The sequence below is a fragment of the Paenibacillus sp. J22P51 genome (genome assembly GCF_059692215.1).
The window spans coordinates 1-177,881 of the sequence record NZ_JCAUAZ010000013.1 but is presented as its reverse complement, the minus strand read 5'-3'; the positions used below and the strand labels follow the sequence as shown (position 1 = coordinate 177,881).

The 177,881-nt window shown below is 46.0% G+C and carries 154 protein-coding genes, 4 tRNA genes, 2 pseudogenes and 2 other annotated features; of the genes and pseudogenes, 120 read left to right on the top strand and 40 right to left on the bottom strand.

Annotation, left to right across the window (positions count from 1 at the left end; translation table 11 throughout):
• Positions 1-239: 239 nt before the first annotated feature.
• Positions 240-1,106 (bottom strand): C39 family peptidase, encoded by an 867-nt coding sequence (locus tag AC58QC_RS23730; RefSeq protein WP_497417512.1) that lies wholly within the window; start codon positions 1,104-1,106, stop codon positions 240-242.
• Positions 1,107-1,296: 190 nt separating this feature from the next.
• Here AC58QC_RS23730 and AC58QC_RS23725 point away from each other — a divergent pair, with 190 nt between their 5' ends.
• A complete protein-coding gene (locus tag AC58QC_RS23725; protein WP_497417511.1) occupies positions 1,297-2,544 on the top strand; it encodes a M48 family metallopeptidase in 1,248 nt (415 codons plus the stop codon).
• An 84-nt stretch (positions 2,545-2,628) separates the two neighbouring features.
• On the opposite strand, the gene AC58QC_RS23720 is transcribed toward AC58QC_RS23725, so the two are convergent.
• From AC58QC_RS23720 to AC58QC_RS23705, 4 genes are all read right to left on the bottom strand, one after another.
• The gene (locus tag AC58QC_RS23720) at positions 2,629-3,768 is read right to left on the bottom strand and encodes a virulence factor (protein WP_497417510.1); all 1,140 of its coding nucleotides are present in this window, start codon (positions 3,766-3,768) and stop codon (positions 2,629-2,631) included.
• A gap of 109 nt (positions 3,769-3,877) precedes the next feature.
• A complete protein-coding gene (locus AC58QC_RS23715; RefSeq protein WP_497417509.1) occupies positions 3,878-4,465 on the bottom strand; it encodes a guanylate kinase in 588 nt (195 codons plus the stop codon).
• Positions 4,466-4,620: 155 nt separating this feature from the next.
• Positions 4,621-6,732, bottom strand: a complete 2,112-nt coding sequence (locus AC58QC_RS23710; RefSeq protein ID WP_497417508.1) for a DEAD/DEAH box helicase — start codon at positions 6,730-6,732, stop codon at positions 4,621-4,623.
• Between the two features lie 212 nt (positions 6,733-6,944).
• Complete coding sequence (locus AC58QC_RS23705) at positions 6,945-7,640, bottom strand: YhcN/YlaJ family sporulation lipoprotein (protein WP_497417507.1); 696 nt, start codon at positions 7,638-7,640, stop codon at positions 6,945-6,947.
• Positions 7,641-7,919: 279 nt separating this feature from the next.
• On the opposite strand from AC58QC_RS23705, the gene coxB reads away from it, so the two are divergent.
• From coxB to AC58QC_RS23665, 8 genes are all read left to right on the top strand, one after another.
• Positions 7,920-8,936 carry a cytochrome c oxidase subunit II gene (gene coxB, locus AC58QC_RS23700; RefSeq protein ID WP_497417506.1) on the top strand — a complete coding sequence of 339 codons (1,017 nt, stop codon included), beginning with the start codon at positions 7,920-7,922 and terminating at the stop codon, positions 8,934-8,936.
• A gap of 66 nt (positions 8,937-9,002) precedes the next feature.
• Complete coding sequence (gene ctaD / locus AC58QC_RS23695; protein WP_497417520.1) at positions 9,003-10,835, top strand: cytochrome c oxidase subunit I; 1,833 nt, start codon at positions 9,003-9,005, stop codon at positions 10,833-10,835.
• A 2-nt stretch (positions 10,836-10,837) separates the two neighbouring features.
• Complete coding sequence (locus AC58QC_RS23690) at positions 10,838-11,452, top strand: cytochrome (ubi)quinol oxidase subunit III (RefSeq protein WP_497267699.1); 615 nt, start codon at positions 10,838-10,840, stop codon at positions 11,450-11,452.
• On the top strand, positions 11,453-11,770 hold the full coding sequence (locus tag AC58QC_RS23685; protein ID WP_497267697.1) for a cytochrome C oxidase subunit IV family protein: 318 nt from the start codon (positions 11,453-11,455) through the stop codon (positions 11,768-11,770).
• A gap of 99 nt (positions 11,771-11,869) precedes the next feature.
• Positions 11,870-12,727, top strand: coding sequence for a cytochrome c oxidase assembly protein (locus AC58QC_RS23680; protein WP_497417505.1), 858 nt, complete (start codon positions 11,870-11,872; stop codon positions 12,725-12,727).
• Between the two features lie 17 nt (positions 12,728-12,744).
• The gene (locus AC58QC_RS23675; protein ID WP_171632365.1) at positions 12,745-13,200 is read left to right on the top strand and encodes a DUF420 domain-containing protein; all 456 of its coding nucleotides are present in this window, start codon (positions 12,745-12,747) and stop codon (positions 13,198-13,200) included.
• 130 nt (positions 13,201-13,330) lie between these two features.
• Positions 13,331-14,236: an ABC transporter ATP-binding protein gene (locus tag AC58QC_RS23670; RefSeq protein ID WP_497417504.1), complete on the top strand. Its 906-nt coding sequence runs from the start codon at positions 13,331-13,333 to the stop codon at positions 14,234-14,236.
• Positions 14,229-15,509 carry an ABC transporter permease gene (locus AC58QC_RS23665; protein ID WP_497417503.1) on the top strand — a complete coding sequence of 427 codons (1,281 nt, stop codon included), beginning with the start codon at positions 14,229-14,231 and terminating at the stop codon, positions 15,507-15,509. The genes AC58QC_RS23670 and AC58QC_RS23665 overlap by 8 nt, the downstream gene beginning before the upstream one ends.
• Positions 15,510-16,017: 508 nt before the next feature.
• Here the strand turns inward: AC58QC_RS23665 and AC58QC_RS23660 are convergent.
• From AC58QC_RS23660 to AC58QC_RS23650, 3 genes are all read right to left on the bottom strand, one after another.
• Positions 16,018-16,698, bottom strand: coding sequence for a hypothetical protein (locus AC58QC_RS23660; protein ID WP_497417502.1), 681 nt, complete (start codon positions 16,696-16,698; stop codon positions 16,018-16,020).
• Between the two features lie 225 nt (positions 16,699-16,923).
• On the bottom strand, positions 16,924-18,213 hold the full coding sequence (locus AC58QC_RS23655) for a glycoside hydrolase family 27 protein (RefSeq protein WP_497417501.1): 1,290 nt from the start codon (positions 18,211-18,213) through the stop codon (positions 16,924-16,926).
• Between the two features lie 111 nt (positions 18,214-18,324).
• A complete protein-coding gene (locus tag AC58QC_RS23650; RefSeq protein ID WP_497417500.1) occupies positions 18,325-19,209 on the bottom strand; it encodes a helix-turn-helix domain-containing protein in 885 nt (294 codons plus the stop codon).
• A gap of 218 nt (positions 19,210-19,427) precedes the next feature.
• Here AC58QC_RS23650 and AC58QC_RS23645 point away from each other — a divergent pair, with 218 nt between their 5' ends.
• Positions 19,428-20,408, top strand: a complete 981-nt coding sequence (locus AC58QC_RS23645; RefSeq protein ID WP_497417499.1) for an aldo/keto reductase — start codon at positions 19,428-19,430, stop codon at positions 20,406-20,408.
• A complete protein-coding gene (locus AC58QC_RS23640; protein WP_497417498.1) occupies positions 20,409-20,810 on the top strand; it encodes a MerR family transcriptional regulator in 402 nt (133 codons plus the stop codon). It begins immediately after the preceding gene.
• Positions 20,811-21,089: 279 nt separating this feature from the next.
• Here the strand turns inward: AC58QC_RS23640 and AC58QC_RS23635 are convergent, their stop codons facing one another.
• From AC58QC_RS23635 to AC58QC_RS23625, 3 genes are read right to left on the bottom strand one after another with little or no spacing between them, the layout of a single operon-like run.
• The gene (locus AC58QC_RS23635; protein ID WP_497417497.1) at positions 21,090-21,767 is read right to left on the bottom strand and encodes a TIGR00266 family protein; all 678 of its coding nucleotides are present in this window, start codon (positions 21,765-21,767) and stop codon (positions 21,090-21,092) included.
• A gap of 46 nt (positions 21,768-21,813) precedes the next feature.
• Positions 21,814-23,013: an MFS transporter gene (locus tag AC58QC_RS23630; protein ID WP_497417496.1), complete on the bottom strand. Its 1,200-nt coding sequence runs from the start codon at positions 23,011-23,013 to the stop codon at positions 21,814-21,816.
• A 60-nt stretch (positions 23,014-23,073) separates the two neighbouring features.
• Positions 23,074-23,961, bottom strand: coding sequence for a helix-turn-helix transcriptional regulator (locus AC58QC_RS23625; protein ID WP_497417495.1), 888 nt, complete (start codon positions 23,959-23,961; stop codon positions 23,074-23,076).
• 159 nt (positions 23,962-24,120) lie between these two features.
• Here AC58QC_RS23625 and AC58QC_RS23620 point away from each other — a divergent pair, with 159 nt between their 5' ends.
• Positions 24,121-25,530, top strand: a complete 1,410-nt coding sequence (locus AC58QC_RS23620) for an MATE family efflux transporter (protein ID WP_497417494.1) — start codon at positions 24,121-24,123, stop codon at positions 25,528-25,530.
• Positions 25,531-25,913: 383 nt separating this feature from the next.
• On the opposite strand, the gene AC58QC_RS23615 is transcribed toward AC58QC_RS23620, so the two are convergent.
• The gene (locus AC58QC_RS23615; RefSeq protein ID WP_497417493.1) at positions 25,914-26,819 is read right to left on the bottom strand and encodes an ArsR/SmtB family transcription factor; all 906 of its coding nucleotides are present in this window, start codon (positions 26,817-26,819) and stop codon (positions 25,914-25,916) included.
• 168 nt (positions 26,820-26,987) lie between these two features.
• On the opposite strand from AC58QC_RS23615, the gene arfA reads away from it, so the two are divergent.
• The 16 genes from arfA to AC58QC_RS23535 all read left to right on the top strand — a co-directional run bounded on the left by arfA (position 26,988) and on the right by AC58QC_RS23535 (position 46,848).
• Complete coding sequence (arfA, locus tag AC58QC_RS23610) at positions 26,988-28,499, top strand: arabinosylfuranosidase ArfA (RefSeq protein WP_497417492.1); 1,512 nt, start codon at positions 26,988-26,990, stop codon at positions 28,497-28,499.
• Positions 28,500-28,687: 188 nt separating this feature from the next.
• Complete coding sequence (locus tag AC58QC_RS23605) at positions 28,688-29,020, top strand: c-type cytochrome (protein WP_497417491.1); 333 nt, start codon at positions 28,688-28,690, stop codon at positions 29,018-29,020.
• Between the two features lie 98 nt (positions 29,021-29,118).
• Positions 29,119-31,128, top strand: a complete 2,010-nt coding sequence (locus tag AC58QC_RS23600; RefSeq protein WP_497417490.1) for an LTA synthase family protein — start codon at positions 29,119-29,121, stop codon at positions 31,126-31,128.
• Between the two features lie 678 nt (positions 31,129-31,806).
• A complete protein-coding gene (locus tag AC58QC_RS23595) occupies positions 31,807-32,583 on the top strand; it encodes an ABC transporter permease (protein ID WP_497417489.1) in 777 nt (258 codons plus the stop codon).
• On the top strand, positions 32,580-33,371 hold the full coding sequence (locus AC58QC_RS23590; protein WP_497417488.1) for an ABC transporter permease: 792 nt from the start codon (positions 32,580-32,582) through the stop codon (positions 33,369-33,371). The genes AC58QC_RS23595 and AC58QC_RS23590 overlap by 4 nt, the downstream gene beginning before the upstream one ends.
• A 32-nt stretch (positions 33,372-33,403) precedes the next feature.
• Positions 33,404-34,375 carry an ABC transporter ATP-binding protein gene (locus tag AC58QC_RS23585; protein ID WP_497417487.1) on the top strand — a complete coding sequence of 324 codons (972 nt, stop codon included), beginning with the start codon at positions 33,404-33,406 and terminating at the stop codon, positions 34,373-34,375.
• A 33-nt stretch (positions 34,376-34,408) separates the two neighbouring features.
• The gene (helD, locus tag AC58QC_RS23580) at positions 34,409-36,733 is read left to right on the top strand and encodes an RNA polymerase recycling motor HelD (protein WP_497417486.1); all 2,325 of its coding nucleotides are present in this window, start codon (positions 34,409-34,411) and stop codon (positions 36,731-36,733) included.
• A gap of 309 nt (positions 36,734-37,042) precedes the next feature.
• Positions 37,043-38,134 carry a GerAB/ArcD/ProY family transporter gene (locus AC58QC_RS23575; protein ID WP_497417485.1) on the top strand — a complete coding sequence of 364 codons (1,092 nt, stop codon included), beginning with the start codon at positions 37,043-37,045 and terminating at the stop codon, positions 38,132-38,134.
• A complete protein-coding gene (locus tag AC58QC_RS23570; RefSeq protein ID WP_497417484.1) occupies positions 38,134-39,585 on the top strand; it encodes a spore germination protein in 1,452 nt (483 codons plus the stop codon). The genes AC58QC_RS23575 and AC58QC_RS23570 overlap by 1 nt, the downstream gene beginning before the upstream one ends.
• Positions 39,582-40,742, top strand: a complete 1,161-nt coding sequence (locus AC58QC_RS23565) for a Ger(x)C family spore germination protein (protein WP_497417483.1) — start codon at positions 39,582-39,584, stop codon at positions 40,740-40,742. Before AC58QC_RS23570 ends, AC58QC_RS23565 begins: the two co-directional genes overlap by 4 nt.
• A 595-nt stretch (positions 40,743-41,337) precedes the next feature.
• A complete protein-coding gene (locus tag AC58QC_RS23560) occupies positions 41,338-42,273 on the top strand; it encodes a hypothetical protein (RefSeq protein WP_497417482.1) in 936 nt (311 codons plus the stop codon).
• A gap of 94 nt (positions 42,274-42,367) precedes the next feature.
• Complete coding sequence (locus AC58QC_RS23555) at positions 42,368-43,105, top strand: ABC transporter ATP-binding protein (protein WP_497417481.1); 738 nt, start codon at positions 42,368-42,370, stop codon at positions 43,103-43,105.
• Positions 43,098-43,850, top strand: coding sequence for a DUF2705 family protein (locus AC58QC_RS23550; protein WP_497417480.1), 753 nt, complete (start codon positions 43,098-43,100; stop codon positions 43,848-43,850). The genes AC58QC_RS23555 and AC58QC_RS23550 overlap by 8 nt, the downstream gene beginning before the upstream one ends.
• 5 nt (positions 43,851-43,855) lie before the next feature.
• The gene (locus tag AC58QC_RS23545) at positions 43,856-45,331 is read left to right on the top strand and encodes a sensor histidine kinase (RefSeq protein WP_497417479.1); all 1,476 of its coding nucleotides are present in this window, start codon (positions 43,856-43,858) and stop codon (positions 45,329-45,331) included.
• Positions 45,328-46,017 (top strand): response regulator transcription factor, encoded by a 690-nt coding sequence (locus AC58QC_RS23540; protein WP_497417478.1) that lies wholly within the window; start codon positions 45,328-45,330, stop codon positions 46,015-46,017. The genes AC58QC_RS23545 and AC58QC_RS23540 overlap by 4 nt, the downstream gene beginning before the upstream one ends.
• A 144-nt stretch (positions 46,018-46,161) precedes the next feature.
• Complete coding sequence (locus AC58QC_RS23535) at positions 46,162-46,848, top strand: MgtC/SapB family protein (RefSeq protein WP_497417477.1); 687 nt, start codon at positions 46,162-46,164, stop codon at positions 46,846-46,848.
• A 48-nt stretch (positions 46,849-46,896) separates the two neighbouring features.
• On the opposite strand, the gene AC58QC_RS23530 is transcribed toward AC58QC_RS23535, so the two are convergent.
• On the bottom strand, positions 46,897-47,349 hold the full coding sequence (locus tag AC58QC_RS23530) for a flavodoxin (protein ID WP_497417476.1): 453 nt from the start codon (positions 47,347-47,349) through the stop codon (positions 46,897-46,899).
• 196 nt (positions 47,350-47,545) lie between these two features.
• Here AC58QC_RS23530 and AC58QC_RS23525 point away from each other — a divergent pair, with 196 nt between their 5' ends.
• The 6 genes from AC58QC_RS23525 (at position 47,546) to AC58QC_RS23500 (ending at position 53,858) form a co-directional block, all read left to right on the top strand.
• Positions 47,546-48,580, top strand: coding sequence for a TrmB family transcriptional regulator (locus AC58QC_RS23525; protein WP_497417475.1), 1,035 nt, complete (start codon positions 47,546-47,548; stop codon positions 48,578-48,580).
• Positions 48,580-49,281 carry an HD domain-containing protein gene (locus AC58QC_RS23520; RefSeq protein ID WP_497417519.1) on the top strand — a complete coding sequence of 234 codons (702 nt, stop codon included), beginning with the start codon at positions 48,580-48,582 and terminating at the stop codon, positions 49,279-49,281. Before AC58QC_RS23525 ends, AC58QC_RS23520 begins: the two co-directional genes overlap by 1 nt.
• Positions 49,282-49,988: 707 nt before the next feature.
• Positions 49,989-51,248, top strand: coding sequence for a DUF445 domain-containing protein (locus AC58QC_RS23515; protein ID WP_497417474.1), 1,260 nt, complete (start codon positions 49,989-49,991; stop codon positions 51,246-51,248).
• A 35-nt stretch (positions 51,249-51,283) separates the two neighbouring features.
• The gene (locus AC58QC_RS23510) at positions 51,284-52,123 is read left to right on the top strand and encodes an ABC transporter ATP-binding protein (protein WP_497417473.1); all 840 of its coding nucleotides are present in this window, start codon (positions 51,284-51,286) and stop codon (positions 52,121-52,123) included.
• Complete coding sequence (locus AC58QC_RS23505; protein WP_497417472.1) at positions 52,056-52,820, top strand: ABC transporter permease; 765 nt, start codon at positions 52,056-52,058, stop codon at positions 52,818-52,820. The genes AC58QC_RS23510 and AC58QC_RS23505 overlap by 68 nt, the downstream gene beginning before the upstream one ends.
• Positions 52,821-52,832: 12 nt before the next feature.
• Positions 52,833-53,858: an ABC transporter substrate-binding protein gene (locus tag AC58QC_RS23500; protein WP_497417471.1), complete on the top strand. Its 1,026-nt coding sequence runs from the start codon at positions 52,833-52,835 to the stop codon at positions 53,856-53,858.
• 64 nt (positions 53,859-53,922) lie between these two features.
• Here the strand turns inward: AC58QC_RS23500 and AC58QC_RS23495 are convergent, their stop codons facing one another.
• Both AC58QC_RS23495 and AC58QC_RS23490 read right to left on the bottom strand, forming a co-directional pair.
• Positions 53,923-54,378 (bottom strand): bactofilin family protein, encoded by a 456-nt coding sequence (locus AC58QC_RS23495; RefSeq protein ID WP_497417470.1) that lies wholly within the window; start codon positions 54,376-54,378, stop codon positions 53,923-53,925.
• Positions 54,375-55,382, bottom strand: coding sequence for a peptidoglycan DD-metalloendopeptidase family protein (locus AC58QC_RS23490; RefSeq protein WP_497417469.1), 1,008 nt, complete (start codon positions 55,380-55,382; stop codon positions 54,375-54,377). Before AC58QC_RS23490 ends, AC58QC_RS23495 begins: the two co-directional genes overlap by 4 nt.
• Positions 55,383-55,572: 190 nt before the next feature.
• On the opposite strand from AC58QC_RS23490, the gene AC58QC_RS23485 reads away from it, so the two are divergent.
• Complete coding sequence (locus AC58QC_RS23485; protein WP_497417468.1) at positions 55,573-56,763, top strand: YCF48-related protein; 1,191 nt, start codon at positions 55,573-55,575, stop codon at positions 56,761-56,763.
• Between the two features lie 600 nt (positions 56,764-57,363).
• Here the strand turns inward: AC58QC_RS23485 and AC58QC_RS23480 are convergent.
• From AC58QC_RS23480 to AC58QC_RS23465, 4 genes are all read right to left on the bottom strand, one after another.
• On the bottom strand, positions 57,364-57,864 hold the full coding sequence (locus AC58QC_RS23480; RefSeq protein ID WP_497417467.1) for a hypothetical protein: 501 nt from the start codon (positions 57,862-57,864) through the stop codon (positions 57,364-57,366).
• A gap of 27 nt (positions 57,865-57,891) precedes the next feature.
• Entirely contained in the window at positions 57,892-59,070 is a 1,179-nt protein-coding gene (locus AC58QC_RS23475) for an MGDG synthase family glycosyltransferase (RefSeq protein ID WP_497417466.1), read from the bottom strand.
• Between the two features lie 84 nt (positions 59,071-59,154).
• On the bottom strand, positions 59,155-59,730 hold the full coding sequence (locus AC58QC_RS23470) for a thymidine kinase (RefSeq protein WP_497417465.1): 576 nt from the start codon (positions 59,728-59,730) through the stop codon (positions 59,155-59,157).
• Positions 59,731-59,784: 54 nt separating this feature from the next.
• On the bottom strand, positions 59,785-60,765 hold the full coding sequence (locus tag AC58QC_RS23465; RefSeq protein WP_497417464.1) for an HD domain-containing protein: 981 nt from the start codon (positions 60,763-60,765) through the stop codon (positions 59,785-59,787).
• A gap of 377 nt (positions 60,766-61,142) precedes the next feature.
• Here AC58QC_RS23465 and gltB point away from each other — a divergent pair, with 377 nt between their 5' ends.
• The 3 genes from gltB to AC58QC_RS23450 all read left to right on the top strand — a co-directional run bounded on the left by gltB (position 61,143) and on the right by AC58QC_RS23450 (position 68,034).
• Entirely contained in the window at positions 61,143-65,735 is a 4,593-nt protein-coding gene (gene gltB / locus AC58QC_RS23460) for a glutamate synthase large subunit (RefSeq protein ID WP_497417463.1), read from the top strand.
• A 104-nt stretch (positions 65,736-65,839) separates the two neighbouring features.
• Positions 65,840-67,324, top strand: coding sequence for a glutamate synthase subunit beta (locus AC58QC_RS23455; protein WP_497417462.1), 1,485 nt, complete (start codon positions 65,840-65,842; stop codon positions 67,322-67,324).
• Between the two features lie 233 nt (positions 67,325-67,557).
• Positions 67,558-68,034, top strand: coding sequence for a hypothetical protein (locus AC58QC_RS23450; RefSeq protein ID WP_497417461.1), 477 nt, complete (start codon positions 67,558-67,560; stop codon positions 68,032-68,034).
• A 71-nt stretch (positions 68,035-68,105) separates the two neighbouring features.
• On the opposite strand, the gene AC58QC_RS23445 is transcribed toward AC58QC_RS23450, so the two are convergent.
• Both AC58QC_RS23445 and AC58QC_RS23440 read right to left on the bottom strand, forming a co-directional pair.
• Positions 68,106-68,798 carry a response regulator gene (locus AC58QC_RS23445; RefSeq protein WP_497417460.1) on the bottom strand — a complete coding sequence of 231 codons (693 nt, stop codon included), beginning with the start codon at positions 68,796-68,798 and terminating at the stop codon, positions 68,106-68,108.
• A 21-nt stretch (positions 68,799-68,819) separates the two neighbouring features.
• Positions 68,820-70,022, bottom strand: a complete 1,203-nt coding sequence (locus AC58QC_RS23440) for a sensor histidine kinase (RefSeq protein WP_497417459.1) — start codon at positions 70,020-70,022, stop codon at positions 68,820-68,822.
• Between the two features lie 166 nt (positions 70,023-70,188).
• On the opposite strand from AC58QC_RS23440, the gene AC58QC_RS23435 reads away from it, so the two are divergent.
• Together AC58QC_RS23435 and AC58QC_RS23430 are read left to right on the top strand one after the other, a co-directional pair.
• Positions 70,189-71,124 (top strand): ABC transporter ATP-binding protein, encoded by a 936-nt coding sequence (locus AC58QC_RS23435; protein ID WP_497417458.1) that lies wholly within the window; start codon positions 70,189-70,191, stop codon positions 71,122-71,124.
• The gene (locus AC58QC_RS23430; protein ID WP_497417457.1) at positions 71,117-72,052 is read left to right on the top strand and encodes an ABC transporter permease; all 936 of its coding nucleotides are present in this window, start codon (positions 71,117-71,119) and stop codon (positions 72,050-72,052) included. The genes AC58QC_RS23435 and AC58QC_RS23430 overlap by 8 nt, the downstream gene beginning before the upstream one ends.
• Before the next feature lie 51 nt (positions 72,053-72,103).
• Here the strand turns inward: AC58QC_RS23430 and AC58QC_RS23425 are convergent, their stop codons facing one another.
• The 3 genes from AC58QC_RS23425 to AC58QC_RS23415 form a co-directional block, all read right to left on the bottom strand.
• Positions 72,104-72,838 carry an HAD family hydrolase gene (locus AC58QC_RS23425; protein WP_497417456.1) on the bottom strand — a complete coding sequence of 245 codons (735 nt, stop codon included), beginning with the start codon at positions 72,836-72,838 and terminating at the stop codon, positions 72,104-72,106.
• A gap of 83 nt (positions 72,839-72,921) precedes the next feature.
• On the bottom strand, positions 72,922-73,374 hold the full coding sequence (locus AC58QC_RS23420; RefSeq protein ID WP_497417455.1) for a bactofilin family protein: 453 nt from the start codon (positions 73,372-73,374) through the stop codon (positions 72,922-72,924).
• 1 nt (position 73,375) lies between these two features.
• Positions 73,376-74,416, bottom strand: coding sequence for a peptidoglycan DD-metalloendopeptidase family protein (locus AC58QC_RS23415; protein ID WP_497417454.1), 1,041 nt, complete (start codon positions 74,414-74,416; stop codon positions 73,376-73,378).
• A gap of 200 nt (positions 74,417-74,616) precedes the next feature.
• Here AC58QC_RS23415 and AC58QC_RS23410 point away from each other — a divergent pair, with 200 nt between their 5' ends.
• Positions 74,617-75,708: a ParM/StbA family protein gene (locus tag AC58QC_RS23410; RefSeq protein WP_497417453.1), complete on the top strand. Its 1,092-nt coding sequence runs from the start codon at positions 74,617-74,619 to the stop codon at positions 75,706-75,708.
• Between the two features lie 88 nt (positions 75,709-75,796).
• On the opposite strand, the gene AC58QC_RS23405 is transcribed toward AC58QC_RS23410, so the two are convergent.
• Genes AC58QC_RS23405 through AC58QC_RS23390 form a run of 4 tightly spaced genes read right to left on the bottom strand, consistent with a single transcriptional unit; the run spans position 75,797 to position 80,230 of the window.
• Positions 75,797-77,212: a GerAB/ArcD/ProY family transporter gene (locus AC58QC_RS23405; RefSeq protein ID WP_497417452.1), complete on the bottom strand. Its 1,416-nt coding sequence runs from the start codon at positions 77,210-77,212 to the stop codon at positions 75,797-75,799.
• Positions 77,185-77,415: a hypothetical protein gene (locus AC58QC_RS23400; RefSeq protein ID WP_497417451.1), complete on the bottom strand. Its 231-nt coding sequence runs from the start codon at positions 77,413-77,415 to the stop codon at positions 77,185-77,187. Before AC58QC_RS23400 ends, AC58QC_RS23405 begins: the two co-directional genes overlap by 28 nt.
• Before the next feature lie 3 nt (positions 77,416-77,418).
• Positions 77,419-78,591: a Ger(x)C family spore germination protein gene (locus AC58QC_RS23395; RefSeq protein WP_497417450.1), complete on the bottom strand. Its 1,173-nt coding sequence runs from the start codon at positions 78,589-78,591 to the stop codon at positions 77,419-77,421.
• Positions 78,578-80,230: a spore germination protein gene (locus AC58QC_RS23390; protein ID WP_497417518.1), complete on the bottom strand. Its 1,653-nt coding sequence runs from the start codon at positions 80,228-80,230 to the stop codon at positions 78,578-78,580. The genes AC58QC_RS23395 and AC58QC_RS23390 overlap by 14 nt, the downstream gene beginning before the upstream one ends.
• 220 nt (positions 80,231-80,450) lie before the next feature.
• Here AC58QC_RS23390 and cls point away from each other — a divergent pair, with 220 nt between their 5' ends.
• Entirely contained in the window at positions 80,451-81,881 is a 1,431-nt protein-coding gene (gene cls / locus AC58QC_RS23385; protein ID WP_497417449.1) for a cardiolipin synthase, read from the top strand.
• 26 nt (positions 81,882-81,907) lie between these two features.
• Here the strand turns inward: cls and ligD are convergent, their stop codons facing one another.
• On the bottom strand, positions 81,908-82,798 hold the full coding sequence (gene ligD, locus AC58QC_RS23380) for a non-homologous end-joining DNA ligase (RefSeq protein ID WP_497417448.1): 891 nt from the start codon (positions 82,796-82,798) through the stop codon (positions 81,908-81,910).
• Between the two features lie 153 nt (positions 82,799-82,951).
• On the opposite strand from ligD, the gene AC58QC_RS23375 reads away from it, so the two are divergent.
• The 3 genes from AC58QC_RS23375 to AC58QC_RS23365 all read left to right on the top strand — a co-directional run bounded on the left by AC58QC_RS23375 (position 82,952) and on the right by AC58QC_RS23365 (position 86,075).
• Positions 82,952-84,634 carry a hypothetical protein gene (locus AC58QC_RS23375; RefSeq protein ID WP_497417447.1) on the top strand — a complete coding sequence of 561 codons (1,683 nt, stop codon included), beginning with the start codon at positions 82,952-82,954 and terminating at the stop codon, positions 84,632-84,634.
• Between the two features lie 186 nt (positions 84,635-84,820).
• Entirely contained in the window at positions 84,821-85,348 is a 528-nt protein-coding gene (locus AC58QC_RS23370) for an RNA polymerase sigma factor (RefSeq protein WP_497417446.1), read from the top strand.
• 4 nt (positions 85,349-85,352) lie between these two features.
• Positions 85,353-86,075, top strand: a complete 723-nt coding sequence (locus AC58QC_RS23365; protein ID WP_497417445.1) for an anti-sigma factor — start codon at positions 85,353-85,355, stop codon at positions 86,073-86,075.
• A gap of 12 nt (positions 86,076-86,087) precedes the next feature.
• On the opposite strand, the gene AC58QC_RS23360 is transcribed toward AC58QC_RS23365, so the two are convergent.
• Positions 86,088-87,380, bottom strand: a complete 1,293-nt coding sequence (locus AC58QC_RS23360; RefSeq protein WP_497417444.1) for an arsenic transporter — start codon at positions 87,378-87,380, stop codon at positions 86,088-86,090.
• A gap of 166 nt (positions 87,381-87,546) precedes the next feature.
• Here AC58QC_RS23360 and AC58QC_RS23355 point away from each other — a divergent pair, with 166 nt between their 5' ends.
• From AC58QC_RS23355 to AC58QC_RS23340, 4 genes are all read left to right on the top strand, one after another.
• On the top strand, positions 87,547-88,494 hold the full coding sequence (locus AC58QC_RS23355) for an ATP-dependent DNA ligase (protein ID WP_497417517.1): 948 nt from the start codon (positions 87,547-87,549) through the stop codon (positions 88,492-88,494).
• A 161-nt stretch (positions 88,495-88,655) separates the two neighbouring features.
• Positions 88,656-90,182, top strand: a complete 1,527-nt coding sequence (locus tag AC58QC_RS23350; RefSeq protein WP_497417443.1) for a spore germination protein — start codon at positions 88,656-88,658, stop codon at positions 90,180-90,182.
• 18 nt (positions 90,183-90,200) lie between these two features.
• Positions 90,201-91,352, top strand: coding sequence for a Ger(x)C family spore germination protein (locus AC58QC_RS23345; protein ID WP_497417442.1), 1,152 nt, complete (start codon positions 90,201-90,203; stop codon positions 91,350-91,352).
• 21 nt (positions 91,353-91,373) lie between these two features.
• Positions 91,374-92,483 (top strand): GerAB/ArcD/ProY family transporter, encoded by a 1,110-nt coding sequence (locus AC58QC_RS23340; protein ID WP_497417441.1) that lies wholly within the window; start codon positions 91,374-91,376, stop codon positions 92,481-92,483.
• 71 nt (positions 92,484-92,554) lie between these two features.
• Here the strand turns inward: AC58QC_RS23340 and ku are convergent, their stop codons facing one another.
• The gene (gene ku / locus AC58QC_RS23335; protein ID WP_497417440.1) at positions 92,555-93,433 is read right to left on the bottom strand and encodes a non-homologous end joining protein Ku; all 879 of its coding nucleotides are present in this window, start codon (positions 93,431-93,433) and stop codon (positions 92,555-92,557) included.
• A 157-nt stretch (positions 93,434-93,590) separates the two neighbouring features.
• On the opposite strand from ku, the gene AC58QC_RS23330 reads away from it, so the two are divergent.
• The 8 genes from AC58QC_RS23330 to glpX all read left to right on the top strand — a co-directional run bounded on the left by AC58QC_RS23330 (position 93,591) and on the right by glpX (position 101,710).
• Positions 93,591-93,776, top strand: coding sequence for a hypothetical protein (locus AC58QC_RS23330; RefSeq protein WP_497417439.1), 186 nt, complete (start codon positions 93,591-93,593; stop codon positions 93,774-93,776).
• On the top strand, positions 93,773-93,955 hold the full coding sequence (locus tag AC58QC_RS23325) for a small, acid-soluble spore protein, H family (protein ID WP_497417438.1): 183 nt from the start codon (positions 93,773-93,775) through the stop codon (positions 93,953-93,955). The genes AC58QC_RS23330 and AC58QC_RS23325 overlap by 4 nt, the downstream gene beginning before the upstream one ends.
• Positions 93,956-94,112: 157 nt before the next feature.
• A complete protein-coding gene (gene tsaE / locus AC58QC_RS23320) occupies positions 94,113-94,619 on the top strand; it encodes a tRNA (adenosine(37)-N6)-threonylcarbamoyltransferase complex ATPase subunit type 1 TsaE (protein ID WP_497417437.1) in 507 nt (168 codons plus the stop codon).
• Positions 94,600-95,409, top strand: coding sequence for a tRNA (adenosine(37)-N6)-threonylcarbamoyltransferase complex dimerization subunit type 1 TsaB (gene tsaB, locus AC58QC_RS23315; RefSeq protein ID WP_497417436.1), 810 nt, complete (start codon positions 94,600-94,602; stop codon positions 95,407-95,409). The genes tsaE and tsaB overlap by 20 nt, the downstream gene beginning before the upstream one ends.
• A 2-nt stretch (positions 95,410-95,411) precedes the next feature.
• Positions 95,412-95,915 carry a ribosomal protein S18-alanine N-acetyltransferase gene (rimI, locus tag AC58QC_RS23310; RefSeq protein ID WP_497267547.1) on the top strand — a complete coding sequence of 168 codons (504 nt, stop codon included), beginning with the start codon at positions 95,412-95,414 and terminating at the stop codon, positions 95,913-95,915.
• 22 nt (positions 95,916-95,937) lie between these two features.
• Positions 95,938-97,008 (top strand): tRNA (adenosine(37)-N6)-threonylcarbamoyltransferase complex transferase subunit TsaD, encoded by a 1,071-nt coding sequence (gene tsaD / locus AC58QC_RS23305; RefSeq protein WP_497417435.1) that lies wholly within the window; start codon positions 95,938-95,940, stop codon positions 97,006-97,008.
• A gap of 410 nt (positions 97,009-97,418) precedes the next feature.
• Positions 97,419-97,670 (top strand) — a binding site (T-box leader).
• Positions 97,671-97,732: 62 nt separating this feature from the next.
• Positions 97,733-97,992, top strand: a binding site (T-box leader).
• A gap of 420 nt (positions 97,993-98,412) precedes the next feature.
• A complete protein-coding gene (locus AC58QC_RS23300; RefSeq protein ID WP_497417434.1) occupies positions 98,413-99,990 on the top strand; it encodes a 2-isopropylmalate synthase in 1,578 nt (525 codons plus the stop codon).
• Positions 99,991-100,741: 751 nt separating this feature from the next.
• The gene (gene glpX, locus AC58QC_RS23295; protein WP_497417516.1) at positions 100,742-101,710 is read left to right on the top strand and encodes a class II fructose-bisphosphatase; all 969 of its coding nucleotides are present in this window, start codon (positions 100,742-100,744) and stop codon (positions 101,708-101,710) included.
• A 90-nt stretch (positions 101,711-101,800) separates the two neighbouring features.
• Here the strand turns inward: glpX and AC58QC_RS23290 are convergent, their stop codons facing one another.
• Entirely contained in the window at positions 101,801-103,765 is a 1,965-nt protein-coding gene (locus AC58QC_RS23290; RefSeq protein ID WP_497417433.1) for an ABC-F family ATP-binding cassette domain-containing protein, read from the bottom strand.
• A gap of 283 nt (positions 103,766-104,048) precedes the next feature.
• On the opposite strand from AC58QC_RS23290, the gene AC58QC_RS23285 reads away from it, so the two are divergent.
• From AC58QC_RS23285 to AC58QC_RS23235, 11 genes are all read left to right on the top strand, one after another.
• On the top strand, positions 104,049-104,681 hold the full coding sequence (locus AC58QC_RS23285) for a 5-formyltetrahydrofolate cyclo-ligase (protein ID WP_497417432.1): 633 nt from the start codon (positions 104,049-104,051) through the stop codon (positions 104,679-104,681).
• A 16-nt stretch (positions 104,682-104,697) separates the two neighbouring features.
• Positions 104,698-105,192: a cyclic pyranopterin monophosphate synthase MoaC gene (moaC, locus tag AC58QC_RS23280; protein ID WP_497267538.1), complete on the top strand. Its 495-nt coding sequence runs from the start codon at positions 104,698-104,700 to the stop codon at positions 105,190-105,192.
• A gap of 61 nt (positions 105,193-105,253) precedes the next feature.
• A complete protein-coding gene (gene mog, locus AC58QC_RS23275; protein ID WP_028553851.1) occupies positions 105,254-105,745 on the top strand; it encodes a molybdopterin adenylyltransferase in 492 nt (163 codons plus the stop codon).
• A gap of 42 nt (positions 105,746-105,787) precedes the next feature.
• On the top strand, positions 105,788-106,813 hold the full coding sequence (locus AC58QC_RS23270; protein WP_497417515.1) for a molybdopterin-binding protein: 1,026 nt from the start codon (positions 105,788-105,790) through the stop codon (positions 106,811-106,813).
• A gap of 315 nt (positions 106,814-107,128) precedes the next feature.
• On the top strand, positions 107,129-107,674 hold the full coding sequence (locus AC58QC_RS23265) for a twin-arginine translocase TatA/TatE family subunit (RefSeq protein WP_497417431.1): 546 nt from the start codon (positions 107,129-107,131) through the stop codon (positions 107,672-107,674).
• A gap of 87 nt (positions 107,675-107,761) precedes the next feature.
• A complete protein-coding gene (gene tatC / locus AC58QC_RS23260) occupies positions 107,762-108,502 on the top strand; it encodes a twin-arginine translocase subunit TatC (protein ID WP_497417514.1) in 741 nt (246 codons plus the stop codon).
• 353 nt (positions 108,503-108,855) lie between these two features.
• The gene (groES, locus tag AC58QC_RS23255) at positions 108,856-109,137 is read left to right on the top strand and encodes a co-chaperone GroES (protein ID WP_497417430.1); all 282 of its coding nucleotides are present in this window, start codon (positions 108,856-108,858) and stop codon (positions 109,135-109,137) included.
• A gap of 76 nt (positions 109,138-109,213) precedes the next feature.
• The gene (gene groL / locus AC58QC_RS23250; protein ID WP_497417429.1) at positions 109,214-110,842 is read left to right on the top strand and encodes a chaperonin GroEL; all 1,629 of its coding nucleotides are present in this window, start codon (positions 109,214-109,216) and stop codon (positions 110,840-110,842) included.
• A 731-nt stretch (positions 110,843-111,573) separates the two neighbouring features.
• Positions 111,574-111,828, top strand: coding sequence for a hypothetical protein (locus AC58QC_RS23245; RefSeq protein WP_497271785.1), 255 nt, complete (start codon positions 111,574-111,576; stop codon positions 111,826-111,828).
• A 119-nt stretch (positions 111,829-111,947) separates the two neighbouring features.
• A complete protein-coding gene (locus tag AC58QC_RS23240; RefSeq protein WP_497417428.1) occupies positions 111,948-113,522 on the top strand; it encodes an SWIM zinc finger family protein in 1,575 nt (524 codons plus the stop codon).
• Entirely contained in the window at positions 113,519-116,533 is a 3,015-nt protein-coding gene (locus tag AC58QC_RS23235; protein ID WP_497417427.1) for a DEAD/DEAH box helicase, read from the top strand. Before AC58QC_RS23240 ends, AC58QC_RS23235 begins: the two co-directional genes overlap by 4 nt.
• A gap of 55 nt (positions 116,534-116,588) precedes the next feature.
• Here AC58QC_RS23235 and AC58QC_RS23230 read toward each other — a convergent pair whose 3' ends face one another.
• Positions 116,589-119,117, bottom strand: a complete 2,529-nt coding sequence (locus tag AC58QC_RS23230) for an O-antigen ligase family protein (protein WP_497417426.1) — start codon at positions 119,115-119,117, stop codon at positions 116,589-116,591.
• 568 nt (positions 119,118-119,685) lie between these two features.
• On the opposite strand from AC58QC_RS23230, the gene AC58QC_RS23225 reads away from it, so the two are divergent.
• The 21 genes and pseudogenes from AC58QC_RS23225 (at position 119,686) to rfbC (AC58QC_RS23125) (ending at position 139,787) form a co-directional block, all read left to right on the top strand.
• Positions 119,686-120,597: a glycosyltransferase family 2 protein gene (locus tag AC58QC_RS23225; protein WP_497417425.1), complete on the top strand. Its 912-nt coding sequence runs from the start codon at positions 119,686-119,688 to the stop codon at positions 120,595-120,597.
• Between the two features lie 105 nt (positions 120,598-120,702).
• Positions 120,703-120,939: a hypothetical protein gene (locus tag AC58QC_RS23220; RefSeq protein ID WP_497417424.1), complete on the top strand. Its 237-nt coding sequence runs from the start codon at positions 120,703-120,705 to the stop codon at positions 120,937-120,939.
• Positions 120,940-121,639: 700 nt separating this feature from the next.
• The gene (locus AC58QC_RS23215) at positions 121,640-121,858 is read left to right on the top strand and encodes a hypothetical protein (protein WP_497417423.1); all 219 of its coding nucleotides are present in this window, start codon (positions 121,640-121,642) and stop codon (positions 121,856-121,858) included.
• Complete coding sequence (locus AC58QC_RS23210) at positions 121,833-124,868, top strand: glycosyltransferase (protein ID WP_497417422.1); 3,036 nt, start codon at positions 121,833-121,835, stop codon at positions 124,866-124,868. Before AC58QC_RS23215 ends, AC58QC_RS23210 begins: the two co-directional genes overlap by 26 nt.
• Positions 124,865-125,809: an NAD-dependent epimerase/dehydratase family protein gene (locus tag AC58QC_RS23205; RefSeq protein WP_497417421.1), complete on the top strand. Its 945-nt coding sequence runs from the start codon at positions 124,865-124,867 to the stop codon at positions 125,807-125,809. Before AC58QC_RS23210 ends, AC58QC_RS23205 begins: the two co-directional genes overlap by 4 nt.
• A 6-nt stretch (positions 125,810-125,815) precedes the next feature.
• Positions 125,816-127,423, top strand: a complete 1,608-nt coding sequence (locus AC58QC_RS23200) for a glycosyltransferase 61 family protein (protein WP_497417420.1) — start codon at positions 125,816-125,818, stop codon at positions 127,421-127,423.
• Positions 127,404-127,763: a hypothetical protein gene (locus AC58QC_RS23195; protein ID WP_497417419.1), complete on the top strand. Its 360-nt coding sequence runs from the start codon at positions 127,404-127,406 to the stop codon at positions 127,761-127,763. The genes AC58QC_RS23200 and AC58QC_RS23195 overlap by 20 nt, the downstream gene beginning before the upstream one ends.
• 48 nt (positions 127,764-127,811) lie before the next feature.
• Positions 127,812-128,000, top strand: coding sequence for a hypothetical protein (locus AC58QC_RS23190; RefSeq protein ID WP_497417418.1), 189 nt, complete (start codon positions 127,812-127,814; stop codon positions 127,998-128,000).
• 31 nt (positions 128,001-128,031) lie between these two features.
• Positions 128,032-128,811: an ABC transporter permease gene (locus tag AC58QC_RS23185; protein ID WP_497417417.1), complete on the top strand. Its 780-nt coding sequence runs from the start codon at positions 128,032-128,034 to the stop codon at positions 128,809-128,811.
• A gap of 16 nt (positions 128,812-128,827) precedes the next feature.
• The gene (locus AC58QC_RS23180) at positions 128,828-130,135 is read left to right on the top strand and encodes an ABC transporter ATP-binding protein (protein ID WP_497417416.1); all 1,308 of its coding nucleotides are present in this window, start codon (positions 128,828-128,830) and stop codon (positions 130,133-130,135) included.
• A 13-nt stretch (positions 130,136-130,148) separates the two neighbouring features.
• Entirely contained in the window at positions 130,149-131,339 is a 1,191-nt protein-coding gene (locus AC58QC_RS23175) for a glycosyltransferase family 61 protein (protein ID WP_497417415.1), read from the top strand.
• Positions 131,340-131,621: 282 nt separating this feature from the next.
• Positions 131,622-132,365, top strand: a complete 744-nt coding sequence (locus tag AC58QC_RS23170) for a sugar phosphate nucleotidyltransferase (protein WP_497417414.1) — start codon at positions 131,622-131,624, stop codon at positions 132,363-132,365.
• An 11-nt stretch (positions 132,366-132,376) separates the two neighbouring features.
• Positions 132,377-132,937: a dTDP-4-dehydrorhamnose 3,5-epimerase gene (gene rfbC, locus AC58QC_RS23165; RefSeq protein ID WP_497417413.1), complete on the top strand. Its 561-nt coding sequence runs from the start codon at positions 132,377-132,379 to the stop codon at positions 132,935-132,937.
• Between the two features lie 232 nt (positions 132,938-133,169).
• A pseudogene (locus AC58QC_RS23160) lies at positions 133,170-133,455 on the top strand (adenylyl-sulfate kinase); the annotation flags it as partial.
• Between the two features lie 81 nt (positions 133,456-133,536).
• Positions 133,537-134,559 carry a dTDP-glucose 4,6-dehydratase gene (gene rfbB / locus AC58QC_RS23155; RefSeq protein WP_497417412.1) on the top strand — a complete coding sequence of 341 codons (1,023 nt, stop codon included), beginning with the start codon at positions 133,537-133,539 and terminating at the stop codon, positions 134,557-134,559.
• Positions 134,556-135,401, top strand: coding sequence for a dTDP-4-dehydrorhamnose reductase (gene rfbD, locus AC58QC_RS23150; protein WP_497417411.1), 846 nt, complete (start codon positions 134,556-134,558; stop codon positions 135,399-135,401). The genes rfbB and rfbD overlap by 4 nt, the downstream gene beginning before the upstream one ends.
• 127 nt (positions 135,402-135,528) lie before the next feature.
• Complete coding sequence (locus AC58QC_RS23145; RefSeq protein WP_497417410.1) at positions 135,529-136,491, top strand: glycosyltransferase family 2 protein; 963 nt, start codon at positions 135,529-135,531, stop codon at positions 136,489-136,491.
• Between the two features lie 98 nt (positions 136,492-136,589).
• Positions 136,590-137,456, top strand: a complete 867-nt coding sequence (locus AC58QC_RS23140; protein ID WP_497417409.1) for a glycosyltransferase family 2 protein — start codon at positions 136,590-136,592, stop codon at positions 137,454-137,456.
• A 6-nt stretch (positions 137,457-137,462) separates the two neighbouring features.
• Complete coding sequence (locus tag AC58QC_RS23135) at positions 137,463-138,869, top strand: undecaprenyl-phosphate glucose phosphotransferase (RefSeq protein WP_497417408.1); 1,407 nt, start codon at positions 137,463-137,465, stop codon at positions 138,867-138,869.
• 86 nt (positions 138,870-138,955) lie between these two features.
• Complete coding sequence (locus AC58QC_RS23130; protein WP_497417407.1) at positions 138,956-139,084, top strand: hypothetical protein; 129 nt, start codon at positions 138,956-138,958, stop codon at positions 139,082-139,084.
• Between the two features lie 157 nt (positions 139,085-139,241).
• The gene (rfbC, locus tag AC58QC_RS23125) at positions 139,242-139,787 is read left to right on the top strand and encodes a dTDP-4-dehydrorhamnose 3,5-epimerase (protein WP_497417406.1); all 546 of its coding nucleotides are present in this window, start codon (positions 139,242-139,244) and stop codon (positions 139,785-139,787) included.
• 6 nt (positions 139,788-139,793) lie between these two features.
• Here the strand turns inward: rfbC (AC58QC_RS23125) and AC58QC_RS23120 are convergent, their stop codons facing one another.
• Positions 139,794-140,873: an acyltransferase family protein gene (locus AC58QC_RS23120; RefSeq protein WP_497417405.1), complete on the bottom strand. Its 1,080-nt coding sequence runs from the start codon at positions 140,871-140,873 to the stop codon at positions 139,794-139,796.
• A gap of 217 nt (positions 140,874-141,090) precedes the next feature.
• On the opposite strand from AC58QC_RS23120, the gene AC58QC_RS23115 reads away from it, so the two are divergent.
• From AC58QC_RS23115 to AC58QC_RS23090, 6 genes are all read left to right on the top strand, one after another.
• Entirely contained in the window at positions 141,091-142,269 is a 1,179-nt protein-coding gene (locus AC58QC_RS23115; RefSeq protein WP_497417404.1) for a LolA family protein, read from the top strand.
• A gap of 172 nt (positions 142,270-142,441) precedes the next feature.
• Complete coding sequence (locus tag AC58QC_RS23110) at positions 142,442-143,767, top strand: YecA family protein (RefSeq protein ID WP_497417403.1); 1,326 nt, start codon at positions 142,442-142,444, stop codon at positions 143,765-143,767.
• A gap of 23 nt (positions 143,768-143,790) precedes the next feature.
• Positions 143,791-144,981: an alanine racemase gene (gene alr, locus AC58QC_RS23105; protein WP_497417402.1), complete on the top strand. Its 1,191-nt coding sequence runs from the start codon at positions 143,791-143,793 to the stop codon at positions 144,979-144,981.
• A 216-nt stretch (positions 144,982-145,197) separates the two neighbouring features.
• Positions 145,198-145,479 carry a CopG family ribbon-helix-helix protein gene (locus tag AC58QC_RS23100; RefSeq protein ID WP_028553892.1) on the top strand — a complete coding sequence of 94 codons (282 nt, stop codon included), beginning with the start codon at positions 145,198-145,200 and terminating at the stop codon, positions 145,477-145,479.
• A 3-nt stretch (positions 145,480-145,482) separates the two neighbouring features.
• Complete coding sequence (locus tag AC58QC_RS23095; protein ID WP_028553893.1) at positions 145,483-145,833, top strand: type II toxin-antitoxin system PemK/MazF family toxin; 351 nt, start codon at positions 145,483-145,485, stop codon at positions 145,831-145,833.
• A gap of 199 nt (positions 145,834-146,032) precedes the next feature.
• Positions 146,033-148,216: a Tex family protein gene (locus AC58QC_RS23090; RefSeq protein WP_497417513.1), complete on the top strand. Its 2,184-nt coding sequence runs from the start codon at positions 146,033-146,035 to the stop codon at positions 148,214-148,216.
• A gap of 265 nt (positions 148,217-148,481) precedes the next feature.
• Here the strand turns inward: AC58QC_RS23090 and AC58QC_RS23085 are convergent, their stop codons facing one another.
• The 3 genes from AC58QC_RS23085 to AC58QC_RS23075 form a co-directional block, all read right to left on the bottom strand.
• Entirely contained in the window at positions 148,482-149,147 is a 666-nt protein-coding gene (locus tag AC58QC_RS23085) for a hypothetical protein (protein ID WP_497417401.1), read from the bottom strand.
• A 294-nt stretch (positions 149,148-149,441) separates the two neighbouring features.
• Positions 149,442-149,606 carry a cortex morphogenetic protein CmpA gene (gene cmpA / locus AC58QC_RS23080; protein ID WP_141692697.1) on the bottom strand — a complete coding sequence of 55 codons (165 nt, stop codon included), beginning with the start codon at positions 149,604-149,606 and terminating at the stop codon, positions 149,442-149,444.
• Between the two features lie 73 nt (positions 149,607-149,679).
• On the bottom strand, positions 149,680-150,033 hold the full coding sequence (locus AC58QC_RS23075; protein ID WP_497417400.1) for a hydrolase/acyltransferase: 354 nt from the start codon (positions 150,031-150,033) through the stop codon (positions 149,680-149,682).
• Positions 150,034-150,217: 184 nt separating this feature from the next.
• Here AC58QC_RS23075 and AC58QC_RS23070 point away from each other — a divergent pair, with 184 nt between their 5' ends.
• From AC58QC_RS23070 to AC58QC_RS23045, 6 genes are all read left to right on the top strand, one after another.
• Entirely contained in the window at positions 150,218-150,691 is a 474-nt protein-coding gene (locus AC58QC_RS23070) for a SprT family protein (RefSeq protein WP_497417399.1), read from the top strand.
• Positions 150,692-150,710: 19 nt separating this feature from the next.
• A tRNA-Asn gene (locus tag AC58QC_RS23065) sits at positions 150,711-150,786 on the top strand.
• A 3-nt stretch (positions 150,787-150,789) separates the two neighbouring features.
• Positions 150,790-150,878: transfer RNA gene (locus AC58QC_RS23060), tRNA-Ser, on the top strand.
• Between the two features lie 372 nt (positions 150,879-151,250).
• A tRNA-Glu gene (locus tag AC58QC_RS23055) sits at positions 151,251-151,322 on the top strand.
• A 16-nt stretch (positions 151,323-151,338) separates the two neighbouring features.
• A tRNA-Leu gene (locus AC58QC_RS23050) sits at positions 151,339-151,420 on the top strand.
• Positions 151,421-151,569: 149 nt separating this feature from the next.
• The gene (locus AC58QC_RS23045) at positions 151,570-153,819 is read left to right on the top strand and encodes a rhamnogalacturonan lyase (protein WP_497417398.1); all 2,250 of its coding nucleotides are present in this window, start codon (positions 151,570-151,572) and stop codon (positions 153,817-153,819) included.
• Positions 153,820-153,888: 69 nt separating this feature from the next.
• Here the strand turns inward: AC58QC_RS23045 and AC58QC_RS23040 are convergent, their stop codons facing one another.
• Entirely contained in the window at positions 153,889-154,200 is a 312-nt protein-coding gene (locus tag AC58QC_RS23040; protein WP_497417397.1) for a hypothetical protein, read from the bottom strand.
• A gap of 181 nt (positions 154,201-154,381) precedes the next feature.
• Here AC58QC_RS23040 and AC58QC_RS23035 point away from each other — a divergent pair, with 181 nt between their 5' ends.
• The 13 genes from AC58QC_RS23035 (at position 154,382) to AC58QC_RS22975 (ending at position 171,218) form a co-directional block, all read left to right on the top strand.
• Positions 154,382-155,152, top strand: a complete 771-nt coding sequence (locus tag AC58QC_RS23035) for an NUDIX domain-containing protein (protein WP_497417396.1) — start codon at positions 154,382-154,384, stop codon at positions 155,150-155,152.
• 57 nt (positions 155,153-155,209) lie between these two features.
• Complete coding sequence (gene pnuC / locus AC58QC_RS23030; RefSeq protein WP_497417395.1) at positions 155,210-155,875, top strand: nicotinamide riboside transporter PnuC; 666 nt, start codon at positions 155,210-155,212, stop codon at positions 155,873-155,875.
• A complete protein-coding gene (locus AC58QC_RS23025; RefSeq protein WP_497417394.1) occupies positions 155,851-156,891 on the top strand; it encodes an AAA family ATPase in 1,041 nt (346 codons plus the stop codon). The genes pnuC and AC58QC_RS23025 overlap by 25 nt, the downstream gene beginning before the upstream one ends.
• 34 nt (positions 156,892-156,925) lie before the next feature.
• Positions 156,926-157,804, top strand: a complete 879-nt coding sequence (locus AC58QC_RS23020; RefSeq protein ID WP_497417393.1) for an ADP-ribosylglycohydrolase family protein — start codon at positions 156,926-156,928, stop codon at positions 157,802-157,804.
• Between the two features lie 206 nt (positions 157,805-158,010).
• Positions 158,011-158,958: an ABC transporter permease gene (locus AC58QC_RS23015; RefSeq protein ID WP_497417392.1), complete on the top strand. Its 948-nt coding sequence runs from the start codon at positions 158,011-158,013 to the stop codon at positions 158,956-158,958.
• A gap of 13 nt (positions 158,959-158,971) precedes the next feature.
• Positions 158,972-159,841, top strand: a complete 870-nt coding sequence (locus AC58QC_RS23010; RefSeq protein ID WP_497417391.1) for a carbohydrate ABC transporter permease — start codon at positions 158,972-158,974, stop codon at positions 159,839-159,841.
• A gap of 71 nt (positions 159,842-159,912) precedes the next feature.
• Positions 159,913-161,499, top strand: coding sequence for an extracellular solute-binding protein (locus tag AC58QC_RS23005; protein WP_497417390.1), 1,587 nt, complete (start codon positions 159,913-159,915; stop codon positions 161,497-161,499).
• Positions 161,500-161,588: 89 nt separating this feature from the next.
• Positions 161,589-163,328: a sensor histidine kinase gene (locus AC58QC_RS23000; RefSeq protein ID WP_497417389.1), complete on the top strand. Its 1,740-nt coding sequence runs from the start codon at positions 161,589-161,591 to the stop codon at positions 163,326-163,328.
• Positions 163,329-163,330: 2 nt separating this feature from the next.
• Positions 163,331-164,950 carry a response regulator transcription factor gene (locus tag AC58QC_RS22995; RefSeq protein ID WP_497417388.1) on the top strand — a complete coding sequence of 540 codons (1,620 nt, stop codon included), beginning with the start codon at positions 163,331-163,333 and terminating at the stop codon, positions 164,948-164,950.
• A 100-nt stretch (positions 164,951-165,050) separates the two neighbouring features.
• The gene (locus tag AC58QC_RS22990) at positions 165,051-167,267 is read left to right on the top strand and encodes an FAD-dependent oxidoreductase (protein ID WP_497417387.1); all 2,217 of its coding nucleotides are present in this window, start codon (positions 165,051-165,053) and stop codon (positions 167,265-167,267) included.
• Positions 167,268-167,284: 17 nt separating this feature from the next.
• Entirely contained in the window at positions 167,285-168,502 is a 1,218-nt protein-coding gene (locus tag AC58QC_RS22985) for an SGNH/GDSL hydrolase family protein (RefSeq protein WP_497417386.1), read from the top strand.
• Positions 168,503-168,824: 322 nt separating this feature from the next.
• Positions 168,825-170,564 carry an ABC-F family ATP-binding cassette domain-containing protein gene (locus AC58QC_RS22980; protein ID WP_497417385.1) on the top strand — a complete coding sequence of 580 codons (1,740 nt, stop codon included), beginning with the start codon at positions 168,825-168,827 and terminating at the stop codon, positions 170,562-170,564.
• 273 nt (positions 170,565-170,837) lie between these two features.
• Positions 170,838-171,218, top strand: coding sequence for a hypothetical protein (locus tag AC58QC_RS22975; protein WP_497417384.1), 381 nt, complete (start codon positions 170,838-170,840; stop codon positions 171,216-171,218).
• Positions 171,219-171,516: 298 nt separating this feature from the next.
• On the opposite strand, the gene AC58QC_RS22970 is transcribed toward AC58QC_RS22975, so the two are convergent.
• A complete protein-coding gene (locus tag AC58QC_RS22970; protein ID WP_497417383.1) occupies positions 171,517-172,296 on the bottom strand; it encodes a glycosyltransferase family 2 protein in 780 nt (259 codons plus the stop codon).
• Positions 172,297-172,673: 377 nt separating this feature from the next.
• Here AC58QC_RS22970 and AC58QC_RS22965 point away from each other — a divergent pair, with 377 nt between their 5' ends.
• The 6 genes and pseudogenes from AC58QC_RS22965 (at position 172,674) to AC58QC_RS22940 (ending at position 176,946) form a co-directional block, all read left to right on the top strand.
• On the top strand, positions 172,674-173,453 hold the full coding sequence (locus tag AC58QC_RS22965) for an SDR family oxidoreductase (RefSeq protein ID WP_497417382.1): 780 nt from the start codon (positions 172,674-172,676) through the stop codon (positions 173,451-173,453).
• Between the two features lie 404 nt (positions 173,454-173,857).
• Positions 173,858-174,289, top strand: a pseudogene (locus AC58QC_RS22960) (stalk domain-containing protein); the annotation flags it as partial.
• An 85-nt stretch (positions 174,290-174,374) separates the two neighbouring features.
• Entirely contained in the window at positions 174,375-174,677 is a 303-nt protein-coding gene (locus AC58QC_RS22955) for a hypothetical protein (RefSeq protein ID WP_497417381.1), read from the top strand.
• Positions 174,678-174,991: 314 nt separating this feature from the next.
• Positions 174,992-175,459, top strand: coding sequence for a ribonuclease FAU-1 family protein (locus AC58QC_RS22950; protein WP_497417380.1), 468 nt, complete (start codon positions 174,992-174,994; stop codon positions 175,457-175,459).
• 52 nt (positions 175,460-175,511) lie between these two features.
• Positions 175,512-175,967: a DinB family protein gene (locus tag AC58QC_RS22945; protein WP_497417379.1), complete on the top strand. Its 456-nt coding sequence runs from the start codon at positions 175,512-175,514 to the stop codon at positions 175,965-175,967.
• A 232-nt stretch (positions 175,968-176,199) separates the two neighbouring features.
• Complete coding sequence (locus AC58QC_RS22940) at positions 176,200-176,946, top strand: alpha/beta fold hydrolase (RefSeq protein WP_497417378.1); 747 nt, start codon at positions 176,200-176,202, stop codon at positions 176,944-176,946.
• 287 nt (positions 176,947-177,233) lie between these two features.
• On the opposite strand, the gene AC58QC_RS22935 is transcribed toward AC58QC_RS22940, so the two are convergent.
• A partial coding sequence (locus AC58QC_RS22935) for a transposase (RefSeq protein ID WP_497417377.1) occupies positions 177,234-177,881 on the bottom strand: 648 nt, incomplete at its 5' end.

Sequence of the window (177,881 nt, the reverse complement as noted above, 5' to 3'; positions counted from 1 at the left end):
TTCATTATATCGTTGTCTTGATTCGCTCATGGACAGACACCTCTTAGATAATAGTTAAGATTATTATTACTTCTACACTAAGAGACGTCCACTTTTAATTCTAAGTGCAATTTTCCATTTATTTGTTAATTTCAGTCTTAATAAGTGAAAATAGATGTACTTTTTCCAGTTAATTGAGGAGGTAAGGGGTGACTTTGTATTATTTTAAATATAGGAACGGTGGACGGGCGTATAATTGCCTAGGTGATAATCGTAATGGCTTGGGAACCCATGAGCTCCCAGACCTCTCTGAAAGCAGCTAATGGGTAGGCTTCTTGTTCACCTGTCATCGGGTCGTTCATATAGGCATAATCATCGTCCCATCCGGTTAGCAACAGGGCATGCTCGGGCTGATACCAAGGAACTAGCTCACCTGTCTCGTCTTCCCATTCCAAATCCAAATAAGGGGTATCCATATGCTCGGTTGCCCAAATCATTGCAGGGCTACCCGCTGCGAGGACGCCAAGTAAATCGTCAAAGGAGGTTCCTGTCAGATCGCGGATATGACCAGGCAGCCACTGATTCATCAGCTTAGCGATAGGGGTATGATAAATCCCATACCCGACCGCAAACGGATCACCAACGAAAACATCTCTGGGATTCGCGCCAACGAAAGCCCCGAACTCATTCTCGTAGGGCATGTCCCCCGTGGGCAAGGCTTGAGCTACTTCTTCTTTAGTAATTGGCAGTCCAGCCCAATTCAGCAGCATCGTCGCAGCGACGGCTTCACACCCATTTGGCAGCTCAGGCAGCTGGGAGAGAGCGGGAATCGCTTTAATTTGAACATGGTGCTCGGTAGGAGTAGAGTCTACAGCTTCAGATGACGTCGAATTAGATATGGTTGACGTTTCCGTTGTTCCTGCTTCAGAAGTAGCGTTGTTTTCGGAGAGAGTATCCGAGATAGCTGCGTTTGTAGTTGTAGTAGTAGAAGTAGATAGTGGACTGATTAAATAGGAAGAATGCGCTGTCGTCGATACTGTTTGTCCACTAGGGGAGTTTGTTTTTATGAGAAGGAAACATGTAAAGCTGACCAATGCCAGCATAATCACCGTGATAGATTTCTTCATGTCGCACATCCGTTCCTGTCGTTGTTTTCATTACATCATGGGTTGCCAGAGAATGCAATACATGGAATCCGAAATATGCCCATAGATACATACCTAACTCATTTGCTCGCATAGACTAGGTAAACAAGCATGTCTAAGAACAACAAGGTTATAATTGAGAAAAATATCAGGATGACTGTGGAGGCATGGAATGAGACGTTTCTATGTGTGGTTTGCAACTGCTTTTGTTTGTTACACAGCTGTCGTGTTGGTCTATTTCATCAAAGGGGATTTATTTCAAATTCCTGCGACTTTAGTAGGAACTGTAGCTGATCCAAATACGTTTATGACTCATGCAGAGATTGCGAAGGCGGAGACGCTTTCTCGGATTCATTCCTTAACCTTCTTTTTAAGCGCTCCTTTGCAAATGGGGGTGACAGTCGCCTTATTCGGCATCGCCGTCAGCTTCCGTCAACTCGCTGAGAAAGTATTCCGAGCTTCTTTCCTGCAAATGCTTGTATTTGTGTTGTTGTTTACCCTCGTTATGGACGTGCTATTTCTCCCGATTGATGTATTTTTGTTCAAAATCGACCAAGCCTACGGCATCTCCAAGGAGACGCCTATCCTATTTCTGAAGGATTATGTAAAAACGTTTCTCATAGATATCGTGGGTACGATAGTGATGGTAGGGATTTTCAGATGGATCAGTAAGTGGAGTCCTAAGCGTTGGTGGGTGTGGCTGTGGTTGATTTCGATTCCATTGATCTTATTCGTAACGTTTATTCAACCAGTGGTGTTGGATCCGCTGTTCAATCAGTTCCAGCCACTTCAAAATCAGGAGCTTAAAGCGCAAATTCTGGATCTTGCGGCCAAATCACACATTCCGACTGATCAAGTCTACGAGGTTAACATGTCAGAGAGGACGCATGGAATTAACGCTTACGTGAATGGTATCGGTGGTAACGCGCGTATTGTGCTCTGGGATACCATTCTGAATAAGCTGCAGCCGGATGAGATCCTGACCGTGATGGCGCATGAGATGGGGCATTACGTAGAACGCCATATCTATTGGGGGATTGCTTATGGTGTCGCCCTCAGCTTTGTTGGCTTCTGGCTGGCATTTCACGCGTACCGCTTAATCTTAAAGCGTTGGGGTTCACTGTGGGGAATGCGAGGGGAGAGAGACTTAGCGGCCTTACCGATTCTGGTGCTGCTCATATCGCTCATGAGCTTCCTTTCTTCGCCAGCACAAAATGCTTTCTCGAGGGTGATCGAACACCGAGCAGATGTCTATGCGATGAAAATGACGGGAGATGGGAACGCGGCCATCCGCGCTTTTCAACATATTGCGCAGGAAAATCTAAGTCCAGTCACCCAGCCTAAGCTGGTACAATGGTTCCGTGGCTCTCATCCGACGATCGAGGAGAGAATCTTGTATTTCGACCAGTTTACGAAGTAGGTCGAGCATAGTATGCAAAATCAAAAAGCACGAATGCCCGCCTACTTGCGTAGGAGCCATTCGTGCTTCTTTTATTTCAAAGGGTTAGTCATTTCTGCGAGTCATTTGCTGCCACACAGAGCCTTCAGCGGCATGGCCGCCTTCGATACGCTCGAGGGCAATCTTGACCTGCATCCGTACCTCAAATTCGGGGTCGTCTGCAGCTTGCTTCAAGTCATCAAGTACGGTGTGGTCCCCGACTTCGTAAAGGAAACGCGCCGCACGCCAGCGGACGAGCTTGTTGCGGTCCTTGAGCGCCTTGGCCATGGCGGGCATGGCGGCAGGGTCCCCGAGATCGGACAGCGTATCGCCTGCCGTCCGACGCACTGAAGGCGTATCGTCCTCGAGGGAACGATACAGGTAGGGCAGTACCTCGGGTTCCTTGATATCACCGAGGTATACCGTAGCCAGTCGCCGAAGCGACGTGTTCTCGTCCTGCAGCGCATGGACGAGAAGCGGCAGCGTCGTAAGCGACGGCTGGATCTTCTGAAGCGCGGCGTAGCGCAGCTTCCAATCACTGTTTCGCAGCTGCTCCGCGGCTGCGATAAGGTCCCCTGTGGCGACTTCTTCCACAGGGGCGTCAGTGGTCTCCTGCATCGCGCGGGAGACCAGTTCTTCTACGCGGGCATCGTCGTAAGAAGCGTCCAGTTCCTGGACGACTTCGCCTGCGATGTCTGACAGCTCGCCGTAGCGGACGCCGAGCTCCTCGAGCTTCCGCTCTTTGATCAGGTTCGGCGAAGCCGTACCTGCGCGCACCGCGGCTTGCGTGAAGCGCTCCGGCATGGCGACACGCGCTTCTTCTGCGCCTGCGCGCACCCTCACCTGGAGCGGAATACCGCGAAACATCTGCACGAGCACCTGTGCTTCGCCGAAGGATGCCTCAGACGCAGACTGCTCGGTTGGCAGGCTGCTTCCTGCGGATGGCTGGGCTTCACCATAGATCTCGCGCGCCTGCGCAAGGATGAACTGCCAGTCACCCTTCGAGCTGCGGTCTACCGCGATGAAGTCCGCTGCATGGAAGATGCTGATAACGCCAGGTACAGCAAGCAATTTTTGCACTTCGGGAGGAGCATCTGTAAGATTTTTTTTCGTATACGTTTCACGCACGCCGGCTGGTAAAGACTCATCCATGTTGAGCTTCATCGAATTGGGGCTGGGTGTGGGTTCGATGGAAATGATTTTCATAGTGTACAACTCCTTAGTTGGATCAGCTCATCATAACTTGCTAATCTAATGAAAAGGCCCGGACGGGGGACCGTCCAGGCCTTTTATCGGCAGCTAGTGCCCTTCGTTCTTAGTCTAGGTCGACTAAATTACGATTTAAATATAGATCGAGTGTTTTGGTAAGATCAAATACCGTATGAGCCAGGTCCACATTTTCAAAAACATGATCGCAGTGGTCACGGTAGGCTAATTCATTTTCGTAATCAGACAAATATTTGGAGGCGATTTCTTCGGAATCTCCGCTTTCTTTCATCCGTTCTTCGAGTGTGTCCCTCTGGGCATAAATGAAGATCTGGATGACGCGGTCACCATATAGCGTTTTGAGCGTTTCGGCGCCAAAGCGATTCAAGATCAAGTAGATGCTGCCGCTTTGCTGGAACATTAGCTCAATATCTGCGCTTTTGATTCCATATAGATGGTCATTAACGGTACTAACTTCAATGAATTCGCCGCCAGCTTGTGCTTGAACAAATTGAGCGGGTGAGATGAAGTGATAATCTTGACCATCTTCCTCTGTTGCTTTCGGAGGTCGTGTGGTGTACGAAATCACTTGTTTCATCCCCAGCGTGGAGCCGGACATTTCCGCAACGGTTTTACGGCCTGCCCCGTGTGGGCCAGTGAATACAAAAATCATTTCCTTATCCTTTAATGCGTACATGGAACATACCTCCTTCGATTGGATGGGGGGGTAAATCCTACGTGCGAGCACGGGTTGAAACGATTTTTGATCAATAGGAACTTAATTAACCATAGCTATATTTTACAACGTAAGGCTTCATCGGTAAAGTCTTGTATGAAATCGCTTCATTTCTTCTATCGTTTTCCGCCACCGCCGCGAGTGCCTCTTGGTGCACTTCCGCGTGCGCCGCCTTGCCCGCCGCGCGGGCCGCTCGGTCTGTCGCCCCGAGGAGCGCCACCACGTGCTCCGCCATCGCCACGAGGTGCTGCGCTGCGCGCACCACGCTCATCACTCCGTCCGCGAGCCGCACCGCTAGTTCGAGCGCCAAAGCCCTCACCACGCGGAGCACCGCCTGTGCGAGCGCCAAAGCCCTCGCCGCGAGGAGCGCCGCCTGTGCGAGCGCCGAAGCCCTCACCGCGAGGAGCACCGCCTGTACGAGCGCCGAAGCCTTCGCCACGAGGAGCGCCGCCTGTACGAACGCCGAAGCCTTCACCGCGAGGAGCGCCGCCTGTGCGAGCGCCAAAGCCCTCGCCGCGAGGAGCAGCGCCACCGCGTGCTCCGCCTTCGCCACGGCCTTTGCCACCGCGAAGTGTACGAGACGCAGCAGCTGCGTCATCCCGACCTGCGCCAGCGTACTTGTTGTATGGCGAATAAGACTTATCGCCATGTGGAGCTGAACGCTTGCGCTCTGCTCCTTCACCACCGCCGTTGTAGGAACCAGTTACGCGTGCTTTCGCAGCGCCCATGTTCGTGCCACGTGCTGGAGCAGCATTGGTTGTTGCCGCTTCATGAATGACTGTTGCGCGCCCCCATGTATTCGGACTACGTTCTGAATTCACTTTAGCCGGTCTTTCGCCTGAACGCGCAGCGCCAGCTGCACCTCCGCGAGAACCGAATTTGTCACCTTTGGCGCCAAAGCCTGTTTTACGCTCGCTGCCGTATTGCATATTCGAACGATCACTGCGCAATTCGCGCGCTCCAGGTCTTCCCGCACGTCCACCGCTGCGTTGCTCTGGGGCACCAGTTCGATCATTGCGTCTGCCACCACGTGAAGAAACGCCAGCTCCACCTTTACGAGCGGAGCCTCTGCCTTCTTGCTGCGTGTATTCTTCTGTCGTAGAACGAACGCGTCTTTGCTGTCCATCAGGACTGCGCAATGACATTTTAATTCCTTTTTCGATGAGCTCAATCGTTGGCATATCTCTTTGCGTCGCGAAGGTCACAGCAACACCAGACTCTCCAGCACGGCCTGTTCTGCCAATTCGGTGGATGTAGCTTTCGGCATCCTGTGGTACGTCATAGTTGAAGATATGCGTTACCCCTTCAACATCTAGCCCACGAGCTGCGATATCGGTAGCGACTAGTAGCTCGATACGACCTTCTCTGAAACGCTTCATCACTTGCTCACGTTTGGCTTGAGACAAGTCACCGTGCAGCTCATCGGACATTAAACCGATTTCTTGCAAAGTTTCATTGAGCGCAATTGCCTTGGCTTTGGTGCGGCAAAAAATCATCGCAAGATAAGGTCTATATTGTTTGATTGCTGCAATTAGAGCATCCTGTTTATCGCGATCTGTCGTAGGAACAAGTACCTGCTGAATTTCAGTCAACGTGACTTGTTTACTTTGAATTTTAATTTCTTTTGCTTCCTTCATATAAGCCTTAGACAGATTGATGACCTGGTCGGGCATTGTAGCGGAGAAGAGCAGCGTTTGGCGGTAAGGTGACGTTTGCGCAATGATATCCTTGACTTCATGCAAGAAGCCCATGTGCAGCATTTGATCCGCTTCATCTAATACGAGTATTTTCAATTTATAGAAGTTGATAGAACCGCGGCGAAGGTGATCGAGCAATCTTCCCGGTGTTCCTACTACTATATGTATGTTACCTTGAAGCTTTCTAAGCTGTTTTTCTACATCTTGCCCGCCGTATGCAGCTAGGACCTTTGCTCCTGTAATCGGGACAAGGGTTTTCAACTCATTGCTGATTTGAATCGCTAACTCACGTGTAGGCGTTAGTATAAGTGCCTGAACGTCTGAGCTTTCTACATCAATAGTTTCTAATATAGGAAGTACAAAGGCAAGGGTTTTACCTGTACCTGTTTGAGCTTGTGCGATAACATCCGATCCTTTTAAAAGTACAGGAATCGCTTCCCGCTGAATGGGGGTCGGTTCTACGACACCTTGATTTTGCAAAACTTGAACTAAACTATCTCTGATACCTAATGAGGCAAATCCATTTGACATGGGTAATTGGCCAGCTCCCTTTTTCCTTCTTAGTAAAGACGATCCCCTCATTGTACAGGAATGAAAGACAAATGAAAACAGGAGCCGACCCACAAGCAGAAATAAACTACTTTATTAATAGAAGTTATACATGCAGGGTGTGCTCCAAAAAGGCATGGCAAGACCCCCTAGTAAGAAAATGAACTTCTCATAGGAGGCTAGCCCCAATCTTTCTAGTCGTGAGGTAAAGACTGGGCAGTCCCAAACACACGTGTGACCGTCTGATTGAAGTCTGTTAATAATGGCATGAGGGAATTGCCTTTCCAGCTTTCCTGTGCGTAGCTATTCATTTTGTTAAGGAAATCTCGATTCGCTGAAATGTAAACATCCATTAGATCTGGTTTAAGCACTCGAAGCTTTTCAGCAATGGCTTGTTTAAACGGATGAGAAAGCAAGTCATGATGAACAGCCGTTTCATAACTATTGTAACCTTTATTCAAATCATTAGCCGGTAACGAGTCATCATAAGGATTGTCGTCGTTGTAGAAGCCCTTATTCGTTCCTTGATTATTCGTTTCTTTGGTTAAGCCCTTTGTGCCAACGGCACTGCTATCCATCATCAATGCGACATAGGCATTTTGATTCGTAATCATAACGAAGGCTGTGTTCACTCCGTCCATGGTGTGCAATTGATCAGAAAGATATTGGCTGTATTCCAGCGTGGTATTGTTATGCGTCACTGGACCGGAGAGCTGCTGTACTTGATAGGCTCTCTCATTCTGATCCGCTTTTTCGACATGTGCGCCAAAATTCGAGCTAGTTGAGTTATTGCGATCGCCTCTATACTCTTTGCCGTTCGAGCCGCATGCAGATAATGTGAGCAAGAGGAATATCATTCCATAAATCGGAAAACCTAACTTCCTGAACATCGTGAACAGACCTCCCAATGCGTTTTAATGTCTATAGGATGAGATGTTTCTGTCGAATTATTCGTGTTCACAAATAAAGGCTTTTATGCATAAAGAGGTGGGTGTATGGAAATAACCATGGAGGGAAATATATCGCTACAGACCGCTGTTTAAGAACAATTTGTGAACTCTCCTACAGCGATTGACAAAAAGTTTTCACGAATTTATAGTTATTAAAGTGAATTGACATGGGCATGGCCTTCGTGGTAAAAATATTGTTTTAAAAGTGGGGTTGATACAATGAGTCAATTGAAAAAGTTCTGGCGTCTGCTACCCCTTTTAGCGGTGATGACGCTCATGCTAACTGGGTGCGGAGACCCAACCTTATCTGCTTTAGTGCCTAAGGGTCCTGTAGCGACGGAGCAGCTTTATTTAATGAAATTAAGTCTCTTTATCATGATTTTTGTCGTAATTGTCGTATTTGCGATTTATGTGTACGTTTTAGTTCGCTTTCGCAAACGTAAAGGCGACGAAAGCATACCGAAGCAAGTCGAAGGAAGTCATGTTTTGGAGATTATCTGGACGGTAATTCCAATTCTCTTGCTGTTAGTACTTGCGGTGCCAACAGTGTCCTACACGTTCAAACACTCCGAGAATTACAACAAGAACAAAGACGCTATCCATGTGAAAGTCACTGCACATCAGTTCTGGTGGCAGTTTGAATATCCAGACCTTGGAATCGCAACAGCACAACAGCTTGTGATCCCTAAGGATAAAATCATTGCATTTGATGTTGTTTCTGCTGACGTAGCGCATGCATTCTGGGTACCATCCCTAGGTGGTAAAGTCGATACGAACCCAGGTATCCGTAATACGCTTTACTTGCAAGCTGATGAAATTGCAACTTTCCAAGGTAGATGTACAGAGCTTTGCGGAGCATCGCATGCTTTGATGAACTTCACCGTTGCAGCGAAGTCTGAAGCAGACTTTAATGCTTGGGTTGCGAAAATGAAAGCACCTTCTACTGTGCCGGCAACTGCACAAAAAGGTGAAGTGCTATTTAAAGAAAATTGCATGTCTTGTCATGCTGTGAATGCAAGCGGACCAGGGGTTGCACCTAACCTTAAAGGCTTCGCGGACCGCGACACACTTGCGGGTATCTTAGAGCACACGCCTGAGAACTTGGCATCGTGGATACATAATCCGCAAGAACTTAAACCAGGCAACAAAATGCCGGCTTTTGGTAAAGAAGCTAACGGTAAATTAGATGACGCTCAAATTAAAGAAATTGTTACGTACTTACAAACATTGAAATAAACTCTTGATGTAAAGGAGGTTCATACGTTGGCTCACTCTCATCCAGTAAAAAAACATACCGGGCTTATGGATTGGCTTACTACCGTCGATCATAAGAAAATCGGTATCCTGTATTTACTAGCGGGCGGCTTCTTCTTCCTCATCGGAGGACTTGAAGCCATCTTGATTCGGATTCAACTCGCTTATCCCGATCAACAAATTTTCGTAGGCGATGCATTTAACCAATTAACAACGATGCACGGAACAACGATGATTTTCTTTGCGGCCATGCCGGTAATCTTCGCTTTCATGAATGCCATCGTTCCTCTACAAATTGGTGCAAGGGACGTAGCTTTCCCTTTCGTTAACTCACTTGGTTTCTGGTTATTCTTCGCCGGCGGTGTGCTCATGAACACAAGTTGGTTCTTGGGCGGCGCACCTGACGCGGGTTGGACGGGATACGCACCATTATCCTCGATTACCGATGCAAGTTGGGGACAAACGCTAGAGAACAACATTCAAGGTACTGACTTCTATGTACTTGGTTTGCAAATTGCTGGTATCGGTACGCTAATCGGGGGGATTAACTTCCTCGTTACGATTATCAACATGCGTGCTCCTGGTCTTACATACATGCGTTTGCCTATGTTTACATGGTCTGCATTTGTAACTTCAGGTCTGATTGTTCTAGCTTTCCCAGCAATTACGGTTGCTTTGGTTGAGCTAATGTTCGACCGTGTCTTCGGCGGTGCATTCTTCGATGCAGCCAGAGGCGGTAACAACGTGCTATGGGAGCATTTATTCTGGATTTTCGGGCATCCCGAAGTTTACATTTTGATTCTTCCAGCATTCGGTATTATTTCTGAGATCGTATCTACTTTTTCGAAAAAACGTCTGTTCGGATACAGCTCCATGGTATTTGCAACAGTACTTATTGGTTTCTTAGGCTTCATGGTTTGGGTTCACCATATGTTTACAGCGGGTCTAGGTCCAGTAGCGAACTCGATCTTCGCGATTGCTACTATGGCGATTGCTGTTCCAACAGGTGTGAAAATCTTTAACTGGTTGTTCACGCTTTGGGGTGGTCAAATCCGTTTCACAACGGCGAATGTTTTCGCAACAGCGTTCATTCCGACTTTCGTAATGGGTGGAACAACAGGGGTTATGCTTGCGATTCCAGCAGCTGACTTTCAATACCATGATACGTATTTCGTAGTCGCGCATTTCCACTACGTTATCGTTGGTGGTCTAGTTCTTGGATTGTTCGCAGGTCTTTACTACTGGTGGCCGAAAATGTTCGGTCGTATGCTTAGTGAAGGCTTAGGTAAATTGCATTTCTGGTTGTTCTTCATCGGCTTCCATCTGACATTCTTCCCGCAGCATTTCTTGGGTCTAATGGGGATGCCGCGACGCGTCTTTACGTATCAACCAGGGTATGATCTCGAAGTCGGTAACTTAGTATCAACAGTTGGTGCGTTCTTCATGGGTATCGGTACTTTGGTGTTCATCATCAACATTATCGCTACAGCAAGAAAACCAATGACAGCTCCTGCAGATCCGTGGGATGGTCGCTCCTTGGAGTGGACAATTCCGTCACCTGCACCTGAGTATAACTTCAAACAAACTCCGCTTGTTCGCGGTTTGGATGCTTTCTGGAAAGAAAAAATGGCTGGTAACAAGCAAATGACGCCAGCTGAGCCAATTGGTTCGATCCACATGCCTTCTGCATCGATCTTGCCGCTTGTGATGTCTGTTGGTTTGTTCATCGCTGGTTTTGGCTTTATGTACAAAAATTACTATGTAGCTGCTGCAGGTATCGTAGTTACATTCATTGCCATGTTCTTGCGTTCCGTATATGACGACCACGGTTGGCATATTGAACCAGAAGAGCTGGAAGACGATAAAGGGGGTAAGGCATAGGCATGAGTACTCATCATACGGGCGCACTGCCTGCTAATCCGGAAACGGCTACCCTCGAAGGGAAAAATAAAGTTCTTGGCTTTTGGCTTTTCCTAGGAGCAGAGGTTGTATTGTTCGGTTGTTTATTCGCAACTTACATTGCCCTTCGGAACTCTGTTCCGGATGGTCCAACAGCTGATGAGCTTTTCAAGCTCAAAACGGTTGGATGGTCAACCTTCATTCTCTTAACAAGTAGCTTAACGAGCGTATTCGCAATTATTGCGATGCACCGTCAAAAAGTAGGTCAATTGCTAGCTTGGTTAGCAGTTACGGTTTTGTTCGGTCTTTCCTTCTTAGGAATGGAGATCTACGAGTTTTACGAGTATGTTCATGAAGGCCACAAATTTACAACAAGTGCTTTCTCCACCTCGTTCTATACGTTGGTTGGCTTCCACGGTGCTCACGTAGCATTCGGTGTTTGCTGGATTACGCTGTTGATTTTCCAAGGACTCAAGAAAGGTCTTACAGTCGTTACGGCACCTAAGTTTTATGTCGCTTCCCTGTACTGGCACTTTATTGACTTAGTCTGGGTATTTATCTTCACAGTTGTTTATCTGATGGGGAAGGTGGGTCACTAAATGAGCAGCAATTCTCATGATACACACGCACCTAGCAAGCGAGTTAAGCACGAATCACCATTGAATCACTATTTAACTTACATTATTTCGATTCTACTCACGATGTTGGCATTCGCTGTCGTACTTTACGGAGACTTGGATCGTTCGTTTATCTTGATTTTCATCGTATCCCTCGGGATCGTGCAGGCTATCGTTCAGTTGCTTTTCTGGATGCATGCCAAAGAGAGAGGACACTTGTTCCCTCTAATCTTCATCTTCGCAGGAGCATTCGTTGCTCTTACCGGCGTGATCACAGCCGTATATTGGGTTTGGTGGTAAAAAAGTAAGAAGAGGCAACTTTGTCTAGACAAAGTGCCTCCTCTTTTTTTAAGCGGAGTTATTCGGAATTAGTTAGCTTGAAAGGAGATAGATGCAGGTATGAGTCAGATTGGTGGATTTTTCGATTTGTGGAATCCTGTTTTACTATTGATCGTCGTCGTAATCGGATATAGCTATGGTCGATTTGTTGTGAAAGGCATGGTGAAAGCAGCTGAATCAGAGCCAATTTCGATCTCTCAGCAGCTTCTATTCTACTCAGGGCTAGTCTTGTTCTATGTTGGGCAAGGAAGTCCAATTAGTTATATTGGGCATCACTACTTGTTCAGTATGCACATGCTTCAGCAAACGATTCTTTACTTAATCGTACCGATCTTCATTTGGTTAGGAACACCGGCATGGTTAGTCAGAGTATGTATGAAAAATATCGTATTTCGTGGCTTATTTTCCTTTTTCACTCGGCCTCTAATCGCATTATTCATGTTCAATATGCTCTTCTCCATCTACCATATGCCTTTTATTATGGATTACTTGATGAAGAATGATGTATGGCTTCTTGCTTATCATACGGTGCTGTTAGTGACGGCCTTTATCATGTGGTTCCCAGTATTTTGCCCGCTGCCTGAGCTGAATCGCTTGAACGACTTGAAGAAAATGGCGTATATTTTCGGGAATGGCGTCTTACTGACACCCGCTTGTGCGCTTATCATTTTTGCGGATTCGATTATCTACGATATGTATGACAATGTAACCGTTCCTTTTGCTCATTTATCACCGCTCGATGATCAACAACTCGGCGGTGTCATTATGAAAATATTGCAAGAGATTATCTATGGTGCCACATTAGCGTATATTTTCTTCCGCTGGTATCGCCGAGAGCGCAAGGATGATGACGAATTGGATCCACTTCCATCACAAGAAAGCATGAATAATCAAGGCGGGAACTGGAATCGCGCTTAGAGAAAGGATTTAGAAAGATGCACATATTACCCACGATTTCTACGATGTTTATCGTTATTAGCGCCATTTTTGTTGGGTTCGGCTGGTATCATATTGTAAAAGGGAACCGGGATACGCATGAGAAACTGATGGTTTTAGGCGCAATTTTCGCGTTAGCCTTTTTCATCATCTACATGTCCCGTACCTTATTTGAAGGGAATACGGCATTTGGCGGGCCAGAGAGCTTAAAGCTGCCTTATCATTTGTTCCTATTCTTCCATATCACTCTAGCAACAATAGGTGGCGTACTTGGTCTCGTCACATTGTGGTTTGCTTACAAAAAGAAATTCCTTAAACACAAGAAAATTGGTAAGGTTGCTGCGATTGTGTGGCTGCTAACAGCGCCTACAGGCGTTATGGTATACGTATTGTTGTACGTCTTGTACCCAGGTGGAACAACGAAGCCAGTAATTGATGCCATTTTCGGTTTGTAAACCATATGAATAGCACGGAATGATGTGAAAGATCATCGTTCCGTGCTATTTTTTTGTTCATTCATTATTTTTCCAATTTCATGTAAAATAGTGAGCGTAAGCTACTTCGTAATGAAAGGAAGGCTCATGGATGACATACCCTTTAGTTGTTGAACAGGTATCGAAGCAGTACGGAGATAAAACAGCCGTGAATCGGATCCAGCTGCGTGTGAAGCAGGGAGAAATATATGGGTTATTAGGCGCGAATGGGGCCGGTAAAACGACAACAATGCGGATGGTACTCGGCCTTATTTATCCGGATGAAGGCAACATCATGTGGAACGGGCAGGGATATCGGGAAGAGCTTCGCAGCTTGATGGGGTATTTGCCTGAGGAGCGTGGATTGTATCCCAAAGTAAAAATCAGTGAGCAGATCTTATACTTAGCTGAGCTTAGGGGGATGAAGCGACGCGATGCAGATCGCAGCTTGAAGATGTGGTTGGAACGGTTTGAGGTTCCTGATTACTACAACCGAAAGGTTGAGGAGCTGTCCAAAGGAAACCAGCAGAAGATTCAATTCATTGCGGCGGTCATACATAATCCGGAGATCCTCATTCTGGATGAAGCCTTTAGCGGGCTAGATCCGGTGAATGTCGAGCTGTTGAAGAAAACGGTGAAAAGCCTCCGTGATGAGGGAAGAACGATTTTATTTTCCAGCCATCGAATGGAGCATGTGGAGGAGCTTTGTGAGAATATCTGTATTCTACACCGCTCAAATACGATTCTTCAAGGCAGCTTAAAGGACATTAAAGCGAGCTTCCCGAAGGAGAGAGTAGTGCTGGAGACTGCGACGAGCGTAGATGGGTTAGAGAAGCTTCAAGGCGTAACATCGGTGAACCAAGGGCTAAATGGGTACGAGCTTCGCATTGCGCAGCCGGAAGCCGCGCAGCGTATTCTGCAATACGCGATGGAACGATCCACTGTGCAGCGATTTCAGATTATGGAGCCGACCTTGAATGAAATTTTTATCCAGAAGGTGGGAAGCCAACATGAATAGTATATCGACAGTCATTAAATTTACATACCTGTCTCGCTTTCGCACGAAATCGTTTCAAGTGATGAGTCTAATCTTACTAATCTTGATGTCGCTTTTGATTCATCTTCCAGCCATTATAAATCAATTCTCTTCGGATGAGGCGATGAAAATAGGGGTATTTGGCACGCAACAAGCGGTTGTGGCGTCCAAATTAACTGCTTTTTATAACAATCAACCGAATGCAGAGATACAAATTGTACCCCTTTCAGATCAAGGCAGTGAAGAAGCAAATGAGGCGTATGGGAAGCAGCAAATTGCGGATAAGAAAATCAAGGGATACTTAGAGTTCACTGATGGGAAACAGGGCGGATTTCCGAAGATGCGCTACAAATCCACAGGAACGCTGGAGTTCTCACCGAAAAATAAGCTGCAAACGACGCTTCAGCTAATCAAAACGGATATGGTGCTGCAAGGAGCCGGTCTGCCAGATGCGCTAAAAACCGATCTCCAAACGCCTGTGTCCTTGGAAACAGTGCAAATATCCACAACGGATCAAGCTGCTACGGGCAAAACAGAGTCCCAAATGAGGTTGTCCTATGTACTTGTTTATGTCCTGCTTTTCATGCTATACATGGGCGCAATTGGATTCGGGAATCTAGTTGCAACGGAAATTACTGCGGAGAAAAGCACGCGCGTTATGGAATTGCTCATTACTAGCGTGTCACCGCTGAAGCAGATGTTTGGTAAAATCATTGGCATTTGCTTGCTGGCGCTATCACAAATTGCCGCATTAATAGTCGTTTCCGTGCTTAATATTCGATTAAGCAATGCGTCGGCCATCAAGGATCTGAATCTCAGTTGGAGCGATTTAGAAATATCACTTATTGTCTATTTCTTAATTTTCTACTTACTCGGTTTCTTCATCTATGCGACGATTTTCGCGGCGGTAGGTTCGATTGTCAGTCGCACCGAGGATGTGGGGCCAGCCATTATGCCAGTTACCTATGTTATCGTTGCGGCTTTTATGATTGCGATCTTCGGACTTAATCATCCGAATGCACCGTTTGTGGTTACGATGTCTTTCGTGCCGTTTTTCTCACCTATGATTATGTTCTTACGTATCGGAATGAGCTCCCCGCCGTTCTGGCAGGTTGCGCTTTCGATCATCATACAACTGCTTTCCATCGGCGCAATGGCTTGGCTTTCGGCGAAGATCTACCGCACAGGCGTGTTGATGTACGGTAAGCGGCCTAGCTTGAAGGAGCTGCGCAAGGCGATGCGGGCGTATCGGTAGAGCTCTAGAGATAAATATGCTTACTTATACATCATAATCGGCACGGATTCCGGTTACGAAGGGTTGCAGACGCTCTATTTCACTAACATCGACTTAACACTCGGTTCTAAGAGCTAACAATCTCCCTCCAAATAGAAAAGAAGAAGATCGTTCTACCACCGTCCCGGCCGGTTAGAACGATCTTCTTGCGTTTAAGCGGTCACAGGGGACACCTTACGAACGGAAAAAATCGCAGCCTCTTAGCGCGAGAAGGAGGTCAGAGAAGTAAATCTTCCCTGCCCCCAGTCATTACAACAAAAATCTTACCATTTATTGGTACCAAGCATTTGCTAAATTATTTGTAAAATTCGAGTCGTTTAAAGGAACTTCCGAAACGGGTTTTTTAAGCTAACGGGCGGGATGATTCAATCAATTCTAAGATGAGGGGTGATTAATTTGAGTATTTGGGGGGTTATTGTTCTTTGTTTCAGAGTAATTGTATCGGTGATCGGTTATTTTTTTGACAAACTTATGACTGTTCGGGGATGCCAAAGTACTTCCTCATTTTATTTAATTCATGGTTAACACGCTGTGGAATCTCCTTCAAAAGCTCAGGCCATGGCACGAAAAACGAATCATCCCAAGCGAATTCGATAAATTCCATCGTTGGTCGAAACCGAAATGTCTGCAAATAGCGTTCCACCAATTGGTTCGTTTCCTTATCCGCAGTCATCTTATCCGATAGCATGTCTGGGACTAACAAACCTGCTCTGCCCGCTGTTTCATAGGTACACGTATCTAAATTCGGGACGAGCTCAAGCATAGCGAGAAGTGGGGAAAAAGCGTGTTTTCCAGGCTGTGAGATCAGCTTTACCTGGGTTGGATTGTCTTCAGATATATTGCTTCGATCCTTAAGCAGCCCTTTAAAATATTTGCCATGGAAGCTGCATTCACAATTGATAACACTGCCGTCACGCCCTACATAAATCCATATATGTTCCAGCTCGTACAAATGCTCGATGTCATAATCCCAGTAGATGGCATATTCAATGACTTTTTCGATTCTGGCATCCGACTCGAAGCTGATCATGCGACGAAAGGAAGGTGATTGACCGTCTTGATTGAATATCGTTACCCCAACGCGAACTGGAAAAAATGGCTCCAAGCGATCAAAAAACAGCTGTGGCGCATACGTTTTGACAAGCGCCAAATCGAGATCTAGATACTAACCCTGCAAATCTGCTTCCTCCTCTTTGCGTAACGAATCACTATAACTTTTATTATAGGAAAAGTAGGATTACATACCTTAAATTATTCTAGAAAATTCTATAAAATTATTGGAATTAATTTACATGTGGGAACAATCCCTAAGTGTAGCTATTTGGGGTCAAAAAAGCGACCTTTAGCCAGTAGGACTAAAGGTCGCTTTATCATTTTACAGAGAAAGCTTCAACAGCATTGGCGCATGCGGGGCAAGTGTAAATGAAAGCTCAGTAGGCGTACCGAGTTCTTCACGATTCCATAGGTCACGCACACTGCCGATTGTATCGATACCAAGTTGGGCAGATGTTACTTTAACAGTTTGAACTTCCTCACTCGTATTGAACAGAGCGACATAACGAATGCCGTCATGGCCATTCGAAGTCCAGACAATACGCTCTTCCTCGCGATACAATTGGCGGGCATCTCGCCCGTTACGAAGTACATCCAGCACTTCTTCATTCGTGAGTAGCGACAAGGTCCACTCATCATTGTCCCTTAGCTCTCCTCCAAACATCAGCGGCGAGCGGAAGATCGCCCAAAGCGTCATCATCGTTTTCTGCTCGTCCTTTGTGAAGCGCGTCCAGCGGTCGCTAGCCCCACCGTCGACGGAACGAATGCCGATGTGACCGAGCGGCAGCATATCGCAATCTGGCCAATTTCCTGCTCCAACATGCGGCGCCCATTTCTCACACCGTTCGAACATGCCGTAGAGTAGTCGCCAAATGTCCCAGAAGTCATCTGTCATGCGCCAGAGGTTGGCGTGCGCCTTCAGCTCTTCCGCGAACTCAAGCGGCGCCGGACCTGGGGAGAGGCTCAGCACCATCGGACGGCCACACTTATCAATAGCCCTCCGGATCATTTGAATCTCGTCTAATTGAATTCCGTAGAGTAGAGATGCTGCGATATCGTCGACTTTGACATAGTCTACGCCCCACGAGGCGTAAAGCTCGAATAAGGAATCATAATACTCCTGTGCGCCTTCCTTTGCCGGATCGACGCCGTACATATCCGTGTTCCATTTGCAAATAGCGCCATTCCACGTCTTTGCAATGGACCGTGCGCTCGCATTTGTCCCGAGTATTGGTGTATTAGCATGAACCGCTTGACGTGGAATACCTCTCATAATATGAATGCCAAACTTCAAACCCAGGCTGTGAACGTAATCAGCCAATGGCTTGAACCCTTGTCCATCTGTGGCGGATGGAAAACGGTTTGCTGCCGGTATGAGACGGGAAAACGCATCCATCTCGAGCGGAACATAAGGACGGTAAGCAGAAGAAACAGCTCCTGGCTCGTACCACTGTATATCGACAACAACGTACTCCCAGCCGTAAGGTTTTAGATATTCGGCCATATATGCCGCGTTCCCACGCACTTCTTCTTCATTGACGGCTGCTCCATAACAGTCCCAGCTATTCCAGCCGAGCGGCGGTGTGGCAGCCCATTGGTGATGATTGGTCATTGGGTGAACTCGTCCCTTCTCGTTTGAAGTAATAGCCATATAATAAGACGAAGTTGCTATGGAAGCTAGCCCAATGTTTTGCTATCGTATGTAAAATATTGCGGTATGTGTTTAATCGAACACGATCTGATCGATCGAAAGGAGTTCCTTTCCTTCACGGAACCTGCTTGGAGAGTAGCCTGTCCAACTGCGGAATACTTTGCTAAAATAGCTGCCATTTCTGTAACCAACCTCTTTAGCAATCTCTTCAACTGTCAATGAGCTGCTCCGAAGCAGTTTCACGGCAAGCTCGATTCGGAGTTTAGTGGTATAGGCCATAGGTGAGAAGCTAGTCGCTTGGTGGAAGGTACGTGCTAGATGGTACTTAGAGCTCCCAGCTGCTTCCGCAATATTGTCGAGTCCTTCAAGTATCCGGTAGTTGACCTCAATATAATCAGCTGCCCGTCGTACGATCTCTGGCCAATTACTGCGTTCCTGGCGCAGCACACTGCTACTTCGAAGAAGCTCCATCATGAAGCTGTACACAAGGGAGGACGCGTAATAACCGTCTTTAATTGCTCCGATTCGGGCTTCTGAGTATATAGTTTCAAGCCGACGAATTGCCAAGCTGCGGGGTTCAAACTGTGGCATCGGTCCAAGTTCCTGGAGTATTCCCTTCCACAATTGCTGCAGATGGCTCTGCCTAAATAGAGCGAAATAGAACGTCCAATGAGAGCTGTCTTCAGGTAAGTAGTAGCGATGCCTGCCGGGGATTTCAACCAAAAAGGAAGTTCCCTCTGGCACATCGTGATGTTGGCCGTCTAGCTCGATCTTCCCTCGTCCGGAAATCGTATATTGGAACAAATACAGTGGCCCGTCAATTCGCTTCATGCCGTCCCAATCATATTCTTGCTGCCTTATATCCTGAAATCCAACGGCAAATAACTGGTAAAGCGGAAGTACGGGGTTTTCTTGGAAACGGTACCCGTAAACGCCGTAGTTTTCCTTTACTACCATAATCAATGGTTACCCCTTGTTTGAATATTTGAATTAATACACCTTATTAAATATTACCATGATCCTACTGCTTATTAATATCCTGCACTTAAGACTGGTCGAGTGAGGAGATGGGGATAGAGATGGCTTTTCGAATGCGTACTTGACTTGGAGTTAACTCCAGAGAGTAAACTATACATGTTGGAATTATGAGCTACTGGAAAGCGAGGAATAATCAGATGGATTATGTGAAGCTTGGAAATACAGGCTTGGACGTATCGCGGATAAGTCTTGGTTGTATGAGCTTTGGTGTAGCAGAGCGGTGGACTCATCCATGGGTGCTGAATGAAGAGAGCAGTCGTCCTATTATTAAAAAAGCCCTCGAACTTGGTATCAATTTCTTTGATACGGCGAATATCTATTCAGACGGAACAAGCGAGGAGATTGTTGGACGAGCGCTGAAGGATTATGCGAATCGTGATGAGATTGTCATTGCCACTAAGGTTCATTTCCGTATGCATCATGGACCAAATGGGGCTGGTCTTTCCCGAAAGGCTATCATGAGTGAAATCGATAAGAGTCTTAAAAGGTTGGGAACAGATTACGTAGACCTTTATCAAATCCATCGCTGGGATTATAATACGCCGATTGAAGAAACAATGGAAGCCTTGCATGATGTTGTGAAAGCTGGGAAGGCAAGATACATTGGTGCTTCTGCGATGTACGCATGGCAGTTCCTAAAGGCCTTACATGTAGCTGAGAAAAATGGGTGGTCACGATTTGTATCGATGCAGAATCATCTAAACCTCATTTACCGTGAAGAGGAGAGAGAGATGATGCCGCTTTGTAAGGATCAAAAAATCGGCGTCATCCCATACAGTCCGCTGGCATCCGGAAGATTAACACGTGATTGGTCGGAAACAACGCACCGCTCTGAAACCGACCAAGCTCAGAAAATGAAATATGACGCATATGCAAATATGGATCGATTAATTGTAGAGCGCCTTGCAGCAATAGCAGAAAAACGCGGCGTTCCTCGAGCGCAAGTTGCACTTGCTTGGTTGTTGCAGAAAGAACCTGTAGCAGCTCCAATTATCGGTGTTACGAAAATGTCGCATCTTGATGATGCGGTAGCTGCGCTATCGCTTACGTTAACACCTGAAGAAATTACGTCGTTGGAAGAACAGTATGTTCCACATCGAGTAGTTGGTGCAATCTAAATGTTGATCGCTGAAGTAAGTGGGAAATTTGAATTGTCACAGGATACACTGCGCTATTATGAACGAATCGGACTTATTCCACGGGTGAACCGCAATAATAGCGGAATTAGGGACTATACGGAAGAAGACTGCAGATGGGTTGAATTTATCAAATGTATGCGAAGCGTAGGTCTTCCAGTTGAAACTTTGATTGAATATGTTCGACTGTATCAACAGGGTGATGAAACGTTGGAGGCAAGGAAAGAACTCCTAGTCGAGCAGCAGAAACAGCTCCTAACAAGAATGGCGGATATGAAGAAAGTCCTCGAACGACTAGAAAGTAAAATTGATAGATATGACCAGACCATCGACACCGCTCGCCAAATAACTGGATTTTCCCCTGCTAATTTCGCGGAAAAATAGGGGGGAATAAGGACTAACTGTATTTCATACAGTTAGTGTCAACGAATTCTCGCGAATGCGCTCATGTCGGTCGAAATAACTGGGGGTTTTCCAGTTATTGGCGATCGCGAGCCCGAATGCGCGCAAATAGCTGTATGTTATACAGCTATTCTCCCAAAACAAGGCCACCGCTCGTCGCGGCGCCCTCCACAACCCTGTTGCGCCCTCGCTAGCGGCGCACAACAACAAAGAAGCATGCAAGACGTAACCGTCTATGCATGCTTCTTTGTCAATGCTGCTCTATCTACCCGGCAGCAGCTGCTTGATCCAACCGCCGAAGCTCTTCGGATTCCGCGATTGAATGAGTACCACGCCTTCGCCGCGGAAGCGGCAGACGACGCCTTCGCCACTGGTAAGGCTAGAAATCCAGCCTTTAGCGGCTTTTTCAATCGTATACGGCGTATAATCTGGCCAGGCTACTAGATGCCCGTTATCAATCACCACTTCTTGGCCTGGCGCCAAGTTAATGGCATGGATCGCGCCGTAAGAGGAGAGGAACACGGTGCCGCGACCGCTAATTTCTACGATGAAGAAGCCCTCGCCCGACATGAAGCCGCTTGCCAGATTTTGCATCTTCGTGTTCACTTGGATGCCCGACGTGCCGGCAAGGAAGCCGTCTTTTTGGACATAAAGCTTGTATGAGCCATCTAATTCAACGGCTTCAATATCGCCGATAACAGCAGGTGCTAGGAGCACCTCGCCTGATCCACGGTTGGGGCTCAATTCTTGGAAGAAGAAGCTCTCGCCGCTGAGCATCCGCCCAAGGCCTCGCATAATCCCGCCGTCTGCCGTTCCCTTGAGCTCGATATTCGGAGACATAGAGACCATAGCACCAGATTCGGCCTTAATGTTCTCCCCAGCTTCAAGCTGTACGCGCAGCATAGGAAATGCGCCTTTATATAAGATTTCGTGTTTCATCGTAATCCTCCAGTATTTTCATTTTGAAAGGTATGTCCCTACTATTCTACGCCTCTTTGGGCCGAATGGTTGCATCCAAACTGCGATTCATATACACGAATCCAGCACAGATTAGCAAAATACTCATCGTCACAAAGAACACAGAAGTGAAGCCGTACGCAGCTGCCAGATGACTGCCGAGCAAGGGACCAATGAGATTCCCAAGGAACAGTGAAGATGTATTGAACCCATAAGCGGTGCCTTGAATCTCAGGAGCTGCAAGCTTCATGACAAGTGCGTTCAGCGAAGGAATCATCCCGCCGATGAACAGTCCGAGCAGGAACCTGCCGACTAAGAGCATCGTAATATTGGTGGCAAAAGCCTGCGGAATGAAAGCGACTGCCGCCATTGTTAGGGCGATTACCAGCGTCAAGCGCTGACCGATTCGGTCACCTAGTCTACCCAATGTCGGTGCGCCGAACAAATTGGCGATTCCCGTGATCGCGACGATGAGTCCGGCAAAAAAGGCCAAGTGCGCCCCCGTGTATAAGGTTTTGGCATACACGGTTACAATCGGCTCGATACTCATCATTCCGATCTGTGTGATCAGCGATGCGGCAAAGACAGGCAATAAGGGGCGAAACAAGCGCCACTGTGTTCGCTGTCGCGCCTTTTTCGCGGTGGCAGGCTTCCGCTCCTCCTTGATGAACACCATCACGATAATACTGGCACATAGCATGAGCCCTCCAGTGAAGAAGAACACATGGTGGTAACCGAGGAAGCTTGCCAGTAGACCGCCAATTAAGGGGCCGATGAGTGTACCCGCGATAGCTCCGGTTTGCAGCGTGCCGAGCGACTTACCTGAATGTTCTCGCGGTGTCAGCGAGGCTTGCAAAGAAACCGCCATCGAGATGAAGCCGGAGAAGAATCCGTTCAGCAATCTCAGCGATAGCAACTGCCAAGGCGATGTGACAATGCCCATAAGTGCTGTGACGATGGCCATCCCGAACCCGGCGCGCAGCAGCATGATTTTGCGTCCGCGTCGATCGGCAATGGCTCCCCATAATGGCTGGGTCAAAAAGGAAGTGATGAATTGGGCAGCTACGATCCAGCCTGTCCAACGGACAACATCGTCTAGATCGTGAACCCCTAACTCTCCGATGTAGAGAGGTAAGAACGGAAGAACCAGATTCATGCCACACGTAATGGAGAAGTTCGCGCCCCAAAGTATCCATAATGACTTTTTCCAATGCAAGGGGGTTGCCATGATGAGGACTCCTTATCCTTTTTTTCTCAGTATATCATAAATGAAGCTCACCCCAAGCATCTAGGTCCCTTGCGAAAACTGCTGCCGATAGCTGCGAGGCGACATCCCTTCGAGCTTAGTGAAGCTAGCTGCAAAATAAGCAGCCTGCTCAAAGCCAACCTCCTGGGCAATGTGTGCAATGGGCCGCTCCGTTTGCAAGAGCAAGAGCTTGGCCTGTGCCACTCTTAATTTCAAGAGATACGTTATAGGCGAGCAACCGTATTCTTTTTGCATACATCGAGCTATGTATACGGGATGGAAATTGAGCTCATCGCCGAGCTGCTTGGCAGACACAGGTTCACGAAAATGCTGTCTTAAGTAGGAAGCCGCTTTCTCTGCGCAGGCTCTGGAGGCGGATGCGTGATCGGTCTCAGCCGACGCAGACAGCTGGTGCAGGATTTCTTGAAATAACTGTTGCTGGGAAAAACGAACACTGCTCACATGCGCACGAGCCTGAAGCTGCAGAAGCTGATCGAATACCTCGTACATTTTCTCGGGGTGCTGCAGCGTCGTAAATTGTGGAATGCGCATCGTAAATGGTTCAACAGCGAAAGTCTCAACCACGGTTGAAATCGGAGGCGGGTCCTCCAAGGAAATATTTCCCGCAATAGGTTTAATTAGCTCCCATGCGCCGCCAACATGGAAATGAAGCCAATAGGTGTGAGTTAGCTCTGGGCATACCCTTGTCGCGAAATGGTAGCGGTCAGGCCGTAAAATGACGGCTTGTCCTACCCCTACTTCGAATCGCGAATCCTCCTCACCGATATAGAAGCAGCCTGTCGTTGTGATGAGCAGATCAAATACTTGGATGTTGCTGCGACTGGGGTGTTGTCCTCCTTTGGGGATGGAGTTCAATCCGCTCGCGATATAGTGGGGCAGAGGAGGGATCGTGATCTCAAGAAATGCCACGGAAGCCACCTTCTTTCATTCAGAATGAAAAGTTGGAATTGTATAAGTTTCAGTTGCGATGTTGATACATGAAATCAACTATAACAGCTATAATTTGAACTGACTACTAAGTTTCATTTTCATAACAAATAGAGAAGCATACTGGATGGTGGCGTGAACATGACGGCTGAGAAAAATAAGTTTTCTTTATGGTTTCTAGCATGGCCCATATTTGTAGAATTACTGCTGCAGCTGCTCCTGGGGGCTGTTGATACGTTAATGGTAAGCCGTGTCTCGGATGATGCGGTGGCTGTTGTGGGCTTGGCGAATCAAATCTTTCAAGCGGTCATGATTTTATTTATGACAGTGGCAAGCGGTGCAGGTATTTTAATTGCTCAGAAAATCGGGGCGAAACAGCAGGATTCCGCACGAACGGTTGGGATCATGGCCGTCACAATAAGTGGGTTCATTGGCGCCCTATTGAGTGTGATCTTGTATATGGAGGCTGTTCCGCTAGCAAGAATGTTTCATTTAGAAGAACGATTGCTTCCACTTGCTCATACGTATATTTCAATTGTCGGCAGCGGGATGGTGTTGACCGCATTAACGGCCACACTCAGCACAGCGATTCGGAACACTGGAAACACGAAGGGACCGATGATTACTGCGATTGGGATGAATGTTGTCCACGTGGTTTTGAATTACGGATGGATTAATGGCGCGCTCGGATTCCCACAGTTAGGTTTAACGGGTGTTGCGATCTCAACGTTAGTTAGTCGGCTGCTTGCGACTTGTTTGCTTCTATATATGTTTGTATCCGCCTTTGAGCGAAGGATCAGATGGCGTGATCTTGTTGTTTTTAACCGGAAGCTGTTTAGTGAGATTATCAAAATCGGCTGGCCGCTCGGCGTCAATATGTCGTCCTGGGTGCTGTCGCAGCTCGCGATTTATACCTTTTTGGCCACGATGGGCGCTTCGGCTTTGGCAGCTAGAACCTATATGAACACGTTGGAATCCATCTGCTTCATGTTGGGGTACTCGATTGCCTTATCGGCTCAAATCCAGATTGCGCATCTATTTGGATCGGGGCAGACGCAGGCAGCATATAAAGCGGGCTACCGCGGCACATGGATTGGACTCGGCTTAGTCGGGTGCAATAGCATCATTCTTTTGATCATAGGCAAAAGCTTCCTCGGCTTCTTCAGCTCAGACAAAGCGATCATAGAGCTAGCCCTCTCCTGTTTAGTGCTGACGGCTGTGCTTCAACCAGGCAGAATGATCAATATGGGCTTCGGCAATGCATTGAATGCGATTGGCGATACCCGCTTTAATATGGTGATCTCACTGTTCTCGATGTGGGGCGTTGCTGCGGGTCTTTCCTATGTGTTGGGCTTGCATTATGGGTGGGGGCTAGCTGGTATTTATGTTGCAATGATGTGCGATGAATATTTGCGCGGTATTCTCGTGGCCATTCGCTGGCGTCGAAAGAAGTATTTACGTTTGGCGGAAGGACGGACGAAGGGCATGGAAGCAGGCATGGAGGCTGGGCGTAGAAGCGAGGGCGGCGAAGGGAGTGTTCATAGTGCTTAGCCTCAACTATTTTGTGATCAAAAGGTTAGAGGGAGTGGCACCAAAGCCCTCCCCCTGCTGGTGATCTCAAGCCCTCCCCTGTTAGTGATCTCAAGTGGCACCAAAGCCCTCCCCCTACTGGTGATCTCAAGTTGTAGGCTTATTGTGGTCACCAAAGCCACCAAACATTCTACCTCCCCATTGGATAAATCCAATGTATACGCTTATAAGTCGCCAAAAATAGGGATTTAATTGGACAAATCCAGTGAAATCGAGCAATTTAGGTCTTTTTAGTCTGATTTGAGGTCACTCTACTGTATTAATCCATTGTAGAAGTGATTTCTTGCTCAAATAGAAGAAATTCACTGTATTTATCCAATGAGCATGTGGTGTTTCTCACGCACTCACCTCCGGTAAGTCCGAAATCGAATATCCTGGTTGTAGTTGCCGAAGCCTTCCCCATACAGCGTCAATCCACCGACATGCTCAGCATGTTCGGGTACTTCTAACCGTAATGTCCACTCGTTACGGGAAATGGGGAGGTTCTGGATCGTGACCGTGGAGAGTTGCTGTCCATCGAGAAAGGTCCCCTCTTCGGTGATGCGGAGTATCTTCAACCAACCATACTGATTTGTGTAGTCCGACCACCATGACGGGGTAAGCTGGCCGCGGCCATCGCCTGAATCACCAGGACTTGTCCAATAGCCGAGCAGGGTGTCATTCACATAAAAGTGAATATCGGACGGCCAATTGGCTGCGATACCTGGTGCTTCCGAGCCGATTTCGAGCGAGATTTCAATCTCCTCCAAGGTTTGACCAGGCAGCATATAGTTGGGAACACGATATTCGACAAAGCCCTTGGCAAACCAAAGGATTTTGGCATGCATGCGCTCCGGCTCAAAGAAAAAGCGAGGATCGTCGAACTGGCCGATCAAACGCTCGTCTGAGGCCAAACCGCAGGTAGGATGGACTTCAAAGCGAGTATAGTGGCCTACTGGAATAGACACTTCGTTGAACAATCGCTGCTGCTCGCTTGACTGGGGAAGTTGGACATCGATGCGTGAGAGGGCTAATGTGCAAATTTTATGCGTGCCGCCTTGTTTGCGAACGAGCTTCGTATGAATGAGTCCGCCTGTCTCCAGCTTTTTGACATGCATGGTCACGATGGCACTGCTCAGCGAAAGCCGCCTAGCCAAATCCTTCACATTCATTTCTTCTTCAGCTAATAATTCCAATATGTTAAGCCGCACATCGCTAGCCAGCGCTTCATACAAAGGCAGCCATTTGCGGTCTGTTGTCGTGTGAATCATGCCTATCAACTCCAGTTTAGTAGTGGTCCGATTAATATAAATGTGAATGCATCAAAAACGGGTGAAAGGTCTTGATCTTCATCTTTTTTTATTGTTTAATATGAGCTATACATAATAATTATATTAACTAATTTATATTTTTATTAATTATATAATGAGGTGAGCTTAATGTCCATGAAGGCTAGCATGATTATTGACAAGGATTTCAAAATAGGAGAAGTGGATCCGCGTTTGTATGGTTCCTTTATTGAGCATTTGGGACGTGCAGTGTATGGCGGGATCTATGAGCCTGGACATCCGCAGGCCGATGAGCAAGGTTTTCGGGGAGATGTACTGGAGTTAGTCAAAAGCCTGAATGTGCCGATTGTACGTTATCCCGGAGGGAACTTTGTTTCCGGCTACAAGTGGGAGGACGGCATCGGACCTGTAAATCAGCGCAAAAAGCGCCTTGATCTCGCTTGGAGAACAATTGAACCGAATCTGATTGGGCTCAATGAATTTATGGACTGGTGTCGCAAAGCGAACACGGATGCGATGATGGCTGTGAATCTGGGAACTCGCGGACCCGATGAGGCAAGGGACATTATTGAATACGCCAACATCGCGGGAGGCTCCTACTGGAGCGATTTGCGAATCTCTCATGGGTACCGTGAGCCGCATAATATCAAAACCTGGTGCTTAGGCAACGAAATGGACGGCCCTTGGCAAATAGGCAGTAAAGTCGCCGTTGAATATGGCCGTATTGCCTGCGAGACAGCGAAAGTGATGAAATGGGTCGACCCTTCGATCGAGCTTGTCGCTTGCGGCAGCTCAACCTTGAAAATGCCTACGTTCCCAGATTGGGAAGCGACTGTTCTCGAACATACTTACGATCATGTTGATTATATTTCACTCCATCAATATTACGGCAATCGGGAGCAAGATTCTGCGAATTTCTTGGCACAATCGTTAGGCATGGATCGATTCATCCATACGGTGATCGCTACGGCCGACTTCGTGCAAGCGAAAAAGCGCGGTAAGAAGAAAATCAATCTTTCCTTCGATGAATGGAATGTGTGGTACCACTCGCACGATGCGGATCGAAAGATCGAGCCTTGGTCCATCGCTCCGCCTCAACTAGAGGACATCTACAACCATGAAGATGCTCTTCTGGTAGGCTGTATGTTGATTTCCATGCTCAAACGTGCGGATCGTGTCAAAATGGCATGCTTAGCGCAACTGGTTAACGTTATCGCTCCGATCATGACCGCTAATGGTGGCGCGGCTTGGAAGCAAACGATTTACTATCCTTATTTGCATGCAAGTGTGTTTGGCCGTGGAACAGTCCTCGTACCGCTTATTAAGTCACCGAAGTATGATGCAAAGGACTATACGGATGTACCTTATCTCGAAGCCGTTGCCGTACATAATGAAGAAACATCAGAACTGACCATTTTTGCAGTGAATCGCCATCTGTCGGAAGCACTCCCACTAGAGATGGATCTTCGCAGCTTCGTTGGCTTCCAAATCAAAGAGCACATCGTATTGGAGCATGAGGATCTCAAGGCATCCAATACCTTAGAAGTGCCAGACCGGGTTAAACCACATTCCGCAGGGAATGCGACCATCACAGCGAATGGGCAAGTGGAAGCCGTCTTAGGGAAGGCATCTTGGAATGTGATCCGCCTTCAATTAGCTTAAAAATACGAAATTATAATTCAAAGGTACACCTATAAAAAGCCGCGTTTTGCCCCATAATAATCATAGGAGAAGCCTCGAGTGTGATTGATAAACGAGGTTACCCATGTGATGGTGCCGCGGCTCTTCTTTATTTTCTAATCCATACTTTGGTATGATGAGAGAAATGAGATTGAAGGAGTTTCGTCGCTATGAAGATGAGAGTAAGTTGGATGCGTGGTTTGCTGCTGGTCGCAGTTATAGGCCTAACAGCATGTGGAGATAAGCCATCGGTGACACCGAGTGCGAGCGTTTCGACTAAAGTAGATGTTCCAAAGCTATATCAGAATTATTGTATCTCCTGTCATGGTAATCAATTACAGGGCGGGCAAGGCCCGAACATCCAAAAAGTGGGAGAGCGCCTCGATGAAGCTGAAATCGTAAAGCGGATACAAAAGGGTGGTGGCGGGATGCCGCCGTTTCAGGTCACCATGAAGGAAGAGGAATTGAAAGCACTTGCAGCTTGGTTGGCCGGATTGAAATGATTGGAATAAGCTGGGAGGCTTAAGGTTCCTTTAAGGTAAGCTACATAATTCCTTCACATTTGACATTTACAATAGGGGCATGAGGAGAGTGATGTAAGATGCACTTGAATTTGAAGCCCCGGAAGCGTCTTTCGAGTAAGAAGAGCTTAAGCCGTCTGGGAGCATCGATTTCACTAGTTTTATTTATGATCGGTTTACCGATCTTGTCTGTCGTTGGTATGGAGTTTCTTGAACGTGGTAATCTACCTGAAACCATACAGTGGATTACAGGTAATCAACCTTTATTTATGCTCAATGTGGGGCTAACCTTTTGTCTGCTGGCCTTCACTTATGCACTCGTAGGATCCTTGGCAATCTCTGGCTCCATCGCGACCTTAATTCTCGGTCTGATGGCAATTATCTCGTATATGAAAGTGAAAATGATCGGGGAGCCGTTCTTCCCTTGGGATATATTGCTTAATAAAGAGAGTATGGATATTGCCTCGTTAGTCACTGGTAAAGCCGCGTTAATCCGGATTATTGCTGTTGCCGCTGCAATTCTCATCGTGCTGGCACTTAGATGGGTGATCCCGCGTGTTACGATACCAGTAATGGCTCGAATCGGTTTAGGGCTTTTTTCGCTCTACGCCTTGTATGCATTTGGGATCAAAACACCGTTAGCAGGTAAAGTATTAGACCACGCGGGTGTGGATGAAATTGTTTGGGATCAAAAGATGAACTATGCGAACAATGGTCTCACACTGGCTTTCACTCTTAACGTGAAAAACTCGATCGTTCAGAAGCCTGACACCTACAGCGAGCAAGCACTGGCTTCGGCTGCAGCGACTATTCAGGAGGCTGCGGTGCAGAAAGATGCAGGCGTTAAAAAAGCGAAAGCCACCCTTGCAGAAGGGAAGAAGCCGAATGTCATTTTCGTCATGAGCGAAGCCTTCTGGGATCCTACCCTGCTCACAAATGTCACATTCAGTGAGGACCCGCTCCCAACGATTCACCGTTTGCAGAAGGAGTCTAGCACGGGTTATTTGCTTTCTCCGCAATATGGCGGTGGTACAAGTAACGTTGAATTTGAAGTGTTGACGGGGAATTCAATGAGTTTCTTGCCAGGCGGATCCATTCCGTACCAGCAATATATTTCGAAGCCAGTTCCAAGCTTGGCGAGTTATTTTGCCGATCAAGGGTACAAAAGCATGGGGATTCACTCTTACGAAGGTTGGTTCTGGGACCGTAACTCGGTGTATAAGGAACTAGGATTTGAATCCTTTAAGAGCAGTGAGCACTTCGAGAATCCGGAAATGAAAGGTTACTTTATCTCTGATGCTGAGGTCGCCAGAAACGTGATGAGCGAAGTGGATAAAACGGAAAATCCGATGTTTATCTACACGGTAACCATGCAAAATCACGGTCCGTATGATGATCCTCGTTATGGGGAAAATAAGATCAAAGCAACAGGTGATCTTTCCGCGCAAGCGAAAAGTATTCTAGAAACGTACACGCAAGGCGCGCATGACGCGGATCAAAGCTTGCAAATGATGATCGATCATTTCAAGGATTCCGATGAACCGACAATGATCGTATTCTATGGTGACCATTTGCCAATGCTAGGCATGGATTATCAGGTGTATAAGGAAGCAGGCTTCATCTCAACAAGCGATGCTAATAAGTGGTCATTGGAAGAAATCAAGAAGATGCACAGCATCCCGCTTGTGACATGGTCCAACTTCGATATGCCGAAGCAGGACGTACCGCTGTTGAGCGATTCATTCTTAGGGGCTCATGTCCTTGATATGCTAAATATGGAAAAACCAGCGAATTTCGCGTTGGATGCCGAGTTGGCGCAGCAAGTGCCAGGTCTGCTTAGTAATTTGATCGTCGATCAAGACGGGCAGCTGCATGCAACTACGCCAGAATCTGCGGCACCCCTCATCGATGATTATAGGAACGTGCAGTACGACATAATGTTCGGTAAGCAGTACTTAGCTGATTACTTGGATCATGATTATTTAACCAAGGGTACGCAAGCAGACTACAATGCCGAGTTTGGCGGCACGGACGCTGCAAAGTCCGAGGCTCAAGGCAGCGAGGACGCGAAGCCGGCAAGTACGCAGTAGAGTGATTTGATCAAAGGCCGTCTCTTCAAGTAGATGATACTTGAGAGGCGGCTTTTTTGATGTTTAGGTGAGGGGTGCCTCAAGCCCACCTGCGCCCCTGCACACTTTTGCCCCCACCCGTCCCCGGCCCCCCGTCCACACCGACGCCCGGCCCCCTGCCCGCACCAATGCCCGCACCGACGCATGGACACCCGCCCGCACTTACGCCCACACCGTCGCTTGGACACCCACCACCGACGCCCGCACCCATTGGATAAATCCATTGTCTTGGTATGAAATGGAACAAAATCATGAGTTTGATTGGATAAATCCAATCAACACTAAAGTATAATCGCTTTCATTGGCGATTTTCAGCTATCTTAGTGGATAAATCCAATGAAACCAGAGATTTCACACTATTTTATGGGTAAACACTGTATTTATCCAATAGAACTGAATCCAGGAATACCGTATTCGCCTACAGGAAGCAGCACCCTGCTCAAATCTTGATTTCACGGCTCACCGCAGCAAATTAACTGGACTTTTTCCAGTTAAACAAAGCCGCAATCTACCCCAGAAATAACTGTTGCCAGCAACAGGGTTATTTTGGTAATATGAGATTCCGTCTCTACGCGGCGACTGCACGACAACGAAACGAAAAGGCTAACCGATCTTGAACGACAAAACAGGAGGTGTTTTATGCTTTTCGCGGTTCTAGCGCGCAAGGCGTACGCAAGAAACTTGCAGTACCGTGGCTCGCATATGCTGCATAACGCAGTAAGCGCGGTGTTCGGCTTTATTTATGCCAGCATCTGGATGGGCTTAGGCAACGACACATCACTTGGCGAGTACGGTGCTCATGGAATCGTGAGCTATATTGCTTTTAACCAAGCGATTCTGTGGATTACACAGTTTACGACGAATGGACTCGGACTCGAGCAAGCGGTTCGGACGGGTCAAATAGCGGTCGATCTAATGCGGCCGGTGCATTTATTTTATCAAGCGATGAGCCGTGAATGGGGCCAAGTGTGGTATCAATTTTTATATAAAAGCATTCCGATTTATGTCCTCTACATTTTCATCTTCTCCTTACAGCTTCCACAGCACGCTTCAGTGTATGGATGGACAGCGCTCTCACTCGTCACGGCCTCCTATATTTCGATCTGTATGAACTACTTAATTGGTGTAGCCGCCCTATGGACGACTGAATCCCGTTGGTTTTACTGGGTCAACTATTCGTTCGCTATGCTGTTATCGGGCTTTTTTATCCCCGTGGAATGGCTGCCAAGCTGGCTCCGGACCATCAGCTCGTACACGCCCTATCCTTATTTACTCTATTACCCGACGCGTGTCTACCTCGAACTTGAACATGGAACTGTTGTGCTCGGCGCTCTTCTTTGGGGCATCGGGTTTACTTGTGTCTGCTTGGCCGTTACTGGGGTGGTTCGCAGGAAACTGGAGGTGCAGGGCGGATGATCTCGATTCGGCTGTTTATGCTGCTCATTAAAGCAAGTTTGCGAAGTCGTATGCAGTATAAGTTCAATTTTGTATTCTCAACGATCATGGCTTCGTTCATTCAAATCTCTGAATTCTTAATGGTGGCGCTGGTGATGATGAAATTTGGTCATATACATGGCTGGACGCTGTACGAGGTGAGCTACTTATATGGGGTGATGATGGTTTCCAAAGCCATTTATCGCACACTTGCCTCCGACGTGCATCATCTCGAAAAGTATCTCGTTTCCGGTGATTTGGATGCGATACTGATTCGACCAGTTCCTGTGCTGCTTGCCCTGATGACACAAAATTCAAGGATTCTCTTTGCTGAAATCGGCCAGGGGCTGATCCTCCTCTTCATTTCGATGAAAGCGCTGCTAGCTAGTGGACAAATTGGATGGAGCGCCATCCCATTGACCGGCTTCATCATCCTCACAGGCGCGGTCATTTTATTCGCGATTGGGCTGGCGACGGCGGCAGCTGGCTTTTGGCTCACACGTATTGAGTCCCTGCAAAATATGACAGAGGACGCCTCCCAAACAGCGGCTCGTTATCCGCTTAGCATTTATCCCAAATGGCTGCAAGGCGCACTGCTAGTACTCGTTCCGGTAGGCTTCGTGAATTATATTCCTGCTCTTTATGTGCTCAGGCATCAAGGTGGGGTAGAGCTGTTGCTAGGCACGTTGGCGGTCTCCATAGCCGTTTTGTGGCTAGCCATGCGATTCTGGAAGCTAGGACTTTCACGTTATCAAAGCACAGGCAGTTAATCACATTTTATAAAAAGGAGGGAAAGTACGCTATGATTACGGTTAGGCATTTACGCAAAACCTTTCAAGCCCCCGTCATCCAAGAAGGGAAGTTCTCGGGGATCCGAACCCTATTCTCCAGACAATATAAAGAGAAAGAAGCCGTGCGTGATGTGAGCTTCGAGATTGAAACCGGCGAGTTCGTCGGGTATATTGGACCTAATGGGGCGGGAAAGTCGACGACGATTAAAATGCTCACAGGCATCCTGCACCCCACCTCTGGTGAGGTTCTGATTCATGGTTGCAGCCCGCAGAAGCAACGGAAGCAGGTAGTTAGGCAGCTTGGTGTTGTTTTTGGGCACCGAAGCCAGCTGTGGTGGGATCTTCCGGTAAAGGATTCCTATGAAATCCTCATTGCGATGTATCGCGTTGAGGAGGCCCAGGCTCGCCGTCGGTTAGGTGAGTTGACGGAGCTGCTCGATTTAAAAGAAATCTTAGATACCCCCGTTCGCAAGCTTTCCCTCGGTCAGCGTATGCGTGCGGATTTGGCGGCTTCGATGCTGCATGATCCGGATATTTTGTTCCTGGATGAGCCTACGATCGGCTTGGATGTCGTTGCCAAACGGAATATTCGGGGGTTCCTGCAAACGTTGAATCGGGATTTCGGGAAGACGATATTGCTCACGACGCACGATATGGACGATATTGAGCAGCTCTGCCCTAGGGTGATCGTCATTAATCATGGGCAAATTGGCTATGATGGTTCCATAGACAAGCTGAGAGAACGCATTGGATTACCAACGATGATGAAGGTATCCTATCACGGTGAAATTCAAGTACCGGAGAGCTGGGACTTGCCTTTCCGTGTGGTAGAACAAGATGCCAATCTCCTGACGATTGCTTGCAATCGGCAAGAGCTGAAAGCGATGGATGTGCTGCGCATTGTGAGTGGCTGGGGCGATATGGACGATGTACATATGGAAGAACCGGAATTTGAAGAAGTCATTCAAAACGTTTACATTTAAAATAAAGAAATCACTTGGGAGTGGACTGAGACCATGGCGATAGGCAATGAAGAACGAGAGAAGGAAGCGCAGCGCGTCTCTGTGGTGCGAGCCAATATTCAGCGGCGCATTATTGAGTTGCGCCAAACGGTGGATGACCGCAGATCGGAAGCGACGGCCATTGGTCGAAGCTTCTGGGACGATATCTCCGTCAACGCAGACAATGACGATGATTTGATTGAAACCGCAGCGAGTATGGCTCAGCAGGAGCATGTGCTGCAAGGGCAAGAACGCAGCTATCGGCTGGCGCAGGATGCACTGCGTAAGCTGGAGCGTGTCGTCGATGCACCGTATTTCAGCCGTATTGATTTTCAAGAGAAGAGCGAACAGGATAGAGAGAAAATCTATATTGGTTTAACGTCTTTTATCGATAGTAAAACCGATGAAATCCTCATCTACGATTGGCGTGCGCCGATCGCCAGCTTGTTCTATGACTATCCGCCAGGCCCGGCGACATATCGGACGCCAGAGATGGATGTCAGCGGCGAGCTCTGGCTCAAGCGTCAATACATCATCAAGGCTGGCGAGCTGCAGGATGTGTTCGATACGGGTATCTCGATCGGTGATGAGATGCTGCAGAAGATGCTTAGCCGCAGTGCGGATGAGAAGATGAGCTCCATCGTTACGACGATACAGCGTGAGCAGAATCAGATCATCCGCGATGATCATCACAAGGTGCTGGTCGTCCAAGGCGCTGCGGGCAGCGGCAAGACGTCCGTTGCGCTGCAGCGCATCGCGTACCTCCTCTACAAGTATCGGACGACGCTTAGCGCCGATAACATGATTCTCTTTTCGCCGAATTCACTGTTCAGCGATTATGTATCACGCGTCCTGCCAGAGCTGGGGGAAGCGACCATGCAGCAAACGACCTTTCAGGATTATTTGACGCATAAGTTAACAGATACGGGGCTGAAGCTGGAGGATCCGTATGATCAGCTGGAGTTTATTTTGACAGGCACGGATCAGGATCCCGGATACGCAGCAAGGTTGCAGAGCATTACCTACAAAACCTCCGAGGCTTTCCTGAGTGTGATTGAAGCTTACGGGGATAAGCTGAAGCAGGGCGGGATCCGATTCGTTGATTTAGCTGTGGGCAAAAAGGTGCTGATCACGGGGGCTGAGCTGAGTGAGCGCTTCTACGGCAAGCCCTCCATTCTTGCTATCGGAGAGCGAATGGAGCAGTTGTCGGAGTGGATACTGGAGAGGCTCGACGTGTTTCAAGCTGATGTGCAGAAGCGGTTCTATCGCAAGCTTGTACGGGAACCGAAGTATATGGGCACAGAGCCTGAGATGAAGAAAATGAGCCGTGTCAAAGCGCACAAAGCCATCACCCCGCTCAGGGAAAAAGCGCAAAAATTAGCCTATGTGGATGTGCTCGGCATGTACGTGGACCTATTTACGGATACGAGCTTACAACAGGAGCTTGTGAAGCTTGCTGGTCAGCCTCTGCCAGAAGCCTGGGCGACGATAAGCGAAATTACAGTGGTAGCGCTCACGCAAGGTCATCTGCGCTACGAGGATGCAACTCCGCTCGTGTATCTCAAGGGGCTTGTCGAGGGCCAGCTGCGCGTGGGCACGATTCGCTATTGTCTTGTCGATGAAGCGCAGGATTATTCACCGTTCCACTATGCGTATTTGAAAAAGCTGTTTCCACGCGCCCGCTTCACACTTCTGGGCGATTGGAATCAAGGGATCTTTACGCACGCGAATGCGAACGTGAGCGAGCTCGTAAGTGCCGGCGCCAGCACAAGCGCCGCACAGCAAGAGCAAGGCTACAGCTCGATTAGCGAGCTGATGGGGGAGGACGAGACGGAGACGATCCGCCTCGTCAAGAGTTACCGCTCGACACGCGAAATCACGGAGTTCGCGTGTCAGGTATTGCCGGGCGGCGAACCGGTGGAACCGTTCAGCCGCAGCGGCGAAGAGCCTCGCTTGCTGCGCGCAGCTAGCGAGCAAGAGCTGATCCGCCTCGTGGCAGAGGCGGCGGCCATGAGGCGCGATGGCGGCGCAAGCTCCGTCGCGATCATTTGCAAGACCGAGCGCGAGACGGAGCGCGCGCACGGACGCTTGAAGCCGCTGCTGCCGGACCTCGCGCGGATCAGCAAAGATACGCTGCACTACGAAGCAGGCGTGATGATCCTGCCGGCGTACCTCGCCAAAGGGCTCGAGTTCGACGCGGTTATTCTCTATGATGCCGGGGCGGCTGTCTACGCGGAGGCGAAGGAACGCAAGCTGTTTTACACGGCATGCACCCGGGCTCTTCATTATCTAGATGTTTGTTATCTAGGTGAATTAACCCCTTTTCTTCCACATAAATAGACATACGTCCATACCCATCCGCCCTGCCTAACATAGAATACATGGAGCAATCAAGATCAGGTTTAGCAGGCGGAAGGGGGAACTAACCATGTCTAACGTTGGATACTCCAGCACAGCAGTTGTTCTGGTATTGTACATTTTGTTGGTTATTATATTGGCAACATTCTAATATAGCAATTGGCTGTATAAGCCGCCTCCCGGTCTTAGGGGGGCGGCTTTGTTGCGTATTTACGCATAATTTTCCAGTTACGGGAGAACTTAACGATAACTGTATTGTATGGCCACCTCATGCCAAAGAGGGAGAACCTTATGCTAGTAAAGAATCAGATTACTGCACTACAATTATATATAATTGTGATCATTTCGATCGCGATTACGAATCACGTCCTTCTCATCCCCGTACTGCTGCATTATGGGAAGCGGGATTCCTGGTTAGGAGCTTCTCTTGCACTTATTCCTTTGCTTGTCTGGACTTGTCTAGTCTATTTCCTGGTTAGACGATCCAAGCAGGGGAACTTAATCGACTGGATCAGAATGAGAGTCGGAAAATGGGTTGCGTATCTTGTTCAATTTGCCATTATTCTAATCTGTTTTACACACGCCATCGTCACCATCAGAGATGTAACGATGTGGACACACATCACTTATTTGCCTAGAACCCCCCCATTTTTGATTGTATTGATGTTTATGATATTCTGCTTTTTTGCGGCAAAAGAAGGAATTAAGGCGATTGCGATTACTGCAGGCATCTTATTACCAGCCGTTGTTGTTCTTGGTTACTTTGTTATGGGGGCTAATTTTCAATATAAGGATTACACGCTGCTCACACCGCTTTTTACACATGGCTATGGTCCCACAATCATGAGTATGTTATTGACCTGCAGTGCATCCTTCGAAATATTAAGTGTTCTCATCATGCAGCACCATGTCCGGACGCGTATTCGTTTGCGTGCCTTACTAATTCTAACGACATGTGTAATAGGGCTTACCATCGGTCCTCTAACCGGGGCAATTGCCATATTTGGTCCTTTCGAAGCAGCGGATTTAAGGTATCCAGCCTTTGAGCAATGGCGAATGGTCACGCTAGGGAAATATATTTCCCATTTGGATTTCCTATCTATCTTTCAATGGATTTCAGGGTCTTGCATGCGTACCTCGATATTGATGTTCATCAGTGTGGATATAATGAAAGTTCAGAAGAAATCGACTAGAACGAAGATCCTTGCTTGGATCAGCTTAGGTCTCCTTGGACTATGCATGTTTCCCATATCGGACAACCAAATGGTGCTATGGCTGCAAAACTATTACTATTTGTATATGTTTGTTGTCGGCTTATTGCTGCTGTTGTTCCTGCTTGTAGTTGCGATGCTGCCAATACGGCGAAAGGAGAAAGATGCCTAGTGAATGAGCAAGATTTCCGTGAATGGTTTGCTCTTTCGGACGACGTTATTTTGAAAACATACCCTGTCAAGCAGGGCGGGATGGTTCAGCGTGTTACGATGTTGTATTGCGAGGGAATGGTAAGAACTGATGTGATCGATGGGCTCGTGCTGCCTAAGCTGCAGGCTTTTATAGATAGTGACTATTATCAAAATGAAAACGCTCTTGATCTGAGTACGATGCTGCAATTGGTCAAGTTCACGGGTAATCACGTCATAGATGATATGAAATTAGCTGTGTATGCGGGACGGTTGATTTTATTTTTTGAAAATACCCAAGCTATTTATTCATTGGATATTGCCGCACCTCCGAACCGTTCACCAGAGGAATCTAGTACGGAAACCTCGATTAAAGGTCCACGTGATGGATTTACGGAAGATGTGATCACGAATATCGCCTTAATTCGCAAACGATTGGCCACACCGAGCCTATGCTGTGAAAAGATACAATTAGGAAGAAAAAGCAACACGGCAGTTGCCTTATTGTATCTCGGTGATGTCATGAATGAGTCCATCATTCAAGAGGCAAGAGACCGACTGCAATCGATTGATGTCGATGCGGTTCTAAGCAGCGCGCAGCTCGAGGATGCCTTATCTGGGCGAACCTATTCGATGTTTCCTCTTCTGAATTATACAGGGAGACCTGATTTTGTAGCCGATAGCTTACTTCGCGGTCGCTTTGCGATTATCGTGGATGGATCGCCGATGGTTCTCGTTGCACCAGTTACCTTAACCTATATTTTAAATTCCCCTGAAGATGTCCATAATCCCTTCTATTATGTTGCTTTCGAGAGAGTGCTAAGATTAGTCGGTTTGCTCATTTCTGTATTGCTACCCGGCTTATGGATTTCGGTTTCCAGCTTTAATTTGGACCAAATTCCGTATCAACTCGTAGCCACGATTTCCTCTTCACGATTAGGCTTACCTTTATCAGGTCCAATGGATTTTATTATCATGCTGATGTTGTTTGAATTGTTCCGAGAAGCGGGCGCTCGTTTGCCCAAAGTGGTTGGACAAACGGTAACCGTTGTAGGTGGATTAATTGTCGGGGACGCGGCAATACGCTCTGGGATTACAAGTCCCACTACCTTGGTGGTTACTGCGTTGTCCACGATTTCGATGTATACACTGGTCAATCAATCTCTTGCCGGCACCATTACGGTTTTACGAATTGTTATTCTGTTGATCTCCACCATGTTCGGTATATACGGATTTATGATTTCTCTCATGGGGCTAGTTCTTTTTATGTCGACGCTTGAGTCATTTGGAGTACCCTATCTCACACCGCTTTCACCGCCACTCTTTGGGGAAATGATCACATCCTTATTTACTAAGGCTTGGAAAAAGATTAAGCGAAGGCCGCTTGAGCTTAAGACGCAGGATGATACTAGGCAAGGTAGTGAACCGTCATGATGAAAACAGCTTTGGTGAAATTGGCAGTGAGCGTAGTATTGTTAATTAGCCTAACGGGCTGTTGGGATTTGAAAACGATTCAAGACACGAACTACATGACAGCGATTGGCTTTGATTTTAAAGATGGGAAATACATTGTATATGGCCAAATGTTGGATTTTGCTAGCGTGGCGAAACAAGAAGGTGGTCAGTCGTCGCAACCGCCTTTGATTTGGGTAGGTAAAGAAGAAGCAGCAACCGTTAGTGAAGCGTTCAGTAAGCTTTATCGTACATCTCAGCAGCGTGTTTTTTGGGGGCATGTCGGCGCCTATTTGTTTTCTAAAGATGCGTTAAATCAGGGCATTAGCAAATTTACAGACGGTGCGATTCGGTTTAGTGAAACGAGATTCACCCAATGGGTGTATAGTACGGACGAGTCTATTGAGGCCATTTTCTCCGTTATCCCGTTCTTCAATGTCTCGCCGATGAGCTCTATTTTAATGCAACCGGTAGATAACTATCGTCAACGCTCTTACATTAACCCATATCGCTTGTTTGGGCTGGTTTCCCGAATACGGGAGCCTGGGTATACCGTGATGCTTCCCTCGTTGGACATCGAAAAAGAGGTATGGAAGAAAAATGAAAAACCAGATGCAAAACTAAGAGTGAACGGTGCTTATTCGCTAAACAAACAACATGATTTAGAATGGTTTTCCGAAAATCAATTAAATGGTGCAAGATGGTTGAATAAACATACGAGTCGTACCCCAATGGTTGTGTATAGGGAAGGTAAAGCAGCTCAAAACGTTACTATTAGACCGAAAGCTAATATCAAGGTACGGGCGAATGGAGAACAAACCATTTTCGATATTGAGATTAAAGCACCAGCTGCCATTACTGAAATATTTGATGAAATTGATGAGATTGAGTTGGGAAAAATAATATCCAAACAAATAACGGAGGAAGTCGAGCAGACATTTAAGCTTGGAAAAAGTCGAGGAATTGATGTATTCGCTTTGGAGCATGTGTTGTATAGAGATGATTCCAAAGCATGGGCAAAACTAACCAATTATGGTGAGAAGCCGCTAACTGACTATGAACTCGGTAACATCTCTGTGAAGGTGAAGATTCTCCACTCTGGAATGCTCAAGATGAATGAGAAAACGAAACAATATTAACAATCTAGAGGCTAACCTCCGAAGGCATAATCGAGGAGGGGCCTTTTTGGTTTGTGGGGAGGATACGAAATAGTTATGCGTCACCGCAAAACCCACCTCATTCCCACATCTATCATAAGCATGCACTTCAAGTCTGAAATTACAAATAACTGGAAAAAATACATCTAAATTCGCCAGTTTTCCTTCGAAAAACGAAATAAATGGATTTTATGTAGTTAATTCCGGCCGATTTTAGCTTGTTAGGCGATTTTCTAGAAATTAACTGTATGTTTTCCATCTAAAGTTCATTTTAGAGGGAAAATCGGTAAAATAACTGGAGGTTTTCCAGTTAATCTGGTGGTGGTGTTAGCTTTGCCAACCCAACCCAAGCTACTTCTACCACACTAAACACCAACTATCCCCCGTCCAACCCGCCAACTAGCTAATCCCTGCACCCTCCCACACTCAGTTTAGAAAAATTTAAGAATTGTTTTAGGCGGTGTTAATAGGCGCTTTAGGGGCAATTAACTCTTGAGGGCTAAGATAGTCAATATGGAAGCGCAAGTAGCGCAGCCAAATTAGAGAAAGCGTATGAATTACGCGGAGGCAGGACGAGATGAATAAGAAGTTAGCGATGTTGGGATTAGGTGTAGCAGTAGGCAGCATGATGCTAGTGACCTCAGTATATGCAGGTGTGGGTGAAGCTCCCGGATACGAAGCTTTCAAATCAGCCGTGAAACAAACAGCGACAATCAAGAACGTAACGCGCCAAGTCAATGTTTCCTTACAGGACAACGGAGCTTCCTTGCTACAAGTGAAATCGACGATTAAAACCAGCGGAGCCGATCACGTTGGAAGTGCACAAGTGAATGTAGTTAGTGGCACTAATGAACAGCAAACGATCCAATTCTACAGCCAAGACGGCAAGCAAATTATTAAAACAGCCGATTCAGACGTATACAAAGTCATTGAAGGTGACGGAGGGCCAGAGAAATTCAAAGGACATAACAAAAGCAATCATACTCCAGACCCACAAACCATCAGCGAAGTGGAAAATGTCGTGGATACGCTAGTCGGTAACCTGAAAAATTATGTCACGATGGACGAAGCAGCTGGAAACGGCAAAGAGATTCATTTCAAGCTCTCCGGCAGCCAAATCTCTCCAGTTGTGAACACCGTGGGTTCACTCGTAATCAAACATGGTGTGATGGCCAAAGATGAGCCAATGCCAACCAAAGCCAATACGCTGGGGATCGACCTCGCGACACTAAGGAACAGCCTGCCGCAACTTTCTTCCGACATCTCGATGGATGAAGTGGAAGTGAATGCAAGCGTGGATAGCGATGATCACATTACGAGCCAGTCTGCACAAATTCATTTGTCGGGTAAAGATGCGCAAGGTGCCGAACATGATGTTGTGCTGCGCATTGACATGACACTTTCAAGCTTGAACTCAACAACACCGGATACCGTAGATTTAAGCGGCAAGCAAGTAGAGAACGTGAAATTCGATGAAATGTCCAACCACAAAAGCTGGGGCGACAAGCACTAAGAACAAAGAACAAGCACTAGGAATTAAGAAACACCAAAGAGGAGCCGTCAACCTCGGCCCTCCTCCTCATTTCCTTTTGAAGGGCGGAAACAGTGTGAAGCACGTCGTTGAACTGAACAATGTGACGAAAATATTCAATAACCTGCGCGGCATCCATCAAGTGACTATGACCGTGCAACGCGGTGATATTTATGGCTTTTTTGGACCAAATGGAGCGGGGAAAACAACCGTCATGAAGATCATGACAGGCCTATCTCAAGCGCAGCAGGGTGAGGTAAAGCTGTTCGGCTACGACGTGAAAACGCAGTATGAGCAAGCGATGGCGAAGGTAGGCGTTTTGATCGAAACCGCAGAAGCCTACACCTACATGAGCGGCAGAAGGAATCTGGAGCAAGCAGCGAGGCTGTACCCAGAGGTGAGCAAGCAGCGTATAGACGAAGTGCTGGAAATCGTAGACTTAACCCCTTTTCAGCATGAAAAGGTAGCGGGTTACTCGCTGGGTATGAAGCAAAGGCTCGGACTAGCGGCCGCGATGCTGGCTAAGCCGGAACTTCTCATTCTCGATGAGCCTACGAACGGTCTCGATATTGAGGGAATGGTTCACATTCGTGAAATCATCCTGCGGTTAGCGCGCGAGGAACGGATTACGTTCTTAATTTCCTCTCACCTTATCCACGAAATGGAGCTGATGTGCAATCGCATTGGCATTATCCATCAAGGAAAGCTCGTCCGTGAGGGACTCGTTTCCGATTTGATCAAAGGCAGTCCATCCTTGGAAGCGGCCTACCTACGTGAAATTCAAGCAGTCAGGGGGCTTGCCGCCAATGCCTAGCATTTTAACAGCTAACGTCTGGAATGAGACGCTGAAACTAGCCTACAAAAAGAAAACCATTTTCTTCCTAGCCGTAACCTTGCTGCTCCCGATCCTAGCAGGCATCTTGCTCTCGAGGTTTCAGCATGGGATTGGCATCGGCGCGATCGCCGCGAAGGATTTCCCTATCGTGATGCTCGGCTTGTTCACGAGTATTTTCCTGCCATTGTTCGTATTCATGGGTGCAGCGGATGTGTTCTCTGGTGAGATGGGGGACCGCACGATGAAAAACATTCTAACCCGGCCACTCTCCAGGTTCAAAGTATTCGCTTCCAAACAACTGGCACTTGCCATTTATATTGCACTGTATTTAGTCGTTGCCCTCGTCGCGTCGGTGCTCTCGGCTTTCCTATTTCAACACTTCGGAGGCATAGGGACGATCTCCACATGGCTTCTTGCTTATTGCGCCGCATTCGTACCCCTTCTCGTTCTGAGTATCGCAGCGGTATGCTTAGCGCAGTTTTTCTCAAGCAGCAGCTCTGCGTTAACAGTTAGCATTCTCCTGTATCTAGCGTTTAAAGTAGCAGCCTTTTTCTTGCCGCAGATTGCAACCTATTCGCCTACAGCTTACATGGATTGGCATATGCTATGGGTTGGCGGTTCGATCGTAACAAGTAAGATTATGTCGATCTTTATGTTTTTGATAGCGTGCAGTATACTATTTTTTACAGCAGGTTATTATTTGTTTGATAAAAAGGAGCTCTGAACCCGATGTCGATTCGCGTACGGCTAGTCCTGTCCTATATTGCCATGCTGCTTGTACCGCTTGTGCTTTTTGGGCTAGCCGTCATTCTCATCAGCATCGCCACCTTCGGCAGCTTGAAATCCGGTTTTCAAGTGGACTTCTCCCAGGGCAATCCGATTAAGCGTGTTGTCGACCAGGAGCTGGAGAATGTCGCCTATATGAAGGCGAAGACCGACACAGATCCGGATGCTTTCCTGGATGAAGTGTTTGTGAAGGATTTGGAGCAGCGCTTCCACAAAATCAATATGGGTCTAATTATCCGTAAGGATCAAGCCATCAGCTATATCTCTCCTTACATTAAGCAGGGGGAGGCGGGGGACACCGCGAAGCTGCCGGCTTTCGGCACATCTTCAGGGAAGTTCCAGCGCAATCAAGGTTCTCTGTGGATAACTAGGCAGCAGGATTTCTTATTTTCCGATAAAAGTAAAGGCACCGTATTTGTATTTCTGGACGGAGGTCCTTTTCAGAAATATTTACATCAGTTTTCCAAATCTGTGTTCTTAACGTTCTTGTTCATCCTCATCGCAACGAATGGCGTGCTGACTTATTTCGTTTCGCGCAGCATTATTCGGCCACTACGAGCACTCAAACGCGCAACAGAGGAGATTAAAGAGGGGAATCTGGACTTTGAGATTGTTCCACACGGAAACGATGAGCTTGGTGAGCTCAGTGTCGCTTTTGAAGAAATGCGACGTAAACTTAAGAAATCCGTAGAGCTTCAGCTCCAGTATGAGGAGAATCGCAAAGAACTCATTTCGAATATTTCCCATGATTTGAAAACGCCGGTCACCGCGATCAAAGGCTATGTCGAAGGCATCATGGATGGCGTTTCGAATTCGCCGGATAAGCTAGATAAGTATATTCGTACCATTTATAACAAAGCGGCGGATATGGATCGGCTGATTGATGAGCTGTTTCTATTTTCCAAGCTGGATCTGGGGAAGGTTCCGTTTCAATTCGAAACCGTCGATCTAGGAAACTACGTGCAGGATTGTGCGCAGGAATTACAATTTGATATGGAGAAAAAAGGGGTCCAGTTTACACTTTCAGATCTGCCACAATTGCCGATATTGGTTACAGCAGATCGTGATAAGCTTAGACGCGTACTTCTGAACATTATAGAGAATGCAGTCAAATACAGTGAAGAGGGCAACTGCCAGATCGCGTTAAGTGTGATGACGCAAGGCGATTTCGCGGTTATTCAAATCAAGGATAACGGTCAGGGTATCTCAGAGGAGGCGCTACCGCATATTTTTGACCGGTTCTATCGCGCAGATCCGTCACGCAATACGGCAACAGGAGGCAGCGGGCTAGGGCTTGCGATTGCGAAGCAAATCATTGAAGAGCATGGCGGGCGCATTAGCGCAACGAGCGTGCTCGGGCTAGGCACTACTGTGTTTATGGCCCTGCCACTCCATCAAAGGAAGGGGAGCGAAGCATGAGTCGGATTTTGATCGTAGAAGATGAACAAAGCATAGCCGAGCTAGAGCGGGATTATTTGGAAATTAACGGGTACGAAGTGGATATAGAGACGAGCGGCGAGCGTGGGCTGGAGCGGGCACTGACGATAGACTATGATCTCGTGATACTTGACCTTATGCTCCCGATTATGGATGGCTTTGAAATATGCCGGCGCATTCGTAATGTGAAAGACATTCCAATCGTCATGGTTTCGGCTAAAAAGGAAGACATCGACAAAATACGCGGTCTCGGTCTTGGAGCCGACGATTACATGATTAAACCGTTTAGTCCAAGTGAACTGGTGGCTAGGGTGAAAGCTCATCTGGCCCGGTATGAACGGTTAATGGGGCGTCGCGAGGCGAAGAACGATGAGGTTCGCATTCGCGGTTTGATGATTGATAAAACAGCGCGACGCGTGTTTGTGAATGACAAAGAGGTTATGTTCACGACCAAAGAATTCGATCTGCTGACTCATCTTGCGATGAATCCGAATCGGGTATACAGCAAGGAGCAGCTGTTTGACCTTTTGTGGGGCATGGAAGCTATGGGTGATATTGCAACTGTGACCGTACATATCCGCAAACTGCGCGAGAAAGTGGAGCAGGACCCATCGAATCCACAATATATAGAAACCATATGGGGAGCGGGCTATCGTTTCCGAATCTAAAAAGGGAAGCTTGGGGGAGTTGCCTAACTCATCTCAGGCTTTTTGGTTGTTTGCATAAACATATTCCAAATGATCAAATGGTTATTTACTTCGTTACTTTGTTAAGATAATGTAAAGGTTACTTAACAAGAGGAGTAGGCGACGATGGATTTTACTGTGGATCTACATATTTTGATGAAATTAGGGATTTCAGCTATTTTTGGATTGATTATTGGTTTGGAACGGGAGATTAGGAATAAACCGCTTGGACTTAAGACCTCGCTTGTCATTTGCCTAAGCAGCTGCTTATTGACCATCGTGTCCATCGAATCTGCTAATAAGTATGCTGTTGCTGGTTTACATGTGATGGATCCTATGAGGCTTGCTGCGCAAGTGGTAAGTGGGATCGGTTTTCTCGGAGCTGGTGTTATTCTGCGCAAGCACAATGATGTCATTATCGGGTTGACGACGGCTGCGATGATCTGGGGAGCTGCGGGTCTTGGGATTGCGGTTGGAGCGGGTTTCTATGTTGAAGCTTTTTTCGGACTTCTGCTAATTCTCATTAGCGTAATTGTATTGCCTTATTTTATTAAAAAAATGGGGCCAAGACCGCTAATCATGAAAGATTTGCGCGTACGTCTGCTTGTTTCACATGATGGGAACTTAACGACGATCATCAAAGCGATTATTGCCAAAGGGTACAAAATGAAAAGTGTTCATATCAAAGAATTGAACCAAGAACTGCAGGAGCTAAACTTCATCGTGTATGTGGATCGGAAATATGCTTCAGAAGTGTATGATGAGATGAAGAGTATGGAGTACATCGAGATCGCTGAAGTAGAAACGTTGTGAGAAGGGGACCGGATCGTGGCCGAAGGGCTGCTTTCCGGTCTTTATCATTTAGGCTGAAACGCCCAGAGCTGCTGCGAATTTGATACCTAGCTCGTGGCACTGTTGTTTCTCATCCTTGGACGGATTAAGCTCAACCTTGAAGCCATCAAATACTTTTTCCCCACCGATTTCGGCTAATTTCTCTTCGAGTGTATCCACTGCCTTGCCAAAATACGTGTAAGAGGAGTCAGCAGAACCGAATACGCCAAACTTGCGTCCTTGTAGATTCACATCATCCATTTCCTCGTAGAAATCTTCGTACTCATCAGGTAAATCGCCATCTCCCCACGTATAAGCCCCGAGTAGAATACCATCATAGTTCTCGAGCTCACTGGCGTTAGTATCCATGACGTTTTTGAGAACAGGCTCGAAACCTGCCTCTTGAATACCGGCTGCAATCGCCTCGGCGAGTTCTTCTGTATTCCCTGACATGCTTGCGTATACGATGATAATTTTGGACATGGTAGACCTCCTAAAAGATATGTTATTGGCGGAACATGGCGGTAGATGGTGCATCCTTCACCCCATCCATTAACTCCCATCATATTAGTTGATAATGATTATCATTGTCAATATAAAAATTAAAATGTTCGTTCTGTAACCCGATACGACTAGGCTAGAGAACGTGCTACAATAGGGATATGAAGGGGGCTGCGCCATGGAGAATGTTCTACAGCATTTGAAAAATCTCGGCTTCACAGATCTGGAAGCCAAGTGTCTGCACGTGCTTGCCGTGAGCGGCACGCAAACTGGCTACGAAATCGCCAAGGGGCTTGGCGTATCGCGCTCGAACGTGTACGCAGCTTTGCAAAAGCTTGCGGAGAAGGGCGCAGTGCTCACGAGTCACGGTGAGCCCACCGTGTATCAAAGCGTGCCGATCGAGGAGATCGGCGAGCGAATGGAAGCGGAGCTGCAAGCCTCGATCCGCTATGTGAAAGAGCATCTGCCGAAGCAAGAGGCGCATCGGACTGAGTACTTCAGCTTGGAAGGTGACGCCAAGGTTATTGAGCGTGTTCGCTCGGAGCTGAGGAAAGCGAAGGAAGAGGTGTTCTGTGATCTGTCCCCTGAAGAAGCCAAGCTGCTGAAGGAGGACATTCGCGCGGTGACAACGCAAGGCGTGCGTGTAATCGTCATGCCGACACGCGAATCGGGCGCTGGTTTTTATCCTTTTGCGCGTAAACGGAGCGAGGGTTTAAAGGGTCATGAGGGTCGGAAATTTGCGATGCTCATTGATCGTAAATTGGCTGTTGTTGGCACACGTGGCGGGGAAGATCCAACGCTTGCGATGTTAACCGAACATCCTGCGATGGTGGAGCTGCTGTATAACCATTTTTGCAGTAGTGTTGTGTTGCATGAGCTTCAACAGGATATGGGCGCGAAGCTCGAGGATAAATACGGTAGAAATTTCAAGAAAATCATACAGAAACATATAGATGGGAAAGTGCCTGAGTCGAAGCGTATGGACGAGGGCAAAATGATTGCGCTTAAGCTTCATGCAGAGAATGAAATCGCGGGAGAGCTGGGAAGTCACGATGAGGGTGTAGCTGGTGAACAGGCGCTCGGCGAAGAGAAGCTTGAGTCAGGAAAGTTACGCGAGAGGACTGGAGAAAGTAAGTTAAGTGAAGGGAAGTCTGTAGAGGGAACGTTTGAACAAGGAAAGTCAGGACAGGGAAAGAGGAAAAAGAAGAAATGATGCGGTATGAAGGAGAAATGGAAGATCAAGAAATGAAGCAGCATGAGCTAGTAGAAGATCAAGAGCGAATACTACTCGCGGCGGAAGCGCTCGTGAAGGAGAAGCTGGAGCGCGATAGCAGCGGCCACGACTGGTGGCATATTTATCGCGTGGTGCAGACGACGAAACGCATTGCTGCCCAGGAGGGCGCTGATCGCTTCGTCTGCGAGCTAGCGGCGCTGCTTCACGACGTTGTCGACGAGAAGCTGAACGCCGATCCAGCCGCGGCTCAGCGCGAGCTGGAGGCTTGGCTTGCCGCCAGCGGCACGCCGGCGGCGCAGGTGGAGCACGTGCTGGAGATTATCAGCACGATGTCGTTCAAGGGCGGCGCGCGGCCGCCAATGCGCACGCTTGAGGGCCAGGTCGTGCAGGATGCCGACCGGTTGGATGCGGTTGGCGCGGTGGGCATCTCGCGCGTGTTTGCCTATTCGGGCTGGAAAGGCCGCCCGATCCATGATCCTTCCGTCATCGCGCGCGAGCACATGACGGAGAAGGAGTATCGCGGAGGCAATGACACCGCGATTAATCACTTTTACGAGAAGCTCCTCAAGCTGAAGGAGCTTATGAATACGGCCTACGCGAGGCAGCTCGCGGAGGAGCGGCATCGCTTCATGGAGCTCTATCTGCAGCAGTTTTATGCCGAGTGGGAAGGCGAGCGATAAGTTTGTCGGGAGAGAGCCAGTGATGGCTCTCTTTTTTGTGGTTTCTCACGCTGCAGGGAGTACAAGATACTGCCAGTTATTCCTCAGGCCCTGAAGAATAACTGGATTTCTTCCAGTTATTATTTTCGCAGGCTCCTACTGTTTACGAAGAATAACTGGATTTCCTACAGTTAACTGAAGCCAATTTGGAGGCAAGTAAGGAAAACTGGTGAAATTAACTGCATATTTCCATCTAAATCCCAAATTGAGCGAAAAAGCACGAGATTAACTACATATTTTCCAGTTATTTCGTAATCGAGGGTAGTAATTAAGCTAGTTTGAAACCATTAGGAGGAACTGAGGCGTAATGATGCAACTGTTGCGTTAGGCGCGAGTGAGAAGTAGCTAGCATTTTGTGATGTTGTATTTTATACAACATCATTAGGGCTTTCAAGCACAAATGATCTCCTATGTTGTACTCCATGCAACCTTATGAGGGCGAGTAGCCCAAAACCCGACCAAAACAGCTCGTAATGTTGCACAAAGTGCAACATAGAGGCTAAAATTTGCGCATTCCCCCCAATAATGTTGTACATCGTACAACAGCTCTGCGAGCATGGTGGCAGTCTCCGCTCTATCCACCAACCCCGCTTCCACGTTTCTTTCCAATTTGTGATAAAATAGAAAGAATGATTCATCAACCTCACGCGGAAAGAGATGTTACGACAATGACAAAGAAAAAAGAAGCAAAGTATATAGCAACCGTTTCGCTTGGTGTTATGGGTGCGGGTTTTCTAGCTACACTGCCAACGGCGGTTTCCTCAACAGTGTGGGGCACGTTCCTACAAGGCGGATTCGAAGCGGGGGTCGTCGGAGGCTTGGCCGACTGGTTCGCAGTCAGCGCATTGTTCCGTCATCCGCTTGGCATTCCGATCCCGCACACGGCGCTGTTGCCGAACAACCGGGAGAAGATCACGAAGGCGCTCGTCTCCACTGTACAGAATGAGCTGCTCTCCAAAGAAACGATCCGACAACGTTTGCAACAAATCCGTTTCTTGGAGCGTGGCCTAGAGCTCGCTGACAAGCAGCTGGACAATACGTCCCTGCATAAGGGACTCACTGCGCTAGCCAAGCAAGCGCTGCAAGCGATTGACCTAGAGAAATTAACCCCTCTCTTAGCAGAGGAAATTCATAAAGCGATTCAAGATGTAGATACAAGTCGTCTCGTGCGCACCCTCGTGGACAGCATCGAAGACGGCGGCTACGACGGCAAAACATTCGATTTTGTCCTCGACAAAGTGGCAGCTTGGGCGATCAAAGCAGACACACGCGACCAGCTGGGGGCTATGGCAATCAAAGCATTCGAAGGCTTGCAGTCCAATGGCTTCATGGCTTTTGCAGTGAATGCGTTTATCGGTATGGTGAATGAGGAGAAGATCGGCGGTATCATCCAGAATTTCGTGCTGTCTTATATCGATCAAATGCGTATGAACAAGCATCCGAAAAGAGAAGCTGTTCTCAACTTTATCCGCAATGAGCTTCACAAGCTAGAACGCAATCCACAGCTTCTAGCGGAGCTAGAGTCACTGAAATCCAAGCTTCCTGAGCTGTTTGACATTGATGAGAAGCTAACACTTATGCTCACAAAATTAAAAGAGAAAGCCGATGCCTTCATCGATGAGCCGGATTTTGTCCCTCAGTATGTGGTGCCAATTATTCGTAAAATGCTGCTTTCCATTCGCGAAAATCCCGATATGCTTTACCGCGGCGAGGACTGGATTCAAGAGCAGATCGCGTCCTATGTGGAACAAAATCACAGTAAAATTGGCCAACTCGTGAAAGAAAACCTAGACAAACTTGACAATGAGAAGTTAACTGAGCTCATGGAAGAGAAGATCGGCAGCGATTTGCAATGGATTCGTGTAAATGGAGCGATCTGTGGATTTATCATCGGTCTAGGCTTGGCAGGCTTGAAAATGCTATTCTAGTAGATTTAAAGCGACATCGTGGGGGATGAGAAAGCATGATCGAGATTAAGGGAATCAGCAAGACGTTCGTGCAGCGCATCGGGGGCAGCTATCAAGCGTTGGATGACATCACATTAACGATAAATAAGGGGGAGTTCGTCTCCCTGCTTGGCCCTTCAGGCTGCGGGAAATCGACGGTTCTGAACCTTGTCGCGGGCTTTGATACGCAATCTGAAGGCACCATTCAGGTCAATGGGAAAAAGGTAACAGGCGCTGGGGCAGATCGCGTCGTTGTTTTTCAGGAGCATGGTCTGTTTCCATGGCTGACGGTTCTAGACAATGTGGCCTTCGGCCTTAAGCAGAAGGGGATCGCGAAGAAAGAGCGCCACGGAATGGCGATGGAACAGATCAAGGCCGTGCATTTAAGCCGCTTTGCGGATCGTTATCCGCACGAGCTTTCAGGTGGAATGAAGCAGCGCGCCGCGATTGCCAGAGCATTGGCAATGGATCCGGAAATTTTGCTGATGGACGAGCCCTTCGCGGCACTAGATGAGCAAACCCGCCTTATTTTACATAAAGAGCTGGAAGAAATATGGATGCGTACGCGCAAAACGATTCTCTTCATTACCCACAATATTCGCGAAGCGGTCATTCTGTCGGATCGGGTTTTGGTGATGTCCACACGTCCCGGCACGATCAAGAAGGAGTTCACAATCAAAGCAGCGAGACCACGCGATAGTGCAGATTCCGTGCTCCATCATATGGAGGCACTGATTATGGACGCGCTGGCGGATGAGCTGGAGAAGGTTGTGAGAGAGGAGACTGGCGATGAGTACAGCATTAAGAAGAACGATTTTTCTGGTACTGCTTCTGATAGCTTGGGAGGCGGGATATAGAATTTTTGGCTGGGGCTGGAAATTCCCGTCCGTTACACAGACGTTACAAGCGTTCTATGACGGCATCGTGCATGGTGAGCTGCTGGAAGCTGCTGGAGCGAGTATGCTGCGATTACTTCTTTCCTTTGCACTGTCACTCGCGATAGGGACAACGCTAGGCTTTCTATTTGCGAGATATCGCTTACTCGATGATACACTAGGCTTCTTGGTCGTTTCTTTGCAGACAATTCCGAGTATTGCTTGGTTGCCTTTTGCCATTATTTGGTTCGGACTTAACGAATCTTCTGTTATTTTCATTACGACGCTCGGTGCTACATGGACAATGGCGTTGGCAAGCCGTACGGGGATCAAGAATATCCCGCCGATTTATTTGCGTGCCGCCCAGACGATGGGAACGGGAAATGGCTTCAATCTGTTCATCCAAGTGATGATTCCGGCTGCTTTTCCTCATTTGATCAACGGGGTACGTACCGCATGGGCATTCGCTTGGCGCGCACTTGTTGCTGGGGAGCTGATCGCTAAGGGGGCAGGGCTAGGTCAGCTTTTGCAGGACGGACGGAATCTCGGCGACACCTCGCTGATGCTATGTATCGTCATTATCATCGCTGTGCTAGGTACGGTTTCGGATCATTTCTGTTTCAAAAAACTAGAAGATAAAGTGCTAGAGCGCTACGGCCTCGCTGGCTCCAAGTCGTAAGGGAGTGAGCGGATGAGAAATCGCATCAAAGTACTGCTGCTTCTTCTGCTCGCTGTTACACTCCTGAGCGCATGCGAGGAGAAATTGACAGCATCAGGTAAGCCGCAGGTTGTTCGGGTCGGTGTGTTCAAAAATGTGACCCATGCCGCCGCCTATATCGCGCTGGAGAAAGGCTATTTTGCCCGCGAATGGGGCGATGAAGTGAGAATCGAGGTGACTCCCTTCGACAATGGTTCCGATCTATCCATCGCGATGGCGACGGGGGATATCGATGTAGGCTTCGTAGGCCCAGGACCAGCGACCACCTTTTTCCTGAAAAGCGGTAATTTCCGCGTTGTGTCTGGCTCTAATAACGGCGGTGCCGTGTTGGTTGCAAGAATTGAAGCAGGTATCCAGTCTGTCACTGATCTAAAAGATAAAACCATCGCGATCCCCGCCAAGGGGAATACAAATGAAATTTCGCTGCGCTTGCTGCTTCAGCAATCAGGTATTTCACTAGGGCGAGGCGAAGATAACGCGCATCTCATCGTTCGTTCACCGGCGGATACGCTGATCTCTTTCCGTCAAAAAGAAATCGACGCAGCCCTTGTCCCAGAGCCATGGGGAACCCAGATCGAGAAGGCAGGCCTCGGTAGAGTCGTCGCCGATTGGCAGGCGATCCCGCCAAACCATGGCGACTATCCTACCGTGATCATGGTGGCAAGCGATACGTTTATCGCCAAGCATCGCGACATCGTGAAAGGTGCCATTAAAGCGAACATGGACGGCATCGCATTCATTCAGAACAGTCCTGACCAAGCTTATGATCTGATCAACAATCAGTTGAAGCAATACAGTGGTAAAGGGATGGACAAAAGCTTGATCAAAGCCTCCCTCAGCCGCCTGAAGCTGACCACTGATGTTGACGTCAAGGTGATGGAAGAGATGGCGAAGGTGTCCATCGGCGCTAGATATATCAAGGGAATTAAGCCAAATGAGCTAGACTTGAGCAAATTCGTGGATCTTTCCATGCTGACCGAACTGAAAGCTGGTAAATGAGGAAGAGCTCGTCGCATCCGCCGAAAGGGGATGAAGACGAGCTCTTTTTATTTACACACCGCAGCTAATTCCCGCCTGAAGCAGCCTGTTGCTCGCTTTTCTGCTGCTTATGCGCCTTGGCATCGATGACTTTGCCGCCACTACTTTTATCCCCTTGTACAGCCACAGCTGCATTCATCGCACTGCTTCCTTGGAAGATGCCACCCTCCTCGATAATGAAGGACCGAACATCAATATTCCCAATCAAAACGCCAGAGCTTGTCACGATCAGCTTGCCCTTGGTATAGATATTGCCTTTCACTTTGCCGGCTACGATCACATCGCGCGCATGGATATTCGATTGTACGACAGCGTTCTCGCCAATCGTGATGTCACCAGCGCATTCGATATCGCCGTTCATTTGGCCCTCAATCCGAAGACTGGCTTCGGACATAATTTTCCCCTCACAGATCGTACTGCCTCCAATAAGGGTATCCGTTGTTTTCGTATCGATCCGTTTCAATTTCGAGCTTCCAATCATTTGCGTTCATCCTTTCGATCTGAAATGAGATAAGGTTTAGGGTCAATCTGGATACCATTTTTATGAACTTCATAATGAAGATGGGAGCCCGTGCTGCGTCCAGTAGAACCAACGAGACCGATCTGTTGACCTTTTATTACAGATTCTCCGCGTTTTACGAGCATTTTATTCAAATGCATATACTCTGTTTCAATGCCTCGCGTGTGATCAACGATAATATAGTTGCCGTGCTCACTATCAAAGCCCACAGCGATTACTTTACCTGCTGCTGTCACATAGACAGGGTCATTGTACTCACCATCGATATCATATCCTGTATGCATGGAAGGCCTAGAAGTGAAGGGATCTATACGGATGCCGAACCCTGAGGTAATGCTGCGCGAGGCAACAGGCCAAATTGTTGGGGTAATACTGCGTAAATGCTCAGCTTCTTTAATTTTGGCCTCTGACTGGCTTAAATTCTCGAGAAGTGCATTAATATCCCCAACTAATGAAAAAAGCCCTTGCTTGGTATTGCTCACGAGGGAGGATACGTCTTCTGAAGTTACCGTAAGGTCGCTTCCGCCGACATCAAGATTTGATCCATTCACTGGTTTAGTGCTAGATAATTTTTTGCTTGTCCCGTTTATGCCTTCTGGCTGACTCATGAGCTCTATGACATGATCCAGTTTCTTGATTTCTTCAAGTTTTACCTTAAACTCTTCGGCTTGCTGAGCTAGATCAATCAAATCAATTTGCAGCTGTTCAAGCTCACTTGTTTTATGTGTAATTTGATCAACCAACTGACGTTCTTGTCCATCGAAAGCCTGCTGCATACTGTTTTGGGTCTGATGGGAATAGGTATTCATGTAGTATATCGTTACAAAAAAACCAATCAGCACAAGCAGGATCACACTTGGCACAATATAGAGACTACTGTGCGGAAGCTTGAATCTTACGGTATGACGGTTGGCACCCGGAATGATCATGAAAGTGAGTTCTTTTTTGCCCCAAATGAATTTCAACAGATCCTCCTCCCTTTCCCTTTCCGTAACAATGTCCCCCTTCTTGTTTACGATTGTATTCCACAGTGGGATGAGTCATGCCTAATTTCTCTATAAATGGGGAAGATGGTAGAATGTTAGTTCAACTTTTCCTTCCTGAAGAGCGTCAATGAAGTATCAACTAAACATGAGAGTGAAGGGAGTAATGGTGATGTTCAAAAGAACTCTGCTGCTGTTAGCAATAACAACCCTCGCCTTAACAGGGTGTAAATCTTCTGGTCAGACAAGCGGAAACGTGACGGTTTCTGAAACACCGATACCGAGTGCGGTGGCCTCGACGGCGCCAGTAACAACAACGACGCCTGGAGCGGAGCCATCAACGGCACCTACGAAAGGCAGCGAGGGATCAACGTCTACTCCAATGAAAGGAGTTACGGCAATTAGGCTTGCTGATGCTCAAAAAGGCTGGATTGGCGGTAAAGGGTGGATCGCTCGTACCGATGATGGTGGTGGGAAGTGGAAGGTGCAATATACGGGGGCTGGTGAAGTAGGGCAGCTTTTTGCCCTGAATGATCAAGATGCTTGGGCAACCGAAGAGGACACGGGGAAGCTCTTAAGCACCCATGATGGTGGTGCACATTGGTCCGCAGTGGGGACCGTTCCGAATCAAGCGTTTCTCCACTTCGTCTCGAAGCAGGAAGCCTTTAGTGGCAATGCGCAGACCGTGGACGGTGGTGTCAAATGGGCGAAGCTTCCAGTACCCGCTGGTATCAAAGGGGATGCCTATTTTCATGATCGTAAGAATGGCTGGGCCGTTCGACAAGTGCAGGATAAGATCGAAGTGCTGCGAACGCAGGATGGCGGGCAAAATTGGAAGCCTGTGATGTCACGTCCAACCGTTGCGACATTAACAGGAACCGTCATTCGCTCCGCTGGCGTGGATGACGCGTGGATCGAGTTGATTGGGGAATCGGGGATGACACAAACCTCGTACTCGCTGTTCCACACGAAAGACGGCGGGAAGACCTGGCAGACCGTGCTGGTGAACAGCACGGCTGGCGGAGGCCCGGCCCCTGGGTTCCCTAACGGGGAGAATAAGGGGCCGAAGAACACGGGCTCGAAGCCCGGCCCACTCTACGTCGTGAACACTGACGTAGCCTTCATGGGCGGCAGCTGCCCGGCGTGCGACAAGCCAAACTCCGTCGGCTGGACGAAGGACGGCGGCAAGACCTGGGTGAACGGCACGGAGTCGTTCACAGGCTACGGCGAGCTGCTGCTCGGCATGGCAGACGCGAATAGCGGCTGGCTCATCACGAATGATAATGCGCAGCCGAGCGTCATGTACACCACCCGCAGCGGTGGTGTGAACTGGAACAAGGTGCATACCTTCGATGCACCTTAAACGAAAGGCCACCGCGGCTGACTTCGCGCGGTGGCCTTTTTTGTTATGAGGCTTGAGTTAGTCGTATTAAATCGACTAACTCGTGGCGACCATGGCAATAGGAGTACTGTAAGTCGAAAAAATCGAGTTACACGTGGCGATCAACAAGACAGAGAAAACGACGTCTCCGACTATGCTGCTCAATAAGTGTTTGCCGCGCGATTTTTGAAACGCACCTTGAAGCTGGCGGGTCAATGTAAATCAAATGAACCGAAGAATAGGAGCTCGAAGCCCAGCGGCAAGACCTGGGTGAAGGCAAGGAGTCGTTCATGGGGGATGGCGAGCGTCATGTATACCGCCCGCACCGGTTTCCTTGTGTATGCTAGCCACACACGATGGCTGACCACTCGAGTTGCGGAACGAGGCTCCGCTATTCTCATCGAAAGGGTCAATTTGCGCTCATAACGGAACGTGAGGACGCTATTTATCCGTTTTCAGAGGTTTATTGGTCGGTTTCGGACGAATAGCGGAACCACGTTCCGTTTCTACCCGATTTCGACCAATTCAGGGCAAATAGGGGAACTACGTTCCGTTTCTCAGCCGAAAAGGGCTTAGCTCCACTCACTTCGTAGGCGTGTCACTCCCATTCCCGTTACCATTCCCGTTCGTCCCATTCGTATTCTTCCCGTTAAAGAATGTCGAAGTAAGATCGCGCAGCTTCTCCATGAACTTCCCGTACCCATAACCAGTCAGAAAGGCGAGAGAAATACGCGCTGGCATGGAATTGTCGACTTCCAAAATCATAATCCCGCTTTGAAATAAAATAATTGTAATAATCGCAGATCCGAAGCAGAGGACAGGTCGCATGAGATACCAGTAGATCCACTGTGTGGTGAGCTCTTGATAATGCTCATGAAACATCCGCAAGCCGTAGAGAGCGCCGCCTAGCGCACCTGCAAAGCCGAAGATCGCATACTCATGAAAGAGGAGAAAATCAACGCCCATCACTTTCTTCTCAAAGGTTTTGCTGCCGAGCACCGCCATCATCCACAGACTGCCGATAAACCAGATCAATAAATACCCAAAAATAGCCTGCTTGCCGAATCGGTGAATGGGATTCATAGCAAAACACCGCCCTCACAATGGTTACTACCATTGTATGAGCGGTGTTTTTGATGATGCCTGAATATAGGAACGCTTATCCGACTGTTCGAGATACTCGATGATGGCTGTCGCACAGCTGCTTCCTTCCTCATTGTTGCCTTCACGGATGTCCGTTCTCCGCTTAGCCAGTTCAGGATATTGCTCGAGCAGCAGCTTAAACCAGTGGTCAATCATCTCCACGGATGTAATGCGCTGTCCATAGCCATTTTCCTGGAAATAGGAGCAGTTTTTCTCTTCTTGCCCCGGAATCGGACTGTAGAACAGCATCGGAATGCCCTTGGCCATCGCCTCGGTACAGGTCATCCCGCCTGGCTTCGTTATCAGCAGATCTGAAATATCCATCAGCTTGCTAATCTCGGTTGTATAGCCAATGAGATGGACATTCGGCTGACGGAAGGCATCCTCTTCCAGTAACTGGAGACGTGCTTTTTCATTGGTGCCGAGACAGATGAGCAGCTGAATATCCTTGCTCCAGCTCGCTAAGTAGGTCAGTAACTCTTCTTTTTCTTCTTTCTTAAAAACGCCCCAGCCGCCGCCCATAACCATGACGGTTGGCATGGCTTTGAGTCCGAATTCCTGGCGTATATGTTCCTTGCTATGCGCCTTGCGGAAGTTAGGGTGAACGGGAATACCCGTCACCTCAATGTGCTTGTCCGGCACGCCGCAGTCGATAAGGCGCTCTCTCACGAGTGGCGTAGACACCAAATATTTGTCGACAGCCGAGTCCATCCAAGTTCCGTGAACGTCGTAATCTGTGATCACGGTAAAGAGAGGAACATCAAGTCCCGCGCGTTTCAGCCTGGAAACAATAATACTTGGAAATGGATGCGTGCAGACGATCATATCCGGCTTTAATTGCTTAATGACCGCTTTCGTCTTCGAGTAAAAGATGCGATGCAGCACGAGACTCGCTACGCGGCTCGGCCTTTTATCATAGTGGTTTCGATAAAGCATACCATAAAGTCTAGGTTGTGAAGTCACCGTGCGGCGGTATGCCGAGAAGACCCAAGGTGCTAAGGTAGGATGTAAAAAAGCGCCAAGCTCAATCACGCGTGTAATCATGTCTGATGAAGATTGCCGAAGCTCGCCAGACAACGCATGAGCAGCTTGTGTATGACCTTTCCCGAAGCCCTCGGATAATAGCAAAATCCGTTTTTTACGCAAGGAACTCACCTTTCTTTGTCAATCCCATATCAATTGTTTACCCTAATGATTTCAAACATATAAGAAGAATAATGGATGTAATCTCTATATTTGAGCGGTTTTCTTTTTGGACGCATAGCATTTACGGCATACAGGAACGTAGCTTTCGTTCCCTCCGATCTGGATCTGCTCGCCATGAAAAATAGGAACGCCGTCTTTGCAGCGCATATTCATGATGGCCTTTTTATCGCAATACCAACAAACGGTTTTGATTTCCTCGATCGTATCGGCCACAGCCAAAAGTGAGTTGCTGCCTTCGAACAACTGTCCCATGAAATCGGCCCGGAGCCCATAAGCGATGACTGGAATATCCAGCTCATCGACGACTTCAATCAACTGAGCAACCTGAGCTTTGTTCAAGAACTGAGCTTCGTCGACCAGAATGCAATTCGGACGCTCGGTCTGCGCGAGGGCGACCATATCCAAATGCTCGTCGACAACGATCGCCCCTTTTTGCATACCGATACGGGAAGCGACCTTACCAACACCGAAGCGATCGTCCATAACGGAAGTGAGGAGAAGCACCTTTTTGCCCTGCTCCTCATAATTATGAGCAACGCGTAAAACTTCAATCGATTTACCGCTGTTCATCGTGCCATAACGAAAGTACAATTTAGCCAAGCTGGGACAGTCCCTTCTGCGGATGTAAGATAAGTAAGCTCAAATAAATGTTAATTAAATCGTGAAAAAGTATGTCGCGGCCATGCTATCGAGCTCAGCCAGCTTAACAGCGACTTGAAAGCTAACCTCGGAGGCGAGTTTATCGCCAATTAATGGTTGTTTTCTGTAGACCTTGCCGATCTTGACTTCGATACTGCCTGGAACAGGTTCCTGTGTAATTTGAATCCGGTGGGGTTCATACATGAGCACATGAATGGTTTCTCTTGCCGTTTCATTGTTACTCTGCAGCAGCTCCTGGATTAATTCGTGATCCATAAGAGCCGGGATACGATCCCGCATGCCCGGGTTGGACTCGCAGTGATGAGCTGTTGCTTTCGCGAGCAGCGCATCCATGGCAAGAAACTGCGGGTGCAGGAAGATTCGGTGATCTTCCACGATCGCTTCGACAAGTGCCGTGGCGGAAGACTCATTTGCTTCTATGTAAGGGCCGCGCAAGCGAAGTCCTTTTACAAGCTCCGATGGTGGCATCGTCGTCATCAGTCCAGCATAATAGGTGTCGCGAAGAAAGCTATCTAGATGATCAAGTCCGAGAATAGGTGATTTGTTCGTTAGCGGTGTTTCTTGCTTCAAAAGGTCAATAATGGACGGTGGTGAAATACCGTGCTTGATCAAAATATCAGCGATGACGCCATGGCCGATCAACTGCTCGGTATGACGGTGATGATTATACCCAAGTGTTCGCTCAACCGCATGGGAGAAGGGCAGGTGCCCGATATCATGGAGCAGCGCCGCAATACGCAGAAGAGGTTCTTCTGGGCAAAAGTGAGCCATGAGTGACCAAACGCCAACCGTATGTTCGAATCGTGAATGTGTAAGTGGTGAAAACAGAGCAGATGCTCCGAAATGATGTAAAAACTTCAGGCGGCGTACCGGCTTTGAGCGAAAGAGCTCAATTTCAACCGGATGGGCTTCTAGCTGCCATTGGTAAAGAGGCTCCCTAATCATGCCGTCCCCAAAAGTATGCTGTATACTCAAACAGAGCTCCTCCTAAGATGTGGAATCTGGATGTATGTTCTTGCAGCGGTATTAGCTATCATAGCATGAAACATAGAAAGTTTGCTATCACATGCACAGCTTGTCGTACTTATATAGGAAATGAAATAAATACCCGTGCCTTTACATTATGATTCCGCTGACGATTCTATTAAAATGAAAACCTTTTCAATATAAATATTTTTAAATTGAACTATAGGAAACCAAGTGTTAATATAATATAAAAAATATTGAGAATATTTCCTCTACTTATTGCGGTTGGAGTCGAAATATGTAGCTTCGAATTTTTACTTTTTAGCACTTTAAAGCAGGCGTCTAACAAAGTCCAGTGAAAAACGAGGGAAGAAAGGTTGCACAACATGACTATTAATGGATTACCTCCCAAACAGGGATTGTACGATCCGAGGAATGAGCATGATGCTTGTGGTATAGGCTTTGTGGCCAATATCAAGGGTGTCAAATCTCATGCCATCGTCAAGCAAGCGCTCCGAGTACTTTGCAATTTGGATCATCGCGGCGGGCAAGGTTGTGAACAGAATACGGGGGATGGCGCAGGCATTCTGATGCAGATTCCAGACACGTATTTCCAATCCGCTTGTGAACAAGAGAACATTAAACTTCCAGCAGCAGGCAGCTATGGCGTAGGTATGGTGTATTTGCCTCAGGAATTAGAGGCGCGTCAAGCTTGTGAGAGTACAATTGAGCGAATTGTCAAACAAGAAGGGCAACAGTTCCTTGGATGGAGAACCGTTCCAACAAATAACAGCTCATTAGGAGATTCGGCGATATCTGCGGAGCCTTATGTTCGTCAGGTATTTATTGGCCAAAGCGCGGATACGGCGACCAATCTAGATTTTGAGCGCAAGTTATATATTATTCGTAAACTATCTGAAAACGCTATCAAGCTTTCTCATGCGCAATCGCAATTTTACTATTCTAGCTTTTCTAGCAGAACGATTGTTTACAAAGGGATGTTAACACCTGAACAAGTTGACGCGTATTACGTAGAATTACAAGATGAAAAGGTAGAATCTGCCTTAGCGCTCGTGCATTCCCGATTTAGTACGAATACTTTCCCAAGCTGGGAACGTGCGCATCCGTACCGCTATTTGATTCATAATGGTGAAATCAATACGCTTCGCGGAAACGTGAACTGGATGCACGCGCGTCAAGCAATGTGCGATTCCGAATTATTTGGCGAAGATTTCAAACGCATTCTTCCTGTTATTGATACCGATGGCTCCGATTCCCAAATGTTTGATAATACACTTGAGTTCCTGATGCTCTCAGGTCGCTCCTTGCCGCATGCTGCCATGATGATGGTGCCAGAGCCTTGGTCCAAGCATGAAGGTATGGATGATGACAAGAAAGCGTTCTACGAGTATCACAGCACCTTGATGGAGCCGTGGGATGGTCCTGCTGCGATTGCCTTCACAGATGGCAGTCAAATCGGAGCGATTCTGGATCGCAATGGCTTGCGTCCTTCGCGTTACTATGTGACAACGGACGATTTGATCGTGCTTGCTTCTGAGGTAGGCGTGCTAGATATCGAGCCTGAGCGCATTTTGTACAAAGACCGTTTGAGACCGGGACGTATGCTGCTTGTGGATACGGTTGAAGGACGCATCGTAACGGATGAAGAAATCAAAAGCGGCATCGCTAGCGAGCAGCCGTATCGGGATTGGTTGAATGAGCATCTGGTTTCCTTAGAGGATCTGGAAGATGCGCCAATTGTACTAGGCTCTGACCATGACACGATTCTTCAGCGTCAGCAGGCGTTTGGCTACACTTTCGAACAACTGCGTAAGACCCTTGAGCCAATGGGCAAAACAGGTGTGGATCCGATCGGTTCCATGGGTACGGATGCTCCGCTTGCGGTGCTTTCAGACCGTCCGCAGCTGCTTTATAACTATTTTAAACAATTATTCGCACAAGTAACGAACCCGCCAATTGATGCGAACTTTGAGGAAATTATTACGGCGCAGGGCACAACGATTGGGCCTGAGCGCAACCTGATCAAGCCTGAGCCGGAAAGCTGCCGACAAATTCGTTTGAAATCGCCGTTCCTCTCCAACGATGAGTTGGCGAAGCTGCGTCATATCCAGCGTGATGGTTTCAAAACGGTCACGTTGCCAACGCTTTTCGAAGCATCGGCAGGCACAGCGGGGCTGGAGAGTGCGATGCAAGCTTTGTACACGGCTGCGGATCAAGCGATCGTGGATGGGGCAACACTGCTCATTCTGTCTGACCGTGGTGTTGATAGTGTGAATGCGCCGATTCCAGCGCTTCTTGCAACTTCAGGCTTGCATCACCATTTGATCCGTCAGGGCACTCGAACGAAGGTTAGCTTGCTCGTGGAGTCCGGTGAACCGCGTGAAGTGCATCATTTTGCACTGCTGCTTGGGTACGGCGCAGGCGCGATCAACCCTTATCTGGCGTTAGAAACGCTGGATGACATGATTCAGCGTAAGCAGTTGGTTGGCGTTGATCATGAGAAGGCGATTTATAACTACATCAAAGCGGTTACGAAGGGTGTAGTCAAAGTGTTAGCGAAAATGGGGATTTCCACCATTCAGAGCTATCGCGGGGCGCAAATTTTTGAAGCTATCGGCTTGAGCCAAGAGCTAGTCGATTCGTACTTCACTTGGACGTATACGCCTGTTGGCGGTATCGGCATTGATGTGGTCGCGAAGGAAGCCCTCATGCGCCACAACCGTGCGTTCTCCGAGCAAGAAGGCCGCGACCGTGTGCTCGATACAGGCGGAGACTTGCAATGGCGCCGTGACGGGGAAGATCACATTTATACCCCTGAGACCGTGCATGCCCTGCAATCTGCCGTTCGCAGCAACAACTACGCGACGTACAAAAACTTCTCCAAGCTCGTCAAACGTGAAGACGAGAAATATATGGCTTTGCGTGGACTGCTCAGCTTCAAGGCAGGACGCACACCAATTCCGATCGAAGAGGTTGAACCGATCGAATCGATCTTCAAGCGCTTCAAGACGGGAGCCATGTCCTACGGCTCCATCTCCAAAGAAGCGCACGAAACAATCGCGATTGCGATGAACCGCATCGGCGGCAAGAGCAATACCGGCGAAGGCGGAGAGCATCCGGAACGCTTCACACCGGATGCGAACGGCGATCTTCGCCGCAGTGCCATCAAGCAGGTGGCTTCCGGCCGCTTCGGCGTCACGAGCCACTATCTCGTCAACGCTGACGAGATTCAGATCAAGATGGCGCAGGGCGCGAAGCCCGGCGAGGGCGGTCAGCTCCCGGGAACCAAGGTGTACCCTTGGGTAGCCGAGGTTCGCGGTGTTACGCCAGGCGTAGGCTTGATTTCGCCGCCGCCGCATCATGATATTTATTCGATCGAGGATCTCGCAGAGCTAATCCACGATCTCAAGAATGCCAACCCACGGGCACGGATCAGCGTCAAGCTGGTATCCGAAGTCGGTGTTGGCACGATCGCTGCCGGCGTAGCCAAAGGGAAGGCGGACGTTGTCCTCATCTCCGGTTACGACGGAGGCACAGGCGCGTCACCGCAGACGAGTATTCGTCACGCGGGACTGCCGTGGGAGCTCGGTCTGGCGGAGACGCATCAGACACTCGTGCTGAACAACCTGCGCAGCCGTATCGTCGTCGAGACGGATGGCAAGCTGATGACAGGGCGCGACGTTGTCGTAGCTGCCCTGCTCGGTGCTGAGGAGTTCGGCTTCGCAACGACACCATTGATTACCATCGGCTGCGTGATGATGCGCGTCTGCCACTTGGACACTTGTCCGGTTGGGGTCGCAACGCAAAATCCGGAGCTTCGCAAGAAATTCGCGGGAGATCCGCAGCATGTTGTTAATTTCATGACATTCATCGCTAACGATGTGCGTGAAATGATGGCAGAGCTTGGATTCCGCACGATCGAAGAAATGGTTGGACGCACCGATATCTTGGAGTCCAAGCAAGCGGTCGAGCACTGGAAAGCCAAAGGCGTCGATCTTTCGCCGCTGCTGCACCAACCAGATATGGGCGAAGAAGTTGGTCGCTTCTGCCAAATGGCGCAGGATCACGGGTTAGATCGCTCCCTGGACATGACGAAGCTGCTTGATATTTGTGAGCCGGCGATCGAGCGCAAAGAACACGTTCATGCGATTCTGCCAATCACGAACGTTAACCGTGTTGTCGGAACGATCGTGGGCAGTGAAGTGACACGCCGTCACGGCGTGGAAGGTTTGCCGCATGATACGATTCGTCTTCATTTTGAAGGCTCTGCGGGTCAAAGCTTTGGCGCATTCGTTCCGAAGGGGATCACACTCTCCCTCGAAGGAGATGCCAATGATTACGTAGGGAAAGGATTGTCCGGCGGTAAGTTGGCCATTTTCCCATCGACCAAATCCACTTTTGTACCGGAAGAGAACGTTATTATCGGTAATACGGCTTTCTACGGCGCAACAGACGGGGATGCGTATATCCGTGGTATCGCGGGCGAGCGCTTCTGTGTTAGAAACAGTGGTGTGCGCGCTGTTGTTGAGGGTGTTGGCGATCATGGATGTGAGTACATGACAGGTGGTCGTGTCGTTGTTCTGGGTCCTACAGGGCGTAACTTCGCAGCAGGGATGTCAGGCGGTATTGCCTATGTCTTGGATGTGAATGATGACTTCCAAAGCAAAGTGAATAAAGAGATGGTTTATCTCGAGCAGCTGGAAGAAACGTATGAGATGAATGAGTTGAAAACGATGATCCAGCATCATGCCACATTTACGGATAGCAGCGTTGCCCACCAAGTTATTCAACACTGGGATGAGTACGTTTGGAAGTTCGTGAAGGTTATACCGAAGGACTACAAACGGATGTTTGATGCTATCGAGAAGGTGAAACGCTCCGGTCTAAGCCAACAAGAAGCGGTCATGGTTGCTTTCGAGGCGAATATGAGAGATGTTTCCCGCGTCGGTGGAAACTAACGAAATCAGTGTAAGGCTAACGAAGTACGTTTTGCTTAGGCGAAACAGAGTGACGCTCGATGCCAGCTTTTCTGGCCAACATGCTCAGGAGGGATTAAACGTAAATGGGTAAACCAACCGGTTTTATAGAACACGCTCGTGAAGTGGCATCCGAAGCTTCTCCTCTGGTCCGAATCGGCCATTGGAAAGAGTTCGCGACACCACTAACGCAAGATAAATTACAGACACAAGGCTCCCGCTGTATGGATTGTGGGATTCCTTTCTGCCACACAGGGTCATTAATCAGCGGCATGGCCGCTGGTTGCCCGGTGAATAACCTCATTCCGGAATGGAATGATCTCGTGTACCGTGGTCAATGGCGCGAAGCCTTGGATCGTCTCCACAAGACGAATAATTTCCCGGAATTTACGGGCCGTGTTTGTCCAGCGCCTTGTGAAGGCTCTTGTACAGTAGGCTTGAAGGACACGCCGGTTACGATCAAAAGCATTGAGAAAGCGATCATCGACAAAGGCTTCGATGAAGGTTGGATCAAGCCTGAACCGCCGGAAACGCGCACAGGGAAGAAGGTTGCGGTTGTTGGTTCAGGTCCTTCCGGACTTGCGGCAGCAGCGCAGCTGAACAAAGCTGGACATTGGGTTACAGTTTTTGAACGTGCAGACCGTGTTGGCGGCTTGCTGATGTACGGTATCCCGAACATGAAGCTGGACAAAAAATATGTCCAACGTCGTGTGGATCTGCTTGAAGCTGAAGGCGTGGCGTTCGTTACTGGTGCGCATGTCGGTGTGAATTATCCGATTGAGAAGCTGCAAGAGGAATTCGATGCGATCGTTCTATGTGGCGGGGCTACGAAAGGCCGCGATCTTCCGATCGAGGGTCGTGAGCTCGGCGGCGTGCATCTGGCGATGGAATTCCTGAGCAAAAACACGAAGAGCTTGCTTGATTCCGAGCATGCAGATCGTGAATTCATTTCCGCCGAAGGCAAAGACGTTATCGTCATTGGTGGCGGTGACACCGGAACGGACTGTGTGGGTACTTCCATTCGTCATAAATGTAAGAGCGTGACACAGTTCGAGATCATGCCGAAGTCACCAGAAACACGTCCAGCGAACAACCCATGGCCAGAATGGCCGAAGGTGTTGAAAGTGGATTACGGTCAACAAGAAGCAGCTGCGCTTCAGGGCGAAGATCCGCGTACGTACTTAATCAACACGAAGAAATTCGTGGGTGATGAGAACGGCAACTTGAAGGAGCTGCATACGGTTCTGATCGAGTGGCAGAAGAACGAGAAAGGTGCGTTCGTACCAGTCGAAGTGCCAGGCAGCGAGAAGGTTTATCCAGCACAGCTGGTTCTGATCGCGATGGGCTTCACGGGACCAGAAAGCACAGTATTAGATCAGCTTGGCGTTGCTAAAGATGAGCGCTCCAATGCGAAAGCCGATTACGGGAAGTTTGCAACGAACGTAGACGGGGTTTTCGCTGCTGGCGACATGCGTCGCGGGCAAAGCCTCGTGGTATGGGCGATTAACGAAGGCCGTGCGGTAGCGCGTGAAGTGGATCGCTTCTTGATGGGATCGTCGAATTTACCATAAGTTAGCTAGTCAAACTGCTTGCAGGTAGACATTCTACTTGCAGGCAGTTTTTTTTGTCACAATGGGATAATAGTGCCCGATGAGCAAGTGATTGGTAAGTGAGCTGCTATTTCGGGTAGACGGGGGATGAATTCTTATCGAGATAAACGTGAACATTTCCCAAATCTCATGTACAATAAGAAAAAGCGCTGTCCAAGCATGGATGGCAAGATGTACGGGATGGAGGAAGGCTCATGAAGAACGAAGAATTCTTAACACCAGCGGAAATGCAGGCGCTGCTAGCGGGGAATGAGGAGATCTCGGAGGAGCTTAAACACGATGAGCGGCTTGGGGAGCAGGATCTGATTTCTTTGCAAAAGGCTGTGCTGCTTCTTTCTAAGCAGGTAGAAGAACTCAAAATGCAACTTCATGAACAGTTTGAACTCCAGAATAGACAACAGGAGCAATTTCTCCGACTCTGCAGGCACCAGCTTGAGAACAAGCTGCATGAGCAGTTAGTCAATACGATAGTTGTTCATCAGCATGCGGCGAATCCAGAGGATAAGATGGAGCTGCAGAATACTGTATTGGCTCCCGAGGAAGCCAGCCCCCATGTAGACAAGATGGATAAAACGACAGAGCTTGAGATCCAGCTGCCGTTCTCCAGAGTAAAGAGCTATGGCAAGATTCGCAAAAGAAAAAAGGGCTTTCTCGAGAAGCTCTTCGAATAGCGTAAACAAAGACCGCTTCTTCAGTGATGAAGAGCGGTCTTTGTTTTTGTGAAGCATTTTCGAACCACAACCTACAACATCCCTTCCTCATGCGCTTTCTTCGAAGCCTGGACCCGGTCTCGGACGTCCATCTTCGAATAGATGTTGGAAATATAGTTCTTCACAGTGCCTTCGGACAAAAAGAGCTTCTCGGCGATTTCACGGTTGTTAAGTCCATCGGCGATGCTGTGGAGCACCTGCAGCTCACGTTCACTGAGCCCGTAGGTATCTGCACGAACGCTCTCTTCCTTATTTTCTAAGGAAGAAGCTCCTCCGCTCTTATCAGCCCCGTCACGCGCCTGCTGGACGAGCATCTTGGCAATGTCATGGGGAATCAGGGTGCCGCCTTGATGGACCCATTTAATCCCTGTGGCAAGGTCTTTAGGATGAATAGCCTTTAGTAAATAGCCTTCGGCCCCTGCACTAAGCGCGTCTACAACGTAGCCAATTTCCTGGAAGGTTGTCAAGATAATGACGCGGATGTGCGGCCAAGCGATTTTGATTTGGCGAGTGGCCTCAACGCCATCCATGGTCGGCATATGAATGTCCATGAGAACGACATCAGGTTGCACCTCTTCGCATAGCTTGACAGCGACATGTCCGTTTTCGGCTAAACCAACGACGTCAATGTCGGGGTCCATCCCCAGCACAATGTGTAAGCTTTCACGAATTAAATCCTGATCATCCACCAGGAGCAGTTTGAGCGGAGCTTGGTTTACAGTCATAGGAAATCCTCCTCACAGGGATTAATAGGTTGGAAAACGTTTTACGGGAATGAAACAATGGACAACGGTTCCTTGCTCAGGTAAGGAGCGTACTTGCAAAGTACCTTGCAGCGCGGATATCCGTTCTTGCATCGCAGTAATACCGAAGCCTACTTTCAGCTGCTCCGTGCCAATACCATTATCTTCAATGCGAAGGGAGATTTGGTCCTCGGCATAGGTAAGCACAATCTCGATAGAAGTGGCTTTCCCATGGCGCTTGGCATTCGTCAATGATTCCTGCAGACAGCGAATTAAAGACAGCTTGGTTTGTTTAGGAATCTCGAATTCATCACTAACGGTTGTGAAGTGAATCTGGGTTCCGGTGTGCAAAGCAAATTCATTCGCAAGACGGGATAGCTGCTGGGACAGCAGAATATCTCCCTCCTGGGGAACCATCTGATGGATGCTGCGGCGTACTTCCTCTAGACCACCTCTAGTCACATTGCGTAACACGTCGAGTTTTTGTTTGGCCTTTTCTGGCGAAGCCTCGATGAGATACGATACGGCATCCATTCCCATAATGACAGAAGTAAATGTATGCCCAACCGTATCATGCAGTTCACGGGCCATCCGATTGCGCTCCTCAACTAAGGTAAGCTGCTCAATCTGATTGGCGTACTGCTCAAGGACGTTATTTTGCTCATGAATCAAATGGTATTGACGTTGGTTCTCTCCTAGCAGCTTCTCGGTCTTCTCATTGGAGGTGACAGCACGTTGTAAGCTTAGCCCAATTGCGAAGAAGAGGACGGCATTCAGGATAAAACTAAATAATTGCCCGACGCCCATGTCACTGTGCAGCAAGAAAAAGTAAGTTGTAGGCATCCCTAGCATGAAGATGGGGGCGGTCCACCAAGCATTTTTTCGGTCGCTGAGGAATCCAATGACCATAATTGGGCAATTAATGGTAAGTAGGGCATCTTGCTCCATCCAAGCCAAGTAAATTTGCAGGGGGATTCCGGTCAGAAGAACGGCAATTGGATACCCTGTCGGGTTAATATAGCGGGGGCGCCAGAATAAAAAAGGAACCCCATAGGAAAGTAAAATGGTCAATATGGTTAACAGGATGTGGGAGAAGGGCTGTTCATAGAGGTGAAGGCAGCTATACAGCAAACCAAGCAGTGCAGCACCAGTCAATACGATGAACAGTGACCACTCTACACCATGCCAAGGTCTTCTTTGGATCATAGATGAGGTGCTCCTTTTACGCACGGGTCTTTTCATTCCATTGTACATAAAATTAGGAAAAAGCCATAGTGAGCGCAGTCATATGACTCAATTATCACTAGGCATGACAGCGTCAGTAGGGTAGAATTGGATTATATTGGATGAGGAAAAAGGGAGAGGTTATCGAATGTCAGCATCGCAAGAGGCTCTTAAGCCCATCGTGCAGGTCGACCATATTACGAAACGCATTGGTTCCAAGACCATTATTGATAAGTTAAGCTTCGATGTGCCGCGCGGCGAAGTGTTCGGATTTCTCGGGCCGAATGGCGCGGGCAAAACAACAACCATCCGCATGATGGTTGGATTAATGTCGATCACGGAGGGGGATATACGTGTTGGCGGGTATTCCATTCGGACACATTTTGAACAGGCAATTCGTCATATTGGGGCGATTGTAGAAAATCCGGAAATGTATAAATTTCTAAGCGGTTATAAGAATTTGGTGCATTATGCCAGGATGATTCCAGGGATTGAAGAGGATCGGATTGGGGAGGTGATTGACCTTGTTGGGATGACAAATCGCATTCATGACAAGGTGAAAACCTACTCCCTGGGGATGCGGCAACGATTAGGCATCGCGCAAGCACTTCTACATAAGCCTTCGGTCCTTATTCTGGACGAGCCCACGAATGGGTTGGATCCTGCCGGGATACGGGAGCTTCGAGATCATTTGCGTAAGCTTACCCGAGATGAAGGGATTTCAGTTATCGTTTCTTCTCATTTGTTAGCGGAGATGGAGCTCATGTGTGACCGTGTTGCCATTATCCAGAATGGGAAATTAGTCGACGTCAGACTTATTAAAGAATATGTCCATGAGGATGGCAAGCAGCGGGTCGTCTTCGAGGTGGAAGCGGTTGAACAAGCACGCCAGTTAGCTTCCGCACAAGGCCAAGCCGTGGAAGTAATCGAGGAGCTTCTCGTTATGGATCTAGACAAACAAGAAACGGCTGAGTGGAATAGGCGAATCGTGGAGGCAGGGATTGCCGTATACGGAATCCGCAAAACGGCGAAGTCGCTGGAAGATCAATTTTTAGAAATGACGGGAAGTGATCCTATTGCTTAATCTCATCAAGAATGAACATATGAAAATTTATAATCGACTTCGAACATGGATATTAATGATCCTGTTAATTGTCATTGTCGTGCTCACTGGTGTGTTATCTCATTCCGATAATAACAAAGATGACAGCTGGAAAATAAGGGCTACAGAGACTATTGAACACAATAAGACAGAGCTTGCGAATCCCGATATTCCAGAAAATTTTAAGAAGCAGATGCGGGAAGATAGTGCTCTTCAGCAATACATGCTGGATCACAATTATCCCCCTATTGATCACACGCTGTGGGGTGGCATGCTCACCGCTTCTGGTTTGATCATTTTGGTTACGCTCTTCACGGTCATTATTGCCGGAGATATGGTAGCCGGGGAGTTTACCTGGGGAACCATCAAGCTGCTGCTCATTCGTCCTGCTAGTCGGTCAAAGATATTATTGTCGAAGTATCTGACAACGCTGCTTTTTGCTGCTACGTTGCTGGTCATCTTGTTCATCACTGCCCTGATTGTGAATGGCTTCTCGTATGGCTTTGAGCGATTGAGTCTTCCACATCTAACCGTGAATGCCGCAGGTCAGGTGCAGGAGAAGAACATGCTGTTCTATGTATTTGCGACCTATGGACTTAAATTAATCGAGCTTGTGATGATCGTTACACTAGCATTTATGATATCGACGGTGTTTCGCAGCGCCTCACTTGCGATCGGTCTCAGCATTTTCATCATGTTTGCGGGGCAAGTGATTACGTTATTGTTCATGCGGTATACGTGGGGCAAATATTTCTTATTCGCGAATACCGATCTCACGCCGTATCTGGAAAATAGGCCCTTAGCGGAGGGAATGACGATGGGCTTCTCCATCACTGTGCTCGTTTGCTATTTCTTATTGTTCAATGTACTTTCCTGGGAAATATTCCGTAGACGAGATGTCGCGGCTTAACAACAAAAGAACGATCCTTCCGGGTCAGCTTTCACCGGGGGATCGTTCTTTTTATTTCTGAATATAAGACTGGATGGTTTCCGGCACTTCCAGAAGCGACGGCAGCTGATAAAACGCGCCTTTCGGCGTGACATCGATCGTTCCATTGTTAAATACCCAGTCATCAACAACGGGAATGTGTATGGCATGGATACCTGCATGCAGCGCTGGCAGAACATCTGTTGTGATCGAGTTTCCGATCATCCAAGTGTGTTGGCGGTCAAAGCGTTGTTCCTGCATCAACGTATTCATGAACTCACGTGTCTTGTGCACCGTAACGAAGATACGATCCTGGAAGTATTCGTCGAGGCCTACATCCTTGATCTTTTTCATTTGGATGGAAACGTCTCCGCCCGTATACAGAAACAAGTTGTGGCCAGCTTGTTGAAGGTTGTGAAGGGTCTCGTTCATCAACGGATAAGGCTCTACTGTGTAACTATAGACCGTGTGTCCGAGCTGCAGGAGCCAGTCCGTTTCTTTGGCACTAACAGGACGGTTGTAGTGCTGTGCGAACCATTGATACGTCTCAACGAAAGACTGTGGAAATCGCTCCGGCATAAAGCCATGAATTTGAATCCCAGCAAGGTCTATATCCAACTGCTTTTTCTTAATATCCTGTGAAGTCAGCCCATGTCCGGAAAACCAAGTTAGCATCAGATCAACGAACTGATCAATCACAAAGTCAAAATATTTATTGCAATGCACCAACGTGTCATCTAGATCAAATAGGATGGATTGTTCTCTCATAGTTCCCATCTCTCCTATACTAGTTAGAAATGAATTTCCAACTAGTATACCATGCGGCTAGCTTCAATCCTAGCGGTACAGAGTTACATGGCAACTGTGTTGCCTTTGTACATGCTTTCAGGTGCAGCAACAGGTCTATTCCCTGTCTCAGGTTCGTTATTAGGTGCGGGCGCAGCAACGGTTAATTTTGTATCCATTTTGCTGCTGCCTTGGAAGACGCCGCCTTCCTCAATGATGAATGAGGCTGCGCTAATATTGCCATGCAAGGAGCCTGTAGAGGTAATGGTCAGTTTTCCCTTTGTTGTAATATTCCCATGTACGCTTCCAGCCAGAACGACATCTCGCGCTGCGATATTGGATTTCACGACACCGTGTTCGCCAATAATCACGTCGCCTGCACAATCGATATCTCCTGTAATTCCACCCTCTATGCGAATGCTAGCCTCGGATTTTATGCGGCCTTCGAAGTTGGTTCCCTCACCTATCAGCGTATCGGTTGTATTAGGATTCATGAGGCTTTTCGTCTTTTTGAACATGTTAGTTGTCATCCTTTCGAATCGATTTAAGATAAGGCTTGGGGTCGACGCTTTCGCCGTTTTTGAGAACTTCATAATGGAGATGCGCCCCGGTGCTGCGGCCAGTGGATCCGACTAAACCAATCGTGCCGCCTTTTTCTACGGAATCCCCTTGGTTAACTAGAATTTTATTCAAATGCATATACCAGGTGCGCAAGCCCTTGGAATGCTCGATCACAATGTTGTTGCCGTGGTAAATGTCTTTTCCGGTACTGACGACTTTACCTGCCGCGGTTGCAAATACGGGATCATTCTCATGAGCACCGAAATCAATGCCAGAATGATAGCTCGGTATTTTGGTAAATGGATCTGATCGGTATCCGAAAGGGGAAGTCACTACCTTCGTGCTAGTTGGCCATAGCGTTGGTGTTATGCGAAGCTGCTCCTGTTTATCGGCCACTTTCTGCTTCGTTGCAGTCAAATTCGTTTGCAGTGCTTGAACTTCACCATTAAGCGCGGTGAAGGAAGCGAGTGTATCTTGACCAAGCTTGAGAATGACGTCTTGCGATACGGGATTCGGACTTCCTCCCACGCCGGTTGAAGCTGACGATTCATCAGCTATTGGTTGCTTGGTATCCTTCTTAGCCTTACCTGCGGATGTTGCGCTTGCAATGGCGGTGCTGCTTGGTCCTGGGTCAATCCCAGCAATAGATTTGAGATCACTCTCGAGCTTCTTTACTTCTTCGACCTGAGTTTTCATCTGTTCGGCTTGCTGGGACAATTGAATCACTTCATTTTGCAATTGTTCGATGGCCTCATCCTTGGAAGTTAGGGCTGCGCTCCATTGTTGATTGGCACCGCTGAGCTTAGATTGTAAATCACTAGCCTGTTTCAAGGTATGTGCATGCAAAATATAAATCGATATAGAAATCAGCATTAGCAAGGAAAAACATGCTGCAGCGATGTAGGGTACTAAATGGGGAATACGAAACCTGACGACTGATTGATTAGCGTCTGGAATGATAACCAGTGTCAGTTTTTTGGGTTTCCACTTGAGCTTCATAAGGGCTAGATTATCTCCTGTCGTGGTTGAATTTGGTAATGGTTTAGGTCTGTACATCATTCGTCATATTGTGCTAAAAACCTGCCTTCCTCCCCGCTAGTCCTAGTAAAATGAGTCTAAAGTAGGAAGGAATCCTGTCGTATATGATCGAATTTACTAATACAATTACAGAAAGCTGTAGATTTGGAGTGGAGGCACACATGATTAAGCTTGCAGGTATTGACATAGGGAACGACAGTATTAAGCTGGTGCTAGATGGGTCTAGAGAACCACTAGTGATACCGAATATCATTGCGCCTGGCTATGAAAGGCACATTTTGCAGGAAGAAGATTCACCTTGGAAAGCGTTGGATGTTGTCATTTACAGTCCAAGCCTTTCACAAAGGAATCAGCGTTATTTCGTAGGGCAGCTTGCCCTAGAGCACGAAGATAACCTAGAGCTAGAAGATACAGATAATAAAGCGCTATCTGATCAATCCCTCATTGTTGCACTGACTGCACTTGCTTATCAGGGCCTCACGAACCAAGCAGCCAATCCTGGCTACGGCAACGTTGATGAAGTTGAATATACATTGGGCACGGGTTTACCCGTTCGTTCTTTCCCGAAATACAGTCAGACATTCGAACATCGACTTCTAGGTGAGCACGAAGTGACGTTCCTTTCCACACCGCAATTCCATAATCGTAAAATCAAAGTTTCGATCCGCAAAGTAGCTGTCTCCATTGAAGGTGCTGCGGCGATGTTCCACATGGCGACGCACGACAGCTTGCAGGTGAAAGACGAAGAAATATACAACGGCTGCATCGGCGTTTGTGAAATCGGCGCATTGACGACAGATTTCCCAGTCATCAAACGCATGGCGATTGATAATCATTTCAGCCATGGCGAGCAAATCGGTATCGCAACCTATTTGGATGCCATCATACGTGACGTGGAAGATGCGTATGGCCACTTGTTCCCAAGTCGTGCGAAGCTTGCGCAGCGCGTAAAGAATCGGCAATTTACGATTCAGCTTCCAGGGGAAGGCCAAGTGGATATTCGACCGATCGTAGATCAGCATTTCCGCCGTGCTGCTGTACGCATGGTTGAAATGATCAAGAAACGCTGGCGCAAATGCCCAGATATCCAATGCTTTTACGTGATTGGCGGCGGTGCAACAGCGTTGAAGCCTTACATTCAAGACGCTGCTGGAGCGATGAAATTACGCTTCACGAATGATAGCGAATACTTAAACGTACATGGCTACTTGAAAGTAGCAAAAAGCCGTTTAAACCAATCAGTTCCTGTTTAATCTTACAAGGCACCCGCTTAGGCGGGTGCTTTTTCTTTGTGAATAGGCATTCCTCCAAATTAAAATTCACGATAACAGTTCGTTTGAGTTAACTGCTTTCGGCTTGCTTCAACTTGGTGAGTTCCATGTAGGTGGTCAAGGTCGTTAGCAGGAGGCAACTGCCGAAACCAATTGCACAAATCATACCCATTAGCGGAGATTTCTCACCCAACATAAGGCCGATGAGAACAAACGCTACGCAAATGACCAAAACCAAATTTCCTCCCCACAGCCACTTGGTATAGGTCAGATGTTGGCTAAGTTTGCCTGCACTTTGTTCAGGATCTTTCTTTGCATGCGTGCCCCCTGGTGAAGGAGGGTAGGCATTGGGAGATCTCCTTTTCATTCTGATTCCCATGATCACGAGGAGTACCATGATGAGGGGCTGGTAAGCCATAACCATAACTGGCGTGCTGAAGTTGGAGAAGGAGAACAACTCCGTCGTGCTTTTGAAGGACAGGCAAGTGCTCAGCGCTAATAGCAGCGCGATAGGCTTGTTGATCATCGGATAATTTCGCTTATTGAAAATGGAGCTGATGCCGATGAGAAGTGCCAAATAAATAGCGATTATTTTACACGCAATCGTAGGAAACCAGATCATCAGCATAACGAGATCAAGGCGATCTAGAAAGTCAGTCACATGAATCGTCTGAACCAGATTATAAGTAGGATATGAGAAACTTGCAGGCATCTTAGGGCCGAGTACAGCAATGATGGCGAATAGAATAAGCGTGAGAATAAAAAAACCAAGCAAGGAGCCATGGCGTACTGCTGATCGAATATGATTGGCATTGGACAGTAAATGAAGAAACGCACCTAAGATGAAAATGTCACCAGCACTACCGAGTGTCAGAAAAGAGCTGGCCGTCCAATTCTGAAGCGGCATCGTCAGGAAAGGCGTCGTGAGTCGCAAATAAAATTCATTCGATAGGAGCAGAGGCATCATGGTTATGGTAACGACGAATAGGGGATAAAAAAGGTCATTTACACGTGCGATGACCTCTACACTCGTTTTGCCAAAATACATCAGCAACAAACAGTTTAGTAAGATTAAAATTTCCAATGGTGTTGTATGCAGCAACAGAGTAGAACTAAATCTAGACATAGAGGAAATATCACGAACGACAATCTGCCAGAAATGAAACAAAATGAGTAGATTCACAGCCGTGCCCAGCCATTGACCGAGTAGATCCTTGGAGATTTCGAAAATGTTCTTTTGCGGATAGAGCTTGCCCAAATAGCCGAAGAAACCAGCAATCAGGAATACATAGAAAATAGAAAGTAAATAGCTGAACCAAGCATCCATTTGATTGATCCGAATCAATTCATTCTGCAAGGTAAGGATGCCTCCGCTAGTCACGATGGAAGAAGCTAGCCATGAGAGCTGACGTAGGTTAATGACTTGTTTACTATCGATGAGGATAACCGCCTTTCTACTTAGATGCCAAGAACCCTTATGAGCCAAGGAGAAACCACTTGCACGAAATAATAGGTGGGCAACGGTATACTTACATGGAAATATTTCGTGATGAGCAAAACAAGGATGATACCAATGGCGATACCATAAGTTACTTTGTTCCCTGTTTCCGACTTCCTTAGCATTTTGCGATCGATGATGAAAGAACCAGCCAAAATGAGTAGAAAACTGATGATGAAGATCCCATCCATCGATTACATCCCTCCCTTGATCACGTTGCGGTTGATCACACCGGTATCGGGAATAGAGGCTTTCACGACAATATTGAACTCGGCTTCTTTAAAATAATGCTCCCAATCCTTACCGAATTGTTCGTTCCACTTCTTAGGATGTGTTCGCCAAACAATCAGACCAAGTTGAGCAGAATCCGTGCCTTCCTTTTGCATTTGTTTAATCGTCGCGAGCACAGATAATTTGATTTGCTCTGCGAACTTTGTTTCAACCTTATGAAGAATATCGGAATTGAACAAATCCTCATCAGATAGGTCCTCTCGAACAGCTCCATGAGCATCAATGATAATGTCGAACAGAACTTTGTCCTCCAGGAGCTTAGGCGTAATCGCTGTCTTGCCGTCAATAACTGCGACGGAGATATTTTTGCCTTCCTCCATGGGGAATGTGAGCTGTTGTTCTTTCACTTGATTTCGAAGCCACAAGAGCCCAGATGCTTCTTTCTTCTTATAAATGCCAATCATTTTATCCCCTTTGAACTGGCCATAACCAACGAATTGGATTTCATGGGAGGGCTCTTTGGAGACTTGTCCATTTCGAGGTTCCATATAACTCATGACTGGATCACTGTTAAAGCTTAAAGACATCCCAACATCCTTCATTGTTGTAGGCATGGCATTGCGAGACTTCGTTAACTCACGAATGACTTCAGCAGGAAAACGCTCGAACTTCGGCTCCGTATTCAGGAGGTCATAGCCCTTGCCTTTGGTTACGATAAGGTAGGTTGTCATCCGATTCTCAGGAGAACGCGGAAGAACATCGAATATGGAATTGATGCCAGCTTCCGCCAGCTTTTCACCAATGACGATCGTTCTGCGGTGTGAGAGAAAGATCCGCCTTGACATACGCGTTTGAAGCTTACTGACAGCATCGCGGAAAGTGATCCCGACGTCGGAATCGATGTAATAGCTTTTACCCCCAGCCGTACCGCCGCCGCCGCCGCTGGCTCCACCCATGGAACCGGGGAGAGGAAACATATAAGTAACACGATATCTGCCGTCATCCTCTAAATCAGCTGATGAAGTAAGTACAAATGCGACATCATTGGTCTCCATACGATCCCAACAACCAGTAAGAAGAGTCGAGGATAGCAGTAAGGTGACCACCAGCCTTATACGCTGTTTAGGATGTATCATTTGATTGCTCCCCCTTACTGGCTTTGTGTACGTGATCTATGTTGCTGCCGTCTAAGCCTCCCGCTTTTTTGATTTGCGCAGACAGGGCACCATCCTGACTGGTGTTATCTTGAATCGCCATGAAGTCAGGACGCTTCAGCAATTGCCACCATGGCGCACGGATAAGGACATCCTTCATATCCGTTGCGGATAAGGGACCAACGGGGGACAAATAGGGAACTCCGAAGGAACGAAGATTCGCCATGTGTCCGATCAGAATCATTAATGAGAAGAAAATACCATAGAAACCAAATACGGCTGCGGCAATGAGAATGGGAAAGCGCAGCATCCGAATCGCAATAGCGCCGTTGAATCTTGGAATGGTGAAGGAAGCAATCCCTGTAATCGAGACGACAATAACCATCGGAGCAGATACGATTCCCGCTTGTACGGCTGCTTGCCCAACGACGAGCGCGCCCAAGATGGAAACGGCGGAGCCAACTGCCTTGGGGAGTCGGATACCGGCTTCTCGCAAGGCTTCGAAGGTAATTTCCATGATGAAGGCTTCAACGACAGACGGAAACGGAATCGCCTCCCGAGAGGCAGCTACGCTAAGCATTAATGCTGTTGGTAGTAGTGCTTGATGGTAAGTCGTAATAGCAACATAGAGTGCAGGTGTTGTTAACGATAGAAACATGAAGACATAACGCAGCATACGTAAAAGTGTGCTAATCTGGAATCGTTCGTAGTAGTCCTCGCTCGTTTGCATAATTTGAATGAATACGAAAGGAACGAGAAGGGCGAAAGGGGTGCCATCTGTTAGGATCGCAACTCGCCCTTGAAGTAAGGCGTAAGCAACCACGTCTGGACGCTCTGTATATTGCATTTGTGGAAACGGTGAATAGGCGTCGTCCTGAATCAATTCTTCAATCATGCCTGATTCCAGAATGGCATCAATCTTGATTTGCTCTAGTCGTTTGACGACTTCTTCAATCAAAGAAGGCATAGCCAGATCTTCCATGTAACATACGACAAGATTGGTATTGCTTTCTTTGCCGACACTCATGGATTTCATCTTGAGTCGAGGCGTCTTTAGCTTGCGGCGAATCATGGAAGTGTTCGTACGAATACTCTCTACGAAGCCTTCCTTAGGGCCACGTACGACAGTTTCTGTCTCTGGTTCACCAACGGAACGTTTCTCTGTACCTCGGATGCCAAGCAGAATGGCTTTGTTATTCCCCTCTACCAGCAGGGCGGCATCACCACCTAAGACAGAAGTAAGCAAATCTCCGTAATTATCTGAAATCTGCGTCTGTGACACAGGCAGAATGACATTGGCGATGCGCTCAATGGAGGTTTCTCCGCCTCCGATCAGCATGAGGGATTTCATCGTATCGTTGAGCAGTTGTGTATTGGTTAGACCATCTACGAAAAGAAGCAGCGCTGGAATATGTGGATCAATCTCGAATTCCCTAACGACGACATCGGAGCAATCCCGGAACAGGTCTTTGATAAATGTATGATTCTCTTCTAGCAGCAGCGAGAGCTTAGTCTTCTTAAGATCTTCGATAAACTTGATATCGAGGGCCTGATCCAAATCAGAAGGAGGCTGCCCATCGCTAGATTGTGTCGCTGCACGGCTTTGCAGGATGCTTTTCATTAAATATTTAGGTGTTTTGGCCAAGCGAGAGGCACCTCCTGCCGCGATCAAGCTGAAGAAATAAGAATGCGTAGATTATATTCTGCGAAACAGAAGGATTTTATTACGAAAGATGGAAAATTTTATTTGTACAGGTTCTATTGGAAAGAAAAGGTATAGCACCGAGGGGCATGGCACAAGCTATCTCAGCATGAAGATGCAGGGATAGGAGTTGGTGTTTTTGTTATGGGTAGTTCTGTTGCTGGTGTTATTTATTTTTCAGGCAGCTACGATTCTTATTTGCGAATATAAAAGGCCAGCAAAGTCTGTAGCATGGCTAAGTATTCTGTTTATTTTCCCAATAATTGGATTCATTATGTATTATTTCATGGCGAGGGAATATGCAAGACGGAAGAAGTTTCATGGACAGAGCAGTGGTAGTGAGGAGAAGCACCGGAGCCCGAGTACTTCTTACATAGCCAGTTCGGGGGAGGCAATAAGAGCCCAAGACAGCTTCTTGTCGGGTGAACAGCGGCTTCGTGATTGGCTGCGTCATGTGCCAGATGCACCGATAACAGCACGGAATCGGGCCCAGGTACTGACGAATGCAGATGTGACTTATGAGGCTATGCTAATGGAAATTGGGAAAGCCAGAAACCATATACATTTCGAATTCTATACGATACGCGATGATGCGATCGGTATGAGGTTCCAAGAGGCTCTGCTTCAGAAAGCGAAGGAAGGTGTAACCGTTAGGGTCATTTACGATGGCGTGGGAAGTCACTCACTTTCTAAGGCGTACATTGACAGATTGAAGCGTGGTGGCATTGCTGTGCACCCCTTCTTAAAGCCGCTGATCGCATTCTTCGATAAACGGTTGAATTATAGGAACCATCGTAAAATTGTGGTCGTCGACGGCTTGGTTGGTTTTGTAGGCGGTATTAATATCGGCAATGAATATCTGGGCGGAGATCCGAAGCTGGGCTTTTGGCGAGACACCCACGTCATGTTATTTGGAGATGCGGTATACGATTTACAAAGGACCTTTCTGACGGACTGGTTTTTCGTTAGCGGGGAAAGCTTGAAGGGGCGCAGCTATTATCCCATCCATGAGGAACGGCATCTTTCGTATGTTCAAGTCATTTCAAGCGGTCCAGATGCCAGATGGGATGCAATTCAGGAAATGTATTTTGCGGGATTGATCGCGGCTAAGAACCGGATTTGGATGACTACGCCGTATTTCATTCCCGATCCCAGCATCATCATGGCGCTCAAATCTGCGGCGATCAGTGGTGTTGATGTGAGTGTCATTCTCCCCTACAAGGCAGATTCTCGTATCGTACAATATGCTTCAAGATCTTATCTGCAGGAGTTAATGCAGGCAGGTGTTCGATTCTACTTGTATCGAAAAGGATTCATACACGCTAAAGTCATCATCGTGGATGAAATCATGGTGACGGTTGGTACCGCTAACGTGGACATGCGTAGTTTTTTCAGCAATTTCGAGTTGAATGCTGTGATGTTTGATCAAGAGGTGATTGCCCGCTTAGAGCGTGATTTCGAGATGGATCTGAAGGAATGCACGGAAGTTCGGTTAAATGAATTTGAACTGAGGTCGCGGAGTGAAAAAGGGAAGGAGTTAATTGCACGGTTATTGTCACCGTTATTTTGAAACTAAAAGAGTAGTTCCGTTAAGAACTACTCTTTTAGTTTATTTAAAATAGCATCTAAATTTTGAGGTGTAACTCGGTCAATCAAATCCCCATAGGTTCGCAGTCGATTCATAATGGTCAGTTGATTAAATTCACGAGGACTCGGTTGAAGCTCGACTTCTTTCCAGAGCAATGGCGTTGAAACCGTTGCGTCCTTCTTGGCGCGTGGCGTATAGGGAGCCGAAAGTGTTTTTCCATACCAATGCTGGAGGTAGTCGATATATATTTTATCACCGCGGTTTTTCTTGAAGCGCTCGATCGTAAATAACTTAGGATGCATCTTCACCGCATACGCAGCGATAAAATGACCGATCCTTCTGAGCTCTTCAAATGTATAGCCCGGTTGGATGGGGATGTAGATTTGTACCCCGGTGGCACCAGAGGTTTTGGGTATTGACTGAATGCGAAGGGAATCCAGCACCTCACCGATGATTAGAGCAGCCTCCATGATGCGAGGTTCCTCCTCCAGGGTAGGGTCTATATCAATTAGCCATTCTGCGGGCAACGTCTCTCCGATGTAATGAAAGGAGGGATGAAACTCCAAGCAAGTCAGATTTCCCAGCCACATGAGGGTAGACAAGGAATCCAAATTTACATAGTTAATGCCATCGAGTGGGGCTAGCTTAACGAAGCTGGGTACCGGATCGGGAGCATTTTTCTGATAAAAGGATTTGTCATCATAGCCGTGCGGAAATCGAATCGTCGTTAAATGGCGATTACGGCAGTAACGTAGGAGGTACGGCGAGAGCTCACTTAATTTCGTGAGATAATCCGCTTTCGTGATGCCTAAATCAGGCCAAAGCGGCTTATTCGGGTTCGTGATCGTCACCTCGTTGCCTTCTACGAGAAGTGTAGCTTTCTCTGCTTTGAACGCCATAGGCATGGGAACTCCTTCTGAGCTTTTGTCGTATCTCCAATTATTGCCTAGGTGCACGCTTCTCAAACTAGGATAAAAAGCTTTCACTGAATTCAAACCGCTAGCAGCTCGCACACGTTTCCTTACATAGAAAGAAGAAGGAGGCATTGTGGCATGGGCAATTATAAAAAAATAGGTTTATCATCATTGGTATTGCTAGGCATTGTAGCAGGAGTGACGGCCTTATCTGCAAGTGCGGCGGAACCCCTGAAGGTCCAAAGCGAAACAGACATTGCGGGTGATTTAGGTATTCTGCAAGGGGAAGGCAACGGACTGACTGTGGAGTACTTGAACAAATCAACGACTAGGCTGCAGGCTGCCGTAATGTCCCTCCGATTGCATGGACTCGAAGCTGAAGCGCTGGCTTTTAAAGGGACGACTAGCTTCAAGGATGTAAGCGGTATATCCACAGCGAATCAGGCTATTCTCGGCTACTTGAATATGCATCCCGAGCTTGGCTGGCAAGGAACAGACGATCACAGCTTCAATCCGCTTGGAAGTGTGACTGCTCAGCAGTTTTATAAAGTGCTTTTGGAATCCTTAGGCTATAAGCAAGGAACGGATTTCGAATTTGCGAATGTGTTCGACTTCGCTGCTAAGCATGGCTTAACCAAGCTAGCGACCGTAAAAGACTTCAAAAACTTACATATGGCAACCGCAACGCTCGAGGCATTAAAGGAACCAATGAAAGGAACAACCAGTACGTTAGCTGTGGATTTGGTCGGCAAAGGGAAGCTGGACAAATCGAAGTTAGATGTGCTTGCTAAGCCAGCGTTAAAGCTAGTGAAAAGCGATACATTAGGCAGTTATCTCACAGACGATAAAGGAATGACCCTGTACTATTTCACGAAGGATGTCGCAGATGTGAATTCTTGTGTGGGCCCATGTTTAGCTAACTGGCCGATCTACAATGCGAATAACTTTACCGTGCCTGCCGAGTTTAACAGCGCTGATTTCAGCGTCTTCACACGTAAGGATGGTAAAGATCAGCTGACCTATAAAGGCTGGCCGCTTTATTATTTCATCAAGGATGTCAAACCAGGGGATACCACAGGAGATAATGTCAGCAAGGTATGGTTTGTCATCAAGCCTTCGAACGGCGGCGTGGCCGTTGGTACGAAAGCGGATCTGGGCAATTATTTGACAGATGGGCATGGTATGGCGCTGTATTACTTCGATAAGGATACGAAGGGCGTTAGCAACTGCACAGGTAAATGCTTGGAGAAGTGGCCTGTATTTTATGCTCCATCGATTTCGGCGCCAACTGGGCTTCGTTCAGAGGATTTTGGCACACTGATTCGTTCAGATGGAAGTATGCAATCCACGTATAAAGGCTTCCCGCTGTATTACTGGGTGGATGACAAGAAAATGGGCGACACCTTAGGTCAAGATGTGGGCCATGTCTGGTATGTGATTGATCCAGCGAAATTCGCTGGAACCAAAGCTCCGAATACGTCCGTGAAAACCAGTAAATCCGATGCGTTGGGCACATACCTGGTGGATGCCAATGGTATGGCACTCTATATGTTTACTAAGGATAAAGCGGATCCTAATTCCTGCGTGGGTACTTGCTTAGTGAACTGGCCGATCTTCTACGATGCGAATCTGACTGTTTCCTCCGATCTTGGAGCCAGCGACTTTGGCGTGCTGACGAGGAAGGATGGTACGCTGCAAAGCACCTATAAAGGTTGGCCCCTGTATTACTGGATTAAGGATCTTCACCCAGGTGAAACGACGGGCCAAAATGTAGGGAAGGTATGGTTTGTTATCGATCCTGCTCAATTCACTGCCAGATAACAAATGAATGAGGGTGCTCCAACATGCTGGGAACGTACAGACGTGTTGGAGCGCTTTTTTCTTGCAAACTATTGCCAAGACTTCCAGCTGAAGCTATGGTAGTAAGATAATAATAAAAGTCATTTCGACTCGGGGTGTACCTGAACTATGCGAAATCGAACAGATGGAGAACTCATGAGGCTGGTCATGAGTAAGCATCATCCAGCTTTAGAGGAGTTATACGATAGATATGCAAAGATTGTTTACTCCTTTGCATTGAAATCCACCAAGGAAGAACTAGCGTCAAGAGAAATTGTCCAGCTTGTATTTACACGGTTGTGGACAACAGAGAAGGGTTATGATGCAAGCAAGGGGGCATTCGTAAACTGGCTCATCACCGTAACTAGGAATATCACGATCGACTGTCTTCGCAAGAAGCGGCGAATCGATCAAGATATTCATTTTGAACCGAAGGAATGGGAGCGATCGTTCGTTTCCAAGGATCAGGATCCGGAAACGGTTATGTCTCGCAAATGGATTAGTGAGCAAATTCAGGAGGCATATGTCCATTTATCTGAAAGTCAGATTGAATTGATTAATTTGATGTATTGGCAGGGCTATTCGTTGAGTGAAATTGCTACACAGAACAATGAACCTATTGGTACGATCAAGAGCCGGCTGCACCAAGGATTGAAATTGCTTCGCAAACATTTGACATCACTGAGGGAGGGATGACGTTATGGAAGAACGGGAGACTGTAGATTGCAATTATCTGGTCAATTATTTGACAGGCGATTGCACAGAATGGGAACGCGCTGCTTTCGAACGGCATCTACGAGCTTGTGTCACCTGCCGTGAAGAGTTAAGCGAGTTGCAGGATGTCTGGGAGTCGTTACCTTTTGACATGGAGGAAGTCGAAGTACCCGCTGATTTGAAGGCACATGTTATGCAGTCTTTACAACCGAATGAGATTGTACCTATTGTGCGTGAGAAAAAGCGATCTTTCAAATGGTTATATGGCAGTGCCGCTGCGGTTGCTCTAGGTTTCGTAGTAGGCATCTGGTGGAATAATCAGCAGCAAGCAACAAGCCCCATAGGGAGTGTGGCCTTGCAACAACCTGCGGAAATCGTGAATACCTATCAGCTGAAGTCTTTTGATACGACCATGCCAGCTGCTTCTGGTACAGCGTATGTGCTGCAGAGTGGCGATAGCCACAACGTGGTCATTAATCTACAAGGGCTCAAGGAAACGCAGGGGGACTGGACCTATCAGGTTTGGTACAACAAAAGCGGGAAGCGATACAATTGTGGAACACTGCGCGTGGATGAGAAGGGCACGGGCGTACTGACATATGCCATCCCTGTGAAAGTAAAGGATGCGCATATTGATTCATTTGGAGTGACTTTAGAGCCAGATCCGAATGGAAGCACGCCGCGTGGGAAGAAAATATTAGGCACTTAAGTATGCTGCGTATCAAGCGACTACATGCAACCAAAGATACAAACCGATTAACGTGATGAGCAGCGTGGGAATCGTCAGGATAACGCCTGCTTTCATATAACTGCCCCAAGTGATCTTCACACCTTTTTTGGCAAGCACATGAAGCCAGATCAGGGTGGCTAGCGAGCCGATTGGCGTCATTTTTGGACCCAAATCGGTACCAATAACATTTGCATAAATAAGGGCCTCTCTCAGGGTGCCCTCTGTTTGTGTTCCCTGAATCGCTAATGCATCAATCAGCACAGTCGGCAAATTATTCATGATCGAGGACAGAATTGCCGCAAGGAATCCCATTCCAATCGTAGCTGCGAAAAGACCTTCGTTAGAAATCATATCGATGAGATCCCCGAGAGCATCCGTTAGACCGACATTTTTCAGCCCATAGACTACCACATACATACCAATTGAGAAAATAACAACCGCCCAAGGAGCTTCTTTGATAATCTTCTTCGTATCGATCACAGCGCTGGAGCGGGCGATAAGAACGAAGGCCAGTGCGGCAGTTCCAACTAGCATGGAAACAGGGATTTTGATAAATCCGCTGCACAAATACGTTACTAACAAAATGCCAAGAATCCACCAAGAAAGTCGGAATAGCCCTAGATCCTCAATCGCTTCCGATGGCCGTTTTAGCTCAGCGATATCGTAACGTTCAGGAATTTGTTTGCGGTAAAAAAGGTAGAGAACAAGCAAGCTCGCTCCTAATGAAAATAAACTCGTCACGAACATTCGGCTTGCATAGGTCACAAAATCAATACCGAAGAAATCAGCAGAAAGTATATTCACTAAATTGCTGATGACAAAAGGAAGTGAGGATGTATCCGCGATAAATCCACTCGCCATAATGAACGGCAGGATGGCATGATCCGGCAATTTCATGGCTCTCACCATGGCCAGTACGATTGGTGTTAAGATCAAGGCCGCACCATCATTGGCAAAAAAGGCTGAAACCGCCGCGCCGAGCAGGATCACGTAGATGAACATGAGCTTCCCGTTACCTTTGGCTAGACGTGCCATATGAAGAGCGGACCATTCGAAGAATCCAATGCTATCTAGAATAATCGAGATCACAATAATGCCGACAAAAGCAAGAGTCGCATTCCATACGATCCCTGTTACTGTGGCGACATCTTGTAGCGATACGACTTGGAAGCTGAGGGCGAGTAAGGCTCCCGCTGATGCAGACCAACCAATACTTAAGCCTTTCGGCTGCCAAATAACGAAGGTAATGGTAAGTAAAAAGATGATAATAGCAAAATAAATCATGTGATCCTCCTAGCAGAAAACAAATGAATGACGATGTTAATATCTCAAATTTATGGCTTTCTGTATAGCAAAATATTATAGGAGGTTGATTGACTAGTCGAAAGTTTGCAGCTATTTCAGAATGGCAAGACTAGACAGATCAACAATAGAGGGAGGATCAAAGATGATGGAGTTAAAGCCAGTATTTCCTTTTGAGCCGATCTCAACGGAAACCATTCCAGCCGCTGCTGGTTGGATTGCCCAAATTAAGTGGGATGGTGTGCGCATGCTTACCTATTACGATGGTCGGGAGGTTCGGCTGTGGAATCGGCGCTGCCATGAGCGAACTGAGCAATATCCTGAATTGCTGGATATTCAATCCTACTGCAAGGCATCATCTGTCATTTTGGATGGGGAAATTATTGCTTTCGATGAGAGTAAGCCCACATTTCATGAAATTATGAAGCGGGAATCGCTGCGTAAAAAGCAAAGCATTGACCGAGCGGTCACTCAGACGCCCGTTACCTATATGATTTTTGATATTTTAATGTGCAACGGGAAGTGGTTGCTGGATGAACCTTTGTTTGTAAGACAGAAAGTTCTGCAGGATGTCATTACTCCGCTGCCACATGTGCAACTCACCCCGAATATGCCTGATGGTCATCAGCTTTATGAGGTCATGAAATCACATAGGATGGAAGGGATTGTCTGTAAGGATCTGCAAAGTACCTATGCGTTAGGCGGGAAAGACAAACGTTGGGTGAAAAAGAAAATATTCCATGATATCCATGCGGTTATTGGGGGAGTGACGTTGCGTGCAGGCGTCGTTAATGCGATTCTATTAGGGTTATTCGATCGGGAGGGCAGATTTATCTACATTGGACATGCGGGGACAGGCAAGCTAACTCGCGAGGAGTGGCGTCAATTGACCCAACTCGTCGAGCCGATGGTGAGGAAAGAGAAGCCTTTTGCCAATGAGCCGGAACGGAGCAAAGATGCGATTTGGATCGAGCCGAAGCTAACGGTGAAAATCCAATACATGGAGTGGACCTCGAATGGCACGATGAGGCACCCAAGTATTCAAGCATTCACGCAGGTAGATTTGGCGGATTGTACGTTTGATCAGATGGGATGACAATCACCCAACTCGTCCAACTCATCTAACCCCAACCCAACATCAGTTATGCATCAGACTGAATGTTAAAATACACCTGCTATGGAAACAACTGAATAGCCCTATGATTTTGAGAGCATAACAATACGTAAATGAATGTGAGTATTAAAGGAGAGTTTTGAATGTACCAGCCTTTTCCGGAAGATCCAAGTATCAATCAAGAAGCATTTCATACTCAGGTGTCAACGGAGCTCTCCTCGAATATCCATCATTTGCAAACAGCGTTAACAGACTGTGATGATGTCATTTTTACTGCATTTCATTTGGCTAGCGGAATAAAAGCGTCGATCCTGTATTTACGGGGAATGGTGAATGTAGAACTGCTGGATGGAAATGTCCTAGAACCGCTTAAAAAAGCTAGCTCAGAACGAATGGAATCGATGGATAAGGTAAAGAGCAATATCACGGTATCGGATCTAAAAGAGCTGCGCCTCATTGGTGATATCCTGAATGAAGTGCTGGGAGGCAAGCCAGTTCTATTGGTGGACACAATCGAAGGCGCATTATCGATTGGGTTATCGCAATTCGAAGGTAGAAGCGTAGAAGAGCCTTTGGCCGAATCCGTCGTTCGGGGCCCTCGTGAGGGGTTTGTAGAATCCTTAGTCGTGAATACAACATTAATTCGCAAAAGATTAAAGACCCCGGCATTGAAGTTCGTTACTTTCACCGTAGGCAATTATTCGAGAACGGATATCACGATGGCTTATATCCAGGGTATCGCTAAACCAGAAATCATAAGTAAAGTTTCAGAGCGAATCACTCAGATCAACATAGATGGGGTGCTTGATAGCGGATACATCGAAGAAATGATCGAGAGCAATATCTATTCGCCTTTTCCTCAAGTGCAAACAACGGAACGTCCAGATGTGGCTGTATCAGGTTTGTTAGAAGGTCGTATCGTTATTATCACAGATAATACGCCTATTGCTCTTATTGCTCCTGCTACATTTTGGTCATTGATGCAGTCCCCCGAAGATTATTATCAACGTTTCCTTATTGGGAGCCTGATTCGCTGGCTACGTTACACGTTTTTCTTAATCGCCATGTTGGCTCCAGCGATCTATGTTGCCGTGTTAACTTTTCATCATGAGATGGTACCTACAACGCTGCTGCTACGTGTAGCAAAATCACGAGAGGAAATTCCCTTCCCAGCGTTGGTCGAAGCTTTGATTATGGAAATTACGTTCGAAGCGTTGCGGGAAGCGGGTGTCCGTCTACCTAGGCAGGTCGGTTCTGCCGTCAGTATTGTGGGGGCACTCGTAATTGGTCAAGCAGCCATTCAAGCGGGATTGGTTTCTGCTCCGATGGTCATGGTTGTAGCCATTACAGGCATTTCTTCGTTTATGATGCCGCAATACTCAGCGGGTATTTCCTTACGCATACTTCGTTTTCCGATTATGATTCTATCCGGCATATTAGGACTGTTTGGTCTAATTCTTGCATTGCTGTTAATCATCAGTCATCTGTGTATTCTCCGTTCTTTTGGTGTGCCTTATTTGGCGCCATTTGCCCCAATCTATCCGCAAGGTATTAAAGATGTCTTGTTTCGTGCTCCCATAAGCAAATTGACAGAGCGTCCCGCCTTTTATGCTGCCAAAAATAATTTGAAAAGACAGGGCAAAAAGCCAAATGACCGGAATGAGAATTAAGCGATGGAGGGTAGAACAATGAGATATTGTGCATCCATCCCCGCCCTGTTACTTTGCGTCCTGCTCTTAACTGGCTGTTGGGATCGAACTGAAGTGAATGATATGGCCTTTATTATAGCGGCAGGAGTCGACAAAAGCTCAAAGGATGACATTGAAGTGACCGTCCAAGTATTCATACCGAATCCTGCTGCTGCTTCTGGAGAAGGAGGTGGTGGGCAAGGTAATGTTTATACGGCTTCAATAATAGGACATTCCATGCCGGATGCTTTATCGGAATTGCAAAAGAAGTTTCCCCGCTATTTCTCTTGGGGGCATGCCAAAGGGTATTTTTTTGGAGAAGAGTTGGCCCGAAGCGGGATGTTTGATGATTTCGAATTCTTATTCAGGGATATTCAACCGCGGGAACAGGCCAATTTCTTTGTGTGTAGAGGAACGGCCAAAGAACTGTTAAACGCGCAAAATGATCCCAATTCTTATGAAACCTTAATTAAACTTTCGCAAAAGCCATTGATTCAAGCTGCTACCATGCATGATATTGAGGAAGCGTTAAGTGGAGAATCGGGGTCCTTTTTACTGCCGGTTGCGAATAGAAGCAAATTGATATCTAATGAATCCCAGAAATCGATTATTAGTGTGGAAGGCATGTCGGTCATTCAAAAGGGGAAGCTAGTAGGCTTTCTAACTCATGAATCGCAGATGGGGGTTCGTTTGTTTATTCCAGAAAATCTTGGCCGGAATATCACGCTCACTGAACAAGAAGATGGTGGGGAAATCGTCATCAAAATCATAACAACTGATGTTGAGCTCCATCCTTCGATTGAGAATGGTATTTGGAAAATGAAGGTTCAATTGAAATTAGAGGCGGATGTTGTACAAAATTCAACACATATAAGCCTTGCCAACGGTTCGGATAATATGAAAAAGCTAGAAGAACCTTTTAATAAGAAAATAAAGCAAATTTTGACCAATACCTTACAACAATTACAAAAAGAACAAAAGGCAGATGTACTCGGCTTTGCCCGGGCTTTTCATAAAAAATATCCGCGTGAGTGGAAGCAAGCCAAAGGTGAGTGGAGTACGATCTTTCCAACAATGGACGTTCAGCTGGATGTGAAAAGCAGGATCCTTCGACCGGGTGTATCCAATTACTCTATCATAACTGCTCAATAAAAGTAGAAAGGAGTGTAATCAATGAGTGATATGGCGTTATCGAATCGACAAATTTTCTGGATGATGGTTAGCATGCAAATTATTATGACCATGCTTCTCACGATTTCTCCAGCTGCTCAACTCGCGAAACAGGATGCTTGGATTTCCATCATGCTCGCAACATTGGGAGGGATACTCATTGCTTATATTTCTGGAAAGCTCAGTACGATTTTTCCTGGTCTGACATTAGTTGAATTTAATCGAATTTTACTAGGTAAATGGGTAGGCGGATTGATTTCAGCCCTCTACATCATATTCTGGGTTGTTACTCTCACTGTGATATTGAAACAATTCAGTTTGTTTATTACGGGGACAATTATGCCCAAGACTCCCCTCTGTGTCATTGAGCTGCCGATGCTTCTTGTTGTACTTTATCCTACATTACATGGGGTGGGCGTGATTGCACGTATTTGTGAAATTACAGGACCTATTATTTTACTTTGTGTGGTAGGTCCCATGTTTCTGAGTATCAATCAAATGAAGTGGGACCGACTAAATCCAATTCTCTCGGATAATAGCGTGAGTTCATTACTGCACGGGGCGCTTCCGACAGCGGCTTTCTTAGGGGATTGTATCATGATCATGATGCTGATCGCTTTTGTTAGCAAGGGGAAGCACACCGTTCGTCATGCCGTAGGCGGCGTTATGCTCTCAGGTATACTTACAATACTATCTATGATTGTCAGCATCTTGATGTTTGGTCCTAACGTTACTGCTGGTTACCCTTACCCGATGCTTATGATTGTCCGCTCGATTTCCATTGGCGGGATTATTGAGAATTTGGATGCCATCGTAGTTACAATCTGGATCATGAGTATTTTCACCAAATTGGGCCTCTATTTATTTATTGCAAGCTATGGAACGACACAGTTGTTGGGATTACGTAATTGGAAAGTAATAACATGGATTATCGCTATTTTCGTTATGCTCTTTTCCTTTATACCCGTTAACTATGAGGAGATATCGGTCATTTTTCTCCATAAGATGGCCGTACCTATCATATTTCCCGTTATTATGTTCGGTGGTCCCTTGGTGCTGCTTCTGTTAGCGTTGATGAAACGTAAGAAGCTGAAACCCGTGCCCCGGGGATAATTACTTAGACCCACAAAGAAGTGCCCCATCTTGGATGCCAAGACAGGGCACTTCTTTGTATATTAAATATGTTAAGTAACCGGCTCCTTAACCTTTCTAGCTCGTGGCTTCGCCGCGGGTTTCTTCTCCGCTTTCTCCTCAGTCACGGAAGCATCCGTGCCAAGCGTTACTTTGCCATCGGATGGTTTGGTTGCATTTAAGCTGGCTTGAAGCGCAGACATAAGGTCGATAACGCTTGTCTTTTGCAGTTGAGGTGCGGTCTGGATTTCTTCACCAGCGACTTTATGCTCAATCGCATCAAGTAAGCGAGCACGATACTCGTCCTTATATTTCTCGGGTTCAAAAGGGGTGGAGAGCTGATTAATCAGCATTTTGGCCATCTCCATCTCCCGCTCATTCACCGTAACCTTCTCGGGAAGGTTCGGTACTTGCGAGATCGGACGGATCTCATCCGGATAAAAGATGGTTTCCATCGCTAGGCAATTCTCAATGACACGAATAGCGGCCAGGGAGCTTTTGGAGCGGATCGACACCTTGGCGATACCGATTTTGCCTGTTTGGCGCATGGAATCGAGCAGCAGCATATAAGCACCAGCACCCGTATCTCCGGGACCGAGGTAGTAAGTCTTTTGAAAATAAACCGGGTCAATATCTGTTAAATTTACGAAGTCCAAAATCTTAATTTCCTTGTTTGCTTCTCCGGAGATTTCCTCAAGCTCATCCTTTTCAAAAAGAATAAACCGACCGGACTCATACTCGTACCCCTTCGAAATTTCCTCCCATTCAACCTCTTTCTCGCAGGTCTGACATTTCCGAACATAGGATAGCGGGGTAATACAAGTTTTGTGAATATAGCGCATAGAGATATCTTTATCCTCTGTGGCTGAAAACATTTTAACAGGAACATGAACAAGTCCGAAGCTAATCGCGCCCTTCCACACGGTATGCATAGATAGCGTTCCTCCCCCAACATACGTAATTGTACTAGTATTCTCTTGATGCATAACCTTTATACGGCAGCATTTAAGAGAATGGTTAGTGGGGAGATTGGAGAGTTTATAAATGCAACATGATAACCCAAATAGCGAACCTAAGGAGGGATTACGGATGGCATCAGAGGCAAATTTGTCGCAAGATACGAGCAATGAAGGTAAGGATGATTGTTTCATGGACATTGATCGTATGATTAATGAGGGGCTTGGGGGCGGCAACGTCACCATGCATAATGGTTTAATTGACGAATTCACCACGGATACGATGGCTGCTCCGGAATCCGTACTGGATGAACCATGAATGTTCACCGTGCTCAGGAAATTTTAGCTGCAGATGAGAAAATTGATGTGGATCTGAATGGGTTGGCTGTCTGGATTGACAGTGTAGACTCAAATAAAGGTCTCGTCAAAGTACATGCGGAAGGAAATCCCGCAGATGCTCGGGTCGTACCAGCTAGAGAGCTTGAAGAGGTACACTAAAGGTCCGCATGGGCAAAATTAGCCTTCCCCGATTGCTGAATCGGGGAGGGCTTTTTCAGTTTCGATTGACTTCGAAAGAGGTTTTCCAATTGACAGGTTGCTGTCACCTGCTGGCGAGGACTATAATAGAAGCAGCACGCGCACGCGGAAGAAAGGGATGAGATCATTGACTCAATCCACATATAAGTTCCATTCTCAGCATGAAGCAGATACAGATAAATTGGGAACCCTATTATCAACATATTTACAACCAGGCACGGTATTCACATTAGACGGTGATTTGGGTGCGGGAAAAACGAGATTCTCCCAAGGCTTCGCAAGGGCAATGGGGATTTCGGAGCATGTTAACTCGCCTACATTTACCATTATCAAAGAATATGAGGGAGCTGGTCTCCCTTTCTACCATATGGATATGTACCGCATTTCGCAAGAGGAAGCAGATGAGCTGGGATTAGAGGATTACTTCTATGGGGCAGGCGTTACGTTGATTGAATGGTCAAGTTTAATTGAGGATTTGCTGCCACCCGACAGATTGAGTATTAGGATCACCCAAGAGGCTGATCAGACCCGCGTATTTCACCTGACTCCGCACGGTTCGCCGTACGAGAGCTGGTGTTTACAGATGAAGGAGAACGGACATTTACATGATGGAACGGATGAATAATACAGGTCGATGCTTAGCGATTGATACCTCAACATCGGCAATGACAGTGGCAATTTTGGAAAATGGACACTTGCTCGGGGAGATTAGCTCCCACGCGGAAAGAAATCACTCTCTGGGATTGCTTCCCCACATACAAGACTTACTCTCTCGCCTAGGAATGAAGCCGAGGGATCTTCGTTCGGTTGCTGCCGGTCAAGGACCAGGCTCTTATACGGGCGTACGTATTGCTGTTTCTGTAGCCAAAACATTCGCATGGTCGCTAGGACTAGACCTGATAGGTGTATCCAGCTTAGAGGCGATGGCTATTGGTGGTTCTGTACAGAACGACTATGAGGGGGCGGGATTGACTTGGGTCGTTCCATTAATGGATGGAAGACGTAAACAAGCTTTCACGGCTGTATATGCTTTTGAAGGAGACACAGCTATTACAGCAGAACGAGAGCCGCATGTAAGTTGGCGGGAAGTACTGCCTGACGGCATTCGGGTTATCGGAGCGTGGACGGAGCAAATCCTAACGTTAGCTAGTACTAGGGCACCTGAACATATCCTGTTTGTCGGTGAGACGGCGGGTTTTTCAGATGAGCTTGAGCAGTTTGCGAAGGATTTTGAAGGTTCCGTAAGTGTGATTTCGTATGGGATGGAAGCGGAGTATATCGGACTGCTGGCCTATCCAAGATTAGCAAGTGGCGAGAAGGCAGACGTTCATACCTTTGTCCCGAATTATACAAGGCTTCCAGAAGCGGAAGCGAATCTGCTGGCTGGCCTGCAGACGAAGAGAGGAGAGCATTGATCATGGAACAGAGACAGCCGCATGCCATAGAGAATTCGTTGGTATTCCGCTCGATGACCATGGAAGACATTCCTTTTATTTGTGAGATTGAGCAGGAAGCGTTCACGACACCTTGGACCCGAGGTGCATTTGAGAATGAGCTGACGAACAACCAATTTGCGCATTATATGATTATGGATATTGAAGGCGAAGTAGCTGGTTATGGGGGCATGTGGTTAATCATGGAGGAAGCACATGTTACGAACATCGCCGTAAAACATACCTATCGAGGCCGCAAGTTAGGCGAAAGACTGCTGCGCGAGTTGATGAAAACATCAGCTTTCCTCGGTGCAATTCGCATCACGCTCGAAGTAAGAGCTTCGAATTATGTTGCTCAAAATTTGTACGAAAAGCTTGGCTTCCGCTCTGTTGGTGTGCGTAGAGGCTATTATACGGATAATCGCGAGGATGCCGTTGTCATGTGGGCAGACCTGCCCAAACGTAGAAAGGATGGTCTCAGTGACTGAGGCTTTCAGATAGGTGAATAATGTGAGTAATGAAGATCAGGTACAGCTAGATAGAGAAGAACAAAATACAACCTCAGCAACAAAATCGGTGTATATTCTCGCCATTGAAACGAGCTGCGATGAAACCTCCGTGGCCATTGTTGAAAATGGGAAAATCATTCGTTCTAATGTGATTTCCAGTCAGATTGAAACGCACCAACGCTATGGCGGCGTTGTGCCAGAGGTGGCTTCCCGGAAGCATGTGGAGTCCATCACATGGATGCTGGAGGAAGCTGTTACGGAAGCTGGCGTTTCTCTTCATGAGTTATCCGCCATTGCTGTAACGGAAGGCCCCGGGTTGATCGGGGCCCTGCTCGTTGGCGTCGTCGCGGGCAAAGCACTCGCTTGCGCCCTAGACCTCCCGCTGATTGGTGTTCACCATATTGCGGGACATATTTATGCGAACCAGCTCGTTCATGAGCTGGAATATCCTTCGATGTCACTCGTCGTGTCCGGCGGACACACCGAGCTCATTCTGCTCGAAGGCCCCGGCCAGTTCCGTATCATAGGGCGCACGCGCGATGATGCGGCCGGCGAGGCCTACGATAAAATTGCCCGGGCAATGGGATTGCCTTACCCGGGCGGGCCACACGTGGATCGGCTTGCACAGGAAGCCGATTCCGAAATCAAAATGCCTCGCTCCTGGCTCGAGGCAGATTCCTACGACTTCAGCTTTAGCGGATTGAAATCCGCGGTGCTGAACGTCGTCAACCAAAGCAAAATGCGCGGCGAAACCGTTCAGGTCGCGCAGATTGCGAAGGGCTTCCAAGCATCCGTCATCGACGTGCTTGTGGAGAAAGCGAGCCGCGCCGTGAAGGAATACGGCGCGAAGCAGCTCTTACTCGCGGGCGGTGTCGCCGCGAATAAAGGGCTGCGCAGCAGGCTAGCCGAGCGCTGCGAGCAGCTGGATGTGCCGCTGCTGGTGCCGCCGCACCGGCTCTGCACGGACAATGCGGCGATGATAGGCGCCGCCGCTTTTCTCAAGTGGGACAAGCAGGAGTTCGACTCCATGGAGCTGAAGGCCGAGCCGCAACTCAAGCTGGAAGAGTGGTAAATTTGTTTCCTCCCCACCCGTGTGATTACTTCAATGAGTTCAATTTGGTGGTGAAACTTTTTTTGGCAACAGGCTTAAGACCTCTTGAAGTGATTAGTTAGAAAAAATCGAACTAAATTGAATCGAGTCGCCCCCAAGTATGGATTAATTCGATTTCACCGAACTATTTAGTCGATTTTCGGGGTAACAGCTGATTTAGGGCATTTTAAGTGGGGGAAATCGAACTAATGACCGTAATCTCTTCTGACTGTCGTAAATAAGCAGGGGAAATCGAACTAAATCAGCTTCTGCTCAAATACCGCACTTACTTTCAGAGCGTTCCAATATTAACGGGTAGGCGAATAAAATAAATATTCAGACAACAGTATTGACTTTGAAAAAAGTGCATATTATAATCACAATCAATACTTTCAAACGCAACGAACGGGAATAGTAAGGCATGATCAGTTTCGCTCAGAGAGCTGTGCGCTTGGTGAAAGCACAGACGAAACGTCACCTGAACTCGCCCGGGAGCGGTAGGACTGATAAGGATGCCAAGGATCCAGCACCCAAGTAGGTCTTGACGGTTGACCCCCGTGATCAGGTACATGAGTGGTTTCGAGTGTAACAGCTCGGATCAATTAGAGTGGTACCGCGGAAGGTTCAAGCCTGTCGTCTCTTTTATAGAGATGGCAGGCTTTTTTGGTTGTTCTGAAACTGATCTGAACTTGGCAAAACACATATAAATAACGCGATGAACAAGAGTAGTAAGGACTCACTTCTCCGGTACAGAAAGCTGCGGGTTGATGCAACGCAGACCGAGAACGCCCTGAACTCGCTTGGAAGCGGTCATCCTGATCGGCAGTAGTAAGCTGTTAGGGATGAACGGATGACCTCCGTGATCGGGTGATGTAGCGAGCAGCTTGCTGGCTATATCTGAGGTGGGCTCCTTGACGGAGTCAACAAGAGTGGTACCGCGTTGGGTAAAGACCCGTCGTCTCTTATGTAGAGATGACGGGTCTTTTTGTCGTCTGTGGATAGTGAGCTGCAGCCACTGCACACATCTGATAAAACACGCCGCATCCCACGAATTCTCACGCTGTAACGATGAAAATCACGCTTACAGCGATGAAAACCCGTAGATCCGATTGAATCACACGCCGTAGTGATGAATTTCATCACTACAGAAGCAGAAAAGCCAGCAACATCACCTGTAGTGATTAAAATCACGCTTACAGTGCGGTAAACCTACCAAACACGGCTAAACCACGCATCGTAGTGATGAATATCATCACTACAGAAGCCCAATCAGCACAATCCCATTCTGTAACGATGAAAATCACGCTTACAGAAAATGACACTAGGCGATACGCCGCCATACAATTTCACAGCCCCATACGGGCTTACCTTGAGGAGGAATTAACCATGGAAAACAACACAAATACCAACAGACGCATTCGCATTTTTGATACGACGCTACGAGATGGCGAGCAGGCACCGGGCGCGTCCCTCTACCCAGAGGAGAAAATCCGCATCGCGAGACAGCTTGCTGTCATGGGAATCGATACCATTGAGCCGGGCTTCCCGATCTCAAGCCCTGGTGATTTTCAAGCGGTGCAGCAAATTTCACGCGAACTGCAAGGTGTAGAGATCTGCGGCTTCGCGCGCGCGGTCAAAGCGGATATCGATGCAGCGGTCAAAGCTACGCAGGACGCGGCATCCAGACGCATTCACATGTTCCTGTCCTCGTCGGACATCCACCTGGATTTCCAGCTGCGCAAATCGCGCCAGCAGGTTGTGGAGATGGCTCGCGCCATGGTCGGCTATGCGAAGCAATTCGTCGATCGGATTGAATTTTCGCCGATGGATGCGACGCGTACAGGCGATGAGTTCCTTTTTGAAGTGCTGGAAGCTGTCATCGCTGAAGGTGCGACTATTCTCAACATCCCCGACACGGTGGGTTATGCCCTTCCGGAGGAGTACGGTGCGATGTTCCGTAGAGTACGCCAAAGTGTTAGAGGAGGCGATACGGTAGAGTATAGTGCACATTGCCATAATGATCTGGGGCTTGCCGTTGCCAACAGCCTAGCGGCCATCGCCGCAGGGGTCACGCATGTGGAGGTAACTGTAAACGGGGTCGGTGAGCGTGCAGGCAACTGTGCACTTGAAGAGCTTGTCATGGCGATTGAGACACGGAAGCATTCGATGGGCGTGGAAACGGGTATCGTGACGAGTGAGATTTTTAACACGTCCAAAATGGTTAGCCGCATCATGGGCTTCCCGATTGCCTATAACAAGCCGATTGTCGGCCGAAATGCCTTCCAGCACGAAGCGGGCATCCATCAGGATGGACTGCTGAAAAACCGCAATACGTACGAGATCATGGATCCTGAAAAGCTGGGGATCCCGCGCTCCATGATTATTCTTGGTAAGCATTCAGGTCGTCACGCACTGAAGCATCGCGTTGGACAGTTTGGCATCGAGCTTACGGGCGAAGAACTGGATACACTTTATACACGTTTCAAAGAAAAAGCTGATGAGCAGAAAATGGTCACAGACGACCAACTGATGGAGCTTGTAGGCAGCACAGTCGATGGGCAAATGGAGCCATTCACACTGTCACATATGCAGGTTATTTCGAGCAGTGATCGCAATCGTGTTGCCTCTGTATCGGTTCGAAATAATCAGACGGGCACAGAGAGCGTCTACTCCGGCACAGGGGAAGGTCCGATTGAGGCTATCGTTCACTGTCTGCAACAAGCGATCCCGATGGAAGTGGAGTTCTCTGATCTTGAGCTGCATTCGCTGTCCACAGGAGAGAAAGCGACCGGTGAAGCCGAAGTCACGATTTCTGTTGGCGGTCAAACTTTCAAGAATACAGGGATCGATCAAGATGTCCTTGTTGCGGTAGCCAAAGCGTTCATATCAGCGTGCAATCAAGCCATTCGGATGCAAAATAGTGTAACGACCGAAGCCCCATCGACGGTGATAACAGCTTCGTAATCTATAGATTTCGTCCCATGCCCCTAAATTGTAAGAAAACTTAGATATATACACGGCTTGTGAGCAAAGTTATACACATACCCTGTGTACAATGTGTATAACTCACAGAAAACCCTATCTATCAACCTTTTTGAAAGGGAGTTGTAAGGGATAACTATTTCACAAAAAAATGTGGGTAATGTGGATAACCTTGTGGAAAAATAGGGGGAAGACTGATGGGGGGCGGAAAACGCCTCCCTTTTTCGTGGATAACGTTGTGTATAACTAAAAAGGGTAAAATTAAGATTAGATGAAATTATCGGAACAATTCGTCATTATTTTGCTGTGCATAAGAAGGCTCTGGCATGGAGAAAGGTAGGCGCTAAAAGGTGCGGTCAATGAAATGCGCTATGAAATCTGCCACTCCTGTGGGTAACTTTGAACATTTTGTGAACTTGTCCACAGGACTGTAGTGGATGAAGGCTCCTATTCGATGCGTAATGGTTATCTCTTACTGCGAACAGGAGCATTGCAAGCAAAAATCTAAATCCGACTGTAAATGTTGATTCTAAAACTTACGCTTGGTCTCCATTTCTTGGTATAATGGCTTCATAAATATATTCATGTTCATTAACAAAGAAGGGCAGGATGTAGTAGAAGATAGATGATGGATTACATACTATCAATGATTTATTCTTTTGCTTTGCCCGCGGCTATGACGTTTTGGCATTGTTTTGCTTCTTAGTTTAGTTATGTTAGGGAGGGATTCCATATCGAAAGAGAACTTGCATTAGAAATCGTTAGGGTTACGGAACTTGCTGCATTGGCAGCTTCCAGGTGGATGGGAAGAGGCGATAAGAATAACGCAGACGGGGCTGCTACTTCGGCAATGAGGGCTATGTTCGACTCGGTATCCATCAAGGGCACGGTCGTAATCGGAGAAGGGGAGATGGACGAAGCTCCGATGTTGTATATTGGGGAGCAAGTAGGCAATCAGGATGGCCCTGAGGTAGACATCGCAGTCGATCCCTTGGAAGGAACGGAACTAGTGGCGAAGGGAATCAACAACGCTTTGGCTGTTGTCGCTGTTGCAAGCAAGGGGAATTTGCTGCATGCTCCGGATATCTATATGGAGAAATTGGCTTGCGGACCTTTATTGAAAGGACGGCTTCGATTATCTGAGCCATTAGAGACAACATTGCTCAAGGCTTCTCAAATTTTAAATAAATCGATATCAGAGTTAACGGTCGCTATTTTGGATCGGGAAAGGCATGCCAATCATATGCAAACGCTGCGACGCTTAGGGGTGCGTATCAAGCATCTCAGTGACGGAGACGTTGCCGGAGCTATGGCACCGGCTTTTCCAGAGTCAGGCGTTGATCTATATGTAGGTTCTGGAGGGGCACCGGAGGGAGTGCTTGCAGCAGCAGCATTATCATGTCTTGGCGGTGAAATACAAGGCCGATTAATGCCATCTTCTCCGGAAGAAGAAGAGCGTTGCCGGAAAATGGGGCTGCAGGATCCATTTAAGATCTTGTCGATGGAAGACATGGTTGGCGATGGTGATGTCATTTTCGCGGCAACGGGTATAACACCTGGTGATTTTTTGGGCGGGGTGCTTTTTTTACCTGGACATCGTGCCGAAACACAATCTATCGTCATGCGGGCAAAAACAAAAACGATTCGCCATATCCGAACAAGTCACTTCTTGCCTAATAAACCATTTCTAAATCATGTCTAACTAAAGTTCTGCAGAAATAAAAAAGTTTGGTTGAAATTTCAACCAAACTTTTTTGCATATAAGCATTTATTGGTTCACAGGATAATTCGGCTATATGAGTACTTCCCATTCTTCATAACAAGCCGCAAGTGAACTCTTACGCTTATCAACCTCAGCCGTCTTTTCCTGAACAAGCATATAGTCGTTATACACAGCCGGATCAGCAAGCTCAGCTTCAAGCGCTGTAACTTCCTCCTCAAGACGAGCGATATCCAGCTCTAGCTGTTCCAGCTTCCGCTGACGACTGCGTTCTTCGCGCTTAGCCAACTTGTCCGCTTCGTAACTGCCACCACTGGCAGGTTCAGCTTTCACTGATGACGATGACGATGAACCGGAAGTGGAGCTGCCAGCCGCTTTCTTCTCAGCCTCTTTGACCAAACGTTTCGCGTCCATTTCAGCAAGCTCCGCTTTTTTCTCTACATAGTCGTCGTAGTTGCCGAGGTAGCTCGTTAAGCCATCCTTTTGTAGATCAAGCATGCTTTCCGCCATTTTATTGAGGAAATAACGGTCATGTGAGATGAATAGTAGAGTGCCCTCGTAATCCATCAAAGCTGATTCCAACACTTCTTTACTATATAAATCCAAATGATTGGTAGGCTCATCGAGAATCAATACATTTGCTTTTTGAAGCATGAGCTTGGCAAGGGAGACGCGGGCTTTTTCCCCGCCGCTCAAGGCAGCGACCTTCTTGAACACGTCCTCGCCGCTGAAAAGAAAGCTGCCTAGCACGGTGCGAATACGAGCCTCCTCGAGATGAGGATAGGTGTTCCACACTTCTTCCAACACGCTGTTGGACGGATTTAGACCTTTCTGCTCTTGATCGTAATAGCCGATCGTGACGCCAGCCCCCCATTTGAACGTACCTGCATCTTGCTTATGTTGACCAATTAGGGTCTTGAGCAGGGTGGATTTCCCGACGCCGTTTGGTCCGATTAGCGCAGCGGTTTCTGAACGACGAAGCTGGAAGGAGACGCCATCTAGGAGACGTTTTTTGCCATCGTACGAAAGTGATAGTCGGTCTACCTGCAGGACTTCTTTCCCCGAGGTTTGCTCGATCTCGAAAGAAAACGAGGCTCGTTTCAAATCGCCCATCGGCTTATCCAAACGGTCCATTTTCTCCAATTGCTTACGACGCGACTGGGCTCTCTTCGTTGTCGAAGCACGTACAATATTGCGCTGCACGAAATCCTCCAGCTTCGAGATTTCTTCCTGCTGTTTTTCAAACTGTTTCAATTCAATTTCATAATTCGCTTCTTTAATTTCGATAAAACGGGAATAATTGCCCGTATACCGTTTGGAGGCATGGCGTTCAATTTCATAGATCGACGTTACCAGCGCATCAAGGAAATAGCGGTCATGTGAAACAACGAGAATTGCACCTGGGTAGCCGCGTAAATAGCCTTCGAGCCACGTCAATGTGGCGATGTCCAAATGGTTGGTAGGCTCATCGAGCATGAGCAGATCGGGTTCCTCCAGCAGCATTTTAGCTAGAGCCAATCTCGTTTTCTGCCCTCCGCTGAGGGTGTTGACGGGCGTGTCTGGAGAGAACTGTCCGAAGCCCATCCCGTGCAAAATGCCGCGAATTTTGGCCTCAATTTCATAGCCGCCATGCTCACGAAACCATTCGGAGCGAAGCGCATACCGATTCATGGTGGACTCATACTTTTTCTCATCAGAAATGAGATCAGGGTCAGCCATCTGGGCCTCCAGCTCACGCAGCTCGCGTTCTGTTTCTAGTAAAGAACTGAACACGCTGAGAAGCTCGTTCCATATGGATTTGTCTGTGTTAAGTCCGCTGTTTTGCTTCAAATAGCCGATTTTGGTTTCCTTCGCTTTGAATAGATCGCCGCTATCATAGGACATTTCACCCGCGATGATTTGAAGAAGGGTAGACTTCCCAGCGCCATTGACACCGACTAGCCCGATGCGTTCCCGATTTTCGATCTGAAGCGTTATATTAGAGAGCACTGAGCGTACTCCGTAGCTTTTGGATATGTTAGAAACTTGTAATAGCATGTTGCTGCTACCTCCTGCGATTTAGATACATATTAATGTAAGAACCTTTTTAAGATCACCTTAGGACGGGAATTCGATCCCATCAATTCATTAGTATACACGAAGTGAGCACGCAACGTATGGTTAATTTAGGGATGGAGTGACTAGGTGTTGGTGGGAAAACAGCGTGTTAAATGACCTGAAATAAAGCCTATTCGACAGCGTCTCCCGCACGAGTATAGTTTTTTACTTTATTTATGTTAAAATGGGGGAAACCACTCCTCGCTAGGAAGGGCTGTAGCTTATGATGAACATCCGAGAGCGGAAAATAGAATTACGCAAGGAAATGGAAATACGACGTGCTTCGATTGTTGCAGAGACACGTGACGAGAAGCAACAGCTGATAAACCAGAGAATGGTGAAGCTATGTTCAGATAAGCTGTTTGATCAGGGGCAAGTACCGTCCAATCCTCAGCCGACGCTGATGAGTTATATGCCTTTCCGTTCAGAACCGGACGTTGCGCCATTAATGGAATGGTGTTGGCAGCAGGGAATTCGTGTGCTGATACCGAAGGTAGTGGCGGATACGAAAACGATGAACTTGCATATCATAAGCCGTTATGAAGATCTCGAAAGTGGTGCCTATGGGATCAGAGAGCCGCGCAGCGATGTTCCGATTGAACATGATTTGGGTACGATTTCGATGATTGTCGTGCCAGGGTTAGCTTTTGATCTGGATTTCGGACGATTGGGATATGGCGGCGGTTTCTATGATCGCTTCATGCAACTATTCGCTGCGCGTGGTCTGAAAAGACCTTTTGCCGTTGCGGCTGCTTTTGATAACCAACTGATTCCTACTGTGCCCTCTTCTTGGCATGATTTCCGAGTGGATGGCATCGTAACCGAAAGTAAGATGGTGTTCAAATCAGAAACCTAATATAGAGGTGATTGCAATGCCCGATTCTTCACCATTGACGCATTTTAATGAACAGGGAAGAGCGCGAATGGTCGACATATCGGATAAAGATGAGACGAAGCGCACAGCGACCGCACGCTCTACCTTATTAATGAAGACAGAGACGCTTGAATTAATCCTGCAGGGTAAAATGAAAAAAGGCGACGTTCTCGCCGTGGCTCAAGTGGCTGGTATCATGGCCGCCAAGAAAACGTCTGACTGGATACCGATGTGCCATCCCATTGCCTTAACTGGGGTAGATATTCAGTTCTCGAATAATGGCATCAATGAACTATACATAGAAGCAACTGTACGAACAACGGGTCCTACTGGGGTAGAAATGGAAGCATTAACGGCTGTTTCCGCCGCGGCATTGACCGTGTACGACATGTGCAAAGCTGTAGAAAAAGACATGATCATTAACTCGACGCTGCTTGTTATGAAAACAGGCGGTAAAAACGGGGATTTTCACAGGCAAGACAATAAAGCGTGATGCGTCACGCCGGTTAGTGGGTTGATCTCATTCAGTGAACACAAGGGAGAGGTGACGAAGGATGCACTGGAAAGTTGCGATTTTGACAGCCAGTGACCGCGGTTACCGAGGAGAACGAGAAGACACTAGCGCTCAGGTAATCCGCGAGCTGATTGAAGAGGAAATTCAAGGCGAGATCGTCGAGTATCGGGTGGTTCCCGACGAGATGGACGAAATTATGGCTTCATTAATAGAAATGACAGATTATTATCAAGCTGATTTAATTCTAACAACAGGCGGAACCGGCCTGGCTCCGCGGGATGTCACACCAGAAGCAACGCTCAATGTGATTGATCGGGTTGCACCAGGATTTGCTGAAGCGATGCGCATGATCTCGATGCAAAAAACGAAGAAAGCGATGCTTTCCAGAGCCGTCTCTGGTATTCGCGGACGTACGCTGATCATTAATTTGCCTGGCAGTCCGAAGGGTGTTCAAGAGAATTTGATGGCGATTATTGATCAGCTTCCTCATGCGCTGGGTATTCTGACAGGCAAAGAAGGCGATCACGGGTGAGCAGAGTGAGGAACGCAAGACAGGGCAAGAGGGTGACTCATGATGAGTAAAGACACTTCTATGCTGCGCGAGGTGAAAGTGGAAGATGCGATCGGGATGATTCTGCCGCATGATCTCACGCAGATTTTGCCAGGCGAGTTCAAGGGCCGTCTGTTTCGCAAAGGACATCAGGTAACGGAGGCTGATATTCCTGCCCTGCTGAGCATCGGCAAGGAGCATATCTATGTGATGGAGCTGCAGCCCGGCTATCTCCATGAGGATGAGGCTGCTTTGCGCATGGCGAAGGCGATAGCGGGGACGAATGCGAACACGGATCTCAAGCTGACCGATCCGCATGAGGGCAAAGTGAACGTGAAATCGGAGATTCACGGCTTGGTGAAAATCGATAAGGCGTTCGTGGACAGTGTGAACGCCATCGATGAGGTCGTGTTGTCGACGATTCGCAGCAACACGGTCGTTCAGGCAGCCGCTTCGCTGGTCGGTACGCGGGTGATCCCGCTGATCGTCGACGAAGCGAAGATTGTAGAGGTCGAGCGCCTTGCGGCCGCTCGCCGTGCAGAGGGCTTCACCTTGTTAGAGGTGAAGCCGTTTCGGAAGCTGCGCGTCGGCGTTATTACGACGGGCAGTGAGGTCTTCAAGGGCCGAATCCAAGATAAATTCGGCCCGGTTGTGAAAGAGAAGGTCGCGCAGCTCGGCTCCGAGGTTGTAGACCAACGCTTCGTGTCGGATGACAGCGAAGCGATTGTGGGTGAGATCCACGCGCTTGTGGCGCTGGGCGTGGATCTGGTGTTGGTCACGGGCGGCATGTCCGTGGACCCAGATGATCGCACGCCGGGTGCGATCAAGGCGGCCGGCGCCCGCGTGGTCAGCTATGGCACGCCGATGCTGCCGGGCTCGATGCTAATGATCGCCTATCTGGGCGATCTGCCGATCATGGGCTTGCCGGGGTGTGTGATGCACGACCCGTACACGTCCTTTGATGTGCTGCTGCCGCGCATCTGCGCAGGCGAGGAAATCGTGCGTAGTGACATCACGGAGATGGGCTACGGCGGGTTCTATCAGTGTTAGAAGAGAAAATGTGATGGGCAGATTCCTGCTCTAATAATTAAACAACTCTTGTCACTGGATTTATCCAGTCATTTTCCTTTTTTGTAGATGATATAGCCCCTTCTATTGGATTTATCCACTCAGTATGATTAAAATAAGCCATATTTCGGGCTTTACCGGGAACTATATTGGATTTATCCAATGAAAGTTCCTTTTCGAGCGTTAAATGTGAGATTTTAATGGATTTATCCAATGAGTATACTGAGGCTTCCTTAACTTGCATTTCTTTATTGACTTACTGTATTCATAACGCAACACATAATGGAGATGAAGTCCATGTTTCAAAATATAGGATTCACCGAGCTTTTATTGATTGCTGTCGTCGCTTTAGTCGTGTTCGGACCGCAGAAGCTTCCGGAAATTGGCCGGATGCTTGGTAAGACATTAAGGGACTTCAAGCAAGCCACGAACGAGCTGATGAATGATGAGGCGAAAACACCGCTCGCATCCAAAACGCCAATTGTACCAGACCCGATTACACCAGTTGAGGTAGCTAGCGTGGTTGCACCAGCTGACGATTCTATTGCTTCACTTACGCAGTCACAACAAGGCTCGATGAGCACGGAAGCCGTGGCTGAGCCTTTAGGCTTACCAGAAGTGAAACCTGCGGTGACATTCGTAACCAACAAGTCTTCGGAGGTTGTTCAAATTGCCGGTTCGCCGGTAGAAGCTGCAGAGGCACTGACCTCGCCAGCTGTGCCCTCGGTGACACAAGCAGCAAGCGATGTGTTGTCCGCCGCTCCTGCACAAGCCTCGGCCCCTACCCCGGCGCCAGCGCAGCAGCTAGGCAGCACTAGCAATCTCCGGAAGTTGCCGGATTAATATTTGATTTGTAGCATAGCAAGTGGTTCAGCCATAGGGGTTGTATCCACAAGATTAGGTAGGTGAAATCAGTTGAAAAATGAAGAAATGTCACTCGTAGAGCACCTTGGTGAGCTGCGCAAACGAATCATGTGGATATTAGTTGTATTGGTCATTGGCATGGTCAGCGGACTCATTGCTGCGAAACCCGTCATTCGTTATCTTAAAAGTATCCCGCCAGCGAGAGATATTGGTTGGAATGTGTTCTCTCCGTGGGATGCGTTGCGTTTGTATATGAATTTTGGTTTAGCTGTGGGTCTTCTCATTACACTGCCCGTTATTCTGTATCATATATGGGCTTTCGTTAAGCCAGGGCTGCGGGAAACGGAGCAGAAGGCTTCGATTATTTATATTCCTTATGCATTTGTACTTTTTTTACTTGGACTTTCCTTCGGGTACTGGGTTGTTTTTCCGATGGCGTTTTACTTTACTTCGTCCATCAGTAAGAGCCTTGAAATTACGGAGATGTATGGTGCGGCGCAGTATTTTACATTTATGTTTAACATCATTCTTCCGCTGGCCTGTGTTTTTGAGATGCCCATCGTGGTGATGTTTCTCACGAAGATTAAGCTGCTGAACCCAAAGCGCCTGCATAAGTTTAGAAGGTATGCTTACATGCTAATGGTGATACTGGCCACCGTTATTACCCCGCCCGATGCGATTTCCGCCATTTTAGTTTCGGTTCCGCTCATTATTTTGTATGAATTCAGTGTCTTTATGTCGGGGTTCATCTATCGAAAACAGCTTGCGAACGATGCCGCTTGGGAGCTGGAGTTTGGTCCTAAATGAGAAAACCTCTATCGAGGCAATTCTAAGATGAGCGGCCGCGTTTATAGGTAGGTTTTATCGCCAATAAGAAAGCTGATTTCGGGAACCGAAAACTTATATTTTCTTATGTGGAAAAGAAATGCGTAAAAATAGTCTGCCTTCCGGGTAGGCTATTTTTTTCATTTTCATAGGGAATATTTGGTTATCATTTGGGTAGAATGAGGGGGGTGTCCAAAAGAATGAAAATTGTGTAAAAGGACTTGCAAATTACTCCCAGAATGAGTATCATAAGAGGTGTTGTTAGCACTAAACACATTCGAGTGCTAATAAAGAAATATAACCAAGACCAATTTTCTAAAGGAGGCTATTTTTCCATGATCAGACCGTTAGGTGATCGAGTTATCATTGAAGCCGTTGCGAAAGAGGAGACTACAGCAAGTGGCATCGTGCTGCCAGATACAGCTAAAGAAAAACCACAAGAAGGTAAAGTTGTAGCCGTTGGCGCTGGTGTGTTGAAAGATGGCGTACGCGTTGCGCTTGAAGTAAGCGAAGGCGACCGCATCATTTTCTCCAAATACGCTGGAACTGAAGTGAAATACGAAGGCCGCGAACTGTTGATCTTGCGCGAAAGCGACATTCTCGCTGTATTAGCCTAAGTTAGAGCAGTATATAGATCGGCTAGACGTTTTAACAATTTATATCTAGGTTTTTAATTAGAGGAGGTTTCCTATCGTGGCAAAAGATATTAAGTTCAGTGAAGACGCACGCCGCGCGATGCTTCGCGGGGTAGATGCTTTGGCAAATGCCGTTAAAGTTACACTAGGTCCAAAAGGCCGTAACGTTGTTCTTGAGAAAAAATTTGGCAGCCCGTTGATCACAAATGACGGTGTTACTATCGCGAAAGAAATCGAGCTTGAAGATGCTTTCGAAAACATGGGAGCTCAACTTGTTAAAGAAGTTGCTACCAAAACAAATGATGTTGCTGGTGACGGTACAACAACTGCAACGGTACTTGCTCAAGCTATGATCCGTGAAGGTCTGAAAAACGTTACTGCAGGCGCTAACCCAATGGTTATCCGCAAAGGTATCGAGAAGGCTGTTAAAGCGGCTGTAGAAGAGCTTCAAAAAATTGCTAAGCCTATCGAAGGCAAACAATCCATCGCACAAGTAGCGGCAATCTCTGCTGCTGACGAAGAAGTAGGCGAATTGATCGCTGAAGCTATGGAAAAAGTAGGTAAAGACGGTGTTATCACAGTTGAAGAATCCAAAGGCTTCTTGACGGAGCTTGAGGTTGTAGAAGGTATGCAATTCGACCGTGGGTACACATCCCCATACATGATCACAGATACGGATAAAATGGAAGCAGTTCTGGACAACCCGTACATCTTGATCACTGACAAAAAAATCTCGAACATCCAAGAAATCTTGCCTGTTCTTGAAAAAGTGGTTCAATCCGGTAAACAACTTCTGATCATTGCTGAAGATGTTGAAGGCGAAGCACAAGCAACACTTGTTGTGAACAGACTTCGTGGCACATTCACTTGCGTAGCTGTTAAAGCTCCAGGTTTCGGTGACCGTCGTAAAGCGATGTTGGGTGATATCGCTGCTCTAACAGGTGGCCAAGTGATTACAGAAGAGCTAGGATTGGATCTGAAATCCACAACTCCTGATCAATTGGGTAGCGCTCGTCAAATCCGTGTTACTAAAGAAAATACAATCATCGTTGATGGTGCTGGTAACCCGAAAGATATCGCAGCTCGCGTTACACAAATTCGTTCCCAATTGGAAGAAACAACTTCCGAGTTCGATAAAGAAAAACTTCAAGAGCGTTTGGCTAAACTTTCTGGCGGCGTAGCTGTTATCAAAGTTGGCGCAGCGACTGAAACTGAATTGAAAGAGCGCAAACTTCGCATCGAAGATGCTTTGAACGCGACTCGTGCAGCAGTTGAAGAAGGTATCGTATCTGGTGGTGGTACTGCCCTAGTTAACGTATACAACGCAGTAGCGAAAGTAGTAGCAACAGGCGACGAGCAAACAGGTGTTAACATCATCCTTCGCTCCCTTGAAGAGCCAGTTCGCACAATCGCAGCTAACGCTGGTCAAGAAGGCTCCGTTATCGTTGAGCGCTTGAAAAACGAAAAAGTAGGCATCGGCTACAATGCAGCAACTGGACAATGGGTAAACATGTTCGAAGCTGGTATCGTTGACCCTGCAAAAGTAACACGTTCCGCACTTCAAAACGCAGCATCTGTTGCAGCTATGTTCTTGACAACAGAAGCGGTTATCGCTGATAAGCCTGAGAAAGAAAAAGGCGGCATGCCTGATATGGGCGGCATGGGCGGAATGGGCGGCATGATGTAAGAAGCTCGTCAGAGCTTCTGCGCATGCAGTGAGAAAAGACTCCTTCGGGAGTCTTTTTTTACATTTAAATCACGAAAAGATCACATTACTTGATTCGAAATAGAATGTATGTTCGGTTATTAATTAAAAAATAAAAGCCCATCGGGCCTAGTGCTTTTGTTTCAGTAGGTATAGGTCTTCTTCGGTTTTGGAGATCTTGTCCCTTTGAAAGTCTAGCCGGTCATTGGTTGTGTGAATCGCCTCGAGTAGTCGGTTATCGGATTCGATGTCTTCGATATGATGTGAATTCAATGTAAGATGAATTCGGTCAACTTTAGTGTCCACTGCCTCTAGTCTAGTGTCCATGGCTTCTAGTTTTGTGTCGACGGTTTCTAGTCTTGTGTCGATGCTTTTTAGTCTTGTGTCTATGGCTTCTAGCTGAAACATCATTTTTTTAAGTAATTCTTCCATGTGTTTCACCTCACTTTTTAATGCTTTTATGTCAGGGTGTGACAAGCACCTACTGCTAATTATACAGGGTAATTACCATACTGTGAACGATAACTTAAATTCACTTATGTTTACTCATAGGTACTCGCTGGGGAGCCTGGCTCTCGTCCATTTGCTTGGACTCCATGCCTGCTTGGCCCACGCTCATCAGCCTATTTATGGGAAAGATAGGCATTGGTACACTCTCTGGACTAGGGTTAGACGTATACTATCTCAAACTAACAGAGGAGTTGACCCATTTAATGGCTTACCAACAACAACCGAGTACAAGTACAGGAAAACAATTTCAGTGTCCACCTGCTGACCCGATAATGACAGATCCAGAAAGAGTTGTCAGAGACTTTTATCATCCTCAAAAGGTGCAAGTGATCCATCCGATTCAAATTGTGAATCGTCATCACTGTGTACCGGTATATGAGCATGTGTACACGTGCAGCGAAACTGATGAGTATTGCGGAACTCACCCGCATCCACATCAAGGTATGCTAAGAAAGTAACACAGATAAGCACTTTCCGCGAAGAATCATTCATTGATTCAGCGGGAGGTGTTTTTTTGTAGGGAGAATTGATTATATAATGGAGGAAGTTGATTGTGTGACGGGGGATAGGAAAAAACATGCAAGAGTTAGACATAGACTGGTCGTTGTGGATAGAACGGATTCGTCCTAAATTTGATAAAGTGATCATCGCGAGAGGTTGGGCCTATTTCAATGAAGGTGCGGTAAGGGATATTCAAGTGGAAGGCACCTCGATCATAAAAGCTAGTGTGGACGGAAGCCAAAGGTACAAGGTTACCTTGGATCTCAAGAGCTTCACAAGGAGTGGGTGCACATGTCCGTACGGCTACTATTGCAATCATATGGCTGCTGTGCTTTTTGAAGTGGCGAAGCAAGAAGGCTATGATCCAGAGGAGTTCCGGTTAGCTAAGATGAAGATGGCGCAGTTAGATCAGAATATTCCACAGAAATCTAAGCCTACGACTAGGATGCCAGAGCCGACAGATAGCTGTGAGATGTGGCGGGCTTATTTTAATAAACAATATGGTAATGCGAAGATTTATAATGCGTTTAGCCTTGAGGAAGTGTGCCTCCGCGCATGGAGAGAGCTCAATAAGCTGGCAGACACATGGGAACCGACCATTCGATGCGTATATGACATCCAGGTAGCGCTATATGTGATACATCTGTGCGATGCGATGGCGGGATCGAAGGCAATCACTTATGATTTTTATCAAAATACGAATTATTATGTCAAACGTGTCTTGAAGCATGCTCGCGAGCAGTTGGAGGCAACGCTTTACGTACTTGATGTCGACAGGGCGTACAAGCAGTATAGTGGACATTTAAAGGAGTTAGCAACTTTTCTGGCTGACATCTGTGAGAAGGGCTCGGACTTGTACCTCTACGATTGGCTCGATCTATATAAGCTTTTATGGACACAGTTATTTCGAGATAAGGACATGATGGAGTTCGAAACGACGAGGCTTAGGCAGCTGCTTGCAGATCCACAAGCGACTCAACAGGCACACCAAGTCGCAACGCTCGGTTCCATACATTTGGATATTAGCCGAAGTGAGGACGAAAATGCCTGGGAGCGGGCGGAGATGGGTGCGATCGAGATTGAGCCTGATTATTGGTTTGAATATCTGGACGGATTTGTTTTTGACAGTCAGTGGGATCGTTTATTGATATGGTTGCGGTGGTTAAAACCGAAGATGGCGTGGAAAGATCGCGTATTTGCGAGTGAATTTTTGAATTTCTGGCGTTTGGCAGCGGAACATCGAGATGTAGAGAAGGAGCAAAGGGAAGTAATGATTTCGCTATTACCGGCGAGTTACGATCACTATGCGAAGTTTCTAATCACGAAGGGGGAGTATCAAACCTGGGCTGATCTCTGTCTGCTCTTGGATCTTACGACGGTAGATATCAACTCATCGCATCTAAAACTCGTCGAGAAAGCCAATGTTCGATATCTTCTACCGATCTATCATCATGCAATAGAAGCATTTATTCAGGGGAAAAATCGTGCCGATTACATTCAAGCCATTAAGCTGTTGAAGAAATTAGCGGCTGCTTATAAAAAGCTGAAGCTAACACCTCGTTTTGAAGTGTACTTGGGGCAAATCGTTAAGCAGTACGCTCGATATCGCGCCTTTAATGAGGAATTACGGAAAGGAAACTTGATTCCATGATGACCTTGTCACCGATTTATATGAGAATGCAGAGGCTGCCCTCGGGGAGCTTTGCTCTATATGGAGAAACGGAGCAGGCGAACGAGGTTCCGGGTTATATGCTGCGTAAGCTGCTTTTTGCTTGGCATGAGCGCTCGTTCTATGGGACGCAATTGGAAGTGACTCGGATTTCGTATGGAGACGCGATTGTGCTTTCTCCTGCTATGGCTTTGGATTATATGCGCGCCCCAGGTGTGCTGCTTCATAGCCGATTATCTTGGGAAGAGGGAATTGTCGAGCTGCAAAAAGGAGCAGTCATTCTGGGGGAGGCACTCGAAGCTGGTTGGTATGTGCCTTCCTATGAACTTTGGCGCGAAGGGAGAGATGGTTGGAAGCTGCGACTGCCTGAGGGGCAGAGGCAGAGATTTACGGAGCTTAACTCCGTGGCGTTTCAGGAAAGCTTTTGGCAGAGCTGGTTCAGTCATATTGTTGAAGAGCTGCTGGTGACGGATCCAGATTTCGGATTAGCTCGTATGTGGAATGGTTTGCTTCAGGTGAATAGACTTCTGCGAGTTAACGAGCCGGGGTTCGAGGCGTTGCTGAAGGAGTCGTCTTGGATGCAGGAAGAGGACTGGCTCTGTGCGATTGGATGGGCGCAGGACGATGCACCGTATCGGATTTGTGTCCAGCTCGTTGAACCCTATGCGGAGACGTATGTCGACGGGACGACGACGGCCAAGGATAACGCAGCGGATTGGCGTCTGCGTTTCATTGCACAGGATCGCCTCGATGCGAACCGATTCGTTGAGTTTAGCTCCACGGGCAATTTACTGACAGGGCTGGTGCCTGCTGCTTGGCAGGACGACATTGCAGATAAGGTTCATGAGCAAACGAAGCGTGTTTTGCGGATGCTGCCAGAGCTGGAAAGTGCGTATCAACCAGGCAAAATCATCGAGCAATTGTCGGATGACGAGGCGTGGACATTTCTTACCGAATCGAGTCTGAAGCTTGTGGCGGCGGGTATTTCTGTCTTTTTGCCATCGTGGTGGGAAGAAATTCAGAAGATGAATCGTCCTCAGTTGAAGGCGAAGATCAAAAGCTCCGTTGGTTCTACGCGAAAAGCCATGTTTGGGATGGATCAGATTGTGCAGTTCGACTGGCGAGTGGCTCTGGGTGGCGTTGATTTGTCTGAGGAAGAATTTGGGCAAATGGCATTGGAAAAAAAGCGCTTGATCTATATCCGTGGCAAATGGGTACAATTGGATCCTGCGCATTTGGAACAAATTCGCGATACGATGCGGCGGGTCGAGAGGAAGAAAGGACTTTCCTTCCGGGATGTGCTGGAAATGCATCTGCTAGAAGGCGCAGAAGAGGAAGTACTAGCGGCGGACGGCAATGATCAGGGCAAGTCAGTGGAGGTTAAACTTGAGCTCAATAGTCATCTGCGTGGTTTGATGAAACAATTGAGTCAGACGAAGTCTATTCCACTTGTGGAGAAGATTGATGGCTTGCACGCTGAGCTCAGGCCATATCAGGTGCAGGGGGTGTCGTGGCTCCTTTTCCTGCGAAGCATGGGGCTGGGTGGATGTCTGGCGGATGACATGGGGCTTGGGAAGACGATTCAGTTTATTGCTTATTTGTTGAGGGTGAAGGAGTTATTAAAATCAAAGTCAAAATTAAAACCGTCATTGCTCATATGTCCGACCTCTGTGCTGGGTAACTGGCAGAAGGAGCTGGCGCGGTTCGCTCCGACGCTGCAGATTCAACTTCATTATGGTGCTCAGCGAGCAAAAGGGGAAGCTTTCGAAGCTTCGCTTGGCGATGCTGATTTGGTGATTACCTCCTACAATCTAGCACAGTTGGATGAGGAGGAGCTGTCTAGCGTTACGTGGGACACGCTATGCTTGGATGAGGCACAAAATATCAAGAATGCTTATACAAAGCAGTCGCAGGCAATACGCAAGCTAGAAGCAGGGCAGCGAATTGCCTTGACAGGAACGCCAATAGAGAATCGATTGACCGAGTTGTGGTCGATTTTTGATTTCGTGAACCCAGGGTATCTGGGGACGTTGACTCATTTTAACCGACAGTATGTAGGCCCGATTGAAAAAAATGGGGATGGTGCGAAGGAACTGACGACTCGTATTCAGCGTATAATTCGTCCGTTCCTGCTGAGACGATTGAAGAAGGATCCAGCGATTCAGCTGGACTTGCCGGAGAAGTACGAGGGGAAGGCGTATGTGCGTCTGACCCTTGAGCAGGGGGCGTTGTATGAGAATGTTGTGCAAAGCTTGATGGAGAAGATTGAGGGCTCGAGTGGGCTTGGAGGAAGTTTGAACGGTATAGAGAAGAAAGGCTTGATCCTTACAGCGTTGATGAAGCTGAAGCAGATTTGTGATCATCCGGGGTTGTTTTTGAAGGAGATCGGTGTAAAAGAAGGGCGCGGCATGTCCCCCGCCGCGGAGATGAGAGCACGCTCAGCGAAGCTGGAGCGGCTGGTTGAAATGATAGACGAACTCAGGAGCGAAGGAGGCAGCTGCCTCATCTTCACCCAGTTCGTCGAGATGGGCCACCTGCTGCAGGCTACGCTTGCGCGGGCGATGGGAGAACCCGTGCAGTTCTTGCACGGGGGGGTAAGTGCAGCGAAGCGCGATGCGATGATCGCGCGCTTCCAGGATGCAACGATCCCCGCGGAGGAACGTTGCCACATCTTCATCCTCTCGCTGAAAGCAGGAGGAACGGGGTTGAACCTCACAGCGGCGAATCATGTGTTCCACTATGACCGCTGGTGGAATCCAGCCGTGGAGAATCAGGCCACGGATCGCGCTTTCCGCATTGGGCAGACACGCGACGTGCAGGTGCACAAGTTTGTCACGCTCGGCACGCTCGAAGAGCGGATCGACGAGATGATCGAGCGTAAGCAGGGGCTTAGTGACCAAATCGTCGGCACCGGCGAGAACTGGGTCACTGAGATGTCGACAAGCGAGCTGCGCGAGCTTTTTGCCTTGCGGCGGGAATGGATTGAGAAATAGGGAGAGACACACAATCGATATGAAAAAAGGTGCCACATCGCTGTGGCACCCTTTTCTATTTTGCTGGGAAAACAAATGAAACAATGGCATCAATATTTTGCTTTTCAGTCGGATCCTTAGCAAGTAGTTTACTCATCAGTACCTGATCAGGAGTGCCTTGCTTCTGCAACATAGCCAGATACCAACGTATCAATTCACGGTTCACTTGATCATCCATATTTTCAGTGATATGCGGTTGAATCAGTGCCGCCGCACCTTTGTAATCACTACGCATATAGCTGATTTTCCCAATATTCAAAGCCATGTTCGGCGTGACTGCAAATTCACGACCTTGCATTTGTTCTTTTGGCAGGCTTTTCAAAGTATCAATGCGAGCAAGAACATCTTTATAGATGGCAAGAGCACTGTCTAATCGAGTGTTGAATTCTTGTGTGTTGCCATTGTCATTAGCTTTATTCGCAAGTTCAATATTCAGCGAGATACTCTTCTCATACATATCCATATACCAAGGGTAGTTAGGAATTTGAGAGTTGGACCACTCGAGCGCATCCTGTTGCTTCCCTTTGAGAAGGAGCATGTTGAGCTGCTGCATGGCAACGACACGGTTATGTGGCTCTTTTTTCAAAAGCTGACTCATGAGATCCTGTGCTTGGTTGAAAAATGGCTCACTCTTCTTAGGATCATTCGGGTTTTCCTTTTGCGTTTGATTATAAACACTAAGGAGAATTCCAATTCGACTGACCTGTCCCGACAACAAGTAATCTGGATGAGCAGGATGCAGAGAAATCGCCTTGTCGAGCGGTGCCACGATCTGATTGTAGTCTTTGCTCGTTTTTATAACTTCAATTGCTTGCTTATAGGAACTGTTGCCTGAAAGCAATTGAGCTGAAATAAAGAACATCACAAGAGATAGGACTGCGATACTTGCAGGGAAAAGTTTGTGGATCATAGCTGATTTCGACTTCAGCTGCAGCTCACCTGAGGAGCTGTTGCTCAGCATACCGCCAAGAGCGAGGAATAGGATCGCGCCTAAGTACACATAGCTCAAATCAAAGTCGATCATACTGTGGACCAAAAGGGAAATCATGATAATGAAAAATAGGAAGTGCAGGTCTCGCTTCTCTTGAGAGCTTCGGATATAGCTCCGAATATAGATCCAGCTAACGGCAATAACAAAACCTATAAAAGCTAGGAAGCCCAAAGCGCCAGCTTCAACCAAATATTGAAGCGCAAAGTTATGTGCCTGACGACTTGTGTAGGGGTTATTTTGATACTTCTCGTAAAGGGAAGCCCATGCTCCGCCACCGGCACCAATGATTGGATAGTCTGACCAGAGCTTAACAGCATCTTTATAAAACGTACCACGCTCCAAAACACTGTGCTGCTGGAAGTTAATATTTTCAACACGCGTTTTCACGTTCTCAGGAAGAATATTCTTAAATCCAGTGTCACTCAAGATGAGTGTGGCACCAACCACTCCAATGAGAACCGCAGCGATCGGGAGTATAAAGGTAGCATATTTCTTGGCATCAAAACGTGCAGTTATGCGTTCCAACCATGGCTCACCAAAGCGTTGAATAGCGACGGACAGTCCAGCGAAAACTAAAGAAGCTAGTAGTAGAATCCACCATCCATGCCAAGATTCTGAGGCGCTAGGTTGTTTCTGTAGTCCAATGCCAATATCCGTTACTTTTTGCAAAATAATAAGTGAAGTACCAAATGCTAGTCCTAGTTGAACAAGCGCTAAGATCTGTCGACTCATTTTGAAGAAGAACATCATGATGAGGAATACGACAGGGATTACGACAATAGCACCACGAGATAACGTCAACCAGAATGAAACAATTGTTGGAATAAGTAGGAATGCATTGGTGAGAACGACGTACCATTTCCGTGATTTAATAATGAAGAATAAGGAGCTTAACGTTATTGTAATTAAAAAGGCAGCATACGTATTCGCATATTGGAACACCGAGGTTAACCGCAGACCATTGGAGTCAGTCATGATGGCATCGCGGTATACATTTGTATCCGTTCCATCCATAAGAGCAAACCACCCGACAAGGTGACCGGCGAAAGTTTTGTTACCTAACCAGTACAAAAGACCGAATAACACAACGAAATATCCCGAAATCATGAATAAACGCGCAACAATCGACACGCCGAGCTTGTTTTTTGTCAAAAATACACCTAAAATGAAGAATGTCGCATACAGCATTTGGATGTAAACCATATTTGTTGCCAAATAGTGTGAGGCAGAATTCGACAAAGATATGACATAAGTAAGCGGCATAATGAAGACGAGAATTGTGATGAGATCTTTCTTTTCCTTAAGTTGAAACACAAAAAACGCTAAGATTGCAACAAGCAACAAAATGATGGAGGACCACACCGACGCAGAGTAAATACTTCTCTCAAACTCAGATGTACCGCCATTAAACAGCGCCCTTTGAAAAGGTGCCCAGAACATAAATAAGCCGGTAAACACGGCTAATACCCAAAAGATGACAGAGCTTTTATCCGTCGTTATCGTTCCATTCGATTTTGCACGCGAAGCCGCGTAGGCATTCTTACTTGCACTCATTCCAGATAGTCTCCTTCTTCGCTAAAGTTCGACTTTATTTTAGCATACTGGAAGAGAGTTTCCAAATGAATGTTTAAGGTTAGGAAAGGAATGTAGTTGACTAAATTTTGTATTCACAATACTTTTTGTTCTTCTGTTTTATTATATGATTAAGAGTTTTGATTTCAGTATCTCTAAAATTCTATACAAGAATGAGTATCTGATGACTTCTATTGTTGATTTTAAAAGGCTTTGAATTTGAAAATTATAGAAAGTTATATCCATGAGGAAAAACTTTGATTACTCCAAAGTCTAAAATAAAGATTACGAGAGCAGTCAATTTGCTATGGGTCTATAGATATTTGATTGAAGAAGCTCGGATATCAAATTGCCTAAAAGTGAAAGGTAGATTTGGGGTACATATATGCCAGGTTAAGAGGAATTAAATAAGGCTAATGTTTGGGGTGTGTTCTTTCATTGTATGGAATAACACTATTTCTAGAACATATTACAGAAGCCGCATAACTACTCTAAAGTCGTTGTGAACTTAATAAAGGTGAAGATGAAAAACTATATGGTGACAATATTAATGGCAGCCTATAATGGGGAAAAATATTTAGCAGCGCAAATAGAGTCAATTTTAAGCCAGACAGTAGCAAATTGGACATTGATAATTCAAGACGATTGCTCCACGGATTCCACTGCAAAGATTTCTCGAACTTATGTGGATAAATTTCCAAATAAAATTCAATTTTTTCAACGAAGAGAACCTTCAGGATCTGCAAAGAAAAATTTTGCAAGTATGTTATCATTAGTTAAAACGGAATATTGTATGACTTGCGATCATGATGATGTGTGGTTACCTAATAAAATTGAATTGACGGTAAATAAGTTTCGTCAATTGGAAAGTGTATATGGAAAACAAATTCCATTATTAGTTCATACGGATCTAAAAGTTGTAAATGAGAAATTAGAGTTAATTGCAGATTCTATGATAGCTCGCCAGCGATTGGATAGCAACCGTAATCAATTTAATCATTTGTTGATTCAAAATAATGTTACTGGTTGTACAATGATGGTAAATCAAACATTGCTAAAAATGCTTAACAAAATTCCTGATGAGGCAGTTATGCATGATTGGTGGATAGCGCTTGTAGCAGTTGCATTTGGCCAAATCGGTTTTGTAGGCGAGCCAACGATTCTGTACCGTCAACATGACAAAAATGAAGTAGGTTTCAAGGATGTTAAAAGCTTTAAATATAATGTAAAACGCTTTTTTAATAAGCGTGAATCATTAGATTCATTGGAAAATTTATATAAACAAGCAAGAGCCTTTTTGGACTTATACGGGGACTATTTGGATGAGGAAAATTTAAGAAGATTAAAAGTATTTATTAGTATCCCTCAGTATAGAAAACTGACCAAAATAAAAGTATTAAATCAATATGATTTTTGGAAGACGGGCTTCAATCGTAAATTAGGTCAAATATTATTTATTTAAACTCTTATTTAAACTCAAAATCGCATAAATGGCACTTCTTGAAATGGGGAATAGATAAATAACATTTGATTTTCTAAACTACGAATGGATTGTAACGAACCTTCTTTGGGAGGGGAAGACATCTTACGTGTCTATTATCACCGTTGCGGGATTGATTACTACGTCAAGGAAGCCAAGAACGGATTTGTACTGGATGCGATCACAAATGACTACGGTTACTCGAATCCGGCAGAAAGCCAATTGGGTATCCCGGATGAGACGTGTCTTCGAGATGATCCAGGCGGTACTGGTCACCCATGCGCGGTAGTGGACCCTTCGATTGTGGATGGCTACGCCAAATAGGGGGTGTGGATCAAACATGCTGCAAAAATCCCGGCAGATCAAATGAGCGAATCAAGTACTGGAAAGGCTAGCAAGCTCCTTTATTGAGAAGGGAGATTATATAATATTTAAGTAAATCCGGAAAACGAATCGAGTTAAAATAAATAAGTAGGGTTACCCAAAGTTCGAAATCTAGGTTTAATAAATCTAGTGGTTCCGGCTAGTTCGGGTTAGGACTGAGTTACTATGGTCAGTTGCACTAGATGTATAAGCTTAGTACAATGAAATCTGATTAACTATGCTAACTGACCGCTGAGGACATGATATGCGTTATACCTTGGATCCTGTTCCAAAATTTATAACGAATAAGTGTGATGCCATCTGCCAAATTCGATGATGGTATTAAGCAGACCAACCGGTGGTATTGGGATAGTAAGAGTTGATAGGAGAATATCATCAGCGATGAGTATAAAACTACTATATCAAGATGTATGGCAACCGTTGAAATAATAGTTGCAAATAAGGGGAACGCTGGAAAATTTTGCGGGCGATTCCCGATGTGTAGGAAGAAGATAAGTGGAAATTCTGGTTTCTAAGCTTTAGTAGTGACAAGCTTATCGTTAGTTTATTGTGTACGTCTCATGGGCTTTTGGCAAAAATAAAACAACTTCATCAAAACAGTGCTGCTCATCGGTCAGGAGCGCGAAGGGATCATTACGATATGCGACCGGATTGGTTACTGACCTATGCTACTGACTTGATCCTATTTTTCAGTGATATGATTGTAACGGATAAGCATGGGGTATATCAATTCACCAGCGGGGGCTATTGCTCCTTATTCAGTGGGCTTGGGCTTTCAGAAATTGTTACACTGGCAAAGTGCCTTACGAAGACTCTTGGCGGAGGTTCCATTCATGAACATGATCAACCGATTTTATAATTTCATTTTAAATGTATTTAAAGCTTTTTTCAACACAAACAAGAGCAATGCGGCTTTTCGTAAAGCTTACGCGATATTCAAGGAATTCGGATGGAAGGGTTTTGTACAGGCAATTAAAAATAAAGCAGCTAAACGCCAGCTTTTAGATGGAATTGTCGTATCAGACGGGGGGGGGATGGAAGAGTTTCCCTACACTGGAGCTGTGTTCATTGCAGGGGACAACACTGGACGCAAGCTCTTCAGGCGGCAGCAGGAGGAGTACTCAGAGGCGGTCACTGGACAAATAATTGAGTCACTAAAAATAAACGTGGGCTTCAGCATTATACTGCTTCTGGAGTATACGGATCTACACTTGCTGATGCGGACATTAAAATCCGTTCAGTCGCAATTCTATGGTCGCTGGGAGTTCTGGGTTGTCGATATGGGATCCAAGGACAGGCGAGCAGTGAACTTCTTTGTCAGAGAAGCAGAAAAAGACGGTCGAATTCATCTATTGGAGTCAGACGGGCAGAAAATGGGGAAAGCAGAGGCATATAACCAGGCACTGAGTAAAGCATCCGGTGAGTATGTAATTTTTATGCACTCGGGTGATCAACTGACACAAGACGCTCTGTATTGGGCAGCGAAAAATTTGGATTGCAGTGAGAATGTCGACTTACTCTTCTCGGATGAATGCTATGTCGGCGAGAGTGATAATAATTTCCGTTTCTTTTTCAAACCAGCTTGGTCTCCGCTGCTGATGATTAGTTCTTCCTTTCCGGGGAACTTTTCTGCGTTTAGGATGGCAACATTGCAGGAATGCGGTGGTTTCGACAAAGAATTTGACAATTGCACGATCTATGAATTGACATTGAGACTTACCGAGTGCGGAGGGGAAATGCGACATGTGGAACGGATTTTATATTCTACATACGCGTTTGAAAAGAAAGCAGTTGCGCGTCAACGGGAGATGACTAGCCGGGCAAAAGCATTGTCCCAACACATGAAGCGTATGAATTATCCAACTTCCGTCTACGAGCGTGACGGACATAATTTTATATCCAAATGGCGAAGTCAATCTCCGCTTGTCACTTTAATTATTGCATCAGACGATAAGACTGCAGTGTTAAGCCGTCTGCCACAGATACTACGGGATACTGCGTACCCTAACTTTGAAATCGTTATTGTGGCAAATTCGGAATTATTAGAAGAAATTGAAGAAGTAATGACTGGCCTAGGAGAGCGGCTGATTCTTTGCCCTTATAATGGCCCTCTTAATTATTCGAAAAAATACAACATTGGTGCAGCAGCGGCCAATGGAGAGTATTTTGTTTTTCTACGCGACAATATGTATATGGCACAGCGTGATTGGCTGAACCAGATTTTGAATATTTTAGATTTTCCAGCGATAGGAGCAGTTTCCCCGGCCGTGATCGACGCGGAAGGTAAAGCGGTTTACATGGGAGGAAGGATTGGTCAGCATGGCGGTGAGTTGTGTGAGAGTATCTTCTCGGGACAATCATTTTATATCAATGACGACCGTGCGCTGACACCTCACATGAGCAGAGAAGTCAGTGTGCTGAGCAAATACTGTTTTTCAGTGCGAAAAGATGTTTTTTTTCAAGTGGGTGGATTAAATGAAAAAGATACTCCAAATCTATACTTCGAATTAGATTTTAGTTTCCGAATTCAAAATAAGAACCTACACTGCGCTTTTGTATCGACAAGTGTACTTTATCGTGAAAAAAGAACTAACGTGGAAAATTATCGACCGCGAGATAGGGCGTATCTGTACATGATAAAGGAGTGGCATGCCGCTCTGAAAAGGGATAGCTTGTTTTCGGATAGCATGCTGCAATACAGTACAGACTGCGATAACTTGCCGAACCGCCTGCTCCTTCCTAAAGACCTGCAAAAGGGTGAAAAAGGAAACATCTTACTTGTCAGTCATGAGTTGTCCAGGACTGGCTCCCCGCAGGTTGTTTTTGAGGCGGCGAAAGTCTTGAAAGCTCAGGGTTATTTCCCGGTTGTAGCCTCTCCGGAGGATGGACCTCTGTCGAGAGATATCCTGGCGGAGGAGATTCCAGTTATTATTGATCAGGATCTGTCAAAGTACAGAGCTTATCGCCCGAATGTGGTACCGAAGTCCATATCACCGGGTATTGACAGCTTGTTGAGAAGTTTTGATCTGGTACTTGTGGCCTCAATTGTAAGCCATAACTTTATCAACTGTTATAATGGTTCGGATATTCCGTTCTTGTGGTGGATTCATGACGGTGGGACTGGATATGATTTTCTGAAAAACTATCTTCCCAAACATTTGAAGAGCAACATTTCTGTCTATTGCGGCGGCAGATATGCACAGGAAATGTTGGAGAAGTGTCGGTCACAATATTCTACAAAAGTGCTTTTGTATGGAGTAAAAGACTGGGCTAATTTAAATGAAATACCCGTTCGACGGGAAAAGATATTGTTTCTGTTTCCAGCAACTTTTGAGACAAGAAAGAATCAGATGTTACTTCTTGAAGCAATCAGCATGTTACCGCCTGCTCTTGCGGAATTGGCGGATTTCTTACTGATAGGCAAACCTGGTGATGAGTTGTACTATCGCAGTGTAGAGAACAAAGCTAAAAAGCTAGCCAATGTAAGGATTTCCGGTCCGGTTCCATATGACAAGTTGATGGATATTTACAGGGAGACTGCCTGTGTGGTTGTCCCATCTATCGACGATCCCATGCCGGTTGTCTTAACGGAGGCTATGATGATGTCAAAGATCGTCCTATGCTCTGATATGACAGGAACCGCACGCTATATTGAAGACAGTGTAAACGGATTTGTATTTAGTTCCAAAAGCGCTCCGCAGTTGGAAAAGAAGCTGGAATACATTATCAGTAACTTTGATACGATGAGTGATTTGCGCAAGGCGGGTAGGAAGACTTACGACCAGTATTTTTCTCAGGAAATATTCACCGAAAATCTGATTAGTGTTGTTGAAAAGAATATAATTCGTTTCACGGAGGATAATAAATGAAAAAATATGTAGTTTTAGGCGGTAGTGGTTTTATTGGGAGAAAGTTGGTCAGCAAGCTGAGCAGAGATAATCATGTGCTAGTAGCGGATCGCTCTTTTAGTCCGGAATTTGAGGGGAATAAGAACATTTCTTATGTGAAATTCAACTTTACAGAAGAAGAGAGCTTTGCCCCACTTTTGTATGAGACCGATACGATCATTCACTTGATTAGCACACTGTTTGCGAAGGATGGTACGGAAAACCTTGCGTCCGAGGTATCGGCCAATGTTCTTTCCACAATTCGCCTATTGGAAGATATGGTAGGTATGAATACAAGTCTTCTATTCATATCTTCGGGGGGAACAGTGTATGGTGAAGGAGGAGAATTTTCGGCTTTAGAAAATGACGCAAAACAAGCTTTTTGCGGCTACGCTCTTATCAAGACGATGATCGAAAATACCTTGGAGTTGTACAAATATCAGCATGGACTTCGTTATCAGACCGTGCGGTTAAGCAATCCGTATGGATTTATGAGCAATAGCGGTCGGATGCAGGGGTTGATTCCAATCATGGTAGATCGGATTTTGCACGGAGAACCAATTACAATATGGGGAGACGGTGGAAACATTCGGGATTATATATTCATTGATGATGTGGTAGATGCTATTGAGGCAGTTTTGAATTACGAAGGGGTGGAAAATGTATTCAATGTTGGCAATGGAATTGGTTATTCCATCCATGAGATCATTGACCTAGTGATGGAAAAGCTAAAGCCAGAAAGGCCGCCAGTGATTCAATACTCTTCATCTCGCAAGTGTGACCTGAGAAAAAATGTGCTTAATATTGAAAAGGTTTCAAAGTGCACGGGCTGGAACCCGAAAACTGGAATTGAAGAGGGGATTGAGCTGGTGATTCGTGATTTTAAAACTAGAATGCACTCTTCAATCTCAGTTTTAGAGTAGGTTATTATGGAACATAATTTACAGTTCTTGAACCGAGAAACAGTGGACAAATACAAGGAAATGATGGATCATGACTTCCTATGGCCAGGATGGGAGCCGTCTGTTGAAGTGATTGACAATGGCATAATCGTTCCAGTGGAAGCATTTTATGATGAGGTTGGCAACTATAAATATCGTGGTGGCGTGTTAGACGCCGAAGGAAGATTCGTAAAGTCTTCAGGGTTATATAAAGGATTGGACTATGGAAAAGAATATCTTTCCATGGCGGAATGTCCCGATGTCAGTCTGGATAATTGCGAGTATATTGACGAGGAAGTGGTCTATTATGGTTTCTTTATCTACCATTGGGGTCATTTTTTGTTAGAGTCGACAAATCGGCTGTGGTATTACTTGGGAGAGAACTGCAAAGCCCGTGGGACCCGACTTGTTGGTGTTTTTCTCAATAAAAAGCCGGATGGGAACTTTCTACTCTTTCATGATTTACTTGGAATTGGACAGGATGATCTTGTTTTTCTGAACCGCCCGACCAGGTTTAAGCGTGTAATTATCCCTAAAGCCTCCTCCTTGCTGGGGAACAGTACAAAGAGTTGTTACTATTCCAAAGAGTTTTTAATTCCATTTGATGCAATCCAGAATTCTGTTCAAGCGAGTCCATCCAGAAAGATCTATCTAACCCGAACTACTCTGCATGCAGGTAATACCATTGGTGAAGGAGATATAGAGGATAATTTTCGCAGAAACGGATTCGACATTGTAGCGCCTGAAAACGAAACGCTACCGACACTTGTGTCGTTGCTGAAGGAAGCCGAAGTTGTTGCTGGGCTAAGCGGCTCCAATTCTCATAATCTGTTGTTTGCAGGTTCTAGATCTAAAGCGGTCATCCTCAACCGAATGCAGGACACAAACTATACGCAGGAATTGGTGCATCAGGCCAGAAATATTCAGGCTGTTTATATTGATGTTTATTCAACCTTTATGCCGGTTACCCATGGTAATGGCCCTTTTATGGTAACAGTGAATGAACATTTATTCAATTATCAAGTCTTTGCGGGAATGCTCCCATACAACTATTCGTCGTACCTTTCGTCTGATAGGATAGTAAATTTTCTACAAGAGTGGGGAAAGGTATATCACAACAATCCATCCGCCGCAACTGTGTTAGAATTATACTATAATGAGATAAAGGACATTATTGAGCAAAATTATTCATTCTTTTTGAAAAATGAACAGGGGATTCAACAACAAATAACGGAAAAAAAATTCCGCCAATTGCTTTGGTTTCATAGATTTGGCTTGAAAAAAATATATGAAATGGTTAATACTGACAAAAGCAGACTGTCCGATTTGAATGTCATCAGATACTCTTTTTATTTCAATGAACGATGGTATCGGAAAAAATATATGACCAGTGTAAAAGGTGTCGAACCTGCTGAACACTATCTATATGTCGGCTTCAAAGATGGCAACGATCCATCACCGCGGTTTTCTACAAGCGGTTATTTTAGCTTGTATTCTGATATTCGCGAAGGTGGGATCAACCCTCTGTGGCATTATGAGAAGCATGGAAAATTTGAAGGCCGTCAGGTTGTCCAGGGTGTTAAAAGTATCTTATAAAGGGATGGATGTAAGTGGCAATCTTAATGCGAGTAACCTTATTTATCAGCGCGATGTCGGTTATACGCTTATTGATCAAGAATGGGAAGACCCCAGACAAATTCCGACAGATTATGCTATATTGAACTCTATAGGATATTTATACTCAACTTGCCCTACTGTGAGCAGCTTATACTCGTTAACGAATCTCCTGGAATATTTTGGGTTATTACAAGAAACAGCATCTGAATTGGAGAAAATCTCAGATATTTTTTTCAAAGGAGAGCATCCTATGCTGGACGAGGAAAAATGTATGATATTCGATCAACTCAGTCATTATGATATTGTTCACAACTCCTGAATTAGTTGGGAGACAAATTATGCTGCACTATCTGCACATGCAAAACAAGTGGAAGATGAATTACATCATCTAAACGTGCAAGCTGGATTTCTGAGCGAGCACTACAACCGGGTTGTTGCACAAATCAGCCAACTGGAGAAGCAGCTTGAAGAACGAAATCAACAAGTGACAGATTTGAGTGCAAATTACAATCGGGTTGTTAAGCTGTTTCATGATTTAGAGCAGAGCAATAACTGAGTATTTTTTTTCATAATAATGGAGGAAAAGTATGTTTAATAGATTGAAGGAAATTAATCAATATCGAGGAACCATTATTGGCCTTGTCAAAAGAGATTTAAGAGGTCGCTATAAGGGATCTGTTCTGGGTTTTTTCTGGAATCTGATTGTTCCGTTATGCCAAATACTGGTTTACATCTTGGTGTTTTCCCAGGTAATGCGGCATGATGTTCCAAATTATTATTTGTTCTTGGTCGTGGCGATGATGCCTTGGATTACTTTCACTGATTGTATGCAGCAAGGAACGGTTAGTATTGTTGGACAGTCGAGTCTCGTTAGTAAGATCTACTTTCCTAATGAGATTCTTCCTCTATCAACAGTAATCGCTCGATTTATTAATCTATTGCTGACATTTATCATTGTATTTGCTCTGATTTTTATCGGTGGACTTGGAGTCAATCCGGAGGCATTGTTGTATCTTCCTATCGTGATTTTGATCGAATTTATTATGGCGTTAGGAATAACAATTATTTTGTCGGCGATTACAGTTTACTTTCGTGATGTGCAGTATATTGTGCAGATGCTTCTTATGGCTGGCGTATGGGTAACACCGGTTTTGTATGAGCCAGATATGGTGAAAGGTTTTTTGGCATCTATAATGGCCATTAATCCACTTTCCCCAATTATTATGGCATTTCGGCAGATTCTTTACTATAAGGAGTGCCCAGATATGTCAAGCCTATCGATGGCCGCTGGTTTTGCAGTATTCCAGTTGATAATTGCGTTGATTGTTTTCCGGAAGCTTGAGTCTGGTTTTGCGGAAGAGATATAATCCCAGGAGGCTAACGATGTCTGAAGATGTAGTAATTGAAGTTAAAAATGTCAAAAAGTCTTTCAAGATATTTGCAGATAAGAGCCAAACGCTGAAAGGACTCCTATCCAATATAAATCGGGCTAAGTTTGAGCGAAGAGAGGTCATAAAAGGGATCAGTTTTCAAGTTAAAAAGGGTGAGGTTATTGGTCTTATAGGAAAGAACGGCTGTGGGAAGAGTACCACTTTAAAAATGCTCTCCAAGCTCTTGAAACCCAACGAAGGGGAAATAAGAATTAAAGGAAGAGTTTCCAGTCTGATCGAACTAGGTGCGGGATTTCATCCGGACATGACTGGCCGAGAGAATATTTATGTGAACGCCTCTATTTTTGGTTATTCCAAGAAGGAAATCGACGCGAAGATTGATGAAATTATACAATTTTCCGAGCTAGAGGATTTTATTGATTCACCTGTAAGAACGTACTCCTCAGGCATGTATATGCGTCTTGCTTTTTCCGTAGCAATAAATGTTGACCCCGAAGTTCTACTGATTGACGAAATTTTGGGCGTGGGAGATGCCGCCTTCCAAACAAAGTGCTTTAACCGTATCATAGCCTTGAAGGACAGTGGGATGACAATCGTGATTGTATCTCATACAACCAGCCAAGTAGAGCAGTTGTGCAACAGGGCGATCTGGTTTGAGAACGGTTTTATTAAAGAAGAGGGCCCGTCGCGAGTTGTCTGTTCACACTATTTGGAGGCGATGGAAAACCAACGGATTCAAAGGGCGGAAATGGAATATCAGATGCAAATCAAAAGTGAAATCGATGTAGAGCAAGCGAAGAAAGCTAATCGTGACCTGACCTGTCGTGATATTGCTCCGCAGTACGATCCTGACTCCCGTAGAAGCGGAAACGGCGAAGTGGAGATTACAAATGTCGTTTTAGTGGATGAGGGGGGAAATGCCAAGCAGGTTTTTGACAAAGGTGAGCCGTTTACTATCAATATGTCCTATACAAGTGTCAACAACGGAACGCCGATCAGTGTCACTGTCGGTTTGGTCAGGGATGATGGTGTACCGTGCTATGAGGTGTCCACGGAAAGTGACACAAGAATGAAATTTCAAGCATTGAATGAGGGGCATATTCAGTTTCGTTTTTTGAATAACAATCTGTTGAACGGAAAGTATTTTCTGAACGTGTATATCTATGGAAACAGCGGTGCTGAGTATGATATTATCAGAAGAATTATTGCCATATCTATCAAGGGAAAAGAGACGAATGAATCGGGTATTCTTAGCATGCAACACGTATGGGATGTCGACGGAATGATTATACAGAAGTAGTGGGGAACGAGACATGGGGAAGTATGTAGATTTGTATGTAAGTAAAGAAAACGTGCAAGCGTACAGGGCAAATGAAGAACGAGACTATCATCGAAAGACACCTCTGACCATCAAAGAAGTAGAAGGCGGTATTATCCTTCCAGCTAAGGGGGATTCATCCATTACTTGGGCACTCGGAGGAGTACTGGATGAAAACGGTCAGTTCGTCAAGGAATCACATACTAGGGATGGGCATCTTTTTGGCGGCTATTACGAGTATGAGAAGCAATCTGTACAGCAATGCGATGAGACGGTAGTGTTTATGGGGCCGTTTGTAAGTCATTGGGGGCACTTTATCTGTGACCAAATTTCAAGGCTGTGGTTTATTCTCCCAGACGTAAAGAAGTATCGGATTGCGTATTGTGGTTGGAACTGGGGTAGTGAGCAGACTAGTATGTATGGGAATTTTCTGGAATTCATGCATTTACTTGGCATTAGTGATGAACAGTTGATTGATGTCAAGACCCCGATGCAGTTTCGTTCAATCATTATTCCTGAATTTTCCTATATTGAAAGGGATTACTACACGGAAGAATTTAAAAATATCTATCGCACAGTTGTTACGAATATAAGAGTGTCTGGCCTATCGCCATATTCGCAGATTTACTTTACGCGGGGAAAATTTTCCGTTGCATTGGACAAGGAACGTGGAGAAGACGAGATAGAAGCTTTATTTGCGGCGAACGGATATACGGTGTTATCCCCTGAGTTGCTGACACTAAGTCAACAGATATATTATATGCGAAACTGCGAAAATATGGCAGCCGTATCAGGAAGTATTACACATAACCTTTTGTTTGCCAAAGAGGGACAGAAGATAATCGTACTCAATAAAATGGAGCTGATGAATGGTTACCAGATGGTGATTGATAATATTATGGATGTCAGTATCTCCTGTGTTGATGTTTACGTGAAGATATTTCCTGTCTGTTTTGGCCTCGGGCCGTTTTTAATGGGCATCAGCCGTAACTTAAAAAAGTTTGCAAAGGACAAAAATATGACGATTCCGCGAAATTTACAGTTTAATGTAAATGCTTCGCTTAAGAAATATATATGGTATTTCGCAAAATTTGCACGGATTTATGCTAATAAACATAACAGAAACATGCTACTTTCTCAGCAAAGATCAGTTAGACAATTAAAAAACAATTCAAGAAGAGAATGATGTGAAATGCCAGAAAAGTTGTGTTCTATTAATTATTACCTTATGAACCTAAGGCAATTGAGAACGTATTAAATATACGTATACGAGTAGGTCACTGCAAGTAGGACCTTTAATTGTAATGATAATTTTTAAAGTATACATGTACTTCCGTCAACTCACTGTCTTTGGAAAGCTTTAGTCGTTTTAGAATAATTTTGACTTATGGTATTATTTATTTAGCGCAAATATTTTTATTCAAACACAACGACAAAACAATAAAATTTTCCTTGAGGAGGAACGAAAATGAAAGGAATTATTTTGGCTGGCGGAACCGGATCCCGATTATTCCCTCTTACGAAAGTAACCAATAAGCACCTGCTTCCAGTAGGCAAATACCCTATGGTTTTTCATGCGGTCGCAAAGCTGAAAGAGGCGGATATTCATGATATTCTTATCGTGACAGGTAAAGATCATATGGGTGATGTTGTGAATCTACTGGGGAGCGGCCATGAATTAGGCGTGACGTTCACTTACAAAGTTCAAGACGAGGCTGGTGGAATCGCTCAAGCGCTAGGATTAGCGGAGCAATTCGTTAACAATGACCAGATGGTAGTTATTCTCGGAGACAATGTTTTTGAAGATAGCATAGCAACCTTTGTTAGCAATTTCCGCGCTCAACGCAAAGGTGCTAAAATATTGATTCAAGAAGTGCATGATCCGCAACGTTATGGAGTGCCTGAATTGAATGACAACCGAATTGTATCAATTGAAGAAAAACCCAAACTGCCAAAGAGCAACTATGCTGTTACAGGGATATATATGTATGATTCCGCGGTATTTGAAATAGTCAAAACATTAAAGCCTTCTGGCCGCGGTGAATTGGAAATTACTGATGTGAATAATGCCTATATTGTAAGAAATGAGCTTACTTACGATACCCTTTGCGGATGGTGGACAGATGCAGGGACGCATGCCTCTTTGGCCAAAGCCAATGAGTTGGCGAAAGATTTACAATTTGGCGAAGAATTCGGAAAGTTTAAATTATAAGAGGTGTTTGCATGCAGGTGGTTCAAACAAAGCTTGAAGGACTTTACATTGTTGAAACAGCCGTTCATGGAGATCACCGAGGATTTTTCTTGGAAAGCTATAGCAGCAAAAAGTTTGCTGAACTGGGAATAGATTTTCCCTTCGTTCAAGACAATCATTCTCTATCTGTTGAAACCGGTGTACTTCGCGGCTTACATTATCAGCTTAACCCAAAAGCACAGACGAAACTTGTACGTGTAGTATCAGGTGCTATTTTTGATGTCGTAGTTGATATCCGTAAGAATTCACCTACTTTCGGTAAATGGGTGGGGGTTATTCTTAGCGAAGCAAACAAGCGGCAACTGCTAGTACCACGAGGGTTTGCTCATGGTTTCTGTACTCTTGTGCCGAATACTCAAGTGCTTTATAAAGTCGATGAATACTACTCACCTGAACATGATAGAGGTATTCTCTGGAGTGATCCGGCTCTTGGTGTTGATTGGCCGACTTCTAAACCTATTCTTTCTGATAAAGATCAAAAACACCCACTGCTGAGAGATGCGGAGATCAATTTTGAGGAAGCTCGGAATTAACTAACGACCTGGGCTTGAATGGGGGGAAGTCGGTTCCAGTCTTGCTCTTTGCTGAAGAGATTTTCAAATATCTGCATACACAACAAACTGAAATCATCGTTTATTTTAAAAAAAGGATGGTTTTATATTTGTTTAGTCTTTGTTCGATGTGTTAAGTAACGGAAGACAACGTGTGTTCTTCTTAGCTACTTCATATTAAGCAAACATAGTTTTTCGATAAGAGTAATGAGATAAATTATTCGTTGACAGCAGTCTATTTACTATTACGGCATTTATATCTCAATATAGAGAAGATCGCGATATGGTTAGAGCATTGCATCCAAAAGGTGATTTTATTGAAGTATATGTCAAAAATGTTCAATAGACGTATGCGAACAATGAGATCCTAATGGTTTATATAGGAAGGCGAGAGCAGGAGAACTCAAAGATTTCACAGGAATTTCTGCTCCATATGAAGAACCTGCTGACCGGAGTTGATTATTGAAACGGACAAACAAGATATAGAGCTTACCGTATAGCAGGTGATCACGTATCTTATGAAAATAAGAAATATTAAATAATTCCCATAAAAGGATTCAATTAGCGGAGGGGTATAATAAATGAAACTATTAGTTACAGGCGGAGCCGGCTTTATCGGCAGCAATTTCGTGCAATATATGCTGGATCGCTATCCTAGCTATGAAATCATTAATCTGGATGCTTTAACGTATGCAGGAAATTTAGAGAATTTGACATCCATCCAAGCGAACAGTCAATACACATTCGTCAAAGGTGATATTACCAATACCGAACTTGTGACCAGTTTGTTCGACCAAGGTGTGGATATCGTAGTCCATTTCGCCGCGGAATCGCACGTGGATCGAAGTATTCTAGAACCAGACGTTTTCGTGAAAACGAATGTACTGGGTACTCAAGTATTGCTTGAAGCAGCCAGAAAGCATGCGGTTAAGAAATTTGTCCATGTATCTACGGATGAAGTATACGGAACCCTTGGAGAGACGGGACTTTTTACAGAGGAAACGCCACTAGCTCCGAACAGTCCATATTCAGCAAGTAAAGCGGGATCTGATCTTCTTGTGCGAGCTTACCATGAAACATTCGGACTTCCAGTAAACATCACGCGTTGTTCCAATAACTACGGTCCTTATCAATTCCCGGAAAAGTTAATTCCTTTAATGATTGCCAACGCTTTGAGTGATAAGGATCTACCCGTTTACGGTGATGGCCTTAATATTAGAGATTGGCTTTATGTAGAGGATCACTGTAGTGCAATTGATTTAGTTCTGCATCAGGGAATCAGCGGTGAGGTCTACAATATTGGTGGGAATAACGAGAGAACGAACATTCAAATCATTCAAGCCATACTTCGTGAGCTAAAAAAGCCCGAATCTTTGATGAAATTCGTGAAAGATCGTCCAGGCCATGACCGCCGTTACGGCATTGATGCAACGAAGATTACGAATGAGCTTGGATGGAAGCCAAAGCATAATTTTGAGACAGGCATTCAAGAGACGATTCGTTGGTACTTGGACAATCAAGACTGGTGGAAACGAATTCAAACGGGTGAGTATCAAAAGTATTTCAACGAGCAATACGGTTCGAGGTTAGGTGCTCGGTCGTGAGGATCGTTGTAACCGGAGCTAATGGACAGCTTGGACAAGATGTTGTTAAGTCTCTTGGGCAAAAACATGAGGTACTTGGTCTATCAAGAGATCAGTTAGATTTTACGAATGAAGCCCAGTGTCTACAAGTCATCACGGAAAGTAATCCGGATGTTATTATCCATTGTGCGGCTTACACGGCTGTTGATTTAGCAGAAACTGAAGAAGAAATGGCATTTCGGGTAAATGCCGAGGGAACTAGATATCTTGTCCTTGCAGCTGAAAGTGTTGGTGCGAAATTCGTCTATATCAGCACGGATTATGTCTTTGATGGTACGTCTTCGCAAGCTTATCGTGAAGATGATGTTACTAACCCTCAAAGTGTGTATGGGAAGTCGAAGCGAGCTGGAGAAATTCATGTTCAAGCGTTATCATCGAAGCATTTTATTGTAAGAACATCGTGGGTTTATGGCATCTACGGTAATAATTTTGTGAAAACGATGTTGCATTTAGCGAGAACACGAGACTCCTTAAAAGTTGTCAGTGACCAGTTTGGATCTCCTACATATACGGTTGATCTTGCAGTTTTCCTTGAACAACTGATTCAAACGGATCGTTACGGTATCTATCATGCTTCTAACTCTGGTATTTGTTCGTGGTATGACTTTGCGTGTGCCATTTTTGAAGAAAGTGGCGTGAAGATCAAGGTTGAGCCATGTACAACGGACGAGTTCCCGAGACCTGCTCCTAGACCCCGGAATTCAGCAATGAAGCATGAAGCGATTCGAGTGAATGGATTTGAGGATTTGCGACCTTGGCGGGACGGGCTACAGGCTTTTTTGAACGAGCAAAGGGAGAACTAAAAGATAGCTGTTAGTGTGCTTAATTGCATACTGATGGCTTTTTTTGATGAGAGAGACCTGATGAAAAATGTCGTTTTGTTTCAGTTTCCAATTCCGTATAATAGACAAGAAGAAGAGGCTAAATAGTGTGAAGGTTAATAAACGGACAGTCAGTGTCCATATCGTAACTTACAATAGCGCTGAGCATATTGACGATTGCTTGAAAGCGGTTCTAAATCAATCTCATCCAATCGACAATATCATCATCATAGATAATGCATCAAAGGATAATTCGGAACAAAAGCTTGCCCAATGGCAGGAAAAGTGCACTATTATTAGTAATGAGCTGAACAATGGATTCGCGGGGGGACATAATCAAGCTATTCGGATGACGGATACTAATTATTGTTTAATCCTGAATCCAGATGTCGTCATTGAACCTGATTATGTGCTTAACACGATTCGTACGCTTCAAAGTCATGCTTATGCAGGCAGTGCAACGGGCAAATTATTATTTAAAGCAGTCCCTCATGACATTGATAGTACAGGTCTCATTATAAACAAGGCGCGAAGAGCCTTTGACCGCGGCGCACATCAGCCTAATAATCACTTCACTCATACTGAAGAGGTATTTGGTGTTTCTGGAGCTGCAGCCATGTATTCTCGTGAAATGATTAATGATATAAGCTTAAATGGCGAATTTTTCGATGAGGATTTCTTCGCATATAAAGAAGACGTGGATGTGGCTTGGCGAGCGCAATTATTAGGTTGGAAGGCATTTTATGAGCCAACTGCGATTGCGTATCATGAACGGGGCTGGAAGGAAGGGGGCAGGAGCAGCAAACCGCTTTTTGTTAGGAGACTATCTTATATCAATCGTTATAAAATGATGGTGAAGAACGATCGCATCTCTACAGTGATGACGAATATCATTCCTTTGTTTGTATACGAATGTCTTAGTTTTGGTTACGCACTCCTTCGTGAGCCCAAATTATTAGGTGCATGGATAGATTTTTATCGTAAATATACTGAATTGAAGCAGAAGAGAATCATCATTCGTAACAAGCAAAAAGTGGCGTCGACTGAAGTGAACAAATGGTTTACAAAATAAATTACCTAAGATTAGCCTAAGCTGGTCTTATTTTTTAGGCTAATTTTAATATACCCATGTTATAATGACAGATATCAACCAACAAATGAGGTCATCCCTTGGATTCATCCATTATCATCGTCAATTACAAAACGAAAGATCTGACGCTAGCTTGCATTGGATCGGTTTTTTCGTCAACTACAGCATACACGTATGAAATCATCCTTATCGATAACGCATCTAACGACGGTGCAATCGAAGCGGTGAAGGATCGTTTCCCACTGGTTACCACGATCACCAATACCGACAATGTTGGCTTCTCCAGAGCCAACAACCAGGGCATTCGTATTGCCCAAGGTCGTTACGTACTGCTCCTGAACTCCGATACCATCGTTCAACCAGACACATTAGACATCATGCTGCGTTTCATGGACGAGAATCCTACTGTAGGCGCTAGTGGCTGTAAAATCGTCCTACCCGACGGTTCACTTGACAAAGCATGTAAGCGAGGCTTCCCGACGCCTTCAGCATCATTCTACTATGCGTTTGGATTTGCCAAGCTATTCCCCAACATTCCGCGGTTCAATCAATATCAACTGGGATATTTAGATCCGGACCAACCATATCCGATCGACTCCCTTGTCGGAGCGTTCATGTTCGTCCGCCGCGAAACGATCGAACAGGTGGGTATGCTCGATGAAGAATTTTTTATGTATGGTGAAGACATCGATTGGTGTTATAGAATTAAGGAGGCTGGATGGGTGAATTATTATTACCCTAGAACACAGATTGTTCATCATAAAGGGGCAAGCAGCCGAAGGAAGCCATATAAGATCATATATGAGTTCCATCGGGCTATGATTTTGTTTCATAATAAGCACTATCGTAGGAAGTATTCATGGCTGACTAATGCGATGGTTTATGCAGGTGTAGGTGTGAAATTCGGCCTTTCACTAGCGAAAAATAAATTACGTCCATTGAGGTGATTTCGATTGATTCGTCAAAGTCAAGGCTTCTTGACTCAACTATACGCACTTGCCGATTTTATATGTATTCAGCTCGTGTTTCTACTCTCATGGTGGCTGAAATTTAAAAGCGGTTGGATTCCTTACGGTGCTCCTCTGCCTTTTAAACACTATGTGATGTGGAGTATAACATACGCGATTATCGCGATATTTATAAGTTATTTGGTGAATTTCTATACGCCGAAGCGGAGAAAACGGTTCTCTTTCGAGGTTTTGAAAATCATTCAAGTACATGCGTTTAGCTTATTGATGCTGCTCAGTGTTTTGTTTATTCTCAAAGAAGTGGACGTCTCACGGTCATATCTATTACTCTTTCTGGTAAATAACATTCTTTTCATTAGCTTCTACCGCTATATGATCAAAATCTCACTGAAACGAGTACGTCAAAAGGGTTATAACAAGCAATTCATTCTTATTCTTGGTGCAGGCTCATTAGGCCGTCAGTTCTATACGAAGCTGAAACAACACCCGGAGTTAGGGTATGAAGTGGTTGGTTTTCTCGATGATTATCAAGAGATGCATGAGATGCCGTATCACAATTTTAAACCGGTGATAGGGAAAATTGATGAATTAGAACCTATTTTGGATAAGCTAATTGTAGATGAAGTCATTATTGCGCTTCCTTTGGACGCCCATCAGAAGTTCGGTAGTATCATTAATGTTTGTGAAAAAGCTGGGGTCAAAACTCTCATTATTCCAGATTTCTATGACTTCCTTCCTTCACGACCTTATTTCGATAACTTTGCAGATATGCCGCTCATCAATGTAAGAGACATTCCCTTGGATGAGTTTAGGAATCGCACATTCAAGCGAGCTTTCGACATTGTTTTCGCCACCATTGCGATTATCATCACATTACCTGTTATGCTAGCGGCTGCATTCGCCATAAAACTAACCTCCGAAGGCCCAATCATCTTCAAGCAAGAACGTGTGGGCCTGAATCGCAGAAACTTCATGATGTACAAGTTCCGCAGCATGAAGGTGCTCGGAGATACCGTTTCGAATACGGAGTGGACGGTGGAAAATGACCCGCGGCGCACGAAGGTCGGTACTTTCCTCCGCAAAACAAGTCTTGACGAGTTGCCGCAGTTCTTCAATGTGCTCTTTGGTCATATGAGTGTGGTCGGACCAAGGCCGGAGCGTCCTTATTTCGTGGAACAATTTAAGGAAGAAGTACCGAAGTATATGGTGAAGCATCACATTAGGCCGGGTATTACGGGTTGGGCGCAGAGTAATGGTTTGCGTGGCGACACGTCGATCGAGGAACGAATTAGGCATGATATTTTCTACATCGAAAACTGGACTTTTTTATTTGATATTAAAATTATTTGGAGAACCATTGTTAACGGCTTTATTAATAAAAACGCATATTGATTAAAAAATATTGAAACCACCCGCATGATTCGCCAACATTTTCCCCATACTATTGCATATACTGAGTAGGCGGGGAGGTTTTGGCTATGATCGATCATGAAGACGCTTACCAAGATGATAATCATTTGTCGATTGGCAAAGGATTGATAGTCGGTGTGGTGTTCGGTTCCCTGATTTGGGCAGGTATTATTTCGTGCATTGTGTATATGTGGTAGTTCCATCTCATACAAGGAAGAGGCTGCTGGGGCTGTGAAGCCCTTGGTGGCCTTTTTACGTTTCAGACTACTTGTGATCGGCCACCTGCCTATAAACCATTGTCTGAGGCTTTCTACGACACTCTTGCATATGTTAGAAATAGAGGTGAGAGAAAGTATGAAGATTACAACAACAACTTTAGCAGGACTTGTGATTGTTGAACCTGAGGTGCATGCGGACCATCGGGGCTTTTTTATGGAAAGTTATCATGCCGCAAAGCTGGCAGAGCAGGGGATTACGATCGATTTTGTGCAAGATAATCATTCGCTATCGGAAGAAATTGGCGTGCTGCGCGGGCTACATTATCAATTGAACCCACATGCGCAAACAAAGCTTGTCAGGGTAATTGCGGGAGCGATCTTCGATGTGGCTGTGGACATTCGCACAAGCTCCCCCACATTTGGCCAATGGATTGGTGTTACGCTCAGTGCATCCAATAAGCGCCAGCTGCTTGTCCCGCAGGGTTTTGCCCACGGTTTCTGTACGGTAGAGCCGCGGACGCAGGTGTTGTATAAGGTGGATGCCTACTATTCGCCCCTACACGATAGAGGGATTCTGTGGAACGATCCAGCAATCGGCATAACGTGGCCAACGAGCAACCCTATTTTATCAGCGAAAGATGAAAAGCACCCTTTGTTGAAGGATGCGGAGTTAGTAGTATAAGATTGCCTAGGAGATAGGATTTGATGATTGGGAAGGACGTAAACTTGTTGCGTCTTTGAGCCCTGTCACGAGCGGTTTCTCAGCAAGTCTATAGGTCATATAACAAAGGGGAACGGTCATCGCCACAATAATTAGATCTGTGAAAAGGAAGCCAAGATAGTCAACTATATGAGTCGCTACACTCAACTTCATTAAAATTGAAATAAACAATAGATGAGTTAGTAAAATTGTGTATGAAGCATTTCCTAGCTTACTCAAGCTCTTCACCCAATATGGCAACTGAAGTTGTTCAGGAACAGAAGAAGCGCCTAATAGGACAAATGTAGCAGGAATGATGTAAAGGAGATAATTGTGATAAGGGATAAAAAGGTACTTGTTATTTATCCATATCAGCACAAAGCAAAGGGCACCTATTATTATCAAATGTTTGTAGTGTTTATTTCTTTGATGCTCAGCCCATTTGGCCAATAAACAGCCTGCAATAAATTCTAGGTTAACCTCACTAAAGAGGAAGCTTAGGTAGAAATGTCGGTCAATATCAGCACTTATCATAGGTACATTTAGAACATGGCAAAGTGTTATTGTAATCCATATGGAAACTAAGAAGTAGGCTGGCTTTTTCCCAAGAGCCATAAGAAGACTGAACACCAAGTAAAATAATACAAAATAACTTAACGACCAAGCGACAGGCAATACCGGACCATGAGTTTGGGGGATCAGTAGGAATGATTTGATGATAGTATCTTTATGTGTCTCAAATCCATAACCAAAGCTTGGAACGAGAAAATAGACAGGCAGCACAATGAGTGTAATTAACCAGTAGAAGGGATAAATACGTATAAGTCGATTCCTTAAGTAGGGAATAACAGTTATTTTAGTTCCAATTTTATGACCATAAGTATGATACAGTAGAAAACCAGTAAGTAAGAAAAAGAAATCTACACCTCCTGAACGTCCTAAAGTACCGATCCCTAGAAAGTCGAATTGAAAGTACTTGAGTGACATGGCTGAAATATGAAACAGCATCACAAAGAAGGCTGCGGCTCCTCGCGATGCTTGAAGCACGATTCTGTGATTATTAATCAAAAGAACTCCTCCGGTTCATGAATATGGATACAACTAAATATCATGCCAGAAGACTGTGAATAAATTATGTATACAACCTGAAAGGCAGCTGAATTGTTTAATAATTCTTTTACGAATGCTTTTTCACGGCCAAGCCCCAACTCGTCTGCATAATCGAACAAGTCCCCTCATATGCATGTACTATGTTGATGTTAATCATGAGTGAGGGGATGATCGAATGCGCCGGGTCACATGGGTAGTAGCAGTGGTAATGTGCGTAGCATTGGTTCTCGCAGGATGCGGGATGGGTAAAAAGGATGCAGGATCTATCGTAAAGGATTTGGATCATGTGATGGGCAAGTCGAGCAGCTATCAAGCATCAGGTAGCATGATTCTGAACACAGGGCAGCAGCCACAGGAGTATCAGGTTGAGGTGGCGTTCTCGCCGGAGCATTTCTATCGGATTTCCCTGACGAATGCCACGAAGGATGTTACTCAGATCGTTCTGCGTAATGAAGAAGGCGTATTCGTATTGACGCCACATTTGAAGAAGAGCTTCCGCTTCCAAAGTGATTGGCCAGAAAATCAAGGTCAAGTGTATCTGTTCCAATCTTTAGCGAAGAGTATCATTGCAGATAAGGATCGCCAATTTACGACGGACAAGGATGCCTACGTGTTTGATGTTGCTGCGAACTACCAGAATGAACAACTTTCTCGCCAGAAGATCTGGCTGAATAAGAAAACACTCGCACCTGCGCAAGTTCAAGTGTCAGATGCGAATCAGAATGTATTGGTGCAAGTGAATTTCACGAATTTTGAATTCGATACGAAGTTCGATAAGGATTATTTCCAAATGGAGCGTAATATGACCAGTTGGAATTTGCAGCAAACAATGCCTACGTCAGCTGACGTTGCTGTCACAGATGCGGATCATCCGTCTGCGACTGGAGGCAAATCCGTAACGGACAAAAACCTGTCCGCAACAGGTGGACAATCCGATCAATCCAAAGCCACGGGTGCAACGAAACCGGATGCGACGAAGTCTGCGCCAGCAGCTGCCAAAGCGCAAAGTATTGGTATTGTTGAGCCGTACTACCTACCTAAGGATGTTGTGAAACAAGACATCAGTGATATGAAGCTAGGTGAGGACGCCGCGGTTCTTTTACGATATAAAGGGAAATATAGCTTCAATCTGATCGAGGTTAGACCTCAAGCCAAATCTGTTTCACTGCCGCCAGGGGACATTGTCGATCTCGGGTTCACGGTTGGAGTGATCACGGGGAATGGGGCAAAGGATGAGCCTAGAACACTGACTTGGACGAACGATGGCGTTGAGTTCCGTATGTTCACAGGCGATATGCCAGTGAATGAAATGATTCAAGTCGCGATGGCGACGGATGGACAGTCGGGGAAATAAGCTCTGACCCGTGTGGAAATAAGGCTCTGCGACCTTGGGTTGCAGGGCCATTTTCTCATTTTATACAAAAAATTTGTGATAAAATCGCAAGAAGATTTAACCAACTCCCACGAACGGGCGTTTTTTTGGTATAATGCAACTTTGGAGCGAATAGATAATTGGAGTGTTTAGGATGACAGACATGAATGAAATGACTTGGGAACAGCAACGAGAGTTTTGGGAAAATGAGACGAAAGCTTTCGCGACGTTTTTGAATGATGAGGGGAAGTTGAAGCAAGAAACGGCTAACAAACACGTGGATCGCATGGACTTTGTGATGACAGAATATTTCGTGCGTTATGGAATCAGCTATGAGGATGTAAAAGGTGAAACGATTGTCGATTTCGTCGGCCGTTTCTTAATCAGCCATGTGCTTAGCACAAAGGAATCCGATATTGGTGCTTATTTAACTTCTTTTAAAAAGTGGATTCAATTCCTTCAAGTGACATCTAGAATTTCAAAAGAACAATACACTTCAATAAATGAAGTATGTAAGTATAAATCTTATTTCGAAGAGCGATTCGAGCAGTACATGGGAGCAGATAATGACTACGCGCTGGAACGTTGGCTGAACTCGAATGATATAGAAGCATATATTGAAGAACATACACCGTCTTCCAAGCGAAAGCTGAAGCCACTTGTGGTTGACCAGAAGCTGTATCAGCTTTGGATGGATGGGCGGACACCAGTACCACAAATCGTAGCGGAATTCAGAGCTTTTCTCGAGGCCGTACAGACCGGAAAGAACGTCAAGTTGTCCGCTGCGCGCAAGCATTTGCCGCGCAAGTTCTGGAGCGAGTTCGATGAGCAGCAGAACCTGCAGCTTTTCCGTAAACCAACACTGAATCAGGATCAAGAGCCCGTATACCAATTCTTTTTCTATGTAGCGTTAGTGCTAGGAATGACGGAAGAAGGAACACAACTTACGGTGAATGCGAAGCAATTAGCCTTTTACTTGGCGCTTACAGAGCAGGAACAAGCTGCGGTTCTCTTGGATGCGCTCTGGAATCGAGTGAACTGGGGGATTCTCGAGGAAGTTAACGAAGGTGGTCGCCCAGAAGATATTCAAGCCTGGAGAAGAGCCATCGCAAGTGTGTTAGCAAGCTGGGCTGTTGGCCATGAGCATAATGTGAAAAAAGAATGGGATAAGCACCGGCAATCCGGTATTTTGCTGGATACAAGTGTTGATGTGTTTTTACATGCGGTAGCTACAATTTTGGTGCGTTTCGGATTGATCCGTGCAGTATACCTTCCAGACGCTGAAATGAAGTATGCGAATGAAAGGCAGCCGGTAGTCATGACAGTATTAGAGTCTGGAAACCGAGTATTCCGTTATTTCGTGAATGAGGCAGCCTATGTGCTTAATACTACACCTAGCATTGCTGCCGAACCTAAAATCGGACGTAACGAATCATGCCCATGCGGCAGCGGTAAGAAATATAAAAAATGTTGTTTGTAATTAGATTGAAGAGGTGAACGCTTGTGGATGCTTTTTATCGTCCCACGTGGGTGGAAATATCGTTAGATGCGCTGCGTAGCAACATTGAACATTTTCAGAAGGTACTGCCTGCGGGCATGAAGCAGATGGCAGTCGTAAAAGCGGATGCTTACGGACACGGGGCTGTAGAGGTATCCAAAGAGGTTCTCGCCGCGGGTGTGGATTACTTGGGTGTCGCATTCTTTGATGAAGCGTTGGAACTTCGAAATGCTAGGATCACTGCACCCATTCTTGTACTCGGCTACACGCCGCCTGAAGGGATTAATCGGGCACGGGAGCTGGATGTAACCATTGCGGTGTATAGTCGTGATGTGTTGGAAGCGCTGCGTGAGCAAGGACGTAAGCAGGAGAGTGCACCGCAGAAGAAGCTGAAAATCCATATCAAGCTGGATACCGGTATGGGGCGACTCGGCTTGCACACGGAAGCAGATGCGATTCCTTTCATAGAGGAAGCATTAACGCTGCCCGATGTGGAAGTGGAAGGCCTTTTCACGCATTATGCGAATGCAGATGAAGTCGATAAGAGCTATACGCTGGAGCAATACGCCCGGTTTGAGCGGATCGTAAGCTATTTTACAGCTAAAGGTGTGAGTTTCCCTTATATTCACGCGGGGAATAGCGCGGCGGCTATTGATTTGCCAGACTTAACCTATTCGATGGTACGTCTCGGGATCTCGATGTATGGTCTGTATCCTTCCGAGGATGTTGATCAAACGAAGATTGAGCTAAAGCCGGTGCTGAGCCTGAAAACAGGCATTGTTCATCTCAAAACGCTGCCAGCGGGTTCAGGTGTTAGTTATGGAACGATTTATCACACCAAGGGTGATGAGCAAATTGGGACATTGCCGATTGGCTATGCGGACGGGTACTCGCGAATGCTTTCGGGTAAAGCCGATGTGCTGGTTCGTGGCAAAAGAGTGCCAATCGTCGGCAGAATCTGTATGGATCAATGTATGATCAACGTATCGGATGTGCCTGATGTGCAAGCACTAGATGAGGTTGTTCTCATCGGAGAGCAGGGCGAAGAACGAATTTCAGCTGAAGATGTGGCTCGTCAATTGGGGACGATCAATTATGAAATCATTTGTATGATTTCACACCGTGTTGCACGTGTTTATGTGCGAAATGGGGAGCGGGTTGAGGCTTTAAATCCTCTCATGCGACACCGCTATTAGGACGGGGGGAAGCCCTGCATGAATTTACCATGTAAATTTTGCAGCTATTGGAGAGGATTTTCAGAATAGGGTATAGAATACTAAGTAATAACAATCTTATATCTTAAGGTGTAACATATTTGATATACCGGAGGCATATATTCTATTGTATAATTTGGTTTTTGGAATGACATACTGGTAATATTGTCTTTGTATCGTTTCTGGGGGTGCGAGAGTGTGAGCAATGCGCATAATACGAAAAGGATCATGATTAGCTTGCCTGACAATCTGTTGCAAGAAGTGGACGGAATTGTTGAGAAGGAGAACTCCAATCGGAGCGAATTCATTCGTCAGGCAATGAAGCTGTATTTAATTGAACGCAAAAAGCGCAGTCTACGCGAATCCATGCAGCGTGGGTATATGGAAATGGCGAAAATAAATCTCAGCATGGCATCTGAAGCTTTTCAAGCGGAGGAAGAAGCGGACGGTACGCTTGATCGCTTAGTAAGCGGGGTGTAAGACGTGATTGTGAAACGTGGCGATGTATTTTTCGCAGATCTTTCGCCGGTCGTAGGATCGGAGCAGGGAGGAGTCCGTCCTGTTCTAGTGATCCAAAATGATATCGGCAACCGCTTTAGCCCCACTGTGATTGTTGCAGCGATTACAGCTCAAATCCAAAAGGCAAAGCTTCCCACGCATGTGGAAATCGATGCGGAGACGCACGGTTTCGATCGAGATTCGGTCATTCTGCTTGAGCAAATCAGAACAATCGACAAGCAAAGACTGACGGACAAAATTACGCATTTGGACGAAGAAACAATGCGAAAGGTTGACGACGCTTTGCAAATTAGTGTGGGACTGATAGAATTTTGAATAAGGTCTGGAACGGACGAGGGCGATAGGGACCCTCGTTTTTTGGTTTGTACATACATATACATACGATGAATAGAAGCGAGGTATGACTGTGGCTAATGTGGACGAGGTGAACGTGAAGGCAGGGCCAAAGGCTGAAGTGGCCGAGACGGAGGGAAATAAGCCAAAAGCAAGCGAGTATGAGGCACCGAAGGAGAAAATCCAGATTCCTGCGGAGAAAAAAGCGGAGATTCAGGAACGGATCCTGAAGCAAATCTCCGCTGAGTTACAGCTGCCTACCGGCAAAGTGAAGACGACGATGGAGCTGCTGGATGAAGGCAACACGATTCCGTTTATCGCGCGTTATCGGAAAGAGATGACCGGTGAGCTTGATGAGAATCAGCTGCGGGATATCGAGGAGCGCTTACAGTATTTGCGTAATCTCGAGGATCGGAAAATCGAGGTTGTCCGTTTGATCGATGAGCAGGGCAAGCTGACGGATGAGCTGCGCGTTTCAATTGAGAAAGCTGTGAAACTGCAGGAAATCGAGGATCTCTACAGGCCTTTCCGCCAGAAGCGGAAAACGAGAGCTAGTGTTGCGAAGGAGCGCGGTCTGGAGCCGCTTGCAGCGTGGATTTGGAAGCAGCCTCGTCAAGGCTCGCTGGAGCAAGAGGCTTCGCGGTACATCAACGCGGACAAGCAGGTTGGAAGCGCCGCAGAGGCGATTCAAGGTGCGATGGATATCCTAGCGGAGAATATCGCGGATGATGCGAAAATACGGGCCTGGGTGCGTCGATATACACAGGATAACGGCATTATGCGGACAGAGGCTAAGGATGCGAAGGCAGAGTCGGTTTATGAGATGTACTATGCCTATCAAGAGCCAGTGAAGCGCCTGCCGCCGCATCGTATTCTCGCAATTAATCGCGGCGAGCGGGAAGAGATTCTGAAGGTTGGTCTAGATGTACAACCGGATAAAATACACGACTACATGCTGCGTCAAATCGTTCGAGGTGATTCGGTTGTAAGAGATGTATTGCGCACGATTGTCGAGGATGCGTACAAAAGGCTTCTTGCTCCTTCCATCGAGCGAGAGGTGCGCGGTGAAATGACGGAGATGGGCGAGGAGCAGGCGATTAAGATTTTCGCGGAAAATCTGCGGAATCTCTTGCTGCAAGCACCCATCAAGGGCCATGTGGTGCTGGGTGTCGATCCGGCGTACCGGACAGGCTGTAAGCTGGCCGTCATCGACGACACCGGTAAAATGCTTGAAATCGCCGTCACCTACCCAACCCCACCGAATAATAAGGTGGCGGAAGCGAAGGCGAAGTTCAAGCAGTTGATCAGCACATACAGCGTGGAGCTGATTGTGATCGGGAATGGGACGGCGTCCCGTGAAACGGAGCAGTTTGTTGCGGAGCTGATCGGTGAGATCAAGGAGCGGAAGCTCAAGTACTTGATCGTCAGCGAAGCGGGCGCGAGCGTGTACTCGGCGTCGAAGCTGGCGCAGACGGAGTTCCCTGAGCTCGATGTCGCCGAGCGCAGCGCGATTTCGATCGCGCGGAGGCTGCAGGACCCGCTCGCGGAGCTTGTGAAGATCGAGCCGAAAGCAATCGGCGTCGGGCAGTACCAGCATGACGTTTCGCAGAAACGTCTGGACGAGAACTTGAAGGCCGTCGTGGAATCGGCCGTTAACCATGTTGGGGTGGACTTGAACACGGCGTCCCCGTCCTTGCTTTCGTACGTGTCGGGGGTAAACGCGACATTAGCGAAGAACATCGTGAAGTATCGCGAGGAGAATGGCAAGTTCAGCTCCCGCCAGGAGCTGTCGAAGGTTCCGCGTCTCGGCGCGAAATCCTTCGAGCAGTGTGTCGGGTTCATGCGGATTCCGGGCGGGCGGAACCCGCTCGACAACACCCCGATCCATCCGGAGTCTTACGACGTGGTGGATCGGCTGTTCAAGGAGCTGCGCATCGATCTCGCGCAGCTTGGGTCACAGCAGCTGCTAGCGCTGCTGCAGACGCTGGAGCCAGAGGAACTGGCTCCTAAGCTTGGCGTTGGTGTCCCGACGATGCGGGACATCCTAGACAGCCTGCAGCGGCCTGGGCGAGATCCGCGGGACGAAGTCCCAGCGCCGATCTTCCGCACTGACGTGCTGCAGCTGGAGGACCTTGTGCCGGGCATGGAATTGACCGGCACGGTGCGCAATGTTATCGACTTCGGTGCATTCGTCGATATCGGCATTAAGAACGATGGGCTGGTGCACATTTCCCAGCTCAAGAACGGCTTCGTGAAACATCCGATGGATGTGGTTTCCGTTGGAGACATCGTCCAAGTATGGGTGCTCAACGTGGACCAGAAAAAAGGCCGCGTAGGCTTAACGATGAAGAAACCGCAGCAGTAGGTTAATGAGATCAGTTGATTATGGCAGTTGGGAGTTAGGTCCCAGCTGCTTTTTTTTACTGGATTTTCTCCATCTAATTTCCTCGCTCCCCCCATATTTACTGAATTAACTGGATTTCATGTAGCTAATTTCTAAATATTCCTCCAAAACCGTCAATTTGAGCAAAAATAGATGGAGCTTTTCCAGTTAATCTCCGAATTACGCCGGAATCTCTGAAATTAACTGTAGGTTATACAGCTAATCATCGAGGTGTGTTTGAGTTCCCCTACTTTTGAGTGCCTCTCACCTCCTTCACCAAATAAGTCATTGTATATCGCTTACCAGCAATAAGGGAGAGCATTCCCTCCATGGAGAGACGGGTGAGCCACTTTGCAGCGATACGAATATTTACATTGCACTCGGCTGCTACATCCATAAGCCGAACTTTACCATTTCGCTGATTGGCAATCTGGAGGATAAACTGCTTCCGCAGCTCCCACACGTCCGCTTCAAGCTCAGCGAGGGTGGGAGGATGCGGTTTGCTGATAGAAGCTACCCTTCTTTCTTCCAATGGGATGACGTTGTTTTTGATGCTAACAGAGGGACTATTCCCGTCCTGCAGGTTGTTTTGATGTCCTTTCTGTTGGACTTGACCCGTTCGATCTCCTTTCTGTTGCACTTGACCCGTTCGATCTCTTTTCTGTTGCACTTGACCCGTTCGATCTCCTTTCTGTTGAACTTGACCTATCTGATCTCCTTTCTTCAGCACCTGACCTGTTCTTTCCCCTTTCTCTTGTACTCGAACTATTCGATCTACTTCCTGTTGCATCACTTGACCTCTTCGATTCCCTTCCTCTCGCACCTGAACCTGAACGCCTATTTCCCTTATCCCCAAAAGCCAACGATGCTTCTCACGCATTCTGCGTAGCCACTGACTGCTATTTTGCTGCATTTAATTAAGTCCCCCTTCTTTAGAAACGAATACGCAAAAAAAGCACAAACGAACTGCAGAGGTATCTGCAAGCTCGAGTGTGCTTCACTCAGGTATCCGTATTTGTTTACTTTTTGTTACATTTATTTACAGTATAGAGGGATCATTTCAAATATGCAACTATTTTATTCTTTTCCTCGAGGTCATCAGATTCGTATACTGTTTACCTAATGTTTATTCATGTCACTTATTCTGCAACGCTATGTATCCACGGCAAAAAAGCCAGCACTTGTGGCACAAGTACTAGCCTTTTGATCAAAATTTACGTTTGCTTGGTCCGTCCGTCGATTGGCTGTCAGGCCACTCCTCTTGTGAGCGGCGAGTGCGGTAAAAGTACCAGCTATCGTTCAATAATCGAATTTGTCTGCGGTTTTTGTTCTGGAAGGCACGCATTAATTGATTACAAAGCCACTGCGGCATATGCCCATCCCCTTCTTCGCCATGTACTTATAGCATATGAAGGTTTAGGAAATTGGGTGCAGGTCCTTTATTTTTAGAGATCAAATTCCTCTTCGTACCATTGCTCAAGCTGGGCTTGAAGCGCGCGGATTTCGGTGAGTAAAGAGATCAATGGATATGATTTCTCTTGAATGCCTGCGAAGGTTTTCTCAAGACGGTTGATGTAATCCAAGCCTTGGATTAGCGTATACATTGTACCGATCAATTCCAAGTCATCACATTCAGCAATCACACGAGGAAGCTGCGGGACATGATCAGCGGTTAATTTCTCTAATTCTTTGTGCAAACGTTGGTTCAATGCTGTTAATTGATAGGAATAGGAGGAAGGCATTTCAACGAATTCCAATTGTTGGTCAAGCTTCAAAATCGCATAGCGCATTTGTGGCATGGGGATGGTTCAAATCCTTTCTGTATAGGGCGTTCGATCTTCTTTTCTACTTGACAGTATAGCCGTACATACGGTACAAATTCAAGTAAGAACTTGTTATTCGAAGTATTTAAGGGTTGTCATTCGAAGTATTTAAGGGTTGTCATTAGCCGTGTTCGTGACTTGTCATTGGGAGTGTTTGTGAATGGAAGATCGAGAGCTGCAGCAATGGATCGAGCAGATTTCTATGGAATCGTTTGGGAGACCTTTCGTTCATCAGGCCCGTTTTAACCGAAGGTTGCGATCGACGGGTGGACGTTATTTTATGAAATCGCATGATATTGAAATCAGTTGGAGCCAGTGGGAGACCTACGGTAGGGATGAAATTGAGAAGATCATTAAGCATGAGCTGTGCCATTATCATTTGCATATTTTGAAGCGAGGCTACAAGCATCGTGATCATGATTTCAAAACCTTGCTTGCACAAGTCGGCGGTACCCGATTTTGCCAATCATTACCGCGGCCCAAGGCGAAGCAAGCCTATAAATATAGGCTGGAGTGCGTGAATTGCAAGACGGAGTATTTTCGCAAACGTAAAATGGATGTTCGCAAATTTGCCTGTGGGAATTGTAGGGGAAAATTGAAATCGTATACACTTGACTTAACAGCGCCTTCATAATAAAATAAAACTTGTTCATTCCCTGATAGCTCAGTTGGTAGAGCACTCGACTGTTAATCGAGTTGTCACAGGTTCGAGTCCTGTTCGGGGAGCCATATGGAGAGATACCCAAGTGGCTATAAGGGGACCCTCTGCTAAGGGGTTAGACTGCGTAAGCGGTGCGAGGGTTCGAATCCCTCTCTCTCCGTCACGAAATAAGTTCAATGGCATTCTTGCCGTTGGGCTTATTTTTTTGTTTATCTCAACCTCAACCAATTCCAACAATTTTCTAATACCCGTTAAACGTTTGTCCTCAATAGTGAATAAAAAGCTTCACGATGGAGGAACTCCCAATGGCTAAACTATTCTCGATACGCGATCGTGATATGTATCAAAAGCCTTAACCGCCTATCAGTTGCTGGTGTCTGATACCTGTTTAAGTAATGCGGACATGTGGGCCCCTTATTTACCAGCTTTAACTGGACTTAATTCCATAAATTAGGCTTGTCAACGGAAGCGGAATCCTTTATAATAACACTAGTCGTCCATAACGGGCTGAAATGTTCAATGACGATGTTATGGCCCGTTGGTCAAGTGGTTAAGACACCTCCCTTTCACGGAGGTAACAGGGGTTCGAGTCCCCTACGGGTCATTGTTTTATCTCTCTTGCGGTCGTGGTGGAACGGCAGACACACCATCTTGAGGGGGTGGCGCTCACAAGGCGTGAGGGTTCAAATCCCTCCGACCGCATCCCAGCTTTAGGAAAACCCTTACTTAGTAAGGGTTTTTTTGTTATAAAATGGATACTAATTCCTCTTGTTGATGTATTATTTAAACAGGAATAAATTGGATGAGAAGGTATCAACAAATCGAATGGCGTAAGGTGGGGAATCCATATTATGAAAACATTCCATGATAAGCAAGCCTATGACGAAAAGAAGAGTGCTAAGGTGCAGCTGGAATACCTTGGCCGGGGGCTAGTTGCAGCTGCTACATCTGAAGGTGTATTTCTCAGCTGGAGATTGCTTGGGAATGAAGTGACGGGATATAGTGACAAAGGATTGATCGGTACCGATTTTAACCTATATCGCGATGATGTCCGTATCGCTGCTGTTCATGACAGCACTAACTATTTGGACCGCAGCGGGACGCTTGCATCGGTTTATAATATTTGTGCCGTCGTGGATGGACAAGAAGTCGACCGAAGTGCTGATGTCACCCCATGGGTGACTCCGTACTATGAACTGCCTTTGAGAAAGCCTGCTGACGGCGTCACTCCAACTGGCCAACCTTATACCTATTCGGCCAATGATATGAGTGTAGGGGACGTTGATGGCGACGGAGAGTACGAGTATTTCGTAAAATGGGACCCTTCCAATTCGAAGGACGTATCGCATTCCGGCTACACCGGTCCCGTATACATCGACTGCTATAAGTTGGACGGAACCCTGCTTTACCGGATTGAACTCGGTGTGAATATTCGGGCAGGTGCTCACTATACTCAGTTTCTCGTCTATGATTTTGACGGAGATGGGAAAGCTGAGCTAATTTTCAAGACGGCCCCTGGAACGAAGGTAATCCGATACGATCAGGAGGGAAGGCCATCCTTTGAAACCTATATCACTATGCCTCTGGAGGATATAGCCGCAGGGTACAGCCATAAGGACGACTACAGAATGAGCAGTGCGGACTATTACAAGCATATTGTTCGAATGTTCATGCACTGGCACGTACATGAAGAGGTCGTGGCGGGGCATTGGCCCGCGACGCTGGAAGAGTGCTTCGGGATCGATCGTCTCTACAGGTATCCTTTGTCTAGGGAGGATGCGGAGCGGCTTGCCGATTACTTTTTCGACGTTTACGCTCCCAGTCGGAGCGGGCGCAACAACTTGCGGTCATTCGAAGGCTTCATTCTCGAGGGACCTGAATATTTAACCGTGTTCAATGGACAGACGGGTGAAGAATTGCAGACGATCCGTTATAAGCCAGGCCGGCATGACGACGGTCTAATGTGGGGGGATTACGCTTGGAATCGCATTGAGCCTGGCAATCGGGTGGATCGATTCCTCGCTGGTGTGGCCTATCTGGACGGCACAAAGCCATATGCGATCTTCGCCCGCGGCTATTACACCCGGGCTGCTGTCATCTCCTATTCATGGGATGGAACACAGTTGAAGGAAAATTGGTTCGTGGACAGCGGATGGGTTACGATGAATAATCCTTTCCATGACACGCTTCGTATGGAAGACGGCCGAAATGAGAACTTTGGCAGTCTCGCCAAGCAAGGGGCGCATTCTCTTAGCATTGCTGATGTGGACGCGGATGGCTGCCAGGAAATTATTTATGGGGCGGCTACCATCGACCATGATGGAACGATTCTGTACAGCTCCCGAGGGATGATGCCACCCGAAAGTAAATCGCCTGGCAATATAGTCAAGCTCGGCCATGGCGATGCCCTTCATGTAGCGAACATCGATCCGGATCGGCAGGGATTGGAGATTTTCATGGTTCATGAAAGCGGCGCAAGGGGACCATACGGATATACGCTGCGTGATGCGGCGACGGGTGAGGTATTGTACGGTGGCTTCGCTGTCGATGACGTGGGGCGTGGGATGATCGGACAGGTTGATCCGAATCACCGGGGCCTTCAAACGTGGTGCAGCGAGGATTATGAAAGCGACGAAGCCTTTGGCTTGATGACATGCACAGGGGAACAGATTACAAAGCAGGTTCCAGGTACGAACATGAGCATCAAGTGGTCGGCCAACATGACAACCCAGATCATTAGTGGTAGATTCGATCAGCCTGTTGCTATTGATGATTGGAAACGAGGCCGGCTCCTGACGGCAGAAGGAACGGTCTCCAACAACGGAACCAAGGGAAATCCCTGCCTCGTTGCGGATGTATTCGGGGATTGGAGAGAAGAGCTGCTGGTTCGCACAGATGATAGTTCGGCGATTCGAATCTACCTGAGCACCGAGGTAACAGACCGAAAATTATATACGTTGATGCACGATCCTCAATACAGAACCGGTATCGCATGGCAAAACGTTGTATATAATCAGCCTTGCTATACAAGTTTTTATTTAGCGTCAGACATTGATTGGGCAAAGGTTCCGATTTTAAATCTGCATTTGCCAAATTATTAATCCCTCCCATCGCATCACAAGAAAAACCTGAAATTCCTTTTCTAAGGATTTTCAGGTTTTTTGCTGTCATCAATCGTATTTATCTTCATCAACACGTTCTACACGATCTATAATTAACTCTAATTCGGTCTCGAAATTCAAATGCAACGGTGCAGGAAGCAGGTCGAAAATATCTTGAATCATATCGATTTCAAGCATATCATCCAGTGTTAGAGGCAGGGGGTCTTGACGGAGTACCCAATCGCGTACCGTCTCGATGAATACATAGAATGAAGACTGAAATTGATCAGCCACAGCTTCCTTCTCATCACTTTGATAAGAGGTCATCGCCTGCCAGTTGTGAAGTGTCACTGATAAGGCTTGTTTGACTTTCGGATCCATAGGGGTCCTCCTTTGTCCATGGGGATGTTCTCGTACATCGTAGAGGGTTCATACACTTATTACAACAGGTTCATCATTCCGTGTCAAAAAAGGGGAGCAATATATGACTTGACATTTTTAATTAATATGTCATAATGATAGTATCGAAACGACATTAAAAGTTACGGAAGCAGGTGGCACAATGGAGGCTAACGAAAATCAATCACCCTACACTTCTCATAAATATCGAACTCCAGATGGCGCCCCTAGCGACATCGTTATCTTCACGATTACGTCTACTGAAAAGCATTCAACGAAGAAGGCCCTTCCCATTCGGGAACTGCAGGTCCTGCTGATTCAAAGAAAACAGTGGCCTTTCGAAGGCCAATGGGCTTTACCTGGCGGGTTTTGTCAAGCGTCGGAAAGTATGTATGAATGCGCGCGGCGGGAGCTCCAAGAGGAAACAGGCGTAGCGGATGTGCATATGGAATATTTTAACGTTTACAGTACTCCCGGGCGTGATCCCAGAGGATGGATCATCTCTCACGCGTTCTTCGCCTTAGTTCACGAGAAGCAGTTGGCAGAGCGGCGCGCTGATACGGATGCGGTAGATGTACGCTTATTTCCTTTAGAAGAGGCGCTTCGTTTGGAGCTGGCCTTTGATCATAGGGAGATTTTGACAGACGCTTTGCATCAAATTCAGGCAAAGATGATCACCACGACGATAGCCAAGGAGTTTCTCCCCGAGGAGTTCACGATTGGTGAGCTATATCAAGTGATTCAAACGGTAGTGCCGCATTTCGAAGAACGGAACTTCATTCGTAAGATCACCTCGACGCAGAGCCGCAAGGGAATTATTGAGGAAGTGCGTGATCGACACGGAGAGTTGAAGCTTTCGAATCGCTACTCGCAAAGAGCAGCGCAGTTATACTGTTTTACCGATCTGACGCCGCAGCTGTCGATTTACAGCTAGGCGCTTCTCTTTTATATTTTGATATTGTCATTATGATATTATCAGGAGGAGTTTTACATGAAAAAAGTATGGACTCTAGCCGCATTATTCATTTGTATGATGGCAATTGCCGTTTACACGTCCTCAACGCCAATTGAAATCGTGGCAACGACAACAGGGTTACTGTGTGTCTGGTTGACAGCTAAGGAAAATATTTGGGCATGGCCAATCGGGTTGGTCAATGTGGGCTGTTTCTTCTTGATGTTTTGGGAAGCCAAACTTTATGCGGATACGATGCTGCAGGTGTTCTTTTTCGTGCTAAGTGTGTACGGTTGGATCATTTGGCTCACGAAGAGAGAAGGTACCAAGGTGCGACCCACTCGAAAGTTGACCATCCGACTCACGTTAATTCTTAGTCTGCTTTTTGTAACGGTAACAATCCTCTGGGGATATGTACTAAAATCGTATACGGACGCATCCATTCCTTATGTAGATGCTTTGATCGCCACGCTGAGCCTCATAGCTCAATATTTGCTCTCATCCAAGGTATTGGAGAACTGGCTTTGCTGGATTGCTGTCGATGTTATGTCCATCGCGATGTATGCGTATAAAGATTTGTATACACTAGCTTTCTTGTACGTTATCTTCTTGATCATTGCCACAGCGGGATACATCTCATGGAGACGTGAGCTACAGTTCGTAGATCGGAGGGAGCAAGTATGTCACACCACAGAACAGGCCTAACACTTGGGAAGTTTGCGCCGCTTCATCTAGGTCATCAACTCATGATCGAAACGGCCATCCAAGAAACAGATGAAGTGATTGTTGTCATCTATGATTGTCCCGAAACGACGGATATTCCCTTGCGTGTGCGCTCCAATTGGATCCGTACCCTTTACCCTCAAGTACAGGTTATCGAGGCATGGGACGGTCCCATGGAGATAGGTGATACGCCTGCGATTAAAAGTATGCATGAAGCCTATATTCTGCAGAAGCTGGAGGGGCGGAAGATTACACACTTTTACTCCAGTGAGTTTTATGGTGATCACATGAGTTTAGCTCTGGAGGCAGAGAACCGTCTGGTCGATCCTGATCGGGTAACATTCCCGGTTTCTGGCACGCAAGTGCGTCATAAGCCTTTTGCCAATAGACAGTTTCTCAACTCTGTTGTGTATGAGGATATGATTGCCAAAGTCGTATTCCTTGGGGCTCCATCAACTGGCAAATCCACACTTTCTGCTTATATGGCGAAACAGATGAACACCGTCTGGATGGCGGAGTATGGTCGAGAATATTGGGAGAAACACCAAGTGGATCGAAGATTATCCTTAGAGCAGCTGGAAGAAATCGCGGAGGGTCATCTAGAGATGGAGGATCGTCTCGTACAGGATGCGCGTGAAGTCATTTTTGTAGATACGAATGCGATTACGACATATATGTTTTCACATTATTATCATGGCAAAGCGACGCCTCGATTAACGCAATTAGCAGTTGAAGCAGCGTCACGGTATGATTGTGTATTTGTTTGTGATACGGACATTCCCTACGCAGATACCTGGGATCGTTCCGGTGAAGTGCAGAGACTTTCTTTTCAAAAGCAAATTATAGCTGATCTCCAAATGAGAAGAATCCCCTATTTCATCGTAAGCGGGACACTGGATGAACGGGCAGATAAGGTAACTAAGATCCTTAAGCAATTTGGTAAATATCAAAGCTTGGGAGAGCGATTACTGGCAGGCATGGAAGGGCAGCTAAACTAAATAGATCGATAACAGACTACGGGGAGGTAGAAATATGAACGAAAATGACATGTTGGGCAAAATCAAGGGTGGGCTCTACGGTGTCGCTATTGGGGACGCTTTGGGTGGAACAACTGAATTTATGAGTGTCAGAGAAATCAAAGCGAGATACGGGTATTTGACGGAGATTATCGGTGGAGGTGCCTGGCGGTTAGAGCCCGGTGAAGTGACGGACGACACGATGATGACGTTGTGTGTGGCGGAGGGGATTTTGGAAAACCCCAGAGACCCTTTGGATGCCATAGGTGTTCAGTTTATGAATTGGTATCAAACAAGGCCCAAAGATATCGGCAATATCATCAGACATACTTTTGAGAATTATGAAGGGAATTGGTTCGAGGCAGCTTACTTAACTCACAATGAGATGGGCCAAAGTGCGGGCAATGGTTCACTAATGCGTTGTTTGCCTGTTGCTTTGGCGTACACGGATTGGAAGGATATCGAGCGAATTTCCCATATGCAATCGAAAATGACCCACTATGACGAAAGATGCAATGAAGCTTGCATCCTCTATAATCGCATTGCTTTTCGTCTTCTGCAGGGAGAAGAGATGAAAGCAGTGATCCAGGAGGAGTTGATCGGAACGGAGTATGAAAATATGCTCACGTCAGCGCCAAATTGTGAAACTAGCGGCTTTGTTGTTCATACGTTCCGCTGGGTGCTCCACATTTTGCTGGAAGCTTCCGACTTTAGCGAAGTCGTTCAAAGGGCGGCTAACTTAGGCGGTGACTCTGACACGATTGGTGCCATTGCTGGTGGGTTGGCAGGTATTTATTATGGCTATGAGCAGATTCCGGCTAAGTATGCGGAGGCGATATTAATTAGGGAGCGGTTGGATGAGATAGTGGTGAGATTGATTGGGGTAAGGGCATAGTATGCAGTGAATATGAAAATAACTTACGGACAAGTGAAAGCACCTAGAAACGGTGGCGCTCACTCTGTCCGTTTTTTCATGCCTATTGTATTGGAATTATCCAAGGGCCGACTACTTAATATCTTGTAAGAAATTCTAGAAATCACAGAAATTTATCTGATAGGCGGATGCTATTATACAAATATAAATAAAGACGAGGTGATGAAATGCAGGCAAAATTGGCAACGGACGCCATTCCCACCCCCAAAAAGCGGGATTCATGGATAAGAACGATACAAAGATATAAAGTGATGTATGCTCTCTTACTTCCGGCATTAGTGTACTTTGCCGTATTCAAATATATTCCTATGGCGGGAATCATTATTGCTTTTAAAAACTATAACCTAGCGTTGGGACTATGGGATAGCCCATGGGTGGGATTGAAAAATTTTAAAGATTTTATGAATGGCGTTTATTTCTGGGACATTATGAGGAATACGATTATCATATCGCTGTATAAGCTATTGTTCGGTTTCTCCGCTCCTATCGTACTTGCTCTGCTTCTTAATGAAGTCTATACCCAATGGTTTAAGAAAGTTGTACAAACGATCACGTATTTGCCCCATTTTCTGTCATGGGTCATTGTTTATGGATTGATGGTGGCCTTATTAGCCCCAGGTGATGGACTTTTTAACATGCTATTAAAGCAAAATGGTGTTGGGCCTATCTCCTTTTTAACGGAACCAGCTTGGGGTAGACTGCTGATCATTTTATCAGAAATATGGAAGGATATTGGCTGGGGAGCGATATTGTATCTTGCCGCATTAGCAGGAATTGATCCTAGCTTATATGAAGCAGCTCGAATTGATGGGGCTTCCAAGTGGAGACAGCTATGGCATGTCACATTACCCGGCATTCGAGGCGTCATTATTCTGATGCTGATCCTTAAATTAAGTCATATTCTGGACGCTGGCTTTGACCAAATATTCATGTTTGCCAACAGCTTTAACCAGGAGAAGATCGATATTATCGACACATGGGTATACCGAGAAGGGTTAGAGCGTCTTAAGATTGGCTTAGCTACTGCTGTGGGATTGTTTAAAGCTATCATCGGATTTGCTTTAGTATTGGCTGCGAACAAGCTCGCCAAAAAATTCGATGGGCAAATTTGGTGAGGTGGTTTTATAAATGATCAATTTGACAGTCGGGGAAAAAATATGGCAAGCAGTCGTATATTTTATTCTTACTCTACTAGCCCTACTTTGCTTACTTCCCTTTTTGTATGTGGTTGCTGTTTCCGTGACGCCAGAATCCGAAGTGTTAAGAAAAGGAATTGTTATTATTCCAGAATCCTTTACGTTCGTAGCCTATAAAGAAGTGTTCATTTCTCATGGTATAGGGCAGGCGTATAAAATTACGTTGTTTCGAACGATTGTAGGCACTGCGCTAAATGTGTTTTTTACGATCCTAGCTGCTTATCCGTTATCCAAAAAATATTTGCCAGGGCGCAGCACATTTTTAATATTCATTGTGTTTACCATGATGTTCAGCGGTGGATTAATTCCGACTTATTTGTTAATTCGCTCACTCGGATTGTTAGACAGTCCGTGGGTATTAATTATTCCGCATCTCATTAGTGCATTTAATCTGGTCATTATTAAAGGCTTTTTCGAGCAATTGCCTGCTGAAATCGAGGAATCGGCGAGGGTTGACGGCGCAAGTGAACTTCAGTCGCTATGGCGAATCATTTTACCCCTGTCCTTGCCCGTCCTTGCCACGATTTCCTTGTTTTACGCCGTGGGGCATTGGAACAGTTATTTCGATGCCATTGTTTACTTGAATGATTCGAACTTAATGCCGCTTCAAGTTGTCTTGCGCAACATTCTGCTTAACGTCGCAACACAAAGCGCCGATTCGATGGCCAATTCCGGAACGGTTAGCAAGTTCGCTGTGCAAATGGCTGCTATTGTCGTGACGACGGTTCCGATTTTGATCGTTTATCCATTTATGCAGAAGCATTTTACTAAAGGTGTACTCATGGGATCGATTAAAGGTTAAAAGGCAATTCCTACCTAGGTTGTTACGGGGACACCGTGATAATATATATACAAGCAAAAGGAGAGGTCAATATGGAACGTAAAAAGATTACATTTACTGTTCTGGCTGCTATCGTAGGCCTGGGAACGCTATTGTCAGCATGTGGGAACCAAGAAGAAGTTAAGCAGACAGCTTCGAGCAGCCCTCAATCCGAGGCTAACAAGTTTGCGAACAAAATGAAAATCTCGATGTTTAACCAAGGTACTTTCAATGCTGCTGCTCCGATACCTCCACGTGAAGAAGATATTCAACGCCAAATGTTGGAAAAGGCGATGAACATCGACTTGGATATGACGATTCCACAAGCTGGGCAAGCCACAACCAAACTGAATACCCTCATTGCAGGAGGGGATATTCCTGATTTGCTCTTCTTGAAGAGCCGTTCCGATCTTGCTCAATATTATGACCAAGGCATTCTTGCGGATTTGACCCCGTACTTGGATCAATTTCCTGAATTGAAGAAGCGTTTTGGTAATGACTCCTGGGAGGCGACGTCGTATCTGGGAAAAACGATTGGAGTTCCAGGTTATGATAATGTAAACGGTATTAGTCGAAGCTTCTTCATCCGCAATGATTGGTTGAAAAAGCTAGGCTTAAAAGTGCCGACAACCCCTGACGAGCTGTTCGAAGTGATGAAAGCCTTTACGGAGAAAGACCCAGATGGCAACGGCAAGAATGATACGTACGGATTCATAGGCGGTATGAATAAAGAAGGAAATCTGCAAACCTACGGCTTCGATAGCTTGATGTGGATGTTTGGCGTCAATCCTCCTTCAGCCATTGAAGTGAAAGACAATAAACCAGTATTCCTATTTATTGATCCTAAAATGAAGGAAGCGCTCGCTTACATTAATAAAATGATGACAGCGAAAGTTGTGGACCCTGACTGGGTGACGATGAATACGCCTGATTTGTTGGACCAAAAGTTATTTAAAGGTAAAGTTGGCTTCATGATCAGAGATGCCCGCAGACTGGAACCGGATTATCAGCAGAAAATGAAAGAAATCGGCGGAGAGGTACCGGAATGGATCGTCATTCCTCCAATGAAAGGGCCTTACGGCGATCAAATCGTAGAGAGAAAATCGTTCCAAGGCAATTCATGGGCCATTTCCAAGAAAGCGGATAAGGACAAAATCATCCGGATCCTGTCCATGCTGGAATATCTATTTACGGACAAAGAAGCCTACCCGAATTTCGCATACGGAATTAAAGGGATTCATTGGGATGTCGTAGACGGCAAGATCAAAAATAAAACCTCTGAATTATCCAAGGAAATGAAAGAGAAATACTTATGGGTGGATCATTATAGAATGCCGCGCCGTGGCGATGATGCTGAGTACTTCAGCTTCCAGAATCCGAAGACGGCAGAAGCTTTCACGAACAATCAGCAATATGTGGGTCTTACTTTGCCCGGAAATTTGTTGACTGCAGATCCGAGTGATACCTTGGCAGCAGATCGCACACGTTTCATTAATGAAAGCTTAGTCAAATTTATGTCTGGCAAAGACCCTCTTACGAACTGGGACAATTTCATCAAAACTTTGGATACAAAGTTCGACATGCAGAAATATAAGGATACAGCAGTTAAACAATTTAAAGAAGCAGGCCTAATCAAGTAAATAAACGAAGAGAGTGGCGATAAATAGCCCCTCTCTTTGTTGTCCTATGCTATGCTTAGTTGAATACAGATGTAAAAGGAAGATGACCGATGCGAAGAAGAATCAGCTTGCCTTTAAAACTATTTATGCTTGTGTTTGCGTTTGTATTAAGCTGCATTATCTTGATAAGCCAATTGTCCTATCGTTATGTCCAAAAGGAAATAAGAACCAACGACATTTATTACACAAACCAAATATTGGACAAAGTTGACCAGTATTTAACGGTTAATTTTTCCTCCTTCCAGACGATCTTGTTCTCGGTCGAAACTTCGGTGAAAGCAAACATTTCCAATACGGAAGTCATTAAAAAGCAATTAAGAGAGCTCTACGAACTGAACAGTAATTATGTGAGTAACATTTACTTGATCAATAGTGATTTATCCATTCTAGGCGGAAGTACGCCTACGCGAATTTTCGATGAACCTTTATCTGACAGAAAACCTTTATTTGAGGCGGCTGACAAGAACAAGCGAACTACATTTGTCAGTGATCCTTATAAATCGAAGTATTCCGGCTGGACCGTTACGATGGTGAGATATCTGAACGGCGCTCCGTATCCTATGGCCATTGCCGTAGATTTGGATCTAAATGCGATTGAAGAAACCTTGTTTAAGATTAATAAAAAAGAACAAATGAATCTGGCATTGATTACCACATCGGGTAAAATCATTGCTGGATTTTCCGAAAATAGAGGACCCCTTAGTATTCAAGATCATACTTTTTCAATCGGGGAAACGTCGGCAGAACAAATTCTTGAAACGACGGGAACAAGCCTTCAACTCCATACAAAAGACGGCTTACCGGTCTCCATTCTGAAGAAACCGACGGAGAAATTCAATTGGTTCCTCATCTCGATCAACGATGAATCTCGCATGGAAGCTGCGTTGTCCAGATTGGAAAACTATTATCTCGGACTTCTAGTTGCAGGCCTGCTCTTAAGTTTGTTCATTTCCTTTTTTATCGCCAAGTATATAAGGAATCCGCTCTATGCACTCAAAACAAAAATGAAGCGGGTAGAGCAAGGCGATCTGACAACGACAGTTACCATTAAGCGAAACGATGAATTCGGTGACCTTTCCCTAGCATTCGACCGTATGCTGCAGCAAATTGTGGAACTGATTCGGCGAGCCGAGCTTCATAATGAGCTGGAGCGGAAACTGGAAATACAAGTACTGCAATCTCAAATAAACCCTCATTTTCTATATAATACGCTTGGATCTATCAGCAATGTCATACGTCTCGGACAAATAGAGAAAGTAGATGTGGTCATTGGGTCTCTCATTTCAATATTGGAATATGGGATCGCCGACGCTTCGGAAAAGGTTTCACTACGTCAGGAGTTGCGCAATGTATCGGACTATATCGCGATCCAGAACATCCGTTATAACAGGCACTTCCACTTAATTGAACATATCGAAGATGGGTTAATGGATTTTCCGGTTTTTCGAATGCTGCTGCAGCCCATTGTGGAGAATAGTATCTTCCATGGCTATAACGGAGGTGGAATCGAAGGCTCGATTACGATTCATGCGTACAGGAATGGCAGCATCGTCATGATAGAAGTCATTGATCAAGGCGAGGGAATCCCAGCGGATCGAATACGGCATATTCTAATTGCAGACCCGAGTGATCACGAAGTAAAAAGGAAAAGAATTGGGTTAAATAATATTCATGGTCGAATAAGACTTCACTATGGGGAGCAGTTTGGGCTCCAAATTATAAGCACACCTCAGGAAATAACCTGTGTCCGCGCCGTATTCCCGGTAGGTTCTTTTAAAGGAGATGTATGACGGTGAGAGACTACACTTGCTTCATTGTTGACGATGAAGATCTAATCATTCAACGCTTGGAATTATATTTTAGCGAGCTCTCCTATAAGGAAACGCGATTCCATTTAGTGGGGAAAGCGAATAATGGGCTGAAGGGGATAGAGGAGATTTTAAAGCTCAAACCGGACATCGTCATCTCCGATATCGTTATGCCGCGCATGGATGGGATTGCCATGATCGAGCAGTTAAAGCTGGAACTGCCTCATACCCAATTCATTCTTTTGACAGCATATTCGACTTTTGAATATGCGCAGAGAGCTATCCATGCCAACGTAATGGAGTACATTGTTAAGGTTCCCTTGAATGAAGCAGATTTGGATCGAGCTTTGGGTAAGGCGGCAGGAATTTTGGATGAGGTTAAGAAAAAAGAAGAGGAATTTCAATCTTTAAACGTTTCCGTACTTGAAAATAAATACAGGGTTCGCAAGCAGTTTTTTAACGAACTGATCAGAGGCGAAATACCTTCTCATCGGGTATCGAATTTCACCAATCGCATGGAGTCTCAGTTCTTTCAAACCAACTACTGCTGCTTTATTGTTGAAATGAATCTGTATGAAAATTTTCGCAATGAATATTCAGCAGTTGACCAAAGCATCTTGAAATATGCGATTACGAATGTCATCGAAGAAACGGTGATGAATTGTGGCAAGGGTGTTGCTACGGATCTATCTAATAATCGTTTTATTGGCTTTCTCTCCTGGGAAAATAATCGCAGTAATATGGATACGGAGTATGCCTGCCAGGCATTGGGGAGTCAGATCGTCTCCCATTTGCAGCAGTATTTGAATCAAAGGGTATCCGTAGCTTTTGGCGGTCCGCATCGAGGCTGGGAATCCATCAAACAAGCTTACACGGAAGCTCAAAATGTGAGTGAGGATTTCTATTATCATGCAGAGAAGGTAGTCAAAACACCCGCGCATCGGTTCAATTACCGGAATGACAAAAGAGAGGAATTCCAGCAGAAACTGGCTGATTTTCTTGTAGGGGTGCAAAGACAAGTTTCCAAGGAAGAGCTGGAGAAAGAATTTGCTGAGTTAAACCAATTTGCTACTGATCATAAAATTCATAGGTCCATCATGGCACCTATGCTTCGAGACTTGTACAGAGACATAATAATGAAATTTAAATCGGGGAATACCTCGACCACGGATATAGCAGAGTTTCCCATCGAATTTATGGCATTTCGGGAGCAACTTACCTATATTAGCGACTTCACATTCGAATATGTACACGCCGGCCAACTTTTACATCGGGCAGAAATCATGAGAGCCATGCGCTTTATAGAGAAAAATTTGAAACAGCGTTTAACTTTGGAGGCTATTGCTGAGGATGTGAACTTAGCGCCATCGTATTTTAGCAGCCTATTTAAGAAAACAATGAACGAAGGTGTTATCAGCTACATCAACCGTAAAAAAATCCAATTGGCGCTCGAACTGTTAAATGTTCAGGATTATTCGTTACTGGAATTGTGTGAGGAAGTAGGCATTGTAAATGAAGGGTATTTTTGCAAACTATTTAAAGAATATACGGGCGATACACCTAAGCAATATCGGATAAAAATGACAAGGTATGAAACCAAATAGGGTTGCAAAAAAATGTATGAATTTTTCTCGAAATCATGTAAAAAAACGGGGATCAAAAGGCTTACCATGATAGATGTATCTAATCATGGAGGTTATCAAAATGGAGCTTATTAAAGCGGATGTAACCGTCGTAGGCGGAGGTATTGCTGGGCTATGCGCCGCCATTGCTGCCGCTCGTCAAGGGTTGCAAGTGTCACTTATTAATGATCGACCTGTTCTTGGGGGGAATGCCAGCAGCGAGGTTAGGGTTCATATCAACGGGTCGGCCTATCTCGGAAAAAGTCCATCCTATTATGCGCGTGAAGGCGGGTTGGTGGAAGAACTCAAGTTGAAGATTTTCCACTATAATCCGTTATATAACAAAAAGCTCATGCTTTCGCTATCAGATACGGTCTTGTTGGATATGGTCTATGATGAGCCTAACATTTCTCTATTTCTGAATACATGCGTGCATGAAACGGGAATGGAGAACGGCAGAATCAAATGGGTTGAGGGCCTTCAATTGGCTTCCGAAAGGAAATTCCGTTTTGAAAGCCGAACCTACATCGATTGCTCCGGAGACGGGGTTGTCGGATATCAGGCAGGTGCTCTCTTCCGATGGGGGAGAGAAGCGAAGCATGAATACAAGGAAGACTTGGCTCCTGAAGTGGCGGACCGCTACACTATGGGAGACACGATCCTTTTCCAAGCCCGCGACGTAGAATATTCCGTTCCGTACAAGAGGCCTGGCTTTGCGTATGATATTACGAAGTTGGCCTTTTTCGATAGTATTAGAAAAGGCTTGAACCATCGGGCTTTTCCAAGAAAAATCAACGGACTTGGCGGATTGTGGTGGCTGGAATACGGCGGGCATATGGATGTTATTACAAACAATGAAGACATTGCATTAGAGCTGCGGAAATTGGTTTACGGGATTTGGGATTATATCAAAAATAGCGGCGAATTTGATGATGTGGACAATCTCATCTTGGATTATGTATGCCCAATTCCGGGAAAACGGGAATCGAGGCGATTTATTGGGAATCACATGTTGTCTCAGAACGATCTTACAGCAAAGCCGCATTTCGAAGATGCTGTATCCGTCGGGGGATGGTATATGGATTTACATGCTGCTAAGGGCATCTACGATGAGGGACCGGCTACAGCATGGAATTTTGTGCCTGGCTTATACAATATACCGTTCCGAAGTTTATTTTCGCAAAATATACCTAACCTCATGTTCGCTGGTCGCAATATAAGCGCTACCCATGTTGCTTTCGGATCGACAAGGGTAATGGCAACGTGTGGTTGTATGGGGCAGGCAGTCGGAACAGCCGCTTCGCTATGCTCGAAATATGACGTAGACCCCGCAGACATTGTTGAAGCTCATATGAGGGAGCTGCAGTCGCTGCTGCTTCGGGACGGGCAAACGATTGTAGGGCTTAAAGAGGAATTGGATCCTTACTTTGCTGACGGATTAAGCGTAAGTGCCTCGTCTCAGCGCAGTTATGACAATCTTCATCCAACCGAAGCAATTCCCTTGGAGAATGGGTTATGTTTGGTCTTGCCGATTCAGACATCCGTGGTGGAAAGCGTACGGATCCAAATAAAAAATAGTTCCGAGCATTCGGAAAAACTGCATGTGAAGCTGTTTGGCGGGGAACGGAAGGAAAACTACATTCCCACCAGCCAGTTGAAAGACTACAGCTTGACTATTGCAGCTGGTCATGACGACTGGATCACGCTGGACTTGGACTGCAAGAAGCTGACGGACGACAAAATTTACATCGTACTGGAAGGTACAGCGAGTCTTGCCGTATACGGCAATGAAGAGAAAATGACAGGAGCGGTCAGCTTCCATTATAGGCCGGAGGAGCCGTCTAGGCTGAAGAAATTCAATAAGAGTATCTGCTTTAAGGACTTGCTGCCACTCCAGAATATGTATAATCCAGAGAACGTCGTCAACGGCTACTCTAGACCTTATGGGCTGCCGAACGGCTGGATTTCCGAACGTACGGAAGGACAGGAGTGGTTGGAACTCTGTTTTGCAAGCCCTAAAAATCTGGATGAAATTCATCTCGTTTTCAACTCACAGCTGGATTTGGAGCATTTCGACGATCCGATTGAGCCTCTTATGCAAGATTATGATGTGACCTTGACCTTAGAGGATGGAACCGAGAGAGCAATCATAACCCGTGGAAATTATCTCACGTTGAATAAACATAAGGTGGATGCGAAATGTGTAACTCGAGTCCGGATTAATTTCTGCGCAACTTACGGTTCGCCTTATCATGAAGTGTTTGCTGTAAAATTGTTTGCTCCTAAAAACGATCAGTGAGGTCAGGTGAAGTCGCGATGCAGGAATTATTCCCTCGAAGAGGGTTACCTAATGTGTTTCAGAAGTTGGAAAATGGGGAAACGGTGACAATTGTTTATTTTGGCGGCAGTAATACGCGTTCTGAAGGATATAGGGTCATGACGGCGGATTGGCTTCGGGGGCAATATCCCAAGGCGGATATCCGCTGTGTGAATGCAGGCATTGACGGTACTGGATCGGATTTGGGCTGCGCCCGTTTGGAGACGGATGTACTGCGCCATCAGCCTGATCTAGTGTTTGTTGAATTTGTCGGTAACGATGGCGGAGTTCCCGAGTCCAAGGCGCGGATCGAAGGAATTGTCCGTCAAATCCGCAAGCGGAGTCGATTTACAGATATCCTGTTCGTTTATACGCTGAAGGAGCGAGATGTTGTAGGATTTCAGTCTGGGGAGTACCAGAAGGGAGCTCTTATGCAAGAGGATGTGGCCGATTATTACGGTATTCCTTCGATTCATCTGGGCATAGCGGTCAGTCATTTGGTGATGGAGGGGAAGCTCATTTTTACCTCAGGGGGCTCAGGGACAGACAAGTCCATTCCCGGAGCTATTGTTTTTACGCATGATTCGATCCATCCGACAATTCCTGAAGGACACCAGATTTATACAGATTCGATCACTCGGTCGTTTGAGAAAATTACCGAACTTCAAGGTCACTTGGGAAGGGTGGAACATAACTTGCCTCATGCCCCTTTGGTCCCGGCCAATCCTTGGGAGTACGCCACTATGCTGCCGCTGGATGGCCATGCTAATTTATCGGCAGGATGGTCCTACGTGACTCCCGATGATTTTGCGCTGGCCCGCAAGTATGAATGGTTGTTCCCTGGACTATGGCGAGCAGTCGATCCTGGAGAGGCTTTCACGGTGCAATTCGAAGGTACTCACATCGGGCTGTTCGATATCGGGGGACCTGATTCCGGCAGATTGAAGGTGACGGTGGATGACGGGGAGCCCTTCCTTGTCGACCGATTCACGCCATACAACGATCATAATCGGAATCAGTATGTTTTCTTGCCAGAGCTTTCGAATGGGAGACATACAGTTCGCTTCGAAGTCGATACCGAAAAGACAGACAAAGCGGCTGTGTTTGAGGCATGCGGCAATGAGCGAAGTAGGGAGCATGTTCGGCAGCATCCGGATTGGTACGATCAAACGGTGATCCAGCTTGGGAAGTTGTTGTTGGTGCAGCCGCCAGTATAATGGATAAGATCGGTTTTGTCCCCTTGGAAGACCTACATGGTGCCTGACTGCTGTTGAGCAGTCTAATACCATGTAGGTTTTTTTATTCGATTTAAGGAACAAATTGTCTATTTGTATAACCTTCTAAATCCAGTATCTGGCTAATCAACAGGCGTGCTCATTTTATTCTAAGTTGTATTTTTCGATTTAACGAACAACTTTAATGTGAATTGATTGAAGTTGGTTGTAACAAGTGTTATTCTAACAACGGTAAACTCGAAATCTATGCTCTTCAATACATCTAATAATTGTCACTATTTTAGTTATAAAGAAAGGTAATACTATGATAAAAGTTGAAAACTTATCCTTCTCATTTCCGCAAAAAGAACTATATAAAAACATTTCATTTACGCTTGAAGAGGGACAACATTGCGCTTTTATAGGAACAAGTGGCAGTGGGAAAAGTACATTGATAGATATACTGATGGATCCAGAAAGATATTTGTTCGAGGGCAAGTTAGAAATAGACACGACTTGCAAAATTAGGCATGTAAGTCAATTCCCCCAATTCGACAAAACGAAAGAAACAACAGTTTTTGAATATATAGGGGAAGAATTTATTAAGATACAAAATGAAATAACATCTATTTGTACGGAAATGGAAACATCATCGGATATGGATGCGTTATTAGAAAAGTATCAATTAGCTTTAGACGCATTTGATTCAATCGGTGGGGCTGATTTTGAAAGCAACATTAATAAGAAACTAAATCTAGCAAACCTCATGAAGCTAAAAGATCTTAGGGTATCCGACCTGAGTGGTGGGGAATTCAAACTTATTCAAGTGATGAAGGAAATGCTTAGTAGTCCAGACTTAATGATTATGGACGAACCAGATGTATTTTTAGACTTTGAAAACCTAAATGCGCTTAAAAATCTGATTAATTCTCACAAAGGAATGCTGCTAGTTGTTACGCACAACCGATATCTATTGAATCATTGTTTCAACAAAATTCTACACCTTGAAAACATGGAGATCCAAGAGTTTGATGGGCGATATATTGAATACAACTTCTCATTACTTCAGACTAAAATTGAGTTACAAGAAATCGCAGTCGCTGAACAAGAAGAAATTGAGAGATACGATAACATTATTGATAATCTTAGAGCTATCGCAACGTATAATTCAGAAGCATCTAGAGGTAGAGCGTTAAAAGCTAGAGTTAGATTTCAAGAGAGATTGGAAGCACGTAGAATTAAAGCACCATTTGTTGATATTAAGCAACCGAATATTAGTTTTGGTATTGAAAATGAGATGGAAGACACCATTGTTGTAAATGTCAATAATTATAGTGTTACCTTTGATGAGTTGCTTTTAGATAATGTTAACTTTGAGATAAAATCTACGGATAAAGTAGCCATTATTGGTCCAAACGGTACCGGGAAAACGACTTTACTCCGAGATATCTTTAAAAATAATCATGCTTCAATTGAAATACATGCTGATGTTAAAGTGGCTTATTTATCTCAGAATCAAGGAGAAGTGCTAAAGGATTCTAATACAATACTAGAAGAATTCATCGATGCTGGGTTTAAAACGTATGATGAGGTTAGATCATATCTTTCAAACTATGGCTTTGAAGGAGAAATCGTTAATCAAAAGATAGCATCTTTATCTGGTGGAGAAAAAAACATGCTTCAATTGGCTAAAGTTTCTGCCAGTAAAGCAAACGTATTGCTTCTTGATGAACCGACAAGCCATTTGGACACCTATACACAAATAGCGCTGGAGAAAGCCATTGAAGACTATAAAGGTGCGATTCTCATGATTTCTCATGATTTCTATTCTGTTGTAAATGGTATGGATTATGTGTTAATCATTGACGATAAGACGATTAGAAAAATGAGTATGCGAAAATTTAGACAGATGATTTATGCGAGCCATTTTGATAGAGACTATCTAGAAAATGAACAAAATAAAAAATCAGTTGAAATGAAAATAGAATTGGCTTTAAAAGATACTAATTTTGAACTTGCAAAAGTATTGGTTGAAGAGCTAGAAGAACTGATTAAGGTGCTTTAATCAACCATCCAACAAGAACGTGAAGTCAGTTTCAGCTAATAGAGCTAAAGTGAATTAGTCTGATTTCAACGATGAAATAAGATGTTGGAGGAAAAGTATCAACATAAAAGACACTGATGATTAGGATCTCAGTGTCTTTTTACTGCTCGAATATTAAACAAAGTGCTAACAGTCCTATTTGTCAGTGAATGTTCATTGAAAATAAAGTGTTAGACTGAAACTGAAGCAGAGGTTTTACTTGTAAAAAATATATTGGCTGGTTACGAATCCATTTTGAAGATCAAGATTCCTGAAAATGACTGTCATTATTGGTGTGGATTAAGTCACATAAATGAGCAATTACAGAATAACAAGCCTCCTCATCGAATGGAATTAAATAAGACTTACCAATTCGAACTGGAAATCGTTTATGTAAATGAGTATGTAAAGTTACAAAGCGAAAATCGGATTGGAATACAGCAACCTATAGAGGAGTCTCCACATACGATTTTTATAGCAGAAGTAAAAGAACTTATAGATGAGTACACACTGCTTTGCGACGTTGGAATATTTGAATCGTACATTGAGGTGAATTTAGAAAATAAATGCTATGAAATAAAGCAAGGAGAAATAATTAAATTTACTGGTGAGATGCAATTGAACTTAGTGAATTGAATTATTACTGAAATTTACTACCAAATGATTGACAGCCTATTCAACTACCGGGAAACGAGGCATGGAAATTATGACCCTGATGAGCCTTGTGATGACCCAAGTTGTCCTTGGAACAGGATACCTGGTGTGGCTAGAGCAACTTGGGATAATATATTGTAGCATTAAGGATCTGAACTATCGGAAAACGTTTCGAGGTTCCCCCGCTGATACCACATCAAATGTTTAATAAGTCAAAAGATGAAATTGAATTTTAGGTAATTTCTCAACCGAATAGTAAAAGGGATAGGATCGTAGTAGATTAAACTTCGTCAAACCTAACTAAGGAATGGAGGTCGGTCTTTCTAACGGAACGGGGTAGTCTGGTCACGAATTTCTTGTAATACTTAATGTTACGCAGCACTCTTATATCACTGGATAAAAGCGACTTTTCCGAAATAATCCACGTATGATTTTTTGAAAACTTCCTTCGAAGAGCAGCAAAATTAAACCTATTTCCAGAATACACTTTAAACCCCCTCACTTTGCAATCCCTGCAGAACCGAGTATCTTCACCTATATTTATATTTGTAAAGCGAACGCGTTTACAAACCGATTTTTTAAATACAAGTGTAGCTCCAGGAAGTGTATCCACAAACGTATTCTCCTCTCTCGGAAACCTTAAAATCAATACTCGATGGCCACTAAGCCAAACATAATGGGCGCTCTTTCCGACCACATCGACCTTTTTCTCCGAAAGTACTCGTATCGATTCGGACAAATACGAAGGTGAGTAGAAGTCGTCATCATCGAATTTGGCAATATACTCGTACTTTGATTTATCCACGCCGTAATTTATGCATTTTCCTAGAGTGTCTTTTTCAGGAAGGCGATACACGGATACGTTTTTATACTTTCTAACCAGTTTTTTATATTTGTCTATTTTAATATCATCTTTATTGATAATAATGATAAGTTCCTTCTTACCCCATTTTTGCCGAGCATAATTATTAAACAAATTATCGATGTACTCGGCTCTCTTTGTGCAAGTAATAATTGAGACTCCCCTTGTGACATGTTTGAAGCCATTTTTAGCGGGCATGCGCAGTAGCCTCCTTCTGACGATTTCACATCGGTACTCCATCCAATCACTACATGTTTACGTCGAAAATAAAGAAATGCAACGGCGTTTCGCCGGGGTGGAAATCCTCATTCGTACATCTGTACAAAAACTTCTATTTTGAAAATTTGCCAAGAACACTTTTTCAGTGACCTGCCTATCTATCGGGATGGAATTCGTTGGAATCGTTCGTAGAATAATTGTCTATTGATAGCACTGAAGTCGAGTGGATACTAGGAAACTCAATGTAAATTTTTTTATTTCAATTTAATGATGCCTTCCTATCTATATAAACTTCATGTACACTTATTGGTAGAAAGTACCTTACTTATGGAGATGGAAGGAACGGGTGGAATCTGATGAAAATGAGCGGCAATACGGTTCTTGTTACGGGCGGGTCATCCGGCATTGGCTTCGAATTTGCAAGTCAGCTGTTGAAGCTCGGGAATACCGTTATTATTACGGGGCGGGATCAAGCGAGGCTTGATGCGACTAAGAAAAAACTGCCAAAGGTACATACGTTTCAGAGCGATGCGGGAGATCCTCAAGCGATTGCAGCATTGTATGCTGCAGTGGTGAAGCAATTTCCCAAGCTCAATGTCTTGATCAATAACGCAGGGTTTATGCGAAGAATAAATCTTCATGCTGCGGGTAACGACCTGGAGGATTTGAACAGCGAGATCGAAACGAACCTCAGTGGTCCGATCTGGATGGTGCAGCAATTTTTATCGCATCTGAAAACGCAAGAATCGGCTGCGATCATAAATGTCTCATCAGGACTTGCTTTCGTGCCTCTTCCGATCTCGCCCATTTATTGCGCAGCAAAGGCCGGCATTCATTCCTATACGCTTTCGCTCAGAGCACAGCTTAAAAACACCCAGGTCAAAGTATTTGAGCTGGCTCCACCTTTGACAGAAACTCCGCTGGTGGATACATTCGATCCGGCAGATTTGACAGGTTCAAAGGCGATGCCGGTTGCTGACATGGTGAGTTTTGCGATCAAAGGAATGGAGAGTGACCGATACGAAATCCGGCCCGGCCAAAGCAATGCTTTAAAAATGATGAACCGGATAGCGCCGAATTTTATTTTTAGCCAGCTCAGTAAGACTGTGGACCACATGCTGGGCCAGAAAAAATAGTAAGTCATAGAAAGAAACTCATCATTCAAGCTCAGCCCGCCTTCGATCCGATAAGCATTGGGAAAAGATAGCCATGACAATCCGACACCACCACAAGTTGGTTGGTGTTTTTTGTTAGCGGCGGAGGGTTACACCAAATAGAACAGTATGATTTTGGCAAACCACCAAGGCACTTTAAGGTATCAAAAGCCTGTCTCATGGAAGTTCAACATTTCGTCTATCTCACGTCCACCATTGTCGGGTGACAAGAAGATGTTTTGTAAAAAAAACAATGAAAATGGTAACTTTTTACTTTTTCGATTCGTCTAATTCGTTAGAATAAACAATTGGAGTGATGAACTTTGAAAAAGTTTGTTTTAGGTCTAATTTGCGGAATTGGTTAAACCGCGACAACCGCTGTATATGCCTCAGACACAATTCAAGCGTATTTGTTTCCTTCCAAGTTTGTGTTTAATGGTGAAACCAAAGAGTTGGATACGAATGAATATGTTGTGTTAAATCATAACGGTCATGCATATGTACCTGTTCGATTCGTGGCTGAAAATATGGGGAAAATCGTTAAATACGAAGATGAAACGAAAATCATTTTTATCGAAGACACTAATTTAAGTAAAAAGTTGACGTTAGATAAAGAATTTCTTACATTTGCTTCCGAAGGTAAAATCAAAGGTATTGAGTTCGGAATAGGGGCAAATAAAAATGACGTTATTCAAAACTGTGGAGAACCACATCAAATTGGTTCCTGGCAAACCCATTTTATAGATGGCATAGTTATTATTTCTTTTTTTGGAAACCTGATGAAAATGCTGGTGCGATTAGAGTTAGCGGAAATGTGATACCATATCGTTTGTTTTCTTTATTGCTGATTCAAAAGAGGGACAAATAAGTTATTTAACATTAAGCAAGGAAGGAGAAAGTGTGATGAGCAATAAGGGAAAATTGATTAAAGGGACGATTGTGTTAATTATTATCCTTAGTGCTTTTTTAGCTTGGTGTCCCTGGCTAAACGCAAAACGTGCAAATGCATGGGCAACTTCAGACTTTAACAATGCTTGGAAAGATACTTCTGACGGATGCGGTGTTCAGGATGCGACAGCAATAAAAAAAGAATTATTCGGTTACTATGTTAAGCTTATATACGATTGTGGATTAAAACCTATTGATTCAAAGGAACCATTAAAATCCAAAACAGTGTTCGTGAGTTCTATTGGGATTGTATTCTGAGCTTTTTCAAAAACATAGTTATAAAATATTGTAATATTTTACCATCGTGACCCATTGTGCTAACGGAGAACGATAGCTCAATAAATACGAAGAAAAACGGCAGCCTGCATAAATGGCTGCCGTTTTCTCAACTAATGGACTGGTTAATTCGAATAAGTCGTTTTCCTTAAAGTGGGAAAATGTTATGCTGAAGGAAAGCAATTGGGGGGAGTATTGGTGCAAAAAGGAAGTTTGGGGATCGTACAGATTGGAAGCGTGTTTTAGTTAAGGAATATGCTCAGTCTTTTATCGAATCGGATAGCTTTAATGGTTATGTGACCCTCTTGCGAATTGTCAAAGTATCAGCCCCACTTTACATTGAATATAACGGAAAAAGAATTTGCATTGTTGATGATGGCTATCTATGGCTTCAACAATTCCCTTCAGGTCATAACCATTCGGTAACAACAATGTTTGATTCAAAGGGTAATATTGTGCAGTGGTACATAGATATATGTTCCCAAAATGGAATCAGTGAGAACAATGTACCGTGGATGGAAGATTTGTTTCTGGATTTAATTGTTTTACCATCTGGTGAACTAATTAATAAGGATACGGATGAACTGGAAGAAGCTTATATCAGCGGAATAATAAATAAGACACTATATGATTTAGCTAAAACAGAGTCAACTAAGCTCATCGAATTAATTAAGCGAGATGAGTTCGCATTATTAAAGCTTTCTGAAGTACATAAAGAATTTCTGTCTCAAAAGCTAGAAACAAAAGGCGGTTCATTCAACTAACGTAAGAACAGTAGGTTCAAGTAATCGATGAGACGAAGAGGGGGAAACCGAAATGAAGACGATCAACCGCATGATGGACCACCTGTACTGGGCGGACGGACGCATCTTGGACGCACTCGAGGAGAGTGAGACGAAGAACAAGGACCTTCTGAAGCTGGTTAGGCACGTCGCGGTCGCGGAACGAGTCTGGCTGTCCCGATTGCAGGGCAAGGGCAGCGCGCAATATTCGTTGTGGGAGGAAGCGGAAGACCTGACGGCGATCCGGACTATGTTCGAAGAAAACGCCGAGCAATATCGCGTCTATATCGAAGGGCTCGAGGAATCTGAGTTGGACGAGATGATCGACTATGCGAACCAGAGCGGGGTTCCGTCCCGAACGTCCGTCCGGGACATCCTGTTGCAGGTCCTCTTACATGGGCAATATCACCGGGGACAGATCAACCGGGCACTTCGGATCGAATCGGCAGATCCAGTCCAAGTCGATTACATAACGTTCACGAGGCTCTAACAGGGCCTAATAATCACCATTACTCGGGAATGGGATTGGCATTGTACTAACGGAGAACGATAGCACCAGGACAGCGGGCTGCTAACAACTCAAAGGATTTTAGAAAGGACGAGAAAAAAATTAAAAGAAGATGTTCCACTGAAAAAGCAGTGTGGTCAGATACAAGAGAAAAACAGTATCGACAAGACTGTTTATGCGCAGATTTTCGGTATTAAATGGGAGGTGTAAATTTGTGAAATCATTCTTCAAATTTCGCTGGTGGAAATTACTTGTGCTTATTGTCGTCATCGCAGTTGGACTCGTTGCTGTTCTCATCAATCCCTACGATCCTGACGCCAAAGCACTCGAAGCCATGAAGAGTAATAGTCGCGTTGAGGTATTGAATACAAAAAATTGGATACAGTTCACTCCGCAACAGACGAAACAAGGTCCTGGCATTATCTTCTACCCGGGCGGTTTAGTGGAACCCGAGAGTTATGCAACACTTGCTGGCAAATTAGCCGAGAGCGGTCACCCTACCTATATCGTTAAAATGCCCTTGGATTTAGCCGTATTAGGAGGCGATCGTGGCAATTTACTGCTGGAGGAATTTCCCGATACCGCTTTTGTTATAGGCGGGCATTCGCTGGGTGGTGTCATGGCATCCCGATTTGCGCAAGCCCATCAAGACCGTATTAAGGGCATCTTCTTTTTGGCCTCTTATCCTGATGCGAAAGGAAGCATAAGCTCCTCTTCCATCTCAGTCTTATCGATTATTGGCACAAAGGATGGCGCTGTAAATAAGGATACTTGGGAATCTGCGAAGCCCAATTTGCCTGCTTCGACAACATTTAAAATCATCGATGGGGGCAATCATGCACAATTTGGCAGCTACGGCTTTCAAAGAGGGGATTTACCGGCGGACATTTCAGCCGACGAGCAACTGAAAATTACAATCGATGCAATTGAAAACTGGATAATATCCGTTCCTCGTTCCTAAAATCATAGTTATCACAAAGAGCAGATGACGCGGCTATCTGCTCTTTGTGATATAAACGCCTAGCTAACGACAATCGGCGTGCGATCTGAGGAAATCTTGCTGAGGACCGGACAAGAATCTAATGTCAGATGACAAGAACATTTTCCCATTACCGATAAGATAAAATGAGCTGCTCAACTACCATGAAAATTAAAAGTCTGGCAGTCGAAGAAAATGAACAGCACTAAAGAGGACGCTGCCCATTCGTTTTTAAAAAGTGTAGCGCCAAGGATATAAGGGGGCATAGATCAGGAGACTTCCGAAATCGTAACGTTGTAGCCTAAAGTTTCAAGCCTTCGAACCGAATTCCGTACAATTGCTCCAAGTTTTTGCTTATCAAAATAATCTTCACCTAGATCAACATACATTTCTTTTCTTGTAAGTAGATAATAAGCGATTCTTAGCATGGCACGGGCCACTACAATAGCTGCTCTTTTCCTACCTTTTCGTGCCAAAGTTCGTCTATACATAGCACCAAGATAATTTTTAGAGGAACCTACGGAATGTGCCGCCTCTGTTAGGGCAGATTTCAAATATTTGTTTCCTTTCTTACCTTTAGAAGACTTCCTTTTGCCTGCGCTCTCATTATGTCCGGGTACAACTGCTGCCCAAGAACACAAGTGAGCCGCACTTGGAAATTGCTCTTTAATGTTTGTTCCAATTTCAGCTAAGATTTGTTCAGCCATTCGAGTGGCAACTCCAGGGATAGAATCTAATCGATCTATGTCTTCTTGATCTGAAATAACTCTCTGGGCAACTTCTTGATCTAACATCTCAATTTGTTCTGAAAGGAAATCAATGTGACCTAGAATGGTTTTAAGCATCAAGCGTTGATGAGGATTAACGTAACCTCGAAGAGCGAGTTCAAGTTCATCTTTTTTCTTTTTCATAGATCG

Bases quoted from the DNA above. Each gene is read 5' to 3' on its own strand.
- AC58QC_RS23225 (WP_497417425.1), top strand. From the start codon at position 119,686: ATGGCAGCCTATAATGGGGAAAAATATTTAGCAGCGCAAATAGAGTCA.
- AC58QC_RS22990 (WP_497417387.1), top strand. From the start codon at position 165,051: ATGGAGCTTATTAAAGCGGATGTAACCGTCGTAGGCGGAGGTATTGCT.
- AC58QC_RS23040 (WP_497417397.1), bottom strand. From the start codon at position 154,200: ATGGATCCGAAAGTCAAACAAGCCTTATCAGTGACACTTCACAACTGG.
- AC58QC_RS23620 (WP_497417494.1), top strand. From the start codon at position 24,121: ATGACGGCTGAGAAAAATAAGTTTTCTTTATGGTTTCTAGCATGGCCC.
- AC58QC_RS22985 (WP_497417386.1), top strand. From the start codon at position 167,285: ATGCAGGAATTATTCCCTCGAAGAGGGTTACCTAATGTGTTTCAGAAG.
- AC58QC_RS23520 (WP_497417519.1), top strand. From the start codon at position 48,580: ATGCGGTATGAAGGAGAAATGGAAGATCAAGAAATGAAGCAGCATGAG.
- AC58QC_RS23720 (WP_497417510.1), bottom strand. From the start codon at position 3,768: ATGAAAATCATTTCCATCGAACCCACACCCAGCCCCAATTCGATGAAG.
- AC58QC_RS23655 (WP_497417501.1), bottom strand. From the start codon at position 18,213: ATGACCAATCATCACCAATGGGCTGCCACACCGCCGCTCGGCTGGAAT.
- AC58QC_RS23180 (WP_497417416.1), top strand. From the start codon at position 128,828: ATGTCTGAAGATGTAGTAATTGAAGTTAAAAATGTCAAAAAGTCTTTC.
- AC58QC_RS23070 (WP_497417399.1), top strand. From the start codon at position 150,218: ATGGAAGATCGAGAGCTGCAGCAATGGATCGAGCAGATTTCTATGGAA.
- AC58QC_RS23515 (WP_497417474.1), top strand. From the start codon at position 49,989: ATGACAAAGAAAAAAGAAGCAAAGTATATAGCAACCGTTTCGCTTGGT.
- AC58QC_RS23670 (WP_497417504.1), top strand. From the start codon at position 13,331: ATGACATACCCTTTAGTTGTTGAACAGGTATCGAAGCAGTACGGAGAT.
- ctaD (WP_497417520.1), top strand. From the start codon at position 9,003: ATGGATTGGCTTACTACCGTCGATCATAAGAAAATCGGTATCCTGTAT.
- AC58QC_RS23525 (WP_497417475.1), top strand. From the start codon at position 47,546: ATGGAGAATGTTCTACAGCATTTGAAAAATCTCGGCTTCACAGATCTG.
- AC58QC_RS23300 (WP_497417434.1), top strand. From the start codon at position 98,413: ATGGAAAACAACACAAATACCAACAGACGCATTCGCATTTTTGATACG.
- AC58QC_RS23445 (WP_497417460.1), bottom strand. From the start codon at position 68,798: ATGACTGTAAACCAAGCTCCGCTCAAACTGCTCCTGGTGGATGATCAG.
- coxB (WP_497417506.1), top strand. From the start codon at position 7,920: ATGAGTCAATTGAAAAAGTTCTGGCGTCTGCTACCCCTTTTAGCGGTG.
- AC58QC_RS22945 (WP_497417379.1), top strand. From the start codon at position 175,512: ATGAAGACGATCAACCGCATGATGGACCACCTGTACTGGGCGGACGGA.
- AC58QC_RS23110 (WP_497417403.1), top strand. From the start codon at position 142,442: ATGACAGACATGAATGAAATGACTTGGGAACAGCAACGAGAGTTTTGG.
- pnuC (WP_497417395.1), top strand. From the start codon at position 155,210: ATGAAAAAAGTATGGACTCTAGCCGCATTATTCATTTGTATGATGGCA.
- gltB (WP_497417463.1), top strand. From the start codon at position 61,143: ATGACTATTAATGGATTACCTCCCAAACAGGGATTGTACGATCCGAGG.
- AC58QC_RS23575 (WP_497417485.1), top strand. From the start codon at position 37,043: ATGCTAGTAAAGAATCAGATTACTGCACTACAATTATATATAATTGTG.
- AC58QC_RS23410 (WP_497417453.1), top strand. From the start codon at position 74,617: ATGATTAAGCTTGCAGGTATTGACATAGGGAACGACAGTATTAAGCTG.
- AC58QC_RS23710 (WP_497417508.1), bottom strand. From the start codon at position 6,732: ATGTCAAATGGATTTGCCTCATTAGGTATCAGAGATAGTTTAGTTCAA.
- AC58QC_RS23715 (WP_497417509.1), bottom strand. From the start codon at position 4,465: ATGTACGCATTAAAGGATAAGGAAATGATTTTTGTATTCACTGGCCCA.
- AC58QC_RS23045 (WP_497417398.1), top strand. From the start codon at position 151,570: ATGAAAACATTCCATGATAAGCAAGCCTATGACGAAAAGAAGAGTGCT.
- AC58QC_RS22965 (WP_497417382.1), top strand. From the start codon at position 172,674: ATGAAAATGAGCGGCAATACGGTTCTTGTTACGGGCGGGTCATCCGGC.
- AC58QC_RS23390 (WP_497417518.1), bottom strand. From the start codon at position 80,230: ATGAAAAGCATCCTGCAAAGCCGTGCAGCGACACAATCTAGCGATGGG.
- AC58QC_RS23630 (WP_497417496.1), bottom strand. From the start codon at position 23,013: ATGGCAACCCCCTTGCATTGGAAAAAGTCATTATGGATACTTTGGGGC.
- mog (WP_028553851.1), top strand. From the start codon at position 105,254: ATGCACTGGAAAGTTGCGATTTTGACAGCCAGTGACCGCGGTTACCGA.
- AC58QC_RS23495 (WP_497417470.1), bottom strand. From the start codon at position 54,378: ATGATTGGAAGCTCGAAATTGAAACGGATCGATACGAAAACAACGGAT.
- AC58QC_RS23565 (WP_497417483.1), top strand. From the start codon at position 39,582: ATGATGAAAACAGCTTTGGTGAAATTGGCAGTGAGCGTAGTATTGTTA.
- AC58QC_RS23020 (WP_497417393.1), top strand. From the start codon at position 156,926: ATGAACGAAAATGACATGTTGGGCAAAATCAAGGGTGGGCTCTACGGT.
- AC58QC_RS23400 (WP_497417451.1), bottom strand. From the start codon at position 77,415: ATGGATGGGATCTTCATCATCAGTTTTCTACTCATTTTGGCTGGTTCT.
- ligD (WP_497417448.1), bottom strand. From the start codon at position 82,798: ATGGCGTTCAAAGCAGAGAAAGCTACACTTCTCGTAGAAGGCAACGAG.
- AC58QC_RS23210 (WP_497417422.1), top strand. From the start codon at position 121,833: ATGAACATGATCAACCGATTTTATAATTTCATTTTAAATGTATTTAAA.
- moaC (WP_497267538.1), top strand. From the start codon at position 104,698: ATGCCCGATTCTTCACCATTGACGCATTTTAATGAACAGGGAAGAGCG.
- tsaB (WP_497417436.1), top strand. From the start codon at position 94,600: ATGATGGAACGGATGAATAATACAGGTCGATGCTTAGCGATTGATACC.
- AC58QC_RS23595 (WP_497417489.1), top strand. From the start codon at position 31,807: ATGCTTTTCGCGGTTCTAGCGCGCAAGGCGTACGCAAGAAACTTGCAG.
- AC58QC_RS23350 (WP_497417443.1), top strand. From the start codon at position 88,656: ATGTACCAGCCTTTTCCGGAAGATCCAAGTATCAATCAAGAAGCATTT.
- AC58QC_RS23590 (WP_497417488.1), top strand. From the start codon at position 32,580: ATGATCTCGATTCGGCTGTTTATGCTGCTCATTAAAGCAAGTTTGCGA.
- AC58QC_RS23725 (WP_497417511.1), top strand. From the start codon at position 1,297: ATGAGACGTTTCTATGTGTGGTTTGCAACTGCTTTTGTTTGTTACACA.
- AC58QC_RS23680 (WP_497417505.1), top strand. From the start codon at position 11,870: ATGAGTCAGATTGGTGGATTTTTCGATTTGTGGAATCCTGTTTTACTA.
- AC58QC_RS23425 (WP_497417456.1), bottom strand. From the start codon at position 72,838: ATGAGAGAACAATCCATCCTATTTGATCTAGATGACACGTTGGTGCAT.
- AC58QC_RS23035 (WP_497417396.1), top strand. From the start codon at position 154,382: ATGGAGGCTAACGAAAATCAATCACCCTACACTTCTCATAAATATCGA.
- helD (WP_497417486.1), top strand. From the start codon at position 34,409: ATGGCGATAGGCAATGAAGAACGAGAGAAGGAAGCGCAGCGCGTCTCT.
- AC58QC_RS23510 (WP_497417473.1), top strand. From the start codon at position 51,284: ATGATCGAGATTAAGGGAATCAGCAAGACGTTCGTGCAGCGCATCGGG.
- AC58QC_RS23675 (WP_171632365.1), top strand. From the start codon at position 12,745: ATGCACATATTACCCACGATTTCTACGATGTTTATCGTTATTAGCGCC.
- AC58QC_RS23605 (WP_497417491.1), top strand. From the start codon at position 28,688: ATGAAGATGAGAGTAAGTTGGATGCGTGGTTTGCTGCTGGTCGCAGTT.
- AC58QC_RS23650 (WP_497417500.1), bottom strand. From the start codon at position 19,209: ATGGTAGTAAAGGAAAACTACGGCGTTTACGGGTACCGTTTCCAAGAA.
- AC58QC_RS23730 (WP_497417512.1), bottom strand. From the start codon at position 1,106: ATGAAGAAATCTATCACGGTGATTATGCTGGCATTGGTCAGCTTTACA.
- AC58QC_RS23550 (WP_497417480.1), top strand. From the start codon at position 43,098: ATGCCTAGCATTTTAACAGCTAACGTCTGGAATGAGACGCTGAAACTA.
- ku (WP_497417440.1), bottom strand. From the start codon at position 93,433: ATGCATACCGTGTGGAAGGGCGCGATTAGCTTCGGACTTGTTCATGTT.
- AC58QC_RS23395 (WP_497417450.1), bottom strand. From the start codon at position 78,591: ATGATACATCCTAAACAGCGTATAAGGCTGGTGGTCACCTTACTGCTA.
- AC58QC_RS23635 (WP_497417497.1), bottom strand. From the start codon at position 21,767: ATGAAACACGAAATCTTATATAAAGGCGCATTTCCTATGCTGCGCGTA.
- AC58QC_RS23440 (WP_497417459.1), bottom strand. From the start codon at position 70,022: ATGATCCAAAGAAGACCTTGGCATGGTGTAGAGTGGTCACTGTTCATC.
- AC58QC_RS23355 (WP_497417517.1), top strand. From the start codon at position 87,547: ATGGAGTTAAAGCCAGTATTTCCTTTTGAGCCGATCTCAACGGAAACC.
- AC58QC_RS22970 (WP_497417383.1), bottom strand. From the start codon at position 172,296: ATGCCCGCTAAAAATGGCTTCAAACATGTCACAAGGGGAGTCTCAATT.
- AC58QC_RS23705 (WP_497417507.1), bottom strand. From the start codon at position 7,640: ATGTTCAGGAAGTTAGGTTTTCCGATTTATGGAATGATATTCCTCTTG.
- AC58QC_RS22980 (WP_497417385.1), top strand. From the start codon at position 168,825: ATGATAAAAGTTGAAAACTTATCCTTCTCATTTCCGCAAAAAGAACTA.
- AC58QC_RS23545 (WP_497417479.1), top strand. From the start codon at position 43,856: ATGTCGATTCGCGTACGGCTAGTCCTGTCCTATATTGCCATGCTGCTT.
- AC58QC_RS23215 (WP_497417423.1), top strand. From the start codon at position 121,640: ATGCGACCGGATTGGTTACTGACCTATGCTACTGACTTGATCCTATTT.
- AC58QC_RS23480 (WP_497417467.1), bottom strand. From the start codon at position 57,864: ATGAATCCCATTCACCGATTCGGCAAGCAGGCTATTTTTGGGTATTTA.
- AC58QC_RS23200 (WP_497417420.1), top strand. From the start codon at position 125,816: ATGGAACATAATTTACAGTTCTTGAACCGAGAAACAGTGGACAAATAC.
- AC58QC_RS23540 (WP_497417478.1), top strand. From the start codon at position 45,328: ATGAGTCGGATTTTGATCGTAGAAGATGAACAAAGCATAGCCGAGCTA.
- AC58QC_RS23600 (WP_497417490.1), top strand. From the start codon at position 29,119: ATGCACTTGAATTTGAAGCCCCGGAAGCGTCTTTCGAGTAAGAAGAGC.
- AC58QC_RS23360 (WP_497417444.1), bottom strand. From the start codon at position 87,380: ATGATTTATTTTGCTATTATCATCTTTTTACTTACCATTACCTTCGTT.
- AC58QC_RS23175 (WP_497417415.1), top strand. From the start codon at position 130,149: ATGGGGAAGTATGTAGATTTGTATGTAAGTAAAGAAAACGTGCAAGCG.
- AC58QC_RS23640 (WP_497417498.1), top strand. From the start codon at position 20,409: ATGTTGATCGCTGAAGTAAGTGGGAAATTTGAATTGTCACAGGATACA.
- AC58QC_RS23130 (WP_497417407.1), top strand. From the start codon at position 138,956: ATGATCGATCATGAAGACGCTTACCAAGATGATAATCATTTGTCGATT.
- rfbB (WP_497417412.1), top strand. From the start codon at position 133,537: ATGAAACTATTAGTTACAGGCGGAGCCGGCTTTATCGGCAGCAATTTC.
- rfbC (WP_497417406.1), top strand. From the start codon at position 139,242: ATGAAGATTACAACAACAACTTTAGCAGGACTTGTGATTGTTGAACCT.
- tsaE (WP_497417437.1), top strand. From the start codon at position 94,113: ATGAGATCATTGACTCAATCCACATATAAGTTCCATTCTCAGCATGAA.
- AC58QC_RS23690 (WP_497267699.1), top strand. From the start codon at position 10,838: ATGAGTACTCATCATACGGGCGCACTGCCTGCTAATCCGGAAACGGCT.
- AC58QC_RS23000 (WP_497417389.1), top strand. From the start codon at position 161,589: ATGCGAAGAAGAATCAGCTTGCCTTTAAAACTATTTATGCTTGTGTTT.
- AC58QC_RS23025 (WP_497417394.1), top strand. From the start codon at position 155,851: ATGTCACACCACAGAACAGGCCTAACACTTGGGAAGTTTGCGCCGCTT.
- AC58QC_RS23265 (WP_497417431.1), top strand. From the start codon at position 107,129: ATGTTTCAAAATATAGGATTCACCGAGCTTTTATTGATTGCTGTCGTC.
- AC58QC_RS23245 (WP_497271785.1), top strand. From the start codon at position 111,574: ATGGCTTACCAACAACAACCGAGTACAAGTACAGGAAAACAATTTCAG.
- rimI (WP_497267547.1), top strand. From the start codon at position 95,412: ATGGAACAGAGACAGCCGCATGCCATAGAGAATTCGTTGGTATTCCGC.
- AC58QC_RS23505 (WP_497417472.1), top strand. From the start codon at position 52,056: ATGAGTACAGCATTAAGAAGAACGATTTTTCTGGTACTGCTTCTGATA.
- AC58QC_RS23645 (WP_497417499.1), top strand. From the start codon at position 19,428: ATGGATTATGTGAAGCTTGGAAATACAGGCTTGGACGTATCGCGGATA.
- AC58QC_RS23235 (WP_497417427.1), top strand. From the start codon at position 113,519: ATGATGACCTTGTCACCGATTTATATGAGAATGCAGAGGCTGCCCTCG.
- AC58QC_RS23370 (WP_497417446.1), top strand. From the start codon at position 84,821: ATGAGTAAGCATCATCCAGCTTTAGAGGAGTTATACGATAGATATGCA.
- AC58QC_RS23665 (WP_497417503.1), top strand. From the start codon at position 14,229: ATGAATAGTATATCGACAGTCATTAAATTTACATACCTGTCTCGCTTT.
- AC58QC_RS23115 (WP_497417404.1), top strand. From the start codon at position 141,091: ATGCGCCGGGTCACATGGGTAGTAGCAGTGGTAATGTGCGTAGCATTG.
- AC58QC_RS23420 (WP_497417455.1), bottom strand. From the start codon at position 73,374: ATGTTCAAAAAGACGAAAAGCCTCATGAATCCTAATACAACCGATACG.
- AC58QC_RS23005 (WP_497417390.1), top strand. From the start codon at position 159,913: ATGGAACGTAAAAAGATTACATTTACTGTTCTGGCTGCTATCGTAGGC.
- AC58QC_RS23230 (WP_497417426.1), bottom strand. From the start codon at position 119,117: ATGAGTGCAAGTAAGAATGCCTACGCGGCTTCGCGTGCAAAATCGAAT.
- AC58QC_RS23325 (WP_497417438.1), top strand. From the start codon at position 93,773: ATGAATGTTCACCGTGCTCAGGAAATTTTAGCTGCAGATGAGAAAATT.
- AC58QC_RS23205 (WP_497417421.1), top strand. From the start codon at position 124,865: ATGAAAAAATATGTAGTTTTAGGCGGTAGTGGTTTTATTGGGAGAAAG.
- AC58QC_RS23435 (WP_497417458.1), top strand. From the start codon at position 70,189: ATGTCAGCATCGCAAGAGGCTCTTAAGCCCATCGTGCAGGTCGACCAT.
- AC58QC_RS23455 (WP_497417462.1), top strand. From the start codon at position 65,840: ATGGGTAAACCAACCGGTTTTATAGAACACGCTCGTGAAGTGGCATCC.
- AC58QC_RS23010 (WP_497417391.1), top strand. From the start codon at position 158,972: ATGATCAATTTGACAGTCGGGGAAAAAATATGGCAAGCAGTCGTATAT.
- AC58QC_RS23085 (WP_497417401.1), bottom strand. From the start codon at position 149,147: ATGCAGCAAAATAGCAGTCAGTGGCTACGCAGAATGCGTGAGAAGCAT.
- AC58QC_RS23015 (WP_497417392.1), top strand. From the start codon at position 158,011: ATGCAGGCAAAATTGGCAACGGACGCCATTCCCACCCCCAAAAAGCGG.
- AC58QC_RS23290 (WP_497417433.1), bottom strand. From the start codon at position 103,765: ATGCTATTACAAGTTTCTAACATATCCAAAAGCTACGGAGTACGCTCA.
- AC58QC_RS23560 (WP_497417482.1), top strand. From the start codon at position 41,338: ATGAATAAGAAGTTAGCGATGTTGGGATTAGGTGTAGCAGTAGGCAGC.
- cmpA (WP_141692697.1), bottom strand. From the start codon at position 149,606: ATGCCGCAGTGGCTTTGTAATCAATTAATGCGTGCCTTCCAGAACAAA.
- AC58QC_RS22955 (WP_497417381.1), top strand. From the start codon at position 174,375: ATGAGCAATAAGGGAAAATTGATTAAAGGGACGATTGTGTTAATTATT.
- AC58QC_RS23535 (WP_497417477.1), top strand. From the start codon at position 46,162: ATGGATTTTACTGTGGATCTACATATTTTGATGAAATTAGGGATTTCA.
- AC58QC_RS23285 (WP_497417432.1), top strand. From the start codon at position 104,049: ATGATGAACATCCGAGAGCGGAAAATAGAATTACGCAAGGAAATGGAA.
- AC58QC_RS23685 (WP_497267697.1), top strand. From the start codon at position 11,453: ATGAGCAGCAATTCTCATGATACACACGCACCTAGCAAGCGAGTTAAG.
- AC58QC_RS23530 (WP_497417476.1), bottom strand. From the start codon at position 47,349: ATGTCCAAAATTATCATCGTATACGCAAGCATGTCAGGGAATACAGAA.
- AC58QC_RS23500 (WP_497417471.1), top strand. From the start codon at position 52,833: ATGAGAAATCGCATCAAAGTACTGCTGCTTCTTCTGCTCGCTGTTACA.
- rfbC (WP_497417413.1), top strand. From the start codon at position 132,377: ATGCAGGTGGTTCAAACAAAGCTTGAAGGACTTTACATTGTTGAAACA.
- groES (WP_497417430.1), top strand. From the start codon at position 108,856: ATGATCAGACCGTTAGGTGATCGAGTTATCATTGAAGCCGTTGCGAAA.
- AC58QC_RS23270 (WP_497417515.1), top strand. From the start codon at position 105,788: ATGAGTAAAGACACTTCTATGCTGCGCGAGGTGAAAGTGGAAGATGCG.
- AC58QC_RS23185 (WP_497417417.1), top strand. From the start codon at position 128,032: ATGTTTAATAGATTGAAGGAAATTAATCAATATCGAGGAACCATTATT.
- AC58QC_RS23615 (WP_497417493.1), bottom strand. From the start codon at position 26,819: ATGATTCACACGACAACAGACCGCAAATGGCTGCCTTTGTATGAAGCG.
- AC58QC_RS23585 (WP_497417487.1), top strand. From the start codon at position 33,404: ATGATTACGGTTAGGCATTTACGCAAAACCTTTCAAGCCCCCGTCATC.
- AC58QC_RS23170 (WP_497417414.1), top strand. From the start codon at position 131,622: ATGAAAGGAATTATTTTGGCTGGCGGAACCGGATCCCGATTATTCCCT.
- AC58QC_RS23450 (WP_497417461.1), top strand. From the start codon at position 67,558: ATGAAGAACGAAGAATTCTTAACACCAGCGGAAATGCAGGCGCTGCTA.
- AC58QC_RS23345 (WP_497417442.1), top strand. From the start codon at position 90,201: ATGAGATATTGTGCATCCATCCCCGCCCTGTTACTTTGCGTCCTGCTC.
- AC58QC_RS23415 (WP_497417454.1), bottom strand. From the start codon at position 74,416: ATGAAGCTCAAGTGGAAACCCAAAAAACTGACACTGGTTATCATTCCA.
- AC58QC_RS23240 (WP_497417428.1), top strand. From the start codon at position 111,948: ATGCAAGAGTTAGACATAGACTGGTCGTTGTGGATAGAACGGATTCGT.
- AC58QC_RS23365 (WP_497417445.1), top strand. From the start codon at position 85,353: ATGGAAGAACGGGAGACTGTAGATTGCAATTATCTGGTCAATTATTTG.
- AC58QC_RS23485 (WP_497417468.1), top strand. From the start codon at position 55,573: ATGTTCAAAAGAACTCTGCTGCTGTTAGCAATAACAACCCTCGCCTTA.
- AC58QC_RS23075 (WP_497417400.1), bottom strand. From the start codon at position 150,033: ATGCCACAAATGCGCTATGCGATTTTGAAGCTTGACCAACAATTGGAA.
- AC58QC_RS23340 (WP_497417441.1), top strand. From the start codon at position 91,374: ATGAGTGATATGGCGTTATCGAATCGACAAATTTTCTGGATGATGGTT.
- AC58QC_RS23330 (WP_497417439.1), top strand. From the start codon at position 93,591: ATGGCATCAGAGGCAAATTTGTCGCAAGATACGAGCAATGAAGGTAAG.
- arfA (WP_497417492.1), top strand. From the start codon at position 26,988: ATGTCCATGAAGGCTAGCATGATTATTGACAAGGATTTCAAAATAGGA.
- AC58QC_RS23375 (WP_497417447.1), top strand. From the start codon at position 82,952: ATGGGCAATTATAAAAAAATAGGTTTATCATCATTGGTATTGCTAGGC.
- tatC (WP_497417514.1), top strand. From the start codon at position 107,762: ATGTCACTCGTAGAGCACCTTGGTGAGCTGCGCAAACGAATCATGTGG.